The organism is Pirellulaceae bacterium (assembly GCA_019636385.1).
GTDB lineage: Bacteria > Planctomycetota > Planctomycetia > Pirellulales > Pirellulaceae > Aureliella.
Genome location: JAHBXT010000001.1, coordinates 980,414 through 1,211,099 on the forward strand (window position 1 = coordinate 980,414; position 230,686 = coordinate 1,211,099).

173 protein-coding genes, 2 tRNA genes and 1 pseudogene (1 of these 176 only partly in view) are annotated in these 230,686 nt (G+C 55.1%); 102 read left to right on the forward strand and 74 right to left on the reverse strand.

Annotated features, from left to right (window positions below; genetic code table 11):
- Positions 1–85 precede the first annotated feature (85 nt).
- Together KF752_03785 and KF752_03790 are read left to right on the forward strand one after the other, a co-directional pair.
- Positions 86–2,158 carry an acyl-CoA/acyl-ACP dehydrogenase gene (locus KF752_03785; GenBank protein MBX3420658.1) on the forward strand — a complete coding sequence of 691 codons (2,073 nt, stop codon included), beginning with the start codon at positions 86–88 and terminating at the stop codon, positions 2,156–2,158.
- Positions 2,159–2,414: 256 nt separating this feature from the next.
- Entirely contained in the window at positions 2,415–3,143 is a 729-nt protein-coding gene (locus KF752_03790; GenBank protein ID MBX3420659.1) for an enoyl-CoA hydratase/isomerase family protein, read from the forward strand.
- Positions 3,144–3,236: 93 nt separating this feature from the next.
- Here KF752_03790 and KF752_03795 read toward each other — a convergent pair whose 3' ends face one another.
- Positions 3,237–4,415, reverse strand: a complete 1,179-nt coding sequence (locus KF752_03795; GenBank protein MBX3420660.1) for a hypothetical protein — start codon at positions 4,413–4,415, stop codon at positions 3,237–3,239.
- Positions 4,416–4,798: 383 nt separating this feature from the next.
- Between KF752_03795 and KF752_03800 the strand changes: the two genes are divergently transcribed.
- Both KF752_03800 and KF752_03805 read left to right on the forward strand, forming a co-directional pair.
- Positions 4,799–6,052: a hypothetical protein gene (locus tag KF752_03800; protein MBX3420661.1), complete on the forward strand. Its 1,254-nt coding sequence runs from the start codon at positions 4,799–4,801 to the stop codon at positions 6,050–6,052.
- A 160-nt stretch (positions 6,053–6,212) separates the two neighbouring features.
- Entirely contained in the window at positions 6,213–7,871 is a 1,659-nt protein-coding gene (locus KF752_03805) for an arylsulfatase (GenBank protein MBX3420662.1), read from the forward strand.
- 257 nt (positions 7,872–8,128) lie between these two features.
- On the opposite strand, the gene KF752_03810 is transcribed toward KF752_03805, so the two are convergent.
- Both KF752_03810 and KF752_03815 read right to left on the reverse strand, forming a co-directional pair.
- The gene (locus KF752_03810; GenBank protein ID MBX3420663.1) at positions 8,129–8,827 is read right to left on the reverse strand and encodes a CoA pyrophosphatase; all 699 of its coding nucleotides are present in this window, start codon (positions 8,825–8,827) and stop codon (positions 8,129–8,131) included.
- Between the two features lie 40 nt (positions 8,828–8,867).
- Entirely contained in the window at positions 8,868–10,115 is a 1,248-nt protein-coding gene (locus KF752_03815; GenBank protein ID MBX3420664.1) for a HEAT repeat domain-containing protein, read from the reverse strand.
- Between the two features lie 380 nt (positions 10,116–10,495).
- Here KF752_03815 and KF752_03820 point away from each other — a divergent pair.
- The 4 genes from KF752_03820 to KF752_03835 all read left to right on the forward strand — a co-directional run bounded on the left by KF752_03820 (position 10,496) and on the right by KF752_03835 (position 13,900).
- Positions 10,496–10,569 (forward strand) — tRNA-Arg (locus KF752_03820).
- Between the two features lie 130 nt (positions 10,570–10,699).
- Positions 10,700–11,986 (forward strand): tyrosine-type recombinase/integrase, encoded by a 1,287-nt coding sequence (locus KF752_03825; protein MBX3420665.1) that lies wholly within the window; start codon positions 10,700–10,702, stop codon positions 11,984–11,986.
- A 248-nt stretch (positions 11,987–12,234) separates the two neighbouring features.
- The gene (locus tag KF752_03830; protein ID MBX3420666.1) at positions 12,235–13,335 is read left to right on the forward strand and encodes an ImmA/IrrE family metallo-endopeptidase; all 1,101 of its coding nucleotides are present in this window, start codon (positions 12,235–12,237) and stop codon (positions 13,333–13,335) included.
- Positions 13,336–13,372: 37 nt separating this feature from the next.
- Complete coding sequence (locus KF752_03835) at positions 13,373–13,900, forward strand: hypothetical protein (GenBank protein MBX3420667.1); 528 nt, start codon at positions 13,373–13,375, stop codon at positions 13,898–13,900.
- A 223-nt stretch (positions 13,901–14,123) separates the two neighbouring features.
- Here KF752_03835 and KF752_03840 read toward each other — a convergent pair whose 3' ends face one another.
- The 4 genes from KF752_03840 to KF752_03855 all read right to left on the reverse strand — a co-directional run bounded on the left by KF752_03840 (position 14,124) and on the right by KF752_03855 (position 15,875).
- Positions 14,124–14,375: a helix-turn-helix domain-containing protein gene (locus KF752_03840; protein MBX3420668.1), complete on the reverse strand. Its 252-nt coding sequence runs from the start codon at positions 14,373–14,375 to the stop codon at positions 14,124–14,126.
- Positions 14,365–14,598: a hypothetical protein gene (locus tag KF752_03845; protein ID MBX3420669.1), complete on the reverse strand. Its 234-nt coding sequence runs from the start codon at positions 14,596–14,598 to the stop codon at positions 14,365–14,367. Before KF752_03845 ends, KF752_03840 begins: the two co-directional genes overlap by 11 nt.
- Positions 14,599–14,739: 141 nt before the next feature.
- Positions 14,740–15,495, reverse strand: a complete 756-nt coding sequence (locus KF752_03850) for an ISAs1 family transposase (protein MBX3420670.1) — start codon at positions 15,493–15,495, stop codon at positions 14,740–14,742.
- A gap of 131 nt (positions 15,496–15,626) precedes the next feature.
- A complete protein-coding gene (locus tag KF752_03855) occupies positions 15,627–15,875 on the reverse strand; it encodes a transposase family protein (GenBank protein MBX3420671.1) in 249 nt (82 codons plus the stop codon).
- 152 nt (positions 15,876–16,027) lie between these two features.
- Here KF752_03855 and KF752_03860 point away from each other — a divergent pair, with 152 nt between their 5' ends.
- The 3 genes from KF752_03860 to KF752_03870 all read left to right on the forward strand — a co-directional run bounded on the left by KF752_03860 (position 16,028) and on the right by KF752_03870 (position 19,524).
- On the forward strand, positions 16,028–17,767 hold the full coding sequence (locus KF752_03860; GenBank protein ID MBX3420672.1) for an RHS repeat-associated core domain-containing protein: 1,740 nt from the start codon (positions 16,028–16,030) through the stop codon (positions 17,765–17,767).
- Complete coding sequence (locus KF752_03865; protein ID MBX3420673.1) at positions 17,764–17,991, forward strand: hypothetical protein; 228 nt, start codon at positions 17,764–17,766, stop codon at positions 17,989–17,991. The genes KF752_03860 and KF752_03865 overlap by 4 nt, the downstream gene beginning before the upstream one ends.
- A 66-nt stretch (positions 17,992–18,057) precedes the next feature.
- Complete coding sequence (locus tag KF752_03870; GenBank protein MBX3420674.1) at positions 18,058–19,524, forward strand: RHS repeat-associated core domain-containing protein; 1,467 nt, start codon at positions 18,058–18,060, stop codon at positions 19,522–19,524.
- A 769-nt stretch (positions 19,525–20,293) separates the two neighbouring features.
- Here the strand turns inward: KF752_03870 and KF752_03875 are convergent.
- Entirely contained in the window at positions 20,294–20,626 is a 333-nt protein-coding gene (locus KF752_03875) for a hypothetical protein (GenBank protein MBX3420675.1), read from the reverse strand.
- 344 nt (positions 20,627–20,970) lie between these two features.
- On the opposite strand from KF752_03875, the gene KF752_03880 reads away from it, so the two are divergent.
- The 8 genes and pseudogenes from KF752_03880 (at position 20,971) to KF752_03915 (ending at position 28,662) form a co-directional block, all read left to right on the forward strand.
- Positions 20,971–21,786, forward strand: a complete 816-nt coding sequence (locus tag KF752_03880; GenBank protein ID MBX3420676.1) for a hypothetical protein — start codon at positions 20,971–20,973, stop codon at positions 21,784–21,786.
- Positions 21,729–21,983, forward strand: a pseudogene (locus KF752_03885) (RHS repeat-associated core domain-containing protein). The gene KF752_03880 and the pseudogene KF752_03885 overlap by 58 nt, the downstream one beginning before the upstream one ends.
- A 33-nt stretch (positions 21,984–22,016) precedes the next feature.
- A complete protein-coding gene (locus tag KF752_03890; protein MBX3420677.1) occupies positions 22,017–22,688 on the forward strand; it encodes an HNH endonuclease in 672 nt (223 codons plus the stop codon).
- A gap of 13 nt (positions 22,689–22,701) precedes the next feature.
- Complete coding sequence (locus KF752_03895; GenBank protein MBX3420678.1) at positions 22,702–23,157, forward strand: DUF2262 domain-containing protein; 456 nt, start codon at positions 22,702–22,704, stop codon at positions 23,155–23,157.
- A 56-nt stretch (positions 23,158–23,213) separates the two neighbouring features.
- Positions 23,214–24,929, forward strand: coding sequence for an RHS repeat-associated core domain-containing protein (locus tag KF752_03900; GenBank protein MBX3420679.1), 1,716 nt, complete (start codon positions 23,214–23,216; stop codon positions 24,927–24,929).
- A 269-nt stretch (positions 24,930–25,198) separates the two neighbouring features.
- Positions 25,199–26,980, forward strand: coding sequence for a hypothetical protein (locus KF752_03905; GenBank protein ID MBX3420680.1), 1,782 nt, complete (start codon positions 25,199–25,201; stop codon positions 26,978–26,980).
- Between the two features lie 379 nt (positions 26,981–27,359).
- Positions 27,360–27,557, forward strand: coding sequence for a hypothetical protein (locus KF752_03910; protein ID MBX3420681.1), 198 nt, complete (start codon positions 27,360–27,362; stop codon positions 27,555–27,557).
- Between the two features lie 331 nt (positions 27,558–27,888).
- A complete protein-coding gene (locus KF752_03915) occupies positions 27,889–28,662 on the forward strand; it encodes a tyrosine-type recombinase/integrase (protein ID MBX3420682.1) in 774 nt (257 codons plus the stop codon).
- Positions 28,663–28,937: 275 nt separating this feature from the next.
- Here KF752_03915 and KF752_03920 read toward each other — a convergent pair whose 3' ends face one another.
- The 4 genes from KF752_03920 to KF752_03935 form a co-directional block, all read right to left on the reverse strand.
- A complete protein-coding gene (locus KF752_03920) occupies positions 28,938–29,321 on the reverse strand; it encodes a type II toxin-antitoxin system RelE/ParE family toxin (GenBank protein MBX3420683.1) in 384 nt (127 codons plus the stop codon).
- Positions 29,318–29,566 (reverse strand): hypothetical protein, encoded by a 249-nt coding sequence (locus KF752_03925; protein MBX3420684.1) that lies wholly within the window; start codon positions 29,564–29,566, stop codon positions 29,318–29,320. The genes KF752_03920 and KF752_03925 overlap by 4 nt, the downstream gene beginning before the upstream one ends.
- 688 nt (positions 29,567–30,254) lie before the next feature.
- Positions 30,255–31,628: a sulfatase gene (locus KF752_03930; GenBank protein MBX3420685.1), complete on the reverse strand. Its 1,374-nt coding sequence runs from the start codon at positions 31,626–31,628 to the stop codon at positions 30,255–30,257.
- Between the two features lie 60 nt (positions 31,629–31,688).
- The gene (locus KF752_03935; protein MBX3420686.1) at positions 31,689–33,200 is read right to left on the reverse strand and encodes a sulfatase-like hydrolase/transferase; all 1,512 of its coding nucleotides are present in this window, start codon (positions 33,198–33,200) and stop codon (positions 31,689–31,691) included.
- A 227-nt stretch (positions 33,201–33,427) separates the two neighbouring features.
- Between KF752_03935 and KF752_03940 the strand changes: the two genes are divergently transcribed.
- Entirely contained in the window at positions 33,428–34,969 is a 1,542-nt protein-coding gene (locus KF752_03940; GenBank protein MBX3420687.1) for a sulfatase-like hydrolase/transferase, read from the forward strand.
- A 110-nt stretch (positions 34,970–35,079) separates the two neighbouring features.
- Here the strand turns inward: KF752_03940 and KF752_03945 are convergent, their stop codons facing one another.
- Both KF752_03945 and KF752_03950 read right to left on the reverse strand, forming a co-directional pair.
- Positions 35,080–35,667, reverse strand: coding sequence for a lysophospholipid acyltransferase family protein (locus KF752_03945; protein MBX3420688.1), 588 nt, complete (start codon positions 35,665–35,667; stop codon positions 35,080–35,082).
- A gap of 194 nt (positions 35,668–35,861) precedes the next feature.
- A complete protein-coding gene (locus KF752_03950) occupies positions 35,862–36,242 on the reverse strand; it encodes a VOC family protein (GenBank protein MBX3420689.1) in 381 nt (126 codons plus the stop codon).
- A 403-nt stretch (positions 36,243–36,645) separates the two neighbouring features.
- Between KF752_03950 and KF752_03955 the strand changes: the two genes are divergently transcribed.
- From KF752_03955 to KF752_03970, 4 genes are all read left to right on the forward strand, one after another.
- Positions 36,646–37,236 carry a thioredoxin family protein gene (locus tag KF752_03955; GenBank protein ID MBX3420690.1) on the forward strand — a complete coding sequence of 197 codons (591 nt, stop codon included), beginning with the start codon at positions 36,646–36,648 and terminating at the stop codon, positions 37,234–37,236.
- 90 nt (positions 37,237–37,326) lie between these two features.
- Complete coding sequence (locus tag KF752_03960) at positions 37,327–37,956, forward strand: TlpA family protein disulfide reductase (protein MBX3420691.1); 630 nt, start codon at positions 37,327–37,329, stop codon at positions 37,954–37,956.
- 16 nt (positions 37,957–37,972) lie between these two features.
- A complete protein-coding gene (locus tag KF752_03965) occupies positions 37,973–39,778 on the forward strand; it encodes a hypothetical protein (GenBank protein ID MBX3420692.1) in 1,806 nt (601 codons plus the stop codon).
- 155 nt (positions 39,779–39,933) lie between these two features.
- Positions 39,934–40,128: a hypothetical protein gene (locus KF752_03970; protein MBX3420693.1), complete on the forward strand. Its 195-nt coding sequence runs from the start codon at positions 39,934–39,936 to the stop codon at positions 40,126–40,128.
- Positions 40,129–40,163: 35 nt separating this feature from the next.
- Here KF752_03970 and KF752_03975 read toward each other — a convergent pair whose 3' ends face one another.
- The 5 genes from KF752_03975 to thiO all read right to left on the reverse strand — a co-directional run bounded on the left by KF752_03975 (position 40,164) and on the right by thiO (position 50,407).
- Positions 40,164–44,762 carry a trypsin-like peptidase domain-containing protein gene (locus KF752_03975; GenBank protein MBX3420694.1) on the reverse strand — a complete coding sequence of 1,533 codons (4,599 nt, stop codon included), beginning with the start codon at positions 44,760–44,762 and terminating at the stop codon, positions 40,164–40,166.
- Positions 44,763–45,270: 508 nt separating this feature from the next.
- Positions 45,271–46,107, reverse strand: a complete 837-nt coding sequence (locus tag KF752_03980; protein ID MBX3420695.1) for a hypothetical protein — start codon at positions 46,105–46,107, stop codon at positions 45,271–45,273.
- A 720-nt stretch (positions 46,108–46,827) separates the two neighbouring features.
- On the reverse strand, positions 46,828–47,271 hold the full coding sequence (locus KF752_03985; GenBank protein ID MBX3420696.1) for a DoxX family membrane protein: 444 nt from the start codon (positions 47,269–47,271) through the stop codon (positions 46,828–46,830).
- 166 nt (positions 47,272–47,437) lie between these two features.
- Positions 47,438–48,988 carry a lipopolysaccharide biosynthesis protein gene (locus KF752_03990; GenBank protein MBX3420697.1) on the reverse strand — a complete coding sequence of 517 codons (1,551 nt, stop codon included), beginning with the start codon at positions 48,986–48,988 and terminating at the stop codon, positions 47,438–47,440.
- Between the two features lie 291 nt (positions 48,989–49,279).
- Positions 49,280–50,407: a glycine oxidase ThiO gene (gene thiO, locus KF752_03995; protein ID MBX3420698.1), complete on the reverse strand. Its 1,128-nt coding sequence runs from the start codon at positions 50,405–50,407 to the stop codon at positions 49,280–49,282.
- A 297-nt stretch (positions 50,408–50,704) separates the two neighbouring features.
- Between thiO and KF752_04000 the strand changes: the two genes are divergently transcribed.
- Entirely contained in the window at positions 50,705–52,390 is a 1,686-nt protein-coding gene (locus tag KF752_04000) for a protein kinase (GenBank protein ID MBX3420699.1), read from the forward strand.
- Positions 52,391–52,469: 79 nt separating this feature from the next.
- Entirely contained in the window at positions 52,470–53,168 is a 699-nt protein-coding gene (locus KF752_04005; GenBank protein MBX3420700.1) for a CAAX prenyl protease-related protein, read from the forward strand.
- Positions 53,169–53,211: 43 nt separating this feature from the next.
- Here KF752_04005 and ggt read toward each other — a convergent pair whose 3' ends face one another.
- The 4 genes from ggt to KF752_04025 form a co-directional block, all read right to left on the reverse strand.
- A complete protein-coding gene (ggt, locus tag KF752_04010; GenBank protein ID MBX3420701.1) occupies positions 53,212–54,963 on the reverse strand; it encodes a gamma-glutamyltransferase in 1,752 nt (583 codons plus the stop codon).
- Between the two features lie 133 nt (positions 54,964–55,096).
- Positions 55,097–56,917, reverse strand: coding sequence for a DUF1446 domain-containing protein (locus KF752_04015; protein ID MBX3420702.1), 1,821 nt, complete (start codon positions 56,915–56,917; stop codon positions 55,097–55,099).
- Positions 56,914–58,500, reverse strand: coding sequence for an acyl-CoA carboxylase subunit beta (locus KF752_04020; protein MBX3420703.1), 1,587 nt, complete (start codon positions 58,498–58,500; stop codon positions 56,914–56,916). The genes KF752_04015 and KF752_04020 overlap by 4 nt, the downstream gene beginning before the upstream one ends.
- Positions 58,501–58,605: 105 nt before the next feature.
- Entirely contained in the window at positions 58,606–59,691 is a 1,086-nt protein-coding gene (locus KF752_04025; GenBank protein MBX3420704.1) for a hypothetical protein, read from the reverse strand.
- A gap of 315 nt (positions 59,692–60,006) precedes the next feature.
- On the opposite strand from KF752_04025, the gene KF752_04030 reads away from it, so the two are divergent.
- Positions 60,007–62,997 (forward strand): c-type cytochrome, encoded by a 2,991-nt coding sequence (locus KF752_04030; GenBank protein MBX3420705.1) that lies wholly within the window; start codon positions 60,007–60,009, stop codon positions 62,995–62,997.
- A gap of 112 nt (positions 62,998–63,109) precedes the next feature.
- On the opposite strand, the gene KF752_04035 is transcribed toward KF752_04030, so the two are convergent.
- The 4 genes from KF752_04035 to KF752_04050 all read right to left on the reverse strand — a co-directional run bounded on the left by KF752_04035 (position 63,110) and on the right by KF752_04050 (position 68,050).
- Positions 63,110–64,054 (reverse strand): hypothetical protein, encoded by a 945-nt coding sequence (locus KF752_04035; GenBank protein ID MBX3420706.1) that lies wholly within the window; start codon positions 64,052–64,054, stop codon positions 63,110–63,112.
- 103 nt (positions 64,055–64,157) lie between these two features.
- Positions 64,158–65,804, reverse strand: a complete 1,647-nt coding sequence (gene nadB, locus KF752_04040) for an L-aspartate oxidase (GenBank protein ID MBX3420707.1) — start codon at positions 65,802–65,804, stop codon at positions 64,158–64,160.
- A 270-nt stretch (positions 65,805–66,074) separates the two neighbouring features.
- Positions 66,075–66,899, reverse strand: coding sequence for an SDR family oxidoreductase (locus KF752_04045; protein MBX3420708.1), 825 nt, complete (start codon positions 66,897–66,899; stop codon positions 66,075–66,077).
- 146 nt (positions 66,900–67,045) lie between these two features.
- Positions 67,046–68,050, reverse strand: a complete 1,005-nt coding sequence (locus tag KF752_04050) for a hypothetical protein (GenBank protein ID MBX3420709.1) — start codon at positions 68,048–68,050, stop codon at positions 67,046–67,048.
- A gap of 343 nt (positions 68,051–68,393) precedes the next feature.
- On the opposite strand from KF752_04050, the gene KF752_04055 reads away from it, so the two are divergent.
- Positions 68,394–69,161, forward strand: a complete 768-nt coding sequence (locus KF752_04055; protein MBX3420710.1) for an SDR family NAD(P)-dependent oxidoreductase — start codon at positions 68,394–68,396, stop codon at positions 69,159–69,161.
- Positions 69,162–69,337: 176 nt separating this feature from the next.
- On the opposite strand, the gene rpsT is transcribed toward KF752_04055, so the two are convergent.
- On the reverse strand, positions 69,338–69,610 hold the full coding sequence (rpsT, locus tag KF752_04060) for a 30S ribosomal protein S20 (protein MBX3420711.1): 273 nt from the start codon (positions 69,608–69,610) through the stop codon (positions 69,338–69,340).
- A gap of 84 nt (positions 69,611–69,694) precedes the next feature.
- Here rpsT and cobA point away from each other — a divergent pair, with 84 nt between their 5' ends.
- From cobA to KF752_04120, 12 genes are all read left to right on the forward strand, one after another.
- Positions 69,695–71,335, forward strand: coding sequence for a uroporphyrinogen-III C-methyltransferase (gene cobA / locus KF752_04065; protein MBX3420712.1), 1,641 nt, complete (start codon positions 69,695–69,697; stop codon positions 71,333–71,335).
- Positions 71,336–71,647: 312 nt separating this feature from the next.
- The gene (locus KF752_04070; GenBank protein MBX3420713.1) at positions 71,648–72,355 is read left to right on the forward strand and encodes a cytochrome c3 family protein; all 708 of its coding nucleotides are present in this window, start codon (positions 71,648–71,650) and stop codon (positions 72,353–72,355) included.
- Positions 72,356–72,442: 87 nt separating this feature from the next.
- Positions 72,443–75,775, forward strand: coding sequence for a TAT-variant-translocated molybdopterin oxidoreductase (locus KF752_04075; protein MBX3420714.1), 3,333 nt, complete (start codon positions 72,443–72,445; stop codon positions 75,773–75,775).
- Positions 75,776–75,851: 76 nt separating this feature from the next.
- Positions 75,852–77,273, forward strand: a complete 1,422-nt coding sequence (gene nrfD, locus KF752_04080) for a polysulfide reductase NrfD (protein ID MBX3420715.1) — start codon at positions 75,852–75,854, stop codon at positions 77,271–77,273.
- Positions 77,274–77,358: 85 nt separating this feature from the next.
- Positions 77,359–78,882 (forward strand): DUF3341 domain-containing protein, encoded by a 1,524-nt coding sequence (locus KF752_04085; protein MBX3420716.1) that lies wholly within the window; start codon positions 77,359–77,361, stop codon positions 78,880–78,882.
- Positions 78,883–78,953: 71 nt separating this feature from the next.
- On the forward strand, positions 78,954–80,177 hold the full coding sequence (locus KF752_04090; GenBank protein ID MBX3420717.1) for a quinol:cytochrome C oxidoreductase: 1,224 nt from the start codon (positions 78,954–78,956) through the stop codon (positions 80,175–80,177).
- Positions 80,178–80,232: 55 nt separating this feature from the next.
- A complete protein-coding gene (locus KF752_04095; protein ID MBX3420718.1) occupies positions 80,233–80,553 on the forward strand; it encodes a hypothetical protein in 321 nt (106 codons plus the stop codon).
- Between the two features lie 56 nt (positions 80,554–80,609).
- Positions 80,610–81,539, forward strand: a complete 930-nt coding sequence (locus tag KF752_04100; protein ID MBX3420719.1) for an SCO family protein — start codon at positions 80,610–80,612, stop codon at positions 81,537–81,539.
- An 87-nt stretch (positions 81,540–81,626) separates the two neighbouring features.
- Positions 81,627–82,688 carry a cytochrome c oxidase subunit II gene (coxB, locus tag KF752_04105; GenBank protein ID MBX3420720.1) on the forward strand — a complete coding sequence of 354 codons (1,062 nt, stop codon included), beginning with the start codon at positions 81,627–81,629 and terminating at the stop codon, positions 82,686–82,688.
- Positions 82,689–82,828: 140 nt separating this feature from the next.
- Positions 82,829–84,520 carry a cbb3-type cytochrome c oxidase subunit I gene (locus KF752_04110; protein MBX3420721.1) on the forward strand — a complete coding sequence of 564 codons (1,692 nt, stop codon included), beginning with the start codon at positions 82,829–82,831 and terminating at the stop codon, positions 84,518–84,520.
- 14 nt (positions 84,521–84,534) lie between these two features.
- Positions 84,535–85,620 (forward strand): cytochrome c oxidase subunit 3, encoded by a 1,086-nt coding sequence (locus tag KF752_04115; GenBank protein MBX3420722.1) that lies wholly within the window; start codon positions 84,535–84,537, stop codon positions 85,618–85,620.
- Between the two features lie 78 nt (positions 85,621–85,698).
- The gene (locus KF752_04120) at positions 85,699–86,070 is read left to right on the forward strand and encodes a cytochrome C oxidase subunit IV family protein (protein ID MBX3420723.1); all 372 of its coding nucleotides are present in this window, start codon (positions 85,699–85,701) and stop codon (positions 86,068–86,070) included.
- A gap of 99 nt (positions 86,071–86,169) precedes the next feature.
- On the opposite strand, the gene KF752_04125 is transcribed toward KF752_04120, so the two are convergent.
- The gene (locus KF752_04125; GenBank protein MBX3420724.1) at positions 86,170–87,300 is read right to left on the reverse strand and encodes a terpene cyclase/mutase family protein; all 1,131 of its coding nucleotides are present in this window, start codon (positions 87,298–87,300) and stop codon (positions 86,170–86,172) included.
- 187 nt (positions 87,301–87,487) lie between these two features.
- Here KF752_04125 and KF752_04130 point away from each other — a divergent pair, with 187 nt between their 5' ends.
- The 17 genes from KF752_04130 to KF752_04210 all read left to right on the forward strand — a co-directional run bounded on the left by KF752_04130 (position 87,488) and on the right by KF752_04210 (position 105,538).
- Entirely contained in the window at positions 87,488–88,237 is a 750-nt protein-coding gene (locus KF752_04130; protein ID MBX3420725.1) for a single-stranded DNA-binding protein, read from the forward strand.
- Between the two features lie 7 nt (positions 88,238–88,244).
- A complete protein-coding gene (gene mnmA / locus KF752_04135; GenBank protein MBX3420726.1) occupies positions 88,245–89,363 on the forward strand; it encodes a tRNA 2-thiouridine(34) synthase MnmA in 1,119 nt (372 codons plus the stop codon).
- A 279-nt stretch (positions 89,364–89,642) separates the two neighbouring features.
- A complete protein-coding gene (gene floA, locus KF752_04140; protein ID MBX3420727.1) occupies positions 89,643–90,623 on the forward strand; it encodes a flotillin-like protein FloA in 981 nt (326 codons plus the stop codon).
- A gap of 32 nt (positions 90,624–90,655) precedes the next feature.
- Positions 90,656–91,474, forward strand: coding sequence for an alpha/beta fold hydrolase (locus KF752_04145; GenBank protein MBX3420728.1), 819 nt, complete (start codon positions 90,656–90,658; stop codon positions 91,472–91,474).
- Between the two features lie 205 nt (positions 91,475–91,679).
- Positions 91,680–91,973: a hypothetical protein gene (locus KF752_04150; GenBank protein MBX3420729.1), complete on the forward strand. Its 294-nt coding sequence runs from the start codon at positions 91,680–91,682 to the stop codon at positions 91,971–91,973.
- Between the two features lie 43 nt (positions 91,974–92,016).
- Positions 92,017–92,451 (forward strand): hypothetical protein, encoded by a 435-nt coding sequence (locus KF752_04155; protein MBX3420730.1) that lies wholly within the window; start codon positions 92,017–92,019, stop codon positions 92,449–92,451.
- A gap of 243 nt (positions 92,452–92,694) precedes the next feature.
- A complete protein-coding gene (locus tag KF752_04160) occupies positions 92,695–92,838 on the forward strand; it encodes a hypothetical protein (GenBank protein ID MBX3420731.1) in 144 nt (47 codons plus the stop codon).
- Positions 92,839–93,440: 602 nt separating this feature from the next.
- Entirely contained in the window at positions 93,441–95,729 is a 2,289-nt protein-coding gene (ccoN, locus tag KF752_04165; GenBank protein ID MBX3420732.1) for a cytochrome-c oxidase, cbb3-type subunit I, read from the forward strand.
- A 35-nt stretch (positions 95,730–95,764) separates the two neighbouring features.
- Positions 95,765–95,950, forward strand: a complete 186-nt coding sequence (locus tag KF752_04170; protein ID MBX3420733.1) for a hypothetical protein — start codon at positions 95,765–95,767, stop codon at positions 95,948–95,950.
- Positions 95,940–96,533, forward strand: a complete 594-nt coding sequence (locus KF752_04175) for a c-type cytochrome (GenBank protein MBX3420734.1) — start codon at positions 95,940–95,942, stop codon at positions 96,531–96,533. The genes KF752_04170 and KF752_04175 overlap by 11 nt, the downstream gene beginning before the upstream one ends.
- Positions 96,534–96,578: 45 nt before the next feature.
- Positions 96,579–98,054: a cytochrome c oxidase accessory protein CcoG gene (ccoG, locus tag KF752_04180; GenBank protein MBX3420735.1), complete on the forward strand. Its 1,476-nt coding sequence runs from the start codon at positions 96,579–96,581 to the stop codon at positions 98,052–98,054.
- Between the two features lie 8 nt (positions 98,055–98,062).
- Positions 98,063–98,635: a FixH family protein gene (locus tag KF752_04185; protein MBX3420736.1), complete on the forward strand. Its 573-nt coding sequence runs from the start codon at positions 98,063–98,065 to the stop codon at positions 98,633–98,635.
- Between the two features lie 200 nt (positions 98,636–98,835).
- The gene (locus KF752_04190; GenBank protein ID MBX3420737.1) at positions 98,836–99,843 is read left to right on the forward strand and encodes a sulfite exporter TauE/SafE family protein; all 1,008 of its coding nucleotides are present in this window, start codon (positions 98,836–98,838) and stop codon (positions 99,841–99,843) included.
- Positions 99,840–102,467, forward strand: coding sequence for a heavy metal translocating P-type ATPase metal-binding domain-containing protein (locus KF752_04195; GenBank protein ID MBX3420738.1), 2,628 nt, complete (start codon positions 99,840–99,842; stop codon positions 102,465–102,467). The genes KF752_04190 and KF752_04195 overlap by 4 nt, the downstream gene beginning before the upstream one ends.
- Positions 102,464–102,646, forward strand: a complete 183-nt coding sequence (gene ccoS / locus KF752_04200) for a cbb3-type cytochrome oxidase assembly protein CcoS (GenBank protein MBX3420739.1) — start codon at positions 102,464–102,466, stop codon at positions 102,644–102,646. Before KF752_04195 ends, ccoS begins: the two co-directional genes overlap by 4 nt.
- Before the next feature lie 164 nt (positions 102,647–102,810).
- A complete protein-coding gene (locus KF752_04205; GenBank protein ID MBX3420740.1) occupies positions 102,811–103,899 on the forward strand; it encodes a cytochrome c in 1,089 nt (362 codons plus the stop codon).
- Positions 103,900–104,002: 103 nt separating this feature from the next.
- Entirely contained in the window at positions 104,003–105,538 is a 1,536-nt protein-coding gene (locus tag KF752_04210; protein ID MBX3420741.1) for a YifB family Mg chelatase-like AAA ATPase, read from the forward strand.
- Between the two features lie 283 nt (positions 105,539–105,821).
- On the opposite strand, the gene KF752_04215 is transcribed toward KF752_04210, so the two are convergent.
- The 11 genes from KF752_04215 to KF752_04265 all read right to left on the reverse strand — a co-directional run bounded on the left by KF752_04215 (position 105,822) and on the right by KF752_04265 (position 118,968).
- Positions 105,822–106,634, reverse strand: coding sequence for a hypothetical protein (locus tag KF752_04215; protein MBX3420742.1), 813 nt, complete (start codon positions 106,632–106,634; stop codon positions 105,822–105,824).
- Between the two features lie 20 nt (positions 106,635–106,654).
- Complete coding sequence (locus KF752_04220) at positions 106,655–107,365, reverse strand: sigma-70 family RNA polymerase sigma factor (GenBank protein MBX3420743.1); 711 nt, start codon at positions 107,363–107,365, stop codon at positions 106,655–106,657.
- Positions 107,319–108,302 carry a hypothetical protein gene (locus KF752_04225; GenBank protein ID MBX3420744.1) on the reverse strand — a complete coding sequence of 328 codons (984 nt, stop codon included), beginning with the start codon at positions 108,300–108,302 and terminating at the stop codon, positions 107,319–107,321. Before KF752_04225 ends, KF752_04220 begins: the two co-directional genes overlap by 47 nt.
- A 150-nt stretch (positions 108,303–108,452) precedes the next feature.
- The gene (locus KF752_04230; GenBank protein ID MBX3420745.1) at positions 108,453–110,639 is read right to left on the reverse strand and encodes a redoxin domain-containing protein; all 2,187 of its coding nucleotides are present in this window, start codon (positions 110,637–110,639) and stop codon (positions 108,453–108,455) included.
- A gap of 757 nt (positions 110,640–111,396) precedes the next feature.
- A complete protein-coding gene (locus KF752_04235; GenBank protein MBX3420746.1) occupies positions 111,397–112,368 on the reverse strand; it encodes a polysaccharide deacetylase family protein in 972 nt (323 codons plus the stop codon).
- A 22-nt stretch (positions 112,369–112,390) separates the two neighbouring features.
- Positions 112,391–114,808 carry a penicillin acylase family protein gene (locus tag KF752_04240; protein ID MBX3420747.1) on the reverse strand — a complete coding sequence of 806 codons (2,418 nt, stop codon included), beginning with the start codon at positions 114,806–114,808 and terminating at the stop codon, positions 112,391–112,393.
- A gap of 84 nt (positions 114,809–114,892) precedes the next feature.
- Positions 114,893–115,117, reverse strand: a complete 225-nt coding sequence (locus tag KF752_04245) for a DUF4339 domain-containing protein (protein MBX3420748.1) — start codon at positions 115,115–115,117, stop codon at positions 114,893–114,895.
- Between the two features lie 98 nt (positions 115,118–115,215).
- Entirely contained in the window at positions 115,216–115,599 is a 384-nt protein-coding gene (locus tag KF752_04250) for a hypothetical protein (protein MBX3420749.1), read from the reverse strand.
- A 57-nt stretch (positions 115,600–115,656) separates the two neighbouring features.
- Positions 115,657–116,343 (reverse strand): recombinase zinc beta ribbon domain-containing protein, encoded by a 687-nt coding sequence (locus KF752_04255; GenBank protein MBX3420750.1) that lies wholly within the window; start codon positions 116,341–116,343, stop codon positions 115,657–115,659.
- Positions 116,344–116,783: 440 nt separating this feature from the next.
- Positions 116,784–117,650, reverse strand: a complete 867-nt coding sequence (locus KF752_04260; protein ID MBX3420751.1) for a class I SAM-dependent methyltransferase — start codon at positions 117,648–117,650, stop codon at positions 116,784–116,786.
- Between the two features lie 82 nt (positions 117,651–117,732).
- A complete protein-coding gene (locus tag KF752_04265) occupies positions 117,733–118,968 on the reverse strand; it encodes an SPFH domain-containing protein (GenBank protein MBX3420752.1) in 1,236 nt (411 codons plus the stop codon).
- Positions 118,969–119,352: 384 nt separating this feature from the next.
- Here KF752_04265 and KF752_04270 point away from each other — a divergent pair, with 384 nt between their 5' ends.
- The gene (locus KF752_04270; GenBank protein MBX3420753.1) at positions 119,353–122,028 is read left to right on the forward strand and encodes a WD40 repeat domain-containing protein; all 2,676 of its coding nucleotides are present in this window, start codon (positions 119,353–119,355) and stop codon (positions 122,026–122,028) included.
- On the opposite strand, the gene KF752_04275 is transcribed toward KF752_04270, so the two are convergent.
- The gene (locus tag KF752_04275) at positions 122,011–122,481 is read right to left on the reverse strand and encodes a hypothetical protein (GenBank protein ID MBX3420754.1); all 471 of its coding nucleotides are present in this window, start codon (positions 122,479–122,481) and stop codon (positions 122,011–122,013) included. The genes KF752_04270 and KF752_04275 overlap by 18 nt on opposite strands.
- A 413-nt stretch (positions 122,482–122,894) precedes the next feature.
- On the opposite strand from KF752_04275, the gene KF752_04280 reads away from it, so the two are divergent.
- A complete protein-coding gene (locus tag KF752_04280) occupies positions 122,895–124,376 on the forward strand; it encodes a Gfo/Idh/MocA family oxidoreductase (GenBank protein MBX3420755.1) in 1,482 nt (493 codons plus the stop codon).
- A gap of 101 nt (positions 124,377–124,477) precedes the next feature.
- Entirely contained in the window at positions 124,478–125,764 is a 1,287-nt protein-coding gene (locus KF752_04285) for a hypothetical protein (GenBank protein ID MBX3420756.1), read from the forward strand.
- Between the two features lie 33 nt (positions 125,765–125,797).
- Here the strand turns inward: KF752_04285 and ptsP are convergent, their stop codons facing one another.
- On the reverse strand, positions 125,798–127,582 hold the full coding sequence (gene ptsP, locus KF752_04290) for a phosphoenolpyruvate--protein phosphotransferase (GenBank protein ID MBX3420757.1): 1,785 nt from the start codon (positions 127,580–127,582) through the stop codon (positions 125,798–125,800).
- Positions 127,583–128,227: 645 nt separating this feature from the next.
- Here ptsP and KF752_04295 point away from each other — a divergent pair.
- The 3 genes from KF752_04295 to KF752_04305 are packed head-to-tail and all read left to right on the forward strand — an operon-like array spanning position 128,228 to position 132,698.
- Positions 128,228–128,764 carry a hypothetical protein gene (locus KF752_04295; protein MBX3420758.1) on the forward strand — a complete coding sequence of 179 codons (537 nt, stop codon included), beginning with the start codon at positions 128,228–128,230 and terminating at the stop codon, positions 128,762–128,764.
- A 51-nt stretch (positions 128,765–128,815) separates the two neighbouring features.
- Positions 128,816–131,251, forward strand: coding sequence for a PSD1 domain-containing protein (locus KF752_04300; GenBank protein ID MBX3420759.1), 2,436 nt, complete (start codon positions 128,816–128,818; stop codon positions 131,249–131,251).
- A 13-nt stretch (positions 131,252–131,264) separates the two neighbouring features.
- Complete coding sequence (locus KF752_04305) at positions 131,265–132,698, forward strand: DUF1501 domain-containing protein (protein MBX3420760.1); 1,434 nt, start codon at positions 131,265–131,267, stop codon at positions 132,696–132,698.
- Here KF752_04305 and KF752_04310 read toward each other — a convergent pair.
- The 3 genes from KF752_04310 to KF752_04320 are packed head-to-tail and all read right to left on the reverse strand — an operon-like array spanning position 132,695 to position 138,149.
- The gene (locus KF752_04310; GenBank protein ID MBX3420761.1) at positions 132,695–133,681 is read right to left on the reverse strand and encodes a hypothetical protein; all 987 of its coding nucleotides are present in this window, start codon (positions 133,679–133,681) and stop codon (positions 132,695–132,697) included. The two genes, KF752_04305 and KF752_04310, sit on opposite strands and share 4 nt — an antisense overlap.
- A 10-nt stretch (positions 133,682–133,691) precedes the next feature.
- On the reverse strand, positions 133,692–134,981 hold the full coding sequence (locus tag KF752_04315) for a DUF1501 domain-containing protein (protein MBX3420762.1): 1,290 nt from the start codon (positions 134,979–134,981) through the stop codon (positions 133,692–133,694).
- Positions 134,982–135,005: 24 nt separating this feature from the next.
- Positions 135,006–138,149, reverse strand: a complete 3,144-nt coding sequence (locus KF752_04320; GenBank protein ID MBX3420763.1) for a DUF1549 domain-containing protein — start codon at positions 138,147–138,149, stop codon at positions 135,006–135,008.
- Between the two features lie 538 nt (positions 138,150–138,687).
- Between KF752_04320 and KF752_04325 the strand changes: the two genes are divergently transcribed.
- Together KF752_04325 and KF752_04330 are read left to right on the forward strand one after the other, a co-directional pair.
- Positions 138,688–140,289: a hypothetical protein gene (locus KF752_04325; GenBank protein MBX3420764.1), complete on the forward strand. Its 1,602-nt coding sequence runs from the start codon at positions 138,688–138,690 to the stop codon at positions 140,287–140,289.
- A gap of 74 nt (positions 140,290–140,363) precedes the next feature.
- Positions 140,364–140,915 (forward strand): hypothetical protein, encoded by a 552-nt coding sequence (locus KF752_04330; GenBank protein MBX3420765.1) that lies wholly within the window; start codon positions 140,364–140,366, stop codon positions 140,913–140,915.
- A 108-nt stretch (positions 140,916–141,023) separates the two neighbouring features.
- Here KF752_04330 and KF752_04335 read toward each other — a convergent pair whose 3' ends face one another.
- Both KF752_04335 and ilvE read right to left on the reverse strand, forming a co-directional pair.
- Positions 141,024–144,344, reverse strand: a complete 3,321-nt coding sequence (locus KF752_04335; GenBank protein ID MBX3420766.1) for a methylmalonyl-CoA mutase family protein — start codon at positions 144,342–144,344, stop codon at positions 141,024–141,026.
- A gap of 47 nt (positions 144,345–144,391) precedes the next feature.
- Positions 144,392–145,249, reverse strand: a complete 858-nt coding sequence (gene ilvE / locus KF752_04340; protein MBX3420767.1) for a branched-chain-amino-acid transaminase — start codon at positions 145,247–145,249, stop codon at positions 144,392–144,394.
- A gap of 118 nt (positions 145,250–145,367) precedes the next feature.
- Here ilvE and KF752_04345 point away from each other — a divergent pair, with 118 nt between their 5' ends.
- Entirely contained in the window at positions 145,368–146,183 is an 816-nt protein-coding gene (locus KF752_04345) for a hypothetical protein (GenBank protein ID MBX3420768.1), read from the forward strand.
- Here the strand turns inward: KF752_04345 and KF752_04350 are convergent.
- The 10 genes from KF752_04350 to cysS form a co-directional block, all read right to left on the reverse strand.
- Positions 146,130–147,599, reverse strand: coding sequence for a hypothetical protein (locus tag KF752_04350; GenBank protein ID MBX3420769.1), 1,470 nt, complete (start codon positions 147,597–147,599; stop codon positions 146,130–146,132). The two genes, KF752_04345 and KF752_04350, sit on opposite strands and share 54 nt — an antisense overlap.
- 87 nt (positions 147,600–147,686) lie before the next feature.
- On the reverse strand, positions 147,687–152,000 hold the full coding sequence (locus tag KF752_04355; GenBank protein MBX3420770.1) for a PQQ-binding-like beta-propeller repeat protein: 4,314 nt from the start codon (positions 151,998–152,000) through the stop codon (positions 147,687–147,689).
- 105 nt (positions 152,001–152,105) lie between these two features.
- Positions 152,106–153,389, reverse strand: a complete 1,284-nt coding sequence (locus KF752_04360) for an Nramp family divalent metal transporter (protein MBX3420771.1) — start codon at positions 153,387–153,389, stop codon at positions 152,106–152,108.
- Positions 153,386–154,447: a polysaccharide deacetylase family protein gene (locus tag KF752_04365; GenBank protein ID MBX3420772.1), complete on the reverse strand. Its 1,062-nt coding sequence runs from the start codon at positions 154,445–154,447 to the stop codon at positions 153,386–153,388. Before KF752_04365 ends, KF752_04360 begins: the two co-directional genes overlap by 4 nt.
- Positions 154,440–155,522 (reverse strand): isochorismatase family protein, encoded by a 1,083-nt coding sequence (locus tag KF752_04370; GenBank protein MBX3420773.1) that lies wholly within the window; start codon positions 155,520–155,522, stop codon positions 154,440–154,442. The genes KF752_04365 and KF752_04370 overlap by 8 nt, the downstream gene beginning before the upstream one ends.
- A 263-nt stretch (positions 155,523–155,785) precedes the next feature.
- A complete protein-coding gene (locus KF752_04375) occupies positions 155,786–158,860 on the reverse strand; it encodes a c-type cytochrome (GenBank protein ID MBX3420774.1) in 3,075 nt (1,024 codons plus the stop codon).
- Positions 158,861–159,060: 200 nt separating this feature from the next.
- Positions 159,061–159,600, reverse strand: a complete 540-nt coding sequence (hisI, locus tag KF752_04380; protein ID MBX3420775.1) for a phosphoribosyl-AMP cyclohydrolase — start codon at positions 159,598–159,600, stop codon at positions 159,061–159,063.
- A gap of 4 nt (positions 159,601–159,604) precedes the next feature.
- Positions 159,605–161,884, reverse strand: a complete 2,280-nt coding sequence (locus KF752_04385; GenBank protein ID MBX3420776.1) for a CPBP family intramembrane metalloprotease — start codon at positions 161,882–161,884, stop codon at positions 159,605–159,607.
- A 14-nt stretch (positions 161,885–161,898) separates the two neighbouring features.
- Positions 161,899–162,651, reverse strand: a complete 753-nt coding sequence (locus KF752_04390) for an ABC transporter ATP-binding protein (GenBank protein MBX3420777.1) — start codon at positions 162,649–162,651, stop codon at positions 161,899–161,901.
- Positions 162,652–162,656: 5 nt separating this feature from the next.
- A complete protein-coding gene (gene cysS, locus KF752_04395; protein MBX3420778.1) occupies positions 162,657–164,168 on the reverse strand; it encodes a cysteine--tRNA ligase in 1,512 nt (503 codons plus the stop codon).
- A gap of 447 nt (positions 164,169–164,615) precedes the next feature.
- Here cysS and KF752_04400 point away from each other — a divergent pair, with 447 nt between their 5' ends.
- The 6 genes from KF752_04400 (at position 164,616) to KF752_04425 (ending at position 170,893) form a co-directional block, all read left to right on the forward strand.
- Entirely contained in the window at positions 164,616–165,548 is a 933-nt protein-coding gene (locus tag KF752_04400) for a zinc ABC transporter substrate-binding protein (protein MBX3420779.1), read from the forward strand.
- On the forward strand, positions 165,548–166,399 hold the full coding sequence (locus KF752_04405; GenBank protein ID MBX3420780.1) for an ABC transporter ATP-binding protein: 852 nt from the start codon (positions 165,548–165,550) through the stop codon (positions 166,397–166,399). The genes KF752_04400 and KF752_04405 overlap by 1 nt, the downstream gene beginning before the upstream one ends.
- A gap of 5 nt (positions 166,400–166,404) precedes the next feature.
- Positions 166,405–167,223, forward strand: coding sequence for a metal ABC transporter permease (locus KF752_04410; protein ID MBX3420781.1), 819 nt, complete (start codon positions 166,405–166,407; stop codon positions 167,221–167,223).
- A 479-nt stretch (positions 167,224–167,702) separates the two neighbouring features.
- Complete coding sequence (locus KF752_04415) at positions 167,703–168,554, forward strand: MotA/TolQ/ExbB proton channel family protein (GenBank protein MBX3420782.1); 852 nt, start codon at positions 167,703–167,705, stop codon at positions 168,552–168,554.
- 116 nt (positions 168,555–168,670) lie between these two features.
- The gene (locus KF752_04420; protein ID MBX3420783.1) at positions 168,671–169,093 is read left to right on the forward strand and encodes a biopolymer transporter ExbD; all 423 of its coding nucleotides are present in this window, start codon (positions 168,671–168,673) and stop codon (positions 169,091–169,093) included.
- Between the two features lie 6 nt (positions 169,094–169,099).
- Positions 169,100–170,893: a terpene cyclase/mutase family protein gene (locus KF752_04425; protein MBX3420784.1), complete on the forward strand. Its 1,794-nt coding sequence runs from the start codon at positions 169,100–169,102 to the stop codon at positions 170,891–170,893.
- Between the two features lie 33 nt (positions 170,894–170,926).
- On the opposite strand, the gene KF752_04430 is transcribed toward KF752_04425, so the two are convergent.
- Positions 170,927–172,003, reverse strand: a complete 1,077-nt coding sequence (locus tag KF752_04430; GenBank protein ID MBX3420785.1) for a hypothetical protein — start codon at positions 172,001–172,003, stop codon at positions 170,927–170,929.
- 336 nt (positions 172,004–172,339) lie between these two features.
- Positions 172,340–172,843: a Holliday junction resolvase RuvX gene (gene ruvX / locus KF752_04435; GenBank protein MBX3420786.1), complete on the reverse strand. Its 504-nt coding sequence runs from the start codon at positions 172,841–172,843 to the stop codon at positions 172,340–172,342.
- A 235-nt stretch (positions 172,844–173,078) separates the two neighbouring features.
- On the opposite strand from ruvX, the gene KF752_04440 reads away from it, so the two are divergent.
- A complete protein-coding gene (locus tag KF752_04440; GenBank protein MBX3420787.1) occupies positions 173,079–174,905 on the forward strand; it encodes a hypothetical protein in 1,827 nt (608 codons plus the stop codon).
- 382 nt (positions 174,906–175,287) lie between these two features.
- Positions 175,288–176,199, forward strand: coding sequence for an HDOD domain-containing protein (locus KF752_04445; protein ID MBX3420788.1), 912 nt, complete (start codon positions 175,288–175,290; stop codon positions 176,197–176,199).
- Between the two features lie 150 nt (positions 176,200–176,349).
- Here the strand turns inward: KF752_04445 and KF752_04450 are convergent, their stop codons facing one another.
- A complete protein-coding gene (locus tag KF752_04450) occupies positions 176,350–178,260 on the reverse strand; it encodes a GMC family oxidoreductase (protein ID MBX3420789.1) in 1,911 nt (636 codons plus the stop codon).
- Between the two features lie 456 nt (positions 178,261–178,716).
- Complete coding sequence (locus tag KF752_04455) at positions 178,717–180,579, reverse strand: hypothetical protein (GenBank protein MBX3420790.1); 1,863 nt, start codon at positions 180,577–180,579, stop codon at positions 178,717–178,719.
- Positions 180,580–180,807: 228 nt separating this feature from the next.
- On the opposite strand from KF752_04455, the gene KF752_04460 reads away from it, so the two are divergent.
- Entirely contained in the window at positions 180,808–181,428 is a 621-nt protein-coding gene (locus KF752_04460) for a DUF502 domain-containing protein (GenBank protein ID MBX3420791.1), read from the forward strand.
- 178 nt (positions 181,429–181,606) lie between these two features.
- On the opposite strand, the gene KF752_04465 is transcribed toward KF752_04460, so the two are convergent.
- Complete coding sequence (locus tag KF752_04465) at positions 181,607–183,187, reverse strand: hypothetical protein (GenBank protein MBX3420792.1); 1,581 nt, start codon at positions 183,185–183,187, stop codon at positions 181,607–181,609.
- 628 nt (positions 183,188–183,815) lie between these two features.
- On the opposite strand from KF752_04465, the gene KF752_04470 reads away from it, so the two are divergent.
- The 5 genes from KF752_04470 to gluQRS all read left to right on the forward strand — a co-directional run bounded on the left by KF752_04470 (position 183,816) and on the right by gluQRS (position 189,300).
- Positions 183,816–185,615 carry a GAF domain-containing protein gene (locus tag KF752_04470; GenBank protein MBX3420793.1) on the forward strand — a complete coding sequence of 600 codons (1,800 nt, stop codon included), beginning with the start codon at positions 183,816–183,818 and terminating at the stop codon, positions 185,613–185,615.
- Between the two features lie 10 nt (positions 185,616–185,625).
- Positions 185,626–186,906, forward strand: coding sequence for a metallophosphoesterase (locus tag KF752_04475; protein MBX3420794.1), 1,281 nt, complete (start codon positions 185,626–185,628; stop codon positions 186,904–186,906).
- 71 nt (positions 186,907–186,977) lie between these two features.
- The gene (locus KF752_04480) at positions 186,978–187,772 is read left to right on the forward strand and encodes a thymidylate synthase (protein ID MBX3420795.1); all 795 of its coding nucleotides are present in this window, start codon (positions 186,978–186,980) and stop codon (positions 187,770–187,772) included.
- 47 nt (positions 187,773–187,819) lie between these two features.
- Complete coding sequence (locus tag KF752_04485) at positions 187,820–188,311, forward strand: dihydrofolate reductase (protein MBX3420796.1); 492 nt, start codon at positions 187,820–187,822, stop codon at positions 188,309–188,311.
- Positions 188,281–189,300 carry a tRNA glutamyl-Q(34) synthetase GluQRS gene (gene gluQRS / locus KF752_04490; protein ID MBX3420797.1) on the forward strand — a complete coding sequence of 340 codons (1,020 nt, stop codon included), beginning with the start codon at positions 188,281–188,283 and terminating at the stop codon, positions 189,298–189,300. The genes KF752_04485 and gluQRS overlap by 31 nt, the downstream gene beginning before the upstream one ends.
- Positions 189,301–189,359: 59 nt before the next feature.
- Here the strand turns inward: gluQRS and KF752_04495 are convergent, their stop codons facing one another.
- The gene (locus KF752_04495) at positions 189,360–190,655 is read right to left on the reverse strand and encodes a hypothetical protein (protein MBX3420798.1); all 1,296 of its coding nucleotides are present in this window, start codon (positions 190,653–190,655) and stop codon (positions 189,360–189,362) included.
- Positions 190,656–191,251: 596 nt separating this feature from the next.
- On the opposite strand from KF752_04495, the gene KF752_04500 reads away from it, so the two are divergent.
- The 4 genes from KF752_04500 to KF752_04515 all read left to right on the forward strand — a co-directional run bounded on the left by KF752_04500 (position 191,252) and on the right by KF752_04515 (position 196,272).
- Entirely contained in the window at positions 191,252–191,896 is a 645-nt protein-coding gene (locus KF752_04500; protein ID MBX3420799.1) for a hypothetical protein, read from the forward strand.
- A gap of 131 nt (positions 191,897–192,027) precedes the next feature.
- The gene (locus KF752_04505; GenBank protein MBX3420800.1) at positions 192,028–192,693 is read left to right on the forward strand and encodes a hypothetical protein; all 666 of its coding nucleotides are present in this window, start codon (positions 192,028–192,030) and stop codon (positions 192,691–192,693) included.
- Positions 192,694–192,907: 214 nt separating this feature from the next.
- Complete coding sequence (locus KF752_04510; protein MBX3420801.1) at positions 192,908–195,067, forward strand: serine/threonine protein kinase; 2,160 nt, start codon at positions 192,908–192,910, stop codon at positions 195,065–195,067.
- A gap of 11 nt (positions 195,068–195,078) precedes the next feature.
- A complete protein-coding gene (locus KF752_04515) occupies positions 195,079–196,272 on the forward strand; it encodes a hypothetical protein (protein MBX3420802.1) in 1,194 nt (397 codons plus the stop codon).
- Between the two features lie 24 nt (positions 196,273–196,296).
- On the opposite strand, the gene KF752_04520 is transcribed toward KF752_04515, so the two are convergent.
- Both KF752_04520 and KF752_04525 read right to left on the reverse strand, forming a co-directional pair.
- Positions 196,297–197,136, reverse strand: a complete 840-nt coding sequence (locus KF752_04520; protein ID MBX3420803.1) for a sterol desaturase family protein — start codon at positions 197,134–197,136, stop codon at positions 196,297–196,299.
- A gap of 91 nt (positions 197,137–197,227) precedes the next feature.
- Complete coding sequence (locus tag KF752_04525; protein ID MBX3420804.1) at positions 197,228–198,040, reverse strand: SDR family oxidoreductase; 813 nt, start codon at positions 198,038–198,040, stop codon at positions 197,228–197,230.
- A gap of 225 nt (positions 198,041–198,265) precedes the next feature.
- Here KF752_04525 and hemC point away from each other — a divergent pair, with 225 nt between their 5' ends.
- Positions 198,266–199,183, forward strand: a complete 918-nt coding sequence (gene hemC, locus KF752_04530) for a hydroxymethylbilane synthase (GenBank protein ID MBX3420805.1) — start codon at positions 198,266–198,268, stop codon at positions 199,181–199,183.
- A 155-nt stretch (positions 199,184–199,338) separates the two neighbouring features.
- On the forward strand, positions 199,339–200,139 hold the full coding sequence (locus tag KF752_04535) for a site-2 protease family protein (protein MBX3420806.1): 801 nt from the start codon (positions 199,339–199,341) through the stop codon (positions 200,137–200,139).
- Between the two features lie 895 nt (positions 200,140–201,034).
- Here KF752_04535 and KF752_04540 read toward each other — a convergent pair.
- A complete protein-coding gene (locus tag KF752_04540) occupies positions 201,035–203,554 on the reverse strand; it encodes a hypothetical protein (GenBank protein MBX3420807.1) in 2,520 nt (839 codons plus the stop codon).
- Positions 203,555–203,677: 123 nt separating this feature from the next.
- Between KF752_04540 and KF752_04545 the strand changes: the two genes are divergently transcribed.
- The 4 genes from KF752_04545 to KF752_04560 all read left to right on the forward strand — a co-directional run bounded on the left by KF752_04545 (position 203,678) and on the right by KF752_04560 (position 208,349).
- Positions 203,678–205,714, forward strand: coding sequence for a hypothetical protein (locus KF752_04545; GenBank protein MBX3420808.1), 2,037 nt, complete (start codon positions 203,678–203,680; stop codon positions 205,712–205,714).
- Between the two features lie 312 nt (positions 205,715–206,026).
- The gene (locus tag KF752_04550; GenBank protein ID MBX3420809.1) at positions 206,027–206,644 is read left to right on the forward strand and encodes a hypothetical protein; all 618 of its coding nucleotides are present in this window, start codon (positions 206,027–206,029) and stop codon (positions 206,642–206,644) included.
- 38 nt (positions 206,645–206,682) lie between these two features.
- Positions 206,683–207,858, forward strand: coding sequence for a hypothetical protein (locus KF752_04555; GenBank protein MBX3420810.1), 1,176 nt, complete (start codon positions 206,683–206,685; stop codon positions 207,856–207,858).
- 53 nt (positions 207,859–207,911) lie between these two features.
- Positions 207,912–208,349, forward strand: coding sequence for a pilus assembly protein (locus KF752_04560; GenBank protein MBX3420811.1), 438 nt, complete (start codon positions 207,912–207,914; stop codon positions 208,347–208,349).
- A 77-nt stretch (positions 208,350–208,426) separates the two neighbouring features.
- Here the strand turns inward: KF752_04560 and KF752_04565 are convergent, their stop codons facing one another.
- Complete coding sequence (locus KF752_04565; GenBank protein MBX3420812.1) at positions 208,427–209,617, reverse strand: aspartate/tyrosine/aromatic aminotransferase; 1,191 nt, start codon at positions 209,615–209,617, stop codon at positions 208,427–208,429.
- A 424-nt stretch (positions 209,618–210,041) separates the two neighbouring features.
- On the opposite strand from KF752_04565, the gene KF752_04570 reads away from it, so the two are divergent.
- Positions 210,042–211,739: a S41 family peptidase gene (locus KF752_04570; GenBank protein MBX3420813.1), complete on the forward strand. Its 1,698-nt coding sequence runs from the start codon at positions 210,042–210,044 to the stop codon at positions 211,737–211,739.
- Between the two features lie 190 nt (positions 211,740–211,929).
- Here the strand turns inward: KF752_04570 and KF752_04575 are convergent, their stop codons facing one another.
- A complete protein-coding gene (locus KF752_04575; protein ID MBX3420814.1) occupies positions 211,930–214,569 on the reverse strand; it encodes a hypothetical protein in 2,640 nt (879 codons plus the stop codon).
- 426 nt (positions 214,570–214,995) lie between these two features.
- On the opposite strand from KF752_04575, the gene KF752_04580 reads away from it, so the two are divergent.
- The gene (locus tag KF752_04580) at positions 214,996–216,294 is read left to right on the forward strand and encodes a glycosyltransferase family 4 protein (protein ID MBX3420815.1); all 1,299 of its coding nucleotides are present in this window, start codon (positions 214,996–214,998) and stop codon (positions 216,292–216,294) included.
- 8 nt (positions 216,295–216,302) lie between these two features.
- Here KF752_04580 and KF752_04585 read toward each other — a convergent pair whose 3' ends face one another.
- The 5 genes from KF752_04585 to KF752_04605 form a co-directional block, all read right to left on the reverse strand.
- A complete protein-coding gene (locus tag KF752_04585) occupies positions 216,303–216,782 on the reverse strand; it encodes a hypothetical protein (protein ID MBX3420816.1) in 480 nt (159 codons plus the stop codon).
- A 98-nt stretch (positions 216,783–216,880) separates the two neighbouring features.
- A tRNA-Gln gene (locus KF752_04590) sits at positions 216,881–216,951 on the reverse strand.
- Between the two features lie 82 nt (positions 216,952–217,033).
- Entirely contained in the window at positions 217,034–218,290 is a 1,257-nt protein-coding gene (locus KF752_04595; GenBank protein MBX3420817.1) for a PDZ domain-containing protein, read from the reverse strand.
- A gap of 96 nt (positions 218,291–218,386) precedes the next feature.
- Entirely contained in the window at positions 218,387–219,154 is a 768-nt protein-coding gene (locus tag KF752_04600) for an anti-sigma factor (GenBank protein MBX3420818.1), read from the reverse strand.
- A gap of 13 nt (positions 219,155–219,167) precedes the next feature.
- Positions 219,168–219,680 (reverse strand): sigma-70 family RNA polymerase sigma factor, encoded by a 513-nt coding sequence (locus tag KF752_04605; protein ID MBX3420819.1) that lies wholly within the window; start codon positions 219,678–219,680, stop codon positions 219,168–219,170.
- 302 nt (positions 219,681–219,982) lie between these two features.
- Here KF752_04605 and KF752_04610 point away from each other — a divergent pair, with 302 nt between their 5' ends.
- The 10 genes from KF752_04610 to KF752_04655 all read left to right on the forward strand — a co-directional run bounded on the left by KF752_04610 (position 219,983) and on the right by KF752_04655 (position 229,872).
- Positions 219,983–221,023: a galactose mutarotase gene (locus tag KF752_04610; protein MBX3420820.1), complete on the forward strand. Its 1,041-nt coding sequence runs from the start codon at positions 219,983–219,985 to the stop codon at positions 221,021–221,023.
- 302 nt (positions 221,024–221,325) lie between these two features.
- Positions 221,326–221,613 carry a hypothetical protein gene (locus KF752_04615; GenBank protein ID MBX3420821.1) on the forward strand — a complete coding sequence of 96 codons (288 nt, stop codon included), beginning with the start codon at positions 221,326–221,328 and terminating at the stop codon, positions 221,611–221,613.
- A gap of 586 nt (positions 221,614–222,199) precedes the next feature.
- Positions 222,200–223,444 carry an FG-GAP repeat protein gene (locus tag KF752_04620; protein ID MBX3420822.1) on the forward strand — a complete coding sequence of 415 codons (1,245 nt, stop codon included), beginning with the start codon at positions 222,200–222,202 and terminating at the stop codon, positions 223,442–223,444.
- Between the two features lie 135 nt (positions 223,445–223,579).
- Positions 223,580–223,813, forward strand: coding sequence for a hypothetical protein (locus tag KF752_04625; GenBank protein MBX3420823.1), 234 nt, complete (start codon positions 223,580–223,582; stop codon positions 223,811–223,813).
- A 253-nt stretch (positions 223,814–224,066) separates the two neighbouring features.
- Positions 224,067–224,957, forward strand: coding sequence for a methylisocitrate lyase (gene prpB / locus KF752_04630; protein ID MBX3420824.1), 891 nt, complete (start codon positions 224,067–224,069; stop codon positions 224,955–224,957).
- Positions 224,950–226,074 (forward strand): 2-methylcitrate synthase, encoded by a 1,125-nt coding sequence (prpC, locus tag KF752_04635; GenBank protein MBX3420825.1) that lies wholly within the window; start codon positions 224,950–224,952, stop codon positions 226,072–226,074. Before prpB ends, prpC begins: the two co-directional genes overlap by 8 nt.
- A gap of 16 nt (positions 226,075–226,090) precedes the next feature.
- The gene (locus KF752_04640) at positions 226,091–227,494 is read left to right on the forward strand and encodes a bifunctional 2-methylcitrate dehydratase/aconitate hydratase (GenBank protein MBX3420826.1); all 1,404 of its coding nucleotides are present in this window, start codon (positions 226,091–226,093) and stop codon (positions 227,492–227,494) included.
- 161 nt (positions 227,495–227,655) lie between these two features.
- Positions 227,656–228,438, forward strand: a complete 783-nt coding sequence (locus KF752_04645; GenBank protein MBX3420827.1) for a DUF1559 domain-containing protein — start codon at positions 227,656–227,658, stop codon at positions 228,436–228,438.
- 32 nt (positions 228,439–228,470) lie between these two features.
- The gene (locus KF752_04650; GenBank protein MBX3420828.1) at positions 228,471–228,743 is read left to right on the forward strand and encodes a MoaD/ThiS family protein; all 273 of its coding nucleotides are present in this window, start codon (positions 228,471–228,473) and stop codon (positions 228,741–228,743) included.
- A 16-nt stretch (positions 228,744–228,759) separates the two neighbouring features.
- Positions 228,760–229,872 (forward strand): exo-alpha-sialidase, encoded by a 1,113-nt coding sequence (locus KF752_04655; protein ID MBX3420829.1) that lies wholly within the window; start codon positions 228,760–228,762, stop codon positions 229,870–229,872.
- 101 nt (positions 229,873–229,973) lie between these two features.
- Here KF752_04655 and KF752_04660 read toward each other — a convergent pair whose 3' ends face one another.
- Positions 229,974–230,686: the 3' portion of a redoxin domain-containing protein gene (locus KF752_04660; protein MBX3420830.1), read on the reverse strand. Its footprint extends 418 nt past the window's final position; only the last 713 of its 1,131 coding nucleotides appear in the window; its start codon lies off the right edge, out of view — the gene reads right to left on this strand; it ends in the stop codon at positions 229,974–229,976.

Consider the following 230,686-nt stretch of genomic DNA (forward strand, 5'->3'; position numbering starts at 1 on the left):
GACTTTCTCGCTGATTTGTAGCCACGTTCACCTGAACGTGGTGGCATCCTGCATCCCTCCGTCCTTTTTTGTGGAAATCAATGCCATGTCCCAAGCCACTCAAGAACGTCCACCGGTTAAGTCCAAATCCCAAGATGACAAGGCAGGCTCGGATGCGATTTCGCTCATATTGGCTCAAGCTGGCCGAACTGCCGAAGAGATCGCTTCATTGGCGACACTGGATGATGCCGATCGCGCCGCTGAGCAGCAGTTCTCGGGCGAGGCACCTACGCTGACAACGCTGTTTGGCAACCTGCGGGCCACAGAACTGGACGCGGGCAGTTTTAGTCCTGCTCCGGACGTAGCCGAAGCCATGGCGGCCTGCCTGGAATTCGTGGTTCAACGCAAGAAAGACGGCACGCTTTTGGATCATCAGAAGATGCTGTTCCACGATGACACTCTAGCTGGCCTGGCTCAACGCGGATTCTTTGGTCTGGCCATTCCCAAAGAGTATGCTGGCAGTGGAGCCAAACTGGGTGACTTGGGACCACTGTTGCGGGCGTTGACTTTGGTGCATCCCGATTTGGCTGTGATGTTTGAAGTCCACAACTTCTTGGGACCGGTCACGCCGCTGTTGGACTTCGGCACAGAGGAACAGAAACAATACTACCTGCCTCGCATGGCCCGTGGGGAATTGCTGGGCTCCTTTGCATTGACCGAACCCGGCGTGGGGGCCGATCCCAGCCGCCTATCGCTGACCGCTCGGCGCGACGGCGATCGCTATTTAGTCTCCGGAGTCAAATGGCCCATCACCAACGTGGTCTACGGAGGACTGTGCGTACTGATTCTGAAGATCGAAGGCGATGGACTGCCCAAGGGTCGCGACTCGGCCATGCTGCTGTTTGAAACGCCCAAGGCTGACAATGAAAACTTCCGTATGATACGCAACCGGTTGTGCGCATTTGACTATCTATGGAATGCGAGATTCCGACTGACCGACTGCCCCGTCCCGGCCAAGAACCTACTTGGTCCTGCCGGACGCGGACTGGCTCAAGCCTTTAGCTCGCTGGCCAAGGGCCGTGGTGGCATTTGCGTCAATAGCGCGGCCAAAATCTTCCGCTTGCTGGCCCAGTTGATCCAAGACCCCGAAGTCATCGAGAAGAAGTCCGAAAATACGCTGCGCAACGGGCATGGCGGGTGGACCTCGTTCCGCAGTACGTTTGGCAAGCCCATCGGCAATGCACCGCGCATTCAAACATGGATGGGGCGGGCGATTTGCCACGCGCTGGCCAGTCGAGTCCTGGGCGATGTCTGCTTCCGCTTGGCAGCCAATAACGTGCGCGACGAGTCGATGGGCATGATCGCCAAGGTGTTTGCCAGCAAGGCGCTGTTGGAAACTGCGATTCACGCTTACCAGATTCAGGGGGGGCGAGCTGTTCACCTGGACGAGCGACGATATAACGTTCGTCGCAGCGGTGAAGCCGCCGGTCAGGATGAAAACCTGATCGAGAACTACATCGGCGAGAACATGCACGAGTTCGCGATTGCCACGGTGTACGAAGGCCCCAATCCAGTGCTGGCCGATGTGGGGGCTCCCAACGCGATGACTCGCGACGTCCGCACCAAGTATTTGGAACCGATCGGATTGGCCGAGGCGAAGGGCGGCTTGGGCCTGATCGCTAAGGCCAAGTTCGGCCTGTTTATCGCCAAAACGGTCATAGGTTCGTTCAATCCGCGGGTGGGGTCACTCGACGGCGTGCGGCACATGACACCGCTGAAGGAACGGTTGATCCGCCGCGGCCTGCGACGCAATCGAGCGCTGGGCCGCAAAATCCTGCTGATCATCGCCCGCTATCAGAAGAACTTTATGGACCAAAGCTTTCTGCTTGGCGACGAGGGCGGTGTGTTTGATCAGTTGAGCGTCTCCACCGCAGCCATGTGCTACGCGATCGCCCTGGACAAGACGCAGCCCGAGTACGCTCAGGTCGCCGAAGCCTTGGATATGGAGGCCACGCTGATGTCCAAGAGTCGCGCGCCATCGCCAGACTTGTACCGGCTGTGGGCTGAGATCGGTCAAAAGGTCATGGACCCCAGCAGCGTTCTGTACCGCGATCTAATTGCCGATGTTCAAGTTAGCCGCATTCCGCTGGATCCACGCCACGTCAGCCGTTACATCTAATGGCTCAAGGTAGCTACGTTTGCTGGAATGTTGAGGCGTTTGAAAAACGCAGGGTGGGACAAACTGGGCCGATGTAATCCTGTGCCTGCACATTCCAGAGTACGCGCGGGCTACGAAGGCCTCTCAAAAGTAACTAGTTCGGCCTAGTGCCGGCCCGCCCTCTTCACCGGCAGCCATAGATCCAGACGAAGCACCAGACGGAGAACTTGAATTGTCAGACCAGATTTTGATTCAGAGCGATCGACCGGGCATAGCCCTGGTTACACTGAATCGTCCTGAACGGCGTAATGCCTTGTCCATTGCGTTGATGACGCAGTTGATCGCCCAGCTCGAAGCATTGGCCGAAGATGGTCAAACACGAGTCGTCATACTGCGCGGTGCCGGTCCGGTGTTCTGCGCCGGGTTGGATTTGGCTGAAGCACAAGATCGCGATCTAGTGGGTCAGTCAGCCCGGTGTGTTGCGCAGACGCTCAGCACGCTTCGCTACTCCAGCCTGGTGACCATCGCTGCCCTGCAGGGCGGTGCCTACGCTGGAGGCGCGGGCGTCATCGCCGCTTGCGACATGGCCGTGGGGACAACCGATTGTCAAATTGGCTTTCCGGAAGCTCGTCGTGGTCTTTTGCCCGCTCTGATCAGCGATGTACTACGGACCAAACTGCGCGAAGGCGACTTGAGCGAGTTATTTTTAGTCGGCGAGCCGATCACAGCCCAGCGTGCACATGCGATCGGTCTGTTGCAACGCATAGTCGAGCCGTCGCAGTTGCTCAGTGAAGCCCAACGATTAGCGGCTGGCGTATTGGCCGGAGGCCCCCAAACCATACGTGATACAAAGAAGCTCCTGCATCACTGCTATGGCCATCATGCGCCCCAGGCCGATCAAGCCAGCAGTTCCATTGACGAACATCTCAAGGCGCGTTTCAGCGCCGAAGCCGCCGAAGGACTGCAAGCCTTTCTAGACAAGCGCCCGCCAGCCTGGATGCAATAACCGCGCAGGTGGTCGCTCTTGGGTAACAGCTCTCGCTCTCCGCAGGCCCACCGCTTACCTAAGCAGATGTTGGCGTGAATGGTTACGTTTGTTTCAGCCGACCTCGGCCGCTCCCGCGCGTCGCGATCCGCTGTACAGCTCATACTCCAACAGCCGACAGTCGATCTGCGCAGACTGAAATTCCAGGCGGCGCTTAGTCCGCAGGCCCACGCATTTGGCCAAGTTTAAATTGCCGGTAAACACGTAGCCCCAGCTATCGGCACATCGCTGCTTGAAGAAGTCGCCGATCTGCGCATAGGTCTGCTTTAGTTCCTGCTCTTCGCCCAAGCGACTACCATACTCCGGGTTAAACATCACCACCATCGGTCGCTTGTTGGGCAACGGCGTATCATAAAAATCGCGAGTCTCAAACTGGATGACATCGCCCACGCCAGCGGCCTGAGCGTTGGCCCGCGCTGTTTCAATCGCTTGAGGGCTGATATCGCTGGCATAGATACAGTTGCTGGCAGCTGCCACGATTTGCTGACCAATGCTGGTCTGTTCTGCCCGCAATCGTTGAGGATCGTAGCCCACCACATGTTCGACAGCATAGTGCTGGCGGAACAGACCCGGCACGCGCTGCGTCAACATCAATGCGGCTTCGATGGCCAGCGTCCCTGAACCGCACATGGGATTGACCAGCGGCATGGTAGGTTCCCAACGTGACGCCATGAGAATCGCCGCCGCCAGCGACTCCATCATGGGAGCTTTGCCGGGCAGACGACGATAACCGTGTTTGGCCAACGACGGTCCGGATGTGTCTAAGAACAACTCCGCATGGGCTCCCTGCCAATACAGATAGACCACCGCGCCCACCGGTTCGGAGCCACAGTCCGGACGTCGCCCCGTTTGTTCGCGTAGCCGATCGACGATGGCATCCTTGATCTTCACGTTCGGGAACATCGTCGAGCGGACAGTTGGATGCGACACAAAGCTGCTGACGCTAAAGTAGCCATCGCTCGGCAGGATATCCTCCCACGGAATCTTATGCACGGTGCGGTACAGTTGCTCTGGATGGTTGCAAGCGAATTTCTTGAGCGAAAACAGGACATGGCTGGCACATCGCAGTCGAACGTTTAGTGCGATGCAGTCATTCAGCGAACCCGTTAGCTCGACTCCTGCCAAAATTGTCGCGGTTGGTTGATAACCAAGTCTGCTGACTTCCTGGTGCAACCATGGCGCAAGTCCGCGCTGACAGGTTATGAGTATTTTGCCTGATTGCTGAAAATCCACCGCCGGAGACTCCTTGCGAGTATTAATGCAACCAGCAATTGCCAAAGTCCGCAGAATCGTCACAAGCCGATTCGCCGCTACATGCTGCTTGAGGGTGCTGTGGTATCTGCCCACGAATCCATCGCCTGCCGATTCGCAGTGCCTGGGTCGAACTAGGGTTTGTGCGAGCCGAAAATCCAGGTTCGCTAGTACGGTAATTTGATCTCCATGGCAAATCAATCCAAAACACGGTCGCTTGGCTCACCAGAACCAGATGCCAAACCTGCTCCCTCGTTTTGCCATGATCCTTTGCAGGGCTCCGGTTTCGTTGGAACCATCATAGACACATTTACCCTAACCTGTTCATCAAGAACCACTTTTCACCAACAAGAAATTGAACGACCATGAAGCGATGTATTTGGAGCTTGATCGTATGCCTGTTAGCAACTCCAACGCTGCGAGCGGACTTCACACCGATCGCGGGCTGGGACCAACAATTATTTCCGTCTTTCTTAATTGGCACGGCCGCCATTAAGTCAAACTTCAGTGAGGTGCCTGACAATCGATTGGGGGATCCCAATGGCCTGCTGGGCGTCGAGGTCGTCGCGACACAAGACAACTCGAAAATCGAGGTCACCGTTGAATTCGGACAGTATGCAGAGACGAGTCAATTCTCCGGCTGGCTACCCAAGCAAGGCGAAACATACACGGTCTTCCCTAAAGTAAAATATCGTTTCGAGGCACTTAGCCAATGTGCGCAGGCAACTCCGGCTACCGTGACATACCGCGTTAGACTAGACGGTGGTCCCTTCGAAGAAAAATCAGCCACCGTCACAGTGCGCAGCATTCAAGACTGCCCCATCAAAGTCCAGGTAGATGATGAAGTCGTCGATACCAGCTTGGCGTTTGCGGTGTACGTCAATGAACAGCATCCGTTCATGGACAAGCTATTGCGCGAGGCCCTGGATATCGGTGTCGTAGACAGCTTCACCGGCTATCAAGCTCAATCTGCGAACGAGGTTTTGCGCCAGGTCTATGCGATCTGGGATCTGTTGGTTGCACGCGATGTTCGCTATAGCAGCATCACCACAACAGCAGCCGATTCCGACCAAATCCTGAGCCAAAACGTGCGCTCGCTGGAAGACACGGTCAACAATCAACAGGCTAATTGCGTCGATGGTTCAGTGCTGTTGGTATCTCTGCTCCGCAAGATTGATATCGAATCGTTCCTAATTCTGGTTCCTGGACACTGCTATGCTGGATTCTTCCTAGATGCAGAACACACCCAAGCACTGGCCATCGAGACGACGCTGATTGGAGTCGAGGCGGAAGAGCCGGATGAAGTAGATGCGCTGCTGGCTGAATCCGTAGATGCGTCGCAGCGGGACGAGTATTCCTGGCCAAGTTTTGTCCAAGCAATTGAGCTCGGAACTCACAACTTTCTCAGTAGTCAAGAAAAGTTCCAGGATGAATCCGAGGCCGACTATCACATCATCGACATCTCAGCCGCCCGCAAGCTAGGTGTATTACCCATTCCCTATCGTGGCAAAGAGAAATTCGTGCACTTCGATCATTCAGAAGACCTTTCAGAAGGCGATTCAGACGACGAGGAGGAGGAAGATGAGGAAGACGATGAAGATTATGAAGAGGGGGAATAACAGCTGACTTCTCGCCGCGAATTTGATGGCCAGCGAACCTGCTACAATATATGCTCCGCCGCCAAACGCACGTCAACAAACGTGCGTTTGGCGGATTGGTCAACGCCAGTTACATACCTGGTGCGTGAATACACTTGGCAGGATCAGCGAGCTAACAAACATGTCGAGACCGCCTTCTAACCGCTCCGACTTTGAACTACATTTCTTTACTATCGCACTATTCTGCCTGCTTATCAATCTTTTGATTCCTGCGGTACTGGCCGACACACCGCTCGGCAACTCCAAGTCGTCTGTTCGCCCCAATATCGTCCTGATTTTGGCCGATGACTTGGGATATTCGGATCTTGGTTGTTATGGCGGCGAAATCGACACGCCCAATTTGGATCGACTGGCCGCCGGTGGCATACGATTCACTCAGTTTTATAACACGGCTCGCTGCTGGCCGACGCGCGGCGCGCTGCTGACGGGCTACTATGCGCAACAGATTCGCCGCGATGCCTTGCCTGATGGACTGGGGGGCGGTCGAGGCCAACGTCCGAAGTGGGCGCGGCTGCTGCCTGATTATCTGAAGCCTGCTGGATATCGCTGCTACCATAGCGGCAAGTGGCATATTGATGGTCCGGTGCTGGCCGGAGGGTTTGATCGTTCGCTGGACATGCGGAATCAAGGCAATTACTTTTCTGCGCGCGGAAATGTTGTCGACGACACTCCGCCAATGCCCGCTGACGATGAATCCGATTATTACGCCACGACGGCCACGGTCGATCATGCGCTAAACTGTCTAATAGATCATGCCGCCCAGCATGCCGAAAAACCTTTCTTTCACTACCTGGCTTTTATCGCTCCTCACTTTCCACTGCACGCCCGCCCGCCAGATATCGCACGCTACCAAGACCGTTATCGCAACGGGTGGGACGCCATGCGCAGCGCGCGCCATCAGCGGCAACTGGACATGGGGCTGATCCGCACCCCATTATCACCGATGGAAATGGACGTTGGACCACCCTACCATTTTCCCAAAGCTTTGGAGGTACTGGGGCCTGGCGAAGTCAATCGACCTGTGCCTTGGCAGCAATTAGACGCAGTGCAGCAACAGTTTCAGGCCACGAAAATGGCTATTCACGCGGCCATGGTCGACTGTATGGATCGCGAGATTGGCCGCGTTATCCAGCAGCTTCAGACGATGGGAGCGCTCGACAATACGCTGCTGCTGTTTGCATCTGACAATGGTGCCAGCGCTGAGATCATGGTGCGTGATGGAGGCCACGACCCGGCAGCTCCGCCGGGCAGTGCCGCCAGCTATCTGTGCCTGGGGCCAGGATTTTCCAGCGCCTGCAACACGCCCTTTCGGCGACACAAAACCTGGGTCCACGAAGGCGGCATCAGCACTCCACTGATCGTGCATTGGCCCAAAGGCATCGCGGCCCGTGGCCAACTGCGTACCTCGCCCAGCCATGTGATCGACGTTATGCCGACAGTGCTTGAGATCGCGGGAATCGACCAGCCGACTACCTGGAACGACCAACCGCTACCGCCCGCTCCTGGAAAAAGTTTAGTTAGGGCCTTCCAGGCCGATGTCGCTATCGACCGTGAATGTCTGTGGTGGTTACACGAAGGTAACCGCGCCGTGCGCGTCGGCGACTGGAAGCTAGTCGCCTCCGCCAGTGGACCTTGGGAACTGTATAATCTGCGCCATGATCGAGCCGAGCAGCACAATCTAGCTCAAACCATGCCCGACAAAGTCGCTGAGCTTTCAACCGTTTGGCAGCGCAACACCGATAGATTCAGCCAGCAAGCCCACGCCGACCAATCTCCGTAACCCTGGGCTACCCAGCGGCGGGCCAAGTCAATGCTTTAGGGCATTCAAAAGGGCCAACGCAAAATGTTGACGTACCGAGGAAAGCCCGTGGCTCGGATTGAGCCAGTGGTAACTGATACCGCTAAGAAAGACGATCCGTTTGATCAACTCGCCTAGTTGGCGACCAAGTCCGGCAAGCCAATGACGAACCAAGAAATGGATGATGCGGTCTATTGCCAAGGTGATATTCGTCGAATCAAGCTGGGTTTGTAGCCCTACTACTCTGACTCCAACAGCCCGCGGAAGATGGCGGCGACTTCGGCGAGGATGATGGCGGTGGCACCCCAGATTTGATCGCCGTCCAATTGATAGAGCCCGGCCTGCCAGCGCACCTGGCCACGACCAAACGTGCCGTAACGTACGGCGCTATCGGCTAGCAGCTCCGCGACCGGCAAGTGAATCACACGGGCCACTTCGCGCGGACAGGGGTGATAGTCAATGTTGCCGGTGTGCCACGCCACGTAAGGCTGCAGTCGATAGTTGCTGTTGAATACCCACAGCGGTAGCAGCGGTCCTAGAATTCGGCCCGGAAATGGCGTCACACCCAGCTCTTCGCTAAACTCGCGGATGGCCGCCTGCTGATACGTCTCGTTGGCTTCCAGCCGTCCACCGGGCAGCGAGATTTGACCTGGATGATCCGCCAAATAGTCGGGCCGCACTGTCAGCGGTATCGAACATCGGCTCCAGTGCGCATGCGGCTCCGGCTGATGAATGAAGATCATCACTGCCGCCGGCCGCGCGGACGGACTGGGCGGCGCAAAGTGGCGTCCATAGCTCATTTGTGGACAGTAGCGCATGCGCGCCTGCTGGCGCTGGTGGCGCCACAACTGTCCGCGCAGCACGCGCTCGACCGGCTGACTGACCGGGTCAATCTCACCGGTGTAGCCCGAGTCTTCGGTCTGGGTAACGGGAATCATGATCTTTGGCGACGCTAACTGCTGGACTGACAGAACTCACTTAAGGATCGCGGCGCAGGTCGTCGACCGGCGGCGCGTAGACGCTGGCGTACCAAGCCTTCCAACCAGACTTGTCAAATCCCAGTTGTCCTTGACCGGTAATTTGGGCCAACGCACTGTGAACCCGGTCGTTGTTCAGCTCCACCGTCCGCTTCTTCGGTCCCCCCATACTCAAACCGCCTGCCGTGGGCGAGTAGTTCGTATTGCCGGCTGTTTGGAATTCATGCTTAGTGGACAGCGCTTCGATCAACGGCAGAATCGCCTCCTGAGCATTCAACTGACCCAGCGCAAAACCCGCGCGATTGACCAATTCGTTGTTGGCATGGCGCAGATAGGACACGAGCACTGGCATGGCCGACTGCCATGCTCCACGCCCCAAAGCATCCAGTGCTGCATTGCGCACGGCAGGCAGCGCGTCGTTAACACAAACCTGTGCCAAGGTGACGGCTGCCGATGGGCTATCGAATTTGTTCAATACTCCGATGTACGTTTGCTTCAGCAGAGCGGTCGCCGGTGGTTGCCCAGACTTCTGCTTGTCCAGTAGTAGCTGCGAAACATACTCGATGGCCAGTGGATTATCGACTTGACTCAGATACGCCAGCGCCTGCTGCGCTTTCTCACCGCTGCCGGTGGCCGCATCATGATGCCAGCGGGTAATCTCTTTCTGAAGCTGTGCTCGCCGCTTGGCCTCATCCTGCACAGCTTCATCCATAGGAATGTATTCGGGAAACTTCCACTTGCCCTCATGAAACACCTTGCCACGATTGGACATCACGTCATCGCGTTTGACCCAGCGTCCAGAGTCGCTGCTGCGAGTATGCTTGACGGCAGCTCGGGCCTCTTTGTGCTCTGGGTTCAAGTCGATCGTGCGCAGGTAGTGGGCTCGCGCCAGATCATGCAGCCCCTGTTGGCTACACCACTGAGCCGCCCGATAGTGCGCGTCGGCCGTATCCGGCAACTTGACGATCTTTTGTTGATACTCCGCCTCGCGTTCATCGACCCCAACATGACCGTTGCGATTCATGTCGGACTGTTGGATGCGAACAATGACCCCCGGTTCTATTTCAACTGTCCAGCGAGTCTGCTGACGTTCGTCCAACTCCACCGTATCGGCTTTGACAACGCTCCCACTGAACAAACGGCCATCCTTGAGCTGGAAGCGGTCGGCCCAGCACACTGCAGCGCTCAGCCACTGCGCGAGAATCGTCACTCCCGCAGCCAAAGGCATCAACATCGTCCTTCGATTCATTGACAGCATCCTGAATTCCAACAACAAGCAAAGCTTATACGTTCTTAGGTAGGCTTTCTCATGTAGGTGGTGTGGAATCGGCAAACATAGGCGCCACGGTTCGCTGGGCCGGTGTTGTGGCCGTTATCGCTAGATTCGACGCACAATATGTACTGCCGATGCAACGCACCATTTTGATACTTGCCGACGTCTCAGGCTCATTATATCCGCCCTCCAGCCCAATCGGACATGTCGCTTTCTGCAATTCAGAGCAGCACGGAGCCATGACGAGTGGAAGATTCGCGCGGATTGAGCTAACCGATTGGCAGGAAAACCCAGCAACCACATCCATCGGGACTTCTCTCCGCCCAGCCCGCAAGATAAAATCTGGGGCTCAACACGCGTCCGTGGCGCAATCGGATAGCGCATCGGTCTTCGGAACCGAGGGTTGCAGGTTCGAATCCTGCCGGGCGTGCTGGACTTACGACGATTTGGAATCGCGTGTCAGAGATTGTTGTCAGAGATTAAAGGGGTAAAGCTTTGAGGTTTACCCCTTTTAGTGGGTCGTTCGGTCCGCTCCGGTTTTTCGTTCCGGAGACCCACAAATGTTGTATCACATCCCCAAGCCGTTCTATCGGCCAGCTCGTAAGACTTGGTACGTCCAGCTCCACGGTAGGCAGATTAGCCTAGGTAAGGACAGGGACGCTGCCTTCAAGCGTTACCACGAGATCATGGCGGCTGGCCTTCAGCCCGAGGATCTTGACGCCACAATCGCAAGTCACGCCAGTAGCCCCAAAGTGGCCGATCTATTTGATCGGTATCTGGATTGGCTGAAGAGCAACCGTACCCCCGAAACCTTTGAGTGGTATCGCCATCGCCTTCAGCGGTTTGTGGACTTCTATCCTGAACTGACTCTGGCTGAGCTAAAGCCATTCCACGTTCAGCAGTGGGTGGACTCGATTGAGGGTCTGGCCACTACAACCAAACGAAATTACTTCCGCTCTGTGAAGCGATCGATTCACTGGGCGAGAACCATGGGGCACATCGATCATAACCCGATCGAGTACCTATCAGCCCCCTCCGGTGAAGCTAAGGACGTGTACATCCCAGAGGCAGAGTTCGAGTTGCTACTGAAGCACACTCGGGACGAGCAGCTTAAGAAGCTGATGCTTGTGACCTACGAGATTGGTTGTCGGCCTCAGGAGTCACTGAGGCTAGAGATCAGGCATGTTGACCTGGAAAACAGACGCTGGGTCTTTCCTCGTCAGGAGGCGAAGGGGAAGAAGGCTCCCCGAGTGATCTATCTCACTGACCGAGCGTTCGAGATTACTCGTGAGCTCATTGCCGGACGAACGACGGGCCATGTCTTTCTGGATTCCAAGAACAGACCATGGACGCCCGCGAAGACCAATTCGATCCTCAAGCGTGTCCGTGCTGCCATGGGTAAGGAGGTCATCAAGGCGAAGGGGATTGTCATTAGTGAGGAAGAGATCAATCAGATGGCAGCCACCATCAATCCTACTCGGATGGCCAAGGGGCAAACGAGTGAAGCGTACCAAAGCCGAACTGAGGACCCAGGCCAGAGCCAAACTCATTCGGCAAAAGTGCAAGGAACTGGTTCCCAGCTACTCGCTGTATGCTCTTCGCCACACCTGGGCAACCAACGCCCTGAAGTCGGGGCTGGACGCTCTGACCGTCGCGATTCTGATGGGCCACCAAGACCCTTCGATGCTCGCCAAGGTCTACCAGCATCTAAGCCACAGTCCCCAGCACATGCTGGCCCAGGCGAAGAGGGCGGTTGGGGAGTAGGTGGCGTTGGATTAGTCAGACGAAGTTGCGTGGGGCATTTCGATGGCTTGCCCTACGCTGTCATTTTCTGGCAGACCAAATAATTGCCACGAAGTGAACTGTACACCAATAATTTCACTTCATCCAATCGGCATAGAGCCCCGCCATCCTGGTGGGAAATCCTCTCCTGCGACGGGCCTTCAACCTTTGAGACCCAAGTTAGTTTTTGAAAATTGCTCGCCGCCGGGTTGGCGCTCCTGCCCAACCGTTGTAAAATTCGATCTGATTTTGCACTGTTCTGTAAAACAGGTTTTACGAATTGACCAGTCACTTCCAGCCCAATTTAAACAACATGAGCTTGCAAGGAAGCTTGGGTAACAAGCTACGCGTAGCAAGATCGTTAGCAGGTCTGTCGACTCGTTCCGTCGCCAGCCGGCTTGAAACGAGGTTTCGAGTATCACATGCAACGGTTGCGAATTACGAAAAGGGTTGTTCAGTTCCTCCCTTCGATGTTCTCGCTGCATTAGCAGTGATTTATGATCGTCCGATTAACTGGTTTCTTGAATCGTCAAAGAATCTTAGCGGAATCCGTTACCGAAACCTCAAGTCAAGAACCAAGTCATCTGATCTTTTAAAGTTTGAGGCTGAAGTACAACGCTGGATCGATGCATACGTTGCAATAGAATCAAGACTCAAGCAGCCATTGAGAGCGACCGTTGATTTTCCCAAAAATTGCAAAAAGAAAGATCTTGCGACTCTTGCTTTAGATGTCCGTCGACAATTGAAATTTGGTGAGGACGAACCGATTGGAAGCGTAATCGGAGTATTGGAGGCTTTTGGCATCCGGGTTATCGAGGTCGAGTCTTCTGTTCGAATTGATGGGCTAGCAGCGAAGTATGGAGATGAATTCGTGGTTGCATTGAATCCTGCCGTCTCCCATGAGAGACTCCGACTAAATGCGGCACACGAATTGGCGCATGTTATCCTTGGCGATTGCGAGCAGCAGACAGACGATTGCAAAGAGCAGCAGGCATTCGAATTTGCCTCGATTTTTCTAATACCTAATCGACAACTGAAGAAGGCATTTGAAGGATTGTCTATGGTTCGGTTAGTACAATTTAAGGAACGGTTCGGGATTTCTCTAGCAGCGATGGTTTATCGCGCTGAAAAGCTTCAATTCATCAAAAAGTCTGTGGCTAAACAGTTATGGATTGAGTTTTCCCGTCGTGGCTGGCGAAAAAAAGAGCCGGGGCGTGTCCAAGAAGATCGAGCAACTCGTCTTGAGCAAATGATAGAAATGCTTTTAGCTAGTCGTTTGATGTCACTAAAGGAAATTGCTGACTTATGTAGTACTCGAAACGCTGAGATTCATAGTCGACTACAACGAGCTTTGGGTTTGAATGAGTCATCTGAAGGATCGGATGACATTGTGCTTTCATTTCCGAAAACGTAAGGAATCGTGCACGGAAGTCTGTATTTAGGATAATGTTATGAATAAGATGCGAAAGACCGTGGCTATGTTACCGCACGAAGACAAAGTGCTTCGTGACTTGTACACTCAAGCGAATATCCCTTCGGATCAATATCCGCAGCGAAACGAAGAGTTGGAAAGCTTAGTAGCAGACTGGAATTCCATTTGTTGCCGCGAAGAGGCACCTGCTGACCTGTTGCACTATATGGTTACAAAGCGCAAAAATGGACAATGGGTCAGACTTGGTCGCACTAGCTGTGAACGACTGAAGAACGTAAGTGAAGGCCTTTCGGAAGAGGAATTACAGACGCTTGATGCAATTCATGAAGACTTGCAGATCGCGTCAGATCGGTTTGCTTTGGATTCCGAGCTTTCAAAGCAATTGCAGACCGAATTTGCCAAAAGAACGGGACGGATTTATCCGCCTTTATTATTGGCAGCGGCTATGATTCGTCGACGGAAAGCAGGTACCTTAGCAACATTGCGTCCGACTAGAACTGATCAGGATAGCGCATTCGCAGATATAGATAAAGTTGTTGGTCAGTAGCAGCAAACTCTTAACAAGTATCAGGAACAGCCTGAACTGAATGGGTAAGGTGCGGAATTTCTTCAATTGTCAGGCGGTACGAAACTGCAACGGATTTCTTGCGGCCTGTTATAGTCTGTCACGGAAGTCTTTCCGCAATAAAGCGAAAAAAGCCCCCGCGTCCATGCAAGGGCTCTTCGGGGCCGTTCTGGCCCGCTCCGGTTCTAGGACTTGCTTTCCAGTCTCACTTCTTAATGTGCTTGAGCACTGATGGCTTGGCACGACGTGGTGGTGGAATTAAATCGCTTGGTCCCTTCTTTCTCTTCTCAAGGAAAGACTCAATGTCAGACTCTCTAATTCGAATGGCTCCCCGGCCAGGTCCAACGCGGTAATGAGTGATGGCTCCTGACTGAAGTAGTTTGTAGGTCTCTGGTAACGATAGGCCCAAATAGCTTGCCAAGTCCTTGGCCGTCAGTAACCTCTCCTTAGTCTCCACAGGTCACTCCCCCAGGGGTTTCCAGGGATAACTTTTCCAGCCGCTTCCAGACCAGCTCTAATAGCTCCAAATTCCCTAACTCAGTTCCTTGCTCACAAATCTCAAAGCTCAACATTAACAGTTCGCGCTCGATCTCGTTCTGGTACAGGCGGGCTAGTCGAGTGAAGCTCGCTTGCCACGGAGAACCCCCAGCGCGTGGAGTTCTTCTGGGTCGTGATTTCATTGGCTGTCCTTTCTTTGTTGTTAATTGCGAAATGGATCGTGGTACCACGCATGAAAGAGTACTCGCCCTATGCACTTCCACCAAAAATAACGCACGTATCTTGGCACCAAGTAGAGGGAACACGGCCAGCGCGTAATTAAGTCATTGCCCGCCATGGACTTGCTCGAGGATGTCGGTATTGTAGGCTGCTAATTCCATGCGACCGACGATGCTCTCGTTTTTCTTCTGCCCGCGTTTAAGCAGCGAGATGGCGAAGCGTCGTAGCCAACTGAGGTTGTTGACTAAGGCCCGCTCACTGGTCTGCTGCGCGTCCTCGCGAAAGGTTACGTCCAACGTCCAGTGCATCGACTCGATCGACCAGTGGCCGCGCACGGCAGCGGCAAACGCGGATACTGTCAGCAACCGATTGAGGATGAAGTAGCGTGTCTGGAATGTCTCTTGTTGGTTGGCATCTGTACTGACGCGAACCGCATAGCCGATGGCTTTAACCGAGGGCCAGGCTTTCTTGATTGGCGAATCTTTCTTCAGCTTGATAATTCCGTAGCTGCGTTCATCAATCCGCCCGTGTGACTGGTCGGTGGTTTGGAGGCTGCGGCAGTACAGGTCTTCTTGTACTCCCTCCAGTACATCAAAGACCAATTCTTCGACCGTTTCAAATAGGTTCAGCTGATTGGCTTTGACAGCTACCACGTAGGTTCCCTGTCGCTTGTCGATCTGGGCCACGATCTGCTTTTGACATCCCATGGCGTCGATCGTGACGATCGAATTCTTCAAGTCGATCTGCTCCAGTAGCTCTGGAATCGCTGTGATTTCATTGGATTTCTCCTGCGTAGCGATCTGTCCAAGTACCATGCCTTGCTCACTAGCCCATGCGCTCACAATGTGCAGCGGCCCCAGTCCCTGCGAGCGATCATGTGAGCCGCGACAGGTCTTGCCATCGGGTGGCGATTAGCCGAAGCTGACCATCTTCTGTTTGCTCCATGTGCGAGGCTAGCCAGCGCATGAAACATTTCTGAAACGCTTCAGGCTCACTCTGCGAATACAGTCTCGTGATGGCAAGCCACCGGGAAGCTCCAAGAATCTTTCGAGAAAGCCTGCTTTCCCTTGGCCCAGCGCTCGATGCCTGTCGGACCTTTAGCACCCGAGATAATGGCGCAAATGCAGATCACGATCAGATCAGTCAATTTGTGTTTACGGTTCTTGGTGTTTCTCGGATCGGACAAGCTCTCGAAGTATTGACTGACCAGTTCGACTCGAACCGCTTTTGCAGTGGACATGATCGGCTCTCCCGTAGACCAAGCAGCGACACAGCTTCCACGGCCTTCGCAGGAAGAATCACGTCGCGCATGCCTATGGTCTACCAAAGAAATCAATATCGCGCTAGGCTACCTAGACCGCCTAACATTGCGCGCTGGCCGTGATCCCGGGCGTGTTCAACGAAACTGATAAAAATGAGCAGACGTTATACAGCTACGATGCCAACGATCGGCTAACCAGCGAAATGTATACTGGTACTCAGACGACCCAGGAAGAGCCGCAGGTAACGACGACGACCAATACCAGTCAGACCACCTACGCCTACAACAAGACGCAGCAGACCAGCAAGACGAAGGTGGAAGGCACCATCGCCACCACGCAGACATTCAGCTACAATCGTCAGGGGTTGATGGCTTCGGTCATCACTGAGACTAGTAACGAGAGCGAACTTAAACGTGTCGATTACAGCTACGACACGGCTGGCAATCGAGTTGGCTCGTCCCAATACGAAGCCAGCACACAGTCACCTGTAACCTGGACTCTGCAAACATCCACACGGTATTTGACCGACTCGCAGAATCCGACTGGCTACTCGCAGGTCCTGCAGGAGACTCATTACTCAGGCGGAGGACTCAGCAAGAAAATCATTTACACAGTCGCCCATGACCAGATAAGCCAAGCCACCTTCACGATCGACACCTCCGGCCTCCAGACTCTAGCCTCCAACCTGTTCTTCGGCACCGATGGTCACGGCAGCGTCCGCTTGCTCTACGACGCAGCCGCAGCCATCGCTCAGCAGGCTGGCCTGCAGCAGATCTACCAATATGACGCCTACGGCAATCTGCTAATGATCGGACAAGTTTCGCATTTGAGTACGATCACACCCCTCACCACCTATTTATACAGCGGCGAGTCCTTCGACTTCTGCATCGGCCAGCAGTACTTGCGAGCACGCTGGTATGATCCCCGCACCGGTCGCTTTAACCAGCTCGATCCCTTCGCTGGCAACTCCAGCGATCCGCAGAGTTTCCATAAGTACGCTTACGTGCATGGCGATCCGGTAAACGGGGTCGATCCAAGTGGGGAGTTTGCGCAACTGTTGGCTTATACCCGAAATGCAGTATCGAGTAGTGCTGCCTTGAGTTTCGCAAGGTCAGCGATTTCACTTCTAGCAAAACACTGGCAGTTGGCAATAGTTGCAAACCTACTTACCCGAGTTCGGCTCGACACTGCAGATCGACCTCAATCAATTAACGTGGTAAATAGAGTATCTGAACTCGCAGAATTAGCAAATGCTTCGTATGACGGTTACTCCTCACGATCCGTTTTGGGAGGAGCGTGGAGACAACTGGAAATTCCGGATCGACTGACAGATAGCGTTGGCTATACCGTCAAAGGTTGGACCAACGGGCAGGGCAGAGTTGTGATTGGTTTTGCTGGCACGGATGATTTATACGACGTTGCGGTCGACGCAATCAACGTTTTTGGAGTGACAACCAGCCAATACCGTAGAGCGATAAGTATTGCCGACTGGGCAGTCAATACCTTTGGCCAAAACTCTGTTGAGTTCACTGGGCATTCACTTGGAGGAGGACTTGCTGCGGCCGCCGCTTACAGAACAGGGCGTCCAGCTACAACGTTTAACGCTGCGGGTATCTCCCTATTGTCATATACAACCAATGCAGTTGCGCAAGGACTCTCGCCAATTGTCGCAAAGCCGAGTATCACGAATTACTATGTTCCTGGTGATGCCCTATCCTTGGCGCAAGACTATTCGTTTTTGGTAAACGCTTCAGGAATCCATATCGCCCTTCCCAATCCAGCGATTTTGATGAGGCCCAGTCTGAAGCACAAGATGGCTACCGTGCTAATGGCAATTGACGACTGGCGCAGGGAGATTTCGGGCTCATGATGCAAGTTGTATTTCTCATTCGCAGTTTGTTTGAAGCTGCTATGGCAACTGTTCTCGGGTTCTTTGTCGGGATATTCCTGATGCTGACGATTTTCTTTAGTTTTGGGTTTCACTACAAGGATAGTCCTGATTGGTTCAACCACCTTGAAGGTTTATTGATGTATGGTCTTCCGGTATTGTTCCTAATCATCAATTTGTGGTTTCAACATCGGCGAAAGCGATGACATGCATTGCACTTAGTGCCAATCGAAATAATCAAAGGTGCCAGGAACCGAAACGGTGAGTCGACTGTGACCGACAACGTGACCACCACACAAACATTCAGCTACAATCGGCAGGGCTTGATGGCTTCGGTCATAACAGACACTAGCGATCAAACCACCCTCAAGCGAGTTGATTACAGCTACGACACGGGCGGGCATCGGGTGGGCTCGGCGGAGTACCAGGCATCCAGCAGCAGTCCCAGCGACTGGACGCTGACCGCCTCGACGCGGTACTTGACCGACGTTCAGAATCCGACTGGCTACTCGCAGGTCCTGCAGGAGACTCATTACTCAGGCGGAGCGCCCAGCAAGAAGATCATCTACACAGTAGGCCATGACCAGATAAGCCAAGCCACCTTCACGATCGACACCTCCGGCCTCCAGTCTCTAACCTCGAGCCTGTTCTTCGGCACCGATGGTCACGGCAGCGTCCGAGTCCTCTATGACGCAGCTGCAGCCATCGCTCAGCAGGCTGAGCTGCAACAGATCTACCAATACGACGCCTACGGCAATCTGCTAATGATCGGACAAGTTTCGCATTTGAGTACGATCACACCCCTCACCGCCTATTTATACAGCGGCGAGTCCTTCGACTTCCGCACCGGCCAGCAGTACCTGCGAGCACGCTGGTATGACCCCCGCACCGGTCGCTTTAACCAGCTCGATCCCTTCGCGGGCAACTCCGCCGATCCGCAGAGTTTCCATAAGTACGCTTACGTGCATGGCGATCCGGTAAACGGGGCGGATCCGATAGGGATGTTTGGAGTTTGGGGATTATTGTTGGGTGCGCGAAATGCACTAGCTGCAACAGGTGCCCTCTATGGCATGGCAACTATTATTGAAGAACTTACTCAGGAACATACAAGGAAAACGTCGTCAGGAATGGGGGGAGCCGATGTCACGGGTCAGTTGGAACGTCTACTAGATAAAGTTGGAGAGGTTTGGGCAACTAAGTCCGACGCTCAGAAGCTGCAAATCTTTAAGAATGCTCATTCGCTTGGCGGTTGGGATATTGTAGAAATGAAGGATTATCAAGACTCGTTTATAGGGCACAATGAGGCGACTCGAACCCTCTCGTATGGTCGTAATGTCTATCTTCAAACTGAGGTCAACTATGTGCTGTGGGGAACGATCAATGCCTTGGCCTACCGAGATCGTATCACCTATACACATCCGCTAACCGGAGTACGCGATGGTGGGATACAAAGCATGGGCGATAGTGTTGCATTGTATCGCGCTGTCCTAGGAGTTTGGTTCTCTACACGCAATCAATATGATGGCACGCTCGCAGGGCGGCGAGCGTGGGCGGAAACAGGATGGAATTATGTAACCCATAAATTCTTCATGCCTCCAATAGAGACTCGGCTCCCGCTGATGGAGCCACAAACGGGTTTCGCAACATATCGAAACCCGCTGCGGGCTCGTATTGGTGATCCTGACCTTCCACTGGATGATCCTCGGAACCTTCTAGCATTGGCAGGAGTAGTACGATGAATGGCAAAGAAAGTGCGAGAAAAAGTGCGGTCTTTACCATGGAACATTACTCCCCTTCAGTATTCCGATTCGATCGCGAGTTTCGACTGTGGTTAATACAACTGGTATTGATCAGCAGTTCGATACACGTGTTACTTACGTGCGTAGGAATTTACGTGTATAGTATTCAGACTCCGAAAATGCTGAGGAATTGGGTTAGGTATGTAATTGAAACAGGAGGTTTCTCAAGTATCCTACTCATTTCGATCTGCGCTGCCTTTATACCTGGGGTATTGTGGTTCCTGATTGGCATGATTTACCGCCAATCGCTTATTTCTCGAAATAAACCCATACTCCCGAGAAAATGGTTTGAGCGGCTTGTGAACCTCTCCATCGTTCCTGCAAATTTTTTGATTTTTTACCTTTTCATTACAGCATAGGTGTTACCAACCGAATTGTGATCGCATTTTCGGTCGAATTGTGACTGTATGGATTTTTAGTTCTAGCGAGGGGGCTTTTGCCGAGTTGTTGAGAATTCTGGAGCAGCAGTCGCGCACTGCTGCATAGATCGTTTCGTCGACGACCGAATTGTGGTCGTAGTTTTAGGACTGGCTGTCAATCTAGCCGAATTGTGGCCGTATTCTTTTGGCGGGTGGGACTTTCCTGCGCTCTGAATTCGATTCCGCTAGTCGAAACGATTCTGCAGACTTCATTTTCCCAGACTTGATTCAAAAAATGCGATCGTTTTTGTCAAACGATCGCATTCTTGATTTGTCGGCGACGAGTGTGGTCAATTGGCCACAGTATGCTCCGATCTGTTGCTACGACCAAGGTCGCGCTGGTACTCCTCTAGCCAACTCTTCAGGATGTCCACGGCTGGCAAGAAGTCGTGCCCCTGGATCATCATCAAGTCGATGTTGTTGAAATTCTCTCCGCAACTGAAGCAGTGGGCCAGATTGTTGCGTGGGTTGACAGTCGCTCGTAGCTCGCCGCACTTGGGGCATTGAAAGCGGAAGTAACCATCACTGTGTTTGGCAATCGGACCGTGTCGACCAAGCCCTACTATCGTCAGCTTCATCGGAAAGTCATTGCGTATCGCACGAAGTAAATCTCTGGTGATCATGTTGACGTCTCCAATGCTGGAAGTGTGAAGTTTGAAGTTGAAGTGTGAGGGAAGCAGACCCCTCACCCCCGGCCCCTCTCCCCGAAGCGGGGCGAGGGGAGTGAAGATCGCCAACTTGAATCTGAAACTCAAGTCTCAAGTCTCAAGTCTCAAGCCTGTAATCAAAAATCGGTCAGATCAACCTGACTCTGCCAGTGCGGCTGGAGCAAGACGCGATTGACAACGTCGATGTCGATCGTCCGTCCTGCAGAAGCCCGAACCGCTTCGAGCATGGCTGACAAGCACAGGTTGCGACACCGACGAAGGACACCATCGAAAAATCAAAGGTGTCAGGAACCGAATCGGTGAGTGACCTAGCGTGGGTCTACGATCTGGTGGGTAATCGCCTATCGCAATCTAAGTTCATCCCGGGCGTTCTCGGCGGGTCTGATAACAATGAGCAGACATTGTACAGCTACGATGCCAACGATCGGCTAACCAGCGAAATGTGTACTGGTACTCAGACGATCCAGGAAGAACCACGGGTAACGACGACGACCAACACCAGTCAGACCGCGTACGCCTACAACAAGACGCAGCAGACCAGCAAGACGACGGTGGCCCAAGAAGGTGCGAGTACCATCACTACCACACAGACGTTCAGCTACAATCGCAAAGGCTTGATGGCTTCGGTCATAACAGACGCTAGCGATCAAACCACCCTCAAGCGAGTTGATTACAGCTACGACACGGGCGGGCATCGGGTGGGCTCGGCGGAGTACCAGGCATCCAGCAGCAGTCCCAGCGACTGGACACTGACCGCCTCGACGCGGTACTTGACCGACGTTCAGAATCCGACTGGCTACTCGCAGGTCCTGCAGGAGACTCATTACTCAGGCGGAGCGCCCAGCAAGAAGATCATCTACACAGTAGGCCACGATCAGATAAGCCAAGCCACCTACACGCTCGACACCTCCGGCCTCCAGTCTCTAGCCTCCAACCTGTTCTTCGGCACCGATGGTCACGGCAGCGTTCGCGTGCTCTACGACGCAGCCGCAGCCATCGCCCGCGACACCGGGAATCTGGCCCAAACTTACCACTATGACGCTTACGGAAACCTGTTATCCATCGGCGACTTTCCACTTCTAACTTCCCACTTCAAACCTCTCCCACGCCGCTAACTACCTATTTATACAGTGGCGAAGCCTTTGACTTCCGCATCGGCCAGCAGTACCTGAGAGCCCGCTGGTACGACCCCCGCACCGGCCGCTTCAACCAGCTCGACCCCTTCGCCGGCAATTCCAGCGATCCGCAGAGCTTTCACAAGTACGCCTACGTGCATGGCGATCCGGTCAATGGGGTCGATCCTAGCGGGATGTTCTTAGCGTTGGCATTCGGTGTCGGAGTCCAAATGTTGTTGCCAGGCCCTGGCGACTTCATTCGTAGCGGCTTAGAAGCATTGGTCCGAGCGTACGTTGTGAATCTGGAATGGGATGTCAAGTGGGCACTCGACATGAGTCTACCTGATTCCTGGGGCAGCCGTTTAGACAATGATTGGGTTTACGCTGCTCTGGGAGCGGGACTTTACAGCACGTTCGACGTACAAATTCCACTCGGTACGTTCAATCCACTGGAACGGTTTAGTGCCGGAGATTACGCGACAGCCTCACTCCGATCCAGACCGAGTAACAACAACCGATTTAATGCGACAAGAATTGGTGTTCCAGGTGGTTTCGCTGGATTCAGCTCAATGGTGCAGCGCACGACAAAAAAGGGTGTCACTCATAATATCAACATTTACCACCATCCAAAGTTTGGAAATGTAGCGATGTTTCCTGATGCCGCTATTCGGCATCAAGTAAAGATCAATCCGACTGGAAAGAGTTCAAGCGATATTGCGGCAGCCAACGAAAAAATGGGAAAACCTGCGGGACACCGTTGGGAAGAGCTTGGTGAACCTCATACTTGGCATCATGACACACGTCGTGGAATTATGCAGCTGGTGCCTTCAAGCATACACAGCGTAAGTGAAGGAGGGGTTCCTCATGTTGGCGGTGCTAAGCTATGGTATCTTCTAGGCTAAAGGGATGCGATATATGAAGAAAAAAGCTAATTTACCCATAACGAAAGAGACTATGATTAAATTGTTTAAGCGCAAGTGCGCGCTTGATGGTGGAGTAACTGGTTATCATGCTGCAGTTCATGCCAATTCATCCAAAATCGATTTAACAATCTACACGACAAGCCATCAACTTGAGGAGAGTCAGGCGCTCCTACATGCGGAAAGACTGCTCAAACAATTCCAACGAGTTGAAAGAGCATTTGGTGATTATGTGGAGAAACATGTCTTGCCAGTAGTTAACAGGAACGCCCCGAAAGCGCAAATGTTCAATCGGAAAGAATTTCTTTCCGGTATGAATCTTGAACAGATTTGGATTGAGGATAACGGGAAAACGACTTTGGCCTTTGAAGGGGAGTTGTTGGATGGGCATTGTTTGATGCTCTATGGCGACTCCGAGGGAAATTTCCATAGCTTCGATACGCCCGGCTAATTGTTACGAAAAATCAAAGGTGTCACGAAAAATCAAACGTGTCAGGAACCGAATCGGTGAGTGACCTTGCCTGGGCCTACGACCTAGTGGGTAATCGCCTGTCGCAGACTAAGTTCATCCCGGGCGTGTTCAACGGACCTGATAAAAATGAGCAGACGTTATACAGCTACGATGCCAACGATCGGCTAAAGAGCGAAATGTATACTGGTACTCAGACGACCCAGGAAGAGCCACAGGTAACGACGACGACCAATACCAGTCAGACCATCTACGCCTACAACAAGACGCAGCAGACCAGCAAGACGAAGGTGGAAGGCACCATCACCACCACACAGACGTTCAGCTACAATCGTCAGGGGTTGATGGCTTCGGTGATAACAGACACTAGCGATCAAACCACCCTCAAGCGAGTTGATTACAGTTACGACACGGGCGGGCATCGGGTAGGCACGGCGGAGTACGAAGCGCTCGTTTCGGCGCCTGAGAGCTGGACGCTGACCGCCACCACGCGGTATTTGACCGACGTTCAGAATCCGACCGGCTACTCGCAGGTATTGCAGGAGACGCATTACTCGGGCGGAGCGCCCAGCAAGAAGATCATCTACACAGTAGGCCACGATCAGATAAGCCAAGCCACCTACACGCTCGACACCTCCGGCCTCCAGTCTCTAGCCTCCAACCTGTTCTTCGGCACCGATGGTCACGGCAGCGTGCGTGCGCTGTACGACTTGGCCGGGGCTGTTGCCACGGTAGGTACAAGCCTGCCGCAGCAGTTCGACTACGACGCCTATGGCAATCTCTTGGGATGGAATAATCTCCAACCGGCGACGACTTACCTCTACAACAGCGAATCCTTCGACTTCCGCATCGGCCAGCAGTACCTGCGTGCTCGCTGGTACGACCCCCGCACCGGCCGCTTTAACCAGCTCGATCCCCTCGCTGGCAACTCCAGCGATCCGCACAGCTTTCACAAGTACGCCTATGTGCATGGCGACCCGGTGAATGGGGTCGATCCGAGTGGGATGTTTGCCCAGGTTGCATTCATCCATTTGCGAGCTGCGTACATCCAAGCTGGAAGGTCTGCAGCACTTGGTGGGCTCCAGGCTGCGGGTCGGAGGTTAGGTGTGACCCTAGCCAAGAATTTTGCGGAATGGTATTACATTGACAATCATATCAATTCTACTATCGATGCATTAGCTGGCCTCGCGTACGACATAAGTGGAATACAAGATCCAGCACTCGCACAATGGGTAAGCAGGGTGAACACCGTGCTTGGGACGATTACAGCAGCCAGGAGAGTCATGAAAGCAGGCCCGCTCGCTGTAGTCCCATTCTTTGCGGCAAACCCTGATTATCGTGGCTCAAGATTGGAAAAGCTTGTAGGATTTTATTCTACTTACAAGATTCAGCAGCGTTACAGCGGCTATGTCGCGGGCGGCTTAGTAGTGTTGGGAAGCATGCCGCTTTTGATCGCACAATTAAACTTTGCCGCTACATTCTCATCTGTACACAACCCAACACTGTCGTTTCGCGGCGTTACCAGTCCATTGGTAATGGTCTCTCGCATGGTACTTGGATCAGCAATAGGTACATCTGGCCCACACGCTTTTTATTCCACGGTGTTTCTACCGGATATAATTGAGTCTGTGCGAGCAGAAATCAGGCGTGACGGCAGCCCTAGATCGGTTGCCTCTGCTATTGAGCAATTGGTTTCAGGAATTCAAGCTGCATTCCCAGAAGAGTTGGGTTTTGACGATGAAGAAGAATGGTGATGCATTGAAAGCCTCAACCGAATGGCGACTTTGGTCTCTACTGCTTTTAGCGCTTGGGCTAAGCTTGCTTGCGTTTGGTCACCACAGCCAATCTCACAAAGCTATTCTCCTCGGAAGAATCTGGGGCGCAATACTGTTGACAACTGTGTTCGTTTCTTCGAGGACATGCTGGAGAATGGTCAACTATATGTGCCGGCCGCTTTTCTTGATTCGACAGTCTACGCGGAAACGCGATCGAGTGCGCGATCGAGTAAAAAGAGAAATTAAAGGTGTCAGCGACGGAAATGGTGAGTGATCTTGCTTGGTCCTACGACCTGGTAGGTTACCGCCTGTCGCAAACCAAGAAGGCTGTAGACGGCGGGTTTGAAGGTCCTTCTTCAAATACTACGGTTGTTACCGAGTACCAATACGATGTGAATAATCGCTTGACAACTGAATCCTTTATCAGCCATACGACCACCATTAGCGATCAGCCCGTGACCACCACATCTGGTGCCCGCACAATCACCTACGCCTACAACAAGACGCTGCAGACCAGCAAGACGAAGGTGGCCGGCAACATTACCACCACACAGTCATTTAGCTACAATCGACAGGGCTTAATGGCTTCGGTCATCACGCAGACCAGCAATGAGAGCTTGCTGCAACGTGTCGATTACAGCTACGACACGGGCGGGCATCGCGTGGGTACAGCGGAGTACCAGGTACCCAGCTCGTCACCGCAGAACTGGACCCTGCTCGCCTCGACACGGTACTTAACCGACGAGCAGAACCCAACTGGTTATTCTCAAGTGCTTGAACAGGTAGTCTATAGTGCCGCAGGTCAACCCACCAAGAAGATCATCTACATCGTAGGCCACGATCAGATAAGCCAAGCCACCTACACGATCGACACCTCCGGCTTCCAATCTCTAGCCTCCAATCTGTTCTTCGGCACCGATGGTCACGGCAGCGTTCGTGCGCTGTACGACTTGGCCGAGGCTGTTGCCACGGTAGGTACAAGTCTGCCGCAGCAGTTCGACTACGACGCCTATGGCAATCTGTTGGGATGGGATGGCGTTCAACCGGCGACGACTTACCTCTACAGTGGCGAAGCTTTCGACTTCCGCATCGGCCAGCAGTACCTGAGAGCCCGCTGGTACGACCCATCCAACGGCCGCTTCATCGGCCTCGATCCGTTCGGCGGTAACTCTGCTGATCCACAGTCGTTCCACAAGTACGCCTACGTGCATGGTGATCCGGTCAATGGGGCGGATCCGAGTGGGGAGTTTCTTGCAGTTGTGGTTGGTGGTCTGGCGTCACTTGGCACTTATGCGTTTCTGCGAAGTAGAAATGACGGTGCAGCACTTGGGGCTCTGGCATTGATCAAGCAAAGTGCTTTATACACCCCTGCAGGTGCCGCAGGTTATTTGGGGACGGGTACCTTTTATGTCGGATGGTTTTCAACTGAGGCCCTATGGTACGCATCGCAAAAACGTCCAGGGCATGACGAGAACTCAAATAAGGCTCTCTGGATCAACAATGTCGAGCAAATATTGCGTCGGCGTGTTACGACTGATTCATCGTTAAGTGTTGGTAATCGAGCAAGAGCGATGGCTGCTACTCGTGCAATCGCAACTGAATATGTTAATGCCGTCCAGAATAATGGCCAAAAGGAACATGGTTTACTAGATGCCAACGAAGCTCGTTTCGGTCACGGTGGATTCTTTGGTTGGATGGGCAACTGGGGCGATCCGGAAAGACACTGTACCACATGGGTTAATCAAATAACGCCTCGACTGGACCACGCAGCTCGTAACTCTGGTTGGGTAGTTCGTGGTCATCACAATCGAATTACTGCAGGCGATATGTTGCTGTTCTGGTGGACGCATTCCTATATTTCAGTCTCGTTAGAACCCAATGCTGGACCGATGGCCAATTCCCAGCAGATCAGCAAAGTAGATTTGGTGTTTGATGCTTGGGGCACAGGCCGTCCAGATGTCTATAGAGGAGATGAATTTACGGCACGTTGGCCAATGATAACTTGGCCAGTAGACCCGTGGGGTGGATAGCGCGAAAAATGAGTATGCGGTCAACACAATTGAGGGAATTGGCCTTATGCGTTGGGGCGACGTGTCTTTGTCATGGGCTATATTCACTGCCAGAGTTTCAATCGACGGCACGAGTCCAGATTGTGTTGGTCACGTCGTTACTCGTAGCGGTATTGTTCATGTTGGGATTTGTCAGTAAGACTGTTCAAATTGTTGGCATCATCTGCGGACTCTCAATGATTGCTCGCATTGATGATAATATGCAGGAATTGGCGTTCTGGCTGTTCGGATGTTGGATGTTAACTGCATGGTCCTTTGCGATTGCAGTGTGGGCAGTCAATCAATTGACGCGACGGCTCGGAAACTCGAAGGTGCCAGCTGCCGAATCGGAGAAACGACCTTGACAGCCACATTCTCCGATACCGTCGCCACCACACAGACATTCGGCTACAATCGCCAGGGCTTGATGGCGTCGGTCATCACTGAGACCACCGGTAGCAGCATCGCTAGTGAGAATGGACTCAAGCGTGTCGATTACAGCTACGACTCGGCTGGCAATCGTGTCGGCTCGGCCAAATTCCAAGCCAACACACAGTGACCTAACACCTGGACTCTGCAAACTTCCACGCGGTATCTGACCGACTCGCAGAATCCAACGGGCTATTTGCAGGTACTCGAAGACGTCGAATTTAGCTCAGGTGGAGCGCTCCTAAAAAAGATCATCTACACCTGGGCTGCCCCCAATTTCTATCCAGTTGTTTTAAGAGTAATGATTGACTAAAAGGTAATGGATCGCTGCGCTGCTGGAGTGGAGGCGCAGCCGGAACGGAAGCAGCACAGCGACGCGCGAATTCCGCCGGTGGCTGGCCACTACCACCAAACGAAATTACTTCCGCTCGGTGAAGCGGTCGATTCACTGGGCGAGAACTATGGGGCACATCGATCATAACCCGATCGAGTACCTGTCAGCCCCCTCCGGTGAAGCGAGGGACGTGTACATCCCAGAGGCCGAATTCGAGTTGCTACTGAAGCACACTCGGGACGAACAGCTTAAGAAGCTGATGCTTGTCACCTACGAGATTGGTTGTCGGCCTCAGGAGTCACTGAGGCTAGAGATCAGGCATGTTGACCTGGACAACAGACGATGGGTCTTTCCTCGTCAGGAGGCGAAGGGGAAGAAGGCTCCCCGAGTGATCTATCTCACTGACCGAGCGTTCGAGATTACTCGTGAGCTCATTGCCGGACGAACGACGGGCCATGTCTTTCTGGATTCCAAGAACAGACCATGGACGCCCGCGAAGACTAATTCGATCCTTAAGCGTGTCCGTGTTGCCATGGGTAAGGAGGTCATCAAGGCGAAGGGGATTGTCATTGGCGAGGAGGAGATAAATCAAATGGCAGCCACCATCAATCCTACTCGGATGGCCAAGGGCAAACGAGTGAAGCGCACCAAAGCCGAACTGAGAACGCAAGCCAAAGCCAAACTCATTCGGCAAAAGTGCAAGGAACTGGTTCCCAGCTACTCGCTGTATGCCCTTCGCCACACGTGGGCGACCAACGCCCTGAAGTCGGGGCTGGACGCTTTGACCGTCGCGATTCTGATGGGCCACCAAGACCCATCGATGCTCGCCAAGGTCTACCAGCATCTAAGCCACAGTCCCCAGCACATGCTGGCCCAGGCGAAGAGGGCGGTTGGGGAGTAGAAATGCTGAAGGAATTGTAGCGGGCCTTTTCCATAAACTCGCTCTTGGAAGCCCTATCCATACTTTCGCCACGAATATTTCGCATCAGCTAAATCAGAATCGTGGCGAAAGTCGTTGAAGGCATCGGCAAGAGACTGTACTCGGTCTGTCGCTAGATCGGCTAGACCTTCCCTCACTCCGGCCAGAGCCTGTTGTCATTCTTTGCGATAAGCGTAATGTCCCAGTTGCAAATCCTTGTTTAACGAAAGACTTCAATTCGTTTGGAATGTCTTTGATCATTGGCTAGATTGAATCTTTTGAACTAGCCTTTTCAATTCCAAGCGAAGCGTTGGGCTGAGTTCTCCTAGTAACACCTCGAGATCACGACTTGCATGAGCAATTGTTAGGACTGCAAGCCCTGTCTTGATCCGTACACATGCCAGTAAGTGCTTCTCGACGCGGTAGAACAGAAGATCAGTTCCAAGTTCTGGATTGGGACGAGCAAGATCAGGGTTTTCTTCCAGTAATCGAAAGGCCTTTTCAAACTTCAGGATATATTTTGCGACAACTGCTTTGCCCCACGTTTGAATCGAGTAGTCTTCTATCTCAAGCAGATCGGATAGCGCGCGATCAGTTAGATAAATTGAAAATGTCTGGCTGGACTTTTTCTTTGGGCTCACGACCTGGCCTTTTTCAGCATGTCAGAGACCGAACCCCGGAATTCAGTCATTCGACCGTCTGCCAGATCCTGGAAGCCCTCCAGAATTCCTTCTCGTAGCTTTTGCGCTTCGAGCTGCAGTTTCTTTTGTCGTAAAATATCACGGACGAACTCACTGGGTGTCGCATACATGGTGCCGTCACCTGAGTGCTGATCAACAAACTCTCGAAGTTCATCAGTAAGGGATAAGTTTAGTGAAGATGACATTCAAACCTCCGGGTTAGCTGTACTCGGATAAGTCTAGCATATCGCCCGTTTGATGGCAATATTTGCCACAACTAGCGTGCTGCGGGATTGCTACGGCTGGATTTCTGATAATTGTTCATAGGCCTATAGTCACTGTTTGTGGGCCTTCTTTAAGCCGATGAATTCCTGATACAATCTGACGAAAAAAGCCCTCGCATCCATGCAAGGGCTCTTCGGGGCCGAGCGGCCCGCTCCGGTTCTAGGACTTGCTTTCCAGTCTCACTTCTTAATGTGCCTGAGCACCGATGGCTTGGCACGACGTGGTGGTGGAGCCAAATGGCTTGGTCCCTTCTTTCGCTTCTCAAGGAAAGACTCAATGTCAGACTCTCTAATTCGAATGGCTCCCCGGCCAGGTCCAACGCGGTAATGGGTGATGGCTCCTGACTGAAGTAGTTTGTAGGTCTCTAGTAACGTTAGGCCCACACGTAACAGAGCCTGAGCCGTGCCGGCGAGTTCCGCTGGTCTGCTTTCCAAATGCGGAATCAGGAGTTATGAAAGTCTACGAGCCCAGTCGGGCAGGAGGACTTTGATGAACAAGTAGCGCCGGAAGCATACTAGCCAGCAGATAATCAAGAAGCTGAGGGACGCCAAACCAAAGCCCTTCGCCGACATTCATGCCTAGCTTAGATACACACTCGAAACCGGCGAATTATTTAGATGGCTTCTCCCGTGACGGAAGGTGCTGTGCCAAATCGGATTTCACATTGATAAACTGGGGTCTGCCAGCCAAGTTGTTCCATTCATATTCGTCGTTGGAATGATCGTACAGTTCTTCGCTGCCATCGGCGTAGCGAATATAGCGCCATTGCTCAAGACGCACAGCGTGATTGCCACGACCGTGAGTCGTAATGGCCGCTTGGTTCCATACAGCGCTCGGTGTTCTTAATAGAGGTTCGATGCTTATTCCCTCAACATGATCTGGTATCGGCAGATTAGCCAATTGACAGATGGTCGGATATACCGATATCAGATCAACGGGGCGGTCGCACACTGAACCGGCTGTGGTGGTACCCGGAGCCACAACGATCAGCGGAGTCCGGGTCGGTTCTTCCCACAAGGCGAATTTTCGCCAGTGTTGCTTCTCTCCCAGCGACCATCCGTGATCGCCCCACAGGATGATCAGCGTGTTTTCGCGAGCAGGATGGTTCTCTAGTGCATCCAATAAACGCCCTACATTCATATCGGTGTAGGTACAGGTCGCGAGATAGCTTTGGATGGCCGCCTTCCATCGGCCGGAATTCAGAAATTTTGCGTGGTCGCCAGTGGGATTGGCCATCTTGCGCCCCGCATCAGGGATGTCGTCCAGGTCATCCTGGCGATAGGGTGGCAGCTCAATTTCGTCCAGCGGAAAAGCATCGTAGTATTTCTTGGGAACCGCGAATGGCAAATGGGGCTTGTGCAATCCACAGGCAATGAAGAAGGGTTGGTCTCGTGGCTGGTTCATGCGATCGATGCACCAATTGACCGTATGCCAATCCATCAAGTCTTCGTCGTTCAGATCCACCGACAATGGCACATGGTAGCCATTGTTTTTCTCCACACCTTTTCCAGCCGCATGCAATCCGTGGCCATTCATGTACTCTGTCCATTCGCTGGGAAAATACTGATCTGAATGGAAAATCTTTCCGGCCCCGGCCACGTAGTAGCCAGCCCGAAGAAACTGTGCGGTCAACTGCTGACCTTCCGTGAGATGTTCTTTCCAGCGATCACCGTTTTTGTAGCATCCAGTCGTCCAGGGGCGCTGGCCGCTCATCAATGCTGCCCGCGAAGGTTCACAGGCCGGCGCAGCGCAGTAGGCTTTAGTAAACGTCATTCCCCGGCTGGCTAGTCGATCAATATGTGGGGTTCTAGCCTGGCGATTACGCTCGAGATGCGTCACCCAGTGATTCAAATCGTCCACCGCAATGAACAAGACATTAGGGCGCGCATTACCGCGCGTCGACTCGCGTGGTTGTTTCTGTTGGGCAACAGCGGCAACTGGCCCGCCCAGGATTAGCAGTAGCAGAAGCAAGGTGTGTTTCATTGAGGCATTCCTGCAAAAGGCCTTTCGATTGATACACGGTAGTCGTTGTGGCAGATAAGCTCATTCGGCTGCTAGCAGCTTTGCGAAGGGAGCGTCAGATCGCGCCACCTCAGTCTGGAGCATTTGCAGCATCACTGCGCGACGCTCTTGATATTCAAGCACGGAGGCTAGATTATTTTGTTCGTGGGGATCGTTCAACAGGTCATACAATTCGTCAGGTTCACTGTGCTGCAGATAAACCACGTACTTCCATGGGCCTTGCCTGATGGCCACATAGTAGGGCACGCCTGCATGTTTGGCGATGGACTCGGACATGACGGCGTGCGTCACGTCCGATCCAAAATCATCACCTGTGTGCTCGTAAAGTGTTGGGTGATCCCAAGTCGAATCGTCTGGATCGCACATCAGCCGACTGACATCGCGCCCATGCATTTTCCATGGCAAGTCGATACCGGCCCAAGCAAACAGGGTTACCACTAGATCGGGACTGTTAATCGAATGAGGGCAGTAGCGGCCCGCTGGTATCTTGCCCGGAAAGCTGACAATCAGCGGTGATGCATACGTCGCTTCGTAGGGAGCTACCTTCTGTCTCAAGCCGTGTTCGCCGTTGGCGAATCCTTGATCGGACGTATACACAACCAGGGTATTTTCCCATTGACCGGACTGTTTCAGCGTTTGGATCAACTGCCCGACACCTTCATCGACAGACAGCATACACTCGCTGACCTGCCGCATCCATTGTGCATGTGACTTGCCGGAACCAGACATGACTACCTGGCCGTCATCGCTGATGGTCCAAGCCTGGCGATCGGTCAAATAACTGGGCTTCCCGGGCCTGGGGCCAATGATGTCCGAGGGCAGCGGTGATGGTTGACCTGACAACCGTCCTTGATGCCGCTGGGCGGGCGTGGTTGGTCCATGGATAGCGCCGTAACAGAGCCACAAGTACCAGGGCCGATCAGGCTGTTGCGCAGCAGCGCGGATGTAGTCGCAGGCCCAGCGGGTATAATTGTCGGTGGGATAGCCGGTCACCGACTGACGTTTCCCATTGATATCGATCACTTGATCTCCATAGTAACTACTGGCATTGTCGGGATTATCAGGTCGATTCCAAACATACTGATCATCCCAATCACGACCCCAACCGGCATCCACCCCCGTGTGCCACTTGCCTATTTGAGCTGTCCGGTAGCCGTGCTGGCGGAATGTGGCCGGCCAAAAGCGGCATAACCTTGGATCATAGGTACTGCCGGGATAGGTTCCTTGCATGCGCATCGACTGAATCGCATGGGGATGCAAGCCTGTCAAAAGGCTGGCCCGTGAGGGCATGCACCAGGATCCCATGTAACCGGCAGCAAATCGCACTCCTGCGGCAGCCAGTCGATCGATATTGGGCGTCGATGCCAATGAGTAGGCGTGCTGGTAGCAACTGAGCGTTCTGGCCGAATGATCGTCGGCGAAAATCAGCAGAATGTTCGGCCTGCCCTTAGCGATATCCTGGCCATAGCCCAAGCCCGACCACCAGCCGATGGCAGTCCAACACATCAAACAACGGATTAGACAACGGACCATGAATCGATGCTCCCGATGGTATGTGCAATGCGAAATGGTACAGTGAGGCTGACTGGCATTCTACTCTACTGGAACTCGCCTCAAATTTCCGTGTGGCACATACGCGGCGATACTTGAAGAAATTTGAGAACCACCGGCGGCAACGCTCTGCAACCCAGTCATCGGAGCTGGTCAGAGAATGCGAGAATTGGCAAAACAAAAAACGTTGATCAACCCAGGATACACCCATGTATGCATCGCTGCCACCAATCGGAATAGTCGGCTTCATACTGTCAGTGAGGGCATGTGGCCGGCCTGTCAGAAGTTTTGCTGTGCTAGTCTGGCTATTGGTCTGTCTTGATTCACTGACCATCGGTGTTCGTTTGGTGAAGGCTGAAACGCCGCACATCATCTTTGTCATGGCCGACGACATGGGCTGGGGGCAAACGGGGTATCGCAATCATCCGGTGCTCAAGACCCCCAACCTCGACGCGATGGCGGCCAGTGGGCTGCGGTTCGAGCGGTTCTATGCAGGTGGACCGGTCTGCTCGCCGACTCGGGCCAGCCTGTTGACCGGCCGTACGCATGACCGAACTGGCGTGCTCAGTCACGGCTACGCGCTGCGGTTACAGGAGAGAACGATCGCACAGGCGTTGACAGGGGCAGGCTATGTGACAGGGCACTTCGGCAAGTGGCACTTGAACGGACATCGTGGTCCCGGGGTGCCGATCTTCGCAGACGATCCGCGCAGTCCAGGCGCGTTTGGATTTGATGAATGGGTCTCGGTCTCGAACTTCTACGATGTTAACCCGCTGATGAGCCGCGCGGGCAGGTTCGAAGAATTCGTGGGCGACTCGTCGGAAATCGCCGTCGCTGAAGCGGTCAAGTTCTTAGACAAGCATCGCTCGAGCGGCCGACCCATGTTTGCCGTGATTTGGTATGGATCGCCGCACAGTCCGTTCAGGTCTCTGAATGAGGACAGAACGGCGTTTAGCGAACTAAACGATGTATCCGCCAATCACCACGGCGAACTGGTGGCTGTGGATCGTAGTATTGGCGTGCTGCGAAAATCACTTCGCGACTTCGGCCTGGCCGACAACACGCTGCTGTTTTTTTGCAGCGACAATGGCGGTCTGCCCAATATCACGCCCGATACGGTTGGTGGATTACGCGGCAACAAAGGCAGCATATTCGAGGGCGGGCTGCGCGTGCCAGGCATCATCGAATGGCCCGCCGTCATTCAGCCGCGAGTCACACATTATCCGGCTTGCGTCGTCGATCTATTGCCAACGGTGGCAGAGATCGTCGGGTTGCCAGCGAGCGCCCTGACGCCCCCCCTCGACGGCCTGAGCCTGAAGCAACTATTCGCGCAGGAAGTGGAGGAGCGACTAGTGCCGATCGGATTTCGCTATCGAACCAAACGCGCGCTTATCGGCAACCGCTACAAGCTGCTCACAGCAGACATCGACGGTGGAAAATTCGAACTATATGACCTAATTGCCGATTCTAAAGAGTCACGCGATCTGAGGACCGTACATCCGCAAATTTTCGCGCGTATGAAACAACAACTGTTGGATTGGAACGCGAGCGTAGATGCCAGCTTCGCGGGGAAAGACTACCCCAAAGGCCAAGTCAGCCCGGCGGACCCTGAACCGATCAATTGGTACGATACGCCTCAGTATCAACCATTCTTGGCTGAGTGGAAACAACGCTGGGAATATCGCGGCCCAATCGCTCGCCGAGGGAACCAAGCGGTAGAAAACGGCCAGCGATTGGAGGCAAACGAATGAATTGGCATGTTCACACTGTACTGGCATTTGCGTGTCCTGATTGATTTGCCAAGATTTCCGATTCACAACGCGCCACTGATCCGCAATGCGCCGGCAGTGCCTTGATAGAATCACTTGCCGACTGCCGTTGACGGATCGACTTCTTCGCGCAGGCGAACTGGCCCGAATTCTGCGGGGTATTTACCTTGTGCTCCGGTGTAGAAACCACGTATTTTTTCCATGTCGGCGTGGATATCGCCGGTCGGATGAATGAGGTTATACAGCCCACCGACCTTATTTTTGTAATCCAACAGGCCGAACACGATAGGGACTTGAGCTTCGCAGGCGATGAAGTAGAAGCCACTTTTCCAGTATTCGGCACGGCCGCGTTTGCCTTCGGGAGCGATGGCCAAACGCAATTCATCACGTCGCGCAAACTCGGCCGCCAACTGCTGCACAGCATTCTGGCGACTGTGACGATCCACAGGTACGCCGCCAGTCCACCGCATGAGCGCTCCGAAGGGCCACTTGAAGAGCGATTTCTTGCCCACCCAGTTAATTTGAATTCGATACATCGAGGCCATAGCCAGCATAAAGACTGCATCCCAATTGCTGGTGTGCGGAGCGCCCACAATGACATACTTCTTGAGATCCGGTGGACTGCCATGCAGCTTCCAGCCTACCAAACGCAGATATAAATTTGCCAACCATCGAGGCATGAATTCCCTCTCGTTACAAGCAACCCTAACCAACACGTTGCATTAGCCTGACGTGAGTTCCATGATTGTCAACCGCAGGCAGCGCAGGGTAATCGGAGATCGTCAGACAGCCATACGCTGAGAGATTACATGCACATCTGAACACCACATCGCTCAGCGAGCTGCAGGCATGTAGTACCTCAACTCGTGGACGATTACTCCGGAACTCGCCACGGCGGAAAGCGGCGATTCTGTCCAGCGGTATATAGACAGATGACGTTTGAGGACGGATCGCGTAGGCGTGCTTCGCGCCATAACCAGGATTCGTCTTGGGGAAGCTGATCAAAGTGATAGCCAGCCTGACGCAACTGTTCGACTTGATGATCCACATCATCACATTCGAAATAGATGACGGTTCGCGGTCCTGTGGTGGTGGCTTCAACAAATTCCACAGAAAACGTGGCTTCGCCTATCGGGCACTCGAAGCGCGCGTAGTTTGGCGAAGCGTTTACGATCAACCGAAACCCCATGCCTTGATAAAAGGCGATCGAGCGCTCGATGTCCACCGACGGCAATGTTACTTGGTTCAAGTTCATGACAAGACCTCACGCGATCGCAGTGCCAGCGGCAATTCATACCAGCCAATCCAACCGTTGCCGTGATATCGCTAGGCGCATTGTACCAATCAACCGACAACCAGACTGCTATCAAACGTTTCCAGCCAGGGCCAGTCATCATTTGACTATGTGAAAAACACAGCCTAGTATTGTGGTTCGAGAGTCACGGACAACACTTTAACATGAGGGAGGTTTAAGATTAGGGAGGAGAGTTGTGTGAATTCCCGTCAGCGGAAGTTTGCTCATGATACTGGTGGACGAGAAGTGCTGAGCAACATTTGGTACGACATGACAAGAATTTGCTAATCTAGCAGCGTTGCAAGACTCCCGGTACGGTGTCGAGGAGTTTGTGTGTGTCAACTAACTGAATGAGGATGGAGAAATGAGACGAGTATTGAAATTGGAAACTTGTGCGGCCGCGTTGGCTGGTCTGGTCCTCATGGGATCAATCGCGTTTGCCGAAGAAATCGCGATTGGCTCGAAGGCTCCCGACTTCAAAGCGTTGGGGGTCGACGGCAAAGAGTATTCCTTGGATGGCACCAAAGGTGCCAAGGCCGTCGTATTGGCCTTTACCTGCAATCGATGCCCTGTCGCGGTGGCCTATGAAGATCGCTTCATTGAATTTCAGAAAAAGCACGGCGGTAAGGACGTGCGATTTATCGCAATCAATGTGAACTCGAGCGAAGATCTGAAGGCGATGAAGGAACGCGCCGAAGAGAAAGGCTTGAACTATCCCTACGCTTATGACGAAAGCGGCGATTCCGCAAGGCATTACGGCGCACGTGTTACCCCACATATTTTCGTAATCGACAAAGACGGAATGGTTGCGTACCGTGGCTCGTTTGACGATGACCAACGAGATCCACAAACTCCGTACGTCGAGAACGCGGTCAAAGCCTTGGTGGCCGGTGAAAAGCCTGAAGTCTCGTCGACCAAAGCATTTGGCTGTGGCATCAAACCAGCCAAGAAGTAGGTACTGATCGCGACTCTGCTTGTGGCTGAGAGATCGTTTCACAATCCACGGCGTAGCTATCAGTAGCGCGTCGTGGGTCAGGGGTGGTCAATGGTGATTTCGTACAGTTTGAGATCAAGGGCCGTGCTATGGATGCTGGTAGGATTCGCTACGCTGCTCGTCGGCTGCTCAAAGTCCGAACCAGATTCCAATGATCAACCAGTTGAGCCACCTTCTGCAGCGATCGGTAATTCCTCGAGCAAATCGACTCCTTCAGCCTCCGATGCCACGCAGGTTGACCTGTCGATCGGCGACGAATTGACTTTACAGAGATTCTTGGATGAGCGGCGAGGCCAAGTGGTGCTGGTCGATTTTTGGGCAACTTGGTGCGGCCCGTGTCTGGAGCAGCTTCCCCATGCGATTGAATTGAGTCGACTATACGGCGATCATGGACTGACGGTCATTGGAGTCAGCATGGATAATCCTGAAGACGAAGAGTCGGTGCGAGGAGTTCTTGCGAGGTTGCAGGGAACATTGCCCTGCATTTTGACAGCCTACGGCGCGGGGTCTAAGTTTTTGTCGGCCTTCGACCTGCGAGGTGAAGTCCCATTCTATCGGCTCTACGATCGTTCCGGAAAACTGCGTAGCGAATTTAGCGGCGACCCCGAGGGATTGGTCAATGGTGAGTCGGTTGAAAGAATCGACGAACGGGTTGTAGAATTGTTGCGTGAAACACAATAGCTTAAGGACCAGTAGATTGCCGACGGTTACATCAAGCCTGGTCAGCATCTTCCGATTATGCGTTGGACTGTCACTGCTTACCCAAGGCACGCCTCCGGCGAGAGCGGCCGATGAGGTACATGATCGCTCGCCAGTTGATCTGGTATTGGCCCACGATGAATCGTGGTTGGTGACTGCCAACCAGACTTCTAACAGTATTTCTCTAGTACGAATTGAAGATGGGTTTTTGCTCGATGAAATCTCGATCGGCGAACGTCCGGTTGATTTGGCACTGCATCCCAATGGGAAGCAAATCCTGGCGACCAGTAGTTATTCGGGCGAAGTTGCTTGGATCGAAATTGCCGATAACCGCCTAGTGCTCACCCACCGATTGCAGCTGGGTTTTCAACCCCATGGGATTGCCATCGACGGGAATAGTCAATTGGCTTACGTCGCTCTTACCGACGCTGACCAGGTTGCTGTCATCAGCCTGTCGACAAAAAAAGTTGAGTTCTTAATTGATGTTGGTCGCTGGCCTCGGTACCTGGCGCTGTCCTCTAGCGGAAAACGACTGGCAGTAGGAACCAGCGGCGATCGCGGCGTCTCAATCGTTGACACAGAAACCAGGAAGTTGATGGCTGTCGATCGATTTGTTGGACTCAACGTCGGACACCTGGTGCTCTCAAGTGAATTGCATCAAGTCTATTTTCCTTGGGTTGTCTATCGCCGCAATCCAATTACCCAGCGCAATATTCAACTGGGATGGGTTCTAGCGAGCCGCCTGGGGCGAATCGGATTCGATGACCATTCGCGTCGCGAGGCCATTTCACTTGATCCGCCGGGCAAGGCCCTGGCCGATCCACATGGGATTGCTCTGACGTCCGACGAACAATTCGTGGTGATTTCAGCAGCTGGCTCCCACGAACTTGTTGTTCTGAAATCAGATGGGCTACCATTTCAAGAGCGGGGCAGTACGGACCATATCGATGCCGAATTGGCTGCTGACGCCGACCGATTTTTTCGTATCGAATTGGGGGGACGTCCGATGGGGATACAACTTTCGACTGATGATCGTCGAGTCTACGTAGCGAACTACCTCGACAACTCCGTGCAGGTGGTTGATCTCGCCAGACGTGAGATTGTACAGAGAATTGATGTGGGTGGTCCGTCCATTCCGTCTCTGGCTCGCAAGGGGGAAGTAATATTTTTCGATGCCCGACGTAGTCTTGATCAATGGTATAGCTGCAACACATGCCACTACGAGGGAGGCTCTAATTCAGTCACGATGGATACTCTGAACGATAGGACTTCGTTCACGTTCAAGACCGTCTTGCCACTGTACGAATTGGATCGCACGCCGCCTTGGACATGGCACGGCTATCAAACAGAGTTACTCAGCGCGATGCATCATTCTCTCAAGACGACCATGCTGGGCCCGGGTGCTGCGGATGACGATGCGCGTGCCCTTGTCGCCTATTTGTCATCGCTCAAGCCACCTCCAAATCCCTATCGTCAGGTATCAGGCCAATTGACAGATTCTGTGCTGCGCGGAGAAATGATCTTTCACGGTTCGAAAGGCGGATGCAGCAATTGTCATGTGGGCCCCCACTTTACTGATGCGATGACACATGATTTGGGGTTGAGTACCCAAGAGGACTCGGGCACAGAATTCAGCACGCCATCCTTGCGTGGCGTCTTTCGCAAGGTTCTGTTGTTACATGATGGACGAGCGACATCGCTGCAGGAATTACTTGGCGATCAACATGCACCGCAGCGGGTTGCCGGCGAACGCTTGACCGAGCGTGAACTCGACGATCTTGTCCAGTACGTCAAGTCGCTGTAGTGATGTTTGCAAGGTTGTTGAAGCAGGCGACAGATGTCTGTATTTTTGCTTGTGATTTTCCCGAACAGCTTGACAATCCGTCCTGTATGCTTGCATCCCTTGAGACTGATACTTTCTAGCACTCGATAACGAGATATATCAGGCATTCATCGATCATGAAATTCCGCTTCTGGCCGGCAACTACGAAGTGCGTCATCCGCGAGCTTAAGCAGATATCGCCAGGAGCGGGCATTGCAGAGCTGATCGAACTGTCGGCACTGAATCACCGGCTTCAAACCTCCGAGCGTGGTGCGTTGAGCGAATGCGCAGCCAGGGAATCAACGCTGAGTGGCGGTACCACCACGCACTGATTTCGAGGACGGGCTCGAGTTCAACTTGCTCTTCACTAACGTTGATCGATGCGCTTCTGTATCTTGACCTTAGCTACTTCCCATCGCCGGGAGGTGCTGCGGTCGAAGTGCATTGCATCGATCGCATCGATCGACTTTTGGGTACCCGCAGATTCCCCTAACAGATCAAAACTATCGAACAATGCAAATGCGTTGGTCGTGGCCGAAATGAAACTCAGCAGTTCGCTTTCAATTTCGCTTCCATAATGTACGAGAGCAGCTTTAGCCTCACGGCGTGTGAGATCGTTGCGAAAGTACTTTATCAGCACGGGAATATGCTCATGCTTTTTGAAGCTACCTAACAAGCGCAGAACTGGCCCCAGTTCGGCATCCGTTTCTTTGGCAAGCAGCTTCAGCACCTCCGCTTCACATGAAATATCAGCCCACTGACAATAGGCGTTGACCGAATTCGGAGTGCTGCGCCCCATGAAAGATTCTTCTTGGCTTCGAGGAAACACATGCGGACGCACGACTTCGAGCACTTCGGAACGCAATTCTGGCACAACGGCGATCGTGGACAACTTTTGCAACAATCCCCAGGCAGCTCCGCCCTCAAACCCGGCCTGCTTGATGTCTTCGATTAGCCGTCGAACTTCGGCGGAGTTAGGGACTTCTCGATATTGGCGTTGTTGATCTGCTGCACGCTGCCGTTCGGCATGAAGCTGTTCAATCTCCTGGGAGCCCAGTAGTTGGTAGGAAACTTGAATACTCTGGACTGCTGCGTGGCGATTCTTGACTTCTAGAATTTGCTCCAGTGAGTGGGAAACATGGTTACCAAGATCGAACGTCCATATACCCGTGCCGGTAATCTCCAGCATGGGGTCGTTTTCGTCGTCCAACGTTCGCAGCTTGTAAGTCTTGTCATAAACCAGCAGCTTACCTCGTTGTTCTTTCAACTTGAATTGGTACGCTTCAGCCGCCGGCAGCGATTGGACGGACTGAGTCGCTCGACCTCTGGGGTCCATTGGAAATCGCGATCCACCACCTGCAAACAAATTACTCGAGGGGCCCGCATCTGATTGTTGAAGTCGCAAGGATATCAATCTCTTGTGCGACCAATTCAACTGATGCACAGGATCTAGTGGCTCAAATAGCAACTCCGAAAGGCCACCCACCATCATCGGTAAAGCGCCAGTCTTGTCAGTATCACTCAGCAATGATCCCAAGCGAGATATCCGAAACTGGCCCTCCTGTCGTGGGGATCGGTCAAAGGTCACATTGGCCATGGCCTTGGTCACAGCCTGATAATTCAGCGTCGCGACAATCCCTTGTCGCTTTCCGTGAGCTGTAATCGCACAAACACTGGGAGTTGTAGCTGCAGCGATCTGCTGACTGGACAAAGCATTCGTACTGCGAGCATTCACCAATTGGATATTCAAATTGGCCTGCTGAATAAGCTGTTTCAGACGACTGATAGGCGTGGCAAAGCCAACGCTGTCGGCTTCGATTCCGGTCAACTTAGCGGTGGCAACCCCGACGACCAACCCGAACTCATCTACAACCGGGCCGCCACTTTGTCCGGGATTGAGCGCCCTATCTAGGCCTATGAGACTTCCGCGTTCTGGGCTGTTAACCATTCCCGATACGCTGCCTCGGCTGACCTTCACGTCAGGCCCCAACGAATTTGTAAACGGAAATCCGACGATCATTATGGACTGCGCTAGTGCTACTTCGGTAACTTCTGCAAGCGTGAGCGGTGTCAGCAACCCAGCCTCCACTTTCAAGATCGCTAGGTCGCTTTCCGTATCAACCGCCTTGACACTTGCCTTGTACTTTCGCCCGGCGATCGACACTTCCGGTTCGTTGGACGTATGCACTATGTGAGCGCAAGTGGCGATCCAGCCATCCCGGCCGATGACAAATCCAGTGCCACTACTCTTGATCTCATTGTTGGTGGTAATTTCCCCAGATGCGTTCAGTGTGCAATGACCTTCCCACCAGGCCTGTTGAGCCCTCTGGGCTGCGGGCTGAATCTTGACAGCGTATTGAAAGTCTTGACCGGCGGGCAGTTCAAACAATAGGGGGCGAGTGAGCAGCGTATGAATCGGACCTGCCTGTGGCGTCTGCTGATGTATCGCATCTTGCGTTGCCAGAATCGCGGATGCAGGTTGTGAGGCAATTGAACTGTCGCCGATTGAGTTCGTAAAATAGTCGGCCAATTTTACGAAAAGCACTAGCACGCCCACGCAGGCCAGTACGACGCCTGAAGCGACCGACAACCAGATCAAAGTACGGTAGTCCCGTTTCAAGCTGCGGCGGAGCGTGCCTGAATCTGTAACAACCGTTTGCAGTGTGGAATGCATGACTCGTGTTGGCAATCCCATACTGGTAGCGGAAGGACCGATTACTGCGGCTGGAGAGCTTGCAGTGACCGCTGCAGCCGTGACGACAGACGGTGGAGATTCAACATGAATCACCGCAGCATGATGCGACCGAGCGTCAGTCAGTTGCTCCACTTGTTGAACCATCCATGCCAAAGAGCCAAGCGTACGAAAATAGGTATGCGCAAAGAGTGTCATGAACCCGTCGGTGATAGCCAAGAGCGGCGCGGGGTCCTTGTCAGCAGGCAATTTAGGCAACAAATATGTTTTCAAGTCGATGTGGCCGCTGGAATGATCGAACGGATATCTCACGCCTTGCAACAACTCTTGCAAAGAACACAAAGATTCCACGATGCGATATCCCAGTCGTTCATAGACTTCGATCTGAGAATTGGTACGCTCTACCTCGCCGGCCAATTGGGCCACGGAAAGGAACGACACAAAGTCGATGCGCAATTCGTTGACCACCGGCAGGCAAAGTGCCAATGATTGCGCAGCGGCCAACGCAGGTTCTGCTCCTGCCAGCAATCCTTGAATCTGAGATTCTTCCGTATGGGGCTGACCTCGCAGCCAACACATGGATGCGTTCACGCGATTCACAAAGGCCACTTCATAGGATGCCATTTGCCCGGCCAATCCTGCCACGCGTTTGTAGCGGCTTCGCACTTCCATTTTTAGTGTATCGGGGCTAGACACGTCTAAGCCTGGCCAGGCCATAGAATCCAGCGCGAAACCCGCCTGACGGAGCGACAGCACCTTGCGAGCCTCGATAAAACTTTGTTCGAAGTTCTGATATTGCTGACGATGCTGGTAGTAGGCATTTCGCCCTGCCTCCATCGAATCCCGCAACTCTGCAAGCTGCCTTGCTGCATCTTTCTGATCCAGCGGCGGCATCTTCGCTGATTGAAAGTCCAGGCTCTGTGGTAGGCCACTTTCGGTGCCAAATACAAAATGATAGGCCTGACCAATCTGTTGTGCTTGCGTCTGTGCATCCGTTAAGTGGTCTACACTGGTCAGCATTTGATCCTGGAACTGCTCACCAAATTGGATTTGATAGAAATCTCGAGTGGCTGCTCGACTGCAACTGTCAATGTCCTGAAACAAGGCGCTGGCCGGCAATTCGCTACGAATCCTACTGAGGCAAGCTTGCTTGGTTGCAAAGGCAATCCGATCGCGATCCGAGGGGTGAGTATCCAGCCAGCCAGTTTTTTCGGCGGCGGAGAGCTGTTGGATGCCCTCGATCAGTTCAGCCGGCTGGTTGTCGCGACACAACTTGAACCAGTGAGGCAGATCATCGACTAACTTTCCGTCGGTATAGAACTCTTGAAGTTGAGGGGAACACAGTTCTCGTGCCAAACTCAGCCGCCGCAACTGTTGCGATGTCGCTGCGAATGCGTCGGAGCCAGCGAGTCGAATTTCGTGCAAATCCGCGTTGTATTCCATTTGCCTCATCAACAAACAGGACACCGCGTGCCCAACCATCATGAATACCCACAGAATTCTCCGCGTGAGCCATACGAAGAATCCGGTTACATACAGCAATATACTGAAGCGATGGTCGATACCCTTGGTCCAATTCGCGAGTCGCTCGTCCCACGCATCGCGCTCGTACACAACACGCGCAAACCATAAATTGATTGCCCGTATCAAAAAGTTAAGCCGCATGCTGGCACCCTGTGAGAAATGCCCAAATTCATGCGCCAGTACTCCCGATAGTTCGCGCAGAGTCAGGCCGCGCACCAGAGGCAAACCGAGCGTTAATACCAAATCGCTTCGTCGAAAGAGGCTACTCCAGCCTCTCTGGAAGGCAGCAAATGCATTGACATCGGTGCTTACGCAAATGCGTTTGGGCGCGGGCGCATGTACCGATTTGCACAGGATGGCTATGTACTCAAAGAGCAGCGGTTCGTCCTGAGGATTCAGCGAACGTGGCGCAGCGGCGCGAGCCTTCTTGGCAAACAGCGGCTTGATCATAAAGAATATCGCAACCGCCATGGCAATCGTTGGCAAGAACAGCCAACTCTTACCTCGCGCACGAACCTCAGATCCCTGCGCTATTGAAATCGCGAACCTGGTATACTCGACCGTCCCCCAGGCAGTCAGCCCAATCAGGCCGATGTATAGCACTGGCAAGAGCAGCATGACCATCGCTACAGCCAACAGTGCCAGCCGGTACGATAGTGTCGTCGGCACAGGTTCGATCGGGGATTCGACAGCTTCCAATACTTGTTGACGCACACCAGGATTTGTTGCGCTTATGGCGGTCGTTACCATACCAGCACTCCGTCAGCCAAGCCCCGTCTATTACGCCAGGGCCGTATCGAGATTGTGACAACCGAGTCGATTAGACAGGACAGTATAAACCAGTTCAATCCATTGTTCAAAACTGAATACTGCACTCAAAATAGCCGGCTGCTTACCCCGAGAGTTCACGCGAACACACCGCGATATGCGAAAGATTCAATTCAAGGATGTGCACTGACATTCATGAGGCAACCCAAGGTCACTCGGCCATTTGATGTTGCAGTCAAACCGCGCAAACTTGGCAGCTAATTTGCGTGAATAGGCTGATTGAGCAAGTCAATCGCCACCGGCAGTCGGTGTCCCTTCGACAGCAATCAAAAGAGTCCGCTCTCTGAGTCCGATTAGGCTGCGACGTTGAGCTGAGTCGTTAAAACAGCCAGCAAGTGTGGTAATCCACAAACCATGAAGAATCGCCCCAGCGCACCACTGTCGTGGTGATCCCGAGAGATGATGTAAAAGGGCGTGTGGGTCGTGTGGATTAGTAGCGAACAATCAAGTCGAAGTTCCAACGGTTCTTCATCAATCCTTGCTGCTTAGTCAAGGGGAACTCGAAGGCTGATCCTAGCTCAACGTTTCGCTTGGGCTTGTAGCGCATGCCAACCGCCTGTGTCACCAGATTGTCACCGGACACTCCGACTGAACCCAAATTGAACAAGTCGCCGCCATGAACCGGCAATCCGAATGCGGTACCGTTGTTCAAATAATTCCACCAGTTGAATTCAGTGAGCACGTAAAGTGGCATAGATGTGTGCAACCGATAGTTGAAGTGGTTGCTCCAATACATCAAGCGGTTTTCTTCGGTCGTATCGTTCGGCTGGCGCAAGCCGCCGGCACTGAGCCAGTGAGCTCGCGTGCTACCCATGAGTCGCGTACCAGCGGTGGCAAAGAAATTCCATTCGCCTTCGCCATTGCCTTGGAGCGATTTTTCGGAACCTGTCGGTATCTCCAATGTGGTGCCTAAGCTGAGGATTCTACCGGCGGCCGGGTCGCGATACAGGTTGTACTTGAATCCGGCGGCGATATCGGCAAAACCCGAGTCGATGAGCGGGTGCTGCGAATAGATCAGACCATCTTTGGTGGCGATAAAGCTCAGTCGCTGCGACAGCGCTAAACGAACCTGAGCTGCGTAAACCTGTACGGAATTCCCAGTAAGCGCAGCAGGAACGTCATGGTGCAAGAACAAAAAGCGCACTTCGGTCAACGTGCGCGGATCTTCAAAGAACACGGGATTGGAGACTGGGCTGATGAAATCGTCAAAGCAGCGTTCGCTAGGCTTGATAATTCCGTACCCGAGTAACCCTGGTCGGTACCCCAGCCCATCGCCACCACCATAGCAACCTGCCTTGCAGGTATCGCAGCAATTAAGAGCTGAACAACTTGTTTGTCCGCTGTATGAGGTCGTTGTGGGGGCGATGACTTGATCGTTAGATGCCGCCTGGTCATCCAAAAGGCTGCCCTGCACTATATTGTCCGATGGACTGCTGTGGTCCAACCATCTGGCGTGAGTATGAGGTGCGATGACAGCGGCAACACCTAGAACCGCTAACATGCGCTGGAAACAACATCTCATTATTGTCATTTTCCTTCCGTGGAAATGGGGTAGTGCGAGCCTGGCTACCATGCCGGCCGCAGTTCTGACAGCGCAGTGAACAGTCTCACGGGCACGGAGACGAGCTGCTGAGAGTCAGCCTGCGTCAAAACGCACTACGTTCATTACAATCCCAAGCCATTCCCCCACAGTGTCCAATTTGCTTGGCTATGCAAGCTTGGGTATCGGCAGCCAAAGTACCAGATTGTTGACACAGCCATCGAGTAATTGCGTTTCGGATGAGCGGCCCTTCACGATAGTGCGAACAAGCAAACTGCAACGCCTGGGTAAATATTGCACCCAGGACCAGGACCAATAGTGGGAGGCGAGCAGTCGGTAGTGGGACAGCGATGGCGGGACAGGCGGTCCCTTCGAATCTTGTGACAGCTTCGAGACTGGTGGCTAAAGCTCCTTCATTTGGTGGCAACCTCGAACTTTGGTCCTCCCCTATGGATTGCCGCGAGCATTGAATTTGCTGGCGTCCTGGCAGCGCACACCGAATTGAGTAATCAACAGGGCCGCCCCGATCATGGTGATGCCTTTTAAAAAGAAAGAGGTCTGTATTCTGGCCATCACGGCGTCGGGAGCAGCTAGGATGCCATGGCCGTGCACGACGACGGTGACAGGAATCAAGAACAGCACAATTAGCCAGCCACCAAGTCGCGGTGCGCGGTTGGTTAATATGAAAAAGGCTCCGGCTAACTCGACCATCCCCGAAAGGATTACCCAGAACTCACGAAACGGAATGATCTCTGGCATTAAAGCGACATACCCGGCCGGATCGGTGAAATGCGTGACTCCCGATAGAAAGAAGATCAGCACAAACATGACTCGACCCACAATGCCAATGGCTGGGTGATGAATATAGATGTCGGCTGGCCGCTGATTCATTTTCAGTTCTCCCGTTGGCAACCACACTGGGCTTGTCATGCGCTTTGCATATACCTACCGAGATCAGCAGGCGTACGGGATGTATTCTAAACGTATTAACAGCCTGATGATATGCATGGCAAACCAGCCCAAACACCAGATGCATGCTGGCCGATGGCACCAACGCCTAGCGACTCTGCGGTAGCCACAACGATCTGATGGGCAACCGCACACGACGGAGACAAGGCAAGACCAATTGATCCAGGGACTCGCGATCGCGTTGATCGAGCAGCCAGTTGGTACGCACACAAGCCACAGTCAGCAGCAGTAGCGTCACGGCGGAGACATGAGCGCCGAAAATCAAACTGGCTGGTACCAAGCTGAAGATGATCGTCTTACGAGAGATACTACAGCCTTCCCGGTGAACTCGCCACAGGATCATCAACACCAATAAGCCATTGGTGATCGCCGTTGCTAAGGCGGCACCGTACAAACCCATCGACAATATTAGCGGCCAGTTCAACGCAATGTTCAACAGCAAGGCGACCGACATTAGAACCGCATTCTGCTTGGCCTTTTCGGCACACAACAGATAGGCAGCGGCCACAGTGGACATACCGGACCACGCAGCCAGCGCCATTCCCAACGGCAGAATCGACAGCGCGGGCTGGAAGCGGTTGGAGAAGATCCACTCAAACAACAGTGGCGCAGCGGCCAATGTTAGACATGATAAAGTTGTGAATCCCAAACTGATAACGATCACCAGATTGTTCATCTTGCTGGAGATTTGATCGAACTGCTTGCGCTCCCAATTCGCGCTCAAGTAGGGCAGTAGAATCCCGCTGAGCATCATGCCCAGGCTCATCAGCAGATTGGGAAGTATGCGTGCGCAGTAAAACTGACCGACCAAGGCTTGGCCGGCCTGAGCATCGGTAGGACACAGATGGAGCAGCATGTACCGATCGCTGAGATCAAATAAATTGCTGACCAAATTGGAACACCATAATGCGACTGCGAAGGGAACTATGCGACCCCACATAACTGCGGGCGGCAAATCGGTTGCTGCTTTGAGTTCATGGCTGGCACTACGCCAGGCACCCCACAATCCAGGAACAATTGCCGCTAGACTGGCACTGGAGTAAGCGGGCAGCAGTGCCACCCAATTGCCCGTCCACCAAATCACGGCGATTCCCAAGATGGTGAACACCGCCGTCTGGATTAAGTGCATCATGGATGCCAGACGAACCAATCGCAACGATGTAACTAATTCGACAACGGTATTGAACAGAATCAGGTGAACCAGTGCCAACACCGTCCAACCGATTACCTGATACCCCACTTCAGTACCGTAGAGCACCTGGCCAGAATGCGTTGGGAAGGCCAACATCAGTCCACACAACAACAACACGCCACACGCGCTGACCAAAGTCAGGCGTAGTAGATAGGGTCGCAGGCAGCCCTGTAGTCGATAGTGTTCCACAAACTTACCCAGTGAGCCAGGCAATCCCAGGACAGCCAGCGGTGCGCCAATCACGAAGAAGCTGTTTGCCAGCGCCCACAGCCCTAAATCGGCTTCGGGTAGGAACTGGCAGAACCCAAGATTGCGTACCAGCCCAATGACGCGCTGACCAACGTTGATCACCAACATCGACAACAGTCCAGCCAGGAACGCATCGCCAGCCCGATGATGGTGGGTAGACCGCTGCTGCGGCTCGGATTCTCTGCTGGTGGAAGACATGGAAGGGTCTAAAGAATTGGGCTCTGTGTTCCAGACTGAACGCAGTAACGTAGCTTATGGCAGGCTGCCGTTACGCCCCCAGGTCCAACAGGCGATCGTCCATTGGCAAGGCTCTGCCGGTCTATCTCGTTATAACCGTCAGATTTGGCATTATTCTTGAAACTGCATCGTTTTAAGCGCCTGTCTAATTGGGATTTTCGTGGAACCGCGCGGGTTTCGCATCGCGCGGTTTCTGTAATTGGCGGGGCTTCTTGGGCCAGGTGGCTAAGCGGGTTATGGATGCCGTAAAGACTAACCGCGGCCAACCCTGAATGGCGACAAGTCGATTTGGTTGCCGGTGCCCAGCATCAGGTTGGCCATAACCTGGGCTGTGCCACAGGCCAGATGCAATCCGCTGCGAAAGTGGCCGGCGGCACAGTACAGATTCCTGGTACCAGGAACGGCACCCAAGTAAGGCAATCCATCGAATGATCCCGGACGCAGCCCCGCCCATGTTGAGACGACTTGGGCATGGTTGAGCTGAGGTAATACCGAGCATGCCCAATTCTGAATCTGTTCAAGCGCTTCGGGAGTTGTTTCAATCACATAGCCCACTTCCTCTTCAACGCTGCCGGCCAACAAGTGCCCGTCGTCGCGGGGAACCAAGTAACGATGTCCCTCGTTGACAATTCGGCTTAAGATAGGACGCTGCGAGTTGTACAACACCATCTGTCCACGGACGGGCAGAATGCCGTTGGGCAAATTCAACTGTTCGAGCATCTGCCGCGCCCATGCTCCCGTGCACAGGCAGATGCGATCGGCAGTGAACTTGTCACCCTGCGTACTTTTCAGCTCAGCTTGCCCTGCCGCGTCCACTCGAATCTCCGCAATATTGGCTGACAGGAAGTTAACGCCTAGATTCTGGCAGGCGATTCGCAGTGCCTTCAAATGCCGCGGGTTGCGCAACTGGCATTCCCCTGGCAACAACCAGCTTTGAAAGATGGGAGAGCGGCCATAGGATGACAACTGCGGTTCGAGCTTCAATAGCTCCGCTGTTGTCAGGCGTTGATACTCAATACTGTATTGCTCCCACCAATACTCCTGGGCTGTGAGGGTGGCTACTTCCGCGCGGCTGGTTGCCAAGTAAACTCCGCCGCAACGACGGAAACCGGTATCGACGCCAGTCTCTTCAAGCAGGCGCTGGGCCCACTGGCCATGTAACCGGTGGCTGAGTGACTTCAGCTGCTCGTAGGGGTCCACTACGGCACAGTTGGCCGCTGGGGGCAGAATGCCCGCTCCGGCCCAGGAAGCTGCTGGTCGCTCCTGCTCCGGCTGGATCACACTGACCGGGCGCAGCCGCCGTGCCAATTCCCATGCCAGCGACAAGCCGATCGCGCCGCCTCCTACGATCAGTGCTTCAGCGCGGTTCATTGAAGTCATCACAACAGTCATCAAAAGTGTACAATGCCTGGGAAAACGGCTACTGAAAGACGTCGATTTGTGCCGACCACAGCGACAGCATCCAGGCTAGATGGTCGCCTTTCAATGGGACAGGCGGTTTCCGTGAAATTAGGCAGCGGTGGGCAGCATAGTCGATTACAATAAACGTGCGTGATCGGTGGGCGGCAGTCGCCGGAATTTTCGCTACACTGTCGTATCTGCAATTTCCTTTCTGGCAATCGGTAGCGACAATTCTTTATGGACATTTCCCGTTTACGGTAGCCGCAGGACATGAGCATGGCAACCGTCAGTGCGGACAGACTGATCGAGTTGGTGACTAAGAGCCAGTTGGCCGAGCCCGCCCGACTGGAGGCGGCACTGGAGCGCATCCGTAGCGCGCATGATGGACAGTTGCCCACCGATGTCATTGAATTAGCGAAAGCCTTGCAGCGCGAAAAGGTGATCACGCGCTGGCACGCCGAGAAGTTGATCGTCGGCAAGTACAAAGGCTTCTTTTTGGGCAAGTACAAGCTGCTGGGCCACATCGGCAGTGGTGGGATGAGCAGTGTGTATCTGGCCGAACACACCAAGATGAATGACTTGCGGGCCATCAAAGTGCTGCCACCCAGCAAGATGGGAAAGTCTTCATATCTGGCGCGCTTTCAACAAGAGGCTAAAGCCATCGCTTCGCTGAATCACCCCAACATTGTTCGGGCTTTCGACATCGACAACGATGGCGATATTCACTTCATCGTCATGGAATATGTGGACGGTATCGACCTACAGAATCTGGTCAAGAAGAAGGGACCACTGCCTTTTGACCAAGTGGCCGACTATGTGGCCCAGGCGGCTCACGGCCTGCAGCATGCTCACGAAGTAGGACTGATTCACCGCGACGTCAAACCCGCCAACCTACTGCTGCGGAAAGATGGTCGCATCAAGCTACTGGATTTGGGATTGGCTTTGTTTGCGGACGAGTCACAGGCATCGCTGACCATCGACCACAGCGATAAAGTCTTGGGGACTGCTGACTATCTGGCTCCGGAACAAGCGCTCAACAGCCACGGTGTCGATCATCGCGCCGATTTGTACGCGTTGGGCTGCACTATGTACTATCTACTAACCGGCAGCCCCCCATTTCCATCTGGATCGATCGCTCAGCGAATCGCCAAACATCAACGGGAAATGCCTAAAGAGATTCGCAAACTGCGACCGGAATGTCCCGGTGAATTGGAAGGCATTTGCTGGAAACTGCTGCAAAAAGACCCAATGTTTCGCTACACCACCGCGCAGCAGACGGCTGAGGTTCTGGAAGCTTGGCTGGCCAGTTATCGCGCTTCTAGCGTTCCGAACAGCGCTCGAACCGCTACGGTGGCTGGCGACAGCGCCTCGCGCAACACTTCTGGGCTGAGCCAACTGGGGGCGCGAATCAGCGATTTGGGATCGCGCACCGGCGACTCAAGTACCAGCCGTAGTGGTCTGGGGTCCTCAAGTAGCGGCTTGGGCTCCAGCTTGTCAGACACGATGAACAATCGTGGCGCAGAAACCTTGCCTGGTCGTTCAGGCAGTGGGATCACCAATCTTTCGGCCAGCGACAGCGGGGTGCTCGTACGTCTGGCCAGTGCTTCATCCAGCGGCAGTAGTAGCCGCATTGACTTGCAAGCCGAGATGAAGCCGCGTGGACCCAAGCCGGGCGGCGCCGGCTCAGCATCTCCGGGGCGATCGCCAGCCAGCCAACCCGTCCAGAAATCGCGGACGGCAGCACCCGCTCGGTCTACCGCCCATGCGCCATCGCGACCCGCATCAACCACAGCCAACTCAGCCCCTGCCGGACCGTTGCCCGTCGAGCCGACTCGTAAAGCCTTGTGGATTGCGGGACTGTTGGTTATGTTCCTTCTGGCCGTGTTGTTGGGCGTGGTTATCGAGCGACTGGTGGCTAATCGCCAACCGTCGCCTGTGAACCCCACCGAACAATCGCGCTGAGGTTCGTTGTGCATCACGGGTAGCTCTGCAATTGAATCTCTGCCTGCACCCATCATCGATCTCGTAGCTGGAACTCTTGATGCACAACCGATTCGCTGGCCTTACTCAGGCTTGTACGCTCCCGTTCGTGGTCTACCTGGTGGGCAGCGCGATGTTAAGCAAATTAAGTACGCAGTCGTACCCGTTCGGTTACGCTGTAGTCGCGGCCGCCTCAGCTCTGACGCTGTGGTGGTTGTTGCCTCGTCCGGCTCGAAGCACACTTTTTACGATCCACCCGCGCATTTTTTGGGGAGTGCTGGTCGGCACACTGGGAATTGCTTGGTGGATTCTACTTAGCCACTTACACTTGGAAAAACAATTGACGGCCGGCTTTCCCGAGTGGTTGCAAGTGGGTGAGCGAGTAAGTTTTAATCCGCTGGAAAAAATTGCTGATCCCTGGGCGCGTGCCGGATTCTTAGCGGTCCGACTGCTGGGAATTGCCGTAATCGTCCCGCTTGTGGAAGAGCTGTTTTGGCGCGGGTTTTTATTGCGCTGGACGATTGATCCGGAATGGCAGGACGTGCCGTTAGGCACGTTCACCTGGGCCAGTTGCGGTATTGTCACGGCATTGTTCACTCTGGCGCACCCAGAATGGTTTGCAGCCGCTAGCTATTGTCTGCTGATCAACGGCTTGTTGTATTGGAAGCGTGACTTGTGGCAGTGCATCGTGGCCCACAGCGTCAGCAATTTTTTGTTGGCGATGTACGTGCTCCAGACCGGCCATTGGTGGCTGTGGTAGTTGCTTGGATCGCTATGATGCATGTAGCCCGGTCTGGTTTCCGCTACCAAGCATCGGCGGCGCTGGGGACGCGAGGATCGGAAGCGGCCCGCATCTGTGACTGTTCAAACTGAATTGCTTGAGCGACTGCCAGAGTGTCGGTACGCTGAATTTCATGGCCAAACTGTTGCAACTGGCTAACGACGCTGGCGGGCATCGCCTGCTCGACCCACGCTTGATCGGGCGACCACTGGTGATGCACGCGGGCTGAACCGAGCGCCTGATCAACACTGTTGCCCAAGTCGATTGTCCGCACCAGAGCCTGCAGCACCGCCGTGATGATTCTCGGACCACCGGCTGCACCACCCGTGAACAACAATCTGTCGTGCTGATCCAATACGATGGTCGGACTCATGCTCGACAGCGGGCGTTTGCCAGCCACAATCTCGTTGGCTTTGGACCCCAACAAACCAAAAGCGTTTCGAACCCCTGCGGCTAAGCTGAAATCGTCCATCTGATTGTTCAGCACAATGCCGGTTCCTGGCAGAATGATCTTCGAACCGAAACTGGTGTTGACCGTTTGCGTCAGCGCTACCGCGTTGCCTTGAGCATCTGCAACCGTTAAATGTGTCGTATGTCCGCCACGACCCAATACATCTTGGTCGGCGCGAGGCGGTTGGCCGTGGCTGGTGACTACGGTCGCCCGCTCAGGGTCAATATCGGCTGCTCGCTGCCGTAGATAATCCACGTCCAGCAGCCCCGTTGGCACTTTGGTGAAATCGGCATCGCCCAACCAGTAAGCGCGATCGGCCAGCGCGCGCTTCATGACTTCTAACAGCAGATGCAAGCCTGCCGCTTCCGATTGCCCGAAGGCTGCGGCTACATCTAGCGGTTCCAACATGCCCAGCATTTGAGCAATATGAATTCCACCTGAGCTGGGCGGCGGAAAACCAACCACTTGCCGACCTCGATATCCGCTGCGAATCGGCGCGCGGTGCAGCACTCGGTACTCCGCCAGATCGTCCGCGCGCATCCAGCCGTTGTGGGCGATCATGTACGCCTGGAGCCGATCGGCAAATTCTCCCCGATAAAACCACTCGCCCCCTTCATCGGCGATCTTGCGCAGCGATCGCGCCAGGTCGGGTTGTCGCAGAACGTCGCCAGCACGCCACGGCTGACCGCCAGGGTCCAGCAGCACGCCAGCCGATGCCGGAAACCTGCGCAGCGCTGGAGCCGAAGTTTTCAAGACGTTGGCGAAATAATCGGAAATCAGGTAGCCACTCTCAGCCACCTGAGCGGCCGACAGCAAACTGTCTTGCCAGCCTTGGACACCGTGCTGTCGACTGATCTGTTCAAGCAACGCCAACAATCCGGGAACAGCCACCGCTAACGGACCATGCTGACTGAGCTGCGAGTCGGGTTTACCGTCCGAGCCTCGATAGTGATCCGGCAGACTGCGCCGGGGTGCCGTTTCACGGCCGTCCAGTGCCAAAACTTGGCCATCCGCCAAGCGAAGCAGGGCTAGTCCGCCGCCACCAATTCCAGAGTTATGTCCATCGACAACCGACAACATCAGTGAAGCTGCTACGGCTGCGTCGATGGCATTACCGCCTTGCTGGAGTCGCTCCATAGCGGCCCGCGTGGCCAACGGATGCGACGTAGCCACACAGCCTCGCGCACCCGAAGCGACCTTGCGCGCCGAGGCGTACATATCTCTCACATCCTCGCCGCAACCGCGCCCGGCCAGACAAAACGCCGACCCCGCCCATGTGGCACCTGCTAGAAAATTGCGGCGATGAATCATTGTGAATCGCATGAGGGAATCTTAGTTAACGAGCGGCATAGTTACAGCCACCGTCACTCTGGCCATTTCGCGAACCGGATTTTCACCGTCTGGCGACAGCGACTTGTGGATTGTGGTTATTACCAGCTGGCCGCAGCGCCTGCCGTTAAGTAGTCTGCGATGGTGGCTGGGCGCCGCCCTGTTCCAACAATTCAAGCGGCATGGCCAGCAGGGCTTGAGCCAGGGCCTTGCCTTGAGCATCATTGCGCAGCCCGCGACGCAAGACGCCACTAAGTAGAAAATTCAGTCCGCCCAAGTTCGGCAGTTCGTAGCGAGTTACGTTTTCAACAGTCAGCTCGCGGAAATAATTACCAACGCGCTCCACCGTTAGTTGTTGGCACAGCCAGGGATAATCGCCTGGATCGCGCACTAAGATACCAATATTGGCTGACGTGCCCTTGTCACCGCTACGGCCATAGGCGATGTCGATCAGCCGGCGGACGGTGGGGCCAGTCGAAGCACCGACAGCCGCAGGTGATATCGAGCTGGTAATAGGTGGGGATACTGGCGCGACAGGCGGCCAATGACATTCGGATTGACGATTGGCCAGCGTATCGCTGGTCGTGAGATATTGGACCTCGACCGGAACCTCCTGGGCTCGAATCAAGCAGGGCCAGTAGCGGAAGATGGGATGCACCCGCGGACGACCTTCTGCGTAACCCGTTGTGCCTTGTGCCCCGGCAGTCACCAGCGGCATCAGCTCTTGAGAAAACGCCTCGACAGCCGCTTGCGAATCGGACTGCACGGCGACGCGCATCACGGTTTCGTATTCCGACTGTGAGTTCAAACGTGCATCGGGGACCGGAACGCTGGCAGCGTGTCCCAAGCACTCAATCATCGTATCTCGATATTGCCAGCCGGCATCGGCCAGACGCTGCAACACGATTTGGCCGCTGAGTCGCGCCTTTTCTTGCGAGCGATGCCCGTAGATCGTCAGCATCCCGGCCGCGCGATATCCGTCGCGATAGGTCGCACTGACTTTGAGCGTTTCTGGGCGCGGCGAGCCAATGGCACCGATCACTTCGACACGGTCCTGGGCAATCTGTCTAACCTGCAGGTCGGTGAACGAGACTCGAACGTCAGGGCTGAGATACTCGGCTGGGTCGCCAATTTCATAGACCAGTTGTTCCTTGACGGTCTGCGGGGTTACGCGCCCACCTGTGCCAGTGGGTTTCGTGACCACGATCCGACCGCTGGCGTCGATTTCGACGATGGGAAAGCCAATATGCGCCAGGTCCGGCATCTGTAGCCAATCGGTAGAAATTCCTCCGGTAACGTGGGTACCACACTCCAGCAGATGTCCAGCCACGGTGCCTTGCGCCAGTCGCGGCCAATCATCCAGCGACCAATTAAAGGCATGAACGCAAGCCGCCAAAACCATTGATGGATCAGCCACGCGCCCGGTGATCACAATGTCCGCGCCGGCTTGCAGTGCCCGTACCATACCTTCGCAACCCACATAGGCGTTGGCCGTGACCAATTGTGGCTGAACTTCTGACAGAGGACGACCGTCATCCAAGTTTTTGAGGTGAATTGAAGTTCCAGGATCAGCCTTCAGCGTCATGAGTACATCGTCTCCAGAGACCACTGCTATCTTCAGCTCACGGCATCCACGCTGCTCAAGTGCCTGCTGGCAGGCTAGGGCACAGGCCAGCGGGTTGAGTCCGCCGGAATTTGCGATCAACCGGCAGCGTCCTCCGCTGGCCCAATAGTCGGCCAACGACTGGACAACTTTGACAAAATCAAGGGGATAGCCCAGCTCGGGGCGTCTGTCGCGCTGCACCGCCAAGATCGACATCGACACTTCGGCCAGATAGTCCATCGTCAGATAGTCCAGGTCCGGACACTGCGATAGCAACTGTGCTGCCGCAGACGACGAATCACCCCAAAAGGCTTGCGCGTTTCCAATCCGCACTACTTGATTCACACTTCCCTCGCTTGTGTGCGGGCTCGTTGAAGTAATTCAGGCGTGACGACCGACAGTAGTGAACCTAACCACATACGTGTCTGATCGGGCTGGATAATGGCATCGACCCAACCGCGCGCGGCACCGTAGCGAATCTCGGTTTTCGATTGATACATTTGTCGCACATTGTCGCGCATGTCGTTGATCTGTTCCGGGGAAAGCGGCTGACCATTCTTTTCGGCGTCGCGAATCTTGAGTGTCAGCAGCGTGTCGGCAGCTTGATTACCGCCCATGACGGCCATGCGCGCGTTGGGCCAAGCCAGGATCACGGCCGGATCGTAAGCGCGACCACACATCGCATAATTGCCAGCACCATACGAACTGCCCACAACCACGGTAAACTTGGGCACGCTGGCAATACTCATCGCCCGCACCAACAAGGCTCCCGAACGAATGATACCGGATTGCTCGGATTGTTTACCGACCATAAAACCTTGTACGTCTTGAATGAAAATCAGTGGCACACGGTTTTGATCGCAATCGAAAACGAAGCGCGCACCTTTTTCCGAAGCATCAGCGTACATCACGCCACCGATTTGAATTTCTCCCTTGGCGGATTTGGTACGCTGTCGTTGATTGGCGACGATACCGACGGGATGTCCGTTGATGCGTGCATAGGCGGTAACCAGGCTGGCACCATAGTCTGGACGAAATTCGGCCAGACTATCGGCATCGATCACACACTGCAACAGATCCCGCACATCGTACTCACCAACACCGTCGCCGGGCACGATTTTATAGAGATCGCTTTCCGGTCGCGCCGGTGCTGGCCCAGCGCTTCCAGCGGCGCGTGCCGGCAGCAGGGCCACCAATTCGCGGATGCGGCGCAGACAAGCCTTATCGTCGGGCTCATGAAAATCGACGGTTCCGCTGATGTGCGAGTGCATGGCAGCGCCGCCTAGTTCTTCGGGGTCGGCCGTCTGACCGATGGCCGCCTTGACCAGTGCCGCACCGGCCAAGCACAGTTGGCTACCCTCGGTCATCACGATCTTGTCGCACAGCACCGGCAGATAGGCACCTCCGGCAATGCAATTCCCCATGACCGCCGCAATCTGCGGGATACCTTCGGCCGACAGCACCGAATTGTGCCGGAAGATTCTGCCGAAATCGTCTTCGTCCGGAAACACTTCATCCTGCAGAGGCAGGAAAGCACCGGCCGAATCCATCAGGTAGATGGCCGGCAGTCGCAGGCGATGCGCGACCTTCTGGGCGCGGATCATCTTCTTGACCGATTGAGGAAACATCGCGCCGGCTTTGACCGAAGCATCGTTGGCAGCGATCAAGCATGCCTGACCGCTGATCCAGCCGATACCGCTGATGATGCCCGCCGCCGGCACATCACCCCATTCGGGATACATCTGATAAGCGGCCCACAGGCCCAGTTCCAGGAACGGTCGATCGGCATCTAGCAAGACTTCCAAGCGCTCGCGGACCGGCAAGCGGCCCAACTTGCGCTGTCGCTGTTGGCCGGCTGGGCCGCCTCCCTGCAACAGAACCTGTTGCTGAGCCAAGATCGACTCTGACATTTCCTTCAAACTTGCCATGTAGCTCGACTTTCTGTGGACAAACGCGGCCAGTGGAATCCGTCCACTGTAATCGGGCCGTGGCAACTCGCAAACCCACGCCACGCACGTTTTCAAGCCAGCGGACTAGCCTCGCAGCGCGTACACGTCGGCTCGAACCGGATGATTGATATGGTCTACCAGGTCAAACCGTAGTGCTGTAGGCAGCAAGGGTCGAAAGCGAGCCACGGCATCACGCGGGCTGAAGCGACTGAGAATCTGATCCAATTCGGTGCACAACAGTTCAACTTCGCGACTATCGGCGGAAACTTGAACGAGCATCTGTCGCAAGCGACTCTTGAGATACCCGGCCAGGCTGCCGTCGTGCACCACCATCATCTGGCCTCCCGTTGCCTGGCGATCTCTGCCGCGCGCCGAGAATTCCAATAGATAGTCCTCAATGGCCACTTGCCATTGGCGCTGCAGCAGAGCCACTTGCCCAGGCGTTGCCTGAACTCCCTGGCGCCGCAGTACATCGTCGATTTCCTGTCGCGTCAGCCCACCCGATGTAACGCGCCAGGACATTTCCAGTTCGTGAGCTTCCTCGAAAAAGTGAGCGATGTTTTCAGGCTCGACGGGGCGCGGTTGATGTTGCTGCAGCAATTGGCGAGCAGCTTCATACATCTGCTCCAACAACCGCAAATCACCGGCCAAGGTTGCTTCAAAGAATTGACCGATCGCGCCAATAGGCAGTCCAACGGTACCGCTGGGTGGATTTCCAACACCACCTCGCTGTCCGCCCGCTCCAGTGTCGAAACAAAACTCGACATAGGGCAGGATAGCATCAGGCGGCAATCGCACAGCGGCCACCAGTAATTTGTCGCAGGACAGATAGGCGCTCAACTGTTCATTGCCCAGTTCCTCGATCACAAACCTACCGGCAGGTTGGAATTCATGTTGCAACAGCCAACCATCCACGGCTTGACACAATTCTTCGGCGGTCCGCCAAGGCTGGTCACTGGTCTCCAGGTAGATGCGCATTGGCGGGATAATCGCTTGCAGTTCCAGGAACTGCTCTAAGCCGGCCACGCGATGACTGAGCGTGTTGATCGTTCGACGTAGCTGTCGCTGCGATTTGCGCCACCACAGCACATGCAGTAGTAGCGCCAACAGCAAGCCAACTCCAGCCAGTCCGCTTAACAATGTCAGAATTACGGATGCAGTCGCGGGCACCGAATGGGCCTCTCTAAATATAGGAAACATCAGCGGATAAGAGTTCTGAGGCGAACTGCCAATAAGAACATAACGGTAGCCAGCGTCACCAGACGGCGGAAACTCAATGCACCCAGCGCTTGAGGCTCGGTAGGCACTATTATGCCGCTGGCCTTACGGTGTATATGAACCGACGTCCCACTAGTTATACTACGGACTGCGCTGAGCTAGAAGAACGCAGCATTGTTCCAGTATCCCACAGGTGATTGATGGTGCGAGATCGCTCACTCAATAAACTTAGTCCCTTTCACGCTATAACCGCCAGTTGTACGCCTCATGAATTCTGACTCTGCAAACTTGCCATCCTACGTCGCAACATTGTTGACGGCAATTCTGTGGTTGGCTCCGGGTTTGCTCCGGGCAGATGAACCACCGCCTGAACCTGACTATTCGTCAGAGTTACCGCGCATTGCACCGCTGACACCCGCAGAGGCCATCGGTCAATTCGAGCTGGCAGATGGCTTCTCAATACAACTGGTGGCAGCCGAACCGCTTGTGACCGATCCCGTGGCGTTTGCATTTGACGGGCGCGGCCAGTTGTGGGTTGTCGAAATGCGCGACTACAGCGAACAGGAACGCGAGCGACTGGGGCGCGTCGCGCTGTTGGTCGATCGCGACGGCGACGGGCGCATGGACCAGCGTACGACGTTTGTGGAGAATTTGAGCTGGCCGACAGCCATTTGGCCGTGGCTGGATGGCGTGTTGGTCGCCGAGCCGCCGAATATCACTTGGTTTCGCGACACCGATGGCAATGGCGTTTCCGACCACAGCGAAGTCTGGTACTCCGGCTTTGGCCGCAGTAATGTACAGGGCCTGGTCAATAGTCTGCGCTGGGGCGTAGACGGCTGGATTCACGGAGCTACCAGTAGCACCGGTGCTCAACTGGAATCGCCTGTCGGCGGCCAGCGTGTCGATCTGGGGCGCCGCGACTTTGCTCTGGATCCGCTGAGCAAGAGGCTGCGAGCTGAATCGGGTGGCGGACAACACGGAATGAGTTTCAATCGTTGGGGAGACAAGTTTGTAACCAGCAATTCTGATCACCTACAACAGATCATCGATTTGGAAAGCTGGTTAACGGGACGCAGCATGACGGTACCGATGCCGGCGGTGCGACGCAGTATCGCCGAAGATGGTCCACAAGCTGAGGTGTATCGCGCCAGTCCGGTCGAGCCGTGGCGAATCGTCCGCACGCGACTGCGCATGAGCGGTGAAGTGCCAGGCATCGTTGAAGGCGGAGGCCGAGCCGCAGGATATTTTACCGGCGCGACGGGAACCTGGATCATGGACCACGAGCGCGGCTTCGGAATCGATGCCAGCATGGATACCGCACTGGTTTGCGATGTTGGCAGCAACCTAGTTCATCGCAAACGTCTGATAGATCAGGGTTTATTCTGGACCGCACAGCGCATCGACCAGCAAACGGAACTGTTGCGTTCGCGCGACATCTGGTTTCGGCCCGTTCAATTAGGCGATGGTCCCGACGGAGCCTTGTACATCGCCGACATGTACCGCGAGGTAATCGAACATCCCCAAAGCCTGCCGCCTGTAATCAAGAAACATTTGGACCTGACCAGCGGTCGCGATCGTGGGCGGATTTGGCGGATCACCAACGCGGCCACTCCACACACCCCTTACCCAAACTTGACCGCCCTGAATGATCAAGGGTTAGTCGAGCGGTTGCAGTCGGAGATCGCTTGGCAACGGCTGATGGCCAGTCAGTTAATCGTCGAGCGTCACAAACTGCAACGTTTGGACGAACGTATTGGTCGGTGGCTAGGAGACTGTGCAGCCGATTCGCCGCGCGCCGAATCACGCTTACTCGCGCTGTGGTTGCTGGAGCGTCTTGGAAAATGGGGCTCAGACCTTGCTGGGCAAGCTATCCAGCAGCCTCATCCGCGAGTGCAAGCACAGGCGATCGAAATGATTGCATTAACCGGCAATGCCGCAGCCGTGTCACGGTCCGCGCAGCAAATCGCTGAGCGCTGCAGCGATGCGCGTGTGCAATTGGCGCTGGTCAAGCTGGCTACAGAATTGGATTCTGGCGGCCGTCAAGATATTTTGGCTGCTGTCATGCCTCACGTCACCCAACCGCTGGTTCAAGCCTCATTGGCAATGGCGGCTGGACCGGACTCGTGGCAATTATTACAGTCGGCTAAAGCTGCGGACATGCCCGATCCGACGTATCGCAATTGGCTAAGATTGTTGCTACCTGGCTGGGTGGCCAGCGTACCGAAGAATCCGCACTTGCTGGATTTCATCAAACATTCGTTGACTGCCGATACACCCCGCCACCGACTATGGTTGTCAGCGCTGGCCGAATTACCGTCTCATGCTAGCGCTGCTCAGGTACTTGATTTGACAGGAACACAAATCGCCATCGATGATCACGTCGACCAGGCATTGCAACGCTCACCCAGTGGCAATGCAATCGAGCTGCTGGGATTGACCTCGACGGCCGTTCAAACCAAGTGGCTCGATGCTTTATTGCGGAAATCGTCAACCGAGGCCCAACAGACGATGACGATTCAGTCGCTCAGTTGGGCCAATCACCCTCAGCTAAGCGAGAAGCTGGTACAACAGTTTCGCAGCTTCACACCCGCGCTGCAGTCGGTTGCACTGCGTGCCCTGAGCGCGCGGCCCGAACGATTGGCCGTGTTGGCCGCTGCTTTGGAATCACAGCAGATCGCCCGCTCGCAAATTCCACCCGAACTGCGACAGCAATTGTTAGCGCAGCGTGACCAAGTGTTGGTCGCGCGGCTGACGAAAGTTCTCACTCAAGTTGTGACCGATCGAGCCGGAACGATCCAGCATTACCAGTCGGCGCTGGCCAGCCTGGAGTCGGCCAGTGGGCAAACTCAAGCTGAGCGGTTGGAGGCTGGGCAAGCCATCTTTCAACGAGCCTGCGCGCAGTGCCATCGCTTGGGAGAAATCGGCAACGATGTGGGGCCGCCACTGAGACAACTCAGCGACAAGAGTCCTGACCAATTGTTAGTAGCCATCTTGGACCCCAGTCAGGAGGTAGATCCCAAATATGCTGCCTACAACATCTTGACTGACGACGGCGTCGTTATCACCGGCTTAATTGTGCAGGAGACGGGCAGTCAAATCGTCATTGCCGAAGCCGGCGGCAAACAAACCACGCTCGATCGCCAGTCAATCGAACAGATTCAAAGCAGCGGTCAATCGCTGATGCCCAACGGACTGGAAGAACAGATCACCATTGAACAAATGGGGCAATTGATTGAATTTCTCAAGCATCGCAACTAGAGCTCACCCAAAAGGCTACCCAGGTGAGCGGCATCAATGTAGCTATCGTCGCCAGTCGGTGGATGTCGAGCCAGACTCTGGATACCGAGGCAGAGGTCGGCGAGTCATATTTTCATTTGCCACGCGCCTTGTAATCATAAAAACCGGCGCCGGATTTGGCACCAAGTTTGCCTTGTTCCAGCAGCGGGCGCAAGACCTGCAACAATTGCTGATCGGTTACGCTGGGGGGCGTGGCCCAGCGGGCGTTGCTAAGCACTTGGTCGATAACGTCCAGTCCGATCTGATCCATCATCCCAAAGGGCCCGACCGACATGCCGGTGACCGCCGTCCACGAGCGATCCACATCTTCGGGATCGACCACATCCAGCGCCACAAGCTCTAACGACGCCTTCAACACAGCCTGCAACAGCCAGTTGAAGACGTAGCCGGGATGCTCGCGGCGCAGGATCAGCGGGTATTGATCGATGCGCCCAGCCAGTTCTGCTATGCGCTGCAATACTTGTGGATGCGTTTGATCACAGCCGACGATATCCGCTACCGACTGTCGCAGGACAGGCACATGGAAATGGAGTTGCGCGTAACGCGCTGGCTGGCTGACAAACTGTGACAACACTGACGGGACGAAGTACGAAGTATTTGATGCGATGATGCACCGCTCGGGCAACAACTGGCTCAGCTGTCGCAGAACTCGCTTCTTCAGCGAAAGCTGCTCGGGAACGCACTCTAGCGCCAAGTCGGGTTGCCAGTCGGCCAGCTCCTGCTGAGTCAATTCTGTTAAGGTTGGCAAGAGCGTAATCCGCTGCAGCCAACTGCGCAACGGATCACTCGAGGATCGTGACACGCTGAGCGCTTCATCACGGCTGGCATGAGCATCCATGGCCCTGAGTGGCTGCTGCTGGTTCAAGTCGCATTGGCTCATCCATTGTCGAGCTGCCGCGATAGCCTGAGCTGACTTGTCGGTCAACGCCACGTGCAGACCGTGCATAGCCAAACGCGCGCCGACTTGTCGGCCGACCCAACCACAACCAACAATCAGAACGCGATCAATGCTTTCCAAGAAACTACCCTCTCAACCTATGCGGACACAATAACAGGCGCGCACCTTTGGCTGCGCGGACAACGTCTCGGGCATGCCCCTCAAAATCTCTGCCGAATCCCCGCTACGCGCCTGGATTCTGAAACACCAAATGCCGCCGCCACCGAGTGTCCATCTCAGGATAGTCCGTCCGGAAATGAACGCCGCGCGACTCTTGACGAGCCAGTGCCGCCTCGGTCATCAGCAGGGCAACGGTCAGCAGATTCTGCAATTCCCAGCCGGCGGTGTTGTCAAACTGGTGTGGCAAGACATAGCGCGAATAGCCGCGCAGTTCGTCCAGCGCTTCGCATAATCGCTTTTCGGTCCGCTGCACCCCAACCCAGCGCCACATCAGACTCTGTACTGAATTTCGAATGTCGGTGGTGTCTAGTTGCGGTGTGGTTGGGGACCGCTGAGGTTGATCCGCCAGCAGTTTGGGCATCAACGGCTGGTCGACTTGACTGAGCGCAAGTTGGCTAGCCGCTTCGCCGGCCCGCGCTCCGAATACCAAGCCCTCCAATAGACTGTTGGATGCCAGACGATTGGCTCCGTGAAGCCCTGAGCTGGTCACTTCTCCGGCGGCCCAAAGGCCGGGTAGAGAACTACGGCCATCTTCGTCGATCTGCACACCTCCCACCATGTAATGCGCTCCCGGGCGCACTGGAATTAAATCGCGACATGGTTCTAGACCGAATTTTTTGCAAACCGCAGTGAAGCCTGGGAATTCATGATGAATTTTGGCAGCGTCCAAATGGCGCAGTGACAAGTACACGCAGGGATGTTGCGTCAGACCCATTTGAGACACGATGGCCTGGCTAACGACATCGCGCGGCGCCAATTCAAGCCGCGGATCGTAATCAGGCATGAAGCGGAATTCATTGCAATCGACCAAATGTGCTCCAGCACCGCGAATGGCCTCGGTCACCAGCGTCCGTGAGCTGCCAGCGATATACAACACGGTGGGATGAAACTGCATAAACTCCATGTCTCGTATGCGTGCGCCGGCTCGATACGCCAGCGCATGTCCGTCGCCTGTTGCCACGCGCGGATTGGTCGTTTCGCGATAGACCTGTCCGCAACCGCCCGTGCATAAGATGACCTGTCGCGCCCACACCAATGCTGGTTTGCCGCCGTCGCGTGCAACCACTGCCCCACAACAACTTCGGCCGTCGTCCAGCAGATCGATAGTAAAGGTCTCCTCCCACATGCGAATGTTGGGTGCTTGCTGCGCTCGATTGATAACCGCGCGCATGATCTCTTTACCAGTCGCATCGCCCAGGGCATGCAGAATGCGTTGACGGCTGTGGCCTCCCTCTTGGCCGAGCATTAGTTGACCATCCTGATTGTCGAAATGGGTTCCCCATTGGATCAGTTGATGAATGTGTCGAGGCGCTTCGCGGACGACCATTTCGACAACCGAACTGTCGCAAAAATTGCCACCAGCCGCCAATGTATCCTGCACGTGGTCTTCGAAACGGTCTTCGGGATCCCACACGCTGGCGATGCCACCCTGAGCATAACTGCTGTTGCTCTCCTGCAATTGCCCTTTGGTAACGACCAAGGTGTCCAAACGGGGATCAACCGCCAGCGCGGCGCGCAGCCCAGCCAAGCCGCCTCCGATGATTAGCACATCGGAGAAGTAGTGGGCGCTACGTTTCGGAGAAAAGTCGATCAGGTAACGTGGCGACCTAGGACCGCTCAGTTGCGTAGGACTTTCGGTTGGCTTGTTCATTCACCGCATTCTGTTGATCGAGAGACAGGTCGAACCCTTGTCCATTTCGGCTTCTCGGTTGGTCTTCAACCTTACAGCATTGCCAAAAAAATGCGAAACGATTCGCCATCTGTTGGAAGCTTCAGTCTACTAGGCCCCGACAGTATATCAAACAACAGCTCACGTGAATGAATTAGTCTCGGACTGCGGAGTATCCGGGTCTTAAGACGCTAGTCGCTGGTTGCCAGTGGTCCGAGGTCACACGGTACCAACAGTGTGCAGGGCTATATTTTACGTATCCGGATGAGCTGCCGGATCGGCCGTGGGTCCAGAATAGATGCTGCGGCCCCCGTCCACGGGCAGGCATACGCCGGTAATAAACGGGCTGGTCGCCAAGAAGTAGACCGCCTCGGCAACGTCTTCGGGGCGTCCCGCGCGTTGCAATAGACTATCGCTGACGATCTGTTGCTGGCGCCGCTCCGACACGCCTTCAGCAATCATTACCGGCCCAGGCAGGATAGCATTGACGCGAACGCGATTATTGCGCCCCGCCAGCTCGACCGCCAAGCTACGCGTCATCGTCTCGATACTGCCTTTACTGACAAAGTAAGCCGAAAAACCGGTGTAAGGCCGCGCGACCGCCCAGTCGCCAATCTGCACGATGGCACCGCCACAGGACTGAGCCACCATCTGCAAGCCGAAGATTTGGGACGTCACAAAGCTGCCTAAGCAATTGACTTCGAAATGCCGCTGCAAGTCGTCGACTTGAGTCTGTTCCAAGTTCTTGGGCTGCCAAATGGCCGCTGAATTGACCAACAAATCAACGCGCCCCCACGACTGCAAAATTTGGTCCAGCCAAGTGTGGACATTGGCCGCTTCCTGAATGGCACCAACGACCAGTTGCACTGAATGTCCTCGCTGAGCATAACCGTGTATCAACCGTGAATCCTCGGGCTCGTCCTGATGGCCATGCAAGGCGACGCGAAAACCGCGCTCCAGTAACAGTTCAGCCACGCTGCGACCAACACGCGGGGCAGCGCTGCCGGTCACTAACGCCACGGGATGTGGCGTGCCAAACAGTTCTTGTTGTCGTTGATGAAACCAGTCGTGCGCCATGAGCCAAACAATATCTCTGAGGACGTTCAATCAATCCAGATGCATCTGTCTACGCGATTCTAAGGGCGGGACAAGCCGGGCCAGTACAGCTTGGCAGTCCAACTAAAACTATCCTGTGTGTCGACATGGGTATCCTTGCCAGGAGCCTAGTCCCGCACCGGCCCATCACTGGCGTGAACCGTTAGATCCATATTATAGACGGCCGGATCGGTGCTGATCGCGCCGCGTAAGGCACAGACGCGCGAGGCGAATCGGACCGCCTGAGCCAGCGAGATTTGCGGCGATTGCCGTGTCATAATCCCGCGAATGATCACCGCTGACAACGCATCGCCGGCACCAACCGTGTCAACTAGGTCGGCAACTGGGCTGGCAGCCTGCACACAGTACTGACCATCGTTGCCTAACCAGGCGGCACCAAGCTCGCCTGCCGTAATCCACAGATTGCTGATACCAAACTGCCGCTGCAACACACCCGCCTGATCAATAAACTTGTTCCAACACCGGCCGCCACGCTCGTCCACCCGGTCCGTTTGTCCGGCGTTGTCAAGCTCTGCCATGTGCCCAGAGCCGCTGCCCAGTGAACTGACCAACCAGTGCAGTTCGTCATTGTTCAGCTTGACATGATCGGCACCCACCAGTAGGGGATCAATCCATGAGCGATCAAAGTGCGGCATCCGAATGTTGACGTCCACAAAAACGGGACACGAGGCTTGGCGCCGCAGGTGCCGGATCGTTTCTCGCGAAGTGGCACCGCGTAGCGCCAGCGACCCATGGTAGATCAGTCCAATCGAGTTCCAATCGACCAACGAGTCCAGCGACCGAATATGGTCGTAGGCCACGTCGTCCCAGAACTGATAGCTGGGTTGTCCATTGGTCACGCGAATGTCGACACGTCCTGTGGCTTTGTCGGCCAAGACCTGCAAACCGCTGCGATCCATGCCCCATTGCTGCATGCGCCGGACCACCTCGCTGCCCAGCGCGTCATCGCCAACCGCCGTGACCATCAGCGGCTGAAGCCCCAGTCCGGTCAAATTCCATGCCACGTTGAACGGAGCACCGCCTAAGACTTGCACGTCGTCAAAACAATCGAATAGCACTTCACCCACGATCATCGGACGCAAGGCGGGCAAGCGGTTAGGGGCAGAAGTCACTGGACAAGAAACCTTAAACGGAAAATGAATTCGATGCATGCCCGCGATCGGTGGTGAACCCCTTCCGCGATCCAGGCTGGGCAAGTGGCCAGCCCGCATGTACCACCAGCGCCATCATCCCGCAGTGAAAATACATTTCAGACTTTGTGGGAGCAACAATAGCAACCACAACTTGCTTGCCTTGGCACCGGACCATGGGCCAGGATCATGCCGGAAGTTGTGCCGGATACCCACTGTAGTTTACAATGGCACCCCTGCGGCGATAAGGCGAGCGGCTCAATGGACGCGATTCGCGCATACGACTTGAACTCTGTCAGGCCCAACAACAACTAGAAAGCCAACGATGACATCACAACCACTAGACGGACGACACGCACTGGTAACCGGCGGCGGAACGGGAATTGGGTTGGGAATTGCAAGAGAGCTGGCTCGAGCCGGCGCGAAGGTAACCATCACCGGTCGCCGTAAGGATGTACTGGAATCGGCGGCAGCCAGTCAGGAAGGCCTGTTTCCACTGGTGATGGATGTCACTCAAGAGCAAAGCATCGTCGACGGCATCGCTTCGGCCATTGCCCAGCGCGGGCCGGTCACCATCTGTGTACCCAACGCTGGAATTGCCGAAGGTCGTGCACTGCACAAAACGGACATGGCCTTTTGGCGCAAGATTATGTCCACTAATTTAGATGGAGCCTTTGTGACGCTGCGCGAATGCACACCGGGCATGCGCGATGCTGGTTGGGGACGCGGCGTGCTGGTCGCGTCGATCGCTGGCCTGCGGGGACTCAAGGGCGCTCCGGCTTACACCGCTTCCAAACACGGGATGATCGGATTGATGCGGGCGCTATCGGAAGATTTTCTGGGAACCGGCATTACCTTCAACGCCATCTGCCCCGCTTACGTTGATACCGACATTGTGGCCAGAAATCAGGTAAGCATCGCGCAGCGCGCCGGCATTTCCGAGCAGCAAGCCCGCGACCTGATGGTCAAGACCAATCGCCACCAGCGTTTGATCTCGGTAGAAGAAGTCGCTGCCGCCGCCATGTGGCTCTGCCTACCCGGCTCCGAGAGCGTCAACGGGCAAGCCATCGAAATCGCCGGTGGACAGGCATGACGGGAATGGCGCAGTGGTAATCAGAAGCGGAACACTCACCCGCACGTTCCGGGTGCAGTTGGCTCAACGTTTCGCAACGGCCAACGAGTCATAGACAGGTAGCTGCGGCTAAGTTGGAGATGCCTACGATGACTGCAGAGAAAACGCCGTCGGCCCTAGGATGCCTGTTGTGCGCCCTAGGATGCCTGTTGTGCGTTGCGCACGAGGTGCGAGATGCGGCTCTTGAGGCGGCTGGCTTTGTTGGCGTGGATGACGCCTTTGGCGGCAGCCTTGTCTAGCAGCCGCGCGGTTTGCTGACGACGCTGTTGGGCTTGCTCCAATTGATTATTGGCTACGTCTTCACGCAACTTGCGCAATGCAGTTCTTAAGCTGGATTTGACGGCGCGATTGCGATCACGATTTACTAAGCTCTGTCGCAGTCGTTTCTTGGCACTCTCGGTATTTGGCATCGTCTGTTTCTCGTCGGCATGCATTCCGCAAGCAAGTCCCCCATGGGTACGTCAATGGCTCGCAGAAAGCGTTAGAATGTCACTATGATGCCGCAGCCCAACGATTCTGTCCAGCCTTATTTACCAGACGATTCAGGGGAATTCGCTCCCAACCAGCTCGAAGAGCCGACTCATGCCCAGCCGCAAGCAGCGGTTGGCCGGGGGCGAGTGTACCTGGTTGGGGCTGGCCCAGGCGATCCGGGCCTGCTGACGGTACGGGGTTTGGAGTGCCTGCGCAGGGCCGACGTGGTTCTGTACGACGGATTGGCCAATCCGGCGCTGCTGGACTGTGCCGCCCAAGCTCAGCTGGTGTGTGTCGGCAAGCATGGTCAACAGGCGATCTGGGAACAGACTACGATCAACGGGCGGATGGTCGAGCTGGCTGAGCAGGGAAAAACCGTCGTCAGACTCAAGGGTGGCGATCCAGGCGTATTTGCTCGAACGGCAGAAGAGCTGGAGGCGTTAGTCCAGCACGGCATCGAATTTGAAGTCGTTCCAGGAATCACCGCAGCCCTGGCCGTAGCTAGCTTTGCCGGTATCCCGCTGACTCACCGCGACCATGCATCGGCCTTGGCGCTAGTAACCGGCCAACAACAGGCTGGTGCCGATGAGTCGCTGGACTGGCAGGCGCTGGCTAAATTCCCGGGGACACTGGCCATCTATATGGGAGTCACCACGGCTAGCCAGTGGACCGAAGAGTTGCTGGCTGCGGGCAAGCCGCCCGATACTCCAGCGGCCATTGTTAGACGCTGCTCGTGGAGCGATCAACGGATTATTCGCTGCCGCCTGGATGAGGTAGCCAAGCAGTTGACTCCGGCCAGTCGCCTGCGACCGCCGGTGCTAGTGATTGTGGGCACGGTTGCCCAACTGGGCAGCCAGTGGAATTGGTTTGCCAATCGCCCGCTGTCCGGTTGCGGCGTCTGGTTGCCACGAGCCGCGCATCAATCGGACCAACTGGCTCAGTCACTGACCGATCTGGGAGCCCGCGTGATTTGCAGCCCGGTACTGCGCATTGTCCGGCCGGATGATCTGTCTGAGCTTTCCCGAGCCGTTGGGTTGTTGAAGCAGCAGGCGATCGGCGGAATTACGTTTTCCAGTAGCAACGGCGTTGACGGCCTGATGCAGTTTATCCTCTCGCAAGGGCTGGATGCGCGGCTGTTGGCGCAGGTTCGATTGGCGGCGGTTGGTCCGGCCACGGCACAGCGGTTGGAAAAGTATGGACTGCGGGCTGATGTGGTTCCCGTCAGCGATTTTAACGCTCAGGGGTTGGTCGAAACTCTAGGGGGCTCGGTGGCAGGCCAGCGTTGGTTAGTCACGACAACCAACAATAGCCGCGAAACACTGCCTCAGGGCTTGCAGCGGGCGGGCGCTCAGGTAACCGAGTGCTTGACGTATTGCAGCCAGAGCATAGATCAGCCCAGTGCTGAGCTGGCCGCAGGCCTGGCGGCAAGGCAGGTTCAGTATGCGGTAATTACCAGCAGTCTAATCGCCCAGCTTGCTTATAACCTACTGGGGGAGCGGACCCAGAGAGTCCTGCCGATAGCTCTGGGTGGGGCTGTGGGCGAGACCCTAAACAAATTGGGCTGGCCAGCGGCCGCCACCAGCTCGGCCAACACCGCAGAATCCGTAGCTATGGCAGTCAGTGATTTAAACGACAGTCTACGAGATCGCTCACAGACTACCTAGTCATCGCAAGTTCGCGGCACGGGGCGTATCGCGAAATTTTTGCGGCTCAAAAGCCAACGGTTCGTATGCGACCTTATGTCGCGTCCCGAGTTCGTGGGGCTGCTATTAACAAAACGTCGATGTATCGGCATATTTACCGGCTCGCGCGGACTGCGCTGAGCCCATTGTATCGAATGTGGCCCGGGGAGGGTGTTCGTTTCGATGCACTTGGCAATGCGTTGGGTCATGCTAAAACCAGAATCTTCGAAGAGTTTGGCGCGCGAAAATGGCTTGTCCAATGTGCTTATCATTCTGTGCTAGATCGACAGGATTATGACTCGATTTTTGTTTCCACGCTGGACTAATAGATTTTTGCCAGTACTTGGACTGCTGCTGTTAGCTGGCGGTGGCTATGCCGGTACGCTGTTCCTGGCTGCGACGGATGACACTACGCTGAATCCAGGATACCAGCCGACTCAGCCGGTGCCATTTAGCCACAAAATACACGCTGGCGATTTGAAGATGGACTGTCGCTACTGTCACATCGGTGTCGACAAGGCTGCGGCAGCGTCGATTCCGCCGACAGCCACTTGCATCAATTGTCACAGCCCTGAGATCGATGGCCAGCCGCCGAAGTATTCATCGGTTCGCCAAGACAGCGCCAAGTTGCGCGCGGTCCATGAAAGTTGGAAATCAGGTGATGCATCCGTGCCGTGGGTGCGCATTCACCGTCTGCCTGATTTTGTGTTCTTCAATCACGCGGCTCACGTCAATCGTGGAGTAAGTTGCGTCGAATGCCACGGTCGCATTGACACGATGGACAAGGTCTATCAAGCCAAGGAGCTATCGATGGCTTGGTGCATCGAGTGCCACAACAATCCGGCTCCTCGTTTGCGACCGCTGGATCAAATTACCAATTTGAGTTGGGAGCCGCCCGAGGGGAAGACTCGCGAGGAAGTTGGCAGCGAAATGTTGGCTCAATTTGAACAAGCAGGCAACGGAGTTCACCCCAAAACCAACTGTGCTGTCTGCCACCGTTAGTTTTTCAGTAACCGCAAGTCGCAAGTTAATTTTCAATCTGAACCGGCCAAGTGATATTGGCCCGCTGTGATTCGAGCAAATTCAACCATGCAGTCCAAGCTTCCTATTACCACGGCCGACCACGCCTCGGACTCTCCGGTTTCGACCTGTTTGCCGCCGAGCCAACCCCTGACGGCTCGCCAGCAGCGCTCGCAGGGCTACTGGCGAAGCATGAACGAGCTGGATCAAACGCCGGAATTCCGTCAGTACCTGGAGCGTGAATTTCCGCAGGCCGCTTCCGAGTTCCCATCGGGTGTTTCGCGCCGGCGGTGGTTGCAATTGATGAGTGCATCGATCGCGCTGAGCGGCGCTGCCGGCTGTCGCTATGGACCAGAGCGTATCGCACCGTTTGTGATTCGCCCTGACAACACGTTGGCCGGTGTGCCTAAGCTGTACGCTACCAGCTTTGAGCTGGCCGGTCGCGCAGTAAACTTGTTGGTCACCAATCGCGATGGTCGACCAATCAAGGTTGAGGGCAATCCAGAGCATCCGCTGATGCGGGCCACCGAGCCGAATCCGATTGAGGGTAAGCCGCGTTTCAAGAGCGCTGGCACCGATGTGTTTTCTCAAGCCTGTGTGCTGAGCTTGTACGACGACGATCGGGCTCATCGAGTCGCCCGGCGCTCGGCAGGTGAATTGGTCGATGCTAGTTGGCAAGAGTTCACCGACTACGCTCGCAGCCAGTGGGAATCTCACAAGGCATCGCAGGGTCAGTCCTTGGCGATATTGATGTCGCCTTCTCTGTCACCCAGCGTCAATCGCTTGGTCGGACAAATCGCGCAAGCGCTGCCCAAGGCAACCATTGCCCAGTACAAGTCGATCGACGATTCAGCCCAGCGGGCAGCGGCCAGTCAGGCCACCGGCAAGCCATCGGAGCTGTTGTTGGATTTGTCTGGGGCGCGCGTGATTTGCTGCCTGGATAGCGATCCGTTGGGCAACGATCCGAATATGCTGGTCTATTCGCGGCAATATTCGTTGGGTCGCACACCGGATCCTGCCACGATGAATCGCTTGTACAGCGTCGAAGCACGCTACACGGTGACCGGTTCGTCGGCGGATTCTCGGTTGCCGATTCGCAGCTCGCAGATTGGTGCATTCTTGGTCGAACTGGATAAGGCTGTGGATGCACAGCTGAGTGGTCAGGCTCCGGCTGCACCGGCCAGCGAGCAGCCGTTAGACCAGGTACCGATCACTGAGCAGCTTCAGCGCATGATTGCCGCCATGGCAGAGGACTTGGTCAAGCATCAGGGTGCAGGCGTAGTGTATGTCGGAGCGTATCAGCCGCTGGATGTTCAGTTATTGGCACTGCGCCTGAATCAAAAGCTTGGAAACATCGGCAAGACCGTCAAGTTTATTGCTGATCGCAGTGCAATCGTCGGTGTAACACCCATTGGCCTAGACGACTTGGTCGAGAAGCTGGGGCGTTCGGTAAGCTCGGTTTGGATTCTCGGAGACAACCCGGTCTACACGGCTCCGGCTCATGTGGGGCTGGATAAGGCACTGGCCGAAATGGAGCATGTGGTTTACCTGGCAGACTATGAAGATGAAACAGCCAAGGTTTCCAGCTGGTCTCTGCCGTTGGCACATCCGCTGGAGAGCTGGGGGGACGTGCTGAGCGTCGATGGTGCGTACGGCGTCTGCCAGCCTCAGATTCTTCCATTAATGGAAGGCAAGAGCACCGTTGAGTTGCTGTCGTTGCTGATGGGCCAGCCGGCTGAAGGCAACGGTCTAGTGCGGGCGACGGCAGATCAATTTGCTGGTTCGCCGCTATCCGCCTCGGCTTGGCACAGCGTATTGCATGATGGCTATCTGAAGGGTTCAGCTCTGGAGCTGAGCGGCGACAGCTTTGGCGGCCCGCTGCCCACCGGCGAGCTGGATCTGGAGAAGATCGAAAATGGCAGCTTGGAATTGATTCTCTGTGAAAGTGACTCGCTGTATGACGGTCGCTTTGCGAAAAATGTTTGGCTCCAGGAGCTGCCGCAGGCAATCACAAAACTGGTCTGGGACAATGCGGCGCTAGTCAGTCCCAAAATGGCCAAGAAGTTTGGGCTCGATCAAAGCGACAAGACACCGACCGAGATCGTGCGTATTAAAGTCGACGGTCAACAGCTTGAGTTGCCAGTGTTCATCATGCCTGGATTGGCCGACGGTGTGATTGTGACTCAGTTGGGTTACGGTCGCGTTTGTCGCGACGAGGCGGTCAGCAGCGATCGACAGGTCCAGATTGGTCAAGATGTCAGCAAGGTGCGGCGTCTGGACAAGATGCACATCGTCACCGGCGTTGAAGTCAGCGACACGTCCAAGCCGTACAAGCTGGCGACGACTCAGGATCACTTCGCGATCGACTCAATTGGTCGGGACGGCATCGCCGAGCGAATTGGTTGGTTAGTACGCGAAGGAACGTTGGAGCAGATTACCGAAGGCGGTAAGGATTTTGTCGAGCACGAAGGCGTGCATCATCCACCGCTGAAATCTCTGTGGGAACAAGAGCCCATGGAGAAGTACAGTCAAGACCCGACGGTGCCTTATCAATGGGGCATGACGATCGACTTAAACAAGTGTACCGGTTGCAGTTCGTGTGTTATCGCCTGCCAGGCAGAAAACAACGTCCCTGTTGTGGGCAAGGAACAGGTGCTGCGTGGCCGCGAGATGCACTGGTTGCGCATCGACCGATACTTCCGAGGCACTGAAACTTCGCCGCAGATGATCCAACAGCCTGTGGCATGTGCGCACTGCGAAACGGCTCCATGCGAGCAGGTCTGTCCGGTAGCGGCTACCGTACACACCGAAGAGGGCATCAACGCGATGGCCTATAATCGTTGCGTTGGCACACGTTACTGTGCCAACAATTGCCCATACAAAGTGCGACGCTTCAACTACTTCAACTATCAGACCGAATACGGTTATTTTTATGGCTGGCAGCAGCAGGGCAAGCTGGAAGAGGCTAGTCGCAAGCTCCAGCAGCTTGTGTTGAATCCAGAAGTCAGCGTGCGCGGTCGCGGGGTTATGGAAAAATGCACCTACTGCATCCAGCGCGTGCAAAACGTCAAGATTCAGGCACGCACCGAAGGCCGCTCCATCGAAGACGGCGAATTGCAAACCGCTTGCCAGACGGCCTGCCCGACCCAGGCCATTGTGTTTGGCAACATCAAGGACGCCGACAGTCAGGTTTCCAAGAATTACAACGACCCGCGAACGTACGCCATGTTGTCCGAGCTGAACATCAAGCCACGAACGCAGTACATGGCGCGTGTCCGCAATACGCATCCGCGACTAAAGGCCTCGTACCAACTCAAAGAAGCACACCATGGCGATCATGGCCATGGCGCTCACGACCATGCTGGAGATCACGGCGATCATCAGCAGGACCACGATCATTAGCAATCAGCACAGTGTTAACGTTAACTAGCAAGTGTTAACTAACAAGTTCCCAATTTGAACTGAACCGATACAGCTCATGGCCAGCATAACCACTGCGAATATCGACAATACGATTGACACACCGGGCCGGCGGACACCGCTGATTACCGGCGGACACAATTACGCTGCCATTACGCGGATGATTTCGCGGATTAGCGAAGAGCCGCAGCCGATCCTGTGGTGGCTGTGCATGGCGGTTTCCTTTCCGCTGATGCTGCTATTCGTAGCGTTGATTGGTCACCTGCTGTTGACCGGTGTCGGCGTGTGGGGCAACATGTCTCCCGTGTTTTGGGGCTGGCCCATTATCAACTTCGTATTCTGGGTGGGTATTGGACACGCCGGAACGTTGATTTCCGCCATTTTGTTTCTGTTTCGTCAAAATTGGCGAACCAGCATCAACCGCTCGGCGGAAGCCATGACGATCTTTGCGGTGATTTGCGCCGGAACGTTTCCGGGTATTCACGTCGGTCGAGCCTGGTTGGCCTTTTGGCTGACGCCCTATCCCAGTTTGAATTTGTGGATGTGGCCTCAATTCCGCAGCCCGTTATTGTGGGACGTATTTGCGGTGGGCACGTATGCCTCGGTATCGTTGGTCTTCTGGTACATGGGGATGATTCCCGACTTGGCAACCTTCCGCGATCGCTCGCGGAACAAGTGGCGCAGGATGATCTACGGCATTCTCAGTCTAGGATGGAGCGGTTCGTCGCGTCACTGGCTCCGGTACGAAAAGGCTTACGCCATCTTGGCCGCGTTGGCCACGCCGCTGGTATTGTCGGTTCACTCGGTGGTGAGCTTTGACTTTGCCGTTTCACAACTGCCTGGTTGGCACACTACGATTTTCCCACCCTACTTCGTGGCCGGGGCTATTTTCAGCGGTTTCGGCATGGTGCTGACGCTGTTGATTCCGATGCGTTCGATCTACGGACTGAAGGATGTGATCACCCCGCGTCACTTGGAGAACATGTGCAAGATCATTTTAGCGACCGGTTCGATGGTCGGCTTGGCGTATACCACCGAGTTCTTTATTGCCTGGTATGGTCAGAACAAGTACGAATTGTTCACGTTCGTCAATCGCGCGTTTGGACCGTATGCCTGGGCTTATTGGACCATGTTCCTGTGCAACGTGATTTCACCTCAGTTGTTCTGGTTCCGAGCCTTCCGCACCAACACGCTATTGATGTGGATTGTGACAATCTTTGTGAACATCGGCATGTGGTTCGAGCGATTTGTGATTGTGGTAACGTCGCTCAGCCGCGACTTCCTGCCTTCCAGTTGGGGTTATTTCTCTCCGACGTGGGTCGATATCGGTATGTTGGTGGGTAGTTTTGGCTTGTTCTTTACGCTGTTCCTGCTGTTTTGCAGATTTTTGCCGGTGGTGGCCATTAGCGAAGTCAAAGGCGTGATCAGCCAACATGCACACGCCGAGCATCACTTGGCCGGCGGGCACGATCACCACTAGTACGTGGTCAAGTTGTTCATTCATTGCATTCCATAGTACGCCGATCAACAAACACTGAAGTTTACAAGATCCCAGGTTGCCAAATATGAGCGATCATAAGCCACAAAAAACTGTCAAACCGCCACGAGCCTTCGGGTGGATGGCCGAGTATGACGACGAAAATAAGATGCTGGAGGCGGCTCGCAAGGTGCGGGATGCTGGCTATACACGAACCGACGTATTTGCACCATTTCCGGTTCACGGTATCGACGAAGCGTTAGGCATCAAGCCGACCATTCTGCCGTGGTTCAGTCTGATTGCCGGTGCCACGGGTACCGGAGTGGCGCTGCTGATGCAGTGCTGGATGAACGCAGTGGATTATCCCTACATTATTTCCGGTAAGCCATTTATCAGCCTGCCCGCCTTCATACCGGTGACCTTTGAGTTGACCGTGCTATTTGCGGCGTTCACCACCGTCTTTGCAATGCTGGCGCTCAATGGCTTGCCGCGATTATCCAATCCGGTGTTTACCAATCCCAAGTTTGACCGCGCAACGGACGATCGCTTTTTCTTGTGGGTTGATGCTCGCGATAAGTATTTTAACAGCGACAGCGTCAAATCGCTGTTGCAGGCCACTGGGCCACTGGGCGTGGAAGAAGTCCGCGAAGACGACAGTTCCACCGAGATACCCAAAGGCCTGTACGGTATCATCGGTACGCTGATCCTGTTGACGATCATTCCGTTGACTGTGGTGTGGAACATTCGTTCGGTCCGTAGCGGCAGCCCCCGCTGGCACGTCTTTTTCGACATGGATTTTCAGCCCTTTCGCAAGGCTCAAAAGGAAACGACTCAGTTCGCTGACGGTCGTACCGAGCGACCGCCGGTTCCAGGAACAGTGGCGCGTGGTACTCAGTCAGGGGATGATCCCTATTTTCTAGGATATACCCCGGCCAATGACACGGCAGCTATTATGCCTTCGGTGAGCGGTATTCGGTTGGTAAGTGCGCAAGAGGAGTCGCCGGCGGCAGACAGTGCTCCTGCTAACACAGACGCGGAACCGGCAGACTCCGATGGTCAACCCGCTGCTGAATCGTCATCTGCAGCGGCACCAGAACCTGCCCAGTCCACCGCCCAACCACCTTCAACAGACCAATCTACTGGAGAGCTAGTGGCTGAGGATCCATCAGCCGGTAAATCCGAGGCTAGCCAGCAAGCGGCTGGTGGAACGGTGGCGACTGGTGCCGAACCGGATTACGCATGGTTGAGCAGCTTGCCTGAGCAGGTTCAGGCTGACGACCGGTTATTTGAATTAGGTCAGCGCAAGTTCAATCAAGTGTGTGCCGTCTGTCATGGCTATGCCGGCTATGGCAATGGCTTGGTCACGCAGCGCGCCGAGTCGATTGGCGCTACCTATTGGTTGCAACCCACCAGCGTACATGACCCGCGAGTTCAGCAACAACCGCTGGGCCGCGTTTACTACACGATCACGCACGGTAAAGGCAAGATGGCCGGATATAGCTCGTCGCTGAATGTTCAAGAGCGCTGGGCGGTGGCCGTATATGTCAAGTCGCTGCAGCGTAGCCAGAACGCGCAATCCGGCGATGTCCCCCCAGACACTGCTGGTCAGTAACGATGGGATAGCCCAAAGCGTGTATTAGAAACACAGTCCAAGCAATTAACCGTAGATGACTAGGTCGCAAGATGGCATCACATTCGATTCCTAACGATAACCTGACTCTGCCAGCCGATTGGCGTAGCAAGGCACCGGCCCTGAGTGCTGTGGGCGCAGTGCTGGTGTTGCTGAGCGTGTTTCTGTTCGTGACGATCTCCGACGGGGGATTGAAGGGATTTTTCCATTCTTACCTGACCAATTACATGTATTGCCTGACGTTTTGCCTGGCAGCTCTGTTCTTTGTGATGGTTCAACATTTGGTTCGCGCCGGATGGAGCGCAGCGGTCCGCCGCATTGCGGAGCTATACGCAGCTACCATTCCGTTGTGGGCACTGCTGTTCATCCCCATTCTGGCGACGGTGCTCATGGGTAGTGAATCGCTGTATTCCTGGAATAGAGGTGCGGGCCAGGGGCTGCCTGAGATTGTTGAGAACAAGTTGGCGTTCCTCAATTCCAAGTTTTTTGCGGTGCGGACGCTGGTGTACTTCCTAGTCTTTATCGCTGCGGCCCGGCTGTTTTTTGGTTCCAGTCGTCGTCAAGATGAGACCGGCGATGCAGGGATCACGTTAAGGCTTCAGAAGCTGGCGGCTCCAGGCATCATGCTGTTTTCACTGTCACTGAATTTTGCGGCCTTCGACTGGATGATGTCTACCGATCCAGCCTGGTTCAGCACGATCTATGGTGTCTACATTTTTGCGGCCGGCATGTTCAGCTTCTTTGCTGTGATGATTTTGACCTGTTATCTGTTGCAGCAGCGGGGTCGTGCCGAGCGGATCATTCGCATTGAGCACTATCATGATCTGGCTAAGTTCCAGTTTGGCTTCATCGTCTTTTGGTCGTACATCGCTTTTTCACAGTTCATGCTGTACTGGTACGGCAATATTCCGGAAGAGACTTTGTGGTACAGCCACCGCATGTCCGGGGGGTGGGAGTATGTCGGGCTGTTGCTGCTGGCGTTCCACTTCATCGTCCCCTTCCTGGCGTTCCTGCGGCGACGTCATCGCCGCTGGCCAGCTTGGTTGGCCGGCTGGGCTTGCCTGTTGCTGGTGGTGCATTGGTTGGATATGACATTTTTGATTATGCCCAACGTTGGCGCGCCGTCGCTGAGCATGATGATTGCGCACCTGGCAGGTTGGGCCGGTATGGTTTTGATTTTCGTAGGCTTGTTTTTATGGCGAGTCGGTGACACGCCGGTTGTGGCTGTCAATGACCCGTGGCTACCCGATTCGCTGGCGTACCAGAATTTGCCGTAACTTTTGGGCAGGCAGAAAAATTGGCTTAGAGACGCTATCACGCAAAGAATAGACAATGGCACGATACGACGATTTAGATACCAAGACGATCGCCATGAGCGCGGTATTGAGTTCCGTGATACTCGTGATTTTGTTGTTGGCTGGACGAGCACTATCGTATGCCTGGCAGCATTCGTACGAAGAGCAGGTGTCTGCCGGCGCGCGATACACCGCCGCTGAAAATGAGATCGCCGCCCAAAAGTCGAAGCTGAACGAAACTGGCCAGGTGCAAGTTGCAGGAGAAGAGGGCCAGCCACCCACGACCCGGCAGGTTGTCCCCGTCGATCGCGCCTACCAATTGCTACGTACCGAATTTGGGTCCAAGCCTAGTACCTAAACTGTGGCGGCCACTGTAGGAACCGTTTAAGCGAACTAATGTTGAGTCAACATCCAATGTCCCCCACGATTCGTACCACAACCGTGCGCTGCCTCGGCCGAGCTGTCGGCGTGGTGGTCGCTCTTCAGGTTAATGCCTGGTGCGGGATCGCCTTTGGACAGTCGATGCAGGATCAATCACCGCTTGGAGATGATTTGCCGGCCAACGCGGCCAATATCAAAGTGGAAGATCGCGTGGGCGATTTTCTGCCCCTGGAGCTGAGCTTCCGTGATGATCAGGGGCGCGCAGTTCGCTTGAGCCATTTCTTCGACAACGGCAAGCCCGTCGTGCTAACATTGAACTATAGCGATTGTCCAGGCTTGTGCATGGCACAACTGGAAAACATGGTCGAGACCCTGCGCACCAGCGATGCTGCCGGACTGGGAACCGATTATCAGATGATCAGCGTGAGCATCGATCCCCGTGAGGACTATCACAAGGCGGCCCGTACCAAAGCCAAATACACTGGACTGTTGCCTGGAACTCGGGCGGACGCAGGCTGGCATTTCTTGGTTGGCAATCAACCGGAAATCACTAGCTTGGCCAAAGCGCTGGGATATTATTACACCTACGATGCCGCCAACGATCGCTTTAACCACCCAGCAGTCACCTATTTTGTCAGTTCGCAAGGCAGAATCTGCCGCTATTTGGTGGACTTGGGCATCGAGCCCGATCAGTTTCGCCTAGCTGTGGGCGAAGCCGCCGAAGGCAAGTTGACCCGTAGCTTAGCTGACGTTTTTGTGCAATTTTGCTACTACTATGATCCACAAGCCAATCGTTATTCGGCCGACGCCCGTCGCGTGATGGCCTTGGGCGGAGCCGCCTTCGCAGTACTGCTGCTAGGCTGCACGGCCCCGTTTTGGTTTAGTTCGAAAAAAGAACCGACTTCGACCCCACAACACGTCTCGCAGGTCGGTGCCACCGACCCCACCAATCAACCGACCTAAAGGCGCGAATCCGGATTGCGGAGCGGCAGCCGGCGGCTGATCGCATGTGAACACGCTAACAATTTGATGATTTTTGAGCACCTTCCCATGAATCTTAATTTACTACCTACTCTGTTTGCTGAGCATCAGGGCAGTTTTTGGTTTGCTCCTGCGGGGTCAACTTTTGCGGAAGAAACCGACTGGCTCTTCATGGTTCTGCTGTACATTTCGGGCTTCTTCTTCGTGTTGGTTGTTGGAGCCATGGTATGGTTCGCCATCAAGTTTCGACGACGCGCGGGTTATCAAGGCGACTCCACCGCGCTGCACAACAATGCGCTGGAGATTTTTTGGACTATCGTTCCAACCATTATCGTGTGCTGGATATTCTACCGAGGGGTACAGGGTTACATGGACATGACGAACCCACCTCCAGAAACTGTTGACATTAATGTGACCGCCAGCAAATGGAACTGGTCGTTTACCTATCCCAATGGTGCGGAGAGCAACGAGCTACACTTGCCGGTTGACAAATCTATTCGCTTGCGAATGCGATCCAACGACGTACTGCACTGCTTCTACGTGCCCGCGTTTCGCACCAAGCAAGACGTCGTGCCCGGACGTTTGAATGTGCTGTGGTTCCACACGATACTGGAAGGTAAATTCAAACTATTCTGCGCTGAATACTGCGGAGACAACCACAGCGAGATGCTGGCGGATGTTCAGGTTCATTCACAGGAAGACTACGAAAAGAAGCTAGCTGAACTGAACAAGCATCCCGAAGCGCCCGTGGCTCACGGCGAGTGGCTGTATGAGCGCCGGGGCTGCAAAGGCTGCCATTCCCTTGAGCCCGGTAAGGTCGTCATCGGCCCTAGCTTTGCTGGATCATGGAACAAGCAGTTCAACAATATTGACGGTCAGAGCGTGACGTTCGACGAACAGTACTTCATCGAGTCGGTCGAATCGCCGCAAGCCAAGATGAAGCCGGAGTTTGCGAAGGCATCGCAGATGCCGTCCTACAAGGGACGACTCAAGCCCAAGGAGATCGACGCTCTTATAGCTATGATTCGAGCTCTGGAGGATGGACAGATTACAGACGAAGAACGCAATGCCCTACCACCGCCAGAAGAAGTTCCCCAAGATGGTGCTGCCCAAGCAACCGCAACCAAGTAGATTGTTCAACACTAAAACCTGAAAAATTAAACCCCGGATTCAACTGACACTGGACTTTTGGCGGTTCGCATGGTCGAACCCTGACTGAAGTGAACATTGGAATCGGGGAGTATCGAATAACGACAAACGAGGACCAGGCCATGAGTGCAAGTGCAACCGCGCAAACTCAAAGTGCAAGCGATAATTATTTGTATAACACCCGAGGCTTTTTGAGCTGGGCCTTAACGCTGGATCACAAGCGCATCGGGTTGATGTACTTGGTCGGCGTTATGTCTGCGTTCATGTTGGGCGGGTTTTTGGCTCTGATTTTGCGAGCCCATTTGACTTCGCCAAACATGTCGTTCTTAACCAACCAGCAGTACAACCAAGTGTTCACGCTGCACGGCGCGATCATGGTGTTCCTGTTTATCATTCCCAGCGTTCCGGCGGCTCTGGGCAACTTCTTAGTGCCCGTCATGTTGGGTGCCAAGGATGTGGCTTTTCCGCGACTAAATTTGTGCAGCTTTTACCTGTGGGTCACGGGTGCGATTTTCTTCTTGGTCGCTCTGTGCTCGACCGGATTGGACACCGGCTGGACCTTTTATACGCCCTACAGCAACGAGTCCAAAGGGCCGGTCGTCGCAGCCACGATGGGCGTGTTTATTCTGGGATTTAGCTCGATTTTTACCGGGCTGAACTTCATTGTGACCATCAATACCATGCGACCACCTGGAATGACCTGGTTCCGCATGCCGCTGTTTCTGTGGGCTACCTATTCGACATCGATTATCCAAGTGCTAGCGACGCCGGTGATCGGAATTACCGTGCTGTTGCTGGCCGCCGAGCGCGTGCTGGGCATTGGCATTTTCGATCCCAAGCTGAATGGCGATCCGGTCACGTTTCAGCACTTCTTCTGGTTCTATTCACACCCGGCGGTATACATCATGATTCTGCCGGGCATGGGAATTATTTCCGAGCTGATGAGCGTGCACAGTCACAAAGGCATCTTCGGCTATCGCTTTATCGCGTATAGCTCGGTGGCCATTGCCCTATTCGGATTCTTGGTATGGGGCCATCACATGTTCACATCAGGCATGGCCTCCGTGACCACGATCATCTTCAGCGCGTTGACATTTACGGTCTCTATTCCATCGGCCATCAAGGTCTTCAACTGGCTGGCTACGATGTACAAGGGGACCGTGCAGTTAAACACGCCCATGTGCTATGCGCTGAACTTTATCTTCTTGTTCACCATTGGTGGTCTTACCGGTCTGTGGCTGGGTGCTCTGTCAACCGACCGACCGCTGCACGACACCTACTTCGTGGTAGCCCACTTTCACTATGTAATGATGGGCGGCACGATGGTCGGCTTTTTAGGTGGTGTCTTCCACTGGTGGCCCAAAATGACCGGCAAGATGTTTAACGAATTTTGGGGACGCGTCTCATGTCTGATTGTGTTCGTTGGCTTTAACATGACCTTCCTACCGCAATTTGTCATGGGCAGTCGGGGCATGCCACGCCGCTATGCCAAGTATCTGGACGAATTCCAGGCATTCCATGAATGGTCGACGTATGGTGCATTCCTGCTGGGTTGTGGTCTGTTCATCGCGCTGGGAGTGCTGATTCATTCGTTGCTACGAGGCAAGCAGGCACCTGAAAATCCATGGGGTGGTGCGACCTTAGAATGGCAGTGCTCATCGCCACCGCCGTTCTATAACTTCCATAGCGCTCCCACCGTCAACGATCCTTACAACTACAAGCCGTTGGTGTACCACGGCGAAGCAGGCTGGGAATATGTGCATCCGCAAAGCCCAACTGTTCCGCAGAGCGACACCGAGAAAGTTCACACTTAGAAAACGCAATTCCCATGTCACACGATCATGCCGGCCAAGGACACGAACACCCTTCGTTTCTGGCTCACCATTTTGACGATCCGGAGCAGCAGTACGATTCTGGCAAGTTGGGAATCTGGCTGTTCTTGGTAACAGAAGTCCTATTCTTCAGCGGGATGTTTTGCGCGTATGCTCTGTACCGTTCGCGCAATCCAGAGGTATTCAGCTTTGCCAGCCAATTCCTGAATACCAAACTGGGTGCTTTCAACACTGGGGTGCTGCTGTTTAGTAGCTTGACGATGGCCTGGGGGGTACGCTGTTCCCAACTGCGCCAGCGCGGTGGACTGGTGCTGTGCTTGGCGATCACGCTGTGGTGTGCTTCGATTTTCTTGGGCGTCAAAGCGGTCGAATACACTCACAAATGGGACCTGGGCTTGCTACCGGCCAGCATGTACCACTCGCAATATGCCCAGCCTCACGCAGATCACGGATCGTGGCAGCCGATTGCCGCCGTCACGGGACAGGTTCCCATGGATTGGTTGACGACGTTGTGTGTCCTGCCCGGACTGATCACACTGGGCATAGCGGTCTGGGCAATGCGGTGTTTTCTGAAACAAGACCGGCGCTTGATCGAGATCTCCGGGTCGTTGTTGCTTACCGGCGTGGCCTTTTTTGGCGGTGTGGCCATTGGCAAAGGATTTGAAGAGGCCGAGGCCCACGCGGCAGAACACTCGCATGCTGATGAAGCTGCGCACGTCGAACATGCTGCGCCTCAGCATGATTCGCAAGACGGCCATTCCGCAATTGCACCGATCACTACCGGTCACTTGGTGGCTACTAGTAGTTCGCCGGCCAAGACCAACCTTGGCGATGCGACCATTGAAATGGTGGATCAGAAGGGTGGAGCCGGACTGTTCTTCAGTATCTATTACTGCATGACAGGGGTTCACGCGATCCACATCATCGGCGGTATGATCGTGTTGACATGGCTGCTGGTAAGAGCCACCAAAGATGTCTTCCACGAACAGTACTTCGGTCCGGTAGATTACGTGGGCTTATACTGGCACTTGGTGGACTTGATTTGGATTTACCTGTTCCCGCTGCTGTATCTGATCCGCTAGGCGAACGGCAGTTGAAGCGATCATCCTTATAACGCAACAACATTACTAAGAAATCATTTTTACTAAGAAATCATTGCGATGTCAGATCACGCCTCACCTTCTCACGGCCAGCATCACGGCTTTTCGCATCCTATGCCCGTGTGGCAGCTGATCGCGGTCTTTTTGGCCCTGATTGTGCTGACGTTCCTAACTGTGTTTCAGGCAACGCTTGAACTGGGCAATATTGAACTGATTGCCTCGTTGATCATCGCTACCATCAAAGCCAGTTTGGTCATCCTGTTCTTTATGCACATGATCCACGACAAGCCACTCAATGCGATCTTGTTCATTGGATCATTCATCTTCGTGGCTCTGTTCTTAGGTTTCACCCTCATGGATGCCGGGGCGTATAACGACGTGATTGAACAGGTCGTCGTCGCACCGGACATTCCGGCCAATCCCATGCAGTAGCCGCCTGCTTGGCTGCGGCGAGGCTAGCCAGATGTAGCTACGTTGGCCAGAACGTGGACCGAACTATGCTAGCCAGCACCGGCAACAGATAAGCTTCGATTACTTGCCAGCCGGTGGACATTGGGCCAAGGTCAGCAGGGCGTAGGCGGTGACTAGATTGGGATCGCCTTCCATCCAGCGCGACGTCGGATTGACCCAGCTACCATCTTTGGCCTGCAAGCTATACAGCTTGCTTCGCAACTGCGACTTCCAGTCGTGCTGGTGGCCTCGGTCGTCGGTTAGGACATCTTGTCCAACGGCAGCCAGCGCCTTAGCCATGGTTTGATAGTAGTAGAACAGACCTTGCTGCCCCATGCCGGGATTGCTGTCCACATCATAGTTTTTGCGCAAGAACTCGGTGGCTGCGCGGACTCGAGGATCATCGGCGGTCAGACCGGCGTAGATCATGCTCTTGAGTCCTGCGTAGGACATGGATCCATACGAGCGCAGGCCACCGTCAGGCAGCGGCTCGGCTTTGGATTCGCCGCCACCGGCCACTGTATAAAAAAAGCCACCGTCGTTCACCTTGGCTGCATGCGGCGAGTCGTTGTACTGCGATTCCAGATTTTGGCAGCGTGACACGAAAATCAGCGCCTTCTGGATGGCTTCATCATCAGGCCCGCGTCCCAGCGACGTCAGCGATTCGATCAGAAAGCTGGTGTTACTGAGATCGGGACGCGACTGGGAATCGTATCCGCCACCACCGTAAGCCATGTTGCTGGGCTGAATTCCTTCGTCTTCATCCCACTGTATGCCGCGCACGAATTTTTCCGCTCCGGCCAGCACGGAATCCAGTCGCCCATCGCGGTTGGCCTGATGATAGGCCATGATGGCGATGCAGGTTTCGTAGTTGCGGTGTCGGGATTGCGGCGCATAAATCCCGCCATCGGGCTGAATATTCGCATCCAGAAATTCAAAAGCCTGCTTGATCATCGGATCCTCCGGTGCCACGCCGACTGCCAATAAACCGCTAACCACCAGCGCGGTTGGGCCAACACCGGCCTGACCAGAGAACGAACCATCGCGCGCCTGACCACGGACCCGTAGGTACTGGATGCTGCGATCGATCATTTGCCGATATTGGCTAAGGGCCTGGTCGAACTGTACCGCAGGTGCGGCCGGCTGGGCCACCGCAGTCATCGGGCTGAGGCAGACGCCTAGCAAGGCGGCTCGGAGTGGTTTATGAAACATGAAGTCCTCGCTAATGTTTTGACTTCCCCGGTGAGGGCTAGCTTACAGTATGACCAGCGCCTACCGTCTGGTGGCAGTGGCTACCGGAGACATTATAGGCCGCTAGGGATGGAATCAGCTAGCTGCCGACCTGAGGCAGTTCCATTAGAATATGTGTCTTTGGGTGTTCCCCATGGTCAAAACGCTTATGATTAAGACAAAATCCAATCGCATTGGCGAGCAAGTATTGCTGGCGGCCGGGGAGCTCAGCCAAGCCTGTCAGGCCCTAGATTTTTCAGGCTGTGCGGCCTGGGTCTACAATCCGTTGCAATACGCTTGGCAGGCACACCAGCAGTACATCCTGAAGTATGCTCGACGAAGCTGCCAAGTTGTCTTTTTAGGGATGAATCCTGGTCCCTGGGGCATGGCACAAACTGGCGTTCCGTTTGGCGAAGTTGCCGCCGTGACCCACTGGCTGAAAATCGACGCCCCCATTTCCGCACCGGATTCGCAACATCCCAAGCGCCCGGTGCTGGGACTGAAGTGTCCTCGCAGCGAAGTATCCGGCAAACGCTTTTGGGGGCTGTTCTCACAGCGATTTGACTGTGCCGATGAATTTTTTCAACAGCACTTTGTAGCCAACTATTGCCCACTAGCGTTCATGGAACAGTCGGCACGTAATCTGACTCCGGACAAACTGCCTGCCACTTCCCAGGTGGCGCTGCAAGCCGTCTGCGATCGCCATTTGGCTAGGCTGCTGGATGTTCTGCAACCCCAGTGGCTGATCGGAGTTGGCGCATGGGCAGAAAGCTGCGGGCGGCGAGTGATCGCGGAGTACGGACTGAGTAAGATACAGGTGGGGCGCATACTGCATCCCAGCCCAGCCTCGCCATTGTCCAGTCGCGATTGGCCTGGGACCGCAACCAAACAGTTGCAAGCACTTGGAGTTTGGAGCTAACAACAGCATGTCCACTCGAGTCGTACTAGCCATGAGCGGCGGAGTAGACAGTTCGGCGGCTGCCTATCTGTTGTTGCAGCAGGGATACGACGTCGTCGGAGTGTTCATGCGTCACGGCGAGCAATCCGCGCAGGCCTGCCAGGTCGACAACGCGCCCAATCCGTTACTTCCCATATTGCAACAGCGCATGGACCACAAGCAGGGCTGTTGCAGCGCATCGGATGCCATGGACGCACGCCGCGTGGCGGATGCTCTGGGCATCCCGTTTTACGCGCTCGATTTGCAGGCCGAATTCTCGCGAATCGTAGATTACTTTGTTGATCAATATATCCAAGGCCGCACGCCGAACCCTTGCGTTCAGTGTAACAACTGGATCAAGTTCGGTCGGCTGTTTGACTATGCCGACAGCATCGATGCTCAGTTTGTTGCCACCGGACATTATGCGCAGCTTGGCGATTTCGACGGTGAACCCGCTTTGCTGCGCGGTGTAGACGAGAACAAGGATCAAAGTTATGTCCTGGCCGGCATTGATCGACATTACTTGCAGCGGATGATGTTGCCCATTGGCAGCTTCCACAAGCCGGAAATCCGGCGCTTGGCTGCGGCGGCTGGACTGCGCGTCGCTGACAAACGCGATAGTCAAGAGATTTGCTTTGTAACCAGCGGTCATCATGGCCAGTTCGTTCGCGCCCGAGCCGCTGGAAATCGCAGCGGTAATTTTGTAACTACCGATGGCCGCATCGTTGGCCGCCATGAGGGCATCGAATCCTATACGATTGGGCAGCGCAAGGGACTAGGCATCGCGCTGGGTGAGCCAATGTTTGTGGTCAACATCGACTCGACTACCAACGCTGTCATCTTGGGTCGCAAGCCGGAATTGGAGCGCACGACGCTCTCGGCCAGCGGAGCCAATTGGCTAATCGATCTCCCGCAGCAACCCTTCGATGCGCAAGTTCAAATCCGCTACAACAGCTCGTCTGTACCCGCGCGAGTTATTCCTCTGAATGCTGAACAATTCCAAGTCCAGTTCGCTCAGCCCGCTAGCGGAATTGCCCCAGGACAGCTCTGCGTCATTTATCAAGCCAACCGTGTTCTAGGCGGTGGCTGGATTGAAAATGCGAGCTGAGCTTCCCAGTGCTTCAATCCCGCATGGCTTGTCCAGCGGGGTATTGGGCTCCGTGCGAATCATGCGACAGAAGGGGAAATCTATACCGGAGCAAGCAATGAACAGGGAATTCTCGTTCACGGTCACCGGCCTTTGACGGTACCGCTCTACGGAGAAAGGTGGATATGTTATGATACGCGGAACGGGAATTTGGGCGATCTTGGTGGGGCGAGGCGAAATTGAACCAACGGATCGACTACTTAGTCCGGAATTCATTCCGTTACATAGGAGTTGCACATCATGTCACTGTTTGTTGGACAATCGAACCTGACCCCAGGCACGATCGCCATGTTCTTTGTGCTGGCGCTGGTTGCATTGTTTGCGCTGGCGACGATTATTTCGTTCTTGGCATTTGGCGCGATGTGGGTGCAGGCTTTCGCTGCTGGTGCGAAGGTCAGCATGCGCAGTCTGGTGGGCATGTACTTTCGACAGGTGCGAGCACCGATCATCGTCAACGCCAAGATCATGGCGGCTCAAGCGGGACTGGACATCTCGTCGCGAACCGGTATCACGACCCAGCGACTGGAAGCTCACTTTCTGGCCGGTGGCAATGTGATGAACATTATTCAAGCGATCATTGCGGCGCAACGAGCCAGCATCGACTTAGACTTTGACCGGGCCGCAGCCATCGACTTGGCTGGTCGCGATGTGCTGGATGCCGTCAAGACCAGCGTGCATCCCAAAGTAATCGACTGCCCCGACCCCAAGCGTAGCGGCAAGAACACGTTAAGCGCGATTTCCCGAGATGGCGTTGAATTGCGAGTCCGCGCCCGCGTGACGGTGCGCACCAATTTGCAACAGTTGATTGGTGGTGCGACGGAAGAGACGATCATCGCCCGTGTTGGCGAGAGCATCATTAGTTCGATTGGCTCGGCTGAATCACACCAGCGCGTTTTGGAGAATCCGGATGTGATCTCGCGCACCGTCTTACAGCGCGGCTTGGATGCGCAGACCGCTTTTCAGATTGTGTCGATCGATATCGCAGATATCGACGTCGGAGATAACATCGGTGCTCGATTGCGCGCCGACCAAGCTGAGGCAGACGTCCGAGTGGCACGGGCGATGGCTGAGCAACGCCGGGCCGAAGCTATCGCTACCGAACAAGAGAATCGCGCCTCAGTTGCTGAAAATCGAGCCAATCTGGTGTTGGCAGAAGCCGAGGTGCCGCGAGCCATGGCGGTGGCGTTTCAGAAGGGCAACCTAGGCACACACAGCAATTAGCTTCCTCTCCCAGATAGTTTGTGTAGACGACTATGAGCCATCTGAGGCGCAGCCAGCGAGTAAGCTTTGCGGGAGGGCTGGGATTCGAATTAGCGGGAATCGTCGATCAGCCGACTGAAGATCCGAAAGCGTTTGCTGTCTTCGCGCATTGTTTTACGTGTACGAAAGATATCAAGCTGATTGTGCGACTGAGTCGAGGATTGGCTGAACTGGGCTTTGGCGTGTTGCGTTACGATGCCACAGGACTGGGAAACAGTGCTGGCGATTTTTCGCAGACGAATTTCTCTACCAACTGCCTGGACTTGCTGGCCGCCATCGAGCATTTGAAACACCATTTTGCGGCACCTCAATTCTTGATAGGCCACAGTTTCGGCGGCGCAGCCTGCCTGGCGGTGGCTCAAGAAGCCTCCAGCGTTTGCGCTGTGGCTGCAATAGCTGCTCCCAGCGAGACGCCTCACTTGGCGCAGTGGTTGGAACGCAACTGCCCGGACATTATGCGCTTGGGTCGTGCCCCGGTAACAATTGGCGGAACTGAGCACATGATCGACCAACAGATGCTGGAGAATTTTCGAGCGATCACGCTGCCCGACTTGCTACGTCGGTTGAGCAAGCCGGTGATGCTGCTGCACAGCCCTGACGATGAAACTCTGGGATACGAGCATGTCCTGCGGATTTTTCGGATGCTGACGATCCGTAGCGCGGACGATGCTCCGCCGTGTCCCACCAGTTTAATCTGCCTAGCTGGAGCTGATCATTTATTGACTCGTCAACCGGCCGACCTGGCTTTTGTCACACACACCCTGGCTGCTTGGTTTGACCGACAGTTGGTGGATATCAATCGTTCGCAGTAGATCCTGGCGAGTGACCCCACGGACGAAATAGCTCATAGGGATTGATTGTAGCGGCCCTACGATCGCTGCAACTTCTGCTAACCGAACTGTCAAGAACTTCTTAAGCTAGCAAACCAGTTCCGTTCGATACTAGGGCAGAGTGGTATGCCGCGCAGGGCGCTGGCGAAAACTGCGGTGGAATTATTTCGAGGCAGGAATTCCGACAATGGACTTTGATCGCAACCGTTACTTCATGGTCGGCATCTTGGTATTCCTGTTGGGAATGCAATTCCGCATGGTGGAATCTTTTGTTCTCAACGAAACCAGCACACGAGCGTTGGCTAGAATCGCCAAGGACACTCAACTGGCCAATACCGGCTATGGCACTCAGATGTATATGAACATGCATCCATCACCAATGAAGACCGTTAAACCACCTGCCTGGTTAGGCTGGGCGATGCTGACGGTTGGCGGAGTAATATGCCTGCACGCGATGGTTCTTCCCAAGGCAAGGCATTGAGACGCCATAGAATACTTGGTGCCTTGCAGCAGCGGAAAATATCATGTCATACAACGCAGCCAGCCCTGGCATGAAACATTTATCAAGCCTACGAAGCCGGCATATGTCTGGCAAACTGCTCCTAGCCTTTGGCGTGTCACTGAGCGCTTCTTATTACTTGTCTGCCAGCGACAGTTCCTCTGCACAACCATCCAAAGAAGTTCTCGCGACGCCCGCCGGCGCGGGGGAACTTGCTCGTGAGGGCTCACGCTTGAAGAATTCAGGCGTGATCTGTTTTGCCACGGGTGGACGCTTATCGGTTAAAGTGGCTGACCGGCAGCACAATCTTTTGGTGCTAGAAAACCTGGCCGCGCAGCGGATCTTGTCAGCGATTCTAGAAGACCCCAATGACCAGCACTGGGCGATCAGCGGCTTCATCACCGAGTTTCAAGGACGAAACTTCTTGTTTATCGAGCAGGCGGTGCGCCGGAAGAACTAGCGGGACTACTTAAGCAATTGCCTTGAGAACAATGGCCGGTCAGGTCGTTACAAGTAGACGTACCATCTGGAAGCTCAAGCCAACGACAGCTCAATGCGGCCAAACCCCAATCGGCCGCTAGAGTACTGGTCACACGGGAATGACGGCACCGTACCTGAGGCGGCCTAACCCCCGTCAGGCAGCCTGTCTCCACCATCCAAGGTTCCGAGGATACGTGCTCCCGTTCAAACGAAACGAGAAACAGTGTTGATCCACTTCGAAACCTCCAAAGACGACCAGACCGATCGCATCGTATCGGCGCTCGAACGACTCTACGTTGGCAAACCAGTCGGCTCGGTGGCGATTGGCAAAGCAGGCGAAATGCAACCCGCCCAAGCGCTCAAGTAGCTGCATCGAGCCAACGACACTGGCCCAGCGCCGCCGGTTCTCTCCGGTCCCAATGGAATCATAGGCGGCTGGTTCCCAGTGCAATCCTGAGACCATCGAATGAGAAACCTACCCGAAGACCTTGGCCGGTTCTATGAAGACGGACCAACTTGGCCGTAGACGCGCGAGCCGCACGATGCTGAGCGGGCGTACCGCGACGCGTTTCGCTTATCGGCCCACGAAGCCGCTCATTGGACGAGCATTGATAGCCACGCTGGCGGGCGTCGAGCCCGTGAAAGAGGATGCCGAAAATCAAACTTTCGGCGGTCGACGACTCGACAGACGATGGTGAGTCACAGTATGCGCAGGTTAACACACTGAGCCATTAACACAGCATCTGATTATTAAAATCGGAATTGTGTCATCTGGCGCTTTCTAAAATCCGGGGCGGCGGTGCGGTGAGTTGCCGCTCAGGGGCAATAGAGTTAAATTTGTAGTTGGGCGGCACCGTTAAGTGCTCTAGATTTCTTCTGATCTGGTCATTCCGGCGTCGGCTAGTCGCTGTAGGATTTTTGCGCTGCCTGAATGCCATTCGTCTGTTACCTAAAGTTAGTTAGAGATCCATGGACAAACGCCAATCAATCGCGGCGCCGGCACCGGCTACTCTGGAGAGTTTTACGTACGATGACGGCATCGTTCGGATGTTTGTGGCAGCCACGATTCTGTGGAGCGTCGTGGCCACGCTGGCAGGGCTGATCGTCGCGTTACTTTTAGTACTGCCCTGGCTGTCCGAAGGACTGCCCTGGATCAGTTTCGGGCGTCTGCGTCCGCTGCACACGAACGCAGCCATCTTTGCTTTCGGGGGTAATGCCATCTTTGCCGCCGTGTATTACAGCACACAACGGTTGTGCAAAGCGCGAATGTGGAGCGACCTGTTGAGCCGCCTGCACTTTTGGGGATGGCAATCCATCATTGTGGCTGCCGCAGTCACGTTGCCGTTAGGGATTACGCAAGGCAAGGAATACGCCGAACTGGAGTGGCCCATCGACATCGCCATAGCCGTGGTATGGTTACTGATCTTCGGCGGCAACTTTTTGATGACGCTCATCCATCGTCGTGAACGTCACATGTATGTCGCTCTGTGGTTTTACATCGCCACCATTGTGACGGTAGCGTTGCTGCATGTCTTCAATAGCTTGGTTCTACCCTGGAGCCTCTGGGACAGCTATTCGGTGTATGCCGGTGTGCAGGATGCCTTCATGCAGTGGTGGTATGGTCACAACGCAGTGGCCTTCTTTTTGACCACACCGTTTCTGGGTTTGATGTACTACTTTCTGCCCAAAGCCGCCGAGCGGCCAGTTTTTAGTTACAAACTAAGCATCATTCACTTTTGGTCGCTGGTCTTCATTTATATTTGGGCTGGCCCTCACCATCTGCACTATACGGCGCTGCCTGAGTGGGCCAGTACGTTGGGCATGTTGTTCAGCTTGATGCTGTGGATGCCTAGTTGGGGCGGCATGATCAACGGCTTGTTGACTCTGCGCGGAGCGTGGCACAAGGTAGCCGCCGATCCGATTCTGAAGTTCTACGTGGTGGGCATTACCTTCTACGGTATGGCAACTTTCGAGGGACCGCTGCTGTCCATCAAGAGTGTCAATGCGCTCAGCCACTACACCGATTGGACGATCGCGCATGTCCACTCGGGGGCCTTGGGGTGGAACGGTTTTATGACCTTCGGCATGGTGTACTGGCTGCTGCCACGGATATTTCAAACCAAACTGCACAGCCAAAAACTGATGGAACTACATTTCTGGATCGGAACGATCGGTATTCTGTTGTACGTCATTCCCATTTACGCTGCTGGTCTGATGCAGGGTCTGATGTGGCGTGCTCTGGATCCCGAGACCGGCCAATTGATGTACCCGGATTTCGTGGAAACTACACAGCGCATTGTGCCGTTGTGGTGGATTCGAGTGATCGGCGGAAGCTTGTATGTGTTAGGCGCGCTGATGTTGGCCTACAACGCCTTGATGACTTGGCTGGCCCGTCCGGCGAAATACGAACAGCCCGTCCACACAGCTCCGGCGCTTACTGCCGAATATCAAGACCCTCCACCGCCGACCAGCGATTTGGTCGGGGCTCCAGTCGTCAACTGGGGTATTGCGCTGGATGCCTGGAGTAAACTCGTTTGGCACCGTACTTGGGAACGGTTGCCGGTCAAGTTCACCGTCATGACCACCTTGGCGGTAGTGGCTGCTACTGCCTTTGAAATGATTCCCACGTTCCTGATCCGCAGCAATGTTCCCACGATCGCAACCGTCAAACCCTATACGCCGTTGGAATTGGCGGGGCGCGAGATCTATATTTCGGAGGGTTGCTACAACTGCCATTCGCAACAGATTCGCCCGATGGTCGCAGAGACCAAGCGCAGCGGCGAGTACAGCAAGGCTGGAGAATTCATTTACGATCATCCGTTCCAGTGGGGCAGTCGGCGCATCGGGCCGGATCTGGCCCGTGAAGGCGGACGCCAGAGTAGTTTCTGGCACTGGACGCACTTCGAGGATCCCGATCAGGTATCGCGCGGCTCGGTCATGCCTAAGTATCTACACTTGACAGAGGATGATATCAATTACAGGAGTCTGCCCGCCATCGTGCGTACAGCGCACTTGTTGGGAGCCAACTATCCTGACGAGGTCCTGGAAGATTGTGAACAGTTAGCGCGACAGCAAGCCCTGCAAATCAATGCGGACATTGTCGCCCAAGGCGGCCCCGCCAGCGTCTATGACAAACAGGCAATTGCTGTAATCGCTTATTTGCAACGGTTGGGGACCGACCTGCATCGCGCCCCAGAACCTGCGGTTCCAGCCGCACCCGTAGACAACTCGGCCTCTGAAGTCGCCCAATTGCCGTGACGACAGTGGTGAAACATTTCAGATTGGATCCATAAATGGTGAAAGACGTCGTTAGTTGGCTGGACTACTCCGACTTGGCTCAAGCGGCCTTGCTGATGTTTGTGGTTACATTTGCGATGATCGTGTATAGCACCTTGCGACTCAGTCGCACCGCCGTCGATCGCTTTGCCTCAATACCGCTGGACGACGATGCTGTGAAGGATCCCCGCTATGGAAAATAATGCCTTGACCGATCATGCCTACGACGGCATTCAAGAGTACGACAATCCACTACCGGGCTGGTGGACCTACACGTTTGTAGCCACCATTGTCTTCAGTATTGGCTATGTGATGTGGTACCATACCGGAGCGCCGGGACGCGATTTGGTGACTCTGTATGAAGTGGCTGATGCGGACAACACGCGACTGCAATTCGGGGCCATCGGTGATTTGACTGGCGACCAAGACACATTGATGAAGTTTGCTCATCGTGAAGATTGGCTGAAAGTGGGGGCCTCTGTTTTCAAAGCCAACTGTATTTCCTGCCATGGCCGCGACGGCGAGGGCAATGTTGGCCCCAATTTAACGGACGAAGCTTTTAAGTACATTCGCAAGCCAGAGGATGTGTACAAGGTTGTCTCCGAAGGAGCTGGCAAGGGGGCGATGCCCGCTTGGGGCAACCGTTTGCATCCGAATGAAGTCGTGTTGGTGTCGAGTTACGTTATTTCGCTACGTGGCCAGAACCTGCCCGGCAAAGCCGCTGATGGTAATCCCATACCCGCCTGGCCCGCCCCGCCGCCTGAGGAGCCCGAAGCTGAACAATAATTTGTCCCATTTCATAGTTGGACCATAGTACTTGAGACAATTTCGATGAACCGCTCAGGCCGTGAGGCCGATCATCCTCACGTGCACCATACTCAATCCGCCCTGGACCAGTCTACCCAGGCTGAGTGGATGCACGAAGCGCTGTTAGCAGCGCCAGAGCATGTGCTGTCAACTTTGGAGCATGACGGATCGCGTCGATGGATTTTCCCTAAGCTGGCCACTGGAACTTGGTGGCGACGGCGGAGAATCGTAGCCTATGTGCTGATGCTGGTGTTTGTGCTGATTCCACACTTGCAGATTGCTGAACGGCCACTGTTGCGTTTGGATATCGTCAGCCGAGAGTTCACCTTTTTCGGCCAGACTTTCTATCCCACCGATACGCTGCTATTGGCGTTGATGTTGTTGGCCGTTTTCCTGTCGATCGTTTTTATTACGGCAGTCACCGGGCGCGCCTGGTGTGGCTGGGCATGTCCGCAAACTGTCTATATGGAGTTTTTGTTTCGCCCCATCGATCGTTTGTTTGAAGGGACGCGAGGTAAAGGTGGACCTGCCAAGCGGAAGCTCTCGTTTCTGCTGGCCGTTGCCCGATTGGGCGTCTACGTGCTGCTGAGCATGTTTCTGGCTCACACCTTTCTGGCGTATTTCGTTGGACCGGAGAAATTATCACATTGGATTCTGCACAGCTCGCCGCTAGAGCATCCCACGGCGTTTGCCGTGATGGCCTTGACCACTGCATTGATGACCTTTGACTTCTACTACTTTCGTGAGCAGACATGCCTGATCGCCTGCCCCTATGGTCGATTCCAGTCGGTCATGCTCGATCGTCAGTCGTTGATCGTGGCCTACGATTACAATCGCGGCGAGCCGCGCGAAAAAGGTAAGCGGCGGGTTGGCGACGGCAAAGGGCATTGCGTCGACTGCCATCAATGTGTTGCCGTGTGCCCCACCGGCATTGACATCCGCAACGGCTTGCAGATGGAATGTGTCAATTGCACTCAGTGTATTGACGCATGTGATGCCGTAATGACTAAGGTCCATTTGCCCACTGGACTGATTCGCTTTACATCTCAGGCTGCTCTGGAGAATAAAAAGAGGCGCGTGGTTCGAGCACGCACCATTATCTATCCTGTTTTGTTGGTTGCAGTAATCGCCGGGTTTGTGGTAGCACTTGGCATGACAAGCGGATTTACCGCCAATGTCCTGCGAGGTAAAGGTAATCCATTTAGCCTGACCCAGGATGGCATGATCATGAACCGCTTTAGTCTGAGACTGACCAACCGTACTCAACTTGATCAGCAATATTCGGTCATTCCCGTTTCTCCCGCTGAAATGGTCGTGGGGACCGTCGACGACGACCAGTTGACGATTGCAGCGCGTAAGCTTGGAACCATCGACCTGCGCATTACGTTCCCCAGTGGACTGACTCTGGGTCGCGGTAATGTTCCGGCGGTCGTGCGCATCGAAGACGCTTCGGGAACTCGACGCGAAGTAACTTTCAAACTTCTAGGCCCCAGAAGATAACGTAGCACATGAACTCAACCAGCATTTCAGCACCGGCCCAATCTATTTCGCTGCCCGACACGGACGGACGGCAGCAGGAACGGCGCGCTCGCCGCTTTTGGGTCTCGGTAATCGTGGGCCTGTTGAGCCTCCAAGTTTTTGGAGCTGGAATAGCGATCTACCTGGCACTGAGCGACTCAACGGTGGCCATCATTCCCAATTATTATCAGGCTGGTCTGCAGTGGGACACGACTCGACAGCACTGGCAGAGGTTCGAGGATTTGGCATGGAGTATTGATACAGTTGTGTCGGCACATGATACGCAACTCCCGCGGCGCGTGATAACGCTTCGCGTTCGCGATGGCCATGGGCAACCTGTCTCGGACCAACGCATCACTGGCCAGGTCTTTCATCACGCTCGTGGAAACCAGGTCTATTGGCTGACGTTTGATCAAGCCGATGCTGGCGATTATGTCGCCATGGTCCCATTGACCCACAACGGTTTATGGCAATTTGATGTGGCAATAGAAGGCGACCAGGGCATCGCCGCCCAACGCTGGACGGTCATGGTTCAGTCCGATGGAGTGGAGCAGCAAGAATGAGCAAGTTGCTGAGAGGTTTTGTAGCGGGTACGAGCGGGGAAATCGCAATCTTTACGACCTTCATCAACATATTGGGAATTACCTTTGGAACAGCGCCGGGGACTGGTTCGGCCACGCGCCGGCCCATCTTCGCTGTGAATGATTGTTAGCGTAAACGGACCCAAAGCAACAACCTGTAATAACGTTTAGAACTCTAGACTATGTGGATATTAGTTACCGCCGTGGTGACCGCCAGCGTGATGGGCAGTCTGCACTGTGTTGGCATGTGTGGACCGCTGGCATTGTGGGTATCAGGTGGTGACCGCAATCGTCCGTCAGGCTTAGTCAGTTGGTGGCCAACCGGTTTGTATCATGTGGGGCGCTGGGCCAGTTATGCAGGCGTCGGAGTTGTAGTTGGCGGAGTTGGACAATTATTGGATTGGAGTGGTGATAGTCGAGGCCTGGGACCGCTAGCGGCGCGCATCGCTGGTGGGCTGATGATCCTGGCCGGGCTGGTGGCGCTAGTTCGCTTTCTCATGCCTTACCTAAGAAACTGGTGGATGACTTGGATCGGCGCGCAGCGAACCAGCCAAGCCTCTGCGGCTATTGACGCGCCCAGGCTATCTTCGCCGAACACGGCGACACACCGCCTGGGCGACGGCAACCAGTTTAGCTACGCGGCGCCGCAGCCCTCACGCTTTACCGCCGGGCTGTTGCGATTAAGACCCATCATCTTTCAGCTTCCCTTACCGCTGCGCGGATTCGTGGTTGGACTATTAACCGCATTGCTTCCCTGCGGATGGCTGTACCTGTTTGCCCTGCTGGCTGCCAGTACCGGTTCGTGGTGGTTGGCGGCCGTGGTGATGTCTGCTTTCTGGCTCGGTAGTGTTCCCGCACTGGTTGGATTGATTGCCGGCAGCCGTTTGTTGGTTGGCCCCATACGGCCGGTGATGCCGGTGCTGACGGGAGTATTGATGATCGTCGCCGGAGCTTATACCGTAGCGGGTCAGGGATTTGCAGCCATGAAGCATCCGCTGTCGGTCTCCAGTTCTTTAGTTAACGATTTACGATCGGGGCGAGCCATTGATACCCTCGATGCGCAGACGATTCGTGTTGGAATGCAAGAAATGGTTTCTGCGCCACTGCCATGTTGTCAGCCACAGCCCCAAGAAACGAGGATTACAACGTCTCATGAGGTGTCTTCCACTGACCTGGAGCCAAGACCATGAGTCCAGCATCGGTGGCCAGCATGCAGCGGAGCGTTGCAGTCAGTGATAATCGCCTCGACGGCAACGTCGAAGTGTTTGGCGCTTCCTCTGCTGAAGCCTCTCAACAGGTGACACCAACTCGACCGTGCGCACACTGTGGTTTGGCCACGTCGACATCCGGCCCGACATCGCTGGCTGAGCCGATATTCTGTTGCACAGGCTGTCGAGGTGCCTATCAATTGATTCAAGGTTGGGGGTTATCCGATTTTTACGCGTTGCGTGATCAAATGACCACCACTGGTTCAGCGCGCGCCGCGGGGGGCGCTGATAACTATCAGCATTTTGACACAACCGAATTCCTCGGCCAGTCGGCTCCGGTAGCCGGTAGTGATGGGAAGATGACAGCCGAATTGGGAGTGCAGGGACTTCACTGTGCGGCTTGTAGCTGGTTGATCGAACGAGCGCTGATGCGCCAGCCCGGACTATGCGCGGTCCGCGTCAAATTGAGCGATCATACGGTGCAAGTAATTTATGACCCCGAGCAAGCTAAGCTAAGTGGCATTGCGAGGTTTTTGGATCGCTTGGGCTACCCACTACAACCTCTGGATCACAGTCGCGAAAACCATTTGCGATTGGAGAATCGACAGCGCTTGGTCCAGATTGCAATTGCGGGATTTCTGGCTGCTAACGCGATGTGGATCGCCGTGGCACTGTACGCAGGACAATTTTCTGGAGTTGCCGCTGAGCACAAATACTTCTTTGAGCTGTGGGGAATGCTGTTGGGCGCCGCCGCTGTGCTTGGGCCAGGACGCACGTTTCTGACCGGCGCTTGGTCGGCTATCAAAGCTCGTACACCCCATATGGATTTGCCTATTGCGCTGGCATTGGGAGTTGGAACTGGGGTGGGTCTGTGGAATGCCGTTCGTGGCCAAGGACAAGTCTACTTTGATGGCTTGTCGATGCTGGTGTTCCTATTACTGATCGGACGGTGGTTGCAGTTCCGTCAGCAGCATCAAGCAGCCCGCGCGGTGGAATTGATGATGCGCATCACTCCCCGTCATGCGACATTGCTTGGGGACGATGGCGGCTCGACCATGGTATTGGTAGATCGATTGACGGGCGGAGATTGTATTCAAGTCGCTGCTGGCGAGAGCTTACCTGCTGACGGCACGCTCATATCTGGCAGCAGCCGCTTGGACCGTTCGCTGCTAACCGGCGAGAGTCAACCGATCGCGATTCATCAGGGTGACCAGGTTGAGGCGGGAACGATCAACGTTGGCGGACCAATCGTCGTTCGTGTATCAGCCGTAGGTAAGAAAAGTCGCATTGGACGGGTGATGCAAGCCGTCGAGTCAGCTGCCGCCCAGAAGACGCCGCTTGTTCAATTGGCCGATCGCATCGGCGGATTTTTTGTAATGGCCGTGCTGGTATTGGCGGTCGCCACATTCTTAATTTGGCTGCCGATATCCTTTGATAAGGCACTGAATTTTGGCACCGCGATGCTGATCGTGGCTTGTCCCTGTGCGTTAGCCTTGGCTACGCCGGCAGCCATCGCTGTCGGCATTGGTCGCGCAGCCCGAGCCGGCATTTTAATTCGCGATGGCACGGCGCTGCAGCGATTATCCCAGCCCGGCATCATCTGGTTTGACAAGACTGGCACGTTGACCGAAGGCCGCCAACATGCGCAGTTGACTTGGGGGTCGCCATCAGCGATCCAACTGGCGGCAGCGGTGGAAGCGCATTGCCATCACCCCATTGCTGCGGCCATTGTTCGACTGGCTGAGAATCTCTGCCGCGCCGATGAAGGCCCTACCGATTCTTCTCACGCGCTAGTAGGCGTCGCTACCCGAGAGCGGGTGGTAAGCAGTGTTGAAACTTTTGGTGGAGGCATACGCGGAGTCGTCGATCAGCGGATCGTGGTGATTGGTCATCGTAGGGCCTTCGAGCTTCAGGGAATCCCGTTTCCTGAAAGCGTCATTAACAAGGCCGAAGCGTTGCTTCAACAAGGACACAGTCCTGTATTCATAGCCGTAGACGGACATTTAGCCGCATTGGTTGGATTGTCGGATCCTGTTCGCAGACAAGCTAGCCAAGCGGTGGCCGATGCTCGTTATTTGGGTTGGTCAATCGGATTATTGTCTGGCGATCACCCGGATATCGCTCGACAAGTCGCACAGCAAGTCGGCATCGACCCGCCGCGATGCCTGGGAGGCGTGTCCCCCGAGCAGAAGCTGGCAATTATCAAGCAATCGCGAGGAGATTTCGCGACAGTAGTCATGATCGGTGACGGTGCCAACGATGCGGCAGCCTTGGCTGCTGCCGACGTAGGTATTGCCGTGCGCGGTGGGGCAGAGGTCAGCCTGCAAGCTGCACCGGTGTACATGGCCGTTGATGGCTGGCAGAATCTAGCGCATTTACTACGCGGAAGCGTGGCCACAAAAAGAATTATCTATTTCTGCTTTGCGGTGTCGCTCGCATACAATCTATTGGCTGTAGGCCTGACAATCGCTGGCCAAATTAGTCCCCTGATCGCGGCGATTGTCATGCCAGCCAGCTCGGCAACCGTACTGGGACTAACCTTTGCCATACCGAGCTTTTCAGTGACCGCACCGAAACACAGTCTCGATAATTGGAGAGGCCAATGAGCGTCTTGTATGTCGCGTTGCCCGTAGCTTTGCTTTTGGGCGGCTCTGCCTTGGTGGCCTGCATTTACTGCATTCGGCAAGGACAATATGATGACCTAGACACTCCGCCGCTGCGCATGTTGATTGATGACTCTCCGCCTCCAAGTAACTCCCCCGCTCACAATTCCAAAACACTCTAACACATAAACGCAATTCGATGATCACCTTGAATTACACAAGAAGAATGGCGCTGATGGCTATTGCTTCGGTGAGTTGGCTGGGATGCGCAAAGCAGGATAAACCTCTCGAATTTGAGCCGAATCTGGTCCATGCATACGTGAGCGAATTGGCCATTGAGTACTCAATGCAGCAAGCATTAGACGAAGCTCAGGTGGCGCTGAGTGAATTTTTCGGCACCCCCGACGAACCCAAGCTGCCCGATTTTTTGGAGGGTCCAGCCGCTCAGTTAGTGAATCTGCAACGCCTGCAAGTCGCTGCAGGTCCAGTTGTGCTTGAGCAGCCAGGGCGCGGATTATTTCGACGGCATTGTGCATCATGCCATGGAGTAACCGGTAACGGACGTGGACCAAATGCGGCGATATCCAATCCCTATCCGCGTGATTTTCGGCTGGGCAAGTTCAAATTCAAGAGTACGCCGGTCGGAGTTAAGCCACTGCGCAGTGATTTGATATACACCATTAGTCATGGTATCGCAGGCACTACGATGGTGCCCATCAAGGAGCTGACAGATAATGACATCGAGATGCTGGCCGATTATGTGATCTACCTGTCATGGCGCGGCGAAGTGGAACGTGCGCTCCTGACGGCCGCCGAGGAGATCGAATTTGAATCACAAGATGCCGATACCGTATGCAATCTGTATGCTCCGGGTTCCAATGGTTTTGAAAGCGAACAACTACCGCGTGTCCGCCAGATTATTACGAGCGTCGCAGACAAGTGGCTATCGGCCACTGACCAGGTTCTGACGGTGTCTGATCCTGGAGAAATTCCGATCTCAGCAAGCCTCGACCAGCTGCATCGTGCCACCCAGAGCGAGCAAGATACACCGCTGGCAGCTTCCATTGAGCGTGGCCGCGAGCTATTTGCCCAGACGTGCAGCAAGTGTCATGGGCCCCAGGGACACGGTGATGGCCAGAATCAGGATTATGATGACTGGACGAAAGATTGGATGGCACGCATCAACCTCAATCCGGTGTCTGACCAACGACTGGTGGGTTTGATGGCTCGCGGAGCCCTGCCGCCGCGAAATATTCAGCCGCGAGATTTGCGCGAAGGAATCTATCGCGGCGGTTCGGCACCTGAAAAGCTGTATTTGAGAATCGCTTATGGTATCGAAGGTACGCCAATGCCCTCCGTGGAGGGCGTGATTTCCGGGCAAGATGTTTGGCATCTGGTCAATTTTGTGCGTTGGCTGGCCGAGCCTGACCACTGACCCGAAAAAATCGGGTAAAAACTATATGCGAGCTGCATGGAATGGCTCGCTTTTGCGACTAACACTGGGGAGCCCGCCGTTTTTCCTGAGATGAGCGCAATTTATGTTGGCCCAGCTCAACACACTGTCGTTACTTGGCATCCAGGCGGTACCGGTTGAGGTCGAGGTGGATGTCTCCAGTACGCCGTTGCCCAAGACGATGCTGGTTGGACTGCCGGAGGCTGCGGTCAAGGAGAGTATTCACAGGGTCGAGCGGGCTATTGTCAACAGCGGCTTTCAGAGGCCCATCGATCGCGTAGTGATTAATTTGGCGCCCGCCGAGCTGCCGAAGCAAGCAGCCTCGTTTGACCTGCCCATTTCGTTGGGCTTGTTAGCTGCCAGCGGCCAGTTTTCATCTGACCTGTTTGCACACTATGCTGTGGTTGGAGAATTGGCTCTGGAGGGACACACGCGTCCGATCAAAGGCGCACTGTCGATGGCCATGGCAGCCCGCGATCAAGGTCTAAAGGGCATCATCTTACCGCGAGAAAACGCCGGCGAGGCAGCGGTGGTTCGCGAAATCGAAGTCATCCCCGTCGACTCGCTGACGCAAGCGGCCGGGTTTTTGATCGGGAGCCTCGAAATCGCTCCTCACCCCTGTCAGCTTGAACAACTGTTCGACGAGTATAGCTCGTATTCATTAGATTTTGCCGATGTGCGCGGTCAAGAGATGGCCAAGCGGGCTCTGGCAATCGCCGCTGCTGGAGCGCACAACTTGTTGATGCTCGGACCGCCAGGTTCTGGCAAGACAATGCTAGCCAAGCGACTGCCGACGATTCTGCCCAAGTTGACCGCCGACGAGTCGATTGAAACGACGCGGATTTACAGTTCGTTGGGGCAATTGAAATCCGGACAACCGTTGCTGGCCACGCGTCCCTTTCGGTCGCCGCATCATACAATTAGCAACGCTGGGCTGGTTGGCGGCGGCAGTCCGCCAGCGCCAGGAGAAATCTCCTTGGCGCACAATGGAGTGCTGTTCCTGGACGAGCTACCGGAATTTGACCGGCGAACGCTGGAGGTCATGCGGCAGCCGCTGGAGGATCGCGTGGTGACTATCTCGCGAGCTCTGCGCAGCACGACATTTCCCGCCAATTTCATGCTGGTGGCAGCACTGAACCCTTGTCCCTGTGGATTTCGCACCGATACCAGGCGCAACTGTACCTGCAATTCGACGCAGATCGAGCGGTATATGTCGCGCATTTCTGGCCCGCTGTTGGACCGCATTGACATTCACATCGAAGTTCCAGCCGTTCCCTTTGAAGAGTTGAGTTCCTCAAAAGAGGGCATTAGCAGCAGTGACATCCGGAAGGCGGTTGAACTTGCGCGGTCGCATCAAAAGCAGCGTTTTGAAGGCTCGACGAAGATCTACAACGCTCAAATGTCCAGTCGCCAGTTGCGGGAGTACTGTCCGTTGGATTCCACCAGCCGAACTTTGTTGCGTGACGGCTGCAACGAATTTGGCCTATCCGCTCGGGCTCATGACAAAATCCTCCGCGTCAGCCGCACCATCGCCGATATGGAAGATAGTCCAGATATCCAGATGCACCACCTTCAAGAGGCCATCAACTACCGTATGTTAGACCGAAATCTGTGTGCATAAAACTCACACTCGACAGGGTGAACTCCAGGTTTGTGGCTCAAAGCGCGCAAGCGATGTGCCCAACGCTCTGACAATAATTTCTTCGGTAAGCGACCTAACCTGCCGCATGGTCTCGTTCAATTCCACCACGGTAGATTCGATCGAGAATGCACTTGTCGGCAAACGCCTTTGAGGACAAGCCTATCAACGCACTTTTTTCGTGCGCGCGACTACCCAGCGTTTGCAAGAAGGGGTGAGGGCACCACAGAAGAAGGTGCATAAGGCATGGTTTGATTCTGGCTGGCTAGTTCGCCCGGCTGGCCAGATCCAGCTGCAGCGCGCGGCGGGGCAGGGTGTGGACAAAGTAATGCGTGGTACGACGCACTTCCTCCAGCAGTTGCTCGGGAGCGATGGCACCATCGGTCGCAGCGGATTGCACGGCGACCGAATCCAACGCAGAACGGTCGCTGCCATCAGGCGTCGAAACACTATCTTCACCGCCCGCTAACTTTGGAAAGCTCCCAAGATCGCCCACCACACTTCGCGACAAGGTCTGCCCAACCAACTCGAGGCTATCCACGGTGGATTCGATGAGCGCCCGGGCTACCGCTTGCTTTTGGGCATCGTTGAGCCGCTGGCCCAGTGGTGAATCCGCTGAGTCTGCCAGCTGCTCGCCAACGGTGGGTCGCGAGTCGCCTGGCGCACTTCCAGGCCCTTGATCGGCGAGGCTGCTGTACTGATCGGATGGCGCCGAGCTACTGGATGGCGCCGAGCTACTTGCCACAACATTATTTGTGACGTCGCTATCGGTGGAACGCAGCCATGCATAGCTGGCTACGCATAACAACCATGCGGCTGCTACAGATACCGACCAGTAGGCAATGCGAGTTGGCCTTGCGACTGCAGTTCGTTCGGGACTAACCTTGATTGATTCTGGAGAGCCTAACCAACGCTGCGCGTCGTCGCGCAAGCGAGCGCTCAGTCGCATAGCTTGGTCATAATACTCGCGCAGTGCAGGATCGTCGTGCAATTTAGCTTGCAACCAGTCGGGCAGCGCCTGCCGGTTGTCTATGGCTTGACTGATCAACTGCTTCAGATTGGCTTGGGATCGTATCATGAATCATGCTCCGAATCGGATCAAGCGTCATCCCTGACAATGGTTTTGTCGGTGGTATTGTCGGTCCGTTTGGTTGTATGCTCGATTAGCACCAGTCGGGCTCGATGCAATAGCACGCGCACGTTGCCTGGTTTCTTGCCGAGTATTTGCGATACTTCACTGATTTCTAAATCTTCACCATACCGCAGCCAAAGGGCAGCGTATTGGTCGGCTGTCAGTAGTCGTCGGGCCGAAGACCATAGCCCCTCGACCTGATCTTCCAGTTCCACAGCTCGCTCGACAGACTGCGGCTGAGCCTGTCGATTCAGCTGCGACCACTCCGTAACAAAATTCAACCAGCGTCGCTGTTGACGCAAACGGTCTTGAGCCACGCGAAAGGCGATGGTGTACAACCAAGTCGAAAAGCGGTACCGCGAATCGTACTGTGCCAGATTACGATAGGCCTTCAGCAACGCCTCCTGGACTACGTCCTCGGCGTCAACCTGGGCATGGCCGCTACCCAGTCGACGCTGGAGGACGTGTACCAAGCGGGGACGAAAACGCTCTGCAAGCTGCGCAAAAGATTCTTCGCAGCCACCCACGGCAAGCCGCGCGAGCGTTTGGAAATCAAGCTTGCCGTCAATATCCCCAGTTACACTGCTGCCACCGAACAAATCGTCGGTGGCAGCAGCTCCGAAGGACGTTTTAGCGATTGCCCAATGCTCCCTCGACCATGCCGACAACGCTGTCAAACTGATCTTCCAGCATGTTGGCAACTTCCTTCGGTTCCATTTGAGCAGCCAGCGTCACTACAGCACCTGTGCGAGTAACCTTCAGGTCTTGAGCGAAACCGCCAATTTGATCCTGAACCATGGGCACAACGCCTTGAAGCATTTGATCCAACTGCTCGGCAGTCTCGTCACTGACGCCCGTTAGATTCACTGCCAAATTCAACTTGCCATCCTTTTCGCTCAACTGAACCGCGAGCTGCTTGACCATGGTGACCAAGATCGCTTGAGGGCCATCACCTAACTTGTCGGCTGGCGGCAGCTCCAGAACTTGAACATTCAACATGGCGCCGCCTACGGGCTGAAAGCTCAGGCACTTCTGGTCAGCAGCTTCCTTGCTGTCCATGCGCTCGAGTTGCCCCTTGACTGCATCTTGGTTGGCGCCAGCTACAAGCGTCTTATTTCCTTCGCCGCAGGTGTGAATCGCCAAATGGATTGATGTATTTCCATCTGGGCTGGCCGAATGGATGCGATGACTACCCACGCTCTTCACACTATAACCGGGAATGCTAGGCAACAGCGCTTCAAGGCTGCCAATATTCTTCTTCATCTCGATGATTGCCACCAGCCCTTGCTCTGGCTGGTCAAAGCTATTGACGGCCAACGTGATCGTGCGAGCCTCTTCGAGTGGATCGAAGCCGATGAATCCCACAGCATCCTCAGCCGATGGCACGTCGATGCCAAACCGATCGGCGACTTGCTCCATGGCACGATCAACGATCATCTCAATCAATCGCTTGCCGAATCCGGAATTCTGCATCGCTTGGACGTCGACTTGAACTACGGTCTTTGTGTCCGCAGGCAAACTAAGGGCTCCGGCTTGCTGAGCCAACGCCGCAGCGCCCGAGATAACTACAACCGCCGTCATGGTGGCGCTTAGCGCCCACGCTCTCTTGAACATAAACCTACCTCTGTACCTTCATACTTATGCAACTTCGCAGAAATCGCCCCTCGCCTCGTTGGCTTTCGGGGAACGCATCATTTTACGCCAAATGACGACCGCGCGTTACGGAAAACGAAAATTGTACTTAAACCTGCGCCCCTGGGAGAGCTAATCTGCCGACGAATCCTCAGAATCACTGGCCGAATCACCATTATTTTGACTGGATGCATTCTTGGTAGCTTCCCCAGGGCGGCCACCGGAGCGGAATCCGGCCCCGCGACGAGCATTACCACCACGAGCACCACCGCGAGAACCACCACGACCGCCACCAATCCGCTCTTCGATTTTTCGGAATTCATCCAGCGAAATGGAGCCATCGCGGTCAGCATCTACCAATACCGAGAAAGGCCGAATTCGCTCTGGTAGCTCAGCAGGGCTAACTTTTCCGTCCTGATTTCGGTCAAGCCTGGCAAATATCTCTTCGATATCAATAAACCCCTCATTCAAGTCGCGCGGCAGAACACTCGACTTGGCTCGCCCAGTCGCCGGATCGATGGGTATCGCCACATGCATGTAGCCAATCATCATTTCGTCCCAAGTCTGATCGCCGAACATGACCCATTTTGAGGAGTCAGGGTTGTTGAGATTCTTGTCAGAATTATCAAACGCAGCCTCACCCAAAATCTTGGTGCCCGCAGGAACTTTAATTCGTTCTGTGAACTGGTAATCCGTCTGCCAGTTGAAATCGTAGTTGGGGACATCTAACAAGATTTCTTTGCGCCCGTCGGGGAAGGTCGCTGTGTACCGATACGATTTGCCACGCAGATGCATGTGGGGATTGAGCGCCAACAGCTCGCAGTCAGGCAATGGGGTTGGCAGAGCTGCTGATGACGTATAATTCCCGTCACCGGGGGGAATCTGCAATAGAAGGTCTACGACGCTGGTCGTCTGAACTTCGTGCGTCAACTTGCTGGGATCATCCTCGAATACCAGCCCCATATGGCTTTGGTCTAATTGCTCGGTACCGATCGAAGTATAGTGCACTTGGAATATTAGCTCGCTGCCGGCTGGTAACCTCTTGGCCATACCATCCGGAAACGGAGCCACGCGGCCACCTGGAACATACCCCACCAAGAACGAGCGGTGCGGCATGATACCCCCCTCCGACCCAGCCGGACGATCAAACACCAACACGTGATGCACCACAGCGCGATTTCCAGGGCGAACCTCAGCAGCTTTGATCCACTTATCCTCTTTCAAGTCCGTCTTGTAGGAAAAATGCTGATATTGTATGGCCCCCTTGGCTGGAACTTTGAATGGCTTGGAACTGACCGGAATCACCAAGTCTGGCTCGCGTGGCAATTGCCAGCCATCCACATAGGCGATTGGCTCGGGCAATTGCTCTACATTGCCCAGCGGCGTGCCGCTATCGACCCATTTTTCAAATAGCTGAATCTCTTCGGCCGAAAGGCTGCGATCATTGACGAAGTGACCGTACTGTGGATTGGCATGCCATGGCGGCATCCGCCGGTCACTGATGACTTCGTACATCATGTCGCTCCAGGCCACGACATCCTCATAAGACGTAAAATCCATCGGGCCAATTTCGCCATCGCGATGGCATTCTAAGCAGCGCTTTTGAACGATGCGCGAGATTTGATTGGCATACGTGACTTCGCCGTCAGATTCTGTCGGACGGCGACGGCCAATCAGGCAGCCTGGCGCGGCAACCTCCGGTGCATGAACGGGCTTGTTCGCCAGCACAGCATCAATGGCATTCTTCAATTCTGTGGTCTCCGGCCTGTCCTTCTGATAGCCAATACCCCACTGGTCGTCGATTCGCCCCCGGTAGACTAGGTGACGCTGGCCATCCAACAGGCAGACTTCAGGGGTCCGCGACGCTCCCACGGCATTGGCCAACTCCTGAGCCGGGTCTTTTAGAAAGGGCATCTCCAAATCATGCTTGCGCGCAAATGAAGCCATCATCTCCAGGCTATCCTGGACGTTGGGATTAACAGCTACAAACACCACACCCGACTTGGCGTATTCTTTTTCAAGCTGCGAGATGCGCAATGCATACAACTTGGCCAGTGGACATTCCGTCCCCAAGAAAACAACGGCTACCGCCGGGGCTGGCGAAAACTCTTGGCTGCTCCAAGTCCGACCGCGAAAGTCCTTCAGTTCAAACCCGGTCACCTGCGTGCCGATAGGCACCTTAGCATCGACAACTCCCTTTCCCGTCGACGCCCTGCTTTCCGATTCAGTCGTGGCAGCCCCGACATCTGCTACTGAACCGGCTACTGCCATGGCGATAGCAATCATCCCAAAGCTGACCGGAGATCGAAGCAAACTCATACCGAATACCCTTTCGTGGTAACTAACTGAAAACCGCAATCGAGGCGTCGATGCCATGGACCACGGTCCACATCAGCAGCAAATGTAACACAAGCACATCTCGTTTCGCGAGTCACAAAACCCGTGAAATTCAGCAAATCTCGATTCTCGGTGTAAGTAAACACGGCAAATCGCTGACTGTTTCGGGCAGAGCTGAACGAATTATTTCGGCAACCACCAAACCCAAGAATACCCTTGAACCGCCCCCCCAATGAGAGGATCGCAGTTGACGTCATTCACATCGCGGTGATGGCTTATCGAGTTTCAACCGCCGCGGGGCAGTTCCAGTCGAACCCACAGTCGATTAGCCGGAACTACGTAACTACCATTCCCAATCGTTTAATACGCTTGGCACGTACAAGACGTTACACGAAGCGTTGGCCTGAGGTTGCTAGCCTTAAAATGGGACCTAGCGCGTTGTCTGACGAACGGGCTGAAGCGCCCCTGAGAAAGTGGAGCGCTTGAGCGTTGCGTAAACATGCCTCGATAAGCTGCTGGGCCTCAATAGCGTTGCAGCGCCACGATGCCGCAACAAAGCAGCCCAGGCTGCAGCGGAATGGTCAATTGACGGTTACCAGCTCTTTTTTTGCCGCTCTGGGGTGCTCGCATTTGTCACTCCATACTTTGGGGTTCGGATTTATGGCCGCACTTCTGGTGCTTTCGAAACGCGCGCGGTTGGCCCTCCTGTTTATGCACAAGGACTTTGTGAATTGCAATTTTAGCGGCGAGCTGCTTGGGTTAGTTGCTTCCAGCTGGTGAGTTCAATGCCTTGATCCTGGATGAATTTCATCATCGCTGGGCTACTGAAGAGTTCAAAATCTTGATGACGACGCAGGTGGCTGGTGGTGATAGCTTGCAACTCTTCGCCATCGACCGATGAATGAATAATGAGCTGGCTGATTCCGGGTGATAACTTTTCAATAGCGTCTTTGTAAGTCTGCTCGCGCTTGGCCAAATCGTCTCCACCGTAGAACTGCAGTAGATGATCTAGGACCGGTAACTTGCGCTGGTCGAGCTGTGTAACGACTTCGTCTAATGCTGCAGCCAAGTGCGGATAAGCCGTCTTTTCCAGGGCGTTGGCTTGACGCTTCCACAAGAAGGGCAGGTCATACTCTATTCCCAATTTGACGTAGACCTGAACGATGTCTGGTCTGGCCATAACGGCTCCCATGTGAGTGTCCAAGTGGCTCAGTGGAATGCCAAGCTGCTTGGCAAGTTCAATCTGTGCGCGCAGCTCAATCTCAACTTCTTCGGCCTTGGCATGTTTGGCCACGTCGCCTACCGAGCCCCACAAGAACCCGTGCTGGTCGACCAAACTGGGAACCTCCTTGCGTCCAGCGACTGGTCCCCAACGATACGCATCCCATTCGCAATTGAGCGTGAAATGGACGCCGTAGCAATACTGCGGATGTTTGCGAGCATACTCGGCGAATTCACCAACCCAACTGCAAGGCATCATGATCGATGTGGATGTCACCACGCCGCTTTCCAAGCCTTTGATAGTCGCCACATTAGCCGAATGGCACATACCGGCGTCGTCCACATGGACAATCAGCTTGCGTTTAGCCGGCTCTTCAGCCCTGCACGCGGCAGGTGCGCCCAGTGCCAAGAAAACTGTAGCAATAGCGCCACCGAGAACGAATAGGTGGCGTGGGAAGCGGAATTGAATCCGCAGGTTGGCGAGCGTCATGATGAATCCTGACAATTTGTGATTAAGGGGCTGTGGAAGGTTTGAGGGTGAGCGTATGAATGGGATCGCCGGGGAGGAAGGGACTGGGTTGCCCTTGCTCCCAGGCTGGGTGTGAATCGGCATAGTGGGGCGAAAGCGGATGTCCCGACTGGCCGCAGGGCATGTGCATATACCCATCTTGCTCACGCCCAGGTGAGACCGCCATGCGCTGCGAGGCGCCCATCTTAGGACCCTGGATGCGCGGCAAATCGGCCCAAGCTCCATCCAATGGTCGCGACGGCATATCAAGCCATGGTGCCAGAGCTGGGATCGCCAAGCTGATGGGGTGTTGGATGCGAGTGGTGTTGATCGCTCCCCACGTAAATTGATCCATCGAAGCTCCATTGACGGTTGCCGCTTCGATCACGCGATCGGCAGCGGCTAGCAGCCACGCATCCCAACTTTCAAAGCGCGGATCAAGCAGGTGATCGGGCTGCTCCGAAACGATCTTCCAAAAAGGCCCTTCGATTCGACGAAATTTAGATAGCGAGAATTCCTTGTCGATTTGAGTGCACCGCTGCCCCAGCAGATCGCTCAGTTGAGCGATGACGCGACCGCGAAACAGCCAGACAGCGCGATAGCCAACCGAGTTGGCGTCAGCGCGCTCACCCCACTGGGCAACGTGCTGTCCAAGCTGCTGTCGTCGCGGATCGCCGGCCGCTGCGGGGCTGCTGAGCACATCCAGCAGCAGCTGCTGCCAACGCTGAAGAAACAAAGCCCGATCATCCAATTGAATCTTAAGCATGTCGGCTTCGGTGGCCTGATCCAGGGACAATAATCCATCCCGTATTTGTTGTTGGCGAGCCCCCAGATCGTAGGCGCTGTCGCCTACGACGCGGTACAGTTCATCGCTGACAACTCGGGCGTTGGCGGACCACAGTCGCCCGATTTCCGGATCGACGACTCGCGGGTACTCATCGGGATTCAGATATCCATCCCAGCGCACCTGGCCGTCGGCCCACGACTGAGGCAACCAGCCATCATGCCCGATTCTGCGGGGAATGCGGCCGAGCACGGTCCAAGCAATGCGGCCGGAACTGTCGGCAACGACGAAATTCTGATGCGGAGCACCGCTGCTGTTGGCTTGATGGAGTGCATCGTCCAGCGTCTTGACACGCTCCATGTGCAGCAGTCCAAAGTTGACTCCCTCGGTATCGTGGGCAACCCAACGAATCGCTAGCGGCCGATTCTGATGATCGCGTTTGACGATCGGCCCCCAGATGGTGGACACGATTTCTAACTCTTGGGCCGCAGCGTCTTTAACTTGGATTACTTCGGTATGACGCTCGAACTTGCGAGGCCCCTCTGGTGTCTGGTAGCTGTCGGGGTCAGACGGGTCCACTTCTACAATCACTGCGTCCACCCAATCACCCTCGGTATTCGTGAAGCCCCAAGCGATGTGTCCATTGGAACCGACGATCATGGCGGGTGTTCCAGGCAACGACACGCCGGTCATACGCTGCTGGCGCGCCGGATCGGTTTCATCCGGCCACACAAATGAAGCGCGGTACCAAATGTGCGGAACCTGAATGCCCAAGTGCATGTCGTCTGCAACGAGGGCCCGACCGTCGGCGGTGTGTTTACCCGACACAGCCCAATTGTTGCTTCCCAGGCTAAAGCGCTCACGAATGGTCAATTGATCCAGCGGCTGTAGCAGGTCCACAGCCACATCCGATGCGCGACGCGCGTGAAATACGTCTGGGCCAGGGATGTCGGGGACCTCCAAGGCACTACCATGAATAGGAGCATCCCACTGGCTGCCACGAGCCATCAGGAAATCGTACAACTCCTGGGGAACTGAGTCATGCAGTAGCCCTCGATCGAATTCAAAGTCGAAAGCATCATCCTGCAGGTCGAGAAACATGGAGAAGATGACCAGCATCGAATCTTCAGGCTTCCAAGGTTGTGGCTGACTGCCAAGCAACAAATATTCAAAGGGGAGTGCCTTCAGCGACTTCAATCCCGCGTTTACTCCGGCCGCATACGACTCCAAGACCTCCAGCGATTCTTTGCTCTCCACCGCCAATCGACGCCGCGCAACATCTCGAAATCGGTTCAATCGAATGCGCTTGTCTTGATCGACCAACGGTTGGCCGATCAGCTCGGCCAGCTCTCCGGCCGAATTGCGACGCAACAAGTCCATTTGAAAAAACCGATCCTGGCCGTGTACCAAACCGGTTGCGAACGCCAAGTCGGCTCGGTTGGCAGCACGCAACGTAGGAATTCCCAGCGAGTCACGCTCGATGGTCACCGGCGCGGTAAGTCCTGAGACAGCCATTTCGCCGTCCAGTTGTGGCAAACTGCCGGCCAACTGACGATAGGCCCACCAGCTACCACCGGCCAACAACAGAGCCATCAGCAGGCAGCCAATCAGAGCAAACTTCAAGAGTCTTCGTATCATGACACCATCTCTATGCCCACTTGGCCGTAAATTGAGTACGACCATGCGAGCTACCTAAATCAAAAATCCCTTGAGACACAGAGATTAGGTGATGGCGTCTGGATGACTCTGTAACCAATGGCGGTAGGCAGGCTTGACATCTCGCATGGCTACCCAATGTCCGCGCGTCTTGCTATCGCTAAACAGAGGGGTATCCGGGTTGACTTCGCCTTTTTCGATTCGCTTCAACAGCTCAAATTCGCCCATCGGCCCAATCTTCTTGTGGCGATAGAATAGCCCGCTTTTCAGAAAATACCAATCTGCTGACATTGGCGACGCCCGAAAAAAAGGAGGGCTGGCCGCGAACCGCAAGCGGCGACACAGCCTCTACTTCGTATTTAAACCCGCCATCTGGGACATCGACGCGTTCAGAACGCAAAAAAAATTGGCGATTCTGACTTACAGGCCTTCCAACGCAACCAGCAGCCGCACGCAAATGACATGCCGTCTGCAGACTTTGTGATTCTGGTGGACGGCTCACACCACACCCCCTGAAAGTTGTGCACCATGACCGACCCAGATGCCACAGCCGACGATTGCCTCAACGTGTTCACGGTTAGACAGAAAGGAAAGCGAGGAACGATCTCCGCACGCACCAACTCGCGGCGTCGCGGACTAACCTTTTCCCAGTAGAGTGTGATGCTCTCGAAAACTCGCTGAAAAGCGGCTTTCGCCAGAGATCTGGAGTGGCCTGTCAGATGCTCTTCAAGCTCGTCCAGCTCGTCTATGATGGCGTCGGCGTCAAAACTCATGGGCACCGATTCATCATTGCTATCGAGCTGGGCCTGAAGTTCATCGCGTTGTTTTCGCTACTGGGCCAGCAGCGCACTGGCGGCTGGAATATCCACAGCTGCCAGAAGCAGCAGGTTCTCCGTCCTTTTAGTGATTTGCTGGTCCAACTTAATCATCTGTGCCAACAACGATTCACGACACTCTGTTCGCATTCGTAGCGTTTCATCAGTCAATGACGCTAATGCCGTGCGTAGCGACTTGCGTCCAGCAGGCGTCTGCCAAACCGAGCGAAAGTACTCGATCATGGCTGGCTCGATGACATCGGCTCGCACGGCATAGTTCTCACAGGTGCCCGACACGCGAGCTCGCTTGCACTTGTAATAGGTGTAGCGTGGCCTCTTTTTCGATCTTCCCTGATTACCAGAACTGCCTGTTAGTATGCCTCCACAATGTCCACAGCGGAGAATGCCCGACAGCAGGTGCTTTCGCGCTGGTCCACCACCTACCTTGGATCGCTCTTTCAATTTCGCCTGCACGGCGTCGAACGTACTTTTGTCGATCAATGCTTTGTGGTTGTCACGCACAATGATCGGAGCAAATTCACCGGCACGCTTGCCCGATCGCTGGGCGGTCGTCAATTCGCCGTCCGTAGATAGTCGCTTGACGACTTCCGTAGCCCGACGGGCGTTCTGTTCGATAATCGATTCGCTCGGTGCGGCGCTGGCTGGCACCGAACCTCGAATAATCCCATCGGGACCCGACATAACCGGTGACGCCCGTCCTTCGCTCGATGTAGGTACTTGAGCACTTGGGCGTGTTCCATTTTGCACACCTCGCCGATCGCAACGGAACCAATTGCCTTGCCTGTGTACAACCGCTGAAGCGTAGCAAAGATCCGATCTGTTTGGTTTTCTGTGGACGTTTTGAAGTGGATCACCAGTGGTTCCGTTTTGGTCTGACTGGGAGCTTGAATCGACGGTGACCGACACATAAGGGAACCAGTCGAGTGGCTATCGGACGGCACTATCTATCGGAACACGATCGTTAATCCGGTTTACAGAACCAGTCGCTTGAGACTGAACATGTCTGCAAGCTACATTCGCGAAAGAATTGTTTCTACTGGGCGAGCATACCCGAATTTTGCAGACGACTGACCGGACTGCTCATAGGGTGCATTTTCTATGCTGGAGCGGGCAACAATCTTTCAGGGCTTCATTCCGGCACTCGGCCGTTGTGCCCGCACACAATAGCCGCTGTCTAGCGCTCGACCGGAGACATCCAGCAAGCCGCTACGCTGACTCTGAACCATCCAATTGCCGTGTTGGGCGAGTTGGCGCGCTATGTCGTTTGGCCCAGGGCAAGGACTGTGTCCAGTCCACAATAAGCTGCATGGACGATCGAGGCGCAACACCTGCAGACAGTTGGACAACAATTCCTGCCAACGATTTTCTAGAATCCATGGCTGGCCGCCCGGGCCGTGGCCATAGGCGGGTGGATCGAGCACAATCAAGTCATACCTGCGGCCTCGCCGAATCTCGCGCTGCACAAACTTTAGGGCGTCGTCCACAATCCAACGAATGGGACGATCCGACAAGCCCGACAGCTGGACGTTTTCCCGCGCCCAGGCGATGCTTGGCTTGGAGGCGTCCACGTGAACTACATGAGCTCCGGCAGCGGCCATTGCCAACGTTGAACCGCCGGTGTAAGCAAATAGGTTCAAGCATTGCATTATGGCACATGGGCTGGCTTGTATCTGCTGGTACAACCAGCGCCAATTGTCGGCCTGTTCAGGGAAGATACCGACGTGCCCAAATGGAGTTCGTCTCAGTCGAAAGGTTAATGGCCTTGCCGGGGCTGTGTCACTTAGATCGAATTCGATAGACCAATCTGTCGACGCGTCGCCGGACCAACCTTCAAACCACCCGAAGTCGGCACCCCAGCTTTCTATCGGCATGCGCGGCGCAGCGACTGCAGCGGGGCAAGGGCGGTCGAGCGTCAGAGTTCCAAAACGCTCCAGCTTGCGACCATTGCCAAAGTCCAAAAGCTGGTACTGACTCTTTGACCAGACCAAGTGATGTGCCTCGTCGTACTGATAGCTTAGAAGGACATGCCTGCGTCCGCGTGTGCTGCTGGCAGAATCATGGATGGCTCGGCTACGTCTGACCTGAAAATTGCTGTTGAGCCTGATTGGCCTGCCATGCCACTGCAGTGACGGTTCGAACTAGCTCAAGGTCATCGGCAGTTTCTGCCAATAAGTTGCCGCGAATCACCAACACATCCACACCGTCATCGCGAATCACTGCCAAGGCACCGTGAATCAATTGGGCGTTGTAACGCAGTAGTGCCAGTGCATTGTCGTTTCGCGCTTCACCACAGGTTGACCAAATGCTCACCAAGCGATGCCCTGCTTCATCCACGCCGCTGAAATCGACATGCACATCTTGTTTGCGGAGCGGCCCCAGGGGCACTGTCAACATCCATTGCTGCCCCGATTCGATAAGGGTCCACCCCGATTGTTGGCAAATTGCGCGCAGAGACTGTTGCACTGCGGTCACGTCGCTAAGTGCATCCGCTGGCACAGTAGATTTGGTTAATTGGCTGGAATCTACTGGCCCGTCTGAACGGCTCTTGGCAGCTAGTCGCGATGCTCCGCCCAGCCTGTGCTCAGAGGCGTGTTGCTGAGTGTACGAATGCAAGTCTTGCGGCGTGGGGATTGTCGAACGGGCGTCAATGGCCTGCTGGACCTCAGGTGGTGGTGAAATACTGTTGATGATCAGATCGGTCAGCTCCAGACCAAACTTCTTGAACTGTTCGCCGATTCTCAGTCGCGCTGCGGCAGCCAGTTCATCAAATTTCGACGTCATGTGCGCCAATCCAATGTTGGCCGTGGCCAGTAGGTCACTCAATCCGGATACGACGGTATCTCGCAGAAAGTCCGTGATTTGCTGAGCGGTAACGTTACCTTGAGTACCCACAATCTCGTTGACAAACACAGTCGAATCCACAACACGAAACGAAAATTTTCCGAAGCCGCGGAGACGCAATATTCCGAAATCTGGATCGCGAATGGTGATTGGTTGGCGTGTGCCCCAGCCTTGATCGACGAAACGTTGCTGGCTGACGAAGTAGACGCAAGCTTGCAGCGGCGCGCGATCCCAGGGGATGCTTAGCCAGCGCGACAGAACCGGCATCGAGGACTGATTCAATGTATGCCGTCCAGGACCAAACACATCCATAGCGCGACCTTCGCGAAAGAAGACCGCCTGTTGATTCTGATGGACAATCAACTGCGCACCCACGGTTATCGAACCGGTACCCGCAGCTGGAACTCGGGCCGCCACGGTGGTGCCTGTAGGGTCTACAAAGTCGATCACCTCGACGCGAAACATTGTCGTTTCCTATGTTAAAAACGCGACCGTTCTGGGGCCTGTAGGGCGGGACAGGTGAGCTACGCGTGACGAGAATATCTGGCGATCCTCTCAAACCCTGCGCAGAACAACCTCATGAATTTCGACCCTGCTACGACACACCAGCCACCCCGCCGACATGCATTGTAGTATGACCCTCAGACGTACGTTAGCTCAAAGCTGCCGCCATATTCGCTGGAGCGTGGAAGAATTGAATTCGGATTCTTATTCTGGCAAACGCAGCTACTGGTGTACAAGGAATCACCGTAGACAGACGCGGCATGGGTGGCCAACTTTTTGCTACAATTGCGGGTTCAGCCGGTAGTTGGAAATCAGCAACTCTAATGGTATTTTTCGAGTAACCTCATGAAATCAATTCGCCCAGGCGCTGCGGCGTGCGTTGTAATGTTAATGACAACTCTCTTGACAGGCTGCAGTCAGCCGCAGAACAGCGCTCCGGCTTCGTCTGCGGATGCACCTGCAGATGTTGCTGTTGATGTAACGAATCGCCCAGATCAGAGCGGCAGCCTGTCCGGCGACGATAGCCAAAGTACTACTCAATTCGCCGGAACAACTGAGATTAGCGGTGACAATTCGACGGTTTCTTCAGTTGTGGACGCGACTGTGGGCGGCAAGAACACCTTGCCTGATAAGCAGCCCACAGCGCCTGCTGCCCAGCAGCGCCCCATACCCAATCCGACGCAACAGCAGATAGCCCAGTGGAATCTACAAGCCATCGAACCGCTGCAATTGGTGGATTCTGTCGTATACGCTGAGATGGGATTCACTCAGCGGATCGTCCCGCTGCCAAACAGTCGACAATATCTACTAGCTGGCAGCACGATTACACTGTGGACGCTGGGCACTGAACGGCCCGAGCACCAATTCGTTGATTGGCGACAAGACGAGAAAACGCAACTTCGCGATCTCAGCGTTTCACCGGATGGCTCATGGTTTGCAGCCACCAATTCAACTGGAATGCTGTACGTGTTTGACATTCCGAACCGTCGCGAACTGGCTTCCAAGAAAGTCTCGTCGACTTTAATGCCCTCGATATCGATCTCTACCGATGGAACAAGCATCGCCACCGCCAACTACAACAGCGAGGTATCGGTGTGGAACGTCGAGGGACTGACGGAAAAGAACAGTTTCAAGCTGGACAGTCGTGGGCTAAAACAACTTCTGTTCATTTCGCCAGACAAATTGGTCACAGCAGCGGAAGCTTTAGACGTATGGGACGCAGCAACTGGGACAAAACTGCAGAGCCTTTCGTCCGACCGCTACCTCAGTTCGCTGAGCCTCTCACCCGACGGCCAGTGGTTTACACACGCAGACTCAAAGGGATTTCAAGTCCGCCAAACGTCCGATTTTGCAACGGTAGCCAGATTGCTGGGCCAAACTGGACAGGATGAATTGGTCGTATGGAAGGACCAGCAGACCCTGGCATCGGTTAGTGGAAATTTGATTCGTATCTGGAACATACCAACGCGCAGCGTGTCTCAAGCAATCGACAATCGAGGGTCAGAACTTGCCAGTGCCTGCTGGCTTGCAGAATCTAAAGTTCTAGCATTGGCATCACTGCTGCGACATACACGCTTTTGGGCTACGGCTACGGACGCGGCAGCGCTAAACCTCAGGCCCATCCAACCTGAAATCGCTCCCCCGAACCAGTCTGCATCCACTCCGGCTAGCACGTTGCAGTTTTCGCAGATCATCGATCTCCGCAGCTTTCCGCGATTGCCCGACGCGGTACCGGTGCTGGAAATGGATTACATGACCAACTATTCAACACAAGTCAGCCTCGAAGAGGCGGCTTTGTTTTGTCGATATGCCTTGCATCAAGCGGGATGGACGGAAGTCGCGTCGGAATCCGCCAGCCCAGGATCGATGGGTTTTATCAAGCACGGTTTTCGTCTGGAATGTTCGGTAACTGAGGTTCCAGGAACAGGAACAACCGTATCCCTGACGTCTTTAGGTAACTGTGATGTACGCCAGCTTCCTAAACCTCCGCCACCAATCGAAGTGACCTATGAGTCGATCGGTACTGGCATCTATCGATCGCCATCCAATCTACTGACTCTGGAGACTGCTTTACTGAAGTCGATGGTGGCTCAGGGCTGGATACCTTACTCGCGACTTTCAGCTAGCCACTCTGAGAAAGCCGACGAGCGAACGATCAGCTTTTTAAACAATTCGATTGAACTGCGAGTTTCGATCGCCAAAGACTTCTCGGATGCCTCGAAGTACACGATTCAGTACAGCTCCTTTCCCGTTAGCAATTCGATTCCATTGCCGAAGGATTGCACGTACATCGAATTCAACGGTTCACCCGAGTTACAGTTGGTGGCCAGCTCGCGCCTATCGGCTGCTGAGCTGACTCAATTTTTTGACGCGGCTCTGGCAGCTCAGGGATGGGTCGTGCAGCAACACGGTCGCATCATCGACAAGGATCACTGTTGGCTACCATACTTTCGTGATCAAAAAGACGTCATGATCGGCTTAAAAAACCTGACAGACGGTTGGCAACGAATTACTGTCGGCAATCTGAAATCAAGTGGTTCGTTCCAACTGGCGGCCGCTCCACAACAGGCCGACCCCAATGAAGATCGTGCGGGGTTGGAGGCAGCCGATCTTCCGATGATTCCGACGGCACAGGAAATCCAGTATCAACCGCAAGAAAAAATAGTATCGTTCAAGGTGCCTGGCCTGCCGTTGGCCGACTTGATCCAGTTTTACGAAGAACAGCTAAATTCACTGGGATGGACTAAGCAAGAACGATCCATGGTGGAACAGGAGTTTTGCTACGCCGACTTCGCTAAGGGAACCGCCAAGTTCACAGTTCGTGGCAATTTCCAGAACGGCAAGGCAGCGTGCAACATTCAAGGCGATGGACTGCTGTGGACTAAGCAACTGCCAGGCCCCAAGACTGCCGTCTCCTATGAAACTTGGCTGCGCAGCCAGGGCAACATTGCTCAGGGTAAAATTGCTACGCTCGAGTTCCTACCCCAGTACGAAGCTGAGATGCTATCCTTGACTCAATAACAACCCACGCCGGTCGATGCGTTGATGCAGCATTTGAAGGTGCTGGTCAAGCTGCTCGACGGGCAAAGGCGATTGGCCAATGGCCTGGTCAATTAAATCTACAACTGACACTAAGCTCTGATCTTGCTGGGTAAGTTGCTTCAGCTTCTGCGGATCGGTCTGACTACCCCCGAACCAATGCGAGTACCCTTCGACGGCAGCGGATATCCGAGACCGTGCACGATCCAGTTCGGTGCGTAAACGCTCCAATTGCAGAGGCAGATCTAAATCACCGCGCATGGCCGCCGACAACCCCAATGCATCCAGTTTTGACTTGCACTCTTCGATCCGCTTGACGATGAATTGACGTGTCAGCCGATCATCGTCGCGACGTCGTTCAAGAGCATGATAGGCCATGTATCCAGGAATCAACGACTTCAGGCCTGGACTATCGGCTTGACTGGGTTCAGACACGGTCACCTCCACAATTCACTCGATGTCGATGATTCTCTTGCACTCCAACGGGTCTATTATGGCGTCAAACGACAGTCCGACAATGTTGCCAGGTTTCGCAGGTTGACTGTGGACAATTCAGCTTTGTGCCCCACAATAAACTGCCGATTTTTGGTTGTTCTGGCCTCCAATCGTAGGCAATCCGAGCCTTGAGTACCGCCGGCCTGGTTGGGGAGCGTTGATTGCCTAATGCAGCGTTACTATACTTATTGGTCCCAGTCCGTGTCCGCCCCGCGACGATTCGAAATGGGATTCGGCGACTTGCGTAGTGCACAGTCGTACTGGCCCCATTTTTCCCCGACCTAAATCCATCGGACCTGCCTTGGTCTACCCGGCGCAGGCTCTCACCTTAAGGAATGTTCCAGGAACAAATCATGAACAGTAAAAACCGTCGTCAGTTTATTCAGACCACCTCGGCTGTTATCGGTGCGGGCTATTTCGCAACTGCTGGTACTCGGCAGGCACTCAGCAACTCTGCCAACGAAAAACTGAACGTGGCCTGCATCGGCGTCGGTGGCAAGGGTGGCAGCGATTCGTCCAACGCAGCTCAGTTTGGAAACGTGGTTGCCATTTGCGATGTTGATCGCAAAACCTTGGAAAGCAAGGGTGCTGCATCTGGATTCACTCAAGCCGAGCGTTTTACCGATTACCGCGAGCTACTGGCCAAGCATGGCAAGAACCTGGATATTGTCACCGTCAGCACTCCCGATCACATGCACGGGCCAATCACCTTGGAAGCCATGCGATTGGGCGCAAGTTGCTATACGCAGAAACCGTTGACGCGAACGATTTATGAAGCACGGCTGTTAGCTCAGGTCGCTCAGGAGACGGGTGTCTGCACGCAAATGGGCAATCAAGGCACGGCGCTCAACACGTCACGCGAGGCCATTGCTCAGGTGCGCTCTGGTGTCTTGGGAACGTTGAAAGAGGTCTATGCTTGGTCGAATCGCCCTGTGTGGGCTCAAGGCCCTGGCCGTCGCATGACCATGGAAAAATTTGCTCAACAGGCCAAGGCGGAAGATGCGGCTGCGGCCGACGAATTGATCGCAGCCAAGAAAGCGGAGATCGCCAGCGCTCTGGAACGACTTGATTGGGAAAGCTGGATTGGCGTTTCCCCGTATCGCGAATTCTGGCCAGGTCTGTACCACAGCTTCCAGCATCGCGGCTGGTGGGATTTCGGTACTGGAGCGTTAGGCGATATGGCTTGCCATCAACTGACGGTTCCCTTCGCGTCCTGCGGACTGCGCGATCCGATCTCGGTGGTTGCCAAGTCCACCGGTCATGATTTTGACAGTTTCCCGGCTAGCTCGGTCATTAAATTCGAGTTTCCTGAGACCAGCGAGCGACCGGCAATTCCATTTTGGTGGTACGACCGCAAAGGTAACAAGCCGCCGATGGAAGTCTTTGAAAAGCAGGGTATTACCAAAGTCTCCGATAGTGGTGTGATGATCGTAGGCGAAAAGGGCGCGTTCTACAGCTCCGACGATTATTGCGGAGTGTATGTGCTCAAGGGTGTCGACAAGGTCAAGGTCGACTACGAACCCGCTGTCAACAAGGGCAGCAACGACGTCAACAACATGTACGAATTGTTCCGCGCCAAGATGGCTGGTGATCCCAAGATTTGCCACTCGAACTTCATCGATCGCGCTGGCCCACTAACCGAGATGATTCTGCTGGGCAACTTAGCGGTCTGGGCCGCATCCGAGGGTGGAGCCGACGGCGAAATGGGTGAGTGGGGCGAAAAGGTCGAATGGGATGCTAAGAATCTGAAGGTCACTAACTTGGCTTCGTTAAAAACCCCCAAGGTCGCCGATCTGATCAAGCCAGTTTACCGCGAAGGATATCGTTTAGACTAACTGCTCAACAAACGATCTCGCGATCTAATTGCGAAGTTGTAAAATCTGCTGGGGTACGGCTAACCGTACCCCAGTTTCTTTGAACAAGGTGAACACCGTCAATGTCAACCAATTTGATTCGTTCAATGGTAGCTATCAGCTGCGCTGTACTCTGGCTCGTCACGGGCTGCCGCCAATCCGTCGACAACTCCGCCGCGCCCACAACAGCTACTGCGGCGGCGGTCAAATCGGCCGATTCGACCGGCCAGATTCTGTCACCAGAAGCCGAATTGGCTCGGCAACGGCTGGACCAAATGAGCGATGTCGCCAAATACGTACTCAAGTCCGGCAAATTAACCGAGATTATCATCCAGGACGGCTCATCCCTAACAGCAGATGACATGCGCCTATTCGGCAAGCTATCCGATTTAAAAACTTTGCAAATCTTCAATTGCCGATCGCTCAATGACGCCCTGGCCGCTGATTTGTCGGGGTTAACTCAGTTGACCTCGCTGGCACTAACCAACTCAGTAATTGGTGATGCAACCGTGCGAATGATTGCTGCCTCATTTCCCCAGTTGACGCAGCTCGACTTGTCCTCCAATACCAATATGACTCATGAGGCGATGAAGTCGATCGCCGAGCTCACGCACTTAAAATCATTAACCTTGGTGCAAACTCGCTTCAACGACCTATCGACGCGACGGCTCAAATCACTGACAGAACTGACTTCACTCGACTTGCGCGGCAATATGGAAGCCGGCAATATGACACTGGGGGTCGTTGGACAATTGCCCAAGCTAACTACATTCAAACATCGCAGTACAGCAGTAACCGATGAGGGACTGGAGCAATTGTCCCAGAACGTGGGGCTGCAGAACCTACTGCTGCAAGACTTCTTGATCACTGACGCTTCGGGGCAACATCTGGCTGGCCTCAAGAATTTGCGGCAACTGGAGATCTTTCGCTGTCAGAGCTTTGGCTCAGTCGGTGCGGCAGCCTTGCAAGGATTGCGGCTTGAGCGGTTAACACTGCGAGACCTGCCAGCCATTGACGATCAAGGCCTGCAAGCCTTCAGCGATTTGCCGAATCTGCGCCGCCTTTATCTTCACGAACTGGAGGGCGTAACGGACGAAGGCTTGCTACAGATTGCTGCCCTGAAGTCCCTGGAGTTGTTGGATATTTGGAGCGTACCGCAAATGTCCGATCGAACGCTGGACGCAATTGCAGACTTGCCAAATCTCAAAGAGCTGTCGATTCGATCAACATCGATTACTGATGCTGCCATCGACAAGCTGCTGAAGATGACACAACTACAGTCGTTGACACTCAAAGAGAATGGTCAGATCTCAAGCGCTGCGCTGCAAGGCCTGACCGCGCGCCAGTGGACGCGATTGGTAACCGACTAGCAAACTTGACGCAGCAGGTGGCAACTTTCCAGCTTACTGCATCACGATCGGGCTAAGGTTTGGCGCGAGCCGCAGCAATTCGTCGCTTAACATACTGCGGATTTTGTTGGTCGTTTTCAGTCGCATGGCTCGCGTCAACATCTCCTCGGCCATGGGTATGGTCAGGTGATGCGCCACCTCCTTGATCGTAGGGACCACAGCCGGACTGACGCTAAAACGTCGCAGCCCCATGCCCAACAGGACCACTAAGGCTTGTGGCATACCGGCCATTTCTCCGCATAGAGTTACTGGCTTTTTATGTCGATTACAAGCTTGAACAACTTGGTACAGAACCTGCAATACCGCCGGTGATAGCGGTTCGCACAGGTGGCTCACTTTGGGATTATCGCGATCAGCAGCCATCAAGTACTGCACCAGATCGTTGGTACCAATCGAGACGAATTCGACGGCTGGCAGGAGCTGTTCAATCATGATGGCCGCAGCGGGCACTTCCAGCATCATCCCAAATGCAACTTTACCGTAAGGAATTCCTTCAGTGGTCAGTTGCCGTTCCGCGCGATGCACCATGGCTCGCAGCCGTCTGAGTTCTTCCAGAGTCGTGACCATGGGAAACATCAGCTTGACGACCGGTACATAGCTGGCACCGCTTGGGGCAGGCTGTGAATCAGGTGCCGCTGCGCGGAGGATAGCGCGAATCTGTGACAGAAAAAACTTAGGGTATTCAAACGACAAGCGAATGCTCCGCCAGCCCATAAACGGATTGGCCTCGTGGTGACCGCGTCCCAGGAATGGTACGGTCTTATCGCCGCCAATATCCAGCGTGCGAATAGTGACATTGTGATTGGGGCTGTCATGGATCACGTCGCGATAGTTGGCCAGTTGTTCCTCCTCGTTGGGGACCGATGGGTGCGCCATATACAAGTACTCAGTGCGATACAAACCGACTCCGGTGGCTCCCATTGCACCGGCAGCCCGCGCATCGGACACACCATTGATATTCGCCAATAGCTCCAAAGTCACACCGTCGGCGGTGATGGCCGAAAGATCGTGATTATGTGCCAGCTGATCGCGCAGGTTAACGAATTCGCGTTCCAGCTTGCGAAAGGCGGCCAACATTTCGGCGTCGGGGTTGATGACAACATGGCCCTCGCGACCATCCACCACGATCGTGTCACCTGTCTTGGTCTGTTCCAATATTCTGCTGACACCACTGACCGCTGGAATCCCGCGGCTGCGGGCCACGATGGCGGCGTGGCTGGTTTGACTGCCAGCCTGAGTCACGATGCCATTGACCAGTTTGTCGCCAAGCATCAAGACTTGGCTGGGCAACAACTCGTCGGCCACCACGATTACCGGTCCGCTGAGCGCCCCCGAATCTTTCTCCAACGCGGCGCTTAGATAGCTGGTCAGTCTCTCAACCACGTCACGGATGTCGGCAATTCTCTCGCGCAGATAGTCGTCTCCAGACTTATCCAACAGCGCGCGGTAGAACTCAATCAGACGTGCCAAGGCAGCTGGGGCGGTCAGTCGTTCGCCTTGTATCCAGCCGCGCACTTTGCCGACCAGGGCCGGGTCAAGCAGAATCGACTCATGAACGGCGAAAATTGCGGCCGCATCGTGGCCCACTTGCGATTCAACCTTCTTTTGCAGCCCGCGAATATCGGCAATCGACTTCTTTCGGGCGTTTTCGAAGCGTGCCAGCTCCGTCGGTATTTCCGCTTGTTCCAGCAGTTGCCGCCCCGGATCCACGAACACCTCGTGGATACAGTAGGCCGTGCCGATCGAAACTCCTGGCGAAACCGCAATTCCTTTAAACATGGTACTAACTTACCAAATCCTCACCGGTCAGCAACGCAGCCGGGAGCTGATATTCGACAACTTCCTTGACGGACGCAGGCCCGTCGAAATCCCGATCAGCGGGAGATTAGGAGAGCTGGCAAGCTTGGGATTGTGTCGATTTTCTAGCGTGAAATTCCAGACCAAACAATGTTTCGGGAGCGTTCAATTTGACGTGCACCGCCTAAAATGTTCATACAAGGGAACATCGACGGCCCTCGCTGACGTAGCGGTTTGCTGAACGGTGGACAGCCAGGGTTGTTGCTTTGGCTCACCTGGACCAGCTGAGCGGTTGTTAGCAGCTTGCATTCGGCCCTGCCGTCACCAAGAAGATTTTGACGGAAGGCGGGGGCCCCGTAGTCACCGAGAATTGTCAATTTTTTTGTTGGCCCCCAGCCGATGGATAAAGTAAAATTGATCTGGTGATTAGCGGGGCAAATCGCTACAGTCGCTGGGGTGAAAATGCGTAGTCGTTTGCGTGCTCAGTGGGCCGTAGCAGGCCGCACTTGAAGTAGACGAAGTGCTCCGTAACATTCGTATGTTTTGGACAATGCTTTCCGTTCACACGGGCTTGCTTGTCCTGCCCTACAGAGATGTGAACGACTACGAAATTACTGGAGTGCCGATATGACTTCAGACGATTCGAGCGGAACATTGGATCGCTACTTTAGCGGAATCAGCGAGTACGTTTTTCAGACGCAACTCGGCGTGGCCGATACCGAGTTGATTGACTATGTGAGCAGGCTGCTGATCCGATTTACTCGAACCGAGAGCGCTCAAGGCGTGCGAACGCCTCATGGTCAGCCAGCCACTCAGATTGTGGCGATGCTCTCGGAAGCCGATCAGCGACTGGGCGAAGCCAAGCGCGAAGTCCATCGACACATCGGCGACTACACACTGTTTTGGTCTGGCCTTTATCCGGAAGCCCTGCGCGGAGTCGAGACCGATCAGCGCTGCGACCAGTTTGTCACTTACTGTACGCACGGCAAGCGGTCTTATCGAATCGCCGGTGGCATCCAATCCGGCGAAAAGCCACCTTCCAGCCAGTTGCTGCTGCGGTTGAGTGAACAATTTGAGCTTTGTGCCTATGGCCTGCGCGAGATACGCCGCCAATGGGAGCGCCACGACGATGCTGACGGCCCAGATCAGCCACTGCTGGTCTGATTTTGCAGGCGCTGGTTGAATTCAAGTGATCTGTGAGTTATCTTCCTGGCTATGAATCCCAAGCGTTTGGCTTGCGCGCTCATAGTATTGTGCGCCCAAGTTGCAGTTGCTCAACCGGCTCCGCAAGCCGACGAATGGTTTGAAACACACATTCGACCGCTATTGGCACAGCGCTGCCTGGAATGTCACTCGCAGGCTGACAATCAGACTGAGGGCGGTTTAGCGTTGGACACGGCCGAGGGATGGCAGCGGGGTGGCGGGCGCGGCCCGGCGATCATACCTCATCAGCCCGCAGCTAGCTTGTTCCTGATTGCCGTCGAATACGGCGATCCCGAACTGCAAATGCCGCCCGATGGCAAGCTGAGTCAAGCAGAAGTCGATCTATTGACCCAGTGGATCAAGCATGGGGCACACGATCCTCGCCAAGGTAGTCCACGTATCGCCGGAATGACGCGAGATGAAGCCGATGGGTGGTGGTCCTTACAACCACTGCCCCTGGCCGACCAGCTCCTGAGTTCGTTGCCGAAATCTAACAACCGCACATCCAACGCCAACAGCATTGACCTCTTTGTCGAAGCTGCGTTGGAAAATGCCGGTTTGGGGGCTGTGGGCCAAGCCGATCCACGCAGCTTGATTCGCCGCGTCACCTACGATCTGACCGGACTGCCTCCAACGCCCGAAGAAGTTGACGCCTTTGTGGCGGACCATTCCCCACCAGCCTATGCGCAACTGATTGATCGGTTGCTGGCCTCTCCGCGATACGGTCAGCGCTGGGCGCGTCACTGGTTGGACGTTATGCGTTATGCCGACTATTTGAATTTACAGACGGGCGACCATCGCCAGGGCTCGGTCGTGGAGTACTACGAGGCGTGGAAGTATCGCGACTGGGTGGTAGCCGCATTGAACGCTGACCTACCCTATAACAAATTCATACACGCGCAGGTTGCCGGCGACACTTATCCACGGCAGACTGATGGCACACCCGATCACGATGCGTTGATTGCCACAACATGGATGGCACTAGGTCCTTGGGACAATGGCGATGCCGACAAACACAAAATCGTGTCAGACATCGTCGACGATCAAATCAATACTGTGGGTCAGTCTCTACTGGGAATGACCATAGCCTGTGCCCGCTGCCATGATCATAAATTTGATCCTATTACCATCGAGGACTACTACGGACTGGCAGGAATTTTCTATTCGAGTTGTGTCCTACATTCCCTGGGAGCCAAAGGGGCACATACGGAAGCCTTGCGAATTCCGATTGCTCCACCAGAATTGGTTGAGCGCCGGCAGGCGCAATTGGCCGCAATAGCCGCTATGGAAAAGCGCCTCAAGCAACTGGAGGCAGCTCCAAATTCGAAAACCACGACAGACGTTACATTCGACGCCACACAGGCCAACGAATCGGCTCAAGCTCAACAGCCAGCCGACCAGCAACGATTGACCGTTGAACTAGAACAAGCGCGAGCGGAATTGCTACCTGAACCGCCTATGGCGTTGGCCGTCCGTGAGGGCGGGACGCCCGGAGGACTGTTTCCCGGCATTCAAGATGTTCCCGTGCATCGTCGTGGAAAATATTACGAGCTAGCGGCTGAAACCGTCCCGCGCGGGCTGCCCCGATTCTTGGCGGCAGGCAGGTCTGCGGCGATTCAATCTGGCAGTGGACGAGCCGAACTGGCTGATTGGTTAGTAGCCCTGGACAATCCGCTGACCGCTCGTGTTGTGGCCAATCGCGTTTGGCAGTGGCACTTTGGTCGTGGGCTGGTAGCCACGCCTAACAACTTTGGAAAGCTAGGGCAACCGCCGACACATCCCGAATTGCTAGACTACCTGGCAGTACGATTAATTCAGTCGGGTTGGTCACTTAAGTCGCTGCATCGGGACATCATGCTGTCGGCTGCATATCAACGAGCTACCCTGGACGATACCACAGTTAGTACGGATGTAGGTCAGCGAATGTTGGAACTGGATGCTGACAATCGACTCCTGGCACGTTTTTCATCTCGGCGACTGGAGGCCGAGGAGATTCGCGATACGCTGCTGCTTGTTAGCGGACAGTTGGACGAAGCACTGGGCGGTCCAGCGGCAGACAGTTTCTTCTCCCCGCGCAGAAGTCTCTACGTTCAGTCTACACGCTATCATCGGGAATACTTTGGAACGCTGTTTGATGCGGCCGACAACGAGCAGCCGGTGGAAATGCGAAACGCTTCGACAGGTGCTCCGCAATCGCTGTTCTTTCTCAATCATCCTTTTTTGACTCAGGCGTCCCATCGGTTGGCGACACGCCTATATGAAACGACCAGCGATCGTTCTCAGCGAATCGAGCAGCTCTTTCGTATTGTGCTGGGACGATCTCCAACGTCGGTCGAGCGCGAAATGGCAGGTGACTGGCTGACGGAAGACGTGAGCCAACAGGATGTTCGACTTGTGGAGCTGTGCAACATCGTGTTATGCACCAACGAATTGATCTACGTGGACTAAGGCCCCTGCAATCATGGCGCATTCCAACAGAACAGTCGATCGACGCACAGCCTTGCGGGCTGCCGGAGGCGGATTTGGCGCTCTAGCCTTGGCGGGTCTGATGGCTCAATATGGTCTGAGTGAAACTACGGCTGTGGCTGATACCGCTTCGATGGGCACTGGTAATCCGCTCAGCCCCCGAGTACCGCATCACCTGCCGACCGCCAAACGCTGCATCTTTTTATTCATGCCAGGCGGTCCTTCACAAATCGACTTGTTTGACCCCAAACCCAAAGTCGTCCAATTGCATGGCCAACCGCTGCCGATTCCCAAACCGCAGCTTGAACTCACAGCACCGGGCAATCTGTTTGGATCGCCATGGAAGTTTTCTAAACACGGCCAATCGGGCGCGCAAGTCAGCGAACTGTTGCCCTGTTTGACCAAGCATGTGGACGATATGTGTATCGTGCGGTCCATGGTTGCCGATAACATCAATCACACGGGGGCATCATTGCAGATGAATACGGGCGACGAGCGTTTTCCGCGCCCCAGCTTGGGATCTTGGTTGAGCTATGGCCTGGGCACTGAAGCGGAGGATTTACCGGGATTCGTGGTGATTAGTCCTAAGTCGGTATTCCAAGGTGCTCCGCTGTGGGGCCATAGTTTCTTGCCGAGTACATTTCAAGCCACATGGATTCAGAATTTGGACCAGCCCATGGATGGACTAAAATCAACATACAGTCCTCCGCAGCAGCGGCGACGGCTGGACGCTCTGCATACACTCAATCGGCTGCATCGCCAGCAACATCCTGACAACGATGCATTGGATGCGCGCATCGCCTCCTTTGAGCTGGCTTTTCGTATGCAGTGCCAGGCGCCAGCAGCCTTTGACCTAAACGCCGAATCTGCCGACACTCATGCGCTGTACGGTATCGACCAACAGCCCACTGATATCATGGGCCGCCAATGTCTGCTGGCGCGGCGATTGGTCGAGCGCGGAGTGCGATTTGTGCAGGTCTACGACAGCAGCATCCCAGCTCCACAGTGGGATCACCATTCGAAGATCGCACAGGACTTGCCCAAGTGTTGTGCCGGCGTGGATCGCCCCATTGCTGGGCTGTTAGCCGATCTGAAAGCTCGTGGACTTTTGGAGGAGACGCTTGTTGTCTGGGGCGGAGAATTTGGCAGAACACCGACGGCGCAGAACGCAGACGGTCGCGAACACCATCCGTTTGGCTTTACGATGTGGCTAGCCGGAGGAGGCATACGCGGCGGTCTGACCTACGGCGAGACCGACGAACTGGGGTGGTATGCCACCGCGAAAAAAGTCCACGTACACGACCTGCACGCTACGATTTTGCACGCCATGGGGTTGGACCATCAGCGCCTGACCTATCGCTGGGGTGGTCGCGACTATCGCCTGACCGATGTTCACGGCCACGTGGTCCATGACATCTTGCGCGGCTAATCGGCCAATCGCGTGATCCTCAGATGGCGGTCATAGTGAGTTGTGGCCACCAGCAGTCCATCGGCCGACAGGTCCATGTCGCGTGCCAACGATGGCAACTGGAATTTATGAACCGTCAGCTCCTGTTGGCTGTTCCAAAACAATAGCCAGCCACCGGTGCCACCGCCACTCATGCCGCACAGTGTACCGTCCTGTAGAAAACGGACTCGCCAAAGCCCTCCACCGGTGATTCCCTCTGTTGTGTGACTGAATTGCAGGGTCTGATCGGCAGCTAAAAATCGTAGTGCCAGCGGTTCGTGTATCGCGCCCAAAGGATTGCTGGACTTATGCAAGCCACCGGCTGCCACCTGCGACATGTCGGCGCTAATCGCCAAGCTGCGAACGCCGCCAAAATTGACTCGCTGACCTTGATTGTACGAATGTAGCGGCGCCGCATCGAACTTGCACAGCGGTTCGTCGGCCTGAATGTCCCACAGATAAATGACGCCTTTCAAATCACCCGAGAGAAACCGATTGCCGTCAGGCAGAAACTCCACCGAGTACACGTTCATCTCATGCTTGTTCCAAGATCGCAACTTCTGGCCGGTAGCTACGTCCCACAGATGCAGGCTGCGATCGTAGCTGCCGCTGAGTAATCGACTGCCAGCTGGATTGAGCGCGATGCCGCGAATGTAATCGCTGTGAGCTCGCACGCTACGAATGCAGGAAATTTCCGCACTGCTCATGTCCCACCACACCAGTCTGCCATCGCCGCCACCGCTGACGGCCAGATTGCCATCAGGCGTAATGGCCAACGCCTGAATCCAACTCTCATGGGCTACAGGCAGCGAAGTCACGGTGCCATCGGCAAGCGCAAACTTTTGCAACAGACTGTTCTCAGCCGAGGTAAGCACATAGCGACCTTGTGGATCGAAACGGCAGGCCAACAAGGGCCGCTCGTACTGCCAACTGTGAACAACATGCGCTTTGGTAATATCTAGCATGTTTGGTGGCCTAAACGAGTACCGACCAAATCGGTTCCGCGGCGGGGTCGGCCAGCGGCATATCACGGCCATCGACCACGACGGAATCCGTGGATTCCACACCCACAGCCTGCAAGTAGGTGTGGAACAACTGGCCGTGATCGACCTGGCCATCCACGACCTCCGTACCGTTGTGATTGGTAGCTCCATGCACGGCACCGCGGGCCACGCCGCAACCGGCCAAAACCACGCTCCAAGCCTTCGACCAGTGATCGCGGCCCATATACAGATTGATATTGGGCGTCCGACCAAATTCTGACAGCACGACCACCAGCGTCTCGTCTAGTAATCCCAGCGTGTGGAGATCGGCAATCAAGGTGGCAAAGGGGCGATCGAATTGTGGCACCAATTCGTGATGAAAATCAAAATTCTCGTTGTGCGTGTCGTAGTTGGAATGCGACACTTGCACAAACGGAATATCGTACTGAAGCAGACGACGCGCCAACAGACAGTGCCGACCGAAATCGTCGCGACCATAACGGTCTTGATCCTGGGCGGACTCTTGTTCAACGTCAAATACATCGCGCCGGCGCATGAGCTGTTCGGCTGAGTCATAGCTACTGAGAAACGCATCGGTCATGGCCGTGCGATGTTGATTCAGAAACGAAGCGTCGGCTTGCTGGCGAAATGCATGACGACGCGCGTCACTGGCTTCATCTAAGCCTTCGGGCAATTGGCTATATTGAGGTGGTTTCCCATTGCCCAACGCAATACTGGAATAACGCGGTCCCAAATAGGCCGCATCGTTGCCACGCCCCCCGCCACCCCAAGGCACAATGCGAATGTGGCCGGGTAGCGCGCTGGATGGAGGCGCTAGAGTCCGCGCGGCAACAGCCCCCAGTTCGGGATAGTTTGCAGCCGGCGTCTGACGGCGGCCCGTCATCATCATGTAGGCACCTTTACCATGATCGTCTTCGCTGGTGTTGACGCCACGCAGCACACAAAGATGATGCATCTGCTGCGCTGTATGCGGCATCAGCTCAGACAGATGCACTCCAGGCACGCTGGTCGGAATGGCTCGAAATGGCCCGCCAGTCTCGGTTCCCGGTTTGGGATCCCAACTTTCCAACTGACTCAAGCCTCCGTGCATGTTGAACAGCAGAATCTTCTTCTGACGTTTTGCAACAGCTTCTGCAGCTTGACCATACACCAAGGCACCCAGCCCGCCTACAACGGCAACTCCACCGGTAGCGGCGTTCTGCAAGAAACGACGTCGAGCAATCCGATGATCGGCTGATCCGCAAGCATAGTTGACTCGCATGAGAAACTCCTTCGCAGAACTTAGTTACCGTAAAAAGCGAAACTCGGCACCGGCCATTAGACTCCACACCATTTCTTGAGCCAACCTCGAGCGCTGATCGGGTGAGTGACTTAGGAATTGTTCCACGGCCGTTACCTCGCTGTCCGTCGGCTGGCGACAAAGCACTCCGCGATACAGAGCCTCTGCAGCCATCGCGGCATCACTGCTGCCCACCACGCGGGCGGTGACGTTATCTCCCGAAGCAGCCGCCCATGAAAATAGGGCTCCACCGTTGCTGGCATAAAGAGCTTGATCGGGGGTGGCAAAAAAATCGGTCTGTGGCTGTCCGGCACCAGCTCCATACAGGGTTACAAAATGGTTGATATTGCCCTGCAACTCAGCTCGCGCTCGACGCACCGCCATCGCTTCTCGCGCCGCAATGAATGCGGGGTCTTGCTGCTGCTCGGGAGTAGACGGCGACTCTGTTTCTAATTGCCCGCGATGCTTATCCACATAGTTTCGATACACCTGATTGACGGCCAGAAAAGACCAGCCCAACTGTTCAGGCATCAGCGGCTGCAATCCAGCCGTCAAGAATTCTGAGGCCAACCAGTTTTTAATATCACTGCTGGTACTTACGAGCTGCGCCTCCCAGTCCACAATCTGGCGTTCCAAATCTTGGCGCTGAGTAGCCATAGCGGCAATCTGCTGGTCGGCCGAAGCGACTTGTTGCAACAATTCGGACACAACCGACTGATGGCTGGCTAGCGTGCCCTGTAGAGTTTCAAGTTCGGCCGACTGAGTTGCCAGCGTTTTTTCAGACATCGCACAACTTGCAGACAACACAGCTAACGCTGCATCCAACTCGCCAATCGCTGGATCTATCTTGTCCGTCGATGCAACCAGATCTCCTATCGATTGCAAGGTTTGCCTGGCCATAGCGATTTGTTTGATGCGATCTGAGGTTGCCGCCAGTGTATCGCGCGTGGTTTGTTGCTGTGCAATTGCAGCATCCACCGCCCGCTGGCTTTCGGTTAGTGCCTGCTGAGCGGTTTCACTCCGCTGCTGCAAGTCGGCCCACTGTTCGTTGAGGTGTTGTTGAACCACATTCAGCTCATCACGTTGACTGCTGGCCCGGTTGATTTGCTGCTTGAGGTCAGCCCAGTGAGTCACTGACTGAACTTGCTGTTGGATACGCTCGGCGCGCGATACTTCGGCCTGCGCTGCGGCCCATGCCAATCTGGCCTCCTGGACGGCGTGCGCAGCTGGCTGATAGCGCGCAATGCATTGATCCGCCGCAGCTTGTGCTTCTTGCAAGGCGGCTTGGGTGGCTTCTACAGCCGCAGCCAACGGTGGCACGGGGGCTGACTTGTCGGTCAGCGCTTGCTCCAGCGGCGGCAACGCAGCCTCGGCAGCGGCTACTCGACTTTTCAACAGCTCAACGACTCCCGTCAGCTCGGCATCACTGCCGATCGCTTGGAGCGCTTCAGATGTACTGGCCAAAGCCGTATTCAATTTAGCCAGACTATCATGAGCCTTATCAACCACCTGCTGAGCGGCTAGCTGTTCGCTGGCAGCCTTATTCAAGGCATCGACAGCTTGTGTCGCATTTGTGGTCGCAGTATCAACATTACCCAAGGCTGCCAAGCGTTCGGCCTGAATCGTGGCTATACCGGATAACTTCGACTTATATTCTGCCTCCAGCAATGTCCGCTTTTCTCGAAGCACTGAGAGCGCTGGTTCGATCTCACTTAATTGCTGCTGCGCCTGTGGTTGAAGAGTTGCCAGAGCTTGTTGATCATTTTCGGACTGCCCCGCTTGGCCAATCCAACCACGGCGAAACGTTTCCGAAGACACCAATCCACGCACAAATCCGCGCAAATCGTAATTCAGTGCTCTCAGCTGATCGGCGACGCCTTGCAGCAACTGGCCGTTGAGCGGTGGATTTGCTGCATGATGCAGATCCAGCGGTTCGACAATGCCCCGACCAAACACCATTGCCCACAGTCGATTGGCCATATTCTGCGTAAAGGCATCGACGCTACCGCTGCGAATTGCCTGAGCCAACTGACTGCGACGGCTATGTCTGGGTTGAGCCGGGTAGCCAGCGCGCTGGGCGGGGTGATAGTCCTGGCCAGGCACCGACCAGACCTGCTCGAACTCATCGCCGCCAAACAGATGCGGTAGGACGCGATGCATGGTACCACGGCGAAAGACCGATTCGAACGGTGATTCGCTGGAAGACTTCTCGCTAATGACCTGCAACGTCTTTTCGCCTTCGGTTACCTCCACCGATTTCAGTGATGCAACGAACCCAAGTAAACCGTGGTAGTCGGTCTGCAAGTAATCCTCTACAGCCGGATGATCGTGACACTGCGCACACTGTAGGTCACGTCCAAAGTAGATTCGACCCACGTCTCGCATAATCAAATGCGGGTCGGCACCTCGATCGAGCAAGAAACGAGCTGCTGGACGATCGGGACCTGGTATGGCGTCGGCCACCAGCAAGTCCGCCATCAATTCATGCAGAGGCTGATTGGCCGACAGTCGATCTCGCAACCACTGAGTCCACTCGTCTTGCGGAATGTTCGTGTTGGGTCGGCGCTCCATCAACATCACATCAAGCTTTTCCGCCCAGTGCTCCACAAACTCGGGGCGATTCATCAGTCGATCGACCTCGCTGGCAAAACGATCCGGTGATTCGTCTGCAATATAGCGACTCTGCTGGTCCACCGTCGGAGGCAGACCAACCAGAGTCAAATATAGGCGCCGCGGTAATAATGCATCTTCCTGGGCAGCAACGGATAATGCCCACGGACTCGACCACACCCACTGGTCGATCCGTTTTGCAATGGCCAGGGTCTTCTCTGAATCAGCGACAGTCACTGGGTCCGGCTGCATACCGACATCCGACAAGGTGACCGGACCGGATTGTGGGGTTACGTCGGTTGACTGCGCCGTCAATAGGCCCGGGGATGCTAATGCAAGCATCGCGGTCAGAATCCAGGTCGGGCACTTGGACCCAGTGGCTACCATAGCTGCTCCTGCGGGATAGCAATGGAGGGTCGGTAAATAGGTGGGAGCAATCAGATCGCCAGCGCTGGAATGTAACTGCTGACGATCGCGATCACTGGGGCGGGAACGGACCAGGACTAAAATCGATAGCCCGAACCGAGATCCCAGTTTCACTCACTGGGTTCCAAAAATCAAGCTCCCCGACAAGTCTCATGCGGGGCCCTCCCCAGTTTTTTTGTCTGTGGGGTTTTCAGAACCCGTAAAGTTAGTACTGGAATTTGCTGGTCCCTGGCTAATTCTGCGAGTGCGACTTGGCCACCCACTGTACCTTGAATGGCTGCTCAGCTTTGACCAGCAACAACCCCCATTGGACCTATAAGGCGAGCATGAACGCATGCGACTGTCACCCGGCGGTAGCAGGCTAACTTGCACGGTTCGGCGACGGTAAATACGGCAAAACTTCGACTCTCTCTGTCGCTTACAGGCCGTTTGCCAGCATTTCAAAAACTGCATTTCTATAAAGAAACTTGCCGATTCTGACGATCACTCTCATGAGGGTGACATTATTACATGAGTCGATTGCATCGTTGCAATAACCAGCGTGCCACCCCAGCTGACTCCACCTCCGAGAGGCTGCGACACATTGAGGTCAATGCACATCAGCATACCGAAATCACGGTAGCTCTATGCGCGTAGATTGGAAAAAGTGGCTATGCCTTGGCCCGGCAGTTTTGGTCAGCCCACGCGCTGGAAGTTCGTTAGGTGCGCGGGAACTCTATGCCCGGTAACGTTTCTCGGGATTGCGCTGTTCCTCAATCAAACCGCGCCGGCCCAAAGTCCCCCTGCGCCACCGCCCAGCCCGTATCAGTACATCGACTTGCCAGCCGTTCCGTTGGTATCTGAGTCTGCCGCAATGGTGCTTACCTCGCCGTCAAATGGCGAAGACGTGCCGATGCAAGTGAATCGTGCGGATTCGACGCAGGCAGGACACCCGTTGGACGTCAATCAAAATCTAGCTCAACGAGTCGAAGCGTTAGAGAAAGCCCTTCAAGTTGCCCAAGATCAATTCGCCGAAGAACAGTCCGCTAGTCGGAAAACTGTTTCAGACAAAGCTGCTGACGACAAACGACCATCCGAAAAGGTCCAAGACAATTGGGTGGATATGTCCAATGACAAATGGAATGTCAAACTGGGTGGACATATTCAAATGGACTACATCACCTGGGCCGATGCTGATCCGGCCATCGTGGACGCGGAAAACTACTTCAGCTATCGTCGTCTGCGGTTGGTGGCCGATGGCACTGGCTACGGCGTCTTCGATTTCCGATTGCAGGTGACACTGGAACCCGGGCAGGGATCGCACGATAACCAGTTTGCCTCGCCGGATGTCAAAGATGCCTATGTCTCTATGAACGAGATTCCGCTGCTGGGTCGCCTGCGCATCGGAAACTTTTTTGTGCCGTTCAGTTTGGAGCAAGTTACAAACGACACAATGAACATCTTCAACGAAAGGTCCATTCCGTCGCAGGGCATCTTTGCTGCCGATCGTGAAGTGGGCCTAGCTTGCTACAACTGTTCGGCCGATCAGAATTTGAGTTGGGCTAGCGGCGTTTTCTTTGACGAGATTAACGACACAGTGAAGACGCGTTTTGGCGATCGGCAAGGGAATCGCGTAAGTGGCCGATTGAATTGGCTGCCCTTCTTTGACGAACCTTCTGGCGGTAGATATCTGCTGCACACCGGCGTCGGCGTCATGCACACTAACCCGTACAACAACATCGCGCGGTTTCGGGCTCGCCCACAAATCCAACGTGGGCCCATTCTGATTGACAGCGGTAGCCTGCCTGCTGGGTCGTACAGTACCGGCAACTTGGAGTTGGCCGTGGTGTGGGGGGCCATAACCATCCAAAACGAGGCCTTTCTGTCCAAAGTCAATCTGCTTTCCGGCGATGCGGTGTATGTCGGTGGAGCTTACTCGCACCTGAGCTATTTCTTGACAGGCGAAAGTCGAACCTACGAGCGGTTTGGACAGCATGGCGCCCAGTTTGGTCGCAATCGGCCGTTCACCAATTTTTTTGCAACTCGCGGCGGTTGCGGCTGGGGGGCCTGGGAAGCCAAGGCGCGCTGGTCGCATCTCAATTTGACCGACGTTGATCGTGGACAATACAACGACCTGACGGTTGGATTCAACTGGTACTGGTCCGATCGCACCCGCATTATGTTCGACTGGATTCACCCCATCACCAGCCGCGATACAGTATTTGGAGCCACCGATTCAGACTTGTTCGCCATGCGGTTCGACGTGAATTGGTAATACCCCGTGAGACTGTTTACGTCACATTTTGTCCACCTTAATCTACAGGCCGCCTCATCACACGGAGTGTGTACATGACATCGCTACAAGTCCAAAAGTTCGCTTTGCCTGGCTGGCCGTCTGCTTGGGGCGCGGTCGTCGGCTGGCTTGTACTATGCACAGCCTGTGTAGTTGAAGCGCATGAATGTCAATGCTGTGGCTGCCATGCAGCCTGCACCAAGGTCTGTCGCTTGGTTTGCGAAGAGAAGAAAGTCGAGGTGATTTGTTGGGGCTGCCAGTGTGAAGATTTCTGCGTTCCGAACCACAGCCTGCCCGACTGTGATCACTGCCAGCAGCTCATCCCCACCGAGAGTGGCGGCAAAGCAAAACCGGTCAGCGCCAAACCTAAAAAATTCACGTGGACCGAATGGATACCTAACGGCGCACAGCTGTACACCAAGAAAAAACTGATGAAACAGACCATCAACAAGAGCGTTCCCAGCTATAAGTGGGTTGTCGAGGACTTATGCGCCACGTGTCGCCAAAACGCGCCACCACCTCAGCCCCTCAGCGGAACCCAAACTCCCGCCGTGCCAGCGGCATACTCCCACCTGCCGCGCATTGGAACATCCGAGAATACACCATGATCATCTCCATGGCTGTCGGATAGTCACTTTCTGTGAACACTGCCATGTTAGCCGTCAGGGCCATGCCGACCGCAACTACCAACTTGATTCACATTGAGCTACCGCTATTTACATACTGCGGCGGTATTGGCCACCGACCTCAAACAGCGCTTGCGTGATTTGCCCCAGCGAACAACAGCGCACGGCTTCCATCAGCACTGCAAACACGTTGTCGTTGTCGATGACCGCGCGTTGTAAACGTTGGAGCATGGCGGGCGCGCTGTGTGCATGGCGATCTTGGAACTGGCGCAACCTTTGTAATTGACTGTCCTTCTCTTGATCCGATGAGCGCGCCAACTGAATGGTTGGGGGCACTGGATCAGCCTGCGGATTGCGGAAGGTGTTGACGCCGATGATGGGGAATTCGCCGGAATGTTTTAACTGTTCATAATGCAACGACTCCTCCTGAATCTTACCGCGCTGATATCCCAGCTCCATAGCGCCGAGCACTCCGCCGCGTCCGCTGATGGCCTCAAACTCGCGGAGCACCGCTTCTTCGACCAGCTCGGTCAATTCATCGATGATGAAGCTGCCTTGATTGGGGTTTTCGTTCTTGGCCAAGCCCCACTCACGATTAATGATTAATTGGATGGCCATCGCTCGCCGCACACTGTCTTCGGTGGGAGTGGTGATGGCTTCATCAAAAGCGTTAGTGTGCAGGCTATTGGCGTTATCGTAGGTACCGATGAGCGCTTGTAGCGTCGTGCGAATGTCGTTGAAGTCGATCTCTTGAGCGTGCAAGCTACGGCCACTGGTCTGACAGTGATATTTCAACTTCTGACTGCGCTGGTTGGCTCCATAACGCTCGCGCAGGGCCACTGCCCAGATGCGGCGAGCCACCCGACCCATCACTGTGTACTCCGGATCCATGCCGTTGCTGAAGAAGAAACTCAGATTGGGTGCGAAATCGTCGATCGCCATGCCACGCGCCAAATAGGCTTCCACAAACGTAAAGCCATTGGCCAGCGTAAAGGCCAACTGGCTGATCGGATTGGCACCGGCCTCAGCAATATGATAACCGCTGATGCTGACCGAGTAGAAATTGCGCACTCGGTGCTGCACAAAGTACTGCTGGATATCGCCCATCACCTTAAGCGAGAATTCCGTGGAAAAAATGCAGGTATTTTGCCCTTGATCCTCCTTGAGAATATCCGCCTGTACCGTGCCGCGCACATTTTGGAGCGTCCAGGCGCGAATCTCGGCTTGCTCCGTGGACGTTGGCTCGCGACCATGTTCGGCCGTGAATTTATCGATGCGCTGATCGATGGCGGCGTTCATAAACATCGCCAAGATGGTTGGCGCGGGACCATTGATGGTCATACTGACGCTGGTGTTGGCAGCCGTCAGATCAAAGCCGGAGTACAGCACCTTCATATCCTCCAGCGTGGCTATCGACACGCCGCTGTTGCCGACCTTGCCGTAGATATCGGGCCGCTGGTGCGGATCATTGCCATATAGCGTCACGCTGTCAAACGCTGTGGACAGGCGAATGGCCGGCATGCCAGCCGACAACATCTTGAAGCGCCGATTGGTGCGAAAGGCATCGCCCTCGCCAGCGAACATGCGCGTCGGATCTTCGTTATCACGCTTGAAAGCGAACACACCGGCCGTAAAGGGAAACGAACCAGGCACATTTTCAAGCATCAACCAGCGTAGCCGCTCGCCATCGTCCTGATACTGCGGCAGTGCGACTCGACGAATCTTGTTGCCAGACAAGGTGGTATGGGTTAGCTGTGTTACAAATTCCTGATCGCGAACCGTCACTACCTGCTGGTCACCAGCATAACGCTCCTGTAACGCCTGCCAGCCTGCGAGTAATCGGCGACTTGCGTCATCTAATAAACTATCACGTTGCCGGATCAGTGCCTGCAAATTCTCATTTTCTTCTCCGCATTCGCGCTTCAGCATGTGCGCAGCCTGGTCCAGCTGCTGTCGCTGTCGGGCTACTTTGGCTTGCTGCAGAGCATATCGCTTATAACCCCGCACCGCATCAGCGATATCAGCCAGATAGCGGCTGCGCTCTGGCGGCACGATGGGCACTTGCTGCGTTGAAAAGCGCGTCGCTACTGGCGGCAGTTTTGAGTCGCCAAGCTTCAGACCCAAACTACCGAGCCGTGATAACAGCGATTGGTACAGGGCAGTGACACCGTCGTCGTTGAATCGCGAGGCCGTTGTGCCAAAGACCGGCATCTGTTCCAGGCTGACATCAAAATTGCCGCGATTGCGCTGCATTTGCTTGCTGACATCGCGCAGAGCGTCGGCGGCGCCGCGGCGATCGAATTTGTTGATAGCCACGAAGTCGGCGAAGTCCAGCATCTCAATCTTTTCGAGCTGACTGGCTGCACCGTATTCAGGCGTCATAACGTACAGACTCACGTCGACCAACGGCACGATGGCTGCGTCACCTTGACCGATGCCTGATGTTTCGACGATGATCAGGTCAAAGCCCGCGCACTTACAGGCGGCAATCACATCGGGCAGGGCAGGGCTGATCTCGCCGCCAACGGCGCGCGTAGCCAGCGAGCGCATGTAGACACGCGATAGGGCAGATGCTGCCTGCATCGGGCTGTGATCGGCAGAACTTCGCCATGCTCCGATGGCGTTCATACGAATGCGATCACCCAACAGCGCGCCGCCGCTGCGCCGTCGCGATGGGTCAATGGAGATCACCGCGATTTGCAGCCGGTCATTCTGATCCAACCGAAAACGGCGCACGATTTCGTCGGTCAGCGAGCTCTTGCCCGCTCCACCGGTACCGGTAATGCCAATCACGGGAACCGACTGCCCTGCTGCCGTGCTTCGTATCGACTGCAACAGCCGATCTTCGTAAGTTCCCAATTCGATGGCGGTAATTGCCCGGGCCAAGCTGCGCCAGCGGGCGGTTGGATCGTCGTTTTGCAGGGCGGTGACGTGGCCGGGCGCTCGCGGTGACAAGTCTTCGTCACAAGCTGCCAACATCCAGCCGATCATACCTTGCAGGCCCAGTTGATGGCCATCTTCCGGCGAAAAAATGCGTGACACACCGTAGCGATGCAATTGAGCGATCTCGTCAGGCACGATCACACCACCACCGCCTCCAAAGACCTTGATCTCTGCTGCATCACGCTGCCGAAGCAAGTCGATCATGTACTGGAAGAATTCGATGTGCCCGCCTTGATAGCTGGAGACGGCGATTCCATGAACGTCTTCATCCAGCGCAGCAGTAACGATTTCTTCGACTGAGCGATTGTGGCCCAAGTGAATCACTTCGGCCCCCATGCTCTGAAGGATGCGCCGAATGATATTGATGCTGGCGTCGTGTCCATCGAACAGGCTGGCCGCCGTCACGAAGCGCACTTTGCATTTTGGTTTATATTCGGCGAGCTTGGTCGCAGTAGCCAGATCGTTCATGGTTGGATACTCGGCAGCACTCGGTAGAGCCAGCTCGACAGGACCGACTAATTGCGAACTTCCTCGTGAAACGCGGCCAGCAGTCGCACCGTGATTGGACCTGGCAGGCCCGTGCCAATCTTTCTGCCATCCAACTCGATCACCGGAATCACTTCGGCGGCACTGCCGGTTAGAAAACATTCATCGGCCAGGAAAATATCGTGTCGCGTGAGAGGCGCTTCCGACGCTCGAATGTTTAGCTTAGCGGCCAGTTCCAACACCACGCCGCGGGTGATGCCTTCCAATATCCCGGCGTCGTTGGGCGGAGTGAACACATGACCGCCACGAACGATAAAGATATTGTCACCGGTGCATTCGGCAACTTCGCCTTTGTGATTCAACATCAGCGCTTCCTTGCAACCGGCCTGCAGGCCTTCGACTTTGGCCAAAATATTGTTCAGATAGTTCAACGACTTAATACGCGGATTCAGCGCCGCCGGGTGGTTGCGAATAGTGGCTGCCGTGACGATGCGCAGTCCTTGTTCGTAATCTTCCTTAGGATAGAGTGCAATCTGATCGGCGATGATGATGATTTCTGGATTGGCACAGCGATTGGGGTCCAGCCCCAAGGTGCCCGACCCGCGGGTAACCACCAGTCGCACATAGCCGTCCGTCAACTTGTTGGCAGCGACCGTTTGCTGCACGGCAACCGACATTTGTTCCTTGGTGATTGGAATCTCCAAGCGAATCGCCCGAGCCGAATTCCACAGGCGATCTAAATGCTCTTTAAGTCGAAAAACTTTGCCCGAGTAAATTCGAAGGCCCTCGAACACGCCGTCACCGTACAATAGACCGTGATCGAAAACGCTGATCATGGCTTGCTCTTTGGGAACCAGGCGACCACTAAGATAAACTTGGATACTCATGAAACTCGACCGGGGGAAAGGAGTGCAGAATCTTGTCTAGTATAAATACCTTTGGTAGGTTGTGGGAGCCGTCGCTGCTGGGTGCTGCCAGGGAAGTTTGCCACCAAGAATTTCACCCATGAAAATCATAGTGTCGCACGATGTTGACCACCTGTATCTGGGCGAACACTGGGCGGACACGTACTTGCCCGGTGTTGTCCTAAGGACCCTACGCGACTTGGCCGGCAGACGTATCTCACCGCTGGCCGCTGCCAAACGCTTTGGCTGGCAATTGAATCGGATCGGGCCTCTCCACAGCTACAATCAATCAATGGGAATCCCGGCAACCTACTTTTTCGGGATGCGACCGGGACTCAATCTATCCTATTCCTGGCGGCGGGCCGCGGTGCTGATTCGCCGGTTGCATGCCGCCGGCGTCGATATTGGCTTGCATGGCATGGCATTCGATGACCGCGACCAGCTGCGTGAAGAGAAGCGGCGATTAGAAGACGTTCTGGGACAGGAGGTACTTGGTATCCGTAACCATTACCTACGAATGTCCGAACGTACCATGGACTACATGCAAGACGCGGGCTTTCGATACGACTCGACGCAGTTAGCCCTCCGGCCACCGGTTCGAATTGGCAGCTTGATCGAGTTCCCCATTTCGCTTATGGACGTTGAGCTACGGCGTCTAGCGAGTCAGGATGTAGGCAGCTACTGTCAAGAAACGTGGACACGCATCGAAAAAGCGCAGCAGCGTGGATTGCCGTACTTCGTCATCAACTTTCACGATCTTTATTTTTCTGACGGCTGGCCCCCCATGGAGCACTGGTATCGTGTCGTCACAGCCGAGCTACTCCAACGCGGCTATGAGTTCACGACGTTTCGTTCAGAGTTGTCAGCTGCGGAAACCGCTGCGGCTGATCCAGCAGATTACCGCAACGATGGTTAGCCCCACGATCAAGACTGCCGACAGCAGAATAAATCGCAAGGTAGTGGGGGCACCGATTTGATCAGCCTCCTGGCGACCGACGATGACTGGTCGGTGCATAGCGTCTGCTTCCTGGTCTGAAGACCGATTAGAATCGAGCGCATGCTTTGGCTCCGTGGTTGACGGGACCGTCTCAAATCCCCAGCCGTCACCGGTGATAATCTGTGCCTTTAGGCCCGTGCCGAGAGATGCTGAATCACTGCCAGTAGCCTTGGATGCATTGGCAGGCGAAGTATCTGCTTGGGCTGCGGGATTGAATTCTAATGCTGTGTTGGCATCATCGGATGGACGTTGCGTCCCCACTCTTGTCAAATCCGTCTCGCTGTATCCGATCAACAGTCGCTCGATGGCATCACGGCTGGCTGCCGATGAAGTCCCAGAATTGCTGGACGTCTTTCTGCTCTGGGAAACAATCCGCAGCATTTCGGCCTGTACCAACGGGCTGGCAGGATTAAACCCCAACTGGTCGGCCAATTCCTCGCGCTCAGTAGCCGACCAACGAACAGGCAGCGAGGATAGTTCCGTCCAGGCATGATCGCCTTGGCATTCGCAAGACTGCCCTACCAAAGCCAGTTGGGCAAGAACACTCCGTAGGTCGATTTCCTGACCGTGCAGCACCGGACCAGCCAGGCGTCCTCGGCCATAAACAACTGCTAGTTTGGCCGAGCCTGGCAAATACTGTCGGTCATCACCCAATGCCCACAGCAGCATAGGCTGCTGGCCACGCTGAGCGGGGTGAACGATGACTTTGCCAACGGGAAAGCCGATGGGACGCGGCAACAGTCGCTCAACTTTTTTTAGCGCTTCACCAGCCTGATCCGCCACAAGAATAGCCCGCTCATTTTCGGCAGGATCGCCGCCCTGGACAACAACGATCAGCGCAAACGAATGCGTAGCTTGCCTACTTATGGTGCTCAGCAAAGCGGTAAAAATGTGGGCGTTAAGCCACTCGGTTAATTGACTCGGCGCCGTCAGCTTCTGAAATGACTGGCTCAGATCGTACCGTCGGCCATACCGATCCTGGAGGCTAACGCTGGTCACGACGGCCGTACTGGTTTCCTGCACAACATCCGTTTCCTTGGCGCTTCCGCCTGCCTCTGCGTAGCGACTGACCACAGCCACGTTCGAGTCTGCCAAGAGCGTCTTCAGGGGCTGCAGCCACTGCGCCGGTCGAACTGGACTGGACAACTCAGGTGACCAATTAGGATGCGACCATGTAATGACCAGCGAGAATTCAGGGTCGTGTAGCGGTGCGAAACCGATATCTCGCACGGTATAGCGGCAGGCCAGCAGTTGTGAAGGCCAGCCCAATCCAGCCAACAGCAGTAGGCTGATTGTAACTGTCCGTAGCACGGAAATATGGAACTTTGAAATCACAGAGCATTCTCGCTGTAGCTGCAATGCAATCTAAAAAGCGCGCTAACTACTCAGCCAAATCGCTGTCTGCACTGACGGTGGGCCACGCTATGGTTTAGCCGTGTCTTCTCGCGGTGGCGGCCAGCCAAGCTCTTGTTCGATCGTCGGTCCGAAGGCCATGGAAGTTTCGATCCAGCCACCGCACGAGCAGCCGCCACCGCCTTCCGGAGACAACAACATACCTTGAGCCGGTATGGTGGAAATCCAACAATCCGGGCGGACTCGCTGCCAACGATCCGATTGCCCTGTCGTGCGATCCCAAATGGCTAACTCACCAGCCCGCAGGAACATAGCATAGCGACTAGCAGAGTACGAACCGCACTGGTGTCCTTTGGGGAACGCCTCGGATAGCACCTTACCGGTATGCAAATCCAACGTCAGCGGGCGCAGATAAATCTGTCCGTCGACAATAGCCGGTCGCGACAGGTGCTTGCCATGATGGTCAGCTTCCCAGGTGTACTGTCCGCGCCACAACTGTTTGCCACTGGCCGCATCCAGCGCGTAGGCCGAAAACGCTCCATCTTTGCTGGTGACCAGAACCAGCTTGCCTGCCGAACTGGCCAGATAGACTGCGATTCTGCCATCGATGGGCTGGGCAGGTACGTCCCACAGAGTCGAGCCCGACTGCGCGTCGAGTGCAACTAAATGCAAGTTTGCCCAAAAGGCATCGTCATTCAAGCGACGATCGGATCGTTGCTTGAGCTGCTGATCTCGGCAGGTTAAGAAATAGATGCAACCGTCAGCAATTGTAATTGTGGGATTCACAATCAACCCGTCGTCGTAGGTCCAAATCAACTGACCCGATTCCGGTTCCATGGCGAACAAAGCGTCTGAGCAAACTTTCTTGGTATGCTCGCCAAATTTCTCGTCATACCAATTCTCGCCGCCCCAAAACTCGGTGAAGGCAGCGCCTGGAACGACGGAACTGCCGATAAGAAACCGCTCGTGGCGCGCGATGAAACCCCATTGCAATTGCTGCTGTCTTGGATCGTAGACATTCAATTGCGTAGCGATCGCCCCGCTGGCCGCATCGACAACCATGCACCGACTTCGTGCCGCAATATACAGGTGCTGACTATCAGCGCACCAGTTACCGCAGTCGCGAGGTACGTTAAAGCGTATGACCTCAGGCAATTCGAGTCCCCACTGAATAGTTCCATTGAAGGCGTCCACGGCGATGACGCGCCGCAACCCTTGCAAGAACAACCGTCCGCCGGCAGCCAGTGGTGATGGTTTGCGGTTGCCGCGATCCGACTGATAACGCGGTCCTGGACGGCCAGCCCACACCAATTTCAAATCCGCTTGACGGCTGGCACCGGCCAGCATTTCGCCAGCAAAGGCGGAATTGTCAGGGCTACCGTACATGTGCGACCAATCGGCCGCCCCACTACGCTGCGGTACCAACAACGTCGTCCAAGGGTGCGCTAACGATTTATCAGAAGGCTTTGCGTCTTTTCGCTCCAGCGAACGACCTGAATCGTCTGCTAACAGCAATTCTGCAGTTACCAGTGCAGCGGGAAGGACCAGGCTACCCCGCGGCTGGACCTTCAGCGCCAACTGACTGAGACTAACGGAGCCGAGCTGGCTGGACAATTCGTTAGGTGCCGCAAGATCACTGCCGACCGGGGCGACCATTAAGAAGTCGGCGGTGCGATTAGGCAAGGCCAAACTGGCAAAGTCGGACACATGTCGCACGCTGACTGGCCGACCGTAGACACCTACCCGCAGCAATCGACTCCTAGCCGCTGCGACGCGCTGCTGGTCGGCGTCCAATACAATTACATCCAGGCCCGATTGTCGGCATACCGCTTCAGCAAACCGCGCTTCGTCGTGCGCTCCAACCACAATCGCCAACCCGCGCGGCTCTGTGTGGCCGGTCATGGCAATAGCGCTCCTGGCAGCCTGTAACAGATTCAAGCCCAAATCCGAATCGGGAAGAGTCGCACGCTGGAAATCGAAATGCCCATCGCACTCGTAGTAGCCGGTCAGGTGAGGCCGATCATCTGTCGCCTGCTCGAGCGCATTTTGCCCAATGCGATATTTGATCAATTCATGGTGCCGAACGTTTTGGATTTCAGCCGTGTGCTCGTTGGTAGGCTGCTGTGCGCTGGTGACACGGACCGTTGTCTTCGCATAGGGATGCTCTTGCAACTGAATCACACTGGGCTGGCTGTGATGGGTCCACCAGCGCACTGTCGCGGTCTGTGGCGCGGTAAATTCCAGGATCGGGCCAGCCGCAAGTCCGGAGGCTACTTCGCCAACGTACTTGGAACGTTCTGTTAACTCCGCCTCAGAAGCTGGCTGTGGAAAGCGTTCCGCTTTTTCAGCATACAGGGTGGCGATCTCCGCTTGACTGACGGCTCGATCGTACACTCGCACTTCATTGATCATCCCCTCCATGCGTTGTAAATCTTGCCGTGTGCCATAGGCACCAATGCGGTAGGCCGCTCGGGTTGGATAGACTATCGGCCCACGCTGTTGGGTCGAACTGGCCACGAGACGTTGGTCAACATACAGTCTGGCTGTCTGGCCATCGTACGTGCCAACTACCAGAGACCACCCACCAATCGTCATTTTATCGGCATCCGACTGGACCCACGTCAGCGGTTCCGCTCCGTCTTTTGTGGACAGCGCAAAGCAAAACTGTTGATTGCGAAAGCCCAACAGCCAGCCTTGAGGGTACTGACCTTCTTGATCCAACATCGACACGATGCCGCCGATTTCGGCTGGCCGGTCAATGCGCACCCAAGCGGCAGCCGTCACCGCCTGGGTGGGATGCGCAATTCGCCGATGGCTGGTAGCAATCACGCTGTCTGTCCGACCATCAAGCAAGAGAGCCTGCTCCCTGCCGGCTTGCGCAAAACGGAACTTTTCTGGTAGCGGGGCAATGTACTTCTCAGACGGCGCTGACTCCTGGGATTGGGTCGCACCTTGCAATAAGGATTTCACGGCGCGACGCTTGTTGTCCTTGCCGTAGCTGATCAACCGATTCGCGTGGAACACCCAACGGCTCAATAGACCAGCATCTTGGTCTACAACCGGCAAGGGCGCTGGTTGAAGAAAGCTGAACGCCTGTTGATTCTCTGGTACGTTGCCCGGCAGATCATGTTGTTGAGGCGAGCCTGTGGGTGCAAAGGCGTAGATGATGCCCGCGTCGGTACTAGCCAACAGGTAGCCGTTGGCGACGATCAGACCCAAAGCGCGCCCCTGGACGCTGTGCCTCCACAACAAGGCCCCAGTTGTTGCGTCGAACGCTCGCACCACATCCACACCTCCCACGAACAGCGTCTGTCCGGCGCGCACCAGTTCACTCGACTGCGGGCACTCCGCCGACCAGAGCACTGTATTGGTGTGACGTTCCATGGCTGAAAGTCGTAGATCATCCAAGAGATACGATCTGTTTTGATCGACGACCATCGCGGTCCCCCGCTCAAATGTCGCGATGCGTTGACGATTCCCAACTTGCGACTGCGTGATCCAGCCTTCTTTGTTGCCCGGACCATGCAACACCGCATCGTCATCTGTCAGCAAGACGAACGAACCCCCGCCGCCTTCCAGAGGCCCAAGTGACTCGCCAGCCGTGCGAGTTAGCAACTGCGGAGCCGAGCGACCTTGCGGCGCGATGATGTGATCGTTACTCAGCAGCATCGCACCTTCCAGACTCCAGCCTGTACCCAAGTCGCGTTGCCAGACGATTGAACCGTCCGACAGATTCAGCGCGACAATGCGCGTGACTTCCCAAGGAAACATGCCTGCTGATACGATTCCACACCCTGCCTGGGAGTCGATCAGGACTCCGCTGCGAACCGGTTCAAAGGAACACACGCGACCATCGTTCAAAAAGCATTGCTGTGTTTGGCCGGCGTGCGCTTGCCAGCGCAACCGACCGGTTTCAGCCTCCAGCGCATAGACACAGCCATCGTCGGCCCCAAAATAGACGCTACTTTGATACACTGTCGGCGCAATGCGAATGGGAGCATCCACCGTATACTGCCATAATTCTTGGCCACTATCTAAATTCAAGCAGCGCAGCGTATCGTCGGTGTTGCTGGGCAGATAAACGCGACGACCGACGACTACTGGATGAAACACCGGATCATAATTGCGCATAGACTTCATGCCGTCGACCAGTGCGTAGGCATCCCAACGTGCCGCATCGGGCCAGGCGGGGGCCGGTGGCAGAGGCGACTGCCATTGCCAGGCGACCGTCAACCGCGAAGCATCCACCTGCTCGACGGTCGCACCGCTGCGCCGTTGATCGTGACGATAGGTTGGCCAGTCCTCGGCACACACTCGCCCTGGATCACCAACATGAGCCACCAGCCACAGCATTCCCGTCGCCAGAATCGAAATACGATACATTCAAACTCTCCACAAACCCCAGTCCGGTGGTCGGCGTTATCGCCTACGTAACTATCATACCACAGCCCATTCCGATCGTGCCGGCATGCGCGGGATGTCGACCGGCTATTGCGCCCGAAAAATCAAGGCCGGCAGATCGATGGCCGCAGTCTTGTAGGCCATTGCCAGCAGAACGATACAGCCGAATACTGACACGACGTTCGTGGCCCAGCCGTTGGCGTAACGCCCCATGACTGTCCGCGAGGCGGTCAGCCACACTAAGATGATGGCCACCAGTGGAGCGATTACGACGGTGACCGCCTGAGCCACAATGATCATTGGCGTGCGATCAAATCTCAGCAGAACTACGGCCATACCCACCACTAGTCCCATTAACAAGACCGCTGTCGTCAGCAGCTTAGCGCCACGTGCATTGTCCGCGATATCCCAGCCCAAACCATCTGCAGCCATAAAGCCACCAATCATCGAATTGATGAGGAACGACGAATAGGCGGCTGAGAAAAGTCCGACGCAGAAGATCACCCGCGAGGCCTCGCCGAACGTAGCTTGCAGCCCCAAACCAATGGCCGCTGGACTTGTCAATTTGAATGTCGGGTCGCTCTGAGACTGCTGGTGAAAGGCAACTGCTGCCGTGGTCATCAGCATGATCGTGATCAGCGACAACACGAGAGCGCTTATCCTGGCATCCAGAAGTCCGCTGGAAAGATCCTGCACTTGCCAGCCTTTTTGCCGCACGAGGTACGCTTGATAGTAAGCTGCTGTGACAACAAAGGTCGTGCCCACTAGGCCCAACAGAGGCAATAAATTACTGGCAAAGTCGATGTGGGCCAGCGAAGGCACTAGACCACTAGCCATCGCCCAGGGATCGGGCCGGAGCCAAATCAAATTAATGGCGAAGGACACGAGCATGAGTGCAACAAAGGTGGTCATGACGCGTTCCAACATGCGGTACATATGCTTAAACGCAAACAAGAAGGCGATGGCCAGAGCGTTAAACACGACCAACAAACCAGCCACGATCGTCTTGGACTGAACAAACCCCTCGAAGGCCGCTGCGACTCCGATGTTATTTCCTGACTGGAACAACGCCGCCGTCAGCAATACGGCCAAACCCACGAAGACCGCCAGCGGTCGACCCGCCTGCCTGCGGATTAGTTCAGCCGGTGTCGCCTGAGCTACTGCACCTAACTTGGCTCCCAACGACATAAACAACATCATCAGCCCCGCCGCAGCCACGACAACCCACAACATCTGCATGCCATATTTGGCACCAACCGTTGAGCTGGTCATCACGCTGCCCGGTCCGATGACAACGCAAGCCGTAATCAGCCCTGGACCAATCCTTTGGTACCAGTGCCGGTGCTCAAACTTAGTTCCCGCATCCTTCATGGGCTTGTCAAACCCTGGTGCTCAGCGGCGATTTGATCCAGATCCACCAATTGCGCGCGATCACCTGCCCGCTCGACCAAGTCGCAGATCAACTTCAGCGTTTGACATTCAGGATCAACCACGCCCAAACAGGAGGGGTGCGCCAAGAAATCAAAGACGGCGCGATTATCAATGGTCCACTGCACCGCGCGACCAACAGCTTCCAGAAACCACTCCAACCGCCAACGGCCAGTCCGGAAGCCACCGATGTCGCTGATGGGACTCATCGGTATTTCGATCAGCCCCGACGGATAGACGAATGGTTGAGCCTCGGCCTGCGCCGCAACGATGCTATCGAAAATCTCCTCGGTGGGTTCCACTTGTGGTTCGGTGTAGAGGTGCGGCGGGTATTTGCTGCTGACCCAAGTAAACCCCAACTCCAACAGCATGTGTTGCAAGTCTTCGCGCTCGGACAATCCTTTGTAAAACCCACCGGGCGTGCGAAAACCGCGATTATCCACGCCCAGTCGGTGCTTGAGCGCCTCGGTCGTCAGACGGATATTGTGTCGAATGACGTCCAGCGGCTGACGCCCAGCAATCAGCCACGGGGAACGCTGAAATCGAAACTGCAGGTCAGCCGGCCGCGTCGCCAGAAGATTGACGTGATCGTAAGTGTGATTGCCCAGCGGATGCCCATCGGCGGCTAGCCCAGCCAGCCAACGGACATCCTCCTGCTCCAGAGTACTACCAACACAAAAATAATGAATCCGTCCGCCTCGCTGCCTGACCAGTTGACCAGCCTTGACGGAATACTCCTTGGCGGCTCGATTCAAGTTTCCCTTTTCGTAATCCCAATGCTTGTCTTCCCAAGTGGGAAAGTTGCGAGCCATCTCCAAGTCCAAAGTGATGGCGATGCGTGCTTTGGCTGGCAGCACGTCAGCTAGCAGCGCCGAGTGTCTCCACATCACACCCCCAGCGACCGCTACTGCACTTTGACCAAACCATCGGCGGCGCGATATCTGGGTGTGACTTTCTTCGGGCACTGACCGATCACGATCGCAAGTCTGCTGACTATTCATGGGGCACCTCGTTGGTCAGCTTTACCCACGAAACCTGGGTGACCAATTGATTCAAGGCCGCATAGGAAATGGCGGCATTAACCGCAAAGCGCGGTGAGGCGTTAGCGGGGAAGGTGGCTAGAGAAGCGTCACCTACCAAGAACACGTTAAAGTCGGTGGACAGATTTTCGTAGCCGGCCGTGGTGCGGCAAAAACACATGTCCGTGGCATAACCGGTCAACAAGACATGCCGAATGCCCTGCTGCTTCAGAAAGTCTCGCAGCGCGGGATAGCCCTCGGCGTCATATAGCACGACATCGTTCTCGTGCACATCGACGTCGCTCGTGACGGGCGTCGGCAGATCCCAAAAGCCAGCGTTGTTGTAGCGCGCTCCCGCGTCCAGTCCGGGAAATTGACGAAAGTAGTCGATCACCGGCTGAGTGCTGGATAGTTCCATTTGGTCGATCAGCGGCTGACCGCGATACTGAAAACTGCTCAGTTTTTCGGTTAACTCCCGCGCGCCAGCCTGGCGCTCCTGCGGGCTGGGCGTATGTGACAGCGATCGATACAGCTTGGCACGAATCGGATCTTTGTCGCCGCGCAAACTGTACAACACCAGCCCTACGTTGGGCCGCAAACGATTAATGAACGGTCGGATGACTCGTCGGGTATGCTCCGCCGCCAGATGGTTCTTGTCCGGAGTGCAAAAGTCAGCCACGCCCGCTGGCTCGGGCGTATTCCACCCCTGGCCATCATCGATTCCCCAGGGATGCACCATAATCACAGCCGTCTTGGAAGCCTGCAGATGATTGGGCATTTCGATAATGCCTCGAGCGTTATACGAAAACCGCCAGGCCCGAACCTGCAAGTCAGCATCTTTATCGACGACGATGGCCGGTGCTTCGTAATGCACTAGTTCCTTCACGGGCTCGAAAAATTCCGGATAGTCAGCCAGCAACGGCTGAGGATTCTCGATGCGCTGTAACCGATTATGATAGACGCGCGGCTTGTCAGTACTGGCCGGTTGCGCCTGCACCATCGAGACGCAGCACGTCAGCACCAGACTCAACTCAAGAACTATCGCTATTCGCAACATCGCGCACCTCTGTCAAGAATTCGATAATTGTAACCACTTGCGCGGTCTGTAGGGTGGGACGGGGGGACAAGCCAGGCCGATGCAAATGGATGCCGAAACGTCCAGTAGGCGGAAGGCAGCAAAGTCAGCCCACCGTAATTGGCTCGGCCCCGCACTGGCCCACCAACTGCCGGAACATAGCACTGACGTGAACGACGACTACTGAATTAGGAATCGCCGTACGAGGTCGATCCATGCACCTATGCTCCGTCGCCGACCAACCACTACGGCCCTGTGCTCTGAAGGTAAGCAAACAGGTCGCGTAGCTCCTGAGGTGACAGCTGCTTGTACAAGTCGGCTGGCATCATGGATACGGGGGAAGCCTGCATCTGCTCGACTTCGGTCAGATTCACGTGGATGTGTTGATTCTGCGCATCGGCTAAGGTGATGACGGTGCCATCACGGGCTACGGGCAAGCCGCTGAGCACTCGACCATCCACGGTATGTACGATCAGGTTAACGTACTCGGTGCGAATCACGTAATTTGGGTCCACCAGACTGGTCAACAAGAAGTCGTGGTCTTGGCGATTGGCGGTGGTCAGGTCTGGGCCGAGTTTTGTTCCTTGGCCAAACAACTGATGACAACTTGCACAATGCTTCCTAAAGACGACCTGACCGGCGCTTGCGTGACCCGTGCCGGCCCGCAAATCATTGTTCAATCGCCGAATCTCAGCCAGAATTTCACCAGCCGACTGCGCCTGCAACTGGCCCCAGTATCGTACTACGATCGCTGGCAGCTCCGGATCGCCCAACAAAGCGACTCGCCGCGCCTGATCTAGCGGAATCCTGTCCGCTGGAATCTCTCCGGCCTGAACCTCAGCCAACAGTTGCTTAGCAGATTCACGGCGACTGAATAAAAGCTCGACGATTCGCAGGGAAATCGCCGCGTATCTGGAATTCTTCAACACATCTATCAACTGCGGCGCGACCTGAGGATCTTCACTGTGGGCGACTATTTCCAGAACCGCCAGTTGCAATGCCTCGGAAATGGCTGACCGCAATAGAGCCAGCGCCTCAAATAGTTGAGTTTGATCTTTCAGTTGTCCGAGCAGTCTCAGCAGCTCGATGCGGCGCGGTTCGGCAACATCTGAATCAAACGCTGACGAGCGAATGGCCTCCAGCGCCGTGGCATTTCCCAACTCGATGGCCAATCTAGTTAACGTCACATCGTTAGGCTGGGAATGCCAGGCCTTCTCCACCAGCTGACCCAGCGGATGCGTCGCTACGACCGCGTGACGCAATGCATCGCGCTGCTGGCTGGACTGCTCTTGCCAGCCGGCCAACACCGACGGCCACAGCTCGGTACGAAGCTGGGCAGCGGGAGCGGCCTGCAGTAAACGCACCACGGCATCCAGTCCTGCCTGCGTGCCTTCGGCCATATATCGTCGAACCAGTCGAGGCAACAGAAATTGGCTGCCCAGTCGCGAATTCCACAATGTAGGCCGAACAAATCGCCGCATGACTTCTTCGCGGCCAGTGTTGCAATGATGTTCGATGGCCCACCACCACAGCAACGGCAGCCGCTGGTCGTCAAAGTCGATATCGCGATTGATGTTGGCGTTGATTACGGGCAAGGCTTGATGCGCCGGCAAGCGCGCAGCGGTACAGGCCAGTTGTTGGCGAACCATAATCGACTGCTCAACCTCGGCGAAATGATCCAGCCGATGAGCCAACTCGCTGGACAATTCTAATTGTTCGTGAAACACCCAATCGCCCAGCAGGCGCACGGCCCATTTGCGGACCGCTTGGTGGGGGCTGTCCAATAGCTGCGCGGCCAGCGCTTCGTCAAAGCCGCCCAGCGAATTCAAGGTCCACAATGACTCCAGCGCCACCGACTGCGAAGCGCTGGTCAGGCAACGAAGACGGAACTGGTCGCTGGCCGATCGGTCACCGCGCCGAACCATTTCCTGCCTGGCGCGGCGCACGAAGAATTGATTGGCGTGGTCATGCAGTTGGATCAGTTCGTCGCTGGTCATGTCTGCCAGGTCGAATTCATGTTGTGCACACTTGGGGGGCGCGATCCGATAGATGCGACCATTGGAGCGATCCCATTGTGCATCCGGGTCTGGATGGGCGGTGCGCGCGTCATGCCAATCAGCGACATAGACGGCTCCGTCAGGGCCAACGGTTACGTCGCAGGGTGCAAACCAAGAATCGTTGCTAACAAGTAAAGCACCGGCATCCCGAGTCCGCACAGTCGATGCCTGGGCTGTGATGTTGTGCCAGCGGATAGTGTGCCCCAGCAAATCAGCGGCAATGTATTGATCCCGAAATCGCGCGGGCAATGCATCGGCCTGGTAGACAATGCCGCCAGAGGTAACATGCCCTCCCTGAGGATTATCATGTGCCACGTGCTCGAAATAGCCATACGCAAACGGATTATGCAATGGGCCGTGCTTGGCAAACGATTTGACAAAGTAGCCGCCTTGGACACCATGCAGCATGACGTAGCCGCCGTAGTTGGTGCTGTAGAACAGTTCGCCGATAGCATCAAAATCCAAGCCCCAGGAATTTCCGCCGCCTTCGCAGAACAATTCGAAACGATCTGTCGGCGGATGATAGCGCCACACGCCTTGCTGGAACTCGATGCCGCGAATGTTGGCAGTGACCGTGCTGCCCTGGCAGCCGTACAGCCAGCCGTCAGGACCAAAACACAATGAATTGGCAACGCTGTGGGCGTCCTGCATGCCGAAACCGGCCAGCAATACTTGGGGGTCGCTGTCGGGTTGATCATCGCGATCTTGATCAGGATAGAACAGCAGATAGGGCACGTTGAGCACAAACAGGCCGCCGTGCCCAAAGGCCAATCCGCTGGCCAAATTCAGACCAGACACAAAGTCGCGTCCCTGATCCATCACGCCATCTCCGTCCCTGTCCTCCAGGATCGTGATCCGATCCGCACCGCGTGGACCATGCGGCGGGGGCTCGGGCACCCGGTCGTACTTGGTGCGCGAATAGCGGTCGACTTCGATGCGCTGAAGTCCCTCGGGATTAGGGTATTGCAGGTATTGAATGACCCACAGTCGCCCGCGATCATCAAACTCGATGGCCACCGGTTGTCTTACCAGTGGTTCGCTGGCCACCAACGATACCTGCAGCTCTGGCACGGTTTCCATACGGCGCAGTGCAGCCTCCGCAGCACGATCTTGTGCCACTAGCGCTGAGCACGCCAACAGACACCCCACGATGCCAGCCAGGAAAGTAGTCGTAGGGGGCGTGCGCAGTTGTGAGCATAAGCCGTAGGCTGTGGACGCGGTCGTCAGCTGAGCGTAGTCGTGGCACCCAGAATACTGTAACATAACGGAACTACACTTCACTACATTTGGTCCAACCGCGTAACACACCTCTTGCAGGGGCGACGGCGCGTTACGCGATCGCTTTGCTGCGTCCTGCATAAACGCTAGTTCGACGTTGGTTTGTTATTCCAACCGCAAGTGTGTTGCTATAGCGATCGCTCGGCCCAAGCTTACTGGTACTGCTATTCAGGCAGTTGGCACCATTAAAGCTGCGTGGGATTGGGGGCATCACCGTAGACTTGCTGAGGATCAAAAACCTTCTCAGATTCAGTAAAAACCAGTGCCTCTCCTTGACCGCGCTGGTTACCCACCGGCACGCGGCGATAGAAACAGGAACGATAGCCGACGTGGCAACTGGCGCCACTGCCCTGAACCTGAACTCGCAACCAAACACAGTCCTGGTCGTCGTCGATGCGCATTTCACAAACGTGTTGCACGAGCCCGCTGGTTGCGCCTTTGTGCCACAGTGCCTTGCGCGATCGGCTGTAATAAACGGCTTGCCCCAGGCGAATCGTCTGCTGCAAGGCTTCTGCATTCATGTAGCCGTGCATCAGCAATTCACCGCTGTCGTAGTCGGTCGTCACGCAAGGAATCAGGCCCTGGCTATCGAATTTGGGCGCAAGCTGGTTGCCTTCTTCCACCTGCTCTATCGACTGCCGCGCATGAAGCGTCGCATCGCTGGCGTTTCCGCCGCCGGCGGAGGGCTGTTCGCAGGATTGATCGGTTTGATGTTTGTTGGCCATATACTTAGTTGTCCTCTTTTCCAGCCCATGCTGGTTCCATCGACCGGACCATTAGAATCCCAAGTATAAACAGGACCGCTGCAATTCCCAGCCACAATGTGGGCAGATGGGCATCAACTGCATTGCTCTCCAGCCCCCAGCCCTGCAGTTTGTCTTGAAATCGAGCCAGCGCCAGCACACATGAGTTGTTCACGGCGTGCATCACCATTCCAGGCAGTAGACTACCGCTTCGCCAGCGAACCCAGCCCAACACCAATCCCAACAGGGTACTTGGAATTAAGCGTTCAGGCGCAACTGCTCCGGCCAATACCAGGTGGAACAGTCCGAAGATTACGGCCGTTATCAGCACGGTAGGCAACGGATTGAGGCTGCGGCGGAGCCCGGCAAATAGAAAGCCTCGAAAGAAGATTTCTTCACAAACTCCGGGGATCATGCCTAGTGCTATCATCAGCGCCGCCAGTGGCAGTTGCTGCCAACTCGCTAACAGCCGGTTGACCATTTCTAGACTGGACTGATCCAGCGCAGGCCATCCCAGCCCCCGGGCTAGCCACTGACTGGCAACGGTCAACTCAAACACCCACGGCCAAGCCGCGATTCCCAACATCAGACCGCCGAGCAATTGCATTGAACTGGCCTTTGTCAGACCCAGTCCGCCGCACAACGCAACCCGTTGCCAGCGCAACAACAGCACCGGTAAGCCCAGGAACAGCGCGACCGTCAATCCGGCTGACATCATCAAGCGGTTCATCGCTGACGCGCTCACGTCTCGCGACAACATCCCAGATGCCAAAAAGTAAGCCGGCAACAACATGGCCAGGCCAACGAGGGCTAGCGAGGTGGACGGAAACCTTCTCACTTCCGGCGGCGAGCGCAGCAGGTCCTTCCAACTTCCTCGACTACCAACAGCGACGGCATCTGCCGCAAACCAGCGCGCAGCTAAACTCAGCGCCAAAACTGCATACAGCACAGTTAGAACCAACGCCAACGCGGCCGGACCGGGTAGGGCTCCACCCTCTAACGTTTCTCGAACCAACAGCAGTATATTCACCAAGGGCAATCCCGCCGTAACATAGTTCAGATTCCAGCCGGGCAGTAAGATTACCATGCCGGGCACAATCGACAGCAGCAACAGCGGAATCAGGTAGGCCTGAGCTTCCTTGAAACTGCGAGCCGAACTGGTCAGACTCAGCAACACGGCGGCGTAAAAAAATGCCAATGCAGACAAGGCCAGAAATAATTTTGCCGTTAAGAGCCATGTCATCCCACCTGGCCCCAGCAGCTCTCGGTCTAAGCCCAGCGCATACAATGTCAACGACATGGCCATTAGATTCGCGCAACCTGTCAGCAGCGTGACCGTGACCACCGCCACATACTTGGCCAACAGCAACCTCCAGGTGGGGATGGGAAGCGTCACGAGCATTTCCAAGGTATGTCGCTCGCGTTCGCCGGCCGTCAAGTCGATTGCCGGGTAAACGCCACCGGTGACAGTCATCAGCAGCAAGACCAGCGGCAACAAGCCCAGGATCGCTGACGTCTGCTGGCCGACAGCTACATTTGTCCTGAGCTGTCGGATCGGTAATTGAAAATCGGCTTGTCGCTGAACTGCCCAACGTCTGACTCGTTCCCGGGAACTGATCTCCAAGCATCTGGAAACATATTCGGCGGCGCGGCGACTAGTCAACGATTGACTATTCTCCAGCATTTCGACAGTCACCGAGCGATCGCCCGCCAATTCCTGTGATAATTCGACCATGCTGCCCTCGATACGAACTCCTAAATCTACTACCCCTTCGCGAACCAACTGCGGAAGATGAACTTCCTCTGCGCCACGAGGCACGCGGATTTTGACTTCCGCCCTTGGCTCGCTGGCACGTGAAGGTTCGGTGGCGTGTTCGGGTATTGCATCTCCAACAGTCTCGGTCGAAAGGTTGTCGCGTGTGTCAGCTGAAGACTCTTGGATCAATCGCTGGCCAACGCTCAGTTCATTAGCCAGCCATTGGGCCTGCGGATCGGACTGGAGAGCCACAATATATTCGGGCCGAGTCACCGACCACTGCTGCCAAGCAAGAAACCGAAATCCCAGTCCCAACAACGGGTACAGCAGCAGCGGCATGACCAGGAGAGTGACCAGCGTCCGGCGGTCGCGCAACGTCTCTCGCAACTCCTTGGAAATCAGCTCGTTCTGCTGTAGCCACGAGAACTTGGGAGGCATGGCCAGCGGAACATCGACAGTCCCGGGCAATCGTGGGCTGGAGCCATCGGCAAGTGACCGATCAGAGTTCATCCACGAGCCTCGATTCAGGAATTTCGTAAGCCGCTCGGGTCAGCAGTGTCTTGCGACAGGAAATTTAGAAACATATCGACGAGCGTCGCCTGGCCCGTTTGCTGTTGCAGTTCGGCCAAAGTGCCTTCACATTTCAACCGCCCACGATGCAACAGTCCATAGCGATCACATAATCGCTCGGCTTCATCCAACTGATGCGTACTAACGATGATCGCCTTGTTCATTTGCTTGAGGCGTAGAACGTAATCGAAGACCGTCTTGGCCCCCACGACATCCAAGCCGCGCGTGGGTTCATCCAGCAGTACGACGGGCGGGTCGTGCACTAGCGCTCGCGCAAGCTGGACGCGCTGCGCTTGGCCGGTGCTGAGCGTGGCACAGCGGCGGTCCATGAATGGTTGAATTTCCATCATCTGGGCAAGCAACTCAATTCTTTGTGCGGCCTGTTGAGCAGATAATCCATAGCCCACCGCAAAGTAACGCAACACCTCTCGTGGCGTTAACCATTGGTACAATCCGGCGCTGGCGGACATCAAACCAATTAGACTTTTGGTCTGCAGAATTTGAGCGGAGACTGGACAGCCGGCGATGCTGGCTTGACCAGTCGTGGGCGACAACAACCCCATCAAAATGCGTAGCGTAGTAGTTTTTCCGGCTCCGTTGGGACCCAGCAAGCCGTAGGTCACACCGGGAGGCACACTAAACGAAACATCGTCCAGCGCCTGGACGTCAGTTCCGTAGCTTTTCGACAAATGCTGGACACAGATCATCTCAGCTAGGCCATTTTTCGCTTCGCTACGGTACCTTCAGCCGTCGACCGCACTTCGTAGCCACGCTCGACCAGGGTTTTGCGATGAACATCAGCGGCCGTGAAGTCTTTTCGACGGCGTGCCTCGTCGATCTCGCGGCACAGTACGGCCACCTCATCCTCGTCACCTGTGGGACGGGACTGGCGCGTCAACTCGACGATGCCAAGCACGCTGTCGATGACTCGCAATACCGCCGCAGCCTGTGCAGCGTCAGTTACTGGCGCAGCCAACCACTGATGCACTACGGCCAGCGCCGCGCTAATGTTCAAATTGTCGGCCAGCGCACCTAAAAATTGCGCAATGACCGGATGACTCAAGTCAACTTCAGCGATCCGCCCCTTGGCCTGTGACTCAACGCGCTCAGCAAACTCGCTCAGACGTCTCACCGCATTGGCCGAATCGACCAAGCCCTTCTTGGTGAAATTGCACTGAGCCGAATACTGGGTGCGAATCAATTCGTATCGCAGCGCCGCTGGATGAACCTCGCCACCGGTCGCCTTGCCGCTCAAAATGTCGCGTACGGTGTAGAAGTTGCCATCGCGCTTCGACATCTTGCGGCCTTCGACCATCAAGAATCGCGTATGCAGCCAGAAGCGAGCAAAACAGTCGCTGCCCGAGGCACCGCGCGATTGAGCGATCTCGCATTCATGATGCGGGAATATTAAATCTTCACCACCGGTGTGGATGTCAATGGTTGGGCTTTCAAAAATGTGCATGGCCATCGACGAACACTCGATGTGCCAACCAGGATATCCAGCACCCCACGGCGAATCCCACTTCATCACGTGATGCGGATCGGCCTTCCATAACATAAAGTCGGCTGGGTTGCGCTTGTTGGCTTGATCCTTGGCATCCAACCGTCCGCTGGCACCCTCTTGCAGATTGTCCATTTTGTCTAGCGTGTTGCCGCTGAGTCGTCCGTAGTCGGGAAACGATTTCACATCGTAGTACACCACGCCATCACCACCCACATACGCATGACCGCGCTGAATCAGTTGCTGGATCGTGTCGATCATCCGCGAAATGTATTGCGTTGCGCACAGCACGCGCTGCGGATACTCAGATGCAACTTTCAACCCCAGCTGCTTGCCGTCCTCCAGGAACGCGTCGCGGTAATAAGCAGCAACTTCAAAAGGATTGTCGGGATCGGCAACACAGCCTTGCGGCGCTCGACCGCTCTTCTTGTCTTCCCTGAGTCGCCTAGCGGCGACTTGCATCTTGTCCTCACCAGAACCGTCGGCTGTGGCGTCGTCGGTCATATGGCCAACATCGGTGATGTTCATCACATGCCGAACTTCATAGCCCACCGCCTCTAGAAAACGCCGCACCAGGTCAGCGGCTAAAAAGGAACGAAAATTGCCGATGTGCGCGAAATCGTAGACCGTTGGCCCGCAACTGTACATTTTGACAATGTGGCCATCGACCGGCTCGAATAGGTCCGCCGAACGGGTCAGTGAATTGTAAAAGCGAATTTCCATACTCTAAAATCCTGGTTTGATCGGTGCGGCCTGGGTGCAGGCAGTAATGTAAATGGTCGAAGGCCGTTGGGAAAGCGCAGACCTCAATCACCTCATGCAGCCAGCGTCTTTAGACAATATACTGGAGCTATCGGCACCATTCCTTCAGCCACAACTGCAATTGCAAATGCAATAGGATTGTATATACTCTTATTGGAGGGTGGATCGGGAGGTCGCTGATTCTGACTTTCCGACCCTGTTTGTCGGGCCAAGCCAAGTTCGGACAGGCTGGTGAGCGGTTGATTGAATCACAACCCGCAGTGTTATCCAGGGAGCAACCGCCCCTGAGCCGCCTTTCGGGCTACGAATTTTCGGGGTGCCAGTTGGTCCAGGCATTACATCAACAGTCCGCTTGTAGGGGCGGAGAATTTGGCCGTTGACTGTTCACAAACGACGATGGGAAGAGCAATGCTCGTGAAGAGTGCCAGGGTATGTAGTCTGCTTATTTATGTAGCGCTTACAGCCGTCCTGGGCTGCCGTCCATCAGGCTCGGTCGGCTACGGAGTAGGGCCATCCGATACGGTCCCCGTCGTTGCCACCTATAGCATCTTGGCCGATTGGGTTCATCGAGTGGGCGGGGATCGCGTGCGGGTAACGACGTTGGTTGGCGTCGGTGGTGACACCCACACCTACGAGCCAACTCCGCAAGACAGTGTCGCGCTGACCAAAGCAGCTATTGTATTTGAAAATGGGCTTGAGTATGAAGGCTGGTTGGATGATCTGTTCCAAAGCAGTCGCAGCCAGGCTCGGCGCGTGGCCGTTACCCGCGATATTTCGCCGCGCAGGCAGCGCTGTCAATGTCACGATTCGGAGTGTGACCCGCACGTGTGGCATTCCATTGGCAACGCCATTAGCATGGTAGGTGTTATCGCCGACGAACTGTCCCAGGCCGACCCAGACCACGCAGCGGACTACCGTCGCCGCGCCCAAGAGTACACGCTTGAACTGAAAGAACTAGATTCTGAAATTCGCCAGTACGTTGATTCGATTCCTCAGCAAAATCGAACGCTGGTTGTTGGTCACAATTCGTTTGGCTATTTTGCTGACGACTATGGATTTCAAGTGCTCAGCCTGTTGGATTCATTTTCCAGCGAGGCTACCGACCCATCGGCGATGAAGTTAGGGTCGCTGATTCGTCGCATTCGCGAGCTGGAGTTGCCGTCTATATTTGCCGAGAACACGCTGGATGCCAAACTGACCGAGCAAGTCGCTCGCGAGGCGGGAGTCGGCGTGGTTGCAGCGCTGTATACGGACGCGCTGGGACCAGCCGATTCGCCAGCCGCAACGTATGTGAGTATGATGCGCCACAACGCCAAGACCATTGCGGAATCGCTGCGCTGATGAACCATTGCTGCCAAGGGGACTCTGATTCACTGCTGACTGGGCCCATTCGCTGTCCAGGGCAAGAGCCTGGGTGGCCCTATGGTGGTCGCGGGCATCGCGATCCCGTAGACGGATATCCCGCGCTGCAGGTCGAGGATCTATTTGTCAGCTACGAATTGACTCAGCAGCCCGCAGTGGCCGGTATCTCGCTGGATGTTCAAAGCGGTCAGCGCATTGCTTTGATCGGCTACAACGGAGCGGGCAAGAGCACGTTGCTCAAGGCGGCCGCCGGTTTGGTTCGCCCTCAATCAGGCACTGTCCGAGTTTACGGGAACGCTGTAGGTGCCTGCCACCATCGCACCGCCTACTTGCCGCAGCGCAGCGATATCGACTGGCAATTTCCCATCACCGTGGCCGATTTGGTGATGACCGGGCGCTATGTGCACCTGGGCTGGTTTCGACGGCCCGGCAGACAAGATCGACAGCACGTAGCGGTTGCCTTGCAGCGGCTGGGAATCGCAGACCTTGCCCAGCGCCAAATCTCGCGACTCTCAGGTGGACAGCAGCAACGGGTGTTAATCGCCCGCGCTCTGGTGCAGGGAGCTAGTCTGTTTCTGCTCGACGAGCCGCTCAACGCGGTTGACGAAGCAACGCGCGACATCGTCGATCAAGTATTGTCGGACCACGCCAGTCGCGGTGGTAGCGTTTTGGTGGCTACGCACGACTTGGGACGGTTGTCCGAATCGTTTGATGTGGCCATCTACTTGCAAGGGGGACGCATCGACAGTGTGCAAGCACTGCCCGGTGGTCGCTGCGCAGGACAGAAGTTCCCATCCGGCCAACGGCAACCGCGGTCGGTTCAGGACTGAAACGAATGAACCTGCTGCTGGAACCACTTGAGCACGCTTTCATGCGCCAAGCGCTGTTGGCCAGTCTGCTGGTGAGCATCACGTGCTCGCTGCTGGGCGTGTACATCGTGCTGCGACGGATGGCATTTTTTGGAGAGGCCATTGCACATACCACGATGCCTGGGTTAGTCATCGCCTATCTAAATCGCTGGAATTTGTTGGTCGGAGCCATCCTGGCCGCCGTACTGGCCGCGCTGGGGATCGGATGGCTGAGTCGTGGACAGCGCATGCGCGAAGACACCGCCATCGGAGTCGTCTTTACCGGCATGTTCGCACTGGGTATTGTGCTGATCACTCGCACCAAGAGCTATCGTGATTTTTCGCACATGCTGTTTGGCAATGTCCTGGGAGTCACTCCGTCGGACCTGTGGGGCATTGCCATCGTCTGTGGCGTCGTCTGCATCAGTTTGTGGCTGATCAGCAAAGAACTGATGCTCACCACGGTCGATCCGCTGCACGGCCAGACGATCGGGCTCAGCGCCCAGCGCTTGCGTTACATACTGCTGATTTTGCTAGCGCTGGCTGTCGTCACCGCCATTCAAGCCGTCGGCGTCGTCCTCACCACCGCGCTGATGGTCACGCCCGCCGCCACCGCCTCGATTGCGACTCGACAACTGCGTTGGATGTTTGTGTGGTCGGTCGTGGTCGCCTGTCTGAGCAGCATCGGAGGACTGTACGCCTCGTACTACTGGTCCGTCTCCAGCGGTGGCGCCATCGTGTTGGCCTGCACCCTGCTATTTGGCATCGTCTTCATGCTCGACCGCCTCCGCCCTCACGCAGCCTGAATAGCGAGAAGTCGCTTCAGAGGGTTGTATTTTGATAGCCTTTCAAGCCAAGCTTGCCTTGCGTTGAGTTCGCCAGGGAGTCTACAAACGACGTGCGCTGGTTGGTACCGCCAGTGCAGACGGTAGCCGATCCGAGTTTTCGACGGTGGCAGGGCGGTGTTTTGTACTGGCAGACCAGACGATGGCCGATATTTGGTTAGAGGTAGTTGCGGTTTGGGACAGGACAGCTTTCGTCGCTAAGTTGAGTGGAAATGGGAAGTTGCGCTATGAAATCTGTGCGAATTTCGGGAACGCCTGATGCGGTGTTGCCAGTGGCGCAGGTGCGTGGGTTCCGCCATGCTCGGGCCAGCGTAGCTACCGGACGGACGAGCGTAGCTACCAGAACCTGGCTGATTCTGGCGATTTCGCTGTGGCTCATCGTAACTCAGGGACTGGCCCAGGGGCAGCAGTACTTGGGCAATCGAGGAGCACCGCCTCCAATGGGCTATGGTCAACCCCAGAATTATCAGGCGCCGGTTAATGCTGGCAACTACGGAGGTGGGAATTTGCAGAATCAACCTGCGATGCGGGTGGCGGCCATGCCCGGACAGCCCACAACCAATCCACAGCCTTCCGGCGGCGCGCCCAGCCTGACCTCCGTAGAGTCTGAGTCAGACAAGATAGATACCAGCGGTCTGCTAAGCATCCTGCGTGCAGGCGGCAGCTTAATGTTTCCAATTCTCTTGTGCTCGTTCGTGTTAGTCGTGTTCATATTGGAGCGCCTGCTGTTCCTGCGACGCGGCAGGATCATCCCTAAACCTTTTGTGCGCGGGGTGATCGAACAACTCGAACAACAACAACTCGATCAAGAAGAGGCGCTGGCCCTATGCGAAGACAACGGCAGCCCGACTGCGGAATTGTTCACGGCGGCACTCAAACGCTGGGGCAGACCGGCAGTCGAAATGGAGCAGGCGGTGATGGATGCGGGGGCGCACATCACCAGCCAACTCAAAAAATACCTGCGGCTATTCAACGCCATCAGCAATTTAACGCCACTGCTCGGACTACTGGGCACTGTACTGGGGATGATCGACGCCTTCAATTCAATCGCTCAAGCCGACGCCATGGGGCGGCCTGAACTGTTGGCCAGCGGTATCGGGGCGGCCCTGCTGACAACAGCCTTTGGCCTGTGCGTAGCGATCCCGGCATACACCGCGTACGTCTACTTTTTGGGACGAACCGACAAACTCATTTTGGAAATGGATGCACTGGTTGCCAACGTGGTCGAGCTGACGAGTGCCGAAGCTCAGCAAAGCGCTCGGTCACGCAGCAGGTCGCGTAAGGCCGCCTGAAATAGAAGAGGAACGAAGCACCACTTTTCGTACACTGAGGTGCGCGCCAATAGGAAGATGCGCTCGCCTCAGTGGCGGGCGGACGCTGCCATCCAACCGTTGTTGAGAAGCCAACTATGCCACTGAAAACCAGTTCGCTGGAAGAGTTGCCATCGGTGAATCTGACGCCGATGATCGATGTGGTTTTTCTATTGATTATCTTCTTCATGGTAGGAACGCAATTTAGCAAGCAAGAGCGTCAGGTTGATATCCGCTTGCCAGGCATCTCTGGAACAAATGCCGCCAATGCTGCTCCGCAAAGACGCGAAGTGCAAATCGCTGCCAATGGCATGGTCTATTTAGAAGGTCAGCCAGTTACGTTGCTGGAGCTGACACGGCGACTGACGGATATTAAGCGACGCTCCCCCGATCTATCAGTGGCTGTGCGGGCCGATGCTCAGGCACGCCAGTTAGACGTGGTACCGGTCTTGGGGGCCATCAACAAGGCGGGAGTCACCAATATGGCGATGCTGGGACTGCAGAATGATCGGCTGCGGTAAACGACTATGTCTTGGGTGGACCCGATCTTCGAACGAACTTGGCAGGCGTGGGCTTATCTGACAACGCCGCGCGGGCTGGCCATCGCCAGCGGCATCGGTTTTGCGCTGCTGGCGATATTCTTTCTGCTGGCTTCGCGGACTCGCTGGGGACAATCCAAGCCATTGACCAAGTGCATCGTGCTTAGCGTGCTGGCGCATGTGTGGCTGCTGATGTATGCCGTGGGACACCGTCCGCTGTTACCGCAAGGCAATCCCAGCGGTAGCCAGCCAGCGATCATGCTGGTGTATGAAGAACCGATCGAAGAGATGGTACCTGTTTCAGCAGATGAATCCGAGGTGGAAAATCCGCCAGCGCCCGAATCGACCGCTGCTCACACGCCGACGGCAAGTCTTCCGGCTGCTGATGAGCTTACATTTGCAGATTTGTTGAAGACGATGGAGTTGTTGGACGCACCCACTAAGCCCAGCCAACCGGAGATTGCCTCAACTGAGGAGCAGCCAGTACCGGAGATGACCGAATTGGTTGACGCGACGCGCATCGAGCCTGATGCTGATGTGCCAGCGCCCACCACACCGATATCATCTGTCGATTCAACTGCTGCCCATGGAGCTGCAGCACCTGTCGCCGATGCGCAAACGGTGACAAATGTGCTTCCCCAAGTAGAGATTACTTCGCTATCAAGCCAATATCGACTGCGGCAGGCACCCAATCGACTACAAATTGCCAGCGCCTATGGTGCGGACGCGGATACCGAAGCGGCAGTGGATGCCGCGTTGGTTTGGCTGGCTGGGGCTCAGTCAGAAGATGGAAGCTGGAATGCAGCCCGGTTTGGTGGCGGCACAGAAACTCGAGTCTTGGGTGAAAATCGTTCGGGGACAGGTGGGCGAGCCGATACGGGTGTCAGCGGACTAGCGCTGTTGGCTATGTTGTCGGCTGGTCATACGCACCGCGACGGACCGTACCGCCAGGTTGTCGAGCGCGGGCTGACCTATTTGATGCAAGCACAAATGCCGTCTGGTGATCTGTCAGGTCCAAAGCAGATTGGTAACGACATCAGCGTTGTCAATGCACGCATGTATTGTCACAGCATCGCCATGTTGGCCCTGGCCGAAGCTTACGCGATGACCGGGGAACCGGCTCTGCGCGGCACGTTGCTCAAGGCGACAGAGTATTCGATCAAAGCCCAAGATTCGCGCGGTGGTGGCTGGCGCTACCAGCCGGGGGATCCCGGTGACCTGAGCCTGTTTGGATGGCAAGCAATGGCGCTTAGCAGCTTGCAACGCTCCGGAATTCAGATTCCACAAGAAGTCCAGTACCGCATGCGGCGATTTCTGGACTCGTGCGCGGCCGGACGAGGAGGACTAGCCAGATATCGACCGGGTGAAGGCGCTCCTTCGGAGACGATGACCGCAGAAGCCTTGGCATGTCGATTTTTGTTGAATTATCCGATTGCGACCGAAGCTCGCCGCGAAGCTGTTGATTTCATCACCCGCACCCTACCGGGCTCACAGCCTGATAACGTCTACTTTTGGTACTACGCCACGCTGGCTCTATTTCAACTGCAAGATGAGCACTGGTGGTCGTGGAATGCAGCACTCAAAGCGCGACTGCTAGAGACTCAGCAGCCCGCCTACGCCAGCCAACCAGGCAGTTGGAACCCCGACGGCATGTGGGGCGGGTATGGCGGACGCGTGTACTCGACGGCCATGAGCTGTCTGTGTTTGGAGGTCTACTATCGCTACTTGCCGCTCTATCAACATTCCAGCGTAGCTGGTGGCTTACGTTCCAGCAGCCGCTGACGCAGTCCGCCCCATGAAACTTAAAAACGCTATTTAAGGCCGGCGAATGATGAGCAGCAAGAAACAGGCTTCATCGTCCGGCAACGGCTCAAGCTCCAGCTCGGCAGGTCGCTGGCGATTGTTCGCACTGACCAAAGTCCCTTGGTAGGGAACAGATTGGAATTCAGGTGCCGCGCCGCTTTCGCGACTGTTATCAACAATAGGTACCGCCACCGATTGGCCGGCGGCAAGCTGCTGGCTGGAAGCGTTGGCCAGGGCTTGAATGAGCGATGCCGTCGGTGTTTCAAATGCCAGATCAAATCGGTAGTTGGGAAATGACTGAATATCCTTTTCGATCTCGGCCAGCGCCGCATCCAACACGGATGAGGGTGCGCTGATCAGATATAGTTGAGCGGCGGGCACTGGAATTTCGTCGGGCACCGTGTACCGCAGTTTGTTGATCGCGGTTTCGACTTCGGCATTGGCCTGAACCCCCTGCGCGATGTCGATCTTGAAGCGACTCAGTAGCTTGCGAATCGTATCGTCTTGAGCGGCAAATTGTGAAATCGATACGTCCAACACCATGGTTAGCGACAGTCGCAGATCCCGATTTGCGCCCGACGCCATGCGACCAGCGCTGATGGTTTCAGACGCGCGCGATGGTTGCAGCGGTAACTCTGGCGTCAGCGCCATATCGGTCGGCGAAGCGGTCGCGTCAGCACTTGCGTCTCGGTCGGCTTGACGCGCCAGAGATGGTGTCTGATCTAGATGCCGATGGTCTTGCTGTTGACGCTGCGGTATCCAGACCGCCAAGGCAATTGCCGCAGCTAACGCGGCCAGGACCATTACGCCTCGACGCAGTCGGCGACCTGTCGCAGCGTCGCTGCTGGCGGCACCACGAGTGAGGGTGGCGCAGGCCGCAATAACCTTGGACGAAAAATCGCTCGGCAAACCAGGACTGGGCAGCCGCGATAACTCGCGGAGCTCCGACCTGATACGCTGCAATTCTTGGAGTCGCTGCTGTACTTCTGGTTGTTTCAGGGCGGCATCAATCTGACGCTTTTCGTCGTCCGTCAACTGGCCGTCGATGAGGCCGGTCAACAGCTCGTCCACCCAATCGCCTACTGGCATTTCCCAAAACCCCTAAATCCCCACCCACTGCCGTCCACCCAAACTCGGGTGACGGCTGCTAAGACCACGCCCATTGGGCCAAAAGCCTTGCTTTCTTAATGTAAACCTGGAATGTCCCTGGCTGCTTCAACCTGTCGGTCCAATCTATGTTTGGGATGTTGTAGCGATCAGGAAAGTTCCAAGCGAGCTGAGTTTTTGACTTGCTAAGCAAATCTCCGTCCGCGTTTACAGCCACCCGACGGCGGAAAACAACAGTCTGCCGGGCATTCTCGATACTGTAACGCAACAACCCAACGAACCAACGCCCCACCCAAAATAAGTATTTCAGAGACCGATTTAGCTCCCCTCTTTCCACTTCGGACGATCTTCCAGCGAGCGGGGTAGGAGGGCATGACGCGACTCCAGGAAGTGCGTAAGTATCAAATATGCTGCCAAACCATCCAGACGCTTCTTCTTTTTTTGCGGGCTCCAACCGGTATCGTGCATGAGAGTTCGTGCTTCCCGCGAGCTGAACCGCTCATCACAAAAAGCGTAGGGAAGGGAGCTGATTTCTTGTAGCCAACCCGCAAACTGTCGAACTTCCTGAGACTTTTGGCTCTCCTGACCATCACAGTGAATAGGCAAGCCAATGATCCAACCCACAAGTTTCTCGGTGTGGGCCAATTCCAAAAAGTGTCTTGCGTCGAGCCTCTCATTGCGACGATTGTAGGTGTGCAGTGGCGATACAAAGCACTGCGTAGCGTCACAGATTGAAACTCCGATGCGGACGCTGCCGTAGTCAATCCCAGCCAATTTACCCTGGCTGGGAATCAAAGTGACAGGCTCGTGCGACTCGGACATGGTTGGCTGGCAGAATTGCTGAGGAATGAGGAATTAGGGCTGTTACACTGACCGGCAGCAGTAGCCAACTATCCGCCGCCGGGCGCCGGTAGCTACCGACAAATCGTGGAATTGATGGCACTTGTGAACAATGGTGGTATGATGAACGGCTATCGACGGCTTACAGCATCGTCGTAGTCAGGCTACTCGAAGGCATCGGTTGCTGCAATGCGCGGAGTCACGTGAGGTTTTTGATTTGTCTGATTCGAGTCAGCAAAAAATTGAATTCCGCTGTCCCCAATGTGGCAAGCGGCTGAAAGCCAAGTCGAAAGCCACTGGCCGCAGTTTAGCTTGCCCTGGTTGCGGCGCTCAGGTGATCGTACCGACGACGACTGACGATTGGCCCCTTGGTCAGGTACCTGCAGGCATCGAAGGCAACTTAGCTGAGGTTGAAACTGACCTGCATCCTATCGACGCGATGGCTTCCGATTCTAGTTCTGCAGAACCGCTGTTAGCCGAATTGCTATCGGACGATTCACGGACCGAGGATGCGGCCATTTCACAGGGTCAGCCCACGCCCGCAGCACCTCGACGAAGCGTTTTTGATGACGACGATTTAGTCTTGGAACAGCTACCGATCGACGATTTGAAGCATCGGCAGCAGACATCCAAGGAAATCCGGGACGACAAGGACGCTCAGCGGCGTCAGCGCACCGCAGCACAGCAACAGCGAAAAAATTATGACGTGCCAGCGCGCGATCCGTGGCTGTCTGCACACAAGCCGTCGGTGACTCCCCAAAACAACTCTCAGCATGGCAAAGACTTTGAGGCAGCCGTCGAGGAGTCTTGGCAATCGCTGGATGTTCCTGAAATTGGCGATCTAAGCGGGCTGCTGCCGGCCATGGGCAACTATCGTACGTCGTCAACATCAGCCGCCGATTCCAGCCCAGTTGAATTGATAGAAGACACGTATCGAATCGCTTGTCCGGTTTGCGGCACACTGCAATATGTGGCTGTGGGCAGACAGGGCGGCCAGACAAAATGCCCAGATTGCACCAGCATTTTTACCATCGCTGCGCCCCCGGCCAATTGGAAGCCCAGCAAGATACTAGCGCGGCACAATCAGTTGGACATGGCATCGCCACTAGCCGACGACGCTCCGATTCGCGAGGCCGACCGCGCGCGCCAACAACATACGCTCAGCATTCTTGAAAAGGCCGAGCAAGAATTAGCCTCAGAATCCGACCCAACACAGTTCAGCGATAACGACTTCGATACGCGCGCATTTGTGCAACGGACTTTTGGCTATTTGGCCGATCCGGTGGCCGTCGGCTACATGCTAGCCTATGCGTTGACCTTTGCGTTTGCGTATGGATTAATTCAGTATGGGATCAATAGCAACGACGGCGGCCAGGGTATGGGGAAAACCCTGTTTGGGATCGTTGTTGGCGCGATGATCTGCGGAGTTGTGGGCATGCCCATGACCAGCGCGGCAATTGCTTTGTTGGAGGCGGTGGCCAATCGGCAACATCGTGTAACGCAGTGGCCGAGTTTGAATGTGCTTGAAAACTTCGGCGATGTACTGAGCGTAGGCAGCGCCCTATTAGCCGCCGCGTTGCCAGGTTACTTGATTGGCATGTGGCTGGGCGGCGACCTGCCCGGTAGCGGTCGAATTCAGATTAGCGGAGCGATGTTTAGTTGCTGGCTGTTGTTTCCGGTGTTTTTGCTGTCGACCTTGGACAATGGCGGTCTGATGCAACTGATATCCACCGACGTTCTGCGATCGATCGGCAAGGCCGCAGAAGCCTGGGCTGGATTCTACCTGAAGATCATGATCGCTTTCTCCGGGGTCATGGTCTTATGGTTTCTGTTGCTGGGTGAGGGCAAATCGCCAATCGCTGCCGCCGTGGGCGGATTCCTGCTGCCGATACTGTACTTCTTCACCTTCCAACAGTTGGGAGCTTTGGCAGATGCCATCGGTGAATCGCTCAGCTTTACCGTGACCATCACCGACAAATCGGCGGATAGCGAGGTCGCCTCCGATATGGACGATGCCGAACGTGGCACGCAAACATCGGCATAAGGCGAGCGGCGAAAAAAACCTGCCACAAGCCGCGGTCATCAGACAGTGAAAACCCTGTTAGCCCACCACCACAGTGACGGTAACGACCAATTCGCCGCTCGCCTGTGGCCCGTCAGTTACCGGTGGACATTGCAGCGTCCTAAATTGACGAATACACCGACATTTCCGGGGATAGGGCTGTGACTATCGGCTGACCATGCTGAAGTCTGTCGGAGCGAGCCGTCAAGAATTGCTCATGGACGAGAATTGACCTAAGTTTTTAGCGATGATCAAGCCAAAGATTCTGCTGATCTGTGAGTAAAAACTGCCTATTCGCTTTGAAAATATGGGGCGGCTGTCAGCCGGACAGCATCCCTGCGCCTGAGCCACCAAGGGTTTTAGAATGTCAGCCATAGCCACCACCGACCACAAAATTTCGTTACAGGAAGTTCTGGATTCAGCTCAGTTGCCGGCGCTTCCCCAAACGGCGGTTAAGCTGCTGGAGCTGTCTCAGGACGCCAACAATGGGCCAGCACAGTTCGCCAGACCCATCGAGGCCGATCCAGGCTTGATGGGACAGGTGCTGCGTTTTGTGAATTCAAGCTACTTTGGTTTTTCGCGCGAGATTGCTTCGGTGCAACAAGGCTTGGCGCTGGTAGGTGTACGAACCATCAAGAATTTTGCGCTGTGGAGCGCAGTCTTTAGCTTAGTCCCCGACCCAAAGTTTGGACCATTCGACCTCAAGAAACTGTGGCAGGATTCGCTGCGCCGCGCCGTTTTTGCTCGGCTGTTGGGACGGAAGCTCAAGTTAGCTAATGCCGAAGACCTGTTCGCTGCCGCTCTTCTGCAGGATATGGCAATTCCGTTGTTGCTGAAAGAATTACCCGAACAGTATGAACAGCTCATCGAACGCCGTGGCAAGGAGCAGTTGCGATTGTCTCACCTGGAGCGCGATCTGTTTGGTTGGGATCACGCTCAGGCCGCTGCAGCGCTGGTTCGCAATTGGCGATTGCCGGAAGAATTTGCCGTATTGATCGAACGCCATCCGGATTTAGACGGCTTGTTGTCGGCGAAGCCTCCACTGTTAGATGCTGCTTGTGTGGCCATCGCTGCACTACTTCCTGCCTGTCAGGACACGCAATGGTCGGATCGCAGCCAATTCATTGCTGCCGTCCAGCAACTTGCATCGACAAACAATGATGGAATTTGTGCATTACTGAAGGACAGTGACGAGACGTTTGCTGACTTCGCGCCGCTTATGAAGTTACCGCCAGCCTCGGTGACGCTGGTCGAATGGTTCTCCGCACAGGCGTAAACAATCAGCGCCGCAGGCTGCTCTTCATCATCATAACCCCTTCACACCAGTGATGGTCCAGCGCGGGGCCTTATCACTGGCCCCTGAAGTGTTTGACCATCACTCTACAAGACTCGTGGATGGTCATTCAGAAACTGGGCACCCGGGATGTCAGCTAGACTGCGCCGCGAAGAACAGGTCAGATAGCTGTGGATCGTTGACGATCTTGTCGCTCGAGCGCTCGGCCAGCGCTGTGATTGTCAGCAGCGGATTGCAAGCCAATGAGGTTGGCAATATGGCACCGTCAATCACGTACAGGCCAGCATGCAAGCCACCGGTAATTGGGTCAAATACCTGTCCGCCGTCGTTGACGACACCGCGGGCGACATCGTCGGCCATTCCGCAGCCTCCTAAGGGATGCACGGAGACCATCCGATCACCGAACACACGTAAGAACTCGTATTGGCCGCCCAGTGCTTGAGCAACGCGGCTAAATTCCGCACGAATCATTTGCCGGTAAGGACTGTCCAACAGTCCTGGCCACAATACCTCCGCATTTCCATGTTCATTCAGCTCAATGCGACCTTCCGCACCATCGTGGCCCATACCCAACAAGACCAACGTCTGATCTAACCGGGGATTGCGCATCAATACTCCCAGCGCTGCGGTGTAGGCTCGCGGAGCAGCACCCTCCTGAATTAACAATCGCTCGGCTGGCGGACGATTTGGAAAAGTCAGATTTGTTTGAATCGTTGGGCCGACCGGATATCGCTCAGCGGGGTAGGCGCTATGCCCGGCAATACCGGTTGGAATTTGAGACTTGCGTACAAAACCCAGCGCATCGCCGTTACCCGTCCAGTTACATCCCAGGCGTGGCGAGAGGCTCAACCCATGACAGCCAGAACGCATCAGGATTTCCGTACTTCCCAAACTTCCCGCACCCAGTACAACCATTCGCGATGTCAGACAACCGGCCTGCGATTGAATTTGCCCATCAGGCAATTGAGTGTGAAATAGGCAATGGACCTCGTAGCCAAACTGAACTTTGCGCACAAACTGCACCTCAACTCCCGTGTACAGTTCAGCTCCAGACCGTTTAGCCAACGGCAAATAGTTCATTACTAAACTGTTCTTGGCGCCCACGTTGCATCCCATCAAACAGTCACCGCAATCGATGCAACCGCGTTGGAGCATTCCTTGCCGATTGACGATTGGTAGTGCATTGGCCGGACAACTGCCGGTCCTGGTGACAGTAATCGAAGCTGGTTGCCACTGTGCGCCACAGCGGCTGAGGTGTTGACCGGCCACTCGCGAGGCGATCATTTTGGGCGAATGATCGTACGGTTCTTGGCTCACGCCCAACTCATACTCGGCTCGGCTGTAGTAGGGATCCAATATTTCGCGGTGCCGCAAAGCCATGGGCCAAGCCTGCGGAAGAAAAACTTCCGCGTCAGGCCGGATAGCTACATTGGCGTTGATGAGTGATGTACCTCCCAGTCCACTTCCGCTGAGCACCGTGATTTCATCACACTGTCGCACATCAAACAGACCCGTAGCCTTATCTACTGTTCCACGGCGCGGGCCAAACAGGTTTAGTCGAGATTCGTCGAGCAATCCTGAAACTCGATCCGGAAACGTGCCCGGCACCCACTCACGGCCTCGTTCCAGAATGGCGATTCGCGTTCCAGGCAGGCGGCGTTGGGCCAGTCGCGCGGCCACCGTAGACGCACCGTATCCCGAGCCGACTATCAGCACGTCAAATTGCCAAGGAACTTGGCGAGCACAGGAGTGTGTCAGTTCCGACAGTGGCGAGGCCAAGCGACCGCCGAATTGACTGAGGCTACGCTGGTAGTCCTCCATGGCCCGTGATTTGTAAACCGATCCCCCCGAACGTTGCCGACCTGTTAGTTTGCCGAATGGATTTGCCGCCTGCGCAGTGGGTTTGGCCAGGGTGCCAAGCGCACCTGCCAACAAGGTCACAAATCCGCGCCTCTGAATCTCGTTTCCTACTCGACTGCGCTTGGTCGACTGGCGCGCAGGCACCGGCGGCTGGTCTACAGATTGGTCCGGCTTTGACTGCATAATATCCAGAGTCCTGCTCCCCAACGCTGACGCTGCTCGCTACATTGTTTATCGTCAGCCGCTAAACGCATAACCAATCCGACTGCTGAAACCGTCGCATTCTGGCTGATCGAAAAAGTCACTGCAGCTCAGTGGGCCAGACTGTGGGGTTGCCCACAGTAATTGAGAGTAATCTTGCAGACGATGAGTCTAGAACCTAGCGCGGAGCAACTTTTTTTAGAAATGGTTCCGACTAAGATTATGGGAAACCGATAGACTGTAATGGAAGCTATCGTACGTCAACCGGGAGTGCTTGACACTCGTTGGCCAATCTAATTGGAACGGGTCAGCCTCACCCCCAGTATGGGACTCGGGCGTATCCTGCTGGACAGGTGAGGCTGCCCTCTCCTTGGAGTCCACGCGCGGCCAACTGCGATTTCTTCGACGACTTGCACACCGGGTTAAACGTGTGCCTAGTTAAAGGCTCTCCCATACTTGGCCGATAACCATCGCCCGATCAGCGGTTGTTCCCGATGCTAGCGTTATACCCTCGTTGCCCTGGAGAATGATCTGGTAGATCGTCGCCAATTGCTCAGCTGTCAGGATCCCCTTAGAAGCGAAGAGCTTGGCGTGTGCCATGATTTGCAAACGATCCACGTCAGAATGGATTTGAGTGTGAATCTGCTTGAGTGCTGCTTTGTCTGTCATTTTGGGCAGATCCTCCAACACCAGAATTTGATCCAGCCTGGCAAAGATAGGTTCCACAGAAGCTTTGACGCTCTCCATCTCGTTCTCTTTCTTGAGCTGAATGGCGCGCTCGACGTCGGTATTTTTGAGCGCCCTGGAAGACGCGGCGACGACCTTGCCGCTGGGTAGCATGAATCGTAACTTGGTTTCATTGGTTACCAGGCCGGTACGGTTATTGCGCGAGGCCGACACATCGAATAGAAACAAGCCATCAACTTGTGCCTGAACGGCTCGGGACAGCAGCTCATTGGCCTTGCCTGTACCCAGGTAGACGAGTCCGGCGACAAGCGTTTGGCCGGCTTTAGTCTTGGGCACTTCCATGCCACCAAACTGACCGGTGTTGGCTCCGAATGCCATACCAGCGGGTTGCGCCTGGCCAAACCCCATACCCAGTCCACCAGGTATCTCTCCACCCGGCGGGTTGATACTCTGGCGCTTTAGCTGTACTTCACAGAACAATGTACCGAAATTCCCGGCGCTACGGCGTTTGCTGAACGCCGCCAGTAGCGCTTTGCCAAAGTCGCCGGTCAGGTCTTCAAAGGTCTCTAATTTTGACGTCGGGCCACCCTGCCCAAAACCTGAATCGCTTGCTAGCCCAGCGCCGGTAAATTGATTGATGCCGATCGGCCGCACATCGGTAACTTGATCATCGGCGGCCAAAACCACGCCTACGGCCAATCGAAGCTCAGTCGTCAGCCGCGGCTTGACATTAACAGCAAACGCATTGGCGGCCACCAAGTCTTCGGGTTTAGAAGTGTGCGGACGATACAATCGAATATGTTTTAAGTGCTCGTTGGCTTCAGCGTCATCGGTTGTCAACACGTGTGCAAAATAAAATCTGTCAGCCTGTTGCCGATCAGCTTCCTTGTAGGCCGCCACGGCGCGGGCCAAGTAGCTGTCCTGTGGCTCTGACCCCAAGGAACCGCGCACTAAGTCGATCACTTGCGCTTTGAGGTTGGCATCCGGTTGAATTGAACTCGGAGGCGGCATGCTGCCATCTTCCAACGCTGATACGACCATTTTCCAGAGCGGTGCCGAGAGCTGCATATCAGCGGTGATTCCATCGAGTCGTAGTTCACCTTTGGCCTGAGCGCTACCATGACAGCTGACACAGTTTTGCTGCACGAAGCTAACTGCACTGCTAAGATCACCTGATGCAGCAACGCTACCAACGCCAAATGGCGTGCCATCTAACGATAATCCGCCGCTAAAACCACTAGGCAAACCGGACTGTTGGACAGTGCCAGTGCCGAGACCTTGATCAAAGAATCCGCTGGATTGATTGAGGTTGCTCATTCCATCCAAAGACATGCCAGCTGCATTGCCGTCCTCGCTGTAAGTTGGCTGCGCGGGGGGCGCTGATGCTTGTGCTTCTAAATTCTGCTGGGCTGCCAATGCAGCAAAGGCGTCCGGTAGCGGTGGGGGCGGGGCGTTGACTACAGGCGGTGGCGGTGCCACAGCCTGTGTATTATCCGCGCCATCACCGCTGCCGCAGCCTGAACTGGATGCCAACAACAGGACTGATAAACACAAGGGCATCCGCTGGTTGCCGACGGCCGGCACAGCGGGCTGAAAGATCATTTTGGAAAACATCGACAGGTCTCCGAAATACGTCACATTCGAGCGCGTTTTTTGGCTGCGGCTTCTCTCAGGCATTATGCTCGCGAGTCCCGCTGTTGTCGAGCATTGACCCGCCGTCGTATGGTCATCGGAAAAAAATCTATAATGCTGTCTGTTACACTGGACCGAGACAGAGTCGTCAGGTCCTATTTAGCGCGAACTTGACAAGTAACTGTCGCATAACCCGAATTGGATTCGACGATGGAAAGCCTAGTTCACCGGTGGCGCAATCACTTAATACGCTCGTTTGTAGCTGGCATCGTTGCCCTACTGCCAATCGCCGGGTTGATTGTGACGGTGGTCTATTTCGAGAATCAGGTGGCAGGTGGTTGGCTCAAGCAACAGGGCTTCTATTTCTTTGGTTTAGGCTTGGTGATCTTGTTGGTATTGGTGTATGGGGTGGGCCTCACAGTATCCACCTTCGTCGGCCAGTGGCTGTGGCGCCGGGTGGATCGCCTCCTGGTTCATCTGCCGATACTTGGCAGCTTGTATCAAACTGTAAAACAGATAGTGGGGTATGCAGAAGGTCCAGGTGGATTATTTCAAAGAGTTGTGTGGGTGCCCGCCATCCAGCCTGGTCGATTTGAAATCGGCCTGGTGACCATGGAGGCCTGTGCGGCCAGCCAACAGCGGCTGGTGGTATATGTGCCCACAGCACCAACCCCCACCAGCGGTCGCCTGGTTTATCTGGAACCCGATAAAGTACAGGATTGCCCAATGACCGCCAGCCAAGCGATGCAACTATTGGTTTCGCTGGGCACGTTATTGCCAGAACAGGCCGACGCTGCACATAATCCAGCATCTTACAAAGACCAGGTTTAGCCAGACAGTGGAAGAAATTATCGACATTACGACGAGTGCCAGTTAAGTTCTGTTGCATCCACCGCCGTCAGGCGGTAGCTGCCGCCTTGCCTCAAAAACATGAAGCCAGCGTTCTGGTGAACGCTGGCTTCGATTTGAAGACGCAACTTACGTGCATGTTCCGCAGGTCACGTGGCGACTAGCAGCCACCGCAGCTCTTGCGAGCGCGGCAACCATGCTTACGGCCACAACCCTTGCTGCAACCACAGCAAGTATCAACCTTAGCACCGCAGCCACAGCAAGCGCTAACGGCACCGCCGCAGCCAGAGCTGCAAGGAACCGTAATTTCTTGAGGAACCATGACGCACTTGCGAACCTGGACTTCCTTTTGAACTTGAACCGGAACGCAGACGGTGTAGTCTTCGGTCTTGGTTTCGGGAACTTGGTCGCAAACGGTTACCGTGTACGACTGCTCTTCTTGAACTTGGTCGTATTCAGTTACCGTGTACTCGCGAGTCTTTTCCTGAGGGACACACACGGTTACCTGTCGTTGACGGGTTTCGGTTTGCAGGCTGCATTGAGAAACCATTCGCGTACGAGTCTCAGTGCGATACTTGGTTACTTGACACTCTTGAGTCCGTTCTTCTTGACGGCACTTCTGTACCGCCACTTGACGAGTCTGAGTTTCTTGACGGCACTTCTGAACCTGTACTTGGCGAGTACGGGTCTCAGTGGTGTAGCGCGTTACTGGCACCGTGCGCGTGCGCGTTTCGGTACGGCACTTGGTAACGTTGTAGGTATAAGGAACTTCGACTCGCTGAGTGGTATAAGTCGTATAGGGAACCTGTTCGGTAACGATGTTAGGCACCCAGACGCGACGGGTAACGGTAGTTGTGCATGGAGCACCACAACCGGCAGCAGCCACGCCACAGCCACCGCATGAGCTAGCTGGAGCTGCACAACCGCAAGAGCTGGCGCAGCCCCCGCATGCCTTGCGGCAACCAACGCGACGACCGCAGCCACGGCCACTATCGCAAGTGCTGACACTGCAACTGCTAGCTGCAGGCACTTCAACGGTCTGGCACTGATAGCTGCCCATGTCACGGCAAACGGTGCGATGTTGAGTCACAGGCACTCGCTGGCATTCAATGCGAGTCGCATTGACAGTCTCGGTATAAGGCACTTGGACCTGATAGCTCTGCTCCACTTGCTCTGTCACAGGCACACACACGGTGTACTGTTGCTCCACCGTTTCAGTGTACGGCACGTTTACTGTGCAACTTTGCTCAACCATTTCGGTGTAAGGCACGTTCACAGTATAAGTGCGAGTTTGCGTTTCTTGATAGGGAACGCAAACCGTGTAAGACTGTTCGACCTGAGTCATAACAGGTACCCGCACAGTGTAGTCCTGGGTCTGAGTCGTAGCGACCATCTCCGTGTAGGTTTGGGTCTTCGTCACTTGACGAGGTACGCACTTGGTTACCGTCCGTGTACGAGTCTCTTCGCGCGGAACGCTCTTCATCACCGTGCAGGTGCGCTGACGAGTTTCCTGCTGCATTTGCGTTACTGTAACCATTTGGGTTTCTGTAACGTACTGAGGTACCATCACCGTGCGTGTGGTATACGTCGGGCCACATCCACAGCCACCATCGGACACAACTGCACCGCAGCCACCTGCTGCTGGTGCCGACCCGCTGCAACTACTGCATTGGGCCTGGACAGAACTAGCGGCTAGGGTAGCCACTAATCCCATCAAATAAAAAAATGGGCGAAACTTCATGAGGATCTCCTCTCGAGGAATTAACTGTGGCCGAAGTGGCCAGCCCGGGAACTCCCTAAAGCAACGTGCTTTAGGGAAACAACGTTGTATTGATTACTTCACCTGGGAAAAGCCATCGCCCGCGAGCGCGTTGGGGGCAGGCAAATGCACTTCCTGCGAGATAAAGTGGGCTCATAAATTTTGGTCTGAGCCAGAGTCTAGCGTACAGGCAACGATTTTCGAGGGGGTGGCGTTATATTTCCCGCATTTTTTCCAGACTACCAGGCAAAAATAGACGAGCGGGACGTTGCCTCAAAAAACCACCACTTCGGAGGGTTTTAGAGATACCTCCACCACCTAACTGGACCGCCCAAATTGGGCCGATCTTCCGGTATCGCCCCGTTTAATCGCTTATTACATCTGCAGGCGTTTGTCCGCTCGCCTGGTAGCCGTGCTACCGCCAAGCGGCCTACCTTTTTTAGGATTGACAGTAACCCAAGAACCGAATCGTTAGTGGTTAAGGAACACCTGTCGCCACCAAACAAGGCAGGGGAAACCGACATCCGCACAATTGCCACACATCCTTTGATGTTGCTGTGGCCCGGTGACACTCCTATGATTAGCCTAGTCACCTTGGAGCCATATGGCCATGTCTCAGACACACCTACCCGTCGATCCCGCTACGGCACCTAACGCCGCCATCGATCAGCCCACACTTAGCAGTGTAACTCAGATGTCGCGCAAAGTACTGATGCTGAGATTGGGGCAATCTAAATTGCCTAGCTCGGACAACAATCTGTTTAATCGCAATTCGGTAGCCGTGGATTCTGTCGGTTCACAGGTAGCAGCCGTAAGTCGCCTTGCTCAAGGTGGTTATATGGGCGTCTATCTAGACGGTGCCGATGCTGAAGCCAACAGTAGCATCATGCGACTGCTGCAGTCGGATCGCATCCTCAATGGGATGCCCGAAGGCGTCGCCCTGGTCAACGAGAACACATTAGTCACTTGGACCAATTCATGTCTCCGCAACTGGTCGCCGCTGAGTGAAATCGTCGGTCAAAATTTCTTTTCAATCTTTGGCAACTCCCATATTCTGGGGCCAGATTTTTGTCCGTTCAACACGGCGCTGGTAACCGGCAAATCCAGCTCCTGTACGTTGCGAACTGAAGACAACAAGTACTACCAAGTGCACGTAGCCCCACTGGTGGATGCCTCCACCGAAGACGCTGCCTTGGTAGCTACCGTGAGTGATATCACGGCCGAGATCGTCCAGCAGCAAAAGCTGGCCGCTATCCATCAAGCCGGACAGGAGCTTACCGATCTAAAACCCGACGAAATTTTCGCCATGGACACGCAGGCGAGAATCAATTTGTTGAAAGACGACATTCGCCGCTGTACAGCCAATTTACTGAACGTCGAAGTGATTGAGATTCGGTTGCTGGAGCAGAGCAGCGGCAATCTTGTGCCTCTATTGAGTGTCGGTATTGATCAGGCAGCCGCCGATCGCAAGCTGTTGGCCAAACCTCAGGGATACGGTGTGACGGGTTACGTAGCGGCGACAGGCAAGAGTTACCTGTGCGAAGATGCCAGCCAAGACGAACTCTATTTACAAGCCTTTGAGGGCGGTGCCAGTTCGATGACCGTGGCTATCATGTTGCACGATACGGTCATCGGCACGATCAATGTCGAAAGTAACGTAAAACGCGCCTTCAATAAGTCAGACCTCCAGTTCTTGCAGATATTTGCGCGGCATGTCGCCGTTGCCTTGAACACATTGGAACTGCTTGTAGCCCAGAAGAACAATGCGGCGCAGCAAAGCTGTGAGGCCATTCATAGTGCGGTCGCCTTGCCGGTCGATCAGATTCTGAACGACGCCGTGAATGTTATCGAAAGACACTTGGGTGCCTCGGATCCCGAAATTGTTCAACGCCTGCAGAACATCCTCACCAACGCTCGCAATATTCGTCGGGTGATTCAAAACGTTGGCCAGCGCATGGCACCGCTGGAAGCGTTGCCCGCTGGTTGCACCCAGCAACTGCATGATCGGTTAGTCGGCAAGCGCATATTGATTGTTGATCCGGACATCCAAACGGTCTGCGATGCACATGCGCAATTGGAGCGCTTCGGCTGTGTTGTCGAATCAGCGCATAACGGGGATGAAGCGGTTAGCATGTTCCGCAATAGTGGTTTAGATCGCTCATATGATGTGGTCATCGCGGCGATCTCTCTTCCGGATTACAGCGGCTACCAGTTGATGTTGCGACTGCAAAAACTGGTCAACCCAGTTCCACTGGCTCTGATGACCGGCTTTGGCTGGGATCCGGGTCATACCATCGTCAAGGCGCGCGAAGCGGGGTTGCCACCCAAGGCCTTTCTGTACAAGCCCTTCAAGCTGGTGCAGATTCTGTCTGCGATTGAAGCCGTGTTGGATTACACTAAGGCCAACTAGGCTCGCCACAATGCACTGGATTTGGCCCTGGTTGGTGTTATTGCTGGCAAGCATTGGCAATTGTGGCTGGTGGCTGTTTTGCTTTAATCGAGTCAACGCATTTGGTTACCCGCGAGCGCTGGCCAAGCTACTCGAAAAAACTTGCATCGGTTTGTGCTTTGCCATCCCCGCCATGGTGGCTTGGCGTAACTGGCCGATCATTCAAGATTGGCTGCAACATCCGAGCCCTTGGCCAGGGCAAACCTCGCTTGAGTTGAACTGTTGGCTGAGCTGGAATCTATGGAGTTTGGCGATATTGGGGCCGATGTGGCTGAATTCGCGAAGATGGCTCATTCGACCAGCACAATTGATCGACCAACAAGGCGTCCAGTTTCACGTCCACCGACAAATTCCAGGTGGTTCAGCCGGGAATTGGTCGACGCGACTGTGGGCTCGCTTGCCCATGAACGACTGGGCGCATTTGGAAGTAACTCGCAAGACACTCAAGCTTGAGCGCCAGCCGCCAACGGCTGCCGGCTTGAAGATTGGCCACCTGTCCGACCTGCACTTTACAGGTCAATATCGCGCTGAGCATTATCAATTCGTGATCGAGCGCACCATGGAACTGGAGGCTGATCTGTTGGTCATCAGCGGCGATATTATCGACTTCCAACACTGCTTACCTCTCGTAGAGGGAGTGTTGGGACAACTGGCAGCGCCGCTGGGTGTTCATTTCGTTCTTGGCAATCACGATCGGCGACTTAAAGATTTGCGGCGTCTGATAGAGACCTTGAGCGGATTGGGATTTCATGATTTAGGTGTAGCCGATCGCGTGATTGATCAACCTGATCGAAAGATTCTGCTCACGGGCGACGAAGCACCGTGGCTCAAACGTCGTGGCGGAAACCACCCATCAGCGACAGCCGCCGTGCCAGAAATCGACTCAACTCAATTTCATGGCTTGCGTATCGGTGTTGCACATACTCCTGATCGCATCCACTGGGCGCGACGCAAGCAGTTAGACTTACTACTGGCCGGACATACCCACGGCGGGCAAGCTCGACTACCGCTGATCGGACCATTGGTAGCGCCCAGCCTGCATGGCAGCCAGTTCGCCTCAGGTGTCTTTCATTTACCACCTACACTCATGCACGTGTCGCGCGGTGTCGCAGGAACACATACCGTTCGCTGGCGATGTCCCACTGAAGTTAGTCTGTTGACTTTAGCACATCAGGCCGCCTCCAAAAGTAGCCACCATCGCCAGACGGTGGATGCATCGCTGCGATCCATCCCAGGCTCTTGGCGAGCGTAGCTACGAACCGCCCACGCACGCGACCTCCCGTTGATAATTCATTGGCTTGGGACACAATAGCCGCCATAATTATGCGACAGTATCTCGATCTCATGCGACTCGTCTTAAATACCGGCACGGTCAAGCAAGACCGCACTGGCGTCGGTACGCGCAGTCTGTTTGGACATCAAATGCGGTTCGATTTGGCACAGGGTTTCCCGCTCGTAACCACCAAGAAATTGCATTTACGAAGCATCATTGTCGAACTGCTATGGTTTTTACGCGGCGATACCAACGTAGATTTCCTTCATCAGCACCGCGTGTCCATTTGGGACGAGTGGGCCGACGAACAGGGCCAGCTCGGACCAGTCTACGGCAAACAATGGCGCTGCTGGCCAACCGCCGACGGCCAAACCATTGATCAGATTAGCCAAGTTCAAGATCAAATTCGCAATTCACCTGACTCGCGGCGGTTGATCGTCAGCGCGTGGAATGTGGCCGACGTACCGCGCATGGCACTGCCTCCTTGCCACTTGTTATTCCAGTTCTATGTAGCCGAAGGTAGACTGAGCTGCCAACTATATCAACGCAGCGCGGATCTTTTTTTGGGAGTACCGTTTAATATCGCGTCCTATGCTCTGCTGACGATGATGATGGCGCGCGCTACCGGACTGGAACCCGGCCAGTTCATCCACACCTTGGGCGATGTGCATATCTACACCAACCATGTCCAGCAAGCCGAGCTACAACTGTCGCGCCAGCCGCGCTCGCTGCCGACGATGATGATCCATGGCCAGCAATCGAGCGTACTCGATTTTCGATTAGAAGACTTCGAGTTGCTGAATTACGATCCCCACCCTCATATTGCTGCGCCCGTCGCCGTATGAACATTCACGACAGTGCACTGGTGGACACGGCCCGTCGAGACTGGACTATGGTCGTGGCCATGTCCGAGAAGGGTGTCATCGGCCAAGACGAGCACTTGCCATGGAAACTGAGCAGCGACCTACGGCGGTTTAAGTCGCTGACCATGGGGCAGTGCTTGCTCATGGGCCGCAAGACGTTTCAGTCCATTGGTCGCCCCCTGCCTGGTCGTCAAACCATCGTGCTTTCACGCAGCGGCTGGAGCAACCCGTACCCGCAAGTATGCTTAGCCACCGATCTGGCTCAGGTGGATGCACTGGTCCAGCCTGGCCGACGAGTCATGGTCGTTGGCGGGGCCGAAGTCTATCGCGCTGCGTTGTCGCGCTGTCAACAGCTGTGGATGACGCGCGTGTTGGCTGAGGTAGGCGGCGACACCTATTTTCCAAACATCGACTGGACCCAGTGGCAACTCGTATCCAGCCAGTTCTTGCCAGCAGGTCCGGCCGACCAATGGCCCACCGAGTTTCAGCAATGGCAACGCATAACACCGGGCACACTGTAACTCCAATTCATAACGCAGCCGGAGGTACCGGGCCGCGGGTCGGTCGATTGGCACCTTCGCCTACCGGACAGCTACATCTGGGAAATGCTCGCACCTTTCTTCTAGCCTGGCTGTCGGTCCGTCAGCAACAGGGAACTTTGTTGCTACGTCTTGAGGATATTGACCTTCAGCGGAATAAGCCTGGCGCCTCACAGGCAGTGATCGATGATTTGCACTGGCTGGGGCTGGATTGGGACTACGGGCCGAATATCGGCGACGGCACATGCTGTGGAATTCCTCTACTGCAAACCCACCGTCTAGACCGCTACCGTCAGGTTCTGCAACAGTTATTAAACGATCATCAAGTCTACCCCTGCCATTGCACCCGTAGTCAGATTGCTCAAGCCGCCGCCAGCGCACCGCACGAATCTAGCCTGGCGCAACGAGAAGGCCCAGTCTATCCTGGAACCTGTCGCTCCATTGGAGATTCCTCACAGATCACTGACCTACTGGCCTTGCCTCCGTCGGTGGCTCTTCGCTGGGCATTTGCTGCTGGAACCTACCAGTGGCACGATGGACTGTTAGGACCGCAGTCAGCCTGCCCACAGACGGAGTTAGGCGACTTCGTGATTGGTCGTGGGTCAGGATTGCCTGCTTATCAATTGGCGGTTGTCGTAGACGATCACGATCAGGGTGTTACCGAGGTAGTTCGGGGCGACGATTTGAAATTGAGCACCTATCGCCAACTGGCGATCTTGCGGCACTTAGGATGGGCCGAGCCAATGTATTATCACGTCCCGCTGCTGCTGGATGCCGAAGGGCACCGCCTGGCCAAGCGCCGAGGCGACTCACTCGCAGCTATTCGGCAGCAGGGGATATCGTCACAAACTGTGATTGGCAAACTGGCATATAGCTTGGGACTGATAGACCGACCGCAACCAATCGAACCCAGCGAACTTATCGCTGAATTCTGCTGGTCCAGGGTTCATTGTCACTCGACCAGCAGCTAGCAAGGTTCGCTAGAGCGTAGACCCCCAGCCAAATGCACTTAACCGGTTTAGAGCCTTAATTACAGACGAAAAATGATGTTGCGCTTTTCGAGCGTCCGCAACACGAGATAGCAAATCCCCAGAGACACGCCAAAACCTGCAAACACATACCACAGCGGCGCATCGTTAGGCACAAACGGACGGACCGCGGAATTGACCATGCCATGCAGAATGTAGGCGAATAACGCGTTGACCCCCAAAGTGCGAAACATTCCCAGTTGCCAACCCCACTGGTCACAGATCACAATGCAAGCGGCCAGCAAGACGAGACTCAATCCGCCACCGAATAACATATAGGACCAGGAGCCCGCGCGCTGGTTCATCGTCCACATATTCAAATAGCGGCGCCCCGCTTGATGCCACTTCTCCATAGGCACATCCGCTGGCACTGACGTTTGTGGCATTCCTCCAGCTCGTTTGGCCTCATTCCAGACGGCGTTTCGGGCGTGTACCCAATGTTCTCGGTAGCGCACGGATGCAACCGGTATTTCCTTGGCTGGAATCGTTAGCAAATTCCACCAGGTCCGATCATGACTTGCGGGTGCTGCCTGAGCATCGCTTGCCACAGAGGCAGTTTCTGCGGGTCGCACCCACGGATAGTCCGCCAGGCAGTCGGCCCACCCGGAGCCTGTCGGCAGACTGTTCGGATAGGTGACGGTGCTCAAGCAGGACACGCCGTAACCTAAAATCATGCTCAAGCCTCCGGCTACCAGCATGATGGCTGGTGCGGTGCGCTGACGATGCTGCCACCAGTCGTAAGCCAGTGTGCCCAGCAGCAGCGGCGTGGACCAGGTCATGAATCCCAGCGGCCCCCCGTCGATACCGGGTCGAGTCAGCACCCAGTCATAGTACCACCAACTGGACAGATACGAAAACGCGGCGGCTGACAAAACCAGATAGATCAGTCTGGCCCAGCCACCGGCACCGATCACAGGCACAACCCACAGCGATGCCAAACCGATATGTGCTAACGTTTGAAAGTAATTCTGCTGAAAGCTATTCTTAAGAATACCCCACAGCCCAAGTTCGGTCATTTGTTCCCACGAACCATAATGACCGTCCAGCTGATGAATGACTAGCGCCACGAGCAACAGCCCCAATATTCGGCGCACGATGCGGCCATAGTCGACTGAACCACCCGACCGCTGACGCCGAGCGACGAACGACATGCGAAACCCGATCCCGACGGCAAACAGGAACTGCGGCATGATCGTGTCGGCGTAGCTGCAGTGATTATTCCAATGCTTGAGCGTGGGCAACAGCGCTCCTACAGCCGCAAATGAACCAACAAAATTCACGAGAAACATACCAGCCACGGTGTATCCTCGGAATTGATCCAGTGAAACTAAACGCTCGGCTTGGACAGCTGGCGGGGGCGAGGTGGGTTGACTCAGGATAAAGGCTCACTTCTCTTTGGGGGGCCGGACCGGCACGCTGGAGCAGCTGGGATCGACGATTGGGGCCAGGGATTTCGAAAACTTTCGATGTGCACGTGGTAACGTGGGCGCCGGCGCGGGGCCAAGTTCTTGTTGCAGTTGAGCAAGCTTTGACACCGACTACTGCGCTAGGTCTTGCAAAACAGCTTTCAACCGTCCACGTCGGGAAGCGGGTGAATGGGCACACGGAATTTAACGGATTTTCTCCTAAAGTCTCCAAGATGGCGAGCGGCCTGGCGAAATTCCTGTTGTAGCCAGCCGAGTTGGAACTCCTGGACCCCCTGTGGAACCCCTTTTTGGTTCGGAGAAAGCAAATGTTACGAAAACTGATGATGGGCAGCTTAATTGCTGGTGTCGTGGCTGGAGGATTAGTAGCCACGGGTGTATGGAGTTACGTGCGCACGGGAGTTCGCGTAGCTGGACAATCGGTACGAGATAACGTTCCCATCGATTGGGAAATAAAACGCGCCAGGCAAATGATCGAAGACTTGAAGCCTGAGATCGCCAAGAACTTGCAGTTAGTGGCTCGAGAAGAGGTCAGCGTGCAGCGACTGAGCCAGGAGATCAGCGACAAGCAAGCGGTGTTGAGCAAGGGTCGCGAAGACATCCTGCGGCTCAAAGATGACCTCAAGAGTGGCGCGGTTCGCTTCGTGTATGCTGGTCGCCAGTACTCGCAGCAACAGGTTCGGGACGACTTGGGTAACCGCTTCAAGCAGTTTCAGGTTCACGAGCAAACCGCTCAGAAGCTGAACCAAATCCTGGCTGCCCGCGAAAAAAACCTCGACGCCGCTCGTCGCAAATTGGACGAAATGCTGTCTGCCAAGCGTGAGCTGGAAGTCGAAATCGAAAACCTGCAAGCCCGACTGACCATGGTCCAAGTGGCTCAGACCAGCAACCCAATTTCCTTGGACGATAGCCATCTGAGTGGTACTCGGCGCCTGCTGGACGAAATTCGCACCCGGATTGATGTTGCCGAACGCATGTCGGCCAGCGAAGGCATCCTGGAAGGTGCCATCCCGCTAGACGAAGTGGCTAACAACGACGTGATCCAAGAAATCGCTGACTATTTCGGTGATGGCCGGTCGGAGGTCGAGGCGCTGGTCAGCAACAAGACCAAGTAGGTTGCGGAATTACTGTCGCGGTTGGGCCGGCAATCCATCGGTATTACAATCCGAGGTTAGAATGTTAAGGGCACCGATGCACTGTGAATCGCAGAGCTTCGGTGCCCGATGTGTTTTGCAAGGAACGTATAATGAACCGTCCTCACGGGCCGTTGTCCAAAACCCAGGAGTACCAAGCCTTGGCTGACATAGGTTCACCGTCGATCAGCTCCGCCGGAACCGGCACCAGACGGATATTGTGGATTGATGGCGTTGGCGGCTACCTGATGCTGGACAAAGACGACGTCTTAATTGGCCAAGCTACCGCTGGCAGCAGCGTCGATGTAGGAGTTGTGGGCGACTTGAGCCGCCAAGCAGCCATCGTGCGGCGGCGCGATACCGACTACCTGCTGCAGCCGCTTCAAGATACACGACTCAATGGGAACAGCATCCACAGCCCCCAGTTGCTGAGCACCGGCGACGAGTTGCAATGGTCGGCTCGCGTAAAGATTCGCTTCACGAAACCTCACCCGCTGAGCGCGACCGCCAGGCTAGATGTTGTCAGTCTGCACCGGTTCCAACCGCGTGTCGACGGCGTGCTGCTATTAGCTGATTCGTGCATACTAGGTCCCAGTGCAAGCTGTCATGTCCGCTGTCCAGATTGGACGCAGGATTTGCTGATGTACCGCCAAGGCAGCGACTGGTACTTTCGAACCGTCAACGAAGTCGATGCCAACGGTCGTGCGGTCAAAGGTCAAATTCTGATCAGCAGTGGACTGAGACTTCGCTGGGACGATTGTTCATTGTCCATCGAATAATTGAAGGTATAACGATCAACCAGACCCCTCCAATTAGCGGAGCGATGCCAGGCGTACGCAGCGTTGAGCGGTAGTTGGGAGTAAGCTCGAAAATGATCCTAAAACAACAGCGGGATTTTGCCAAGAATCCCGCAACATCTGCGAATAACCCGGTAACCATTGTGCCATTGAAGATGCCGACGTTTGCCAAGCAGATGTTGCAGGAGTTGAAGCCATGTTCGGGATGTTGTGCCTACCGAAGAAGAAGAATTCTCACGCCGAAACCAAAGTGCTTCCCCCAAACGGGCAACTCGTTCGCGAGGCAAAAATGAAGTTCCGATACGCCAACGGTGACCAGCCATTGAATGGCTTTACGATCAAGCGTGGAGTCGGTGTTGGGGGCTTTGGCGAGGTCTATTTTGCCTTGAACGATGCGGGCAAAGAGGTGGCACTCAAGCAGATTCAGCGCAATTTGGACGTCGAAGTTCGCGGGGTGCGACAGTGCATGAACCTGAAGCATCCCAATCTGATCTCGCTGTTTGACGTTCGCTTCGATCAGAACGAACAGGGCTGGATCGTGATGGAATATGTTTCTGGTCTCAGCCTGCGCGATTTGGTCGACGCGCATCCACGTGGCGTACCTGGCCCAGAAATGATGCGTTGGTTTGGCCAAATTGCTTCCGGAGTCGCCTATTTGCATGACCATGGCATCGTTCATCGCGATTTGAAGCCAGCCAATATCTTCGAAGACGAAGGCTTGGTCAAAATTGGCGATTACGGATTGTCCAAGTACATTTCTAGCTCGCGCCGCGGTGGGCAGACTGAGAGCGTCGGCACGTTTCACTACATGGCCCCGGAAATTGGTAAAGGTGAATATGGCAAAGAGGTCGACATCTATGCATTGGGAGTGATTCTGTATGAGATGGCGACGGGCACTGTGCCGTTTGACGGCGAAAGTAGCCAAGAAATCATCATGAAGCATTTAACAGCCACCCCCGACTTGTCGGCTGTGCCGTCGCCGCTTCGCGAAGTCATCGCCTGTGCGCTGGCCAAGAATCCAGCGTCTCGATTTAGCGACGTGCGGCAGATGCTGCGCCCCTTAGGCATGGACATCGACGATCGTGGATTGTTGGTGCAGGGACTGTCGCCCAGCCAGCCCCCAGCGACTCCTGCGCCTGGTCCGTCCCAAGCTTGGTTTCAGACGGCTCAAGCGCCGCCGCCGGTTGCAGCTGCTGCCGGTGCCGAACCCAATTCGGCCGTACATCAGTTGGGCATGGGAGGAAACTATCCCCCCGCAGCTTCCCCAGCATATACCTCGACATTTCAAGAGCCCATCGCGCGTACGCTCAGCATGTGGATCAGCAGCATTAGTGCCTGGTATCGGAACGATTTGTCTGTGGGTACGCGAAATATCGTATTGGCAGTCGGAATTGTGATGCTGATTTTGAATTCAGGCTTCGTGATTGCCGCTGTCGTGTTGGGGCTGCTGTTCTACTTGCCGTATTATGTACTGTGGCGGATCATCTATGCTTCGCCGCGTCCGGAGCATCCAGGGGTGGCGCAGCGCAGGTGGCACAAGTTGACGTCGGGCCACGCGGTTGCTCAGCGGGCTGCGCAACAGGCACCCGCGCAGCCCGCCAGCAAGATGCAACGCTTCAAACCGATGAGTGCCCGGCAATGGCGGCTGGCCCAGCGTCATCACTTGGCGCAACTATCAAGCTCGGGTTTATGGGCCCAAATTACTGCCAGCTGGCTGAATGCAGCCCTGGTTATTGCCGTATTCAGCTATGCAGTGGGCCTGTTCATGGTCAGCGGCTCACAACCGCTGCAACCAGTGGCTATGAATATCATTTGGACAGCGGTCGTTTCGTTGGTTGCCGCGCTGATTATTATCTGCCTGGGCAAATACTGGCAGAGTCGCGAGGGCGATTGGCCCTTGCGGAGTTTTATTCAACTGTTGAGTGGCTTTGCTGTTGGCGGCATAGCTTATGTGTTAGCCGGCTACCTGTTGATGAACCCTGGCGATACCAGCGGTCCGGCAAGCTTGACCAACGCATTTCAGGTCCAGTGGCCGGGCGCTGACCGTCCGCAATGGGCCAATTTTGCCAACGACAATCAGGTCTTGCTGCTCGGCTACATGGCCTACTTTCCACTGCTGATGGGTCTGGTCGGTTGGTGGAAGCAAGTCGATCCCTTGCGGCGAGTCCGATTTAGCATTTGGGCGGTAACCTGGAGCGTATTGGTAGCCAGCCTGATACAGCAATTAGTACCGTTTCCACAGCCCTGGTGTGCCCTGTTGGCCGGAGGTACCAGCATAGCTGTCCAATTGGCTAGCCCCTGGATCAGCTCGGACGAGCGTTTGGCCATCCCAGCTCCGCAGCACCTTAACCGATAAGAAAGTATGCCATGTGTCAGCGTCTGTACAGCGATGACCGCTGTTGCGTCTGGGGCGAGTCGCCGGTGTGGATCGTTGCATTCTTAATGCTGGTTCTCTCGCCGATTTCAGTCCGTGTTGCCGTAGGACAGTCGTCGGTGGATGTTTCCGTCGAAATCACCGAGCGCGCTGCCGATCATGCAGGCCAAGAAATATCGGCCACGTCAGATTCAAAGAAACCGGAAGCGCTCCAAGAAGCAAAGTCGGCGGACCAGTCCAGCGATGTCGATACTGACGCTGCTCAACCGGCGATCCTGGAGGAATCTGCTACGCTGGAGAGGGAGTCTGCGGCCAACAGCCAACCCTCAACCATCGCTGCCGAAGCCTCCCCAGCGGGGCCAGCGCATCCACTGTCTGTCGAGCCGGGAAGTGCGCTCCTGCCCAAAGATCGGCCGGATTGGACCAACGCTGCCGCAGATTATCAATCGGAAATTCATCATTTCGTCGTCCAGTCCATTCCAACTACGCTTGAAGACGAACTGGATGCCAGCCTTAATGCGGCACTTGAAGCGGCAATGCGCGAGTATGTTGTGCAACTCACATCCAATTCACAGGCAGCACAGATACTCAGCAGTCACCTATCAGCAGACTTCATACGCAAGAATTTGCTGAGAGATGGTCATGAATATGTAGCTCAAATTCAGACTAGTTCCGGCCCACTGTTCCAGAAGTGGGTCATGGTCGACGTGACGCCCGAGCAACGTCGGCAACTAGCCCTGTGGCTGAATCAACAGCGCCAGGGCGAGCGCATCTGGCGTTTGGGACTGGCAGTCGGCGGGCTGTTGAGCCTTTTGGGTCTATCGCATCTGTGGTTGCGCCGTCGCACTCAGCATCAATCTCAATCGCCCAATCTGTTGGTGGCAGTCCAACCAGCGCCAGTCACCGCACCTTGCCGTCGAAGATTCGGGCGAGTCTTGGCGGCAGGCGTCGTGCTGAGCTTGTTGATTGGAACCTTTCATGTTGCTGGAATTAGCGACAGACCAATGAATCATTCCTCCAGATTGGTTCCACCGGTCAAGCTAGAAAAACTCAAAAAACTAAAACGCGCGGGCCACCCAGATTATTCGGTTAAGGATGACGTGCGCGCCGAGATTCGCGATGCGACTGAGGAAATTCGCGAAATCATCCGTCAGCAGCGAAAATCAATGCTTGATAACGACTTGTAGCTCTCAACTGGATAGCCAGCGAGACTAAGAGGAGAATTTGCTGCCCGGTGGATCGCGGTACTTCATGAACGGAATCTTCAGCAGCGGGGTGACGTACGAGTTCTCCTGGGGATCTGGGTAGGTGTCAATGCCGTACACCAAGAGACTGCGATCCATCGTCGTGAAGGTACGAAATAGCCGATCCCAGATCGAAAAAATATTGCCGTAATTGCTATCGGTCTGTGGTTGCGTGAAGTGGTGGTGCACGTGGTGCATATCGGGTGTAACGATTACCCAACTGAGCGCTCGATCTATCCACTGCGGCAAGCCGATGTTGGCGTGATTAAATTGCGACAACACCACGGACATCGACTGATAGAGCATCACCATCCACATCGGTGCCCCGGCGGTCGTGACCGCCAAGGTGGTAAACACAAAGCGGATAACACTCTCTCCTGGATGGTGGCGATTGGCCGTGGTGGTATCCACATTCGTGTCCGTGTGATGGATTAGATGAAATCGCCACATCCATTTGACTTTATGTTCCACAAAATGGGGCAAATAGGCCCCTACCAAGTCCAGCCACAGCAATCCCAGAACCATGAAAACAACAGTGGGCATGGCTGGTAGCCAGTGCAGCAGTCCGAATCTTGAACCCTGTGCCCAATCCGAGATCGTCACCATCACAAACGCGAGACAAAAATTCACTAGGATGGTAGTGATCGTAAAGAAGATGTTCACGCCGGCGTGTCGCCATTTGCTGTATTTCATTTTATACAGCGGCGCGGCGCTTTCGATGATCCAAAACAGCGCGATGCCCCCAACCAAGATCAGCGTCCGGTGGGATGGAGGTATGGTTGAAAAATAATTGATGATTGTGTCCATCGTTAATCTGTCTAAGGGTGCCTGTGCTGTCTGAGGAGTTAAAACGAGCGGCTGAAATGTAGCTACGGCACATTGTCAACTGCCGCTCGCCTTATTGCAATTCGGGATAGGGATCTGCAAAGGCACCCAGCGCTCCTAGCCCGCCGTCAACCTCCAAGTCGGTGGCCGTGACAAACGACGCGGCAGAGCTGGACAGCCACAACACAGCCTCGGCAATCTCAAGTGGCTGGGCCAGCCGCCCCATGGGGTGCCGATTGGCCAGGGCCGCCCGGCCGCCCTGAGCCTGCAAACTGGCGCGGACTAGCGGAGTATCGGTCGCTCCGGGGGACACCGAAACCACGCGAATACCTAATCGAGCGTATTCGACGCCCCACTGCTGCGTTTGCAGCAGATTTGCGGCTTTGATTGGTCCATAGCAGGGGACTTGCCGCGCCGTTCGATGTCCCTGGCCACTGCTCATGTTGACAATTACGCCGGAGCCTTGCCGCAGCATCTGCCGCACCGCATGTTTGGCTAAAAAGGTGTAACCGCTCAGGTTGACGGACAGCATCCTCTGCCACGCGGCGTTTTCCAGCCGATCTAAGGGCACATAGGAATCAGGAGGCTGAATAGCGGCATTGTTCACCAGAACGTCCAGTCCCCCAAAACGCTCAGTGGCTTTCAGAACAGCGTCTGCACACTGCCGCTCGCTGGATACATCCGCTGGCAGGTACAAATAGCGTTCATCGTCGGGCCGGTCTGGTCGAGCCACATCAATGCAGGCAACGGCAGCACCAGAGTCATAAAACGCACTGCACACCGCCTGGCCAATTCCACTAGAACCGCCACTGACGATGACCACGCGTCCGCGATTGTCGTAGGTCAAGCTGCCCGTCGGTCGGCTAGTTTGGTTGTGCTTGTTCAAGAAAAAACTCCGTTCGGATTGCGGTCTTCAGCCGGGGTGCTCTCGATCGACCAGGCACAATTGTGGTAGATTTTTGAAAGTCTGGCGAGTACCACTCGATGACAGCTTCTCGGCAGCGGCAAGGTGGTAGCGAACCGGCAAGTAGACGATCTCATGGAAGGCTGTGTCATGTGAGACGCAGGCCCGAGACTCGATTTACCCCCAATAATTCACAGGACATCATCGTTGCGATCAATTCGGATTGGTACTCGTGGGAGTAAGCTGGCTCTATGGCAGGCCCGATGGGTTGCCGATGGGTTGCAGCGACTGGGCTGGGGATGCGAACTGACCATCATTTCCACCAGTGGCGATATCTCGACGGCCTCTTTAGGCCAGGTAGGCGGCCAGGGGCTTTTCACGAAAGAGATTCAGCGAGAATTGCTGCAAGGCAAAGTCGACGTGGCCGTCCATTCCTTGAAGGACTTGCCCACCATGTCGATACCGGAACTGGTCCTGGCAGCCGTACCCACGCGTGAGACAACCTCTGATTGCCTGATTAGCACTGGCGGACTGCTGTTCGAACAGCTTCCGACAGGTGCACGCGTCGGCACCGGCAGCTCGCGCCGCGCCGCTCAATTGCGAGCCTGGAGACCAGACATTACGATTGCTGATATTCGAGGGAACGTCGATTCGAGGTTACGCAAATTGGATGAAGGGCATTATGATGCGATTGTGCTAGCTGCGGCCGGACTCAGCCGCCTGGAGTTAATCCACCGCGTGACTGAGACCTTGCCGCAAGACAAGATGCTGCCGGCGATTGGTCAAGGCGCCCTGGGCTTGGAGTGCCGAGCGAATGATACTCGAACTCGCGAAGTCTTGAGCCAATTAAATGATGCTACCAGTTACGGAGCCGTCGTGGCTGAAAGGGAGTTGCTGCGCGGGCTTGGGGCGGGCTGCCTGGCACCGGTTGCGGGGCTGGCGATGATGCACAATGGCCAATTGCTGCTGCACGGCCGCGTCCTGGACATCCACGGACATCGACAATTGAACGAGTGCGCCAGCGGCCCGTTGCATGAGGCCGCTACGATCGGAAAACGATTGTCACAAAGACTGCTGGAGCGCGGTGCAGGTGAATTGATAGCTCTGGCACGCGAGACGGCTTAAGGAGAGCGGCCAAATACGAATGCAGCATTAGCTACTCCTAGCCTGATCACCTACGGAGTGTAGCTGAGTCGAACTGGCATATGCCATGAATTAGATGATTGCACCGGCATTTTCAGAACGAAATCGACAAGCACGTCTTTAGAGAGTCAAGTTTGATGTTTGGTCTTCCTGCCCCGAGCCCGTACGATCTAAACTTTTCCACTTTCGGGTTTCCAGTACGGGTTAGCTGGTCGTTTTGGCTGATGGCGGCCGTCCTCGGCTGGGGCTGGAGCCAGTCGTTGGACCAGCTTGCCATGATTTGGCAAGCGGATTCTCCGGGCGCAGGAATGATGCTGGTCATTTGGATGGCTGCCGTGTTCTTAACGATCTTGGTCCATGAATTAGGTCACGCTGTGACTTGGCGACGTTATGGTCAAGAGTCACATATCGTGCTGTATCACTTTGGTGGCATGGCGGTAAACGATTCGTTCACCAGTTGGGACGGGGCCCGAAGGCGCCGCACTTCGGCCGGCGAGCAACTGTTGGTTTCGGCGATGGGACCTGCGGCACAACTGGGACTGGCCGGGCTGCTTTTCGCAATAGGTTTGGCGATTGAAATGCCGATGCAGTTAACTGTCTGGTTGAATTCGCTCGGTTTGAATCTGCCACTGGGCTCAGCACCAAGCACCATTGCTCTCTACGGTCTGTTCGATGCGCTGATATGGACGAGCGTAGCTTGGGCGATCCTGAATCTAGCCCCAATATTTCCGCTCGACGGAGGACAGATTTTGTTGAATGCTTTGGTCATGGCCAACGTCAATCGACCTCGAGAGACCGCGTGCTGGGCATCGGTGATTATTGGTGGCTTGCTGGGTTTGCTAATGCTGACCTACGGTCAACCGATGGTTGGACTGATGTTTTTGATGTTAGCCGTTTCCAACTGGCAATCTCTGCAGCAGGGTGGTGGACTGTATTGAATGCGAAATCGGACCTTCATACAGTTCAATTCCATAGCTTTCGCTTTCAAAGGTTTCGCCCGTGGAAAAAATGTCAGAATTCTGTGTATTCCGTGTTGAACACGTATTGCAATTACCGAAGTAATTTGTATAAATGTTTTTCAAGGACGTAGGTAATTGCAGTTTGCCGGGGTCGACAGGGTGGTGGCCACCACTAGATTCTGGGAAGCGGCGATTTTCTTGAGGTTCAGAGCAGGGGGCGGCTGCAGCGTGTGGCTGCAGTTGCAAATAGTTCTCCTGCTCCTGGTTTTCCGTTATCGGAGGAAGAAAACGTGGCTAAGAAGAAAGCAGCAGCTAAGAAGGCAGCTCCTAAGAAGGCAGCTAAGAAGGCAGCTCCTAAGAAGAAGGCTGCCAAGAAGAAGTAGTTTCGACTACTTACTCACCGAACACGCTTTCTGAACGAAAGCGATCCAATCCGCACTCGACCCGAAGGCCGAGTGCGGTTTTTTGTTTTCTCATGTCCAATGTCCCGGTAGTCGCTGCCTGTAATTTCGTATTGGACACTCCCCAACTCTTAGCTCAATCGTCCCAAACTCCGGCTGGCGAGTCGTCGCTGACGGCAAGCGGTTCGGGACGTTGTTGACAACCGCTCTCACCGGACAAATGGGTGTATCGTCGCGGGGAAATTCGATATGTATGTTAGCCCCTATTTCTTAGTACACACCACCAAAAGTGCTGCTGGATCCACCACCCAATAAATTCCATAAGTGCACAAAACACAAGCACTTACGAAGCATTAACCACGTAGCTTCCGCATCGGATTGCGCTAATCTGAATACAGTGCATATCATTCGCAATATCTAACTTTTAAGCTAGTTGTGAGTCAAATAATTGACCCAATTCAAACTTCAATTGGCTAGAAACTAACACTAGAAACTAGACCGCCGAACGCTCCAACTTCAACGATCAAATCTACAACTTTATGATTGTTGGCACCCTTCAGGGTGACCTCATATTCCAGTCCACCACCCCCCCCAACAGGACCGATTTTATTGATATCAAAATCTTCGAGTGCACCGCACTGACTGACAAATTGCTGACGAAAATCTAACAGTGCTTGTGCAAACGCCTCGGAATACAGCGAGGGCACCATGAGTTGCCGCGCGCTGTTCAGGTCGTCAAACCAGTGTTTGATGAAGGTTTCGATACGGCGCTCGATTTCGGAGGTGTCCGTCAGATGCATTGGAAACTGGTCCATGGGTGGATGCGCAATCGTGAATCGTTCCAGATAGCCGGCATGGAACCAAACTTCGATTGGCAACAAGTTCTTTTCGCCGACCAGAATTGCGTTGCATCGATACCGCTGACTACCTGGTTCGTACTCAACGGTGCGGGCGATGGACACCGGCGACTGCATGTTGCCCGCCTCCAATTTCAGTTGCTGCAAGTATGCGGTTAGCGCGGCTCGATCCACGTGTTGCCGCTGTTGAGGATCTACCAGGGCTAGCAATGGTTCGACACTCGTCTGCATGAACGCGTCGATCGCCGCTTGTGCTCCCTCACGCTCGCCTTCGGCCAGTGGAATTGAGCTGACCGGAAAATCATTGGCGAACTCGCTGGAAAAATCCGTGACCAACAGCGTAGCCGTTTCTGCCGTATCGGTCGGCCAAGACAAGTCGCAAGTCAAGGGCAAGGAATTGCCACTATCAAAGACTGCGGTCAGAAACACCGATGCCACCACAGCCTGGGGCCGAAAAACGTTGTTGGATAGTCGAACTCGATCAACTACCACACTTTTGACTGGCGAGCCTAGTCGTTGGTCTTCGTCTAATTGCTTCTGCAAGTCGGCCAGCGGTAGTTGCTGCTGGAATTCTTGGTCCAGCATACCGTGTGCGGCTTGAACCTGATTGCCTAGCAGTTGCTGCCAAAACATTCTGGCAGCTTCAGGTATCTGAGGGGCAAAATCGAAGAGGTCCAATGTCGATTCGGCAACAGCGGGACCGTAAATCGACATCCCCAACCAACGATCGTCGCCCACGAACTGGATTTCTGCGTAATAGTCCTCGTGATTCCAGCGAACGGGACCAGAAGCCTGCAGCCAATCCTGAAAACCGTTGACGCTCCATAAATCAAAGTCGATTTCCGGCTGGCTATCGCCCAATCGTTTCGACAAGCGGTCCAGGAGAGCTTGCGTCTGAGGCTGGTTGACCATCGCCTGAAGCCTCTCAGGATAGTTGTTTACCAGAGCCTGCGACTCCATTCCCCGACCTAGGTCCTGAAGCAACTTTTGCGTGGCTTTAGCTAACGACGAATGTGAACTCTGGAACGCTTGAACCACATTGATCGCCCCTAACTGTGCGCGACCAACTTGATTGCGCGAGCTCGGAATATTGAAGACGACACGGCTTGTGCAGCGGACCCCGTTGTCCAGTCGGACAATTAGATCGATGTGCAATACCTGGCTTCGCTGTTGAAAATTGTACGCTAACAGGTAATGACGCTTCAGTTCGCAGCTTTCTATCGTTTGCCCGTATCGCTGGCGGAGTTGCTCGCACAACTGTGCCAGTTGCTCAACTTTCACCTGCTCTTGATAGGCTGGTGCGTACATTTTATGAGCTTGTTCGGCCTTGCCAGCGAACAGCGCCCGAGTCAGCGTTTCAGCCTGCTGGACATAGGAAGTTGTATCCAGCGGCTCACGAAAATAGTTGTCAGGTAGAACCGGGCAGTTCATCTCGACGCGAGAAATCTTGCCGCCGACCGCCGTCAGTCGCAACCCGCAGACTCCGGATTGACCCTGCAGTGCCCCGGCCAAAATTCGCGTTCCGGCAGCCTCGCTCCAGGCCATCCAACCGGCAGTTAGCTGTTTATCGGCTAGCGAAGGCCCAATGAACCCTGTGAGCTCTCGCAAGAACACGTCCAGGCAAGGAGCGTCTACTTCCGCTGAGGGCAAGCTGGAAATCAAGGCTTCGGTGGTCGATTGTCGCTCCCGTGCTTGGTGGAAGGCTTCGACCAGCTTGATGTCATTCTTGTTCAAGTCAATGGAACCCGGTTGATACTCAGCCCGACCCACCTTACCGCTACTGAGTTTGATCAAACCGGGTTGCTGCAGATCCGTATCGTCAACCACCTTATCCTGGATAACCAAGCTTCCCTTGAGCGGAAAGGCGGGTGTCTGGACGTAGACCTCGATGCCATCAAAGCCCGTCTCTAATTCCTCGACAAATTGACCATTTTGCAATGCAATTCGGGTTGTCAGCGATTTCGTCAATTGGCGGGCACGAAAGTATCGTACGGTGATTTCGCAGGGGCGCAGCTCTGGGCCCTCCACAATCAGGCGGTTCACTGACCGCTGCACCGCTCGTGCGTCGCCGCCGATAACCACTAGCCATGATCCTGCCAATAGTGCACAAATCTTCACCAATTTAGATCGATTCATCGAACCTATTCCCGTATGCTGACGAAGCCGCTGTTCATGATTGCTACCGCAGCATATCATCGCCTAAAATCTAACTCCGACAACTCTTTCCGTTACACGCAGGGAACAGTGGGCTGGAATTCTATGACTAAGCAACACCTTGCTGGAATCGTACTGATCGCATCTGCCGTTTGGTGGTTTCACGGTGCACCTGTCGCCGCCCAGGAGATCGTGGGCATGAATACGGTTCCCCACAGCCAATCTGCGGTGCTTCGCTGGCGGCGGCCATCCGATGCTGAGCTGGCAGCTCGCGTAGAGCTGTTTATCCAGAACACGACAGATCAACCGCTTGTCCTGAGCGATGTTTCACAGATTCGGTTTGATGGCCAATCCCCCCAACAGCTACTGGCAGCTACGAAATGGGCCTGGCACGATACGCCCGCAGTGTGGGGCCAGGAAACTCTAGCGCTGCCTCCACAAGGACTACTGGCTTGGAAAATCAACGGCTGGTCAGCCAGTTGGGGCGTCGATACACGCCACGACATCGATTTACCTAATGGTCGCCAGCTGAGTTTTGTCGTTAGCTCGCCCAAGGCCTGGCAATCGGCGGTTACTTTCTTAAGCACCAGCGCGGACGGCCAATTATCAGATAATCCCTATCCGAACCAGCTTGTGATTCACGTTCACAACCAGCACTTGCCGGAAATGTTGCTGCGGTCAGTGCGGTTGTGGACCGCAATTCCTAGATCGCAGGGGCGCGTCTTCCTACCCACAACAGAATTCCAGCAGCCTCGGTACTATCCGACCGACGGTCGACTGGCCGGTCCTGGAAAGGCCATTATCGTCGTCGACGACATCCAGGTACCTCGCGAGCAGGTTGTGGTCGAAGTACGATTCCAATCTCGCACTGGCGGAACTGAAGAATCGCTGTGGTCGACGCTGAAAGTCAAAGCCGAACAGTTTGACATCAGCGGTGGATGGATCGCATCACAAGTTGGCAACCGCCACAGCTTAGCGTGCGAAGAATATCTGAAAACTTTGGCCAGGATGCACATCAATACTGGGCATTTCGAGGAGGTGCCAGGATATACCGACAATCCGGAGCTGTATGCCCGCTACCCGCTGAAGCGGTTTAACCGCTTGGCCGACCTGTCTCGTTACGACAACGATCAAGCCCTACCTACCATTCACGCTGTCGAATTCATCGGCGAACCGCAGTTTGGTGGTGGACGCCCGATACCTCCTCAGGAAGTTTGGCAAATGCTGGAGCCTTACCGCTCCAGCCGCTTGCCAACGTCAGTGACGCTGAGCGAGGAACGCTCTTGGCGTTACTACGCCGGGCTATCGGACTATCCGCACTACGATGCCTATCGCGTGATTGCTCCGGCTGCCGATTGGTGGCGTGGCTATGAGTGGGGAGATGCGAAGATCGCTTGGGGGGCACCGCTGGAGACCATCGGTGATATGACGCGCAGCCTACGCGAACATAGCCGACCAATGCCTATCGCATACTGGTCGCAAGGAGCTCACCACGGCTGGGGTAACGCTCTGGTGCCTCGACGGGGTTCGCCGACAGCCGATGAGCTGCGCAGTCAAGCTTGGCATGCGCTGGGCAACCGCATCACGTCGTTGTATTGGTTCAACCTGAGCCTCAAATCGCTGCTGAAATACCCGGATTTGATCGAGCCTATGACGCGCGTCGGCCGCGAGATTCGCTTGCTGGATGAAATCTTCTTGCGCGGGGATGCCTTCGAGTACCGCCGCGAACTGCATGAGGATCGACCAGCGTGGGATTTGTGCAGCATCGCCACCCCAAACGCAGTTCTGTTGACCGCACACGACTTGACCTATCAACCTGACATGCAGGCGCGCGAGTTCCGCTACCAACCACGCGCCGCTGAATTGCGATTTCGACTACCTGAATGGCTGGGAGCTGATGTCCAAGTGTTTGCTGCAGATTCCGAAGGTATACGGGATATACCGCAGCGAATTGAAAATGGTTACGCGTTCGTGTCAGATACCGTTCGCGTCGTGGGCATTTACATCGCCACAGCCGACGTCAATCTACGACAGCAGATGGTCAAGCGGTATAGCCAATTGATACACGACGAGCAGTCTCTGGACTTTGATCCAGCCCATCGCCCTCAAGACTTGCGACAACTTGAATTACTGCTCAAGTAGCTTCCGTTTATGGAAATCATCTTCTTAGCAGGTACTTTTCCACGTAGTGTGGCACTTCTGAGACACTGCCAGACATGGAATGTTGCCTGGCGACCACACTCAGAGGAATTCAACAATTTTTGCTTGCCTGACGTCGATTCGTAACTTACGTTTCAGTTGGCTCTCGATTCAGAGATGAGACGGAGCAATGGCTGAGTCGCATCTGCTTGAACCAGATTTCTGGTTGATTCACTCTGCGACAATACCAACATCGGCCAGAGCCGCGAAGATGCCCGAACACATCCTCGAAAACGGTAGCGGAGAACGCGAATTATGCACAAACCACTGTGGACTGCGGCAATGCTCGTCGGACTGGCTGTAACTGGCGGAACGGTGACAGCTCAAAACGAAATCGTCAGAATCGAAGAAGATTGGGAACTGACCATCCACCATCCTAACGCGGCGATTGACGCACCGCAGGTTACCATTGCCATGATGCCGTTTGCTCAGGCACCGGACTTGCATTTGGAAGTCAACTTGAACTACGCGTTGAAGCCCGATTTTCGTCCGGGCGGAGTACAGGTCCGAGTGACTCACGATGATGAGATTTTGGGGCATATTCATTGTCTGCCGCTGATTCAACTGACACACGAATCAGAGGTCATAACATGGACCGCAGTGTTGCAAAAAGTTGAAGCTGGATTTGCCTTTGGTGTACAGTCGGGCAGTAGCGCAAGTTGGGGCAACTTCGGTGGCAATGGATATTTCTTGCACATTCCGGCTGCCTTCGCTCCCGGCGGCCTGACCGGCTACAACTACCAGCACTCGTTGGCCAATTCCGGAGCCACTTTCGGTGGCAATCGAGTAAGTTCCTTGCGATTGAAGACGCTGCGCATCATTGACCTCAATGGTCAAGTGCTAGAACTTGGTGTTGACCAACCAGCCCAATAGGCCCCAGTATCGGTCGAGTGATTCAAGGAGCTAACATCATGATCCATTATCGTCACCTAGTCCGCTCAACACGTGGACAGCACCGCCAAACGCGACGCGGAGCGGCTCTAGTCTTGGCCGCAGTGCTGATGTTCGTATTGTTCAGTATGCTGGCCTTCGCCATCGATACTGGCTATCTGGCCCAGGCTCGATCAGAAGCCATTCGCAGTGCCGATAGCGCTGCGTTAGCTGGCTGTTGGGAAGTTTATCAGCAGCTGCAGAGCGACCCCGATCTGTCGATGGCTGACATTTCGGAACTAGCTAAGAACTCAGCCAACAACTTTGCGCAATTGAATCCTATCTGTCAGAGCAATCCTAGTCTGAATCCAGGCGAGGTACAGGTCGGCTATGTCGGCCAAATGCGCGGGGATGTGATTTCCAATGACGCCAGCAAACCGTACTATGCGGTTCGTGTCAAGCTGCATAAAAACGAGGATCTCAACGGCAGCGTGCCCTTCTTCTTCGGCAGAATCTTTGGCAATACCAATAAGAATCTAGTTGTAGAATCTACCGCCGTAATGGCCCGCTCGGTTTCCGGATTCAATCTGCCGGCTGGGTCGACGGACACCCTGAACGTCTTGCCCTTTGCGCTCGACCAACAAACATGGGACAACATGTTGACCGCTGCCGGCGGCAGTGGTTCGGACAACTATAGATTCAACGCCCTGACAAACACGGTTTCTCCAGGCAGCGATGGCATCCTGGAAGTCAATTTATTCCCACAAGGCACCGGGTCGCCTGGAAATCGAGGCACGGTAGATATCGGCAGCGCCAACAATTCTACCAACGATATCAAGCGACAAATCCTGCACGGCATATCTCATCAAGACCTGATCGCCCTGGGCAAACCTCTGGCCTTGGATAGCTTCACCGGCACCATGACATTAAATGGCGACACAGGTATCAGTGCAGCCGTCAAGGACCAATTTGACCAGATCATCGGGCAAAAGAGAATCATACCGCTATTTTCTCAGGTGAGTGGGAACGGCAATAACGCCATGTATACGATCACGCGCTGGGTGGGGGTACGGATCATGTTCGTGAAATTGACTGGCAGCATGAGTTCCAAACAGGTAATCGTACAGCCAGCTCCAGTGATCGCTACGTATGGAACCAGATCAACAAACAGCCAATCAAGCAACTACGTGATGAAGCCGGTGACACTGGCTGAATAGTTTAGCGCTTGCATTCAGAATTTGATTTGCCCAACATCCTGGACATCAATGCCATGAACAAGAATAGAATTTGCGAGCCCAGGTTAAGCCGACGTAAAACGCAACGCCGCAGGGGTGCTGCCACAGTTGAATTTGCCGTGATCGCTCCACTGATGATGGTGTTGACCATGGGCATGATCGAAGTGGGCCGCATGGTGATGGTCAAGCAAATTATGGTCAACGCCAGCCGAGAAGGCGCACGACTGGGAGCATTGCCAGGCGTCTCGAATTCCGAAGTGGTGGCTCGAGTTCAACAAGAGTTGGCGGGGTCGAACGTCTCGGGAGTGCAGGTGAACGTCAATCCAATTGGCTTGGCCGTCGCTGCGGCCGGAACACCGGTAACGGTATCGCTGTCTGTACCTTCATCGTCGGTGAGCTGGCTAGCGACTCCGATGCTCCAATTCAGTTCGAACCTTCAAGCCTCGACCACCATGCGCCGTGAAAGCGACTAAGCTGCAACTACGCTGGCTGTCGCGAGGCTGGCAACTACCGGTGGCTACACACGCCACAGGGTGGCCCCTGAAACCTTTTAGCCCTGCAGTGCAGCCGCGATGGCATCGGCTAGCGCTGGTAAATTGGCCGAAGTGATACCAGCCACATTGATCCGCCCGCTGCCAACGATGTAGACGCCACGTTCGCGCCGCAGCCAGTCAACCTGCATTTGAGACAGGCCACTGAACGAAAACATTCCGCGCTGCTTGAGCAGGAACGAAAAGTCAATCTCGCTCTGGCGAACCGCCATAGCGGCCACCAATTGCTGTCGCATGTCGTGAATTCTGCTGCGCATTGCAGTCAGCTCGGTCATCCACAACTGCTTTAACGCTTCGTCCTCCAAGATCGTCGCAATCAGCGCACCGCCATGCCGCGGAGGATTCGAGTAATTGGTACGGACCACCTGCTTGGCGCTGCTACCAACGTTCACAACATGCGCAGGCGACGCACACACGGCCAACAGCGCACCGACCCGCTCGCTGTAGAGTCCAAAATTCTTCGAGAATGAGCTGCACACCAAGAATTCCGAATGTTGTGCGCCAATTGCTTTCAGACCAATGCGATCCTCTTCCAGGCCGTCGCCGAATCCATGGTAGGCAAAGTCTATCAGTGGCAGCATTTTCGTTTCAGCAGCCAACTCAGAAATCAGCTTCCATTGTCCAGCATCTGGATCAATACCCGATGGATTGTGACAGCATCCATGCAGGCAAATAACATCCCCCGGCCGGCCCTGGCTGCGGAGCGTATCAAGCATGGCTGAAAAATCGAGCGACTTCTTGTCAGCAGTCAGGTAGGGATAACTTTCGACGACCAATCCTGCTGATTCAAACAGCCCCACATGATTAGGCCACGTTGGATGGCTGACCCAGACCCGAATCGGGCCGAAGTTTTTGCGCAGTAGATCCGCCGCTACTTTCAAAGCTCCCGTGCCGCCGGGCGTTTGCACCGACGTGACTCGATCGCCAGGAACAATACCATCCAATGCCAGCTTGACTGCTTGATTGCGAAAGGCGTTTAAGCCGTCAATGCCCAAGTAGCCTTTGGTCTGCTCGGTATCCAGCAGTACTTTTTCAGCTTGCTTGACACACTGTAGAACCGGAGTTCGCCCCTGATCGTCTTGGTAAACTCCAATGGTCAGATTGATTTTATTGGCTCGACTGTCGCTGGCAAAGGCATCAGACAAACCCAAGATGGGATCGGGTGGCGCGAGTGAAACTGTATCGAACATGGCGACTAGCAAGTGCTCCTTCGTCAGTTACGTGGATTGAATTGGGTGTACCAGCATCGCCGGAAAATGGCAGGCGGTCTAGTGGGCAACCAGATATTCAGCAAAACGCTCAGGACCGTCCGCAGCCCGTTAATGTCTAACGAACAGAGCGATTATCGGGGCCTAAAGTTCATCTGGTTTTTTTGACTAGCGGCTTGCCGCGACCTATATTTCAACGGGCCTACTTCGCGCATGGATGGTAGCTGGTGGCATAATCGGTCAACGGAGGGCTTGTTACAGGCGAAACCGATGCCACCGCTTCGAGGTTGCTGGCCTAGCAGCGAATCGCAGATGAGTTTTTGATGCAACTCAAGCATCGGGGCACATCTGCTGAGGATTCGATATTCCATGTTGCCAAGAAGTCAACTTCCTCGGAAGAGCCCAGATGCCGATATCCGTGAGTGCCAGCCGTCTCCGTCTTGCTTACCTGAGGCCGTTTGCCGCGATTCTTTTATCCGCAGCATTTCAGCCCATCACATGGATTCAGGCTGCTGAGCCCCAGACCGCACAAGCTGGGAGTATTAGTGCCGCCAGTTCTGTACAAGATCCGTTGGCCCAAGGCTTAGATCTGGAGCACCAGCGAAACTGGATTGACGCCATTCATTACTATGAATCCGTATTGCGGCAAACTCCCGATAATGCACAAGTCCGAAGACGACTTCAAATCTCGCGTTTGCATCACGATGTCGTGCGCCGCTGCTCGGACTCGGCCATCGATCAATTGATCTCCACCGTCAGTCCGGCTGCCGCATTGGACCTGTATTCGGAAGTGCTGGCCAGGCTGGAGATGAGTTACGTCGATTCGGTTCAGTTAACTGAGTTGATTCGCGGAGGGACCGCCTATTTCGAAGTGGCGCTCACGGAACCAGCCTTTATTGATGCTCAAGTTCACGCCGGACGGCGAGAACGTGTCGAACCGTTTCGCTTGCAAATCCATCGGCTGACGCTGGCCCGACCCGTCCACGCTCGCAGCGACGCACGGCAGTTGGTAGCCCAAGCTGCAGAAGTTGCCCACACAGAACTAGGTATCAAGCCCACCGCGACCATCCTGCAATTCGCTTTGGGAGCGATTGGCTTGCTGGACCCATACTCAGCATTCTTATCGCCTGCTGAACTGAACGAAGTTGAATCTCAAATCGAAGGCAATTTTGTGGGCTTGGGAATCGCCCTTGAGCCGCATGTTGCACCGCTACGTATCCTGAATGTCATTCAAGGTGGACCGGCCCGCGAAGCCGGCCTGCAACCCGACGATCGCATTCTGGAAATTGGTTCCATTCGCTGCATTGACGTCGGAGCCGAACGAGCTGCGGACTTATTACGTGGCCCAGAGGGCAGTCAAGTGCGGTTGTTAGTCCAGCAACGCAACGGACAATTGGTTGACAAAATCATCGCTCGACGACGCGTTGAAGTGCCGAGCGTGGAAGACGTTGGACTGCTAGACACAGAACGCAAGGTGGCGTACTTGAAAATCAGCAGCTTCCAGAAGACCACCGCACAAGAACTTGACGAAGCACTGTGGAAGCTACACCACCAGGGAATGCAGAGCTTAGTGATCGACCTGCGCGGCAATCCCGGCGGATGGCTGGACGCTGCAGTGGCTGTGGCTGATCGCTTTCTGAATGAGGGAGCAATCGTTAGTACGCGTGGTAAGAACGGCATTGAAAATCAAAACTATGCGGCACATCGTTCGGGTACTTGGCAAGTTCCATTGGTCATGTTGATCGACGATCAATCCGCAAGTGCCAGCGAGATTTTAGCCGGTGCCATTCGCGACAATCAGCGCGGCGCACTGGTTGGCTGTACAACTTACGGCAAAGGCAGTGTTCAGGGTCTGTTTCATACCAAGAGCCTCAATTGCGGAATTCGATTGACGGTTTCCAAATTCTATTCGCCTAGTGGCCAAGCAATCAGCGAATTGGGTGTGTCACCGACAATCGCCGTGGATGGCGAGTCCCGAGACTACGTGACCGCTAAGCCTGTTACTGGCCGAGCTAATCCCCAAACCGATAAAGCTCTGCGCATCGCCCTGCAAGAGGCCCATGCCAGTAGTTACGTCGGACTAGTCTCCACGCGCGCTCGATAGCACTAAGTTACATCGACTGCTTGAATCCGAAAGAGTCTTCCAGTCTTGTCTGTGCGTGGCCAGACGATTATGAGCGCGTATCGACTGAAACAGTCAGGATGATCTACGTCTTGAGCGAATGTCATAAGACTTCACTCGCGGGAAGCTCACTGAATTGCTCCTGAATAGCCCGGAATAATACAGTCGCCTTTCAATCCGACAGTGGTTCAATTTCGCAGTAGTTAGCACCGTTGGCCAGCACAGAGAGTTGCAGAGTCAACGTGTGTTCAGAACCGATGACCAAGTTGTCCTCATGCGTCATCTTCAATTGAGATCGCTCAACGATGTCGGCGATCTCCTCCGGTCGATAGACCGTGCCGCGATCGCCTAATAACCTAGCTGCTTTCTCTATCTCGGCGAGCTGACTTTCCTGGTGCACATCAGGGCGATCACGCAAAGTGAGCGCCGCGTCGAAGTAGCTGTTGTGTTGCTTGCTAAATTGATACTGACGAACTCGCACGGACGAACTAGTCAGCCCGGCCAATTCCAGCCGAACTTGAAAACGATCGTCCGAGCGGGACTGGGTATCAGCCGCCTGGTGCGCGTAGGTTAGCAAGCGGATCGCGTTTCCGGAACGCGAAGCGAAACCCGACACGACATGTCCCGCGACCAACTGCTCATCCAGCACCCAAAAGGGTGATTCCATGCGCGCCAGCAGGCCAAGGAAATGCAGGATCGGCATGGCGATCGTCTGTTCCTGATCCACTTGGCCATTACCCGTCTGGTCGATCGCAATCACCCGAGTCGCGGCGTTGTGTCCACCAAAGTTGCGATTTGGCCAGGGCCAAAACGTGAGTATCGAATCACCTCGGTCAAAGCGCTGGTCCTCGGTCGCTTTCCGCAGCAGTCGCCGGGCCACATCGGCACACCACGTGGAAAAATAGCCGTTCCCGAGGTAACTATCGGCGGCCGCTCTGTCTGGTGGCGGATTCCAGCCCGGGCAGGATTCCAGCGAATGCACGGCGAGGCCTGAGAAAAAGTCCTGATCAATCTCGAGTGCCAACTCCTTGGCGCGAATCAACTTGGCAGCCATCGTGGCTGAGCTGTTGTAGGCATGGACCGAGATGAAGTCGCAGGGGCTACCGCGACCTGTGGCCCGACACAATTCTGTTACCCGCTGGGATCGCTTTCCTTCAAGCCGAGAATCTTGCAAGGCGGCGTTGTACTGGAGTGCCCCCTCGCGCTGGGCGCTGGGCGAACAGTGCGCGAGGAATCGCTCCAGCACGGGTTGCTCAATATGAACGCCGAAGATCGCTCCGATCTCCAGCCCACCGACCTGAACTAGCGTGGAATCGTATCCGCGATCCTCGAAGGCCCTGAGCACTGCATCTACGGTGTAGTCATAAAACTTCTGCAGCTCTTCCCAGTCACCGCTCCGCCAGAAAACGCGAGCCAGATCTGGTTCATTGAAGACGCTCCACAAGAAGTCCAGGCAAGCATCACCATAGCGCTCGATCAGCCGAGTCGTGATGGCGTGCACAACCTGATGATGCTGGGCATAATCCTTCGGATAGGTCCAGTTTTGACCATCGACAGACAGGTCGCCAGGTGCATCGGCAAAGTTGACTATGAGGCGATGCCCATAGCGACCATATACGAGGTCCCATTCCTGGTCAACGCGTCCCCAATAGTAGCAAGGCGTTCCCACCGGACGATACTTTATGAGGTAACAACCCCCATGAGGAAACAGACCGGGCGCGAAGGAAAGTTCTTCTTCCGGCAGCGGAGCCGCGTAGCCCAGCTTCCATCCTCCCTGGGGTTCCTTCAATCCAATGACGCGAAGAATTCTTGCCTGGAGGTCATCACGCACGATCTCCTGGACGATCCCCCTGGCGTGATGGACTCCGTCTGCGATCAGCACTTCCTCTCCCGTGGAGTAATCGCCACTCAGCGGTCGATCCGGCGGAATCCCATATTGCTGGTGTCCAAAGAAGTCTTCCAAGTGCACCAGCTTGCCAGATTCCGCCTCCTCAATGCGCACCACTCGGCGGGTTTCTCGCTCGCGCACGAGATTGGGCAGTCGAGGAGAAATAAACTGCGGCTGGTGCTCCATGCCGGTCAGCCAGAAATCCCGCTGCCAAATCCACGCGTTGGGCGAATTCCTTCGAACCTCGGCCATCAGCTCGTAGGTGGGCACCATGTTCGAACCACTGGTCGCAAAGCTGGGTTTGCAAAAGCCGCGGAAGAAACCTCCTTGCCAGCAAACGCCGAATTGGGACAAATCTAGACGGAAGTTGAGGGAGTGTACCGCGCCAGGCTGTGCTTCCGTGGTGAAGTACCAGCTTTGCCCAGCCGCCTGCAGTTCAGAGCCACTGTTCGTCCGAGCTGAGACGGTCAGCCGATAGCGTGTGGCCGGGCGAAGCTTTACCGCCGAATCGAAGCCGTTAGAGGTCATGGCCTCAGAGTCGATGTTCAGGGCCCAAGCGGGAGAGCCGGCGCGGACCGGTTGCAAACTTCCAGAATATCCCGGAGCGAACCGCAGGCCCGGCGCGACCAACGCAATTCGGTCTCCTTGTGGATCGGCAAGAATCACTTCGAGCGACTCTTCCAGCAACCAATCCTCGGTTGGCTCGACAAACCCCAATTGAATAAAAAAACTGGTTCGTACCGGAACATGTTCCGCATTTGGGAACGGACGCGGATAGCCATAGGGATCGGGATTTGCTCGCAGAATTTGCAGCAGTGGCGAGTCTGCGTGCGCAGGTGCCAACTCAAACAGGGCCACATGAGCCGCTAAGAACCACCAGCCCTGCCAACAGAACGAACTGATGAAGCGAACAGCTGGCCCCATTCCCAGCGGCTGCCATGAGCTCCGCAGCACCCCGTTCACGCTAAACCCTCACGGTCGAACTGAAAATAAGGATCACACCAACGTGAATGACAGTCATATTTTCGGCATATTTTCGGCGAAGTGTCGTCTTCAGCTTACCACTTCGTTCCGACGCTTCAATTCATGAGGAGATGGCCTCGCAATTGTCGCTAATCTTCACCGATGGATTGTGCACGGACGACACACAGTGCGCCATGGTACTAGAGACTGCGGGAATTTAGCCATTCCAGATTCAACGCAACGGCAACCAAAAGTTGCCGTTGGCCGCTACGATACAACCCAGGGAACCAAAGGATAGTATGTCTGATCGAATTAACAGTCTGTATACTGAATCTGCAATGAGACCGACCCTGGGATGAAGTTTGGTACGGATTGGCGGTTTGGAGTATGCGGATTGTCTATCTGACGGCTGGCGCAGCCGGCATGTATTGCGGCAGCTGTTTGCATGATAACGGTCTGGCCAAAGCCTTGATCCAGCGCGGACATGATGCGTTGTTGGTCCCCGTTTACACGCCCATCACGACCGACCAAACCGACGTTAGCCAACCACGACTGTTCTACGGTGGGCTGAATGTGTACTTACAACAATTATCGCCGCTGTTTCGCTGGTTGCCAGCTTGGAGCGACGCCTTCTTGAATTCTCCCAAGCTGGTCGGTTGGATCGCCTCGCGAGCGATGGGGACATCGGCGGCAAATTTGGGCGCGTTGACGGTGTCGATGTTGCGCGGAGCTGAGGGCCGGCAGCGGAAAGAAGTGGTCCGCATGGGTCAGTGGCTGAAATCGTTGGCACCGGATGCGATTATTTTTTCTAATTTGCTAATAGCCGGCAGCGCCCCTTGGCTGCGCGATCAATTGCCCGATAGCCGATTGGTGGTCATGCTGCAAGGCGATGACATTTTTTACAATGGACTGATCGAACCATACCGCTCACAAGCGCTCACCGAGTTGCGGCGACTGGCTAGGCAGGTTGACTTGATGCTGCTGCATAGCCGCCAGTACCAGCAGCGCATGAGCCAGCTCTTGCAAGTCCCCGAATCTCGCATGGTGGTGTGTCCGCTGTCGGTCGACTCGGAGGATTTACTGGCTATCCAGCGAAGCGCCAATCCAACTCGTCCACCGGCCGTCGGTTTCTTGGCCCGGCTAGCACCTGAAAAGGGGCTGCATCAACTGGTGGACGCTTTTATACAGCTTAAGCAGGGCCAGTCGCTTGCTCCTAAGATTCGCCTGGAGATCGCCGGTTGGCTGGGAGCGCAGCAGCGTGACTATTGGCAACAACAGCAAGAAAAACTGGAGCGCGCTGGGCTGCGGGATGACTATCGCTACTGGGGAATTATCGATCGGCAATCCAAGATCGAGTTTTTGTCGAACATTGACCTGTTGTCTGTTCCGACGACCCACCCTGAGCCCAAAGGTCTGTTTGTATTAGAAGCGCTGGCGGCCGGAGTCCCCTATTTACTGCCGGCTCACGGTGCCTTCCCGGAACTGCATGCTCGCGCTGGAATGGGGAAATTGCACCAGCCCGATTCCGTTTCGGATTTAGCTGATAACCTGCAACAGATGCTGGGTGATGTTGGTGCCTTGCGCGCGATGAGCGACGGTTGTCGCGAATTTGTTCGCCAACAGGCGACAGCCGATCTGGGAGCGGCCAGCGTTGAACAAGCGCTAAAGCAGCTCATGGCAACCTAGCGGTACAACTAAACTTTCCCGGTTTGCCAGACCAATTGCTCACAGGCGCGCAGCATGGCTGCCAGCGAATGAGCATCTGCCAGACGATGATCAGTGCCCACAGCCAACAGCGTTTCGGGCGGCAGTGCACTGCGAACAATCAGTTCGTGAGAATCAGCAAACGGAATCGTTTCGTCGCCCGGACTGTGAATCACAATCGACTGCGGCTTAATGCGATCGGCACTGCCCCAATGTTTCCAGGCTGGACACAACAAGACCAAAGGAATTGGCCCGCTGTTAATATTCATCGCCACTGCCCCGCCGCGCGACGATCCGACAACGACTTGTGGAACATGGGTGTCCAATGCATTTTGAGCGGTCTGGACGGCCAGTGCAAAATCGTCGTCGTTCAAGGCTGGATTGATGACTTCGTGGCCTTGCTCGCGTAGATACGATGGCTTGAGTCCACCTACGACACTTTGCCAACCATGCAGGAACAGAATTTTCAAGGAGCGATGCCTCGCATAGTACCCTTCAGCGGCCAGACTACCGCTGACTGTCCCCGCCTTGCGGTGGCTATCCCCTCCCACCGTGACACCAGCGACAACTGGCCCTCAAGGATTCGAACCTTGACTAACTGATTCAGAGTCAGTCGTGCTACCGTTACACCAAGGGCCACCGCAGTGCTGTACAGACTATGCAGCCCGTAAACTGCGGTCAAGACCACGGCCACCCTTGGAAGCATGGCAACCCGCCAAGACTACTCAGGTCTTTCCGCTGAAGTGAGCTTTTTGCGCAATTGATCGATCTCGTGCCGAAGCTGCTCGACCACATTCTTCAGCTGCGTGATCTCTTCGCTTTCTACTCGCTGTTTGGCTATTTCTGTGGCTTGTTCAGCCGTCTGGCGAGCCTGTTGGGCGTGTGCCCGCGTTTGCTCAGCAGCCAGTTTGGCCTGCTCTATCAGCCGCTGACGGATTTGATCGATCTGTGCTTTAGCCTCTTCACTAGTTGCCCACTGTTTTGCCAATTCGGCGCCAGACTCTGCCCCCGCAAGGCTGTTGCTGATTGCTTCTTCAATCGGCCCCGCGTATTCACGCTTAATCTGGTCCAGCCATTGTCCCAATTGTCTCTTGCCTTCTGCAGCACCTTCCCCCCCCAGCAACTGGATGACCTCAGCCAATTGCGATATTTGGTTCGATTCAGCAGACTTGTCAGTCGCGCCTAAGTTGAGTGCTGAACGCAACCAATTGCCAATATCTTCGGGAATCTGATCCAATTGGTCTTGAGTCAAGGTTTTCGTCTCGTCGCCGCGCCGCAAGGTAATCTCGGCAGGCTGCCCTTCTTTTCGCAATACGCTAACTTCGACTTCCTGGCCATTCAGATTTCGCTTGAGTTGAATATTCACATCGCCACAGATGGCCTCGCACAGTTTGGGTGAAATGCGAATCATCGACGGATCGCCAAAACGCAGTACCTTTAACTCTTTGCCGTGCGGAGCTATGCGCACCGACACGTCCCCCAATTCTTTGGTCCAATCGGGGTGCTGGAGAATGTCCTGAGAACGCAATTGAGGTACTACGGCGATTTCTACTTCACCTGCCTGACGTTGGATGCGCAGCGCGAGTGGCCGATCGGCTTTGGCCGTCGCCATAATCCGCACCAGCTCGGATGGATTGTGCAGCAATTGTCCGTCAACAGCCAAGATCACGTCGCCCTTTTTCAGTCCCGCACTGGCTGCGGGGCTATCGGGATGAACTTGATCTACTAACACACCATGATCGCTGCCCAAAAAGGCTGCCAGATCATCGCCCACACTTTTGAGAGCGATGCCTAACCACAATCGTTGTTCCGCAGAAGCTGTTTCTTGGCTTACGACGCTTTCAGAGTTGTTAGTCGATTCAGGTGCCGGCGCGGAACTAACGGCTTCTGCGGCACCCTGCTGAGCCCAACTTGAACTAAGGGAACTGATCGTCATACAGCCGGTCACTAACCAAGCAAGCACCAATGGTCGCCACATAATCGCTTTCCTTTTGTCTGAATTTGAGTGTGATTGATGCGCCAGCCGCGTGTGTGCCTGCATCGCTAGGCAATTTTCCTCGTCCACGCTCTGGCGTTAGTATGAAAATACGGTGGGCTCGATGTGCAATTGCTGAACTGGAACCAGAACCGATGTGCCATTGTCATAGTTGATGGGAATGAGCGCACTGGAACTACTGACGCGAATCTTACCTGTTCTTTCAAGCTCTTTGAGCCGATCCGGAATCTGGCTGTCTACCTGCAGCCACTGGGACCATGAGTTGCCGATATCTGCCGGATTGTTGCTAAGATTTTCATCAATGACCCAGCGATTGACTGAGCCAGTCGATTGATTCAACGCTTCCAACTGCGAATTGGAAGGCACCACTGCATCCACCCGCGCCAAGTCAGTGTTTTGGGAATCTGGCTGTTGAATAACCGCCATTTGACTTCCGAAGCGACTGCCCTGCTGTGCCCCGTCGCGGATCGAGGAAGCTAGCCAGCCCACGCCAATCCCCAGTAGCACCAACGCCGCCACCGCAGCCCACTGATGCGACGACTCAATATAGCTCTTCACGTGTATCAGGCTGCTGCCGGCCGGCGCGGTTATGTCCTTCGATTGCAAATCAACTTGCCATGCACTCGAACCGCGTGAGGCACAGCCCTGTTGCCAGTCCACGCTTTGGCCTGCCAAAGCCTGTAATTCCTGAGTCACTGCCTGCTCTTGCAGGAACGCCAGCGCGCAGTCACGCCACCGGTCGGGTTGAGCATCCAATTCGGCTAACGCGCGACGATACTCTGGACCACTCAGCTCGCCACTGACCAGTTGTTGCATTAGTTGTTGATAGTATTCATCAGATCTCATAGCTTCAACTCATCTAATCCAAGGCCAGCGCGCGGCGCAATTGGCCTCGCGCTCGATGCAAGCGACTTTGCACCGAGCTGGCGGTGGCACCGACGCGGTCGGCAATTTCCGTGTATGAAAGTCCTTCGACATATTTCAACACCAACAGTTGGCGTTCCAATTCACCTAGTTGCCCCATGGCGGCACGTACCATTTCCTGTCGCTCTTGGCTCAACAGAAACTGCATCGGACTCGCTGACTCTCGGCCGACCGAGCGATCTTGAAACGACCGCAACAACTTGCGCCGCCGACCAGCTTTTCTACGAAACAGCATGACCTGCCGCAACGCGACTCGATACAGCCAGGGCCCGATACGCTCGACCGGCTGATTTCGGGTAACTTGATTGGCGGCAGCCAGAGCAACCTCTTGCATCACCTCTTCGACTTCATCCATATTGCCCAACCGCGAATGCACTGCGGTTCTCAGCCAAGCTTCATGCTGGCTCAACCCAAGCAACAATAAGTCTCCATCAGCGGTGGCTGTCATTTGACTCTGATTGAAAGGTTTGCAGGCGAATCGGCGGATAAAACGTAGCTACCCTCACCTATTCTGTAACCACCGGGGCATAGACGGTGGACGGGCAAACTTGTTCCCTCTGCGCTGGCGAACGTAACCACTGCTGTTGCCGCCTAAGTTCTATTGTTGCAACATTTCTATGCTATCTTGGCCAAGCTCAAAAAAAAGCGACAATTAGCCGCCTTAGGCTATCACTCCACCCGTTTAGGGCATTCGACCCGCTGCACTGTCCTATTTCAGCAACTCATACGATCAACCAGGCAACATTCGCCATGCAAATCGACCGAAGCAACTATGGCTCGACACCAGATGGCCAAGAAGTCGAACTATTTAGCATCTCCAACTCATCGGGTTGGATGGTGCAACTCACCAATTTCGGTGCCATCCTGACCAGCGTCGTCGTTCCCGATCGCGATGGCACATTAGGGAATATCACTTTGGGATTCGACTCACTGGCTAGCTACCTCCAACGCCATCCGTTTTTCGGTGCCACCGTCGGCAGGTTTTGCAATCGGATCGCGGCTGGCAAATTTGAGCTGGACGGCAAGGTGTATCAGCTATCTGTCAACAAGCCACCCAATCACATTCACGGCGGGCAGATCGGCTTTGACAAGCGGGTATGGCGCGCTGAAACGGTAGCGCCCGATGCGCGGACGGCCGGGGTGCGATTGAGTCTGACCAGCCCCGATGGCGAAGAGGGTTATCCGGGAACCGTGCAAGCGACCGCCGAGTACCTATGGGATGAAGCAGGGCAATTGACCTGTACCTTTCGCGCGACATCCGATCAACCCACCGTCATCAATATGACTAACCATGCTTACTGGAATTTGGCTGGAGCCGGTAACGGCGACATCCGTCAACATCTCCTACAACTGGCGGCCAGTCAATACTTAGAAGTCGACGAAACGCTGATTCCCACCGGCGCGATTGTAGGCGTGGCGGACACACCGTTGGACTTTCGTCAATTCCATGCGATTGGCGAGCGACTAGATCAGTTACCCGCTACGAAAGGCTACGACCATTGCTTCGTAGTGGATGGTCAGCCCGGTAGCATGCGCCGCTGTGCGCGAGCCATTGATCCTCAAAGCGGTCGATCGCTGGAAGTCTTGACCACGCAGCCCGGCGTCCAGCTCTACACCGGCAACCACCTGACCGGCGCTTTTGCTTCCCACGCTGGCTTCTGCCTAGAGACACAGCATTATCCCGATTCGCCGAACAAACCTCATTTCCCCTCCACCCGACTGGTGCCTGGACAGGTCTTCGAGCAAGTGACTGTCTACCGTTTTGGAATTGCACAATCAGTTTCGCAGTAAGCGGAGGTTGTGACAGGAACGCGGAGGAGCTACGATCGACTGCAGACAGCGGTCGAGCATGAATCGAACCAGCAAGCCAGAACCGCCGAACGTCCCGCGACTGTTGGCACACCATTGCCATCCGGCTCACCAAGGTGACACTGCGAGTTAACCATTTGGTTTTGAATATTGCGCAGCCACATTCGCGACTTGTGGACTGCTCTTGACTGATTGAAGGCGAAAGCCACAGTCTGACAGTTTGATCTTTAGCCTCTAAAACGAGGGCGACCCGATCTGTCATCAGAACAGCAGTAGCAGCTTGAATGTCCCGCCACGCATGCCTGGTATTGAGTTTCATCGGTCTGCTTCTGAGTTTCGGAGCCAAACCGCTACCTGCGGGGCTGAGAACTTTCAATGTCCACCTTTCGGGCGTGGATGAGTTTTCTGGAAACACTTTGCGAGTGTTTGGTACACTCACCGTTGATCCTGCTCAGCCCATCACTTTTGAGGGAATTTCGTCGGCACTTGACATTCAGCAGAATTCGCTCACTCCGATTCAATTGCCCAGCAATCCAAATCTCGTTGGCCAGGTTTCGGACAACTTGGCATAGTTTCTCTTCGACAATATGCTATCCCTTAACCGCACTGCGAATGACGGTGCTGTTATCGAACGGGATACAGTTAGTTTATCTACCCGTGCATTCCTTATCTTTGGTTCGAGTAGCATCCCACATCTAGTGGGATTTTAGAAAATTGAATCCACCTTCTGTAGCAATTAACGATGTGCCTTTTTAAGGCCAGCGGACAGGCGGACGGGCCAGTTGGCGCCGCAATCCCAGAACCTTCATCCTTAGTGATGATGGTCGTATTGAGGGCATGTATTCCGCTACAACGGCAGCGGAGTTGGAGGACGCGGTTTACTCTTGATTTCTGATCTTCTGACGTCTCATGCGTTTTGCAGGCGTGAGCACATTTTCTAAAGCTCCTGCTTGGTGAAATGCTGCCCATCCTAGCAGCAATCGTATTTCTTTAGCCAGCTCCGGCTGCGTTGCGAATGCTGTGGGTGGGGTTAAAATGCCAGTTTCGGGTATCTCACGCCATTGTGTGACTCCCGCCAATTGCGCTTATATTGCAGGTTGGTGTCGTTAATGGAAAGTCGCAATTTACTTTCTAGGATTGCTTCTATCCGGAGTAGATATGTCCGTTCGTCGTGCATTAGTAGCCTTATCAGGCCGCGCAAGTTTGTTTTCGTTTGCAAATTCACAGGCTCGTGTGCGGCGACAGAAAGCAATTCGTCGGTTGCTTGTTGAACAACTGGAGGATCACAGGGTTCTGGCGGCACCACACCCACTGGCATTGGCCTCTCTCAACGGCACAAGCGGCTTCCGAATCGCTGGCATTGAATCTGGGGACTTCTCGGGCTTTTCCGTTTCCGGAGTCGGTGATGTCAATGGCGATGGTTTTGACGATTTAATTATTGGAGCGTGGGGTGCGGATCAACCACCCCCGGCCTTCCCTGACGCGCCGCCGCGCTTAAATGCTGGCAAGAGCTATGTTGTGTTCGGAGGAAACTTTACGCCGGATGTCGGCACGCAGGTAGGCAACAGTGCGAATAAGATATTGTTTGCCAGCAGAGGAGCCGCAGTCGACCGGTTGATCGGTGGGCTAGGAAACGATCAACTCTATAGCGATGCCGGAAGCGATGTACTTATAGGCGGACAAGGCGATGACGCCCTGGTGATACGGGATGCCGATTTTTCTGGTCGCAGACACATTGACGGCGGGAACGGATTCGACACGCTGGTTGTGCTTGGCGCCGGGCACGTTCTGAATTTGCCGGCAATCGCTGACAGTCGTATCGTCGATATTGAGGCGATTAATCTGGACGGCGACGGTAACAATTCGCTGATTCTCAACTATAGGGAAGTGTTGAACCTGTCCAGTACCAGCAACGTGCTGTATGTCCTCAGAAACGCTGGAGATGATGTCGATATTGGCACGGGCTGGACCCAGGTCAGCGATCACAATGAAGCCGGCCTTGTTTTCAGTGCCTATGTGCAAGGTGCCGCCATACTCCGGGTGCAGAAAGTTGCTGCAACAGCCTCCGTTGTTGGAAGATATGTCTACTACGCCGGCTCATCGTTTGCTGCAAGTGGAGTTCAATCCGCCCTCGATACTGTCAAAGTGCTGGCCCAAGCAGGAACGACCTCTCAGGTACTTGGTGCCAACAATCTGATCAACAGCTCTCGTGGCATCAATGGATTGGGGTTTGACATTGCAGGCCTGCCTAGCAATCTGAAGGTCACAGACTTTCAGTTCCAAATGAGCCCACAAGGTGTATGTAGCGAAGCTGCGAATCCTGTGTCCAGTTGGGCAACTGCGCCAACACCAACCTCAATATCGGTGGTGCCTGGTGCAACGGCTCGCGTGGTCATCAGCTAGGCAGATAACGCAATTGCCAATCGATGGCTTCGTGTAACGATTAAGGCCAACGCTAACACAGGGCTGGCCGCACCACAGGCCTATTACATAGGCCACTTGTTGGGCGAGACAACGGGCCTTGATCCTGTTGGCGGTGTGTACACTGAATCATTCGCAGATATCTCGCTTATCAACACAGCGGTAAGCACCATCGTCGATGCGGGCAGTACGTTGGACATCGATAAGAATGGTACAGTATCTTTCGCTGACATCACTGCGATGCGCAATAATGTTAGCTTTCAGTTGACGAACATCACGATCCCACCGGCCAGCGGTAGCGGTGGCAGTGAAGGAGAGGGTGAAGAACATGGAGAGGGCGGAGGGTTGTAAATGGCCACGGAAATCAAGCGCATGCTGGTCGGCTTGCAAGCGTGCATTCTACAAAGCATTCAAATCCCTTCGGGCTTGGGTGTTAGCGCGATGCATTGAATTCTGCTACGCAACGAAGCTTGGCCGTTTGCGGTTTTTGCCGATAATGGATTGAGTTCTTTAGCCTGACAATTCAACGCGCAACAGGACCCTAGTGCCGTCATCGTTGCATCAACATCCATTTTTCCGGCCGGTTTAAGAAAGATTAAGCAGCATGTCGCAGGAAACGCCGGGGACTCTATTCCGACAGGCCGTTGCCCAAGAACGACCGTTGCAAGTCGTTGGGACGATCAATGCCTATTGCGCGTTGTTGGCGCAGCGTGCCGGCTTTCGTGCGCTGTATCTATCTGGCGCCAGCGTGGCCAATGCATCGTTTGGCATGCCCGACTTGGGTTTAACTTCGCTGACTGAAGTGGCCGAAGAGGTGCGGCGGATTACAGCCGCTTGTCCCTTGCCACTGCTGGTAGACATCGATACGGGTTGGGGCAGTGCACTGGGCATCGAACGGACGATTGACCAGCTCGCCCGGGCCGGAGCTGCCGCCGTGCATCTGGAAGATCAAGTTGCTGAAAAACGCTGTGGGCATCGACCTGGCAAAGCGCTGGTGTCTACCCAGGAGATGTGCGATCGCGTGTCGGCTGCCGCCGCTGGTCGCCGCGACCAGTCACTGGTCATCATGGCGCGCACCGATGCCATTGCCGGTGAAGGACTGGACCGGGCCATCGAGCGCAGTTTGGCTTACGTGGCTGCCGGGGCCGATATGATTTTTGCTGAAGCGCTCCGCAGCCCCGATGAAATGCGACAGTTTACATCGGCTGTCTCCGTGCCTGTCCTGGCCAATATGACCGAATTCGGGCAAACTCCACTGCTAACCGCAGCAGAGCTGGGCGATTGCGGAATTGCCCTGGCGCTGTATCCTCTGTCGGCCTTTCGGGCCATGAGTCGCGCTGCCCAGCAGGTGTACGCTGCCATTCGACAACGAGGTAGCCAGCAATCGCAACTTGAGAACATGCAAACGCGGCAAGAACTGTATGAAGTTTTGGACTACCTAAACATCGAACGACGTATCGATCAATTGTTACGACGAGGAACCAAGAATGAGTGATGCAAAGAGTAAGACGGGTGGTCTGGCGGGTGTGGTCGCTGGTCAAACCGCCATTGCCACCGTAGGCGCCGAAGGGCATGGATTGAGCTACCGTGGATATTCCATCTATGATCTGACCCAACATGCTAACTTCGAGGAGGTCGCTCACCTGCTGCTGCGCGGCCATCTACCGACGAAAGCGGAGCTAGACGGATTCTGCCGCGAAATCATCGCGGCTCGCGAACTGCCCCAGGATCTCAAGTCGATTCTGGAAATCTTGCCAGCGGGCACTCATCCCATGGACGTGCTGCGCACCGGCTGTTCGGCGCTGGGATGCCTGGAACCGGAGCACGAAGTGTCACAACAAGATGCGATCGCCATTCGACTGTTGGCTACGTTTCCAGGAATGCTCTTGTACTGGCATCGCTTCCATCATGATGGAGTGCGAATTGATACCGCCAGCTCGGCGCAGTCGATTGGTGAACACTTCCTGACGATGCTGCATGGTCGAAAGCCCGATCCACTCTGGATTCAAGCCATGGATGTTTCTTTGACACTGTATGCCGAACACGAGTTCAACGCATCTACGTTTGCGGCGCGTGTCACAGTGGCCACACGCAGCGATTTCTACTCGGCGATCACCTCGGCCATCGGTACCTTGCGGGGACCACTGCACGGCGGTGCCAATGAAGCCGCTATGGAGGTGATCGAACGCTACCAAACTGCCGATGAAGCAGAAGCTGGATTGTTGGCCGCGCTAGAGCGGCGTGAATTGATTATGGGCTTTGGTCATCGAGTCTATCGCACTTGCGATCCTCGCTCGGATGTCATTAAGGGCTGGTCGAAGAAACTAGCTGACTCCGTAGGCGACGCGCGGCTGTATCCGGTCTCGGAGCGCATCGAGCAACTGATGTGGGACCAGAAGAAGCTGTTCCCGAACTTGGATTTTTACAGCGCATCAGCCTATCACTTCATGGGCATTCCGACGCCGCTGTTCACGCCGATCTTTGTGTGTTCCAGAATTACCGGCTGGGCGGCGCACGTCTTTGAGCAACGCGCCAATAACAAACTGATTCGCCCCGGTGCCGACTACATCGGACCTGCTGACCGCCCCTTTGTGCCCATCGAAAACCGCTAACCAGAATTGGATCATCATGACCGATAAATTGCTTGAGGAATTGGCCGATTACGCTTTGGCCGACGGGCAGTTCAACCAACTGGCTCGCGAGACGGCTCGCTTGTGTTTGCTGGATAGCTTGGGCTGTGGACTGCTAGCCCTAAAATATCCGGCCTGCACAAAGTTGTTGGGACCGGTTGTTCCTGGCCTAGAAATGCCCAACGGTGTCCCCATTCCTGGAACGCGATATCGACTAGACCCGGTGGCGGGTGCGTTCAACATTGGAACGATGGTTCGCTGGCTGGACTACAACGATACTTGGCTGGCGGCCGAGTGGGGACATCCGTCAGACAACCTCGGTGCCATCTTAGCCCTGGCTGATTACCGCCAGCGCGTGCTTGGCAAGCCGACGTCGATCGCCGACGTGTTGGACGCGATGATTCGAGCTCACGAAATTCAGGGCGTACTGGCGCTGAATAATTCGTTCAATCGAGTTGGCCTGGATCATGTGCTATTGGTGCGGGTGGCCAGCACGGCTGTGGCCTGTCGGTTGTTGGGGGCGACCCGCCAACAGTGCCTCAATGCACTATCACATGCTTGGATCGACGGCGGTGCACTACGAACTTATCGCCATGCGCCCAACACCGGCTCCCGCAAGAGTTGGGCGGCCGGCGATGCTACCTCGCGCGCCGTGAGGCTCGCGCTGATCAGCTTGACTGGCGAAATGGGCTACGCCACCGCTCTTTCGGCACCCAAATGGGGGTTTCAAGACGTCCTGTTCCGATCGCAGGTTATTACGTTGAGCCGGCCGCTGGACAGTTACGTGATGGAGAATGTGCTGTTCAAGATTTCATTCCCTGCCGAGTTCCATGCACAAACGGCGGTCGAGGCAGCCATTGAATTGCATCCGCAAGTTAAGGGACGGCTGGACCAAATCGAGTCGATTCGAGTCGAGACGCAGGAGGCCGGCGTGCGGATCATCGACAAGTCGGGGCCGCTGACGAACCCGGCTGATCGCGATCACTGCTTGCAGTACATGATCGCCATCGGGCTGCTCAAGGGCAGCTTGACCGACGAGGACTACGAGGATCAGGCGGCTGCCGATCCTAACGTCGATCGCCTGCGCAGTTTGATGCAGGTTTCGGAAAATTCAGAGTTCACCAAAGGATATTTTGACCCAGAGCAGCGCAGCATCCCCAACGCGATCCAGGTGTTCTTCAACGATGGCAGTTCGACATCGCGCGCCGAAGTTCATTTCCCCATTGGCCACCGACGGCGACGTGCCGATGGTATTCCGCTGCTGCTGGAAAAATTCCGACACAATGCGGCAACCCGGTTGTCGGCCAGCACCGTCCAGAGCCTGGAACAGCGGTTAGGTTCGCTGGACGGACTTGAGAAATCCAACGTCTGCGACCTGATGGACTGCGTCGTCGGCCAGTAGTACAATCCGGGGACCCGCGTGGATGTGCCCCATGCTAGGTCATTCCCTGCGCCCCTATTGCCTGACTAGCGTCAGGCGATGCTGATGTGCTGCCGTGTTGTGCAGGCCGATGGTTGCACCATATTAGTGTGTCGATTTTCCGTCCTTTTGGAGCACTAGCCATGTCCAGCGATCGGCAATCTGACTCGCAACTACCACCACAACCACTAAATCCAATTGCGGCTGGCAGGTCGAGTGGCAACAACGTTGTGCTGATCGTGTCACTAGTCGCTGTGGGGGCGCTTGTGCTGTGCGGTTGTGGATTGGGACTATTGATACCTGCATACGTTGAGGCGAATCGACGACTGAGTTGTGCCAACAATTTGAAGCAGATTGGGATTGCCCTTCACAATTACGTCTCGATCCATGGAGAATTTCCGCCAGCATATTCGGTTGATGAGAATGGTCGGCCACTGCACAGTTGGCGAACACTGATCCTACCGTACATGGAGCAGAACAGTGTATACACACAGATCGATCTTAGTAAACCTTGGGACGATCCCGTCAATCAACGGTTTCACAGCCTTCAGATATCAGCATACAGTTGCCCAACAACTCAGATCGGTCAACGCGGACTGACTTGCTATCAGGTTGTTGTACACCCTCAAGCACTTCTAATTGGTGGCGAATCGCGTTCTCTCAACGAAGTGACAGATGGCATTTCCAACACATTGGCTGTGATTGAATCGAGTGAAGTCGATGCGGTACCTTGGATGGCACCTCAAGATTTGCCTTTGCAGAATTATCTGAACTCCGCAGGACGTTCACATCATTCAGGTGGCAGGCAATTGCTATTGGGCGATGGGGCGGTAAGGTTCGTAGCGAATTCAGTCGACGAGAATACCTTGAACGCCCTCGTTACCTGCAACGGCGACGAGCCAGTTGACCCGCACACATTGCGTTAGCATCTGCCGTAGGGATTATCACAACACCAACCATGCCCACGCAATTGCTCGTCCCGCGCGTTCTACAGCCACACATCAACTATCAAGTTGGTGTTGAACTATCAGGCGAGACGGTTGCGGAACTGTTGGTGGAGCTGCAAGCCTCTCACCCGGCACTGTATCAATGTATTTGCCAGGAGACTGGGCAACTTCGCAAGCACATCCACCTGTTCATCAACAATGATCTGGTCAGCCCCGCACACATGACGCAGGTGCTGGAGCCAGGGGATGTTGTGTCGGTCTTTCAAGCGGTTTCCGGCGGTTAACTGTGGAGCAATCACGATGGCCGATCGAGTCTTGTTGAGCATTGGTACGAAGAAGGGGCACTTCGTTGCCGAATCGGGGCTGGCGCGGTCCGACTTCCGCCTGCATGGTCCGTTCGGACAAGGCGTTGGCGTGTATTCGACGCTGTTAGATACCCGCCAGTCACCTAGAATCTTTGCCTCCAGTTGCAATCCGTTCTTTGGTATGAAGGTTCTGGTTTCTGACGACTTGGGGCGCTCATTCCAAGAGACTGCGTCCGCTCCGGCGTTTCCTGAAGGCGACGGTCGATCGCTGGCTAATATCTGGTCGCTGGAGGTTGGTAACCAACCAGGCGAACTGTGGTGTGGTGTCGAACCGGCTGCTCTATTCCATAGTACCGATGGCGGTCAGTCGTGGGAGTTGGTTCGCAGCATCAGCGATCATCCCCATGCACAGCACTGGCAGCCCGGCAACGGTGGATTGTGCATGCACACCATCGTGGTCGACGGCGATCGCATTCACCTGGGCATTTCGACCGGCGGACACTACTTAAGCGAAGATGGCGGTCAGAGCTTTTCAGCCGCTAATGCCGGAATAGGCGCCGGCTTTGTGCCCGATCCCTATCCTGAATTTGGTCAGTGTGTACACAAGATCGTCACGCATGCCAAAGCGCCCGGAAGATTGTATATGCAGAATCACGGTGGCTGGGCCGAGTGGCATGGTCCAGGCGGGCCGCGCCCAGACATCGGCGTGCTGCGAAGCGACGACTATGGAAAGAGTTGGTATTCGATCGCCAAAGGCTTGCCGTCGGATTTTGGATTTCCCATTGTGACTAGTCCCCACGATCCGGACATGGTGTACGTCATGCCGCACGAACCACAGACTCGCACCTGCCCCGGTGGAGCGCCCGCTGTGTGGCGGAGCATCGATGGCGGTTCTTCGTGGCACGCGCTCACTCAGGGCTTGCCGGCCAAAGACAGCTACTTCACCGTCCAGCGCGATGGCATGACTGTTGACAGCCTTGACTCGCCAGCGCTGTACTTCGGAACCACAACTGGACAACTCTGGATCGGTCGCGACGCTGGTGAGCACTGGTCGTGCCTCTTCGACTCGCTACCGCCTATTCACTGCGTCAAAGTTGCCTTGGTTTAGCAAGCTACGCTCGCCAGAGCATGGACGAACCTGCTCGCTATGCTGTCGCAGCATGCGACATGAATGTGCAAATCAAGCTCTCGCCTCAAAACTCGATTGTGCTAGGACTTTTGCGACTTTCCGAGTAGCTTGTCGACCAATTCCTCGATTTGCTTGTCTCCTGTGGCACCTTTCCAGTTGAGTTCCCCTTGCCACCAATGTCGTAAATAACCATCTTGGTCGATAACGTAAACGGTAGGCCACATCGTATTGTTCCAGGCATTCCAGTTTTTCTTATCCACATCGACCATGATTGGAAAATCAAGGCCGCGATCCTGGGCGGCCGACTGGACCTTTTGCGGGTCGGCTTCGGCGGCAGTTTCTGGCGTCTGAATGCCCAGCACAACGACCTGGTCGCCATATTGCTTGTGCCAGCGTTGATAGTGTTCAAAATTCGCATGGCAGTTGCTGCACTGGAAGGCGTAGAAATGCAGCAGTACCACCTTTCCGCGCAAACTGGCCAGAGTCAGCGGCTGGGCATTAATCCACTTGGCAACAGGTTCGAGTTCCGGTGCCATCGGGTAAATGCGCTCCAGCGACTGAACATCAAATTCTTGGCCTCGCAACTGATTCACTTTAGTGCGCTGGGTTGTGTCAAGTAGTTTGGTAACCGCCTGGTTTTCCTGTAGCAGAGCTGTCTTGACAGCCTGCTGAGCTTCCTCGACGCCTTGGCCGGAGAGGGTGGCTTGAAACAGTCGCTGTTGAGCGCTATCGGAAGTCCTGGCTAGCTCGCGAAATGTATCGACTTGGCTAGGTTCCAAGTCAATGGCTTTGA

What these genes read in the sequence shown, in the direction of transcription:
- KF752_03785 (MBX3420658.1), top strand. Translation starts at nt 86, where the DNA reads ATGTCCCAAGCCACTCAAGAACGTCCACCGGTTAAGTCCAAATCCCAA.
- KF752_03800 (MBX3420661.1), top strand. Translation starts at nt 4,799, where the DNA reads ATGAAGCGATGTATTTGGAGCTTGATCGTATGCCTGTTAGCAACTCCA.
- KF752_03805 (MBX3420662.1), top strand. Translation starts at nt 6,213, where the DNA reads ATGTCGAGACCGCCTTCTAACCGCTCCGACTTTGAACTACATTTCTTT.
- KF752_03810 (MBX3420663.1), bottom strand. Translation starts at nt 8,827, where the DNA reads ATGATTCCCGTTACCCAGACCGAAGACTCGGGCTACACCGGTGAGATT.
- KF752_03815 (MBX3420664.1), bottom strand. Translation starts at nt 10,115, where the DNA reads ATGAATCGAAGGACGATGTTGATGCCTTTGGCTGCGGGAGTGACGATT.
- KF752_03825 (MBX3420665.1), top strand. Translation starts at nt 10,700, where the DNA reads ATGTTGTATCACATCCCCAAGCCGTTCTATCGGCCAGCTCGTAAGACT.
- KF752_03830 (MBX3420666.1), top strand. Translation starts at nt 12,235, where the DNA reads ATGAGCTTGCAAGGAAGCTTGGGTAACAAGCTACGCGTAGCAAGATCG.
- KF752_03835 (MBX3420667.1), top strand. Translation starts at nt 13,373, where the DNA reads ATGAATAAGATGCGAAAGACCGTGGCTATGTTACCGCACGAAGACAAA.
- KF752_03845 (MBX3420669.1), bottom strand. Translation starts at nt 14,598, where the DNA reads ATGAAATCACGACCCAGAAGAACTCCACGCGCTGGGGGTTCTCCGTGG.
- KF752_03855 (MBX3420671.1), bottom strand. Translation starts at nt 15,875, where the DNA reads ATGTCCACTGCAAAAGCGGTTCGAGTCGAACTGGTCAGTCAATACTTC.
- KF752_03865 (MBX3420673.1), top strand. Translation starts at nt 17,764, where the DNA reads ATGATGCAAGTTGTATTTCTCATTCGCAGTTTGTTTGAAGCTGCTATG.
- KF752_03875 (MBX3420675.1), bottom strand. Translation starts at nt 20,626, where the DNA reads ATGATCACCAGAGATTTACTTCGTGCGATACGCAATGACTTTCCGATG.
- KF752_03890 (MBX3420677.1), top strand. Translation starts at nt 22,017, where the DNA reads ATGTTGTTGCCAGGCCCTGGCGACTTCATTCGTAGCGGCTTAGAAGCA.
- KF752_03895 (MBX3420678.1), top strand. Translation starts at nt 22,702, where the DNA reads ATGAAGAAAAAAGCTAATTTACCCATAACGAAAGAGACTATGATTAAA.
- KF752_03915 (MBX3420682.1), top strand. Translation starts at nt 27,889, where the DNA reads ATGGGGCACATCGATCATAACCCGATCGAGTACCTGTCAGCCCCCTCC.
- KF752_03925 (MBX3420684.1), bottom strand. Translation starts at nt 29,566, where the DNA reads ATGTCATCTTCACTAAACTTATCCCTTACTGATGAACTTCGAGAGTTT.
- KF752_03930 (MBX3420685.1), bottom strand. Translation starts at nt 31,628, where the DNA reads ATGAAACACACCTTGCTTCTGCTACTGCTAATCCTGGGCGGGCCAGTT.
- KF752_03935 (MBX3420686.1), bottom strand. Translation starts at nt 33,200, where the DNA reads ATGGTCCGTTGTCTAATCCGTTGTTTGATGTGTTGGACTGCCATCGGC.
- KF752_03940 (MBX3420687.1), top strand. Translation starts at nt 33,428, where the DNA reads ATGTATGCATCGCTGCCACCAATCGGAATAGTCGGCTTCATACTGTCA.
- KF752_03945 (MBX3420688.1), bottom strand. Translation starts at nt 35,667, where the DNA reads ATGCCTCGATGGTTGGCAAATTTATATCTGCGTTTGGTAGGCTGGAAG.
- KF752_03950 (MBX3420689.1), bottom strand. Translation starts at nt 36,242, where the DNA reads ATGAACTTGAACCAAGTAACATTGCCGTCGGTGGACATCGAGCGCTCG.
- KF752_03955 (MBX3420690.1), top strand. Translation starts at nt 36,646, where the DNA reads ATGAGACGAGTATTGAAATTGGAAACTTGTGCGGCCGCGTTGGCTGGT.
- KF752_03960 (MBX3420691.1), top strand. Translation starts at nt 37,327, where the DNA reads ATGGTGATTTCGTACAGTTTGAGATCAAGGGCCGTGCTATGGATGCTG.
- KF752_03970 (MBX3420693.1), top strand. Translation starts at nt 39,934, where the DNA reads ATGAAATTCCGCTTCTGGCCGGCAACTACGAAGTGCGTCATCCGCGAG.
- KF752_03975 (MBX3420694.1), bottom strand. Translation starts at nt 44,762, where the DNA reads ATGGTAACGACCGCCATAAGCGCAACAAATCCTGGTGTGCGTCAACAA.
- KF752_03985 (MBX3420696.1), bottom strand. Translation starts at nt 47,271, where the DNA reads ATGAATCAGCGGCCAGCCGACATCTATATTCATCACCCAGCCATTGGC.
- KF752_03990 (MBX3420697.1), bottom strand. Translation starts at nt 48,988, where the DNA reads ATGTCTTCCACCAGCAGAGAATCCGAGCCGCAGCAGCGGTCTACCCAC.
- thiO (MBX3420698.1), bottom strand. Translation starts at nt 50,407, where the DNA reads ATGACTTCAATGAACCGCGCTGAAGCACTGATCGTAGGAGGCGGCGCG.
- KF752_04000 (MBX3420699.1), top strand. Translation starts at nt 50,705, where the DNA reads ATGGCAACCGTCAGTGCGGACAGACTGATCGAGTTGGTGACTAAGAGC.
- KF752_04005 (MBX3420700.1), top strand. Translation starts at nt 52,470, where the DNA reads ATGCACAACCGATTCGCTGGCCTTACTCAGGCTTGTACGCTCCCGTTC.
- ggt (MBX3420701.1), bottom strand. Translation starts at nt 54,963, where the DNA reads ATGCGATTCACAATGATTCATCGCCGCAATTTTCTAGCAGGTGCCACA.
- KF752_04020 (MBX3420703.1), bottom strand. Translation starts at nt 58,500, where the DNA reads ATGGCAAGTTTGAAGGAAATGTCAGAGTCGATCTTGGCTCAGCAACAG.
- KF752_04030 (MBX3420705.1), top strand. Translation starts at nt 60,007, where the DNA reads ATGAATTCTGACTCTGCAAACTTGCCATCCTACGTCGCAACATTGTTG.
- nadB (MBX3420707.1), bottom strand. Translation starts at nt 65,804, where the DNA reads ATGAACAAGCCAACCGAAAGTCCTACGCAACTGAGCGGTCCTAGGTCG.
- KF752_04045 (MBX3420708.1), bottom strand. Translation starts at nt 66,899, where the DNA reads ATGGCGCACGACTGGTTTCATCAACGACAACAAGAACTGTTTGGCACG.
- KF752_04055 (MBX3420710.1), top strand. Translation starts at nt 68,394, where the DNA reads ATGACATCACAACCACTAGACGGACGACACGCACTGGTAACCGGCGGC.
- rpsT (MBX3420711.1), bottom strand. Translation starts at nt 69,610, where the DNA reads ATGCCAAATACCGAGAGTGCCAAGAAACGACTGCGACAGAGCTTAGTA.
- cobA (MBX3420712.1), top strand. Translation starts at nt 69,695, where the DNA reads ATGATGCCGCAGCCCAACGATTCTGTCCAGCCTTATTTACCAGACGAT.
- KF752_04070 (MBX3420713.1), top strand. Translation starts at nt 71,648, where the DNA reads ATGACTCGATTTTTGTTTCCACGCTGGACTAATAGATTTTTGCCAGTA.
- KF752_04075 (MBX3420714.1), top strand. Translation starts at nt 72,443, where the DNA reads ATGCAGTCCAAGCTTCCTATTACCACGGCCGACCACGCCTCGGACTCT.
- nrfD (MBX3420715.1), top strand. Translation starts at nt 75,852, where the DNA reads ATGGCCAGCATAACCACTGCGAATATCGACAATACGATTGACACACCG.
- KF752_04085 (MBX3420716.1), top strand. Translation starts at nt 77,359, where the DNA reads ATGAGCGATCATAAGCCACAAAAAACTGTCAAACCGCCACGAGCCTTC.
- KF752_04090 (MBX3420717.1), top strand. Translation starts at nt 78,954, where the DNA reads ATGGCATCACATTCGATTCCTAACGATAACCTGACTCTGCCAGCCGAT.
- KF752_04095 (MBX3420718.1), top strand. Translation starts at nt 80,233, where the DNA reads ATGGCACGATACGACGATTTAGATACCAAGACGATCGCCATGAGCGCG.
- KF752_04100 (MBX3420719.1), top strand. Translation starts at nt 80,610, where the DNA reads ATGTCCCCCACGATTCGTACCACAACCGTGCGCTGCCTCGGCCGAGCT.
- coxB (MBX3420720.1), top strand. Translation starts at nt 81,627, where the DNA reads ATGAATCTTAATTTACTACCTACTCTGTTTGCTGAGCATCAGGGCAGT.
- KF752_04110 (MBX3420721.1), top strand. Translation starts at nt 82,829, where the DNA reads ATGAGTGCAAGTGCAACCGCGCAAACTCAAAGTGCAAGCGATAATTAT.
- KF752_04115 (MBX3420722.1), top strand. Translation starts at nt 84,535, where the DNA reads ATGTCACACGATCATGCCGGCCAAGGACACGAACACCCTTCGTTTCTG.
- KF752_04120 (MBX3420723.1), top strand. Translation starts at nt 85,699, where the DNA reads ATGTCAGATCACGCCTCACCTTCTCACGGCCAGCATCACGGCTTTTCG.
- KF752_04125 (MBX3420724.1), bottom strand. Translation starts at nt 87,300, where the DNA reads ATGTTTCATAAACCACTCCGAGCCGCCTTGCTAGGCGTCTGCCTCAGC.
- KF752_04130 (MBX3420725.1), top strand. Translation starts at nt 87,488, where the DNA reads ATGATTAAGACAAAATCCAATCGCATTGGCGAGCAAGTATTGCTGGCG.
- mnmA (MBX3420726.1), top strand. Translation starts at nt 88,245, where the DNA reads ATGTCCACTCGAGTCGTACTAGCCATGAGCGGCGGAGTAGACAGTTCG.
- floA (MBX3420727.1), top strand. Translation starts at nt 89,643, where the DNA reads ATGTCACTGTTTGTTGGACAATCGAACCTGACCCCAGGCACGATCGCC.
- KF752_04145 (MBX3420728.1), top strand. Translation starts at nt 90,656, where the DNA reads ATGAGCCATCTGAGGCGCAGCCAGCGAGTAAGCTTTGCGGGAGGGCTG.
- KF752_04150 (MBX3420729.1), top strand. Translation starts at nt 91,680, where the DNA reads ATGGACTTTGATCGCAACCGTTACTTCATGGTCGGCATCTTGGTATTC.
- KF752_04155 (MBX3420730.1), top strand. Translation starts at nt 92,017, where the DNA reads ATGTCATACAACGCAGCCAGCCCTGGCATGAAACATTTATCAAGCCTA.
- ccoN (MBX3420732.1), top strand. Translation starts at nt 93,441, where the DNA reads ATGGACAAACGCCAATCAATCGCGGCGCCGGCACCGGCTACTCTGGAG.
- KF752_04170 (MBX3420733.1), top strand. Translation starts at nt 95,765, where the DNA reads ATGGTGAAAGACGTCGTTAGTTGGCTGGACTACTCCGACTTGGCTCAA.
- KF752_04175 (MBX3420734.1), top strand. Translation starts at nt 95,940, where the DNA reads ATGGAAAATAATGCCTTGACCGATCATGCCTACGACGGCATTCAAGAG.
- ccoG (MBX3420735.1), top strand. Translation starts at nt 96,579, where the DNA reads ATGAACCGCTCAGGCCGTGAGGCCGATCATCCTCACGTGCACCATACT.
- KF752_04185 (MBX3420736.1), top strand. Translation starts at nt 98,063, where the DNA reads ATGAACTCAACCAGCATTTCAGCACCGGCCCAATCTATTTCGCTGCCC.
- KF752_04190 (MBX3420737.1), top strand. Translation starts at nt 98,836, where the DNA reads ATGTGGATATTAGTTACCGCCGTGGTGACCGCCAGCGTGATGGGCAGT.
- KF752_04195 (MBX3420738.1), top strand. Translation starts at nt 99,840, where the DNA reads ATGAGTCCAGCATCGGTGGCCAGCATGCAGCGGAGCGTTGCAGTCAGT.
- ccoS (MBX3420739.1), top strand. Translation starts at nt 102,464, where the DNA reads ATGAGCGTCTTGTATGTCGCGTTGCCCGTAGCTTTGCTTTTGGGCGGC.
- KF752_04205 (MBX3420740.1), top strand. Translation starts at nt 102,811, where the DNA reads ATGCAGCAAGCATTAGACGAAGCTCAGGTGGCGCTGAGTGAATTTTTC.
- KF752_04210 (MBX3420741.1), top strand. Translation starts at nt 104,003, where the DNA reads ATGTTGGCCCAGCTCAACACACTGTCGTTACTTGGCATCCAGGCGGTA.
- KF752_04215 (MBX3420742.1), bottom strand. Translation starts at nt 106,634, where the DNA reads ATGATACGATCCCAAGCCAATCTGAAGCAGTTGATCAGTCAAGCCATA.
- KF752_04225 (MBX3420744.1), bottom strand. Translation starts at nt 108,302, where the DNA reads ATGTTCAAGAGAGCGTGGGCGCTAAGCGCCACCATGACGGCGGTTGTA.
- KF752_04230 (MBX3420745.1), bottom strand. Translation starts at nt 110,639, where the DNA reads ATGAGTTTGCTTCGATCTCCGGTCAGCTTTGGGATGATTGCTATCGCC.
- KF752_04235 (MBX3420746.1), bottom strand. Translation starts at nt 112,368, where the DNA reads ATGACGCTCGCCAACCTGCGGATTCAATTCCGCTTCCCACGCCACCTA.
- KF752_04240 (MBX3420747.1), bottom strand. Translation starts at nt 114,808, where the DNA reads ATGATACGAAGACTCTTGAAGTTTGCTCTGATTGGCTGCCTGCTGATG.
- KF752_04245 (MBX3420748.1), bottom strand. Translation starts at nt 115,117, where the DNA reads ATGTCAGCAGATTGGTATTTTCTGAAAAGCGGGCTATTCTATCGCCAC.
- KF752_04250 (MBX3420749.1), bottom strand. Translation starts at nt 115,599, where the DNA reads ATGAGTTTTGACGCCGACGCCATCATAGACGAGCTGGACGAGCTTGAA.
- KF752_04255 (MBX3420750.1), bottom strand. Translation starts at nt 116,343, where the DNA reads ATGTCGGGTCCCGATGGGATTATTCGAGGTTCGGTGCCAGCCAGCGCC.
- KF752_04265 (MBX3420752.1), bottom strand. Translation starts at nt 118,968, where the DNA reads ATGTTTCGCGTCGAGGTGATCGACTTTGTAGACCCTACAGGCACCACC.
- KF752_04270 (MBX3420753.1), top strand. Translation starts at nt 119,353, where the DNA reads ATGAAATCAATTCGCCCAGGCGCTGCGGCGTGCGTTGTAATGTTAATG.
- KF752_04280 (MBX3420755.1), top strand. Translation starts at nt 122,895, where the DNA reads ATGAACAGTAAAAACCGTCGTCAGTTTATTCAGACCACCTCGGCTGTT.
- KF752_04285 (MBX3420756.1), top strand. Translation starts at nt 124,478, where the DNA reads ATGTCAACCAATTTGATTCGTTCAATGGTAGCTATCAGCTGCGCTGTA.
- ptsP (MBX3420757.1), bottom strand. Translation starts at nt 127,582, where the DNA reads ATGTTTAAAGGAATTGCGGTTTCGCCAGGAGTTTCGATCGGCACGGCC.
- KF752_04295 (MBX3420758.1), top strand. Translation starts at nt 128,228, where the DNA reads ATGACTTCAGACGATTCGAGCGGAACATTGGATCGCTACTTTAGCGGA.
- KF752_04300 (MBX3420759.1), top strand. Translation starts at nt 128,816, where the DNA reads ATGAATCCCAAGCGTTTGGCTTGCGCGCTCATAGTATTGTGCGCCCAA.
- KF752_04305 (MBX3420760.1), top strand. Translation starts at nt 131,265, where the DNA reads ATGGCGCATTCCAACAGAACAGTCGATCGACGCACAGCCTTGCGGGCT.
- KF752_04310 (MBX3420761.1), bottom strand. Translation starts at nt 133,681, where the DNA reads ATGCTAGATATTACCAAAGCGCATGTTGTTCACAGTTGGCAGTACGAG.
- KF752_04315 (MBX3420762.1), bottom strand. Translation starts at nt 134,981, where the DNA reads ATGCGAGTCAACTATGCTTGCGGATCAGCCGATCATCGGATTGCTCGA.
- KF752_04325 (MBX3420764.1), top strand. Translation starts at nt 138,688, where the DNA reads ATGCCTTGGCCCGGCAGTTTTGGTCAGCCCACGCGCTGGAAGTTCGTT.
- KF752_04330 (MBX3420765.1), top strand. Translation starts at nt 140,364, where the DNA reads ATGACATCGCTACAAGTCCAAAAGTTCGCTTTGCCTGGCTGGCCGTCT.
- KF752_04335 (MBX3420766.1), bottom strand. Translation starts at nt 144,344, where the DNA reads ATGAACGATCTGGCTACTGCGACCAAGCTCGCCGAATATAAACCAAAA.
- ilvE (MBX3420767.1), bottom strand. Translation starts at nt 145,249, where the DNA reads ATGAGTATCCAAGTTTATCTTAGTGGTCGCCTGGTTCCCAAAGAGCAA.
- KF752_04345 (MBX3420768.1), top strand. Translation starts at nt 145,368, where the DNA reads ATGAAAATCATAGTGTCGCACGATGTTGACCACCTGTATCTGGGCGAA.
- KF752_04355 (MBX3420770.1), bottom strand. Translation starts at nt 152,000, where the DNA reads ATGTATCGTATTTCGATTCTGGCGACGGGAATGCTGTGGCTGGTGGCT.
- KF752_04360 (MBX3420771.1), bottom strand. Translation starts at nt 153,389, where the DNA reads ATGAAGGATGCGGGAACTAAGTTTGAGCACCGGCACTGGTACCAAAGG.
- KF752_04365 (MBX3420772.1), bottom strand. Translation starts at nt 154,447, where the DNA reads ATGAATAGTCAGCAGACTTGCGATCGTGATCGGTCAGTGCCCGAAGAA.
- KF752_04370 (MBX3420773.1), bottom strand. Translation starts at nt 155,522, where the DNA reads ATGTTGCGAATAGCGATAGTTCTTGAGTTGAGTCTGGTGCTGACGTGC.
- KF752_04375 (MBX3420774.1), bottom strand. Translation starts at nt 158,860, where the DNA reads ATGTTACAGTATTCTGGGTGCCACGACTACGCTCAGCTGACGACCGCG.
- hisI (MBX3420775.1), bottom strand. Translation starts at nt 159,600, where the DNA reads ATGGCCAACAAACATCAAACCGATCAATCCTGCGAACAGCCCTCCGCC.
- KF752_04385 (MBX3420776.1), bottom strand. Translation starts at nt 161,884, where the DNA reads ATGAACTCTGATCGGTCACTTGCCGATGGCTCCAGCCCACGATTGCCC.
- KF752_04390 (MBX3420777.1), bottom strand. Translation starts at nt 162,651, where the DNA reads ATGATCTGTGTCCAGCATTTGTCGAAAAGCTACGGAACTGACGTCCAG.
- cysS (MBX3420778.1), bottom strand. Translation starts at nt 164,168, where the DNA reads ATGGAAATTCGCTTTTACAATTCACTGACCCGTTCGGCGGACCTATTC.
- KF752_04400 (MBX3420779.1), top strand. Translation starts at nt 164,616, where the DNA reads ATGCTCGTGAAGAGTGCCAGGGTATGTAGTCTGCTTATTTATGTAGCG.
- KF752_04405 (MBX3420780.1), top strand. Translation starts at nt 165,548, where the DNA reads ATGAACCATTGCTGCCAAGGGGACTCTGATTCACTGCTGACTGGGCCC.
- KF752_04410 (MBX3420781.1), top strand. Translation starts at nt 166,405, where the DNA reads ATGAACCTGCTGCTGGAACCACTTGAGCACGCTTTCATGCGCCAAGCG.
- KF752_04415 (MBX3420782.1), top strand. Translation starts at nt 167,703, where the DNA reads ATGGGCTATGGTCAACCCCAGAATTATCAGGCGCCGGTTAATGCTGGC.
- KF752_04420 (MBX3420783.1), top strand. Translation starts at nt 168,671, where the DNA reads ATGCCACTGAAAACCAGTTCGCTGGAAGAGTTGCCATCGGTGAATCTG.
- KF752_04425 (MBX3420784.1), top strand. Translation starts at nt 169,100, where the DNA reads ATGTCTTGGGTGGACCCGATCTTCGAACGAACTTGGCAGGCGTGGGCT.
- KF752_04430 (MBX3420785.1), bottom strand. Translation starts at nt 172,003, where the DNA reads ATGCCAGTAGGCGATTGGGTGGACGAGCTGTTGACCGGCCTCATCGAC.
- ruvX (MBX3420786.1), bottom strand. Translation starts at nt 172,843, where the DNA reads ATGTCCGAGTCGCACGAGCCTGTCACTTTGATTCCCAGCCAGGGTAAA.
- KF752_04445 (MBX3420788.1), top strand. Translation starts at nt 175,288, where the DNA reads ATGTCAGCCATAGCCACCACCGACCACAAAATTTCGTTACAGGAAGTT.
- KF752_04450 (MBX3420789.1), bottom strand. Translation starts at nt 178,260, where the DNA reads ATGCAGTCAAAGCCGGACCAATCTGTAGACCAGCCGCCGGTGCCTGCG.
- KF752_04455 (MBX3420790.1), bottom strand. Translation starts at nt 180,579, where the DNA reads ATGTTTTCCAAAATGATCTTTCAGCCCGCTGTGCCGGCCGTCGGCAAC.
- KF752_04460 (MBX3420791.1), top strand. Translation starts at nt 180,808, where the DNA reads ATGGAAAGCCTAGTTCACCGGTGGCGCAATCACTTAATACGCTCGTTT.
- KF752_04465 (MBX3420792.1), bottom strand. Translation starts at nt 183,187, where the DNA reads ATGAAGTTTCGCCCATTTTTTTATTTGATGGGATTAGTGGCTACCCTA.
- KF752_04470 (MBX3420793.1), top strand. Translation starts at nt 183,816, where the DNA reads ATGTCTCAGACACACCTACCCGTCGATCCCGCTACGGCACCTAACGCC.
- KF752_04475 (MBX3420794.1), top strand. Translation starts at nt 185,626, where the DNA reads ATGCACTGGATTTGGCCCTGGTTGGTGTTATTGCTGGCAAGCATTGGC.
- KF752_04480 (MBX3420795.1), top strand. Translation starts at nt 186,978, where the DNA reads ATGCGACAGTATCTCGATCTCATGCGACTCGTCTTAAATACCGGCACG.
- KF752_04485 (MBX3420796.1), top strand. Translation starts at nt 187,820, where the DNA reads ATGGTCGTGGCCATGTCCGAGAAGGGTGTCATCGGCCAAGACGAGCAC.
- gluQRS (MBX3420797.1), top strand. Translation starts at nt 188,281, where the DNA reads ATGGCAACGCATAACACCGGGCACACTGTAACTCCAATTCATAACGCA.
- KF752_04500 (MBX3420799.1), top strand. Translation starts at nt 191,252, where the DNA reads ATGATCGAAGACTTGAAGCCTGAGATCGCCAAGAACTTGCAGTTAGTG.
- KF752_04505 (MBX3420800.1), top strand. Translation starts at nt 192,028, where the DNA reads ATGAACCGTCCTCACGGGCCGTTGTCCAAAACCCAGGAGTACCAAGCC.
- KF752_04510 (MBX3420801.1), top strand. Translation starts at nt 192,908, where the DNA reads ATGTTCGGGATGTTGTGCCTACCGAAGAAGAAGAATTCTCACGCCGAA.
- KF752_04515 (MBX3420802.1), top strand. Translation starts at nt 195,079, where the DNA reads ATGTGTCAGCGTCTGTACAGCGATGACCGCTGTTGCGTCTGGGGCGAG.
- KF752_04520 (MBX3420803.1), bottom strand. Translation starts at nt 197,136, where the DNA reads ATGGACACAATCATCAATTATTTTTCAACCATACCTCCATCCCACCGG.
- KF752_04535 (MBX3420806.1), top strand. Translation starts at nt 199,339, where the DNA reads ATGTTTGGTCTTCCTGCCCCGAGCCCGTACGATCTAAACTTTTCCACT.
- KF752_04540 (MBX3420807.1), bottom strand. Translation starts at nt 203,554, where the DNA reads ATGAATCGATCTAAATTGGTGAAGATTTGTGCACTATTGGCAGGATCA.
- KF752_04545 (MBX3420808.1), top strand. Translation starts at nt 203,678, where the DNA reads ATGACTAAGCAACACCTTGCTGGAATCGTACTGATCGCATCTGCCGTT.
- KF752_04550 (MBX3420809.1), top strand. Translation starts at nt 206,027, where the DNA reads ATGCACAAACCACTGTGGACTGCGGCAATGCTCGTCGGACTGGCTGTA.
- KF752_04555 (MBX3420810.1), top strand. Translation starts at nt 206,683, where the DNA reads ATGATCCATTATCGTCACCTAGTCCGCTCAACACGTGGACAGCACCGC.
- KF752_04560 (MBX3420811.1), top strand. Translation starts at nt 207,912, where the DNA reads ATGAACAAGAATAGAATTTGCGAGCCCAGGTTAAGCCGACGTAAAACG.
- KF752_04565 (MBX3420812.1), bottom strand. Translation starts at nt 209,617, where the DNA reads ATGTTCGATACAGTTTCACTCGCGCCACCCGATCCCATCTTGGGTTTG.
- KF752_04570 (MBX3420813.1), top strand. Translation starts at nt 210,042, where the DNA reads ATGCCGATATCCGTGAGTGCCAGCCGTCTCCGTCTTGCTTACCTGAGG.
- KF752_04575 (MBX3420814.1), bottom strand. Translation starts at nt 214,569, where the DNA reads ATGGGGCCAGCTGTTCGCTTCATCAGTTCGTTCTGTTGGCAGGGCTGG.
- KF752_04580 (MBX3420815.1), top strand. Translation starts at nt 214,996, where the DNA reads ATGCGGATTGTCTATCTGACGGCTGGCGCAGCCGGCATGTATTGCGGC.
- KF752_04595 (MBX3420817.1), bottom strand. Translation starts at nt 218,290, where the DNA reads ATGTGGCGACCATTGGTGCTTGCTTGGTTAGTGACCGGCTGTATGACG.
- KF752_04600 (MBX3420818.1), bottom strand. Translation starts at nt 219,154, where the DNA reads ATGAGATCTGATGAATACTATCAACAACTAATGCAACAACTGGTCAGT.
- KF752_04605 (MBX3420819.1), bottom strand. Translation starts at nt 219,680, where the DNA reads ATGACAGCCACCGCTGATGGAGACTTATTGTTGCTTGGGTTGAGCCAG.
- KF752_04610 (MBX3420820.1), top strand. Translation starts at nt 219,983, where the DNA reads ATGCAAATCGACCGAAGCAACTATGGCTCGACACCAGATGGCCAAGAA.
- KF752_04615 (MBX3420821.1), top strand. Translation starts at nt 221,326, where the DNA reads ATGTCCCGCCACGCATGCCTGGTATTGAGTTTCATCGGTCTGCTTCTG.
- KF752_04620 (MBX3420822.1), top strand. Translation starts at nt 222,200, where the DNA reads ATGTCCGTTCGTCGTGCATTAGTAGCCTTATCAGGCCGCGCAAGTTTG.
- prpB (MBX3420824.1), top strand. Translation starts at nt 224,067, where the DNA reads ATGTCGCAGGAAACGCCGGGGACTCTATTCCGACAGGCCGTTGCCCAA.
- prpC (MBX3420825.1), top strand. Translation starts at nt 224,950, where the DNA reads ATGAGTGATGCAAAGAGTAAGACGGGTGGTCTGGCGGGTGTGGTCGCT.
- KF752_04640 (MBX3420826.1), top strand. Translation starts at nt 226,091, where the DNA reads ATGACCGATAAATTGCTTGAGGAATTGGCCGATTACGCTTTGGCCGAC.
- KF752_04645 (MBX3420827.1), top strand. Translation starts at nt 227,656, where the DNA reads ATGTCCAGCGATCGGCAATCTGACTCGCAACTACCACCACAACCACTA.
- KF752_04650 (MBX3420828.1), top strand. Translation starts at nt 228,471, where the DNA reads ATGCCCACGCAATTGCTCGTCCCGCGCGTTCTACAGCCACACATCAAC.
- KF752_04655 (MBX3420829.1), top strand. Translation starts at nt 228,760, where the DNA reads ATGGCCGATCGAGTCTTGTTGAGCATTGGTACGAAGAAGGGGCACTTC.